A 230,686-nucleotide genomic window follows, 5' to 3' on the forward strand; every position below is an offset into this window, starting at 1 on the left:
GATCCTGCGCCACGCCCGCACGCTGGCCACCCGCGGCCTCGCCAGCTCACTGAACCCGCACCTCTCCGACCCCTCATGAGAACCGCCTGATACGCACCCCCTGATACGCACCCCCTGATACGCACCGACGCGTCATGAGCACCGCCGCCCCGCAGAAGGAGACCCCTGTGAGCACCACCCCCACACCCCCGCCCGGCACCGACATGCTGAGTGAGGAGCACCAATGGCTGGCCGCGCAGGTGCGCGACTTCGCCGACGAGGTCGTCGCCCCGGCCAGCTATGAGTACGACACCAAGCGGGAGCTGCCGATGGGGATCATCGCCCAGATGGGAGAGCTCGGGCTGTTCGGCCTGCCGATCCCGCGCGAGTACGGCGGGCAGGGCAAGGACTACATGTCCCTCTGCGTCGCCGTGGAGCAGCTGGCCCGGGTGGATCAGTCGATCGCCGTGACCCTCGAGGCGGGCCTGGGCCTCGGTGCGATGCCGATCCTCACCTTCGGCACCACCGCCCAGAAGGAGCGCCACCTGCCGGCGCTGGCCCGCGGCCAGGAGCTCGCCGCCTTCGGGCTCACCGAGGCAGAGGCCGGCTCCGACGCCGGCGGCACCCGCACCACCGCGAGGCTCGAGGGCGGTCAGTGGGTGATCGACGGGACCAAGCAGTTCATCACCAACTCCGGCACCCCCATCACCTCACTGGTCACGGTCACCGCCGTCACCGGTCAGCGCCAGCGCGCCGACGGACGCACCACCCCGGAGCTGACCAGCATCATCGTCCCCACCGACACCCCAGGATTCACCGCCCTGCCGAGCTACGACAAGATGGGCTGGCACACCTCTGACACCCACCCGCTGCTGCTCGAGAACGTGCGCGTGCCCGAGGAGAATCTGCTGGGGGAGCGAGGCCGCGGCTTCTCCAACTTCCTGGCCATCCTGGACCAGGGCCGGGTCGCGCTCGCCGCGCTGTGCGTCGGCGCGGCCCAGGGCTGCCTCGAGCAGGCGGTGGAGTACGCCAAGCGGCGCGTGGTCTTCGACAAGCCGCTCGGCGACAACCAGCACATCGCCTTCACGATCGCCCGTATGCAGGCCCGAGTCTCCGGCGCCCGCGCCCTCATGCATGAGGCCGCCCGCCGCCTCGATGCCGGGATGCCCTTCAGCCAGGAAGCCTCGCTCGCCAAGCTCGTGAGCAGCGAAGCCGCGGTCGCCAACGCCCGCGATGCCTGTCAGATCTGGGGAGGCAACGGCTTCCTCAACGAGAACGTCGTCGCCCGCCACTACCGCGACTCCCGCGTGCTCGAAGTCGGTGAGGGCTCCACCGAGGTGCAGCTGGCGATCATCGCCAAGCACCTGGGGTTCGACAAGGCGCTCGTGGGGTGAACGGCGGGGACTGACCTGGGACGAGGGTTCCACTGGTTCGCAGCGAACACCGGAGGCGACTTCCTATAGGGTGCGGATGCTGGGGCCGCAGGGGTCTTCAGCCCCTGGCGGGGAGAAGGAGTACCGAGATGGCCGTGCGACGAAAGGTCCTGCGCGCCGAGGTCGAAGAGCTGATCCTCCAGCGACTGCTCGAGGCGCAGTGGCCCCCGGGGGCTCGGCTCAGCATCGATGGGCTGGCCCGCGACCTGGAGGTCTCCCCGACCCCGGTCCGCGAGGCGATGGTGTCCCTCGAGCGCTCCGGCCTGGTCGAATACGTGGCGCTGCGCGGCTATGTCGTCGCACCGCCGCTGGACGCCGAACACATGACTGAGCTGCTCGATGCGCGCAAGGTCGTCGAATCCGCTGCCCTCGGCCGCGCCTTCCACGATCAGGACGCACTGCTCGTCGACCTCGAGGAAGCGCACCGTCTCCACACCGAGGTGCTCACCCGCATCGACGAGGCGGGTTCCGAGGACTATGCGCTGCTCAACGAGTATTTCCGTGCCGACTGGGCGTTCCATCAGGTCTTCTTCGCCCACGCCGAGAACCGCTACCTGCGCACGATGGTGGAGAACCTCAGCACCTACACCCACCGGATGCGGCAGACCTGGTCCGGCGGGCCGGAGACCTTCGATGGCCATACCGCTCTCCACGAGCACGGGCTGATCCTGGAGAAGGTCCGCCAGCACAACCACGACGGCGCTCTGCAGGCGCTCACCTCGCATCTGGACGGAGTGCTCGCCCGCTCGCTCAACGGCGTCGAGGAGCGATCGAAGAGCGAGTCGAAGTAGGCGGCCCAGCCGCCTAGCTGCACAGCCGCACCCCGCGGCGCGCGGAGGGATTGCGTCCCCAGACGCTCGGGGCGGTGAGCCTCAGCTGCTCAGCGGTCGGTGAACGGGTCGTCGGGCCCCTCGCCGAAGCGGGCCCGGAGGAACTCGGAGTGCACGTCCAGGGAACGGGTCACGCCCGTGACCAGGGTGTTCTCAACCCGGTCGATGCCCTCGCCGAGCACCGTCAGCTGTTCGTCGATGCTGTCCAGGTTCGCGACCGCCTGGTCCCGCGCCCCCTCGGTGGTGGCGGGGGAGAGGAAGCCGACGGTGTTCTCCAGGGCGTCGACCAGCTCAGGGATGTAGCGGTCAGCCATCCCCTCCAGCAGCATCACGTCGCTGTCCGAAGCGCGCCGCGACTGCAGTGAGGCCGAGCCCAGCAGCGCGTCGATCCGCAGCAGCAGCGTTTCCGTGCGGTGAAGGATCGTGCGCACGGCAGGAGTGGGAGCCCGGCGTCGCAGGCGCTGGAGTCGCCGACGCTGGGAGCGTGAGTCCTTCACGATCTTCTCGAGCGTCGCGCGCGTGGCCGCCGGGATCTCCCCGACCGTGGCCCGGTTCAGGCGGACTGCCTGCGGGGCGCGGTTGCGCAGCAGCAGCCCCGTCCCACCTCCGACGACCAGGGCGACGCCCAGCCCGGCGATCAGCGGGGTGAGCAGACCGGCGCCCCCGATCAGGCTGCTGACGCCGAGCAGGAGGAAGCTGCCGACACCCAACCCGCCGCCGAGCACCGAGGGCACGCCGACGGTGAGCCAGCGGCCGCGACGCCGCGGCACCGAGACTGCCTTCGAATAGGGGGAGTGGATCTTGCCTTCGAGCGGACCCTGACCCGTACCTGCTCCGGGCCGTCGGCTGGAGGGGCCGTTCCAGGCGTTGCCCATGCTCCGGGACGCACCGGCGCCGGGCCGCGAGAAGGTGCCGGCCCGTCGGGCCGGATGATCTCTGGGCAGGCGATCGTGAGCATTCATGACGCCTACCAGGCTAGCGCGGGCCGCCGAGAGGGGGCTGGGGGCTATCCCCCGAGCTGTGTGACCGTGCGCTCGCGGGACGGTGACCGTGTGCTCGCGGGCGTCGTTCGCCGACGGGTGCCGGATACGACGGGGTTGCCGAGGAGCACAGGAAGGCCTGGAGAAGATTGACACTTCCGAATTACCATAGGATCCTCATCCTGTGGTGCCTGTTCCACGCCAGGGCTGAGAGCGCCGAGACTGATTGCTTCGCACTCGTCAGAAAAACTTTGTGCAACGAGGCGAACAGGTGACCGATGAATCTTCGTGGAGGAGTGAACTCGATTCCTGATCCGGACGGCCTCTCTGCTGCGAGGCGCCGCCGAGAACACTTCGTCCGTCATGAGCGGCTACGACGTCACTGACTGCAGATCCGTGCCGAAGCCCGCCGAGGCGCAGCGGAACCCTCATTGCCGACGCTCCGAGAAACATACTGATATGCCACGTCGACGTACGTGGCGCCGGCCTGGAGAACACCACGGTGAAGGAAGAGGCCACATTGAAAGAAGAGGGCATGCATTATTCGTCAATTGGCGTGACCGCGCAAAAAATACGCTCGGGCGAACTGAGAGCCGCGACGCTGGTGGAACAGATGCTCGAGCGGATCGCGCAGGTGGACCCTCGCCTGGACAGCTTCGCGACGGTCAACACCGAGAGCGCCACCGCTGCTGCAGAAGAGGCCGACCGAGAGATCACGGCAGGCGGGTGGCGCGGACCGCTGCACGGGATACCGATCGCCGTGAAGGACCTGTACGGAACGGTCGAGGCACCTGCAGCGTTCGGGTCGGCCCACTTGGCCGACCACCACTTCCACCGGGATGCGGAGGTGGTCCGCCGTCTGCGTGAGGCGGGCGCCATCATCGTCGGCACCCTCCGGATGTCGGAAGCAGCCCTCACCGACCATGGCCCGGGCCTGCCCACCCCGGTGAACCCCTGGGAGGAGAGCACGTGGGTGGGGACCTCCTCGAGCGGATCCGCCGCGGCCACCGCAGCGGGCCTGTGCTTCGCCGCCCTCGGCTCCGACACGGGAGGCTCCATCAGGGGGCCCGCGACGGCCGCCGGACTCACGGGTCTGAAGCCCACGCGAGGACTGATCCCCACGGACGGCACGATTCCGCTGTCGAGGACGCTCGACTCCCTGGGCCCCTTCGCCCGGTCGGCACGCGACTGCAGGATCGTCTTCGACGCGATGGCGCAGCACGAAGCGTCCGAGAGTGTCCTCGAGGAAAGCACTGCGATGCTCGGCGCCTTGTCGCCCGTGCCCGGTCGAGGGAGCCTCCGGATCGGCATCGATCGGGGCCTGCTGAACACCGTCAGCGACGAGATTCGGGAGATGGTCGAGAGCACCGCCACGCGCTTCGCCGAGCTCGGAGCAACGGTGGAGGAGGTCACCACGCCTGATGGCGGTCAGCTCGCCTACGAGTGGGTCGGGTTCGTCGGGCGCGAAGCGCTCCAGGACCTGGCGGAGCTGTACCCGGAGGGGAGCGAGCACCTCTACGGACCGGAGATCGCGTTCGTCCTCGAACAGGGGAGGAAGGCCACTGCCCAGGACCAGCAGCGCGCCCTCGCCGCCGCGCAGCAGTTCACCGCCGAGACCGACCGCGCTCTTGCACAGGTCGACGTGCTGCTGATGCCGACGATCGGGGTCCCCTCGCCGACGAACGCCGAGATCGCGACGATGCGTGAGAGCTACGAGGTGTGGAACACGCAGGTGATGCGCCTGACGTGCCCCTACAACTACTCGGGCCACCCCTCCCTGACGTTCCCGACGGGCTTCACGCAGCGAGGCACCCCGATGGGTGCCCAGCTGGTCGGCCCGCACCACCAGGAATCCCTCCTCCTGAGCGCGGTCGAAGCCTTCCAGGAGGAGACCGGGTTCCACCTGCGCCATCCCCCGCAGTACGCATGAGGCCGCGCCGCTGCGCCCCACCCGTCGGCGCCGTGGGCGATGAGGGTCAGCCTCAGCCTGCGGCGTGCGCCTCTGCGATCCTCAGCAGTTCGAGATAGCCCTGGAGCTTCCAGGCGGTGCGACCCACGAACAGGCCGGTCACGTGCTCGATGCGTAGGAGGCCGGCGGCGTTGTCGAGGTTGACCGAGCCGCCGTACAGCAGCCCGGTGACCTTGCCGGAGTACTCGGCGCCGAGGGCTGCGAAGGGGGTGATGAGCTCTTCCACGGTGGCTGGGCGGCCCTTCTCGCCGATCGCCCAGATCGGTTCGTAGGCGATCACCACGCGGGAGAGCTCCTCTTCGCTGAGCCCGTCGAGGGCGCCGCGGGCCTGGTCGAGGATGAACTCGCTCGAGCCGCCGGCGTCCTTCACCTCGGCGCTCTCCCCGATGCACAGCAGCGGGGTCAGCCCGTGGTGAAGTGCGGCGGCGACCTTGAGACGCGTGGTCTCCACGGTCTCGCCGAAGTGCTCACGCCGCTCGGAGTGGCCGATCTCGACGATCTGCGCGCCCGCGTCTTTGGCCTGCGGTACCGAGACCTCGCCGGTCCATGCGCCCGAGTCCTCCCAGTGGGCGTTCTGCACGCCCAGCAGGACAGGGGAGTCCTCGCCGAGGATCTCGGCCACGGTGGTCGTCGCCGTGAAGGACGGGATCACGAAGGGCTGCACCCCGGCCGGTGCGGTCCCAGCCAGGTGGTCACGCAGGCCGGTTGCCCAGGCACTGCCCTCGGCGAGGGTCTTGGTCATCTTCCAGCTGGTGCCGACCCACAGGGTGCTCATGGCTCTCCTTCTCCGGTGCCGACGTGTTCGCGGCGTCGCTCGTGATGTCTCGTGGTCGCGTCGGACGCACTGCCCCGTATGACGTGCCACGGGTCGACCGTTGCGCAGTGGGTGCTCTGACCTCTCAGAACGCCGACTATGCAACGGTCGACGGGTTTCTCGACGGGAGCGAGAGGGTGTCAGGCCTGCTCGAGCGAGCCGTCGTAGGCGCAGATCGCGTCGACCTTCTCGGCGGAGGACGAGTTCGGATCGAACTCGAGGTCCAGCCACACCTTGATCAGCTCCTTCGCGGCGTCCAGGCCGATCACGCGCTGGCCCATGCAGAGGACCTGCGCATTGTTGGAGAGCACGGAGCGCTGCACGGAGTAGAGGTCGTGGGCGGTCACGGCGCGGATGCCGGAGACCTTGTTGGCGGCGATTGCGACGCCGAGCCCGGTGCCGCAGATCAGCAGCGCGCGGTCGGCCTCGCCCGCAGCGACCTTCTCCGCCGCGGCAACCGCGACGTTCGGGTAGAAGGTGCCGTCATCCGCGCTGCCCACGCCGACGTCGAAGACCGACTCGACGCGGTCATCGGCCTCGAGCAGGGCCTTGAACTCTTCCTTGTAGCTGTAGCCGGCGTTGTCGCCGCCGACGATGATCTTCAGTGCCATGAGAATCTCCTTGGTCGTGGTGGGGAGTGCTGGTCGTGCTGGTGCGTGGTGCGTGGTGCGTGGTCGTGCGTGGTGCGGGTGATGAAGTCAGGATCCCAGCTCAGGCCAGGTGCTGCCCGAGCTCCTTCATCAGGATCGAGAAGGAGATCGCGCCGGGGTCGGGCGTGCCGATCGACTTCTCACCGAGCACGCGCGAGCGGCCCAGGGCAGCGGTGATATCTGCGGTGGCGTCGGCCGCCTCGCGAGCCACGCCGGCACCGGCCAGGATGGCCTCGGCGGCGTTGTCGCCGGTGAAGGTCTCGGCCATCGCGGTGCGGAAGGGTGCAGCGGCGTCGACCATGGTCTTGTCGCCCACCTGAGCTCCGCCCAGGCGCTGGATCGCGTCGATACCGGCGTCGATGGCGTCCACGATGTTGCGCGGCTCGCTGCCGGCCTGATCGTCGAAGATGCCTGCGGCGGCGATGAGAGCCGCGCCCCAGAGCGCTCCGGAGGTGCCCCCGGCGGACTCCGACCAGGCGTCCCCGGCCCGGACCAGCAGGGTGCGGGCCCCGGCACCGGCCTCGAGCGCAGTCTTCGCGGCGGCCGCTGCGCCCTTGGTGCCGTAGGCCATGCCCTGGCCGTGGTCGCCGTCGCCGGCGATCGCGTCGATCCGGCCCAGCTCAGCCTCTTCGCGGAGGCAGACTGCCTCGAACAGGTCCAGCACGCCGGCGATCTGCTGCGCGACCGCGCGGGACTCCTCGCTCGAGGCGGGGGTCTCGTCGGCCCCGGCCTGCCAGAACTCGGTGCGGCGGGGACGCTCGAGCTGCGGCATCGCGCCGCGATGGAAGGCGGGGGTGTCCACGGGGGCGAGCCAGTGCTGCTCGAGCTCCTCGTCGAGGAACACCAGGGTGAGGGACACCCCGGCCATGTCGAGGCTGGTGATCAGCTCGCCCACTTCCGGGCGCACCGGTGTGATGCCGGCGGCCTCGAGCAGCTCCGCGACCTTCGCGTAGACGATGAACAGCTCCTCGTACTTCACGGTGCCCAGACCGTTCACGAGCACGGCGGCTCGGCCCTGGTAGCCACCCTCGACGCGCTCGGCCTGCTCCTCCAGAACGCCCTCGACCAGCAGCGTCGCGATCTCGTCGGCCGTGCCGATCGGCTCATCGCGCACGCCGGGCTCGCCGTGGATGCCCAGGCCCACGCCCATCTGGCCCGCGGGCACATGGAACAGTGCCTCGGGCGCGCCGGGCAGGGTGGGGCCGTCGAAGGCGACGCCGAAGGAGCGGGTGGCGTCGTTCGCCTTCCACGCGATCCGCTCGGCCTCGTCGAGATCCGCGCCGGCCTCGATCGCAGCGCCGGCGATCTTGAACACCGGCAGGTCACCGGCGATGCCGCGGCGGTCGCGATGGTTCTCGGAGGTGTTGGAGACGATGTCATCGCTGACCTTGATGATCCGCACATCGATGCCCTCGGCGCGCAGCTTCTCCGCTGCGCCGCCGAAGTGCAGCACATCTCCGGCGTAGTTGCCGAAGCCCAGGATCACGCCGCCGCCGTTCTCGGCGTTGCGTGCCACCGAGTAGACCTGCGAGGTCGAGGGGGAGGCGAAGACGTTTCCGCAGGGGGCGCCGTGGCCCATGCCCGGGCCCACCCAGCCGGCGAAGGCGGGGTAGTGGCCGGAGCCGCCACCGATCACCAGGGCAGGCTGGCCCTTCGGGGTCTCGGTTGCGCGCACCACGCCGCCGTGCACGACTGCGACGTGATCGGGGTGGGCTGCGGCGAGACCTGCGACCGCTTGGGTCGCGAAGGCTGCGGGATCGTTGAAGAGGTACGTCATCGTGGTTTCCTCCGAAGGCTGCCGCGGGGGACCGACGGCGGGTAGTCGTGGGCGGACCAGTGGCGGGCAGGGACCCGCGACACCTTAGATCCTATAGGAATATTGCAGGGCTGGACAGGGCAGCCTCGCAGCGCCTGGCGGGGCCGCGGCGCGAGACGAGGGTTGACGGAGTCCGGGCGAGGTCTTCGGGGTCATGTCCTGCTCGCCACCCCGCCCGCCCAGCATTCCTACGCCCGGGAGAATTCGGATTCGCTCTCGTACTTTCCATCTGACTATCGATCCTATAGGATCACTGACATCACCCCTCGTCAACGAAGGACAACGATGTTCACTGCAGAGAACTGGCCGATCGGCGCCAACATGCTCGGGTTCGGCAACAAGACCTCGGATGGCACTCCTCTCCTGGAGGCCTCGTCGAGTGTCTGGGCCTCCCAGCTGCGTCAGGTCAAGGAGCTGGGTGTCGACATGATCGACCCCACCGACGCCTGGCTCCCGCTCGCGAAGCTGAGCGATGAGCGCGTCGAGGAGTTCCGCAGCGTGCTCGACGGCGAGGGCATGTCCCTCTCCTCGATCTCCATGACCCGTAACTCCGTGGTCGACGTGAACAACGGCGAGCAGAACCTGGCCGATGCGCTGCGCTTCATCGAGCTGGCCCCCAGCTTCGGCGTCTCCATCGTGAACACCGGCTTCATGCAGGCCATCACCGAGAAGCAGGCCAAGGCGATCTGGTTCTGGCTCGAGGACGGCCACGTCGATGACCCGGCGCTGCGCGACCTCGCGATCGAGCGGGTCCGCCAGCTCGGTGACGCCGCACAGGCGCAGGGCATCCAGCTCAGCCTCGAAATGTACGAGGACACCTACGTCGGCACCCCCGACGAGGCGGTCGCCTTCGTCAAGGACGTCGACCACGCCTCCGTCGGCTTGAACCCGGACCTCGGCAACCTGGTGCGCCTCCATCGCGAGGTCGAGCCCTGGGAGGACATGTTCGAGAAGGTCCTGCCTCACTCGAACTTCTGGCACATCAAGAACTACACCCGCGACCTCGACACCGCGACCGGTGCCTACTCGAGCGCCCCGATGCCCCTGAAGTACGGGTACATCAACTACCGCAAGGTGATCCGCCGCGCCCTCGAGCTGGGCTACTCCGGCCCGTTCTGCTGCGAGCACTACGGCTCGGACTCCCTCGGCGTCATCGCCGAGAACGTGCACTACATCCGTCAGGTGCTGACCTCCGCTCTCGCCGACGCCCCCGCTGGCGCGAGCGCCTGAGCTCCGACCGGACCCGCCGTTCCCCCCCCCCCCCGCCTGAAAGAGAGTCACCGATGACTGTCGAGACCAAGACCATCCAGCCCTTCCCCGCCCAGCGCACCGCGGTGGTGACCGGCGCGGGTGCTCCCCGCGGCATCGGCCGACGCGTCGTGCGCAAGCTCGTCGCCGAGGGCTGGAACGTGGCCGCTGCGGATATCGACGGCGCGGCCGTCGAGGAGTTCGCCGCGGAGCTGAACGCTGAGATCCCCGCCGAGTCCGGCCTGACGGTGATCGGGATCGGTGTGGACATCAGCGATCAGGTCTCGGTCGATGCGGCCTTCGCGCGGGTCGATGCCGAGCTGCCTCAGCTGGTGGCGCTGGTCAACCTTGCGGGGATCCCCAGCCCCCATTCGATCCTCGAGATCACCTCGGAGATCTGGGATCGGGTCATGAACGTCAACGGCAAGGGCACCCTGCTGATGATGCAGGCTGCGGCACGGCGCATGATCGACGGCGGTGTGGGCGGGCGGATCGTGAACACGTCCTCGATCACTGCGCTCGACGGCGGCGGCACCTTCTCCAAGACCGGCTACGCCGCTGCGAAGGCTGCCGTGCAGGGCCTGACCCGTGGCGCCGCCCGCGAGCTGGGTGTCCACGGCATCACCGCCAACGTGATCCTGCCGGGGCCGATCGACACCGACATCATGGGCGGCACCCTCACGGAGGACCGCAAGGACTCGATGTCGGCCAACATCCCGCTCCAGCGGGTGGGCCAGCCGGAGGAGGTCGCCGGCCTGATCAACTTCCTGGTCAGCGAGGATTCCTCCTTCGTGAGCGGCACCTCGATCAACGTCGACGGCGGCAAGCACATGCACTGATCATGGCTGATCCCGGGTGGTCATCCACAGCCCGATCCCGGCAGGGATCATCAGGACCAGCTGCGAGGCCATGGCCACCCGGTAGTCGACCAGGGTCGCCGCAGCGCCGCCGGTGCGCAGGTCCAGCACGATCCCGATCAGCAGCACGGAGAGCAGCGAGGCGGAGAACCCGCCGATGTTGACCATCCCGGTCGCGGTGCCGATCGCGCGATGCGGCACCCCGGTGCGGGCCAGGTCGAAGCCGACGGAGCAGGTGGCCGAGCCGATTGCCATCGCCGTGAGCAGCGGCAGCAGCTGCCAGGCCGAGAGCTGGGTGGGGATCAGCAGCGTGAGCGACCAGGTCACGGTGAGGATCGTGCCGGCGATCCAGCCCAGCCGTGCGCGGTGGCGGGGGAAGCGCCCGGTAGCCACGCCGATCAGCGGGCCCAGCGCCACCATGATCACCACGTTGAGGGTCAGCAGAGCGCCGACCTCGGCGGCGCCGATGCCGAGGGCGGTCATATAGGGCACGCCCCACATGAACAGGAACGAGTTCACCGTCATCAGCGTCATCCAGTGAACGAAGAACCCGGACCAGGCAGGGCGAGAGGTGAACACGTCCCGCAGCACCTGCCCGGCGCGGGGTGCAGGAACAGGGGCGGCGCCCGGCTCCGTAGGCGGCGCGTCGCGGACGACGGCGAGCACGAGCAGCACGCTCAGCAGCAGCAGGAAGGCCAGCGACCCCCAGGCGACTCGCCACCCGGCGCCCAGCAGCAGCGCCAGGAAGGGCACCGCGGCGACGGCCTGACCGAACTGCCCGATCATCGTGGTCAGCTGGGTGAACACCGGCACCTGCCAGCTGCGGAACCAGGAGGCGATCAGCCGCACCACGCTGATCAGCGTGGCTGCATCGCCCACGCCGGTCAGCAGGCGGGCCGCGAGCGCTGCGGGGACGTCGGTGGAGAAGGCGAGCAGCACCTGCCCGGCCGCCATCGTCAGCGCCCCCAGCACCAGCATGCGGCGCGGTCCGAGGCGGTCCAGCAGCAGCCCGGCAGGGATCTGTGCGGCGGCATAGGTGCCCAGCTGCACCACCCCGAAGAGGCTCAGCATCGCCCCGTCGACATCGAAGCGCGCCGACGCCTCGACGCTGGCCACCCCGAAGGAGGCGCGTGCGGAGACGGCGCAGAGGTAGGCGAAGACGCCGACGGCCCACACCAGGTGGGCAGGTGCCAGGTGGCGAGGGGAGCGGGCGGAGCTCAGAGGGATGTCTGCACCATTTCAGGGGAGTCGGGGAAGGCAGTCATGGCCGTCGGCCCGAAGCCCTTCATACCTATAGGATCTACGCGCCGCAGCGGAAGGTCAAAACGGCTCGCGAAAGCGTGTCCCCACCCTCTTCTCCGACCATTGCCGCACCCCGCACGCGGCGAGTTGGTCGAGGAGGGGTTCCGCTTCTCGCAAATATCCAATAGGATCGCGGCGAATGAGTTCCACAGCGTCGGTTCTCCGCGGCTTCTTGCGCCGCGTCCGGCGTGAGGGCAATGGCGTCGACCTTCGCAGCGACGCCCTCACTGACGAAGGAGTCCCCCCAGATGACCATTTCCACCGTGACGATCGTCGGCGCCGGCTACATGGGCGGCGGCATCGCCCAGGTTCTCGCCATGGCCGGCTTCACCGTGACCATCGCTGATGTCGACGTCGAGGTCGCCAACAAGTCCCTCGAGCGCCTCCAGAAGGAAGCCCGCGACTTCGAGGAGCAGGGCCTCTACGCCCCCGGCTCCGCCGACCTCGTCGCCAAGAACATCTCCGCCGGCAAGACCATCGAAGAAGCCGTCGCTGACGTCGACTTCATCGAGGAAGCGGTGTTCGAGCGGATCGACGTCAAGCGCGAGGTGCTCGGGAAGATCTCCGAGCACGCCCGCCCCGACGCGATCATCGGCACCAACACCTCGACCATCCCGGTCAAGGAGCTCGAGAGCGCGGTGAAGCACCCCGAGCGGTTCCTCACCGTCCACTTCTCCAACCCTGCCCCCTTCATTCCGGGCGTCGAGCTGGTCGCCGGTCAGGCCACCACCCCGGAGACCGTCGAGGCCGTCAAGGTGCTTCTCGAGAAGTCGGGCAACCAGGGCGCCCAGGTCGCGGACACCCCCGGCATGGTCCTGAACCGCCTGCAGTACGCGCTGCTGAAGGAGGCCACCTCCGTCGTCGAGGAGGGCGTCGCCACCGCGGAGGACGTCGACACCATCGTGCGCACCACCTTCGGCTTCCGCCTGGGCTTCTTCGGCCCCTTCGCGATCGTCGACCAGGCCGGCGCGGACGTCTACGCGAACTCCTTCGTCACCTTCGAGAACGCCTTCGGTGACCGCCTGTCCACCCCCAAGATCCTCGCCGACGCCGTCGCTGCGGACCGCAAGGGTGTCAAGAACGGCAAGGGCCTGCTCGGCGATTACGACGAGGCCACCGCCGCGGAGCTGGTCGCCTACCGCAACAAGGCCTACGCCAAGATGTCCCAGCTCCTCGCGGAGCTCGGCCCGGCCCCCAAGGCCACCCCGAAGAACGACTGACCCTTACCCCACCCTCATACCCCGCGGGCATAGCCCGTCGGCCGGGCATCGTCGCCCGGGAACCGTGCTGAACGCTCGGGACCCGTGCACGAACCCGGGTCCCGAGCGTTGTTGCTCGAGGCTCCCGACGGAGCGCGTCCGCCAGTCCTCAGGAGATACCTCTCGTGGAAGAACTCGTCCTCGCGGATCGGCCAGTCTGGCTGCTCCTGACGATCGCGGTGGTTGCGATCGTCATCCTGCTCGTCCTCATCATCAAGGCCCGCCTGCATGCCTTCTTCTCCCTGCTGATCGTCGCGGTGGCCACCGGCCTCGCTGCGGGGATCGGAGTCGGCGACGTCATCAGCGTCGTCGTCGCCGGATTCAGCACGACCGTCGGCACGGTCGCCCTCCTCGTCGGCTTCGGCGCCGTACTGGGCAGACTCATCGAGATCACCGGCGGCGCCCAGGTGCTCGCCGACAAGATGCTCGACACCTTCGGGGAGAAGCGGGCCCCGCTCGCACTCGCCGTCGCCTCGCTGTTCTACGCGTTCCCGATCTTCCTGGACGCCGGCTTCATCGTCATGCTCCCGGTGATCTACACCGTGGCCCGCCGTCTCGGCGGCTCGTTCATGCTCTACGTGCTGCCCTCGATCGCGTCATTCATGATGATGCACGCCCTGCTGCCCCCGCACCCGGGCCCCACCGCCGCCGCCACCGTCATGGGTGTGGACGTCGGCCTCGTGATCGTCATCGGGCTCCTCATCGGCCTCCCCACCTGGTACTTCGGTGGCTACCTGGTCGCTATCGCCATCGCCAAGCGGTTCCCGAACACTCCCGTGCCGGCGCTGCTCGGCACGCCGCGCGACGTCCCGAAGGCAGAGCGGCCCGCCTTCGCATCGATCCTCGTGGTGCTGCTCATGCCGCTGGTGCTGATCTTCTTCAACACCGGCATGTCCACCCTGGAGAAGTCCGGCACGGTAGGCGCCGACAACGTCTTCTTCCAGTTCTCCCGCCTCATCGGGGCGACCCCGGTCGCCATGGCGCTGTCCGCGCTGGCTGCGATGCTGCTGCTGTACGTGATCCCGCGGCGCCGCCGCGGCGAGAAGGTCGGCGGGCTGCTCGAGGAGCTGGTGGACGACGCGCTCGCCCCCGTCTGCTCAATCATCCTGATCACCGGTGCGGGCGGCGCCTTCGGCCGTATCCTCACCGAGACCGGCATCGGCACCGAGATCGCGAACGGCCTGGATGCGATGGGTCTTCCGCTCATCCTCTCCGCTTACCTCGTGACCATGGCCATGCGCATCGCCCAGGGCTCAGCCACCGTGGCCGCCACCACCGGCGCCGCGATCATGGCTCCGGCTCTCGCGGGCGGCGACTTCAGCGCGGTCGGCGTGGCCGCCATGGTCATCGCGATCGGTGCCGCCTCGATCGGCTGGTCGCACGTGAACGACTCCGGCTTCTGGCTGATCGGCAAGTTCTGCGGCTTCGACACGGTGACCACGTTCAAGACCTGGTCCGTCGTGGGCACGACCATCTCGCTCGTCGCCTTCGCGCTGTCGGCGGTGGTGTTCGTCATCTTCGCCTGATCTGCGTCTGACAGAGTGAGGGCCGGTGCGAGCAGTCGCATCGGCCCTCACCCGTTCCCGTTCCGCTCCTGCACCTCGGAAGAAGGCCCTCGTGACCGTCACCGCGTCCTCCACCCGCCGCCTGCTGATCCTCGACGATGACCCCACCGGTTCGCAGTGCGTAGCCGGCATCGATGTCGCCTTCGACGAGGACCCGGCGATCCCGGTCCACGTGCTCGCCGAGCCCGGGTCCGCCTGCTTCGTGCTGACCAATACCCGCGCCCTGGACGAGACGGCGGCGACGGAGATGAACCGCCGGATCATCGGGGGAGTGCTCGACGGCGGGATCCCGGCGAGCGGGCTCCATGTCGTCTCCCGCTCGGACTCGACCCTGCGCGGGCACGTGATCGCCGAACCCGTCGCGATCGCGGACGAGCTCGCCGCCCATGGGGTGCAGGTCGACGCCTTCGTGCTGTGCCCGGCGATGATCGAGGCCGGCCGCTTCACCGAGGGCGACATCCACTACGCCACGGTCGACGGGCAGGCGGTCGAGGTCGCCCAGACCGACTTCGCCCGCGACGCCACCTTCGGGTTCACCCACTCGAACCTGCGCGAGTTCCTCGCCGAGCGCTCCGGCGGCGCGATCGACGCGGCTGCCGTGCTCAGCATCTCGCTCGAGGACATCCGCACCGGTGGCCCCGCCCGGGTGCGCGAGATCCTCGCCGGCGCCAGAGAACGCGCCTGGGTGGTCGTCAACGCGACTGAGTACTCCGACATGGAGGTCGTCGCGGAGGCGATCGCTGCGCTCGAGGCCGAGGGCCGCACCTACGTCACCCGCTGCGCACCGTCCTTCGTGCGCCCGCTCACCGGCCAGACCGGAGCCCGTGTGGTCGACGCGGACGCGATCGCCATCCCAGCGGGGCGGCTGGACCACGGCCTGGTCGTCGTCGGCTCCCACGTGGGCCTGACCACCACCCAGCTGCGCGCCGTGCAGGAGCGCGGCACCCTCACCGAGGTCGAGATCGACGTCCCCGCCGTGCTCGACGAGCGCCGCGAGCAGCACCTCACCGAGCTCGCCCAGACGGTGCGCGAGGCGCTCACCCGCAGCGACTGCGTGCTCTACACCAGCCGTGACCTGGTGCGCACCGACGACCCGGCCAAGTCCCTCGCGATCGCCCGCAGCGTCTCGGCCGCGGTGGTCGAGATCGTCCAGCGGGTCCGCACCGCGCGGCCCGCCTGGGTCGTCGCCAAGGGCGGCATCACCTCCCATGAGGTCGCCGCGAGCGGCCTCGGGATCCGCCGCGCCCGGGTGGAAGGCCAGTTCTGGGCCGGGCAGGTCTCCCTCTTCGCCGCCGAGGAAGCCCCCGAGGAGGTCCTCGGCATGCCGTATGTCGTCTTCCCCGGCAACGTCGGCGGGGCGCAGGCCCTCGCCGACGTCGTCGACACCCTGACCGCCGCCGTCGCGGCCCGCTGACCCGTCGGCCATCACCCCACCCCGCCCACCGAGTCCGACCTCGCACGGCGTCACCCAGCATCACCCAGCATCACCCTCGTTCCGCCATTCCCTCTCCGAGGAGCACTCCATGACCACCGCGAACGCCGAGTCCACCTCTGCCCCTGCCACCTATAGCTCCGTCGCCTGGATCGGGCTCGGCGCCATCGGCACCCCGATGGCCCGCACTGCCGCCGAGGCCGGGTTCCCCGTCACCGCCTTCGACCTGAACCCCGCCGCCCGGGAGGCCGTGGCCGACGTCGCGACCCCCGCCGCCTCCGCCCGCGAAGCGGCGCAGGGCGCGGACGTCGTGGTGGTCATGGTCGCGACCCCCGCCCAGCTGGACTCCGTGCTCACCGGTGAGGGCGGCATCGCCAGCGTCCTCACCGATGCGACGACGCTGCTGATCATGTCGACCGTCGGCCCCGCCGCGATCGAGCAGACCCTCACGACGCTCGAGGGCATCACCGCCCACGTGGTCGACGCCCCGGTCTCCGGCGGCGCCGCCCGCGCCGCGACCGGCGACCTGCTGGTGATGGTGGGCGGCGCCGACGCCGACGTCGCCGCGGTGCGCCCCTTGCTCGATGCTCTCGCCGCGAACGCCCCGGTGGTGGGTGCGAAGCCGGGCGATGGCCAGCGGTTCAAGATCGTCAACCAGCTGCTGTGCGGCGTGCACATCGCTGCGGCCGGCGAAGCGCTCGCGCTCGCCGATTCGATGGGACTGGACCTGAAGCAGGTCCATGAGGTCCTCGGCACCGGCGCCGCGGCGTCCTTCATGTTCGGGGACCGCGGCCAGCGCATGGTCGACGGCGCCTTCGACGACGTCCGCTCCGCGCTGACGATCTTCGTCAAGGACATGGGCCTGGTCGCCGAGGCCGCCGCGGAGGTCGGCCAGGAGGTGCCGCTCGCAGCTTCGGCCCAGCAGATCTACCAGCGCGGCAGCGAGCTGGGCTGGGATCGCCGCGACGACTCGATCGTGTACGAGGTGCTGCGCGGCCGTACCGACTGACAGCGCTGCGCAGGATCCGACGGCTCTTGCCCTCGAGGCCAGGCTCGACGAAAGTCGGTGTCCCGTCACGGCTGACTCTGATCACATGGAGGTCCCAGACCTGAGGAGCGAGCTATGACGACGCCGAATCATCACCAGGAGCACCGCGAGGGAATCGAGCAGCGCTCGGCAGGGCCGGCGAGCCGAGGCGGGATCCTCACCCTCTGGATCATCCTGGGCGTGGCGTTCTTCGGCGCGGTCGGCCAGCTCCTCGGCATGGCCCTGCCGGGAGACTTCGCGTATGGAGGGGCAATCGGGCTCGGTGTCGGGATCGCGGTCGGCGCAGCGATCGGAACACGCCGAGCAGATGCGAACGACCGGGAGATCGTGCGCCGGGCAGAGGAGAACCACCTGCCTACCGATCTGTGACGGCAAGGATCCACCGCGCGAAAGAGGGTCAGACGATGCAGGATCAGGACGACGAGACCTCCGGGGCGCCCACCCCGGAGACCCCGGAGGAGAGGCGGCTCAGATACATCGGTCTGGGGATCGCTCTGGGACTGAGCTTCGGGGCCGGCGTCGGCCTCGTCATCGGTCAGTTCCTCTTCGAGAACTTCGTGTTCGGGATGCCGATCGGCATCGGCCTGGGCATCGCAGTCGGCGTGACGGCAGGCCTCCTCCTGTCTGCATCAGCTGCGCGACAGCCGGAAGACGATGATCCCGAGCCGCCCGAGCAGCACTGACAGACCACGAGCGACACCCTGGCGATGAGGCGAGCAGCCGTGCTCCGCCCGCCGACCGAGCCCTGAGCACCTGCAGCTCAGCTGCGGGTGCGCAGGCTCGTCATCCCGCCGTCGATCGGCAGCAGGACTCCGGTCGTGGAGCGGTTGCGCGGTGAGGCGAGATAGCAGTGCGCCTCGGCGACCTCCTCGGGCTCGACCATGCGGCCGTGCGGCTGGCGGGCGTTGAGGGCGGCGCGCTCGGCGTCAGGGTCGTCGGCCTTCTCGAGCAGGCGACCGATCCAGGGGGTGTTCGCGGTGCCGGGCACCACGGCGTTCACGCGGATGCCCTCGCCCACCCAGTCTGCTGCCATCGCCAGGGTCATCGACTGCACGGCACCCTTCGAGGCGGAGTACAGGACCCGCTCGGGCAGCCCCAGCATCGAGGCGATGGAAGCGGTGTTGACCACGACAGCAGCCGTGGAGCGGCGCAGGTGAGGGAGCGCGGCGGCTGTCACACGCGCCACCGAGATGACGTTGACGTCGAGCACGCGCGCCCATTCGGCGTCATCATTCGCATCGACCTGGCCCTGGGCGCCGATGCCGGCGTTGTTGATGACGATGTCGATCCCGCCGAGCTCAGCGGCGGCCCGGTCCACGGCCGCCGTGACGGCGGCAGAATCGGTGACGTCCACCTGGATCTGCAGAGCGCCCTCCGGAGCACCGGAGGGATCCAGGTCGAGGGCGGCGGTGCTCGCGCCGCGGGCCTGGAGAGCTCTGATAGTGGCGGCGCCGATTCCCGCACCGCCTCCGGTGACCAGGGCCTTGAGGCCGGCGAATTCAGGATCCAGCACTGCGGTCATGGGGTGTTCTCCTCGTCGAATCTGTGGTCTTGCAGGGTGGTGGGGCGGCGTCCGCGAGGACGTCAGGCAGCGTCCTCGCTCACCGGGGCGGGCCTCGGTGTGCGGAGGACATAGATCCCGTAGGCCGCGACGACGAGGAAGCAGAAGGTCACCACGAGGTAGCTGACCTGCGCGGAGCTGATGTCGATCACCCAGCCGTGGAGCAGCGGCATGAGCGCTCCTCCGACGATCGCCATGATCAGGCCGGCGGCGCCGTACTTCGTGTCCTGTCCCAGCCCTTCCAGCGCGATGCCGTAGATGGTGGGGAACAGCAGCGAGATGCACGCGCTGAGCAGGACGATCGCGACCGCACCGACGACATTTCCGGTGACGACCGCCAGCACGGAGAGCACCGTGCCGAGCACGCACATCAGGACCATCAGCTTGCGGGCATCGAATCGGCCCATCAGGCCGACCATCACGAAGCGCGAGATCAGGAAGACGACCAAGGAGGCCTGCAGCCAGTATCCCGCCTGGGTGTCGTTCACCCCGAGCGTCTCCATCATGTAGTGCAGGGTGAAGGTCCAGATGCAGGTCTGCGCGGCGATGTTGAAGAACTGGGCGACGACTCCGAAGGAATAGCGCCGATTCCTCAGCAGGCGCAGCAGCCGGGAGCCGGGCAGCTGCTTCTGGGTGCTCTTGGCGTCTGCCATCAGGGACGGATTCTTGGGGACGCGGACCACAGCGATGGCGATCGCAATGATCGCCAGGACCACTGCCAGGCTGATGTACGGACCCATCACCGCCTGCAGCTCGCCCGAGCGGACGGCCTCCAGCTCGGCCTGGGGGAGAGCGGCGCGCTCCTCGGCGGTGGAGGGGTTCACGCGGGGGAGGATGAAGATCGCGGCCAGCAGCACTCCGAGGTTCGACCCCACTGGGTTGAACGCCTGGGCGAAGTTCAGCCGACGAGTGGCGGTGGCCTGCGGACCCATGGCCATCACGTAGGGGTTGGCGGACGTCTCGAGGATGGACAGGCCGGCCGCCAGCGTGAACAGAGCGACCAGGAACATCGAGTAGGTCATGATCTGCGATGCCGGGAGGAAGAGGAATCCGCCGAACGATGCCATCAGCAGGCCGATCAGCACCCCGCCCTTGTAGCCGAGGCGGGAGTTGATCCAGGCGGCCGGTATCGCAAGGACGCAGTAGGCCCCGTAGAAGGCGAACTGCACCAGTGAGGACTGGAACGCGCCCATGGAGAACACGGAGCTGAAGACCGAGACCAGGGGGTCGGTCATGTTGTTGAGCACGCCCCATGCTGCGAAGCAGGTGACGATCAGGATGAACGGCAGGCGCATGCCGCGGTGCAGGAAGGTGCGCTCCCGGCCCGCCGATTCGGTCGGCTCAGCGACCAGGGTGGGTGACGACTTCACAAGCTGCTCCTCGTAGTGCTCTTCATCGAGTGGATCACGGGCACATCAGTATTGGCCCGATGATTGGGGTAGCGTGACGCAGACTATCCAGGGCCGTGGGTCGGGGCAAGTCGGGTCCCTGCAGGCGTATGACTCCACGTGCTTCGGCTTTATCTGCGCCGGGGCCCGACGTTCGGGGTGGAGTCAAAGCTTCGTAGGGGTTGCTTCCGCACCTGAAGAGATAGGATGATTGGGTGGATCGACGAGGCTCGGGCTCTCGTCGGCAGCGAACCCATCAGCGCCCGATCTCGAATGGAGTGTCCGTGGAACTGCGACGTCTCGGCCCGGTGGGCCAGGAGAAGCCGGCTGTCGTCTCCGAGGGGGTGACCTATCGGCTCGAGGCCCTCACCGGGGACATCGACGGCGAGTTCCTCGCCAGCGGTGGCATCGCTCGGGTGCGCGAGGCGCTCGCCGCGGGGGAGCTGCCGGTCTGGGAGGGTGCTGCGAACGAGCGGATCGGTGCTCCGATCGCGAGGCCGATGGCGGTGCTGTGCATCGGCCAGAACTACGCCGCGCATGCCGCGGAGTCCGGGGCCGAGCCGCCGGCGGTGCCGATCCTGTTCCACAAGCACCCCAACACCGTCGTCGGCCCCCATGACGAGGTAGAGATCCCGCCGGGCGCGCAGAAGGTCGACTGGGAGGTGGAGCTGGGCGTGGTCATCGGCGCCGAGGCCGCCTACCTGCCCGATGAGCAGTCCGCGCTCGACGTCATCGCCGGCTACGTCACCAGCCACGACCTCTCCGAACGGGACTACCAGCTGGCCGAGTCCGGCGGTCAGTGGTCCAAGGGCAAGAACTCCCGCGGCTTCAACCCGCTGGGCCCGGCCCTGATCCCGGCCGGCGACGTTGACCCGCAGGCGCTGCGGCTGTGGTCCACCGTGAACGGTGAGCCCCGCCAGGACTCCTCCACCGCGGACATGATCTTCTCCGTCGCCCAGATCATCCAGCACCTCTCGCAGTACATGGTGCTCTCGCCCGGGGACCTCATCAACACCGGCACCCCGCAGGGCGTCGCGCTCTCCGGCCGCTTCCCGTACCTGCAGGCCGGAGACGTGGCCGAGGTGGGCATCGACGGCCTCGGCGCGCAGAGCACCCGCTTCATCCCCGCCTCGTCGACCACCCGCGAAGGAACCACCCGATGAGCACCTTCACCGCTCTCGACGTCCAGGACGTCCGCTTCCCCACCAGCCGCAGCCTCGACGGCTCGGACGCGATGAACCCGGACCCGGACTACTCCGCCGCCTACCTCAGCCTGCGCACCGACGCCCCCGACGAGGGCACCGCGCTGGTGTTCACCATCGGCCGCGGCAACGATGTCCAGAGCGCCGCGATCGCCGTGCTGGCCCCGCACCTGGTGGGCCGGAACGTCGAGGAGGTCCTCGCCGACCTCGGCGGGATGTACCGCGAGCTCACCCACGATTCGCAGCTGCGCTGGCTGGGCCCTGAGAAGGGAGTGATGACCATGGCGATCGGCGCCGTGGTCAACGCCCTGTGGGACCTGCGGGCCCGGCGCGAGCAGCGCCCGCTCTGGCTCACCCTCGCCTCGCTCAGCCCCGAGGAGCTGCTGGACCTGGTGGACCTGCGCTATCTTGAGGACGCGCTCACCCGCCAGGAGGCGCTGGCGATCCTGCGCCGCGGCGCCGAGGGCAAGGAGCAGCGGATCGCCGCGCTGCGCGAGCACGGCGTTCCCGCCTACACCACCACCCCCGGCTGGCTCGGCTACAGCGATGAGAAGCTCACCCGACTGCTGCGCGAGGCCCGCGAGGACGGCTTCGAGATGGTGAAGCTCAAGGTCGGGGCCGACGCCGCCGATGACGAGCGCCGGATGCGGATCGCTCGCGAGGTGATGGGCCCTGGCTTCCCGATCGCGATCGATGCGAACCAGCGCTGGGGCACCGCCGAGGCGATCGCCGCGATCCAGGCGCTGGCCCCGCACGACCCGTACTGGGTCGAGGAGCCCACCAGCCCCGATGACATCCTCGCCCACGCCGCGATCCGCGAGGCCGTCCACCCGGTGCGGATCGCCACCGGCGAGCAGGGCGCGAGCCGGGTGCTGTTCAAGCAGCTGCTGCAGGCGAAGGGCCTGGACGTGCTGCAGGCCGACGCCACCCGCGTCGCCGGCGTCAACGAGAACATCGCGATCCTGCTGCTCGCCGCGAAGTTCGGGGTGCCGGTGTGCCCCCATGCCGGGGGCGTCGGGCTGTGCGAGATGGTCCAGCACCTGGCGTTCCTGGACGCGGTCGCGATCGCGGGGGACGATGAGCGCCGACGCATCGAATTCGTGGACCACCTCCACGAGCACTTCGAGGTGCCGGTGCGGATCCAGAACGGCTCGTACATGCCGCCCGAGCAGCCTGGCAATGGCGCGCGCATGCATGCGCAGTCCATCGCCGAGCACGTCTTCCCGGACGGGCCCGTTTGGGCAGGGGAGCAGGCTGCATCGACTTCAGATCCCGCCCCAGCCCTGCGCTGACCCCAGCCCAGCCCAGCCCAGCCCAGCCCCGCCCGCGCCAGCTCCCGCCCCTACCGTCGCGTACTGAGAGGCACCACTTCCATGGAACAGATCGCTCTGCACACCCGCATCGCCGAAGGGCATGAGGCGGACTACGACCGCGAGCACGCTCGCATCCCGGGCGGGCTCGACGCCGCCCTGCGCGCGGCCGGGGTGCACGCCTGGCGGATCTGGCGCGACGGCCGCGACATCTTCCACCTGGTCGAGGTCGAGGACTATCGCACTATGCGTCGGCAGCTCGCCGAGGATCCGGTGAACCTCCGCTGGCAGGAGCACATCAACCAGTACCTCGAGGTGGCCGACGACTACGGCGGCGAGGACTCCGGGATCCGTCCCGTCTGGTCCTTGCCGTCGCAGGCCCCCGGGACGGGGAACGCATGAGCGCCCTCCCGCCGCTGCACCCGTCGGCCGACGGATCGGCACCGAGCGGCCCACCGCTCCAGCTGCCGCGGCTCGGCTTCGGTGCCGCCCAGCTCGGCAACCTCTACCGCGTCACCTCCGAGGAGGAGGCCGACGGCGCGGTCGCCGCTGCCTGGGATGCCGGGATCCGGTACTTCGACACCGCACCCCACTACGGGATCGGCACCAGCGAACGCCGCCTCGGGCAGCGCCTGGCCGGCTACCCGCGCGAGGAGTACCTGGTCTCCACCAAGGTGGGGCGCCTGCTGCTGCCCGGCCCCGGCACCGGCGACGACCTGGACAACGCCTTCGCCGTGCCCGATGACCACGTGCGCCAGTGGGACTTCTCCGAGGCCGGGGTGCGCCGCTCGCACGCCGAGTCCCTCGAGCGGCTGGGCCTGGACCGGGTGGACATCCTGTTCGCCCACGACCCGGAGGAGGGGCCGACGGAGCAGGCCTTCACCGACGGTCTGCCGGCCCTGTCCCGCATGCGGGACGAGGGGCTCGTCCGCGCCGTCGGCGTCGGCTCCAAGGACGTGGCGGTGCTGCTGCGCGCCGTCCGCACCGGGCTGATCGACCTGGTGATGCTGTCGGGCCGGTACACCCTGCTCGAACAGGCCGGCGCCGAGGAGCTGCTCGCCGCATGCCTGCAGCACGATGTGGGGATCGTCGCGGTCTCCGTGTTCAACTCGGGGCTGCTCGCCCAGCACCAGGTCCCCGAGAACGCCACCTACGAGTACGCCCCGGCGCCCGCCGCGCTGCTCGCCCGCGCCCGGGAGCTCGCCACCATCGCCGAGCAGCACGGCGTCACCCTCCCGGACCTGGCCGTGCAGTACCCGCTGCGCCATCCGGCCGTGGCCTCCGTGGTGCTGGGGATGCGCACCGCCGCCCAGGTGCACTCCAACGCCGAGCGGATGAACACCGAGATCCCTGCCGCGGCCTGGGCAGATGTGGAGCGGACCGATCCCGGTGCCGTCACCGGAGGGGCCGACGATGGTGCCCGCTGAGCCGGTCACCGACACCCACCTGCACCTGTGGGACCTCGCCGAGAGCCCCTACGCCTGGCTCGGCGGCGCCGCCCCCGAGCTGCGTCGCACGGTCGAGATCGATCAGGTGCGCCCCGGCCTGCGCGAACTCGGCGTCACCCGGGTGATCCTGGTCCAGGCCGACGACACCCCCGAGGACACCGCCCACCTCCAACGCACCGCCCGCGCGATCGAGGCCCATGCAGCGGAGTCCGGGCAGGGCGGGGAAGGCATCGCCCGCGCGGACGTCGTGGGCTGGCTGCCGCTGCGAGACCCTGCCGCGGTGCGGGAGGCGCTCGCCGATTCGCGCCGCACCGACCACCTCGTCGGTATCCGGCATCTGGTCCACGACGACCCCGACCCGGGGTTCCTGGACCTCCCCGAGGTCGCGCAGTCGCTCGAGCTGCTGGCCGCGGCCGGCCTCCCGCTCGATGTCCCCGACGCCTTCGAGCGCCATATGGCGCAGGTGGTCCGCGTGGCGCAGCGGCATCCCGGACTCACCGTGGTGCTCGACCACCTGGGCAAGCCTCCGCTCGGGGATGCCCCGGTGATGGAGCGCTGGCAGGCGCAGCTCGCAGCGATCGCCGCCTGCCCGAACGTCGTCGCGAAGGTCTCCGGGCTCGCCACCAGCGGGAACGGGGACTTCTCCGCGGCAGCGGACCTCGCGCTGGAGCTGTTCGGGGCCGAGCGGCTGATGGTCGGCTCGGACTGGCCGATCGCGCCGACGCCGCTGGATCTCGGCAGCGGCTTCGCTCGCGTGCTCGCGCATGTGCGCACCTGGTCAGCGGCCGATGTTCGCGCCGTCACGCACGGGACCGCGGAGCGGGTCTACCGACGGCTGGGCGGGGCGGATCCGACCTGATCGCGCCCGCCAGGTGCTCCGCGGTGCGATGCCGCGTGCTCCCGTGCTGCGGGGTCTCCGGGCTCCGTCCGGCTCACTCCGTCGGCGGTTCCCCCTGGTGCAGCAGCCAGGATTCGACCCCGGCCACATGCGCCGCCGCGTAGGTGCGGGCGAGGTCGGGGCGACGGGCTCGCAGCGCGTCCAGGATCCGCCGATGCTCGGCAAGGGTGCGCTCCGCGGAGGAGTCGTCGGTCAGGCCGCGCCACACGCGGGCCCTCGCGGTGGAGCCGGCGAGGCTGTCCAGCAACGAGCTGAGGTAGTCGTTGGGGCAGCGCCGGTTGATCAGCTTGTGGAAGGTGATATCCGCGGCGACCAGCGCCTCGACGCTCGAGCTGGCGTCGAGATCCTCCATCGTCTGCTCGAGCTGCGCGAAGTCCTCATCGGTCAGGTGCGGGCAGGCCTGCTCGACCGCGGCGGGTTCGAGCAGTCGTCGGATCTCCAGGATCTCGACGTAGCTGGAGTCCTGGTGGAGGTCGAGCACGAAGGCGAGGGATTCCAGCAGCTGCTCGGGCTCGAGCGCGGTCACATAGGTGCCGTCTCCCTGGCGCACATCGAGCACCCGGATCACGGACAGGGCCTTGACCGCTTCCCGCAGGGAGTTGCGGGAGACGCCGATCGTCTCGGACAGCTCAGCCTCGGTGGGCAGGCGGTCGCCGGGCTTCAGCGTCCCGTCGACCACCATCTGCTTGATCGCGCTGATCGCGCGGTCGGTGACGGTGGAGGCCATCAGCGCCGGCCCCCGGCAGCGGAGCTCACGCGGTCCGGAGCAGGAGTCGTGGACGGAGCCGGCATCAGGAGCCTCCGAGCTGAGGATGTGCAGTGGAGGCTTGAGCCTAGCTCAGACGTCCGATGAGTCCGCGGGCTCTGGGTTCATCCGCAGCAGGACCTTGCTGGCGCTGCTGCGGTCACTGGCCGTGCGGAAGGCGAGCTCCGCGTCGACCAGGTCGAATTCGTGGGAGATCAGCGGCTCGGGATCGATGTCGCTCGCCAGGAGCGCGATGGCGTCGGCGAACTCGGTGTGGAAGCGCCACGAGCCGTGCAGCTGGATCTCCTTGTTCACCAGGGCATTGCCGAGGATCGCGGTGGTGCCGGGCGGCAGGATGCCGACCTGCACGATCCGCCCACCGGGGCGGACGGCGCGGATGCAGCTGTTCAGCCCAGCGGCTGTCCCCGAGGCTTCGATGGCGACGTCGATCTGCCCCGGATGCTCGTGCGGCTCGGTCTGGTCCGCGCGCACCAGGACGTCCGCGCCCATCTGCTCGGCCAGGCCCAGGGCATGGTCGGTGAGATCGGAGGTGATGATCGTGCCGGCGCCAGCCTGCTTGGCCGCGGCGACGGCCAGGCTGCCGATCGGGCCGGCACCTGTGACCAGCAGCGTCTTGCCAGCGAGGTCCCCCGCGCGGCGCACTGCGTGATAGGCGACGCTGAACGGTTCGGCCAGCGCGGCACGGCGCAGCGTCATCCCGGCCGGCAGTGGAAACGCCCGTTCGGCGGCCACCACGAGCTGCTCGGTGAAGCCGCCCTGGATATGCGGGGTGTGCGCGGCTGAGCCGAGATAGCGGCTGGCACGGCACAGATGAGGCTGGCCCTCCTGGCACGCGGCGCACTCGCCGCAGACCTCCGCCGGGTGCACTGCCACGGACTGTCCGAGCGCCAGCCCCGTCACGCCGTCTCCCAGCGCGGCGATGCGGCCGACGACTTCGTGGCCGAGCACCAGCGGCTCGGTGATCGTGAACTCTCCGGCCGCCCCGTCGTGGAAGTAGTGCAGGTCGGAGCCGCAGATGCCGCCGTAGGCGATATCGATGACGACCTCACCGGTGGCGGCCTCCGGCTGCGGGCGCTGCTCGACGACGAGTTCACCGGACGCCCTCTTGACGCATGCCAGCATTGCTGTCTCTCCTATCGTGCTTTCTTCGAGGGACGCGGGCCAGCGCGGCGGAATTGGTTCCGCACCACGTCGCCCCGCTCGACCGCGTCGGAGGCCTTTGCGATGCGACGCGCATGTCGCAGAAGATCATCGAGCTCGCAGGGATCGGGGCTCGCAGTCTGGTTCGAGAATATCCCCGGTGCCATTCAGCTCGCCAAGCGCGCCAGCCCTGCTGTGAGGTACGGGCCTCCGCTCCTCCGCAACAACCACGAGCTTCGCCCAAAGGTCAGATGATTAAGGGTAGGTCGGCGCCTAGGAGCTGTCAACACGCCCGCCGCGCATGGGTGCGAACGTACGGGGCGGGCGGCCAGAAGGGGCAGACAAATGAGCACTGGCCTGCATAGATCGAGAGGTTAGCGTAATCAGTGCAGGGCGGAACGGTGTTGGCGGGCCATCCCGGGCGGGCGAGGCAGTCCAGAACTCATCAGACCTTTATGTCGCTGCGGGCACGACGTCGACGAGCCCCGGCGCTGCGTCACGACGGCCTGCGAACGGAGTGGGCTCAGGTCTCGAGGTCGGCGACGAAGTCGGCCACTGCATGGATGTGCGCACCCATGAAGAGCCGGGCACCATCGGGATCTCGGCGCTGGAGCGCCCGGAGGATCGCTCGATGCTCGTTGTGGGTGTGCTGCTGGACGTTCTCCTGGAGCACCGCTCGCCAGAGCCTGGTGCGGGCGGTGCGGCCGCTCACCGCGGTGAGGAGCGATTCGAGGAGGGGATTTCCGCTGGCCGACGCGATGAGGCTGTGGAATCGGAGGTCTGCGTCGAGGAACTGCTCGCGTGCGGTCGGCGAGCCCTGCGCGTCGGTCAGGGACTCCACGCTCGCCAGGATCGCCTCGGCTTCGGCGAGCTGCTCTGCCGTCATCCGGGTGGCGGCCAGAAAGGCCGACTCCATCTCGAGCACCTTCCTGACCTGCTGGAGGTCGGCAGAATGATGCGCCGTCTGCAGGTCGATCACCGTGGTGACGGGAACCAGGATCCGCGAGAGGTCGAGGGCGGTCACGTAGGTTCCGGACCCCTGGCGGACTTCGAGGACGCCCATGGCTGAGAGGGCCCGGACGCCCTCCCGGAGAGTCCCGCGCGACACCCCCAGCTTCTCGGAGAGTTCCTTCTCGATGGGGAGGCGGTCGCCAGGGGCCAGGTCTCCGCTCGAGACCAGTTCGATGATCCCGTCGATGACGAGATCGGATCGCTTCAGCATCCCCGCATCGTAGCCCGCCCGCGACCGCTCCGGGCTCTGCTTTCGAGCCCGCGGACGGCGCAGGAGGTGCACGGGGTGATCAGCGGACGGGCGCGCATTGATCAGATGATTGAAGGCGATCGTGTCTCTTTCTGGTGCTCGACATGCCTTATGGGCCCTCTTGCGACGAGCGCTTCTGCTCTATATGGCCGTATTGAGCCAGGTCGTAGCCCCGGGCCGCGATCCACCGTCCGATCTTCGTGGGAGAGGGCTTGACGAGTAATCATCAGATCTTTACTCTGGGGCCGGTGATGTAGCCGATACGGAGTGGAACGGACGATGATGACCGCGACGACCCAGCTGGAGGACGACCTCGACAGGTGCGTCGACGGCGACGCCGGGGAGGCCTGAGATGGTCCAGACCCTGACCGGGCTGCCCGACAGCGATGAGGCGCCACCGCCCGCCCGCACCGCGCAGAAGGACCGAGGCTCGAAGCGCTGGAGGACGGCGAAGCGCAGCTTCCGTCAGCACTGGCAGCTCTACCTGCTGATCCTCGTGCCCCTCACGTACTTCGCGATCTTCAAGTACATCCCCATGGCGAACGCGGTCATCGCGTTCAAGGACTACAACCCCATCGCCGGGGTCTGGGGGAGTGAGTGGGTGGGCTTCGAGCACTTCGAGCGCTTCTTCTCGAATCCCATGTTCGGGACGATCGTGAAGAACACGTTCATCCTCTCCACCTATGTGGTCATCGTGAGCTTTCCGCTGCCGATCATCCTGGCGCTGGCGCTCAATGAGGTGCGAGTGCGGTTCTTCGCCAAGACCGTGCAGATGATCACCTACGCGCCCTACTTCATCTCCACCGTGGTCGTGGTGTCGATGACGATCCTGCTCCTCTCGCCGAGGCTCGGCCCGGTCAGCGGAATCACGTCCTTCTTCGGGATGGGGTCGATCGACTTCCTCAGCGAGCCGGACTTCTTCCGGCACATCTACGTCGCCACCGATGTGTGGCAGTCGGTGGGGTATTCGGCGGTGATCTACACCGCGGCTCTGGCCGGGATCGACATCTCCTTGTATGAGGCGGCACGGATCGATGGAGCGAGCCGCTGGCAGAAGATCCGCCATGTGGATATCCCTGGGATCCTGCCGACGGCGATGATCATCCTGATCCTGGGGGTCGGGAATGTGATGGCGATCGGATTCGAGAAGGTCTATCTCTTCCAGAACTCTCTGAATCTCTCGCAATCCGAGATCATCGCCACCTATACGTACAAGGTGGGCCTGCTGAATGCGGACTTCAGCCAGGCGGCAGCCATCGGCCTTTTCAACGCCGTCATCAACCTCGTGCTGCTGCTGAGCGTGAATTACTTCTCCAAGAGAGTGACGGGCAGCGGACTATGGTGACGTCGATCCCTGCGGAATCCATCGCCAAGGTGGAAGAGCCACGCCGCAAGCGGCGTCCCGTGCACATCAGGGACCCGCTCGTCGACCGGGTCTTCATGGTGGGCGTCTACATCCTGCTCACCACTTTCCTGCTCGCGGTGCTCCTGCCGCTGCTCAACATCCTCGCCAGCTCCTTCAGCGACCCGCTGGCAGTGTCCGCGGGGAGGGTGTCGTTCTGGCCCGTCGGCTTCACCCTCGAGGGGTATTCCCGCACGCTCGGCGATTCGACGATCCTCCGCGGCTTCGCGAACTCGCTCCTGTACACCGTGGGCGGCACCGCCATCAGCCTGACCTTGACGGTGGCGCTCGCCTATCCGCTCTCCCGCCTGGACTTCTGGGGTCGCCGCGGAATCATCCTGGCGGTCATCTTCACGATGCTGTTCGCGGGCGGGCTCATCCCGACCTACCTGGTCGTGCAGAGTCTCGGCCTCCTGGACACGCGGTGGGCCCTGGTCCTGCCGCAGGCCGTCGGCGTCTGGCAGGTGATCATCGCGATGGCGTTCTTCCGCTCGTCGATCCCGGACGAGCTGAACGAGGCCTCCCAGCTCGACGGTGCGAGTGATCTGCGATTCCTCTGGTCCGTCGTGCTCCCGCTGTCGAAGCCGCTGCTGGCGGTGATCGCCCTGATGTACGCGATCTTCCAGTGGAACTCCTACTTCGACGCCCTGCTCTATCTCCGCGATCCGGGCCTCTATCCGCTCCAGCTGGTCCTGCGGAACATTCTCATCCTGAACCAGGGCAGTCCGGGAATGGACGCGGGGGTTCAGATAGAGCGCCAGCGGGTGGCGGATCTGCTCAAATACTCGCTGATCGTGATCTCGACGGTGCCGATCATGCTGATCTATCCCTTCGTCGCCCGCTATTTCTCCAAAGGAATCATGATCGGCGCAGTCAAGGGTTGAGTCCGACGACCGTCGGCATCTCATCGAACTCACCGTGAAGTGCCGAGGTGAGCTATGGCAAGAAAGGTGACAATGGTGTTCACACGATCACGCAGCAGGAGGCTTTCCCCCGCGAGGCCGAGACGATCCCTGGCCGCGCTGGCCGCGGTCACGGCGATGGGCCTCGTGGCGGCGGGATGCTCCTCAGCGAGCACGAGCGACCCCGGGACGATCACGATCTTCGCGTCGCAGGCCGGGATCATGGACCTCAACACGAACTCCTTCACCCTGGAGCTCGAGGAGAAGTTCGACGTCGACATCGAGTTCCAGACGACGTCCTACGAATCCTCCGCGGCCACGGAGGCGCGCCAGGTCTCGCTCGCCAGCGGGGACCTTCCCGATGCGTACATGCTCGTTCCCTGGGCCTCGCAGTTCAGCCGCGCCGAGCTGCAGCGCTACGGAGACCAGGGCGTGATCGTTCCCCTCAACGATCTGATCGACAACAACGCCCCCAACATCAAAGCCGCGCTCGAGGCTGAGCCCGGCTTCGATGAGCTGACGCGGGCACCGGACGGGACGATCTGGGGACTGCCGCAGTGGAACGACTGCTACCACTGCTCCTACCCGTCCAAGTTCTGGATCAACCAGACCTGGCTGGACACCCTCGGCCTGGAGATGCCCACCACGGCCGATGAGTTCTTCGACGTGATGATGGCGTTCAAGACGCAGGATCCCAACGGCAACGGTGAAGCGGACGAGATTCCGCTGACCGGCAGCACCCAGCCGTCGCTGGTCCCGTTCATCATGAACGCCTTCATCTACAACTCGTTCAACACCGGCACCGGTCAGCCCATCTCCCTGGGCCTGGAGGGTGACACCGTCCAGATGCAGACCGCGCAGGACGGGTGGCGGGAGGGGCTGAAGTTCCTCAACAAGATGTGGGAGGCCGGCCTCATCGATCCGGCGTCCTTCTCGCAGGGTCCCGACACGATGCAGTCGACGGGCAACTCCGCCCAGGGTGTGCTGGTCGGTGGCATGAGCGGTATGCACCTCGGGATGCTGCTCACCCTCGGCCAGGAGGACGAGCGCGACAAGCAGTACGAGCCGATGCCGCCGCTGAACGGTGCTGCCGGTGAGGCCGCGACCTATATCCTCCCGAGCTCACCGGGTGCCACCTTCGTGGTCACCAGCGCGGCGGATGAGGCGAAGCAGCAGAAGATCGTCGAGATCATGGACTACATCTTCAGCGATGAGGGTCACGTCCGGGCTGAGTTCGGTGAGGAGGGCATCGGCTGGGCGATGCCGGAGGAGGGCGACGTCGCTCTCGATCCCGAGCTGACCCCGTCACTCTTCGACATCCCACAGGATGAGGAGAACCCGGCAGACTTCAACGGCAACTGGGGCCCGATGGCTCAGGTCTTCGAGACGAATGAATTCCGCAACAGCCAGGTCAACGCGACGGACATCTACACCGTCGAAGGCGGCGAGCGCCGCCTCTTCGAGGCGACAGCGCTGTATGAGGGCAAGGAGACCGACGCGATGTTCCCGTTCTGGAATCTGTGGATCCCGGAGGAGGACTCCCGCGAGCTCTCGACGCTGACGACGAACATCGAGAGCAACGTCGCCACGGCCACGGCGGAGTTCGTCAGCGGAGTCCGCGACCCCAACGATGATGCCGAGTGGCAGGCGTACGTCGACGGGCTCGCCGGACTCGGGTCCGAGCGATACCTCGAGATCTGGCAGGCGGCGTACGACGCCTGACCCGGTGAGACAGATCCGGTGAGACAGTTCCGGTGAGAGAGACCCAGCGGGACACAGTGGTGGCGGTGGCCGGGATGTCGGCGACCGCCACCGCTGTGTCCGCGAGCTGGACCGTGCTCGCTGTGAGCTGTGCCTGCCGGAGCCGTGCCTGCCGGAGCGGTGCGTGCCGGAGTGGTGCCGGCCTGGCGGAGACCCCCATGACGTGTGAACACAAGGAGCATCGATGACGAACCGACCTGATCAGAAGGACCCTGTGGGGGAGCCGTCGCTGGTCTGGCACACCCGGACCCCGGGGCCGGAGTGGGGTGAGGGGCTGATCGTCGGCAGCGGCCGGGTCGGTGCGCTGGCCTTCGGAGAGATCGAGGCGCTGACCGTCTCCCTCGCCCACGAGCGGTTCTTCCTGCCGGCGAATCCTCATCCGCACGCACCCCAGATCGCGCCGGCGCTCGACTCCCTCCGAGATGCCGTACGGGCCGGAGATGGCGAGCAGGCCGGCGAGCTCCTGACGCAGGCGGCACGAGCGGCCGGCTTCGATGACGGGCTCATCTGGACCGATCCGCTGGGGATCTGCGCGACCCTCCAGCTGCATGGCGCGCAGGGCACGCTGGTCCGCCGCGTGATGGACCTTGCGCACGGCGAGGCGCGCATCGAATGGGACGACGTCACCGGCGGTCGCTGCACCCTTGCGCTCCTCGCGCCCCGGGACGGTGAGGAGGTGTGGGTGCGCCTGGACTCCGAGCGGGATCTGCAGCTGGAGCTGGAGCTCGGCCTCTCCGCTCAGAAGGAGGCGGCATCCATCACGGGTGCGCCGAGCTACTTCGACGTCGTTCGCAGCACCGCCGCGGGTGGGGAGCAGGGCCACCTCGTGGTCTCCTCACGTGCCACGGCCGACGCAACTGACGCAGCTGACGCGTCCGACGCGGCCGACGCATCTGGCACAGCCGGCACAGCCGACGCAGCTGTGCATGCCGCCACGACGCTTCGGGGGCGAGAGCCGTGGGCGGAGACACGCGAGGCCGCCACCCTGACCAGCGCTCTTCGCTCCGGCCCCGGCGCGCCCGGCATGCTCCAGATCGCCGTGGAAGTCAGCGCGCCGGGCGGCGTGCACCGTCAGGACGGTGCCGACGAGGCGGCCCGCGCACCGGCGGCGCCGGAGAGCGTGAACTGGGAGGCGCTGCGGGACCGTCAGGCGAGCACCCACGGCGAGCTCGTGCGTCGTTCCCTGCTGAGCCTCGCGGGAGGCTCCGAGCCCACCACCGTGGAGGAGCTCTGGCGAGCTGCCCACGAGGGTGATGCCGCAGCGCGCCGACGCGCCGTCGAGGTCGCCTACGCCTCGGGCCGCGCGAATGCGATCAGCGCGACCGGGGAGCTCCCGCCGACCCTGCAAGGGGTCTGGCAGGGCACCTGGTCCCCAGCGTGGTCTGCAGACTTCACGATGAACGGGAACGTGCAGAACGGCGGGGCCGCAAGCCTCATCCCGACCGGAACGCCCGAGCTGGCCCAGTCCCTGCTGCGGCTGGTCCTGCCCCATCTCGAGGACTATCGCCAGAACGCACGGCGGATCTACGGCGCCGAGGGGATGCTCCTGCCGGCACGGATGTCGAACCACGGCCGGGCGAATCACTTCGGGCGGCCCTTCCCGCACATCTTCTGGACCGGCGGCGGTGGCTGGGTGCTCCGCTTCGCCGCCGACATCGTGGCGACCACGGGGGACCGCTCTGTGGTCGATGATCAGCTGTGGGAGCTGGTCCACGGTGTGCTCGACTTCGCGGAGACGGCGACCGTCACGACCGAGGATGGCCAGCGCCATCTCATCCCGAGCTACTCCCCGGAGAACTCCCCGATCCCCGGAGGATCGCCCCTGGTCGCGGATGCGACGGTCGACGTGGCGATCCTCCGGGACGCGGCGCGCTGCACCTGGCTGCTGGGTGAGGCCCGCGGGGACCACAGCCTCGATGAGCGATGGGCCCGGATCCTCGAGCAGCTCCCGCCCTATCGGATCGCGGAGGACGGCTCCCTGGCGGAGTGGATCGGTGATCTCTGGCCCGAGAACCATGCGCACCGCCACGCCTCGCAGCTCTACCCGCTCTGGTACGAAGCGGATGAAGCGTTCGTCGGGACGTCGGAGGACGCCGCTCAGCTGCGCGCGGCGGCGGCGCGGTCCATCTCCGCCAAGATCGACTGGCGCGCAGAGGATCCGGTGGCACCGCCCGGACGGATGGAGATGGCCTTCGGCCTCGTCCAGCTCGGCATGGCCGCCGCCGCCCTCGGAGACGGCGAGAGTGCACTGCGCTGCGCGGAATGGCTCGCGCTGGACCACTGGACCCCCTCGCTGACTACCACGCACGATGCCGGCAGCATCTTCAACCTGGATCCCAGCGGCGGCCTGCCCGCCCTGGTCGCCGCGATGCTGCTGGGCTCGGGACGGGAAACGCTGAACGTGCTTCCCGCACTGCCCGCCGCGTGGGCGGCAGAGGGCTCCGTGACGGGCTTGCGCGCCCGGGGCGGGATCATCATCGACCGCCTGGAATGGGATGAGGCGGGAGGCAGCATTACGGTGCGCCGCCCCGCGGAGGCCGCGTGGCTTGCGCCCGAGGGGGCCACCCGGGTGCAGATCGGTGCGCCCTTCCAGCTCGCCGACGCCGCCGTTGCCCAGGACGGGCTCACCCTGGGTGATGCTCCGATGACCCTGCGCTTCCACCGCACCGACATGCAGTGAAGGAACGAGGGAAGCCCGCTCCCGTCGCGGCGGGCTTCCCCGAGGGGCAGGCCGGGCCGGCTCCTGTCGCGGAGAGCGACAGCTCCGACCCGGCGGCCCTCTGACCCAGAGCCCGGGGGGCTCAGTTCTGGTCGTCGATCTCCAGCAGGTCCATCGCGCTGGCGCTCTCGATCTCGGCGTGCTCGGGCTGCTCCTTCTGCATCCGCTCGAGGTAGGGCTGGGAGCGCTGCACCTGCTGCTCGAGGCTGTTGACCGTGGCCAGGAAGTTCTCGTTGGCCTTGGTCCGGAAGGTGTCGATCCCGTCCATGGTGGCGAACAGGTTGTCGAACGCCTTCTGCAGCGTCTCGGCGGAGACGCCCGAGGTCGCGGCCTGCTCCTGGATCTTCACGGAGTTGTCCGCGAGCATCTGCGAGGTGCGGGAGATGAGGCTGTCGGTGGTGCGGTTGACGGCGTCGATCTGGTCCAGCACGATCTTCTGGTTCTCGAGCGCCTGGGCGGTGATCACCGCGGTGCGCAGCGCCGTGACAGTGGTGGTGCGGGCCCGCTCCACCCCCTGCTGGAGCTTGGTGTTGTTGTCCTCGATCAGGCCCATCGACAGGTAGGCCTGCACGGTGACGGCGATCTGGGTGGCCACGTCCTGACGGCGCTGGCGCACCGCGAACAGCACGTCCTTCTCGAGCGCGGCGGCCTCGGCGGCCTTGCCCTCGGTGCGGGTCTGCTCGGCCCGGCGCACCGTGCGGTCATCCAGCAGGCGCAGCAGATAGGCGGCCTTCTGCAGCGCGGCGAGGTCCTCCCAGAGCGCCCGACGCTCCACGGACAGCTCGGCGTTGTCCTTCAGCAGCATCTCCTGGCCGCGGGAGAGCGCGCCGAGCACCTGGTCCAGCTGGTCCTGGTTGGACTCGAAGTTGCGGAAGTAGCGCTTGGCGATGTTGCGGCCGGGCAGGAAGGAGAGTGCCTTCTCGGCGAAGGTCTCGTCCTTCGGGGCCAGGTCCTCCATCGTGGTGCGCAGCTCGGAGAGGGACTTCGCGACTGACTCCTGCGCATTGCCCTTCTCCTTCGACTCCCGCAGCGACTGCTGCATGAAGCGGGAGGAGGTCTGGCTGGTCCGCTCGAAGGTCCGACGAGCCACCGCGCCGAGCGCGTTGACCTGCGCGGTGAACTCCTGCGAATGCGGGTTCATCCCTGCGACCTGATCCACCCAGGCGTCGGCCCGCTGCTCGAGCTCCTGCGCCTTCTCCTGGGGCAGATCGGGCAGCACCGAGACCGCGTCGTCGTCGCTGATCTGCTCGATCGGCTCGGCGGGCGTGATCTCTTCTTCGGGGGTGGGCGGCTGCAGCTTGTCCATCGGTGCCTCCTGGGCGATGCGGTGGGTGGAAGTCGGTGCGGGCAGTTCAGACGGCGGGGGTCAGGCGGGCTGTCACGGGCCGGGTGGATCAGCCAGGCGCGGGTCAGACATCGATGATCGGGTTCAGGTGCTGGTCGGCGAAGCGGGTGCGCAGGAACTCGGAGTGGACCTCGAGGGAGCGGGAGACCCCGCCGACGATGTCGCCTTCGATCTGCTCGACCCCCTCGGCCAGCACCCCGAGCTGCTGGTCGATGTTCTCGAGGTTATCGAGCGCCTCCTGCCGGGCGGACCCTGCGAAGGTCTGCAGGAAGCCGAGGGTGTCGCTCGCGGCATCGACCAGCTCGGGAACGTAGCGGGTCGCGATCCCCTCGAGCATGGTGATCTCCGCGGCCGACGGGCGCAGCGACTGGAGCTGCTCGGAGGCGACCAGCGCATCGATCCTTCTGACCAGGGAGTCCACGTCATCCAGCACCGGGGTGGCGCCGGGGACGGTGGCGCGGGGTCGCAGCTGCGCGCTGCGCTCGCGGGTCTCCGCATCCGCCTTCAGGATTCCCTCCAGCACGGTGCGAGTGCTGCCGGTGACCGAGGCATCCAGCACCGGGCGCTCATCCTCGCTGCGGCGCGGCGCGTTCAGCACCAGGGCGCTGCCGCCGAGTGCCACCACGCCGATCCCCGCCGCCGCGGCGAGCACCAGCAAGGGACCGGCCACGGCGGTGCTGAGCCCCAGCACCACGGTCGCGATCGTGGCGAGGCCGCCCAGCAGCAGCGGCGCACCGAAGCGCACCAGCGGTGAGCGGCGCGGCCGGCCGACGGCCTTCGAGCGGGGGGAGTGGACCTTCCCCTCGAGCGGCTTCTCGAGCGGGCCCCAGAGATCGCGGCGCTCGGCGGTGGCCTTCCAGGGCAGGTCCTGGTCCCCGGGGGCGAAAGAGAGCGAGTCGTCGGGGTCGAGGTCGGCGTCAAGTGGGGCGTCGGAGTCGCCGGAAGCAGGCGCGAAAGGATCGGGGAATCGGCTGTTCTCACTGCCGGCCCCGCTGCTGGTTCCGCTGCTCGACCCTGGGGCCGACGGATCGCGTTCTTCGCTCACTGGTTCCCGCTGTCCTCCCCGAGGCGGTGACGAGGGACCCGGCACGGACCGGCGGTGCACTCCTGCGACTGCTCCCGGCTCCATGCGAGCGCCTCATCTTGGGCGTACCGAAAGGTTATCGCGAGCCACTGGACATCGCCCGAGGATTCGCCGGGCGCGAACTCCGCTCCTCCCATCCCGCGGCGTACGGGCCATGGGGAGCGCTCGAGCCCGGGCTCAGCGACCGAAGAGGTCCCCGAGGCCGAGGTCCGAGATCCGGTCGCCGATGCCGGAGACCTGCTCCCCGGCTCCCGAGACGGCCCCGCCGACACCGTCGGCCATGCCGTCGACGCCCTGCATGCCCTCGAACCCCTGGAAGTCCGTGAATCCCTGCAGGTCCTCGATGCCGGAGACTCCCTCGACGCCCTCGAACATGCCGCTGAGGTCGCCCGCGAGGTCGGGGGCCAGGGAGTCGATGTCGATGCCCTGGCCGACGGCGTTCTGCAGCAGCGAGCCGCCGACGGAGGTGACGGCGGCGCCGCCGGCGACCACGGCCAGCAGGCCCCCGACGCCGAGCGCCCCGGTGCCGATGGCTCCGGCACCCACCGCGGCAGCGCCGGCACCGCGGCGCCCGCCTCCGCCGGAGCGGCCCAGCAGGCGCGTGAGCTTGCGGGGATCGAGCGCTCCGAGCCGGGTGGCGGAGCGGGCGAGATCCTGTGCGGCGTCGGTGCGGGGAATTTCGCTCTCGGGCAGCTCCGAGCGCATGGTCGCCGTCAGCTGGGTGCGCTGCTGCGGGGTGAGCTTTTCGAAGGCCTCGCGGTGAACCTGTTCCAGCTGGTCAGGCTCCGCAGTGCGCACCAGATAGTCGTAGCGCGCGATGGCGCGGCGGTCCGTCTCGGAGAGAGGAGCACTCGAGGCGGAGCCATGTGCTGACGGAATGGGGCCCCGGGCAGGAGCGTGGCCCGGCGCGGGGGAGGTGTGTCCGCTCTGGCGCGGAGCCGAGTTCGAGCTGCTGTCTCCCGTGAGGGAGTCGGCGGCGCTGCGCACGAGGGAGCGCCAGTCGGAGCCCTGCCCGGAGCGGGCGGAGCCGGAGCTCTTCGCGTCGAGGGCCTTCTGAGCGGTGCCGAGGAGGCGGCGGAAAGTGCTCACAGTCGGTCCTTCCGATGGGGGCTGTGCCCGGTCGTCCGGGCACCGTACGAGGGTGAGTGCCCCACCTCCGTGCGCGCAGGGCCCGAGCCTGGAGTTCCCTGGGAACAGCTCGGCCCGCCATCACGCCACGCCGACTGCGCCGATCACGCCGACTGTGCCGATCACGCCTGCCCGGCGTGCGATGCCTACGCCCCGCCCCCGCGCGCCACGTCGGCGGCTGTCGGCGCAGGGATCTCCGCATCGAAGGGGATCATCGGGCGGTCGATCCGGGAGTGGCCGAGGCGCAGCAGGTCCTGGTCCACACCGCCGGGCGTGAGCGCGAGCAGCCAGCCTGCGGCCGCCTCGTACTGATCGGGCTCGAGGTAGCCCATCTTCACGGTGACGATGTCGAAGCCGGTCATCGACAGGCCCAGCCGCGCGAACATGTCGCGAGTGGCCCATTGGGAGCGGCGGGCGGTGACCACGACGGTCAGGCCCGTCGCCCGGTCACCGTCCAGCACCCGCAGCGCTGCCGAACGGCCCGTGTTCGGTGCGTCGTCCAGCGCGATCACCTCGGCGCGCAGCGTCACCGGGCCCGGATCACGGGTATCTATCTGCCCTCCTACGACGAACTCTCCGCGCCCGCCGACACCGAGAGCGGTCGCAGCGTCGGCCGATTCCGGATCGACCAGAGAGACCATCAATGCACTGGCCTGCCCGGAGCGGATCTCGGGCCGGGCCAGCAGCTGGGCGAGGGCGTAGGTGGTGTCGTCGGCCCCGCCCGCGCCGGGGTTGTCGCCGGAGTCCGAGATCCAGAAGGGGCGTTGCTCGGAGGCCACAGCCTGCTCGAGGCACTCCTCGAAGGTGCCGGTGGGGGCCACGAACTCGAAGTCATGGCGCTTCTCCCAGACCGCGCTGGCCAGCTCCAGAGCAGCGGCGTCGACGGCCTCGGCCTGGTCTCCGAAGGCGACGATCGCGGCCTTGCAGCGCGGCTGGTCCGCCCAGGCGAAGCCGATCCAGTAGGACACATCGGTCACGCCCTCGCGGGCGGTCAGCTCCGGGATCCGGGCGTACAGCGACTTCGCCGGCTCGATGCGCGTGGAGGTCTTCTCCCCGGGCAGCAGGATCGGCAGGTGCACCAGCGCCTTGTGCGGGCGCGGGCCGCCAGCGGCGACCTTGATCGTTGCGTCCACCAGGTCCCGCAGTCCCCGCTCGCGGGTCTCCCAGGCGTCGATGTGCGGGGCATGGCGGTAGCAGGTCAGCAGGTCGCAGGCCTCGAACAGGATCTCGGAGACGTTGCCGTGCAGGTCCATCGCGGTGCCCACCACGGTGTCCGGCCCGATCACGGCACGGATCGCGGTGATCAGATCGCCCTCCGCATCGTCCAGCCCCACCACGCTCATTGCGCCGTGGATGTCGAAGAAGAAGCCGTCCAGCGGCGCGATTTCCACGGCGGCGGTGAGGCAGGAGACGATCTCGGCCTTCCACACCTCGTAGACCTCGCGGTCCAGCTGCCCGCCCGGCAGGGCGCGGGCATGGAGCACGCCGACGTAGTTCGCTGCCGGGACCTCGAAGGGGTAGCGGTCCAGGATGTCGGCGGTGCCGCGGCGCACCTCGAAATCCGTCGCCCCGGAGCGGTACGGGGTGAAGGTGGAGGACTCGATCGCGACCCCGGCGATGCCGATGCGGGGGAGATGAGGGGTCATGTGGGCCTTTCGAGGGGCTGAGTTCTCAAGGTGCTGCCAGAGTGCGGAGAGGGGCAGGTCGGCGGTTTGCGACAGTTCAGTCGACGGTGTGCGGTCGTTCAGGTCGAACGTTTGCGATCCACGGCTCTGCCCATACGGTGGCCCGCCGACAGGGGTGATCCGTCCTCTTCACCCCGCCAGCAGCCGCACCCCGGTTCCCAGCGCCAGCACCGCGCCGACGAAGCCGAGCACCATCACCAGGCGCTGGATGGTCTGCTCGCGCAGCCGCTTCTGCACCGCCTCGCCGAGGAAGATCGAGGCGATCACGATGGCGACCATCGCGGCCCACATCCACCAGGGCAGGTCGGGGACCTGGCCGTCATCCCAGGCCAGCTTCGAGGTGAAGGACACCGAGGAGATCAGGATCCACAGCGGTTGCAGCGTCGCCACCATCGGCAGCACCGGCCAGCGCGAGAGCACCGCGTAAACGGTGACGGCAGGGCCGCCGACGCCGCCGAGCACGGTCCCGAGCCCGGAGCCGATCCCGGTGATCACCTGGGCGGCGTGGCCATCCACGGTGGTGTTCACCCGGACCAGCGCCACGGAGATCAGCAGGCTGAGCAGCACCAGGGACGCGGTCACGATGTACAGCGGGCCGGGCGGGGAGACTGAGGACAGCCAGGCCGCGCCCGGCATCACCGCGACGGCGGGCAGCCCGATCCAGGCCACGGTGCGCCACTGGATCCGATCCCAGATCCGTGGGAGCAGCAGCAATGGCATCAGGGTGCCCAGGAAGTTCGCGAGCATGATCCCCTGATGCGCCCCGATCAGCACCACCGCGTAGGGCGCGAACAGCATGCCCAGTCCCAGCCCGGCGACCCGCTGGATCACGGCGGCGAGCAGCACCAGGCCGAGCAGGGTGAGGGACACGGTTGTGGTCATCGGTAGGGCTCCTCACGCTTCATGTCCCCGCCCGTTCCCTCAGCTTCGGTGCATTGCAGAGTTCGCAAGGATTTTCCAACAACTTAGGTCAGTTCGGAGGTGATCTTGCGTGTTGGACAGGTGCGCCGCTGTGGTGATAGGTGCGGGCCCCTTCGGGGGCTCGTCCTCGCCGGGGACTACCGGGCCTCGGTGGCCTCGATGGTCCTGAGTGTCTGCTCAAGCCACGCACGTGCGGAGGCGATGTCTGGCAGCACCGAGGTGAACCCCTCGATCTCGGTCTCCTGACGAGCTTCACCGTAGGCGAGTTCCCAGGTCCCCATCGGTCGCAGCGGTAGTGGGGGCCACGCTTGGGCTTGACGCCAATCGAACGTCCGCGTAGCGAACTTGCGTACTGCCGACAGACTGGGGCCGACGTTCCACAGCAGCTGCAGGTCGACTAGATCGTGCGCACGAGCGTAGCTCGGATCGGTGACGGCATGAATCTTCTGCGCGATCTGGTACTCAAGATCGATCAGCTCCACCGGTTGAAGGGGGCCGAACCCGAATAGCGCACTCAGTTCTGTGAGCTCGTCGTCGACCTCTAAGCGTGCGTGTGCGTGAGGTCCGATTTCAGGGTCCGACACCTCGATGTCGAGTCCTGCCCACTGGTCTCCGAGGAAGGACAGGGAGACGCGGTAGGGGTGCATCACGTACTGGGGGCGAGCGAGCCCGGGATCGTGCAGTCTGCCAGGCCGGAGCGTCGCGGTGAATGCCACCCGATCCGGCGCATCCGGATCCCTGCGAAGCGCACCCTTTGAGGCAGGAACGACTCCCCACCCCCGCGCTAAATATGATCGGAACTCGCCTTCGAACTCTTCGCCGCGTGCTCGGGTGGAGACGTCAAGATCGGCAGTCGCGCGGGTCCCACGCTCACCCAGGCGCAGCTTCACCCCCATGCCGCCCTTGATCGCGACCGCTCCGGGGAGCATCTGCGATACGACCAGCGTGCAGAGCATCATGCGTGCGCGGGCGACGGGTACGCCCAGCGAACTCGCGACGTCCTGGAGTCGACTGTCCAGCTGAGAAATGTTCAACGGGGGAGGCAGCGAGCTCATGTGACGGTTCCCTTCGCAAGCATTTCGTCGACGTCCGTTTCGTCGATCAGTTCGCGCTGGTGCGATTCGGCAACCAGCGCTGACCAGCGCTCTGGGGGTATTCGGTCCCGCATGTCCGTCAAGGCGCGCCGCACTGTCGTCGAGAGGATGCCTTCATACTGCGTGAGGTCGCTGTCGGGTACGTCCCTCCGAGTCTCGAGTTCCATCCAGTCCGGCAATGCGCGGCGCACCCTGCGCCGGGTGCCGACCCGGATGCGTCGTGGGTTGAACTGGCCAAGATCCAGCAGGTGAAGGACAGCATCCCGGTGGAGGAACGCGTCATCACCGGCCAGAGCCACGGCAGCAGTGGGTTCGGTCCGGGTGGTCGACGGAACCTCACGGTGTATGTACACGCCCTTGCCATAGGCGCGAAGCGCGCCGCGGGAGGCGAGTTTGCGAACCTCCACGGCTGGCACGCCTGCATCGTCAGCTTCAGCGATCGTGACCACGCCGTGGTGTGCCGCGGCGATCTCCCACAGATCCTGGCGGTATCCCATATCCGCACCTCCATGGCAAAAGAGTACCAGTATTGGTACACTTTTGGCAGGATTGCACTCGGCGTTGTCGAGTTGGGGGCTACCGTCCGTCCCCGAGCAGCGCCGCGATCTCCGGGTGCCCGGCGATGTACCCCTCGAGCAGCTTCTGCCCCAGCACGGGCGAGCTGACCAGCGGGTGCATCGAGAATCCCTGCCAGGCCGCCTCGCGGGAACCGGTCATCGCGGCCTCGAGGATCTTCCGCTCGGCGGCGCGCAGGCTGCTCATCATGCCGAGCCGTCCCAGCTCCACGGGGGCGACGGGCTGCGGATGCACGCCCTCGCCGTCGACCACGCACAGCACCTCGAGCACGGTGTCGGCCGGCAGCTCCGGCACGATCCGCTGCTCAGGCGCGGCATCGCTGCCAGCGGGGGCGTTGCCGACGTCCAGGATCATCCGCTCGCTGCGGCCGGTGGCGAGCGCGGCCATCAGCCGCAGCGCCACCTCCTGGTAGCCGCCGCCGGCGATGTCCTCCTCACGCCGCTCCTCGTCCCGGGATTCGGCCATATAGGTCGCCTCACGCTCGTGGAGGGTCTCGCGCCAGAGGTCCAGGGGTGATGCGCAGCAGGAGGCCGGCTCAGCACTTTCGGCTGCGGCGAGGTAGAAGTCGCCCTGCTGCTTAGCGAGGAACTCCCCGCGGGTGGTCGCGGAGCCGGTGATCCGGTCGATCGCCTCGGCCGTGTGCAGGTAGTAGAAGAGGTACTCGTTGGGCAGGGCGCCGTCGGCCCGCACCCAGTCCTTGCCGATCAGCCGCGCTTCCTCGATCTCCTCGAGGGCGTCGTCGTCGGCGAGCAGGCCGGGTAGGCGGTCCACGCCGTCGACGGTGACCGAGCGCAGCCAGCCCAGGTGGTTCAGGCCCACATAGTCGAAGCTCGCCACGGTGCCACCAGCCCCGCGCTCGCCGGCCCCACCAGCCCCGCGCTCGCCAGCCCCGTCGGCCGCGCGACCGTCGGCCCCGCGCTCGCCAGCCCCGCCGCCGCTGTCTTCACCGCCGCGCTCGCCCGCCACCAGGTCCACATCCAGCAGTCGTCCCACCCGGCGCACCAGCCCGATGGGGGTGTCGCAGATGCCCACCACCTTGTCCCCGAGCACGGTGCGCATCGCCTCGGTGACGATCCCGGCGGGGTTGGTGAAGTTGATGACCCAGGCGCTCGGCGCGATCTCGGCGATCACGCGGGCCACCTCGAGGGCGACGGGAATCGTGCGCAGGGCGTAGGCGAGGCCGCCGGGGCCGATGGTCTCCTGGCCCAGGAGTCCCAGGCCCAGTGCGACGCGCTCGTCGACGGTGCGGGCCTCGGCGCCGCCCACCCGGATCGCGCTGAACACGAAGTCTGCGCCGGTCACGGCCTCGCGCAGGTCGGTGGTGGCGGTGAGGCGGGGGAGTGTGGTCGCGCGCTCGTCGGTGAGGAGCTGCGCGCCCAGGCCCTCGCTCACCGCGGTGATGGTGGCCAGGCGCGAGGGGTCCACGTCGTACAGCGCGACCTCGTCGACGGTGAGGCCGGTGGCGGCGGTGGCGACTGCTTCATAGACGAGCGGGACGCGGAATCCTCCGCCGCCCAGGATGGCGAGCTTCATGTCATCGCACGCTAGCACCGTCGTGGTGCGATCATGGAGGCCGTGACCGGCGCACTCGCCGGATCGATCGCCACCGGCGCCCGTGCTGGGCCGCGCGAGCATCTCTGGAGGACACCATGCGACGTCGACACTTCCTTTCTGCAGGGGCCACTGTGAGCGGTCTCGGCCTGCTGGCCGCCTGCGCCCCCGGCTCGGACGCTCCCGAGGACGGCGGGTCAGCACCCGCCCCGGCGGCCGACGAGGTCGACACCGACATCGCCGCCCTCGGCGACATCACCCTGGTGGTCTGGGACCAGGAGGTGCGCGGTGCGCAGAACGACGCGATCGAGGCGCTGATCGGAAGCTTCCAGGAGCAGTACCCGAACGTCACCGTCGAGCGGCAGTCCCAGTCCTTCGACGACCTCCAGCAGCAGACGGGCCTGGCGCTGTCCGGCAACGACGTGCCGGACGTCCTGCAGGTCAACAACGCCCGCGGCGACATGGGCACCTTCGTGGCGGACGGCCTGCTCACCGACCTGACCGGCTACGCGGAGGCCTACGGCTGGGAAGAACGCTTCGCCCCCAGCGTGCTGGACAAGATGAAGTACTCGGCCGACGGCGTCACCTTCGGCGAGGGCGCCCTCTACGGGCTCGCCCAGACCGGCGAGGTCTGCGGGATCTACTACTCCCAGAAGAAGCTCGACGCGCTGGGCCTGCAGGCCCCGACCAGCTGGGATGAGGTCTTCTCCCTGGTCGAGGCGGCGGCGGCGGCCGATGAGCAGCCGATCATGCTGGGCAACCTCGATCAGTGGCCGTCACTGCACCTCTTCGGCCCGCTGCAGGCGAACTTCGTGCCCGCCGAGACCATCGTGACCCTCGGCATGGGCAACTCCGGCGCGGACTGGACCACCGACGACAACCTCGCCGCCCTCACCCAGCTCGCCGAATGGGGCGCCAGCGGCGCGCTCGGCGACTCCCCGAACGGGCTCGCCTACGACGATGCCTGGCCGCTGTTCACCGAGGGCACCGGCGTGCTGCTGATCGGCGGCTCCTGGCTGGGCCCCGACATGGAGGCCGTGATGGGCGAGGACCTGCGCTTCATGGCCCCGCCCGCCGGGTTCGACGGGAAGGACGCCACCACCGGCGGCACCGGCATTCCCTTCTCGATCCCCGCCGCTGCGAAGAACGCCGCTGCGGCCGCCGCCTTCATCGACTACATCACGAGCGATGACGCGATGGCGATGATCGCCGAGAACGGCGGCATGCCCGTGAACCGCACCGCCGAGCTCGCCCCCGACTCCGGCGTGAACAAGGACATCTACGAGGCGTTCGACGCGGTCTCCACCGAGGGCACCCTCCTGCCCTATCTCGACTACGCCACCCCCTCCTTCGCCGACACCGCCGGCGCCACCCTGCAGGAGCTGATCGGCGGCCAGACCGACGCGGCCGGCGCTGCCGGGGCCCTGCAGGAGGACTACGCCGACTTCTCCGAGGGAGCCTGACCCGGTGACGCCCGGACGAGCTGGAGGCACCCCGCGCCGGCGCCGCCCCCGGCCCTCCGCGGTGGCCCGCTCGCAAGCCACCCCGTATCTGTTCCTCCTGCCGGCGCTGCTGGTCTACGGCGCGTTCGCGCTGTATCCGCTGGTCAGGGCCGCACAGTTCTCGCTGTTCGAGTGGAAGGGCTTCGGCCCCTCCACCTTCGTCGGCCTGCAGAACTATGCGGACCTCGCCGGGGACGCGGACTTCCGCGCCGCGATCGGCAATGCGCTGCTGCTGATCGTCTTCTACTCGGTGATCCCGCTGGTGGTGGGCCTGGTGCTGGCCGCGATCCTGCGCCGGGGCCAGGTGCGGGGGATGGGCTTCTTCCGCACCGTGATCTTCCTGCCACAGGTGATCGCGCTGGTGGTGGTGGCCGTCGCCTGGAGGCAGATCTACTCCCCGCACGGGTTGCTGAACGACATGCTTCGCACCGTCGGCCTGGACGCTCTGACCCGGGGCTGGCTGGGCGATCCCGGCACCGCATTGCCCGCGGTGGGGTTCATCGGCACCTGGGTGGAGATGGGGCTGGTGATGCTGCTGCTGCTCGCCGGCATGGGCCGCATCCCCGCGGAGCTGTTCGAAGCCGCGCGCCTGGACGGCGCAGGGCCGGTGCGGGAGTTCTTCGCGATCACCCTGCCCGCGGTGCGCGGGGAGATCACCGTCGCGCTGGTGCTGACGATCATCGCGGCGCTGAAGACCTTCGATCTGGTCTATATGACCACCTCCGGCGGGCCCGGAAACTCCACCACCGTGCCCAGCTATGAGGTGTACCTGCGCGCCTTCGACCTGCGTGAGGTGGGCTCCGCCTCCGCGGTCGCGATCGTGCTGACGATTCTGATCTTCGCGATCAACGTGGGCGTCACGCGGATCGGGGAGCGTGAGTCATGAGGGTTTTCCGCGCCGAGACGTCGATGAACTACGTGATCCTGCTGGGCTTCGCCGCCTTCGCCCTGATCCCAGTGCTCACGATCCTCGCCACCTCCGTCTCCGCCCCGCTGGGGGAGAGCGGCGGGCTGCACCTGTCCAACTTCGCCAAGGCCTGGACCGTCGGCGGATTCGGTCGCTCGCTCGGGAACTCGGTGGTGGTCGCCGCGATCGTGGTGACCCTGTCCATCGTGCTGTCGGTGCTGGCCGGCTACGCCTTCGGCACCATGAAGTTCCGCGGGTCGACGGCGCTGTTCTACCTGTTCCTGCTGGGGCTGATGATCCCGGCCGAGGCGACGATCATCCCGCTGTTCTTCGACCTGCGCTCTCTAGGGCTCACCGACACCTATATCGCGATCGCGATGCCGCAGGTCGCCCAGTCCGTCGCCTTCGGGACCTTCTGGATGCGGGCCCAGTTCCGGGCGATGCCGGTGAGCCTGCTGGAGGCCGCGGCGCTCGACGGCGCCGGCCCCCTGCGCGCCCTGACCCGGATCATGGCCCCCGCCGCACGGCCCGGGATCCTCACCATGCTGGTGCTGGTGTTCATGTGGACCTGGAACGAGTTCCTGATCGCCCTGATCATGGCGCCCGGTGGCCGGCTGCGCACCGCCCCGCTGGGCCTGGCGAACTTCCAGGGCCAGTACACCGCCGAGACCGCGCTGCTCGCGGCGGGCGCGGTGATCGTCGCCCTGCCCACCGTGATCCTGTTCCTGTTCCTGCAACGCCACTTCATCCGCGGAATGCTCGAAGGAGCTGCTCAGTGACGACCGACGATCCCGCCCTGCCCACCGACCCCGATCAGCCCACCGGCCCCGTGACCGCCGACATCGCACTGCCCGACCTTCCGACCAGCCCGGGCCCCGGCGCCTCCACCCCCGCCCCGCCCGACGCCGCCGAGCGCGACGACTGGGACCCGCTGGCCGCCCAGCGCACCCCCGAGGATCCGCCGCTGGACGTGCTGCTCTCCGGCACCGTGTTCTTCGACATCGTCTTCACCGGCATGGACCGCCTCCCTCAGCCCGGCGAGGAGCTCTGGAGCAAGGGCATGGGCTCGAGCCCCGGCGGGATCGCGAACCTCGCCACCGCCGCCGCCCGGCTCGGCCTGCGCACGGGCCTCGTCGCCGGCTTCGGCGACGACGCCTACGCCGACTGGATGTGGCACACCATGGCGCACGAGGAGGGCATCGACCTCTCCGCCTCCCGCCGCTTCACCGACTTCCACTCCGCGCTGACCGTCTCGATCGCCGCCGAGGGCGACCGCGCCATGGCCACTCACGGCCATGACCTGCCCGAACCGCTGTCCACCCTGATCGCTGGCGCGCCGGACGCCCGCGCCGCCGTGGTGGACCTTGCGGGGGAGACCTCCTGGTGGGCGCAGCTCGCCCAGCGCGGCTCGAAGATCTTCGCCGACATCGGCTTCGACGAGACCGGCCGCTGGGACGTGGCCGACCTCGCCCCGCTCGCCCACTGCCACGCCTTCACTCCCAACGCGCTCGAAGCGATGGCCTACACCCGCACCGACAGCCCCGACCGGGCCGTGCGCGCGCTCGCCGAGAAGGTGCCGCTCGCGGTGGTCACCGACGGCGCCTCGGGCTCCTACGCGATCGACTCCGCCACCGGTGAGGAGGCCTACTGCCCGGCCGTCCCGGTCACCGCGATCGACACCACCGGCGCGGGAGATGTGTACGCCGCATCGCTGGTGCTCGGCACCCTGGCCGGCTGGCCGCTCGAGGAGCGGCTGAAGTTCGGCTCCCTGTGCTCGGCCCTCGCCGTCCAGCAGTTCGGCGGCTCCCTCGCCGCCCCCGGCTGGGGAGACATCCTGGATTGGTGGCGCTCGCTCTCCACCGCGGCCGACGACGGTGACCTGCGCGCCGCCTACACCCGCACCGGCTACCGCTTCCTCGATGCCGTGGTCCCCGACCACCCCGTGCTGGGCCGCCGCCGCGCCCAAGGCACCTTCGCCCTGCGCTCCGACGCTGGGGAGCACTGAGCGCCGCCGCCTCTGGCGTCTGGCTGCTGACGCCCGGCTTCGCTCGTCCCGGGCTCTGCTGACACCGGGCTCCGCTGACCCTTGGCTCCGCTCGCACCGGGCTCTGCTGATGGTCGAGTACGGGCGCTCTAGAGCACGCACTGGCCATATGTCCGCAGCGTGCTCCCTGTCGCCAGTACTCGACGGGGAGCACTGGCACGAAGGCCGGTCCCAGGCATCTGGGGGAGGGGTCTCAGTGCACGGTGCCCACGATCAGCTGGGCAGCATCCTCGATCTCGGGTGCGTCGATGCTCATCGTGCTTTCTGGGGCACCCACCGCGCATAGGTCACCCCCGAGCTGAAGGCCCGGTGCTCGGCCAGCTCGAGCCGCGTGCGGAACCCGTCCGGGAACAGGCGGCGCCCGCGGCCCTGCACGTAGGGGTAGGTCCAGAGCCGGTACTCGTCCACCAGCCCTGCCACGATCAGGGGATGGCACAGCATGATGGAGCCGGTCAACGAGATCTCCGCGCCAGCCTGCTGCTTCAGCTCGCGCACCGCAGCGACGGGATCTCCGGAAAGCAGTGTGGAGTGCTCCCAGGCCGGGTCGGTCATCGTCGAGGTGACGACGTACTTCTCGAGCGTGTTCAGCTCATCGGTGATGCCGGTGGTGTCGTTCTCCTGGACCGGCCAGAAGCCGCGGAAGTCCTCGAAGGTCTGCCGCCCCAGCAGGATCGCATCGCAGGCGGCGCTGTCGCGCTGCAGGAGCTCCTGCTGGTCGGGTGGGGAGTCGGTGGGGTCGAACCAGTCGTCCAGCATCTCGATCGAGCCGTCGACGGTCATGTTCTGCGTGATCACCAGTTCTCGCACCGGTGCCTCCTCGGTGGCCGTGGAGCGTTGCGTCGTGCGCGGCAGGCGACCTCCACGAGCATCACTGCCGTGGGCTCGGAGTGTAGACCTCGGCGCGGGTGGGCACGATGGGGTCGAGCCCGGCCGGATCGCCGCCCGGCGCAGCCCAGCCGACGCGCTTCGGCTCCCGGCACCCGGTAGAGCCCACGGCTGACCTGCATGGGGAGTTCTCCCCAGGCAGTTCTGCCCAGGCAGTTCGCCCCATCGCGCTGCGGGCAGATCAACCCTAGATTTCAGGTGGTTGGTGCGGGACTCTCCGAGGGGGAGAGGCACCGGCACGAGGCTCACGCAGGGCGGAGCTGCAGGATCGACGGTGGGGGCCGACGGTCCGGCGGCGGGGACCCGTCGCTGCCCGCCTCGTGACCGGTGCGCACCGCAGTCGGGGCGTCGGGTGGATCCGGGTTCGGGACCAGCGCCAGGAGTGCAGGGCTGGCGAACCCGCCCCCAGGTCAGAGCTGCACGAGCCCCTGGATGAGCGAGAGCAGCGCGCCGACCATCGCGATCACGATCACCCAGCGCATCGCTCGGGCGCCGTGCACCCAGCGGGCCAGCACATTGCCGCCGAGCAGCCCGATGACGAGCAACCCCATCAGCATCGCCCAGCCCGCGACAGGCAGCGAGGGCAGCGACCATTTCGCGAGCAGCGCCGCCACGCCGAGCACCGCGAAGTGCAGCTGGGCGGTGGCGGCGAAGCGGCGATGCTCCCACTGGGTGGCCAGCGCATAGACCACCAGGCCCGGCCCGCCCACGCCGGCGGTCACGTTCATGACTCCCGACGCGAACCCGCCAGCGGCGCCCACCCAGGGTGAGTTCGGCACCTGCAGCTTCCGCGAGGCGATGGTGAACAGCAGACCCGCGATCACCAGCAGGCTGATCGCGATCGCGAGCACCGCCGGAGGCAGCCACAGCACCAGCAGCGCCCCGGGGATCGTGCCCACGATCCCGGCGGGGATCACGCTCGCGGCACGCTTCCAGTCCAGGTCCGTGTGGACCGCGGTGAGGTTCAGCAGCGCCGCGACGATCCCGCACACATTGGTGACCAAGATGCCCTCGAACGGGCCGAGCGCCATCACGAGGAACGGTGAGGACAGCAGCGCGAACCCCATCCCGGTGGTGCGCACCGCCACCGCACCGGCCAGCACGGCCAGCGCGGCCAGGGCCAGCGGCCACCACTCAGGATCGATCACGCAGGTCAGGGTACGCGTTGGCGGTGGGCGCCCGGACCGGCGGAGCAGTGACCTTGTGCCCTCGAACTCGCGCCTGTGCGGGGATAGCTTCGAGGTACGAGCACTGCTCGATGCGGTGCACTCACAGGAGGTCTGTCATGACCCGTACCTACATCATCACCGGCGCCGCCTCGGGCATCGGAGCGAAGACTGCCGAGCTGCTGCGGGAGCAGGGCCAGACGGTCGTGGGCGTCGATCTGCAGGGCGTCGAGGTCTCCGCGGATCTCTCCACCCCGGCCGGTCGGGCTGAGGGTGCACGCCAGGCGCTCGAGGCGGCAGGCGGCATCGTCGACGCGGTGATCCCGTCGGCCGGCCTCGCACTGCCGAAGCCCGTCACTGCCGCGGTGAACTACTTCGGGATGACGGAGTTCCTCCAGGCGCTGCAGCCGGCGCTGGCCCGGTCCGAGGCGCCGCGGGTCGCGCTGGTCTCCTCGATGTCCTCCCTGCAGCCGCTGGACCCGCAGCTGCTGGAGGCCTTGATGGCGGACGACGAGGCCGCCTCGCTCGCCCGGGCCGAGGAGCTGGCCGCTGATCCCCTCACCGGGAACCTCATCTACGCCTCCTCGAAGCGGGCGATTTCCCGCTGGGTGCGCCGTGAGGCACCCGGGCAGGCCTGGGCCGGAGCCGGCATCCCGCTGAACGCCGTCGCCCCCGGCATCGTGATCACGCCGATGACCCGCGACATGCTGGCGGATCCGCAGTACGCGGCGTTCATGGACATGGTGGTGCCTATGCCGCTGAACGGTCACCAGGACGCCGAGAGCGTGGCCCGCCTGCTGATCTGGCTGACGTCGGTGGAGAACTCCCACTGCTGCGGCCAGACCTTCTACACCGACGGCGGGGCCGATGCGGTGCTGCGGGGCGATGACGTGTGGGGTTGGAACGACGAGGCGATCACCGCCAAGTTCGCCGCGTTCAGCAGCTGAGGCCTCCCGCGCCCGGGACGTGCAAGGGGAGACGGGCCGCCGACGGCAGGAGTGCCGCCGACGGCCCGTCCGTCACCTCGCGGAACCCAGAAGCGCGAACGCCGCGCTCGCCGCGGCCTCGGTGCCCATGCGCAGCGTCGGCTGCATGTCCGGGGCCCACAGCGGGGAGTGGTTCGGGGCGGCGACCCGTCCCTCGGCGTACGCGCCGGTGCCCCAGTAGCAGTACGGGACCCCGAAGGCGGCGGGGATGCCGGAGAAGTCCTCGGAGGCGGTGACCGGGTCCATGTGCTCCACGCGCTCCGGCCCGAACTGGCCCACGAACGCTTCCCGCACCCGCTCGGCGACCTGCGGGTCGTTGTCCGTGACGGGGTAGCGGTTGAACAGCTCGAACTCGGGCTCCTTCGGGGAGCGGGCCGCCTCGCACTCGGCGCGCACCATCCGCTCCACCCCGCCGACCAGGTGATCGAGGATCTCGTCGCTGTAGGCGCGGAAGTTCAGCGCCAGCTCGGCGCGGTCCGGGATGATGTTCGCGCTGGTCCCGGCGTGGAGGGCGCCGACGGTGACCACCCCGAAGTCCCCGGGGGCGATCTCGCGGGCCACCAGGGTCTGGATCCGGGTGACGATCGCGGCGGCGAGCACCACCGGGTCCACGCCCAGGTGCGGCATCGAGCCGTGGGAGCCTGAGCCGTGGACGATCACCCGCATCGACACCGAGGAGCTCAGCACCGGTCCGGGCGCGACGGCGACCTTCCCCGCCGCGGGGGAGGTGAGCACGTGCTGGCCCAGGCACACGTCGGGCCGGGGCACCTTGTCGACCAGGCCGTCCTCGACCATGGAGCGGGCCCCGGCCGCGATCTCCTCGCCCGGCTGGAACAGGGCGATGTAGGTGCCGGACCAGTCCTCGCGGTGATCCGCCAGCAGCTTCGCCGCGCCGAGGCCCGCGGTCACGTGGAAGTCGTGCCCGCAGGCGTGCATGGTGGGTTGGATCTGCCCGTCGGCGTCGGCCTGGGTGTGCGCCGAGGCGTAGGGCAGCCCGGAGGCCTCCTTGATCGGCAACCCGTCCATGTCCGCGCGCATCAGGATCGTGGGGCCCTCGCCGCTCGAGAGCACCCCCACCACGCCGCCGCCGATCTGCTGGACCTCGTACCCGAACTCGGTGAGCTGCGCGGTGACGATCCCGCGGGTGCGCTCCTCGAGCATCGAGAGCTCGGGGTGGCGGTGCAGGTCCTCGAACAGCGGCCCCTGCCAGGCGTGGTACTCCTCCAGCGCGGCGGTCATGCGGTCGGTCAGGGTGGTCACGAGAGATCCTTTCCCGGCTCCGCAGAGCGGCCGGAACGGCCGACGGAACGAGAGCACTTCCGGGGACGCGGGCATGCTTCTGCCCTCGAGCGTAGCCACCCTCGCGAGCACTGCGGAATCATCCGTGTGATTCGCCTGACGCATGCCTTTTTCCTCTTTCGCAGAGCCCCTCGCGGCCCTACCCTTGTCGCGGGCACAAAAGATGCGAAGAAACAGCATCTGATCAGGCGGTACTCCACTTTGACCAACGTGCTCCCACCACACTTCGAAGGAGGGACCCAGGAATGGAGTCGCGCCATGAACTCACCGTCGGCAACGAGCTGAAGGCTGCCACCGAGACCGGACAGATTCCGGCGGTCCCCGCGAGCTCGGATGCGGGCGATCAGCCCACCACCTGGCGCACCAGCCTGGGGGTCGTGGCCGCGCTCGTGGCCGCCTTCGTGGTGGTCACGCTCGTGAGCCTCTGAGGCGTCTCCGAGGAGCGACAGTGCGCCCCTGCATGCAGCGCCCGCGCGGCACAGCGAAAAGGACTCGCAGGTCGGGAGCGGACTCCGGTAGGTTCCGAGGATCGTGCCGTCTTCTGACCGAAGGGTCGTCGCCGTGTTCTCCTCCCTCGTCTCCAGCCAACGGATCCCCGCCGCCCTCGCGCCCCTCGCCGACGGGGAGGTGCTGGTCGCCCTCGACCCTGCGCTGACCGGCCTCCGCTCGGTCTCGCTGCTGCGCGTCAAGGGTGAGGCGACGGTCCTCTCCCTCTCGCCGGCCCGGGCGGAGCAGCTCGAGCTCTCCGCGAGCGACCGCATCGAGCGCGGGGAGCTGAGCGCCCGCCTCGATCGTGCCGGGATGGTGCTCGCCGATCCGGACCACCTGTTCTACCTGCCCCTGGCCGAGCAGGCCGCGCTGCGCGAGGAGCCGTGGGAGAGCGCCACCCGTCCGCTGACGGAGGCCGATGCCGCAGTGTTCGCAGAATTCACGGCCCAGGCGCCCGAGGACGACCTGGACGAGGCCTTCGTCGAGCTCGACCACTGGCTCGTGGTCGGCACGTTCAGCGGTGAACGGCTGGTCGCCGCGGCGAGCATGTACCCGTGGGGCGAGACCCTGCTGGCCGACCTCGGCGTGATCACGCTGCCGGAGTTCCGCGGTCGCGGGCTGGGCCGCACGACCGTCCGCGCGATCAGCGCTGCCGCGCTGGACCGGGGCTACGAGCCGCAGTACCGCTGCCAGCTGGAGAACACCGCCTCCGCGGCGCTCGCCCGCGCTGCGGGCTTCGCGCTCTTCGGTGTGTGGGAAGGGTTGGAGTCTGCGAGCTGACAGGGGTCGTTGGTCCCCTCCGCCGTCGGCCCCACGACCTACTCTTGTCGTAGGCACAGAAAGTGGGTGCGGGCGGCCCGGCCGGCCCCGCGGTGAATCGTCGTGCCCTTCTCCTCGAGCGCGAAGGACCTTCCCTGGACATGCGACCGACTCCTCCCCTCGGGCACCAGCGCGCCGCTGCACGTGAGGCCCGGCGCCCAGCCAGACGCAGCGCTGCGTCGCTGCTGGGCATGCTGCTGGCAGCACTCGTGCTGCTCGTCCCGCTGAGCGCCTGCGGGCCGACGGGCACTGCCGGCGACACCGAGATCGCGGACGATTCCCGCCCGGTCGAGCAGACCTCACCCGCCCCGGTCGGCTCACCCACCCCGGAGCAGACCGCCCCCGCGGAGACCTCGGCGTCCGAGTCCGCCGCCACCACGTCGGAGGCGGCGCAGATCACCGCCGCCCCGACCGTCGAGCCCACCTCCGAGGCGGCCGACGGCACCGCGCTGGCGATGCTGTCCGGCCTCGAGGAGAAGGGCCGTGCCCCGAAGACGGGGTATGACCGTGACTCCTTCGGCTGGCGCGACGACCTCGACCGCAATGGCTGCGACACCCGCAACGACATCCTGCGCCGCGACCTGCACCAGATCACGCTCAAGGAGGGCACCCAGGGTTGCGTGGTGCTGCGCGGCACCCTCGACTCCCCGTACAGCGGCGACACCGTCGACTTCGACCGCACGGACTCCACGATCGACATCGACCACCTGGTGGCGCTCTCCGATGCCTGGCAGACCGGCGCCGCGGGCTGGGGCGAGGACCTGAAGCGCGAGTTCGCCAACGACCCGCTGAACCTGCTCGCGGTCGAGGCGAGCCTGAACCGTCAGAAGGGCGACGGCGACGCCGCGACCTGGCTGCCGCCGAAGCGCGACTACCGCTGCGAGTACGTGGCCCGGCAGATCGCGGTCAAGGACAAGTACGACCTCTGGGTCAAGCCCGCCGAGGCCGACGCGATGGAGCGCGTGCTCAGCGACTGCGAGGGCTTCCTCGCGATCACGGGCGCGCACGATTGGCCCCGCGCCGGCGACGGCGACGTGGTGGGAACCGAGGCCCAGCCGTCGACGCAGCCCGCCCCTGCCCCTGCATCCGCACCCGCACCCGCACCGGCGAAGGACCCCGCTCCCGCGCCCGCGACGGAGGACGGCGGCAGCGTCCACTTCCAGAACTGCGACGCCGCCCGCGCGGCCGGCGCCGCCCCGGTGCGCACGGGCGATCCCGGCTATCGCAAGGGTCTGGACCGTGACGGCGACGGGGTGGGCTGCGAATGACCGTCCCCGCCCCCGTCGATGACCTGTCAGGAAGGAACCCGCCCCCTCCTGCGTTCGAGCCAGGACACCACGTCCACGGGAGGAACCCACACATGATCGGCATCGATCTGAACGGCCGCACAGCATTCGTCAGCGGCTCCACGCAGGGCATCGGACTCGCGATCGCGCGGCGGCTCGCAGAGGCCGGCGCCCGCGTCGCTGTCAACGGCCGCACGGCGGAGCGGGTCGAGGAGGCGCTGACCTCGCTCGTCGCGGCGGGCATCGCGCCCGAGCTCCTGCTCGCCGCCCCGGGGGACGTCACCACGGACGAGGGCCTGCAGACCGCGCTCGACGCGTCAGGGGAGGTGGACATCCTGGTCAACAACCTCGGCATCTTCGGCGCCGCACAGGCGCTCGAGGTCACGGACGCCGAATGGCAGCGTTACTGGGACGTGAACGTCATGTCCGCGGTGCGACTGATCCGCGCCACCCTCCCGCAGATGAAGGAGGCTGGCTGGGGCCGGGTCCTGAACATCGCGAGCGACTCCGCGATCGTCACCCCGGCGGAGATGATCCACTACGGCGTCTCCAAGACGGCGCTGCTGGCCGTGTCCCGCGGCTTCGCGAAGGATGCCGCCGGCACCGGGGTCACGGTGAACTCTGTGATCGCGGGCCCCACGTACACCGAGGGCGTGCAGGACTTCGTGTACCAGCTGGTGGATCCGCAGCTGCCGTGGGCCGAGGCGGAGGCCGAGTTCATGCGCCTGTACCGTCCACAGTCGCTCGTGCAGCGGCTGATCCGCCCCGAGGAGATCGCGAACATGGTCGTCTACCTGTCCTCGCCGCTGGCCTCGGCCACCACCGGCGGGGCGTTGCGCGTGGACGGCGGATACACGGACGCGATCCTGCCGTGAGGCCCGGCGCGGTGCGGACCGACGGCGCCCCTCGGGCCTGCTCGACCGGTGTGCTCAGGCCGTCGAACCGGTCCGCTCGTGCGGTGTGCGCGACCCCGCCTGCACCGCACGGGGGATCCCGAACGTCGAGGTGACGACCGCCGCGACGGTGAAGGGGACCATGCCGAGCGCGAGCATGGCCGTGCCGGTGCCGCCCGCGAAGGCGAGCACCTCGTGGGTGAGGACCAGCTGGGCTCCGGTCTGGAAGGCGGCGTGGAAGCCGACGGACATCCAGATCGAGCCGGTGAGCTGACGGAGCCAGCCGAATCCGATCCCCATCACGAGGAACAGGGAGAGGTCCACCGGGTCCCAGCTCTGGCGCAGGAGCGCTCCGAACAGCGTGAACAGCAGCGCCTGGACGAGGATGACCCACCAGCCCCGGGTAAGAATCCCGAGCGCATGCGTGACGTAGCCGCGGAACACCGCCTCCTCGGGGATGGCCTCGGTGACCAGCACCGCGAGGAGGACCAGGAGCGCGGTCCGGGCGAGCTCAGGCCCCGGCACGGTGACGGTGAGCGGGGCGCCGAGGAGCCCGAGCGCACCGAACGTCGCCGCCGCCGGGACGGCCCACAGCAGCGCACCCCACCCGGCGAGACGCCACCCGGCGCGCGGACTCGTCAACCCTGCATCACGCATTCGCTGACCATCCGCGACGCGGACCAGCAGGAGGACCACGACGACAGTCAGGGCGCTGAGTCCCACTCCGGCAGCGATCCGGAGCGCGAGGGTCGGAGTGTCCGAGAGGTCGCGCGCGGTGGGCAGCAGGGCCGGCAGGATGGCCAGCCCGGCACCGAGCGGGAGCACCGCGAGCGCAATCCTCCACGCCGCGGAGGTGAACCGCCGGGACCGTGAGGTCTCGAACTCGTCGGTCACGTCCACGGGAGCGGTCACCTTCCGATCGTGCCGAGCGTCGAGTGGGGCGGCCCGCCGCAGTGCGACGGGCCAGCATCGAAGAGACGCTGCTGAGCCTACCGATCGCCCAGGTCACCGCGCCTCCTCCGGAAGAAGGAGACGCGACGCCACGAGCGACCTTCCGACCTCACGCCGCTCGCACTGCTTGCGGGCGTGAGGCCGATGCTGTTTCCTGCTGCGACGGCCTGCCACGACACGACGAACATGGAGACACCATGACGGACCACGCCTTGACGTTCGATGCCCTGCTCGCGCTCGAGCACCGAGGCTGGGAGGCCCTCACCCGGCATGAGGGCGGCAGCTTCTACGGCGAGCTGATGACGGCCGACGCGCTGATGATCCTCGTCAACGGCATGGTGCTCGACCGGGACACGATCGCCGCGACCCTGAACGAGTCCCCGGCCTGGAGCAGCTTCTCCCTCGAGGACGCGCGCCTGGTCCCGACGGGGGAGGCGAGCGCCGCGCTGGTCTACCGGGCCACCGCCTCCCGCGATGGAGAAGACGAGCCCTTCGTCGCACTGATGTCGGGCCATTACACGCTTACGAACGGCCGGCCCGCGCTCACCCTCTACCAGCAGACCACCATCACCCACTGACGGGCGCGGCTCTGGTCAGCGTCGCCGCAGCACGAGCACCGCATCGACGTGCTCGCCGGGTGCGCCGTCAGGGCCGACGGCGGGGCGCCGACGGTCCTCGGCGACCTCCACCGCCCAGTCGGCGACGGGCTGCGCGAGCTCCTCCGCCTCCGCGCGCACGTCGATCATGTGCGCGGGGTGATGATCGGCCCAGGAGGGCGGCGCGGCATGGGAGATGGTGACCAGATGCCCGCCGGGGCGCAGCGCGCTCGCCGCACGTCGGAGGATCTGCACGCGGTCCAGCTCGACCTCGGACTGGAAGAACGAGGCGGTGACCAGGTCCGCCGAGTCCGGCTCGGGCTGCCAGGTGCTGAGGTCCGTCGCGGTGAAGACCGCGCCGTCCAGGCCGCGCGCGGCGGCTTCGGCGCGGGCGCGGCCCACGGCGGTGGCTGAGATGTCCAGGCCCCGGGCCTGCCAGCCCTGCTCGGCGAGCCACAGCACGTCCCCGCCCTCTCCGCAGCCGAGGTCGATCGAGGTGCCGGGCTCGAAACCGCCGACCACCTCGGCGAGGGTCTGATTGACCCGCCCGGACCAGATCCGCTCCTGGCCCCCGTAGCGCTGCTCCCAGTGCTCGACGGGGGAGAGGGACGGATCCGGGGCGGTGTGGCCGGCGGGGGCGCGGTGCTGATGCGACGTGCTGTTCTGATGCGCTGTGGGGTGCTCGTGGGGTGCGTTCATAGGGACGAGCCTGGCAGATCGGCCGACGGCGCGGTAGCGGACTTGCGCGCCCGGCCGCACCCGACCGACCCCGCATTGCGCCTCGCGCCGCTCGGGTAGATTGTCGTCACTTCCAGCGGTTCCTCTCCGGTGACCGCCGACGGGGACCACCACCCGGTGGGGAGTGAGACTAGGGGGTCCACGATGACGACCACGGGCATGAGCCGCGCCGAGAAGGTGGACGCCGCCACCCCGGAGTCCCGCAATCGCGTCGTCGACTTCCTGCGCGCCGCCGCGATCACCGTGGTGGTGCTCGGGCACTGGACGATCATCGCGGTCGACGCCGACGGCGGGATCCTGCCCCACGGCGTGCTCGACGGCGCCCCCTGGACCCACCCGCTCACCTGGCTGTTCCAGGTGATGCCGATCTTCTTCCTAGTGGGCGGCTACTCCAACGCCCTCTCCTGGCGCTCCGCACGACGGAAAGACGTGGGTTACGCGCAGTGGCTGCGCACTCGCCTGCGACGCCTCGGGATCCCGCTCATCCCGCTGCTGCTGGCCTGGCTGGTGATCGGCGTGGTCGCTGTCGCCGCCGGCGCACCGCACGCGACGGTGCAGCTCGCCTCGCAGATGGCGCTGATCCCCACGTGGTTCCTCGCCGCGTACCTGATGGTCATCCTGGTCGCGCCCCCGTGCCTGGTGCTGTGGGAGCGATTCGGATGGTGGTCGATCATCGGCGGCATCGCGCTCGCCGGAGCCGTCGACGCCCTCAGCATCGCCGCCGACCAGCCGCTGCTCGGATACCCGAACTATCTGCTGGTGTGGGCGGCGTTCCACCAGGTCGGCTACGCCTGGCTGGACGGACGACTCGCGGGGCCCGGGCGGCGCATGCTCCTCGCGGCGATTGGGCTGGTGGGTCTGCTGATGCTCGTGCTGGTGGGTCCGTATCCGGTTTCGATGGTCACCTCCGCGGCCGACGAGATCTCGAACTCGAGCCCCACCCGCATCACCATGGCGTTCCTCGGCATGCTGCAGGCCGGGCTGGTGCTGTTGCTCGAGAAGCCGCTGACCGCGCTGCTGCGCAAGCCCGGGCTGTGGTTCGTGACCGTGCTGGTGAACCAGCGGATCATGACGTGGTTCCTGTGGCATCTCACCGTGATGGTGGGAGTGGCGCACCTGCTGCTCGCGCTGGATGCCCGAGTGTTGCTGCCCGAGCCGCTGAGCGGGACATGGTGGGCGACCAGGCCGCTGTGGGCGCTGGTGCTGCTGGCGCTCACCGGGGTGGTGGTGCTGGTGATGGGTCGGTTCGAGGAGCCGCGGGCCGACGACAGGCCGGCTCCCGCGCTGTGGAAGCCGATCTTTGCTGCCGTCATGGTGATCGCGGGGCTTGCGGTGATGGCGAACGTTGGCGTGGTGGGGGAGAGCGGCGTGACCTGGTGGTGGCCGTTGCTGCCGGTGATGGGGATGTGGGGATTCGGAGTAGTCCGATCCGTTCGCGCCGCCCCATGAGCTGAAGCCAAGTTCAAGTAGCCAGGTAGGACATGAACCATGCTTGAGGGTCGAACATGCCTCACAAAATGTGCCGAAGGGATGGCTTACTCGTATCAGCAAAGCCTAGTTGCGAGATGCTTGGCAATTTCTCTGCCGAGCGGGATCGGCACGGCGTTCCCGATCTGCTTGACGATCTCCGTGATGGGCCCTACGAACTTATACGAGTCCGGGAAGCCCTGAAGCTTCGCTCCCTCTCGCGGAGTGATCGCGCGGTCTGCGTTGGGGTGCAGGTAGCGCCCCTTCTCCGGCTTGATGAACTCCGTGCGTATGGTGACGGAGGGGCGATCCCAGTGCAGGCGTCCCATAACGTCCGCGTTGCCGGTCTTGTGCTTGCGCCATGCCTCACACTGAAGCTCCAGGGGAAGGTCCAGGCGGCTTCCACCAGTAGGGATCGCCTTAAAGCGTGCCAGGGAGAGGTCCGAGTAGTTTCTGCCGACGTGGAGTTCCTTGGCGAGATATGGCCCCGGCATCGACTTCCCGGCGACCTCAGTGGAGATGCCCTGAGGCAGCTCTCCGGTCTGGTCCGGCAACGCGCCGATCGCCCATTCCACAGTTCGCCAGTCTGAGCGATCAGGATGCGTCGGCGCAGGGAAACCCGGATCGGGCTGGTCGTTCCTGTGGCCGATGACGATGACCCTCTTGCGGACCTGTGCGGCGCCGTACTGTGCGGCATTCACCACTCGATACTCGATCGAATAGTCTTCGAGCTCCGCGCCTGGCTCCGTCATCTGCTCGAACAGAGGGAACTGGGTCGAGGTGAGGAATTGCGGCACGTTCTCGAGGACAAAAAACTTCGGCTTCGCCTTGCGGACAACCTCTGCGTAGGCTCGCCACAATTCGTTGCGTGCGTCGTCCGCGGCCTGCTTCCCCAAAGTGGAGAATCCCTGGCACGGGGGCCCTCCTATCACCAGGTCTGCAGACGGCACTTCTTCGTCCCGCAGCCAGTCCTGGATCGGTCCGCAGTACACATCCGCTTCGCGGTGGTTCAGCCGGTACCCCTCGGCTGCCCGTGGCTCCATTTCCACAGCTTTGAGCACCTGGAAGCGGTTGCTCGCCTGGCGGAACCCTTCACTCAGCCCCCCGACTCCCGCAAACAGGTCGATCATGGTGATGGCGCCGTCCCGCACAGGCAGAGTGCGGGGCGGAGAGAGGAGGGCGGTCATGACATCAGATCCTAGCTTGTCGGAGAACTCGTCGAGAGCTGACACTCCTGGTCAGAATATGGCTGTCACCACGCAAAACGATGGCTCGAGGGACATCCCTGCCCCAGTGCGAGCGCGAATGTCCAGACAGCGGCGCAGGGACACGGTGCCGGAGGTGGCACTCCGGCGGGAACTCCATGCCAGAGGACTGCGATTCCGCGTCGACCACCCGCTCCCGGACATGCCACGGCGCAGAGCGGACGTCGTGTTCACGCGTGTACGCCTTGCCGTGTTCGTGGATGGCTGTTTCTGGCACGACTGCCCGGAGCACGGCACCCGCCCCAAGACCAGAGCGAGTTGGTGGGAGGCGAAGCTTCGGAAGAACGTGGACCGTGACCGTGACACGGACACACGCCTGCTGGAGGCCGGATGGACAGTACTGCGAGTCTGGGAGCATGAATCACCTGTGTCCTCCGCTGCAAAGGTTGAAGCGACCTATCTGCGCTTGATATCCGTTTCCGGATGAGCGATCACCCGCGTTGGGGCGGGCGGGCACTGATGAGATCCCGTGTAAGACGTCGAGTTCGAGGTAGATATCTAACTGAAACGGGCCTAAGAGCGTCACTCTTTGAAGGTCATGAAGATCTGTTGACGCGCACCTCCTCGAGGGCTGCTTCGAGGAGCCCTCGAGTGTCCTGGCCACCTAGTACCAGTTGCCGATCGAGGAGCCGGTTGCTGGTCTCGCACGATGTCTCGCTGACCAGTGAGCATCCGTGGCAGGCAGACAAGTTCAGACTGGATGAACCTTGTCGATCGCTCTCGATGCATACGGGATCGTTCGAGCAGACGTCTGCGTCATCGAGGGCTGCCAACACAAGCGGGACCAGCTCGTCTGGAGTCCCGAGGCGTACGAGGCCTCCGAGTGTCCCCTGCGCGTCGCCGGCGGCGGTATAGATGAAAATGCCTGCGGTCGGATCGTCGCGATCTCCGCGTGCGTAGATGCGCTCCTGCAGGGACGCAGACGAATAGCCAGACGCATAGGCAAGACGCCGGATGAGCAGATGCGCGATCGTGTGCAGTGCGACGAATCGGGGTTCAGGGACGTCCAGTCGTTGTGCCCATTCCAGCGTCTCACGTCGGTTGATGAGGATGTTCGCTCGAGCTCGGACCGTAGGCTGCTGCTCCCATTGCGCGAGGAAGGCTTCATGGAACTGTAGGAAAATTCCTTCGCCGTACATCTCCACTGCGGGAAGCGTCTGCTTGGACTTCCCCTCCAGCGAGAGGTCGACTGGGATGAGGTCGGCATCTGCCGAATACCTGCGGAATCCCTTGAGTGCCTGGACCACGCGCACTCGGCGGACCTGGCCGACAGCGGCGAGTCGCTCGGCGAGATTGGCGGGGACCGAAGGGTGCCCGGCCGTGGACCAGCTGTCGACGACAAAATTGCCCTCACTGTCGTCACGCCCACCCGAAGAGAGCTTCTTTGCGAAAGCGGCCCATTCCCCGTCTTTGAGGTCGGTGACGATATCGTCCGAGTGTCCGTTGTCGCCATTCGCCAATTCGATCACGTACTCGCTGGTCACCTCGAACTCGTCGGCAATCCAGCCTGCAAAGATCTCTGCCTTCGGGCCACCGTTGTCGGCAACGAGTCGGGCGAAGTCGTCATGGGCACGTATGGCGTCGGCAATCCCCAGTGACTGCGGCTTCTCTTCCGGGATGTCGAGCGCAGAGACCCGTTCAGAAATGTAATTGCCGGTCGCGCCTCGTTGGACCGCCACCAGATCGTGCTCGCAGGGCTCTGCCGTGGCCGGATCCTGCCACGGCTGTACACCGTTGCACCTGATGCCGTTGCGGCTGAGTGCCGATTCGCTCACGAGATCGGACATGGGGCGGGATCTCCGACACCCTCCGCATGTCACCCGGAGGGATCCGAGTCCTTCGCCGGCCTTCGCCGATCGGACGAAGCGGAGCTCCTTGATTGCGCGGCACAGGCGGACCTCCTCGGTGACACCTTCATCATGTCCGCGATGTGCCCACTTGAACCACGGAATGTCCTGGAGGTGGCTTCCCTTCTTGCACACCGCGACGTAGCGCATCGGGATGAGCGCGCCGCCGCAGTCGCACTTGTTCGTCCGTTGGCCCCGATCGAAGCCGCTGAGTGGGGACAACCTCGAGCAACGCTCGCAGAATCTCCAGGTGGGGAAGCGCCAGTACAGAAGGCTAGAGGTGTCCTTGCCGGCTCGACCGGAATGAGTGGGTGCCTCACGTAGCACACTCCGTCCAAGGCGCTCGACAAGGCGATCGCAGTGGATCTGAGGGGAGTGCTTTTTGTCCCACCAGGAGACATCGGGCGCTATTAGTGACTCCCCACGGATGTCGACGATCGCGCCGACCCCGAAGGGTGAGACGGTCTCGGACAGTCTCAGGTCATGCTTGATCCGCTGCATTGGACCCCTCCTCGAATGGTTCACGGACTTCCACGGCAACATTGGGTTCGACCGAGCGCATGGAGTCTGCGACCAGCCACCCCTCCCCGTCCTGTCCGAATCGCTTGAACAGTGCCTTGTCGGTGGTTTTGGAGCGGTCGTACAAGAGGTCGTCCCCCGACTCCCTCGCATCGTGAGCCCTTTGGCTCCACCTGTTAAGCAAGTAGCGCAGGCTATCTCGGGTCTCGTCAGACTCGACCTTGTCGGATCGAGTGATGATCTCAAGGAACTGTTCGACGAGGGCGTCGACGGTGGATGCATGCGACGGGTTGTCGAGGTCGAGCCGCTTTGCATCTCGGTTCGCAGAAACTCCCGGACCGAGGTGCCGCACGAGCGTCACCAAGGCGCCCGCCAGCGAACGCTCTCGGGACGCGAGAGACCAAGGAGTCACGCTCGTGGGCTCCACGCTTCGGTAGAGCGCCTCGTGATACGCGCGGAACGTCTCGAAGTGGGACCGATCGCGAGCCCTGTTCGAACGGAACAGAGTCGTGACGACTCCCCTGACTGCGCCTCGTCCGACGCGGCTGGTCGCCTGGATGTACTCGGATGTCGTCTTGGGCTGCCCGACCATCAGCATCAGTGCGAGTCGGGGAATGTCGATACCCACCGACAACATGTTCGACGACAGGACGACATCGACGGCATCGCTCGACTCATCCGCGCTGCGGCGGAGCTCGCGAAGATCTTTCGGCAGCTCTTCAGGACCTCTCCGGCTGGTCAGCTCCAGGACTCGATCTGCGCGAACCCTGCGGAGATCGTGACCCAGCCGATCGGACCGAGGCTCCAGTCGGGCATTCACGTCGTCGACCACCAGCGTGCCCGTACGTCCGAGCTCGCGAAGGCTGTTGTGGTACATAACGGCAGTCCAGTAGGCGTCGAGGCTCACCTCGGTCTCCGGGGCGGATCGGAGGATCTCAGGGATCTCGATCAATGGCGCGGACGCGGACACTGTGGCCGACATCTGCGAGAGCGCCTGGGGCATCAGCCCGAGATAGAGCCGCCCTTCGCCTGAAGCAACGGGGCGGGAGAAGAAGGTTCGATCGTCGTCGAGCCCCGATGGCGGGTAGAGGGCGACCTCTCGCCCGTATAGGCCCCGCACTTGCTCGTCCGACGCCCTGATCGTTGCCGTGGACGCAATGATCTTCGGCGTCGAGCCTTCCACGGAGAGCAGGATCTGGATGACGGCGTCGAAGACGGCAACCGTTGTTCCGAGTGGTCCGGACAGAAGGTGAAGCTCATCTTGGATGATCATCGACGGCTGGCGGAACGCCGTGTTCAGGCCGAGAAGGCGCCCCGCCTCTGGGAGGAACTGCAAGCGGGCGAACTTATCAACCGTGGCCAGCAGGATGGTGGGAGGGGTCTCGTAGAGCATCTCGTCAACGACACAGACGGGAAGCTCGTCCTCGAAATCGCAAGCTGGGTTCACACAGTGGATGATGATGTCGTGTCCCACGAGCTTGACCCCGTAGTCGGTCACGAGCGCGGATCGACGATCTGGGAGCAGCGGTGTGGCGCACCAAGGGCAGCTCTCGACCTGGAACTGGTTCGCCTCTTCCGGTCGGGCTGCTTTGTGCAGCCGCTCCAGGGCAGCTTTCGCGGCGATTCGCGTACCCGGGGTGACCTCGTTGCCCACCCAGAGCCCGATAGAGAAGGGCACCATCCCTTTTGCTCGAGGATCACCGATGCAGTCCGGTCGGCGCAGTAGCTCCATCGCACAGACCAGCGATGCGGCACGCTGGAACTGTTGGGCAGTGAGGAGTCGCAAGGTATATCTGGTGATCACGGCCGTACCTCCGCCGGCCGGTCCGCCCGCCAATCTGCGGCGGAAGGCTTCGATAGCCGCGAGGCCGAGATATGCCTCTGTCTTCCCGCCACCGGTCGGGAACCAGATCAGGTCCACCAAGTCCCGATCGTCGTGATTCTCGTCGACAGTCGATGCGATCGAGACGAGCAGGAATCCGAGCTGAAACGGTCGCCAACGTGGTTCGACGGGCTCGCCACCGGGGTCACTCGAAGCCTGGATCATCTGCAGCCGCATAGCTGCCATTCCGAGCGAGAACGCGGTGCGCAGCGGGGCGCTGTCCGCATCGGCGATCAACTCCAACGACTTTTTCATGCGCGAGAGCGAGCCCCTGGAACGCGCGACTATTCGCTCCGCGACGGCACGATCCGGCCCGAAATCGGCAGTTCGTTCTTCCTCGCCGATGACCCACTGCCCGAATGCGTCGACGAAGGTGTTGAGGGATCGAAGGACTTGGTCTGTGTCGGTGTCGAGCGTCGAGAGATGGTCGAGTCGCAAGGCCGCCGCTTCGGGAGTCGCCTCGTCGAAACCCACGACCTCGACTGCAGGAACGACGAAATGGGGGACCGACTCCAGTCTCACCTCGGTGCATCGTTCCCCGTCGATGGTCCAGTCGGCCGCCATCCCGTGTCCGACTGCGTAGACCTTCCGGTTCCGGAACCGGAGTCGGATCTCGGCGGACTCGTCATCGATGTCGAAGGCTCGCCGAGTGTCGTACTCCTGGATGGACCCGGCTGCGCTCGGAGACACCGTGAGACAGACTTGGTAGAGCATCTTGGCAGCGTCGGCACGGTCGTCTCCTGATGCCTCCTCGAGCAGGCGGACGTGAATCGTCACAAGATGGGCGCTGCCGAACTTGCGCCATCGGGAACCGATTTCGAGCGGGATCCCATTAACGGTGTCATGGTGCATCTTGTGTTCGCTCGAGAGTTCGAGGCCAGAGATGGTGAAGGGAGTCCGGCGCCAGCTGGGCGGGCCATCCCAATCGACCGCCTTGTAGGTTGCTCCAGTGACTTCGCACGTGACCGAGCTGGTGTCGGTGATGAAGGAAATGGCGACGGACGACGGGCGCCAATCCTCGGCGATCGGAACGCCCGCAGCGTCTTCTTCGATCTCACCATCAGACGCGGTCGCACCATCGATGTCGCTCTCGCTGTTTCCCCGCGAAGCCGACCCGTCGCCCGACGATGTGTCAGGCTCACGGGGAAACAACATTCCCACGGCGTACTGCCTGTTCGGCGGATTCGACACCAATTCGTCCTCAGAGTCTTCGGGTCCGACGTAAGACGATTTCAAATGATCCAGTACAAGCCGCTGGGTTCGTGTCAGTGTCATTTGTCCGCTTTCCGCTGTGTCACGATATCTTGAAGGCGCTGCTTGTCGTCCTTGGAGATCGCGATGTGCAAGGAGACCCGAGCGCGCGTGACGGAAACGTAGAGCGCTGCCATGCCCGCAGTGTCGAGCTGCTCCGGCAGACCGCACACAACGACGTGCTCCGACTCGAGGCCCTTGGCGAAGCGAGGGCTGGTCACGATGAAACCATCGACTTCTTCGGGTTCTGAGATCGATTGCGGGTTGATCACCCAGATGTCCTTGCGTGGGACTCCTCCGGCGACCAACCTCGAAGCGATCTTGAGCCCGTGCACCACGGATACTGCTTCGGAAACCGGGTGCCAGCTCACGCGCTCTCCGTGCACGACGCCTGGGTCACCCACGTCGGCTTCGAGGTATTCCTGGACGACGTGGACGATGGCGCGTGTATTGCGGACGTTCAGTGAGAGATCGACGGTGATGGCAGAGTCTGCGATCAACTCTGCGACCTCTTCGTCGTACCGACCGTCGACATGAGCTTGATTGTTGGGGTCAAGGAACATGCGCCAACGGCCCTGAGCATGCCCGCTGGAGATGACCGAGTCGAGTCGATCCATCGCGTTGGCGGTCATCATGTCCTGCGCCTCGTCGACTAAGACGACGTCGTAGCTCGCGGCGCTATCGAGTTCTTCGAAAGGAATCACGTCGATCCCACGATTGACGAGGTGCGGGGTGAAGTACTGGGTCAGAGACGGGGAGTGGAAGGTCACCAGCACACTCCGGCCCAACTCCGCTTCCTGTTTGGCTGCTTCGACCAAGACCAACGACTTGCCGGTGCCTGCACCGCCGTACACGAGCACCCGGTCGTTCCGTGCGAGGGAGGCCAAGACGACCGCCTGCCCGGCAGTCGCTCGATTCTGCTCCTCAATCACTGCACCTCGCTGAGCGTCGATAACGGGCATTCGAGTGAACTGCCCGAAGAGGCGTGTACGTAGGTCGGCAATGCGCGCAATCTTTACACCGGGCCTTGCTCGAGGAGTACCCGCGACGATGGTGTCGAGCGCCGACTCGAGAGAGGTGGCGGTCATGTCGTCGCGAGCGAGCCAATGGGTCGGTTTCCAGTCGACCGAGTTCGGAGGTGCGTCGATGTCGGGGGTGACGACGATCGCCTCTTGTGAGTACCAGCCGAGACCTTGCTCCTTCAGGATGTTCTGCAGTGCGTATCCGGCGGATCGGGCCTGTTCCATCGGCGATGTGTTCAGCTTGTGCCAGTCGTTGCGGCGGTCGATGCTGTACCACCGGCCATCGTGCTTGCGCACGCCGCCCCCCTTTACTTCGATGACGACGACGGTCCCGCGCCACAGGACCACGAAGTCCACCTCGGCCTGTTGCTTGTACGCGTGTGAACGAAGTCCGACGGAGTAGAAGGCGACAGCCTCGCTGTCCCCATCTACGTCCCGGAGGAGTCGGGCCAACCTGCTCTCGGCAGCGCTACGTGAGGTCTTCTCGATATCGGCCAATGATGGTACAAGTATCATGCTTGCTGCTCCGTCCAGAGTTCCTCATAATCTCGGTAGCCGAGGAAGTCATTCATCGCTCCCCAGTTGTCGGCGACATCGACGATCAAGCACTCTTCTTTGCCGCCGTTCTCTTTACCTCTCAAACCTCGGCCCGCCATCTGGATGTATGCTCCGGGGCTGAACGTGGGGCGCGCAATGTACAAGGCGCGCACGCCGGGGGCGTCGAAACCTTGTACCAGAAGATCGCAGTTCGCGAGAACTTGTATGTCACCGTCGTGGAACTGCTTGATGACATTACGCCGTTCCTGACGGCCTGTCTGTCCGCTCACGGATGCGGCCTTCTTGCCTCGATACCGAAGGGACGCTGCGAGCACCTGTGCGGAGAGCACACTCGGAGTGAAGACGAGGATCGGCCAGTCCGGATGCTCTTCCAGAACCCCGAGGATGTGGTCCACGAGGACCTGCATACGTTGTTCGTTCCGGCCGATCTTCTCGTACACGTTCCGATCGATGAGCCGGTTCGACTCAAGAGACTTGCGTTCGGCAGGGTCCAGGTTCACATCGATCCCGGACGGGAGCACCTCATGTTTCACATCGGCCAGGACGCCGAGCTTCACCAAGAATTTGTAAGGCTCTTCGTCGGGGATTCGAAGCTTGTTCGAGCCGAACCGGGTCACCAATTCTTTCGTCCCGCTGTGGTTGTCAGCGCGGCCCTTGAACGGTGTCGCTGAGAGGCCTACGAGGGGGCGCTCCCAATTACGACCGTCGACTCCGAGCCACCGGAGGATGGCGGTGTACTGTGTCGAGCCTCCGGCGCGGTGTGCTTCGTCGATGAAAACCGCAGTCGGCGTTTTCAGCCACTCGTACTCGGGTAGGTCTTTGATCGCTCGGATCTTGGCGTCGGTCGCCACAACAACGGAAAGGTCGGTATCAGGCATGTTCACTCGATTGGTGTCCCAGAGCCTGCCGATCGTCAGCGGCCTTTCATCACCGAGATGTCGCCAGACCGCCTGAAAAGTCTGAACAGCTTGCTCGCACAGTTCCGCCGATTGTGCGATCCATAGGATCGTTCCCGAGAGCACCTCGTCCACGAAGAGTTTGAGAATCGTCTCCGTGGCGACACGCGTCTTGCCAGCACCCGTCGGAAGCTCCACCATCGCTTTCTGACCCGGCCCTTCATTCCCGGGTTGGGTCAGGACGGTGCGAAGGTCCTCGCTGATCTTCTTCTGGTACGTGTGCAGCTTGTTGAGGTTGATGGCGCCTGGGACTACAAAGGCTTCGGGCCGTGATTCATTTCGAGTGCCCGCGAACTCCGCGCCGAATCCCATCTTGCGGACCCATGAAATTGCGGCAGGTAAGCCTGCCCATCGTTCTGGAACATCTGAATAACCCACTAGGCGGAACGCAGACTCGAGCATCCGTAGTGAATCTGCACCGTAGACAGTCAGGAAGAGTTCTGCGATCGAGGTGTTCTCGTCGACAAGCCCTTGGACCTCGAGCGCACTCCATAGCCCCGTCGGCAGTGCTTCTTTGAGGTCGTCGGGGCCGATGTACAGATCGAGGCGTTCCGCATCGTTCGGGGTCGCCCGTCCTTGCTGACGTTGCAGCTCAAGCTGTTGCGCCAGGCCCGCTTGAAGAACTCCGGATATTTGGGCATTGTCCATCCGGAGATCGAACGCTTCATTAACGTACTCGAGGACTCTCCGCTCACTTGCGCCATCCCACACGATGAGGTCCTGGCCGTCGATGTGCCAGTCTCGGGGTTGATCCTCCGTGCCATCCTCGGTGATGACGCGTTTGGCGATGAGAAGGGCGCGAGAGATCGACGAGGAGCCCAACGTCCTACCGAAGGACGGTCGCAGCCCGGTGTAGACGTCGAGGATGCGCTGCGGATGGCGTTGACCTTCGACGACCATCGCGAATGAGAAGCTGTCGGCGAATCGTCGGCATCCGGCAAAGGTTAGGAATTCTTCGGCGAGATCGGCGTCGACTCGCAAGAAGGGACGTTGTCGGTTCTTGAGCACATCCTCTTCGTCGTCGCTGGTCGCGAGGTAGACCATCGAAGGTGGGTGGGGCTCGATGGCGCGACTAACACGAGCCGGAATCGTTGTGGGCAACTCACCCTTAAGACCGATTCTTGAGGCCTCAAGGACGAACTCCGACAAGACGTCATCGGGTACCTGCGGGAAGATGTCGGCCTCGAGCATCTCCTTAAGGACATTCGGAGGCACTGATCCCAGTGTGTCCGGAAGATTGAGAGCGTCTTGTGCCTGGCGGGGTCCCTTATACAGAGGGAGTAGCCCGCCGAAGCGGACAAGGGAAGGTGCAACCACGTCCAACGGTGCGCGAAGGCCCCGAGAGGACTTGACGAGCCCAGCTTGGTGAGCCGCCCACAGAGCCGGCGGCTGCACCGAATGCGTGCGACCCGTATCGAGGTCCTCGAGCACCCAGGCGGTGTCCGGCACGCTCAGCAGTCTTTCGGTCCAGTCGGCGCGGACCGCGGGCGGTGCACCCGCGTCCTGAAGCATGAGCAGGACGGAGAAGGGGCCGCGTCCCCTCCCAGGGCTGACGTCGGCATTGTCGATCGTTCGTTCGCCCGGACCTAGTCCCGCATTGAGTCTCGCGAGAGTTGCTTCGATGTACTGACTGGACCTCGACTCGTCTTCGAGGGCATAGTCAGATATCGGAGTGCTCACCACGCCGAGCTGCTGAGCAACGTCGGGGAGACAGCGCTGCTGATCGAGCAGTCTGGACGCGAACGACTCAGGAAGTTCGGCATCGAGATCCAGGACTTGCTGTGGCCATGCCCATCCGCCGTCGCGGGTCGGAACCTTGATGGACGCCGTCGACTCCAGCATCATCTTTGACGCCGCTGGGACACTGACGTACAGCACTGCGTCCCATAGTCTCTCGAGATCGTCATCGCTCGGTACTGCTGGAAGTCGCGCGATGCGTGCGCGAAGGATCGCCTCCGGATCCAGGTTGCGGAAACCGCGGTCTCTCAACTTCTGCTCGACCTGGGGCTCGGCAAGGAAGGCGGGGTCGACGAATGCTGCCCCGTCGACAGTCAGGTCCTCCTCCTGCTGGAGGAAAACGACGTCACGATCCTTCAGAGATTTCAGTCCGTCGGATGTTGGGATGACCTTCGCATCGGATATTCCGTCGAGGGACGAGTGGAGAATGACCGTGCGGAACGCATTCGCCGCGGACTGCGTATCTGGACCTTCGGCCCACTCTCGCAGCCAGGAGAGCAGTCCCCGCTTAGGCATCTGCTCCAACGCAACTTTCGTGTCACGCGTGCCGAGGTCGAGGTCTGGATCCTGCGCGGCGATAAAGAGCTCGCGGATGCGGGCTATGCGTGTCTGACTGGTGTAGCAGCGCCAGTGAGGGGCGTCGTCACCGGTATGTGGTGATTTGCTCCACCCTGCGTGAATTGCTGGTTTGAATGAGATGCCCAGATCGAGTGGCCTCAGGTCCGATCCGTTGCGCAGACTTTCCGTTGCATCCGGGATGTAGTCAATGGCCCCAGCTTGTGCCAGAACGTGTGCGCCGACCAGCGCATCCGCGAATCCGTGGCTCTCGTGACCTCGGCCGCGCGCGGGAAGGTAATCGAGGTGAGCTGCAGGGTCATCTCCGCGCACGAGAGTGGGCAGAGGTACGAAGAGGTCGGCCAAGGTCCGCAGGATCTCGCTGTTGTAGGTGTTGTCAAGGAGGTTGGTGCGGTCATCGTTGATCGCCCATGGCGCGTTGAAGAGAGCATTGGCCGAAGTGCGGTCCTGGAGGGGGAAGTAGGACCAGAAGTGACCGACGCGGAGATTCGAAAACTGCACCGGCACAGCAACGGTGACTTTCACCTTGTCGCGTGAGACCGCTTCGCCGACCTCGCGGCGTGCCTGTGGGGTGGGCTCGTGCATCGTGTTCGCCGTGATCCACTCGCTCACCTCGCCGCCTGGGGACTCGATGGCGAGTCTTCCTCCGCCGAGGTCGCGAGAGATATGGCTGGTCTCGAAGGGGTCGTCACCGAGGACCCGGAGCCGTATCTCGCGTACCGCCTCGACGAATAGGAGGAACTCGGAAGAGAAGTCTTGGATCTCTCCCTGGAGGCGCTCTAGGCTCATGGCGTTCGGGAGCTTGACGATCGTCGTCGCCCAAGACGCCAGCTCAGTGAGGACGGGATCAGCCGCAAACTCGGTGTCCGCGTCCAGGAGAGTCGCAGTGCGAAGAACGGGGTGGCGCTTCGCGGACGAGACTTTGGCGAGTTCATGCTGCGCGGCTGGGGAATTAAACTCGAACGAGATCGATTGGCTGAAGACCTGGGGTGAGTGGGAGACAGCGAGCACGGACTTGAATCCCAGACCGAAGCGGCCGATCTCGTCGCCACGCTTCTCGCTGAGGTGGGCCATCGTCACCGCTGTCAGACCACTCTTCGAGAACGGTCGGCCCGCATTGGCGCAATAAAGGGTGGACGTCCGGGTGTCCAGGACAATCTCGACCCTGCCCGCTCCCGTGGGGTCGTCATCGTGGGTTCCGGCCAGCGCATCAGCCGCGTTCTGGATGAGCTCGAGCAGCGTCCGGTTGGCGTATCCTCCGGTGCGTATCGACTCCTCATGGTTGGCATGCTCCGAGATCAAGCTCGGGTGTGCCTTGTACGCCTCGATTGTTCGATCGAACTGGTCCTGCACCTCGCGTACAAGTTCTGAGTTCGGGCTCCAGGCCCGACGGTCATACGTCAACGGCGACAACTCCCTGGTCCACAAGATTGAGCCCTTAGGGGCCCTCGTGACTACTTTGTTACAAGATGTTCACTCGGGGGTTCGAGCTTGTTTGGCGAGGTCAGCAAACAGATGCTGGCGACTCTTTGATGTTACACAGAGCCTCTCTGCCCAGGTGTGCGGAAGTCGAAGTTTCCTGCGATGCCGTCGGGCGGCGCACGCACCTCGCACGCAACAGGGAATTGAGCTTCTCCGTCAAGCTGTCCGTCCACTCGGACCCAAACAGCGGCGGCATCAAACCTGACTGAATATTTATATGCGTGGGAGATACGGAATCGTGCCTTTGGGGACCACCGATCGTGCCTGCGGGGTCCAGCCACCGCTTCGATGGGGACCACTGGCCCCCGCCGGCTGCGGGTCACTGTGAATCGGCTGTAAGTGTTCGTGGTGGCCAGCCAGCCCTGGGCCGGCGTCGCCGTGGTCAGCCACGACAACTGGGAGGTGCTTGCCACCGAGTGCACACCGCAGTTGAGCAGCGTGGACATGCAGTACCGGAAGCTCGGTCACATGGCCTCGCAGGCGCTGCTGAGGATGATGAACGGAGAGAAGGAGACGGGTGTGGTGACCCTGCCGTGCTCGCTGGTGGTGCGGGAGTCCACGCTCGGGGCGTGATCCGAGGAGGGCGGGTTGGCTGGAGTCTCCGCGGTGAGGGAGGCGCGTCGTCGTCTACGACGCCGTCGACTCCACGGGCTGGGGCCTGCTCGGGAAGTACGACGGCGGCTCCGCCGAGACGATCAGCCGCAACGGGCTGGCGGTCGAGCGCTCGCCGACGGATCGATCGATGCGGCGGACACCTTCCTCTGGGACACCCTCCCCGCCCAGGAGCGGAACCCCGAGTGACGCGCTGATTCCCGAGGGGAGCGCGAGCGAGCCTTCTGCACGGGTCAGCTGGTGATCCAGTCTCCGTTGGCGTCTGCCTGGTAGCCGTCGACCTCGCCGTCGACGATCCCGATCTCGCCGGATCGCATCACGGTGAAGGTGAAGGACGCAGCGTCGTCGACTCCGGACTTCTCGTCCTCGTCCGTGCGCGGGAACTCGAGGTCGAACTCGGTGGCGTCCTCGTCGCTGGTCGACGAGGCGCACGCCTGGACGATGGTGATCTGCGAAGCATCGTCGGAGGCGTACACACCGGTCTCGGGATTGCTCGGGTCGAGCTTGTCGAGTTCCAGGTCAATATCGGAGTCACCCGGCAGGCCGAGCGCCTGGAGCGTCCTGCCCCGCGGCGTGCCTTCATCGAAGCTGGCACGCACGGCGTCCTCGTCCAGCGTTCCCTCGGCGGTCACGGGGACCACCTGGTTCATCATCTCCACGGACTCCTCCACACCCTTCTCGGCGACCATGTCGTCCCAGCTGGCGTACCCGATCATGTGCAGGCCGTTCTGGAGCTCCCCGTCGAAGCTCTCCTGAGCGGCGGCGACATGCTCGTCCTCGGTCTCGCCTGCGGTCTCCGCAGCCACTTTGCCCCCGTCGGCGAAGCTCACTTCCAGGTCCACAGCGCAGCTGTCGGCCGACTCGAGTTCATGCGGGGTCAGGGTCATGCCGGACACCCAGAGCTCGTCGAAGTCGCTTCCGGCGACCTCCTTGAGCGCCTCGGGGATCTGGACATCAAGCGCACCGCCAGCCGACGCGTACGTGGGCTGGACGAACTCGTAGACCGCCTCCGGGGGCGCGCCGGAGCTGTCGCCACCCGGCACCCCCGCAGCGTCGTCGGAGCCACCACAGGCGGCCAGGATGAGCGGGGCGGAGAGGGCAAGGGCTGCAAAAGCTGTTGCGCGGCGCGCGGTGGTGCTCGTGGTCATGCTGACTCCTGGTGAGTAGTACGGGCTCGTCATGTTCGGTGGTGGCGCGTGGTTGCTCAGGCAGCAGTGCCCGTCAGCTGCCACCGCCATCGGAGGGCGCAGCGCTCGGAGTGGAGCCGGTGCCGGGGAAGTCGACCGTGAGATCCTCCGACTCGAACGTCCGGTCGAGGGAGCCCTCGATCTCGTAGACGCCGGGGTCGATCTGCAGGGAGAAGCCTCCGCTCATGCTGACAGTCGCACTGGAGACGTCCACCGGGACCGCGACGACGAGCGTGCGCTCCCCGCTTTTGTTCGACGAGTTGAGATTGAGCTTGTCCTCATGGATCTCATCGGTGGTCGTCTCACCGTCCACCGTCACAGATGCCGCCGCCGAGTAGTCAGTGGCCCTTACGAGGCCAGGGATCTCGGTGCTGATGGTGATCGCGGAACTCCACTCCATCACGAGCCACGCGCTGCCGGGGTCGGCCCAGCCGGTCGTCTCGGTCCAGGCGGTCAGCCCCAGCGTGGCCGCCTGGAACGACGTGGTGGTGGTGACCTCGCTGTCCGCATCGTCGCTGTACAGCACCGGGAAAGGGTCCACCGAGAGGGGGAATGTGTGGTGGGGCTCCTGCACGCGATCACTGCGGTAGTACGCGGCGGCGACCTCATCGGCCTGCCGCTCCCCGGTGAGCAGATCGACCATCTGATCGTGGCCCTCGCTGGAGACGACGAGGGACGCGGAACCATCCTTCGGCACGGAGATCAGGTTCCGGGTGCTGTATTCGCCATCGATCTCCGCGAGGTGGGTCTGGGAGCCTCCCATGCTGATCGAGATGTCCGTGAGGGGCGAAGCCTCGTCCAGCGCCGCTTCGCCGCCGTTGAAGGGAGTGAAGGAGAGTTCGACGGCGCGGAGCACTTCGCCGTCGGCGGGAGCGAGGTCGAGTGCCTCGCCGTCCTCGCCCATCTCTGCTTCGAGACCGACCGATTCCGCCGACACGGTGGCGATCTCCTGGAGCCTGTCGATGCTGAGCACACCGGTCGGGGTGATCACGGTGCTGTTCTTCGGCTGGAGGGTGCTCGCCACGGTGACGTCCTTGGTGAACTCTTCTACGGTGAAGCCTGCCTCGAGGCGGGGCAGGTCTGCGGTGGCGTCGGGTGCCGTGGCGCCGCCTGCGTCGCTCCCCGCCGAGCCGCCGCCGTCGCTCGCGTCGGAGCCGCCGGTCTCTTCGAAGTCGGCACGCTGACCGGAGCCGCAGGCGCTGAGAGCAAGGGCCCCGAGGGCAGCGAGGCTGAACGTGCGGCGACCGATGTGCTGTGTGGTGGTGTTGTACATGAGATTCCCCTTCATCTGAACGTGCTGTCCCCTATGAGTCGCGACAAAGCGCGATTCGGTTGCACCGGATCTGAACTTCTTCTCAACCGTCCACGCGAAGGCGGTGGTGGGTCTCGAGCACGGTGCCGTCCTCGGTGAGGGAGCGCAGCACCACCTCGGCGCTGCCCGGGCTGGCCGCGGTCATGGAGACCGTGCTCTCGTCGACGATGAATCGGCCGCCCGGCAGCATCCACACCCAGGAGTCGACGCCGTCCACGTCGGCAGTGAACGTCGCTGCCTCGCCGACGGTGAGCTCCTCTGGACCGTCGATCGAGATGGAGGCACCATCGGCGGCGGCAATCGTCGGGTCATGCCAGAGCAGCTCCCCGAATCCGATGCCGGCGATCAATGCTGCGATGGCGAGTCCGACGGTCAGGAGGACCCGGTTGCGGGGTCGGGGCCGTGCGGCAGCGGCCGCGGCCTCTGCAGGTTCTGCCGTGGCAGCGGGTGGTTCTGCGAGCGCCGCTTCGATGCTCGCGAGCCACGCGTCGGTGTCATCGGGACGACGCTGGGGGTTCTCGGCCTTACCGCGGGCGAGGGCTCGATGGAAGGCGGGGGGCAGCGCGGCCCCCTCCGTGATCCACTCCAGCACCGCCGACATCGCCCAGATGTCGGCGCGGGCATCGACGCGTCCATGGCGCTGCTGCTCAGGCGGCCGGAACCCGGAGGTGCCGACGGCGACGGTCATGCCGGAGCTGCGAGCCAGGTCCTTGCAGATGCCGAGGTCGGCGAGCAGAAGGCGTTCGTCCGCGGAGATCAGCTCGCCGCCACCCTGAACGGCGCCGCTCGAGGCGTTGGAGGCGGGGCGCGAGGTGAGCAGGAGGTTCCAGGGGCTCAGATCCCGATGTACGAGCTGTGCTCGATGCACGGCGCCGAGAGCTGCGGCCAAGGATCTCGCGACGACGAGCACGTCCTGCGGGGTGGCCGTCCATCCCTGTTCCCGCAGCGTCCCCACTCGGTCTGCGACAGTGCCGTGGTCGGCGAGCTCGAGCACCAGATAGGGCTGGCTGTGGGGCAGCTCGCCGATGTCGTGGACAGCGGTCACATGTGGACTGCGCGCACGCCGCAGGGCCCGCCCTTCGCCGATGAAGCGTTCCAGCATCTCCGGGTTCATCGTGTGGTTCTCGGCGAGCACCTTCACGGCAACCTCTTCGTCGAGGCTGAGGTCGTGGGCCCGGTGCACCGTGGCGAAAGATCCTGCGCCGAGGCGATCGATCACCTCGTAACGCCCGATCCGCTGCCTCATCCGAGTTCTCCGAGGAGCTGCTGGAGCTTCGTCCTGCCGCGACTGATCTGAGCTTTCACCGTTCCTTCTGGCAGGTCGAGCCGGGTCGCGATCTCGGCGACGGGCAGCTGCTCCAGATCCCGCAGGATCAGCGGCGCCTGATACTTCTCAGGCAGCTGCGCGAGGGCCGTGCGAAGCGTGGCGCGGGACGCGACCATCGAGCTGATCCGCTGCGAGGGCAGTTCGGCCTCATCGAGTGCGGAGGTGTCCCGCTGCTTTCGCAGATGGTCTGCGACGCGACGGCGCACGATGGGATGGATCCAGGTGGACACCTTGCCGACGCTGCGGTACTGCCCGATCGATCCCATGATCGATATCAGCACCTCTTGGGACACGTCGTCGATGGCGTTCTGATCCAGGAGCATCGACCCCACCATGCGCTGAATGGTGCGGGAGCGGTCGAGCATCTCGAGGAGCTCGTCGAGGGCAGTGGCATCGCCGCCGGCGGCACGCGCGGCCACGTGGGCGAGCAGCTCGTCATCACGCGTCCCCGACTTTTCCGATTTCACCGAATTATGTCCCCCTGGCATGCCGTGGAGTCTAGTGGAGGCGCGCCCGGCCGGCGGGAGGGGGCATCACCCGGCTCCACGCCGCCCTCCCCGGAGACACCGAACCCCGAGAAGGTTGCGGCGAGCTCTCGCCCTGCTCCTCTCGGCAGCGGAGCAGGCGCTTGCTGGCCCGTTGGGCTCAGCTGTTCGCACTCCGCGCGCTGAACCACCGCGCCAGCACCAGCGCCACCACGATCCCGTTCAGCGGCGCGACCCCGATCCCGAACTCGTTCGAGATCCAGGCGCTGAGCGACCCGAGCACGTGCGGCACCAGCGCCAGGACGCCAACAGCATGCTGGACGCCGTTCACCCCCGTACTCCACTCCGAAAAGCCACATACTCTTCCCCCATGACCGGTACCACGGAGAACTTCCAGGTCGATCTGCGCGGGATCGTCGAGATCCTGTCGCACAACCTGTACTCGAGTCCGCGCGTGTACGTGCGCGAACTGATCCAGAACGCGCGGGACGCGGTCGTGGCGCGCGGAGAGCACGGAGAGGACCTGCCGCCGATCGAGCTGGTCGTGGACCCGGTCGCGGGGGCGCTCACGGTGCGTGATCACGGCATCGGTCTCACCGAGGCGGATGCGCGCAGCCTGCTCTCTACGATCGGCGCCTCCAGCAAGCGGGAGGAGCTCGCGGCCGCCCGGCGCGAGTTCCTCGGCCAGTTCGGGATCGGCCTGCTGTCCTGCTTCCTCGTCGCAGACCAGATCGAGGTGACCTCCCGCAGTGCCCGCGACCCGGAGGCGCAGACCATGCGCTGGGTCGGCCGGGGCGACGGCACGTTCACGGTGGCGCCCGCGCCGGAGCCGCTCGCCGAGCCGGGCACCGTGGTGCGGGTGCATGCCCGCCCGGACGAGGCGGAATGGGTCGGCGCCGACCGCGTGCATCGTCTCGCTCGCGAGTATGCGAGCCTCCTGGCCGTCCCGATCACCGTCGCCGTCGCCGGTGATCCGCGGCCCGCGGTCCGGGTGAGCGGGGATCCTGCCCCGTGGGACCTGCCCGACCACGCCTCAGGGCTCTGGTGCGAGGACGCCTTCGGCTTCACGCCGCTGGCGAGCATCCCGCTGGACGTGCCGCTGCTCGGCATCCGCGGCACGGCCTTCGTGACTGGGGAGGCGACGCCTGGGCGGGGCCGTGCGGGGGATCGGGTGTTCTCCCACGGCATGTCCGTCGCGGCCGATAACACCCAGCTGGTGCCGGAGTGGGTCACCTTCGCGCGGGTGGCCGTGGAGGCGGGATCGCTGGGTCTCACGGCCTCGCGCGAGTCGCTGCATGACTCCGGTGCCCTCGCCACGGCCCGCGAGGAGATCGGCCGTCAGGTCCATGCGGGCATCGAACGGCTCGCCGCCGGGGATCCCGAGGTGTTCTCGCGGTTCGTCGCCGTGCACGGGCAGAGCCTGCTGGCCCTGGCCGTCGCGCATGCTGAGATGCTGGAGTTCGTGGCCCGTCACTTCACCTGGGAGACCAGCGCCGGCGCGATGCGGCTCGTGGAGATGCCGGCGCGGATCACCTTCACCACGGACGAGCGGGAGTTCACCACCTACGCGCCTCTGGTGCAGGCGCAGGGCGGGCTGCTCGTCAACGGCACCTACACCCACGGCGCCGCCATGCTGCGGGCGTACGACGGGGCGCAGACCCGCCTCACCGCGCGCGAGTTCGAGCTGGCGCGGCTGCTGGAGGATCTCCCGGCCCCGCTCGGGGAGGACGCGGCCCTCGCCGGGCAGATCGGCGATGCGGCGCGTGCCGTGCTTGACCCGTCCGGGGTGACGGCCGAGGTGCGGGCCTTCCGCCCGGTGAGCCAGCTCGTGCTCCATGTCCCGGGCCGCGCTGCGGGCTTCGTGTTCGAGGAGGTCGAGGACGATCCGTGGGCCGACCTGCTCGGCGGCGCGACGCCCGTCGATCCCGTCGATCCCGTCGGCCCCGCGGATCCCCGACCGACCCTCGTATTGAACCTCCGCGCTGAGGCGGTGCGCGCCCTCGGCGGCGGGCTCGCCCCGGCCACCCGGGCGGAGGCGATCCGTGCCCTGCATCTGCTGAGCCTGCTGCAGGCCGGGATCCGGCTGCGCGCCGAGGAGCAGGCAAGCCTGGCCGGGGCGCTCCAGAGCCTGCTGCTGGCCGCAGCACGCACCGAGAACCGCACCACCGAGGACCGCACCACCGAGGGCAGGGGATGACGATGATCCGGTATGACGAGGTCGCCGATCTCACCGGCGAGCAGGCACAGCGCGTGCGGGCGCTCATCGATCGCAGCAGCGAGATCTGGGATATGCCCGATGACCTGGACACGATCCGTGCCTGGGAGGAGCAGATCGCGGCCTGCGAGGCGGAGGGCGTGCCCCACCTCGCGGCGAGCGCACGCTTCGGCCAGTACGCGATCTACAGCCTGGGCGGTATGCCGGCGGCGGCTCTGGACGCGTACGTGCGGCTCATGCAGATCGTCGGCCGCTACGGGGATCACATCAACCCCGAGAACCGGCGCGGATTCCTCGGCGCCGTCGCGGACCTGGTCGTCACGGTGTCGAAGGATCCGTCCCTCGCGCGCCCGCAGCTCGAGAGGATCGTCGACCTCGTCGAGCAGCAAACCGTGAAGCACGGCGACGACCTCGCGCACGTGACGCTCGCGCGTGCCTCGCTCGCCGTCGAGTTCGGCGAGCAGGAGCGCGCGCTCGCTCTGCTGGACCAGTGGCAGGGCATCGGCAGCCCCGACTGGCCCCCGTTCGACGCCAACACCGTCACCCGCGAGATCATGCTCCTCGAGCGCTTCGATCCGGCCCTCGCCGCGGCGACGCTCGCCCGCCGCTTCACGGCGATGGGCGTCCCGCCCGGACCGATCGACATGGACCGGCGCGACAGCATCCAGCTCGTGCTGCTGCGGACGGATCTGGGGTCGCTGTCCGCGCGCGCGGGGCAGAAGGACGTCGCCGCCCGTATCGGGGATGAGCTGGTCGCCCAGTTCGGCATCGACCGCCTCGTCCGGTCCGCGGAGATCCAGGATCTGCTGCTCGTGCTGGAGCACCGCCCGGACGAGGCCCGCATCGCCGCCGACTTCGGCCTCGAGAACAGCAGCCTTGACCTCACCGAGTGGCGGCTCCAGGCCGCCCTCGCCCGCAGCCGCGCCCTCGAGGACCCGACGGGCGAAGAGGCGCAGCTGCTGCGCGCCCTGGCGACGGAGGCCGCCGCGGCGCACGACGCCCGCGGCGGGACCGACGGCCACACCCGGGAGCTGCAGGACATCTGGTTCGCGGACCTGGCACCCGCCACACCCGTGACGAGCGGAGCCGACGCGGACCCCGAGGCGCACCTCGCCGGTGACGAACGAGTCCGTACCCTTCTCGCTCAAGGACTGCTACGCGGAGCTCCACGGACAGGCGAGGTCGGTCCTGGAGGCCGATTCCGAGGAGGAGGCCGAGGCGATCGTCGCGGCCACGATCGCCCGCAGCCGCGAGCTGAGGATGCCGGCGGCGGAGTTCGTCGCCCACCTCATGCACGCCTTCCAGACCTATCAGGCCGGCGACCACGTGGCGCTGGTGCTGCGGTACGAGAGGGCGCAGAGCGCCCAGGCGCTTGCACCGGACGGCGTCGACCCGGCCCTCGAGAAGGCCGCCGCGGGGCTCTTCCTCCCGGTGATCCTCACCGCCCTGGACCTGCCCGCGATCCCGCTGGACCGGATCGAGGAGATCGTCACCGCGGAGATCGCTCTGCGGGCCGTGGCGGGGATGCCGACCACACCGATCGCCGTGGCGCAGCTCGCCCGGGCGGTCCACCTCGGGCAGTCTGCTGAGATCGGTGCGCTGTTCGAGGAGGTCCGCACTCGGCTCGAGGCCGAGGCGGGCGACGTGGACCCCTTCGACGTGCTGCTCGATCTGGCGCGGATCCTCTCGCCGGTGGACGCCAGCGCTGTTCCCGGGCTCGTGGCCGGCGTGCTACGTGCGTCGAACGACCCCGCCCAGCAGCGGGCGGCGCTCGCCTGGAGCGTCTGGGCCGCGCTGCAGGAGGGCGAGGTCGCGGACGACGCCGTCGCCGCGGTCATCGCGCAGCTCGAGGAGGTCGATCGGGACTTCGAGGAGTTCGGGGACCTGCCGCGGTCCGTGCTGCTCGCGGTCGCGGCCCAGATCCCGGAGGCACGGGGGTGGGTGCTCGAGGCCGCTCTCGCGGACACCACTCCGGGGGACCCCACCCACCTCGACACCTTCGCCGGGGCGGCGCGCGCCCTGCTCGAGCACGTACAGGCCGACGAGCGCGGGCCGCGGCTGCGCGAGGACGCGCGCGAGATGGCTGCAGCGCTCGATCGGCGCAACGGGAACGCCGTGCAGTCCGAGCTGCTGCGCGAGAGGTTCTTCCCGGAGGGGTGAATCCCGCAGAAGGGAGACCGGAGGGCGGGCGTAGTCGGCGGCTGGAGACGGAGTGGGAGCGAGTCCGTTCGCGGATTACGCTGAGGGCATCGATGTCGGTCGGGGGAGCTTCATGGATCACACGCTTGGACGCCGTTCTGTGCTCGGCGCAGTGCTCGGAGGGGGCCTGGGGCTGCTCACCGGGTGCTCCCTGGTGCCACAGCTCCCCTCCTTCGGCGGTGGCAGGTCGTTCGAGGACCTGCTCTCGGCGATCGACCCGGGGATCTGGAGCAGGGAGACGGGAAGCCTCGTCGATGTTCCCGTCCCGTTGGAGTCCCCGTTCCGAGTGAACGTCACCCGGCCTCGGGCGATCGGGGAGCTGTTCGACGTGCCGGATGATCTCTCCCCGATCCTGTACGACGAGAACTACGTGCGCGAGGAGGTCGCTCGGATCACCGAGCCGGGCGCCCTCATCGGGCCCCCGTCGGTGCACGGGCCGTACCCGATCGATGCCACCTTGAACTCCAACCACTTCCGTTTCGCGCCCGAGGTGGCGGTGCTCACGGCACATAGCTCCAGGCAGGCTGCGATCTGGCGCGGCGTGGAGGACACCCTGATCGAGGAGATGGAGGAGATCCTCTCGGTCCCCGACGCCGACGGTAACGTGAGATACGTCCTCGACGACGGGCGCCTGGTCCCGACCGAAGCGATGCAGGGCCTCCAACTGCCGCCTGTGGAGATCACGCAGCATCGCGACGAGCTGCGATTCTTCCAGTCCGTCGAGACTCCCGAGTTCGAAGGGGATGCCTCGGTCTTCGACTGCTTCGAGGGTCTTCAGGAGATGGTGGACGTCGTCGATCTCCCCGATGCACATGTCGCCCAAGCCCAGTCGTTGCTCTGGAGCCCCCACGGCCCCGGGGTGGGACACCCGCCCTTCCGCGAGTGGTACTTCGCCACGGAGCTCACCTCCGCCACGGAGCACACCACCAGAGGGGTGGTGCGCGTGGACGCGGAGAAGCTCGACGGGGTCCTGTCGAGGCTCACCGAGTTCATGGACGGGCCGAGCGTGAAGGACGATCTTGTCCCGGTCGAGATGGCGCCGGTCTCGGACACGCTGCTCATGCTCACCCTCGATGCCGAGCCGCGATCTCCCGACCCGGTCTCGTCCTTCTACACCAACCCATCGATGAGGTCCTGGGCCACGTTCCTGAACTGAGCTGTGATCATCGCTGCACCCTGCAACGTCGGCGGATCAGGGCTCAGCGGGCGTCGACGCTGCGCCGCCCCAGCACCCAGGCCGCCACCAGCGCCACCATGATCCCGTTCAGCGGCGCGATCCCGATCCCGAACTGGTTCGAGACCCACGCGATCAGGCATCCGAGCACGTACGGCACCAGTGCCTGCCACCGGACCTTCTCGCTCAGCGTCTCCAGCGCCGGCTGCCCGCCGCGCCAGCGCGCGATCCAGTCGCCGATCAGCACTCCGCCGAGCGGCGGGATGAGCACGCCCAGCAGGCTGAGGTAGCCCACGATGTGCCCCTCGACGCCCACCAGTGCCAGCACGGTGCCGATGGCGACGCCGCCCATGATGAAGGGGCCCTTGCGGGTGGAGTTGGCGATCTCGGCGCCCGCGACGCCGAAGGCGTAGGCCGCGTCGGCGTTGGACTTCCACAGGTTCCCGAACAGGAAGAACAGGCCCCAGCCGATCATCCCCATGCTCAGCAGCAGGGTCGTGAAGTCGCCCTCGCCGAACGCGAGCGCGGAGACGGCGCCGAAGAACACCATCAGGCCGTTGCCGATCACGAAGCCCATCGCGCAGGCGATCACGGCGTCGCGGCCACGCTTGGCGAACCGGGTCCAGTTCGCGGCCTGGGTACCGGCGGAGGCGAAGGTCCCCACCACCGTGGTGACCGCCGCGGCCCAGCTCATGGTGGTGGTCGGGGCGATCGCGAACAGGCCCTCCACCCCGCCCACCTCGGCCAGGGCCAGGCCCGTGATCCAGAAGGCGAGGATGAGGATCAGGGGAGTGGAGATGAGGGAGACCCAGTACATGCCCTCGTAGCCGTACAGCGCCGTGAGCATCATGAGCACGGAGACGCCGATCATCACCAGCGCCGGGCCCCAGGCGTTCTCCCAGCCGAAGGCGATCGCGGTCATCTTCCCGATCGAGCCGACGGCCACGCCGTACCAGCCCACCTGGGTGCCGCCCAGCAGCAGGGAGACCACCTTCGAGCCGACGGTCCCGAAGGTGTACCTCGACATCACCACGGTGGTCAGGCCCGTTCGGGCGCCGAGGAAGCCGATCGCGGCGACGTAGGCGCCGAGCACGGCGGAGCCCACCGCGAGCACGGCGAGGAACTCGGAGAAGGGGAAGCCCACCCCGATGCTCGCGCCCGCCATCAGGGTGGGGGCGAAGACGGTGAACCCGATGAGCACCACGCTGATGGAGACCACGCCGCGCCGTGAGGAGCGGGGGACCGGCGTGACCGGGTAGTCGGGGTCGACGGGCTGTTCGGCGCCCTCGCGCAGATCGGCGGCGGTCACCGGCCCTGGGCCTCAGCGGGCGCGCCGAGCTCGTCGGCCTCGACGCCGATGTCCTCGCTCCAGATCTCCGGACGCTCGGCGATCATCCGCTCCATCAGGGCGATGCACTCGGGATCATCGAGCACGTCCACCGTGACGCCGCGCTCGCGCAGCAGCGACTCCGCCATCTCGAAGGTGCGGTTCTCGCCCACCACGATCCGGGGGATCTCGTACAGCAGCGCGGTGCCGGTGCACATGATGCACGGCGACAGGGTCGTGTAGAGCACGGACTCGCGGTAGATGCTCGCGCGCAGGCGCCCGGCCTTCTCGATCGCGTCGGTCTCGCCGTGCAGGATCGCGGAGTCCTTCTGCACGCGCTGGTTGTGCCCCGCAGAGAGCACCTCGCCGTTGTGGACCAGCACCGCGCCGATCGGCACCCCGCCCTCGTCCCAGCTCTTGCGGGCCTGCTCGATGGCGAGGGCGAGGAAGCGGCGGTCGTCGTCAGCGGTGGGGGTCCAGGTCATGGGGTGCGTGCTCCTGCGGTCGTCGGGATGGTCGCCCGGCATCGTAGAAGGAATCGCGGGAGCCACGCACCCCGGCCCCGGGGGTGAGACCGCTCTGTGACCAGCCGTCCACGGACTGTGAGCCCCGGCTCAACCCGAGCCCGGCCCGGCCGCAGCCCAGGTCAGTCGGAGCCCGGCTCAGCCCGGCCCAGGCTCGTCCGCGACCCTCAGCCCATGTACACGTCGGCGAGCAGCTCGACGGACCGCAGCCGCTGCTCCACCCGCGGGCCCTGGTGGGCGATGATCAGCTCGTCGGCGCCGGTCTGCTCGGCGAACTCGGTGACCTTCTCCTTGACCACATCGGGGGTGCCCACGGCGCTGTAGGTCGCCATCTGGTGCAGGTGGTGGGCCTGGGGCGAGGCGAGCAGCTCGTCGGCCTGCTCGTCGGTGTACTCGGTGCCCGGGCGCACCATCAGCGCCACCCGGCTGCGCATCATCTCGAGGTGCTGGCGCTCGGCGTCGGCCTGGTCGTCGGCGGCGATGACGTTGTAGGCCGCGAAGACGTGGGGCTTCTCGAGCTGCTCGGAGGGCTGGAAGTCGCGGCGATACAGCGCGATCGCCTCGTGCAGGGCGCCGGGGGAGAAGTGTGAGGCGAAGGCGTAGGGCAGGCCGAGGGCGGCGGCCAGGCTCGCGCCGAACAGGGAGGAGCCGAGGATGGTCAGCGGGACGTCGGTGCCCTTGCCCGGGTAGGCATTCACGCCCGGGATCCGGGACTCGCCGCGGAGGTAGGCCTGCAGCTCCACGACGTCCTCGGGGAAGGTGTCGGCCGTGGCGCCGCTGCGGCGCAGTGCACGCATGGTGTTCTGGTCGGTGCCCGGGGCCCGGCCCAGGCCCAGCTCGATCCGCCCCGGGTGGAGGGTCTCGAGGGTGCCGAACTGCTCGGCGATCACCAGCGGGGCGTGGTTGGGCAGCATGATGCCGCCCGCTCCGAGCCGGATGGTCTTGGTGTGCGCCGCGACGTGGGCGATCAGCACCGCGGTGGCGGAGGACGCGATCGAGGCCATGTTGTGGTGCTCGGCGTACCAGACCCGCTCGTACCCGGTCTCCTCCGCCTTCTGGGCCAGGGCGACCGTGCCCTCCAGCGCCTGCGCGACGGTCTGGTCACGGGCAACGGTGGCGAGGTCGAGGAGGGAAAGCGGGACAGTCATCAGGCACCTTTCGTCGGCAGGCGGCGCCGGACGGCGCAGCACCTTCAGCGACAACGCCCTCGGCGTCGTTTCTCTTCCCGACGGCATTGCGGGGCGGCACACCCCTGCCCGCCCCTGAGACGCCACATCACGAGAAGGTCACGGCGACCCTCCGCCCTTCGTCTCAGCTCCACAAGAGCCCAGGATGGCCGCACCCCGTTGCAGGCGCACGGGACATGCCCATCCTTCCCTCGTGTCAGGAGCTGCCATGTCCTACGTCCAGCCCGCAGATCTGGTGGACCGGCTCACCGCCGCCGGCGCCTCGAAGGTCACCTACTCCGCCGGTGTCACGGTGCTGCGTGCTTTCATGGCCGGGGCGATCCTCACCCTCGGCGCCGCCTTCGCCGTCACCGTCTCCACCCAGACCGGGGAGCCGCTGCTGGGAGCCCTGCTGTTCCCCGTCGGCTTCATCCTGCTGTACCTGATGGGCTACGACCTGCTCACCGGGGTGTTCACACTGATGCCGATCGCACTGATCGCGCGGAAGCCCGGAGTGACGGTGCGCTCGATGCTTCGCGTCTGGGGCCTGGTGTTCCTGGGCAACTTCCTCGGCGCGTTCATGGTCGCGGTGCTGATGGCCATCTACTTCACCTACGGCTTCTCCACCGAGCCCAGCCCCGTGGGCCTGGCGATCTCCGAGATCGGCCATGGCCGCACCGTCGGCTACGCCGATCACGGCGCCGCCGGAATGCTCACCCTGTTCATCCGCGCCGTGCTGTGCAACTGGATGGTCTCCACCGGCGTGGTCGGCGCATTCATGACCGACAACCTCCTGGGGAAGATCGCCTGCATGTGGATGCCGGTGATGCTGTTCTTCTACATGGGCTTCGAGCACTCCATCGTGAACATGTTCCTGTTCCCCTCCGGCCTGCTGCTCGGCGCGGAGTTCACGATCATGGACTACCTGATCTGGAACGAGATCCCCACCGTGGTCGGCAACCTCGTGGGCGGCCTGGTGTTCGTGGGCCTCCCGCTCTACTACGCCCACCGCCGCAAGAGCCCCGCCGCCGCTACCGGCACCGCGACTGCCCCCACCACCGCGACCGGCACCGCCGTGGAGGCCACCCACGTCCCAGCCCTCGACCCCACCGGCACCCCGGCCGCCCCGTCGGCCGAGGGTCCGACCGAGGTCCCCGAACTGGTGGGGGCGCCCCGATGAGCCCCCGCATCGTCGTGATCGGCGCCGGGATGGCGGCGCACCGCCTGGTCGACTCGCTCGTCACCCGTGCCGAGGAGCGGATCACCGTGACCGTGCTCGGGGACGAGGCCCGCCGCCCCTACGACCGGGTGGGCCTGACCCGCTTCTTCGACGGGGAGAGTCCCGAGGAGCTCACCCTCGCGCACACGATCTTCGAGGACCCCCGCGTCACCCTCCACGAGGGGGACCCCGTCCACGCGATCGACCGCGAGAACCGCACCGTCACCGCCGCCTCCGGCACCGTCCACCCCTACGACCACCTGGTCCTCGCCACCGGCTCCCACGCGGCGAGGCCCCCGATCCAGGGCGCCGAGCTGCCCGGCTGCTTCGTCTACCGCACCCTGGACGACGTCGAGGCGCTGCGCCGCCACGTCGAAGCACGCGCCGCACAGTCCGACGCCTCACAGGGCGATCCGCCCGTGCGCGGGATCGTCGTCGGCGGTGGGCTGCTGGGCCTCGAGGCGGCCGGCGCCCTGCAGGGGATGGGCGCCGAGGCGACGATCCTGCAGTCCGGCCACCGGCTGATGTCCGCCCAGCTCGACCTGCCCGCCGGAGCCACCCTGCGCCGCCTCATCGAGGCCCGCGGGATCACCGTGCGCACCGAGGCCCGCTCCAACGCCGTGCTGCCGGACGCCGATGGCAGCGCCCGCGCCGTCCTCCTCCCGGACGGCTCCGAGCTCCCGGCGGACCTCGTGATCTTCACCGTCGGCGTCCGCCCCCGCGACGAGCTCGCCCGCGCCGCAGGCCTGGCCTGCGACGAGCGCGGCGGGGTGCGGATCGACGAGAGCTGCGCGACCTCCGACCCGGCCGTGCACGCGATCGGTGAGGTCGCCTCCTTCGAGGGGCAGTGCGTGGGCCTGGTCGCCCCCGGATACGCCATGGCCGAGGTGGTCAGCGACCGGATCCTCGGCGGGCAGGCGACGTTCGCCGGCTACGACCTCTCCACCAAGCTCAAGCTCTCCGGCGTGGACGTCGCCAGCTTCGGCGACGCCTTCGCCACCACCCCCGGCGCCCTGGACGTGGTCTACACCGACCCCGTGAACGGCGTCCACAAGAAGCTCGTCCTCTCCGACGACGCGAAGACCCTGCTGGGCGGGATGCTGGTGGGGGATGCCTCCGCCTACGGCTCCCTGCGCCCGCTGGTCGGCGGGCCGCTCGGCGGGGACCCCGCCGCCTACCTGCTCCCCGCCGGGGCATCGGCCGCCCCGACCGCCGAGCTGCCCGACGAGGCGGTGGTCTGCTCCTGCTCCTCGGTGAGCGCCGGCGCCATCCGCCACGCCGTGCGGGAGCAGGGCTGCGCCGACGCCGCGGCCGTCACCGCCTGCACCAAGGCGGGCGCCACCTGCGGCTCCTGCACCGTGATGGTCACCTCGCTCGTCGGCAGCGAGCTCGCGAAGCTGGGCAGGGCCGTCTCCGCCGGGCTGTGCGAGCACTTCGACCTCTCCCGCCGCCAGCTGTTCGACGCCGTGCACGTCTCGGGCCTGACCACCTTCAGCGCCGTCATCGCACGGTTCGGCCGCGGGCGCGGCTGCGACACCTGCAAGCCCGTGCTCGCCGGCATCCTCGCCCTGCTCGGCGGGGAGCACGTGCTGGACAACGAGAACGCCACCCTGCAGGACACCAACGACCACGTGATGGCCAACATGCAGAAGGACGGCACCTACTCCGTGGTCCCGCGCATGCCCGGCGGGGAGGTCACCCCCGAGGGCCTGATCACGGTGGGGGAGGTGGCCCGCGACTTCGGGCTCTACACCAAGATCACCGGCGGCCAGCGGGTGGACATGTTCGGCGCCCGCCTCGAGGAGCTGCCGCTGATCTGGCGGCGCCTGACCGAGGCCGGCTTCGAATCCGGCCACGCCTACGGCAAGTCGCTGCGCACCGTGAAATCCTGCGTGGGCTCCACCTGGTGCCGCTACGGCGTGCTGGACTCCACCTCCATGGCCATCCAGCTCGAGCTGCGCTATCGCGGGCTGCGCACCCCGCACAAGTTCAAGCTCGGCGTCTCCGGCTGCGCCCGCGAATGCGCCGAGGCCCGCGCCAAGGACGCCGGCATCATCGCCACCGCCCAGGGCTGGAACCTGTACGTGGGCGGGAACGGCGGCGCCACCCCGCGCCACGCCCAGCTGCTGGTCGAGGGCCTGGACGACGACACCCTGATCCGCACCCTGGACCGATACTTCATGTACTACGCCCGCACCGCCGACAAGCTCCAGCGCACCGCCCCCTGGCTCGAAGCGCTCGACGGCGGGATCGACGGGCTGCGCGCCGTGATCCTGGACGACTCCCTGGGGCTCGCCGCAGATCTGGACGCGGCCATGGAACGCCACGTCGAGGGCTACCGTGATGAGTGGGCTGAGACTCTCGCCGACCCCGCCAAGCTCGCCCGCTTCCGCTCCTTCGTGAACGCCCCCACCACCCCCGACCCCGGCCTCGCCTTCGTCCCCGAGCGCGGGCAGGTGCGCCCCGCCCGGCCCGAGGAACGCACGGGTGGGATCCTGATCGCCGGCACGACCCTGGAGGTACGACGATGACCCCGACCCTCACCACCCCGAGCACCGCCAGCACGACTCTCACCACCCCGACCCTCGCCAGCCCGAGCCTCAGCAGCCCGGCCCTCGCCCCGCAGCTCGCGGCGAACTGGCTCCGGCTGTGCACCCTCGCGGAGCTCGAGGTCGAACGGGGCTGCGCGGCCCTCGTGGGCCAGGAGCAGGTCGCCCTGTTCCTGCTGGCCGACGGCGACCTCCGCGCGGTCGACAACCACGACCCCTACTCGGGGGCGAACGTCATCTCCCGCGGCATCGTCGGCTCCCGCGGCGGCCGCCCCACCATCGCCTCCCCGATGTACAAGCAGATCTTCGACCTGCGCTCGGGCACCTGCGTGAACACCCGCAGCAAGCAGGTGCGACGCCTCCGGGTCTGGCCGGTGCGCACCCTCGACGGGGACGTCTACCTGCTGCGCGGCGGCGCACGATGACCGTCGAGTCCGGAGCACGGACTCCGGCGCCGGCCCCGGCGTTCGGGAGGCCGACCCGCACGCTCAAGGCACCGGCACCGGCACCGGCACCGGCACCCGCACTGACTCCCGCCGCGGCACCGGCACCGGCAACCGACCCGTTGGCCGCCCGCGGCCACGTGGCGCTGGTGGGGGGCGGGCCGGGCCCGCTGGACCTGCTCACAGTGCGCGCCCTGCGGCTGCTGCGCGCGGCCGACGTGGTGATCGTCGACCGGCTCGGCCCCGCCGCAGAGGTGCGCGCGGAGCTGCGTCCCAGCGCGCTCGTGATCGACGTCGGCAAGCGCCCCGGCCACCATCCCGTCCCGCAGGAGCAGATCAACGCCCTGCTCATCGCGCACGCCCGCGCCGGGAAGGCGGTCGTGCGGCTGAAGGGCGGGGATCCGTTCGTGCTGGGCCGCGGCGGCGAGGAGGTGCTCGCCTGCCGCGCTGCCGGGATCGAGGTCGAGGTGGTCCCCGGGATCAGCAGCGCCTTCGCCGTGCCCCAGGCCGCCGGGGTGCCGGTCACCCATCGCGGACTCTCCTCCACCGTGCACGTGGTCAGCGGGCACGACCTGAGCGGGCCGCACGGACCCTCGGCCGCGACCCTCGCCGCGCTCGCCGACGACGCGGTGACCACTGTGGTGCTGATGGGGGTCGCGGCGCTTCCCGCCCTGGTCGCCGCCGCCCTCGCCCATGGAGTGCCAGGGCAGCGGCCGATCGCGATCATCGAGAACGGCCACACCCCGCGACAGCGCACCACCCGCACCACCCTCGCCGGCGCTGTCCACACAGCAGCGGCCGTCGGCGTGCGCAGCCCCGCGGTGATCGTGATCGGCGAGGTGGCCCGGGCCGGACTGCTGCAGCCGGAAACGTCGGCAGCGGTTTCCCTCGCCGAGCCGAACAGGTCAGCCGCGCTCGCCCTCGCGGAGCCGAACCGGTCAGCGGCGCCGGACCTCACCGAGATGGCCGCGCTCGGCGGGCAGACGCCGGAGCACGCGGCGTGAGCACCCCGCCCCAGCTCTCCAGCGCGCTCGCGGGCAGACGGCTCGTGCTCGCCCTGGACCGCCGAGCCGAGGAGCTCGCCGCCGCACTGATCCGCCACGGCGCCGAGATCCAGCACGCCCCCGCGATGAGCATGATCCCGCACGTGGACGACCCGCAGCTGCTGGCCCGCACCGCCGAGCTCATCGCCCTCCCGCCGAACCTGCTGATCGCCACCACCGGGGTGGGGGTGCGCGGCTGGTTCGAGGCCGCCGACGCCGCCGGCCTCGCCCCCTCGCTGCGCGCCGCGCTCGCCGGCACCCGGGTCCTCGCCCGCGGCCCCAAGGCCCGCGGCGCCGCCCAGCAGGCGGGGCTCACCGTGGACTGGGTCGCCCAGGAGGGAACCTCCGCCGAGGTGATCGCCCACCTCGCCGGCCAGGACCTCACCGGGACCCGCGCCGCCGTGCAGCACCACGGCTCCGGGGCCGACGGCCTCGACGAGGCGCTCCAGGGCGCCGGCGCCGAGGTGGTGGCCCTGACCGTCTACCGCTGGGGACCACCGCGCGACCCGGCCGCTGTGCACCGCTCCGTGTGTGATGCCGCCGCCGGAGCAGTGGACGCGGTCCTGTTCACCGCCGCACCCGGCACCGAGAACTGGCTGGTCGCCGCCGAACAGGCCGGCGCCCTGCCGGCGATCGCCGCCCGCACCCGCGCCGGTGAGCTGGTCATGGCGGCCGTCGGCCCCCTCACCGCCGCACCCCTGGAAGCGCGCGGGATGCCCGCACTGCTGCCCGCCCGCAGCCGGATGGGCGCGCTGGCGCGCGCCGTCATACAGCACTTCGATCCCACCGCCCCGACGGCGCAGGAGGACTCATGACCGCGCTGATCGCCTGCTCCCACGGCACCCGCTCCGCCGCGGGCCGCGCCGTGATCGCCCGGATCCGGGAGCAGCTCGCCCGCGCCGTCCCGGACGCCGAGGTGCGCGAGGCCTACGTCGACGTGGAGCAGCCTGAGGTCGCGGGCGTCGTCACGCGCGCCGCCGCGGAGGGCCCCGTGGTGGTGGTGCCGCTGCTGCTCTCGACCGGTTTCCACACCTCCGTGGACATCGCCGCGGCCGTCGAGCCCCATCCCCGCGCCGTCGCCGCCCCCGCCCTCGGCCCGCACCCGGCTCTGGTGCGGGCGCTGCGGGACCGACTCGCCGCCGTCAGCGAGGGAGATGCCGGGCATCGCCCCGGCGATCATGTGGTGCTCGCCGCAGCCGGCTCCTCCGACCCGGCCGCCGCCCGTGCCGTGGAGCACATGCGTGATCTGGTCGCCGCCCACCTGCCGTGCCCCGTGAGCATCGGATACGGGGCGGGCTGCGCGCCCTCCCTCCCGGAGGCCGTCGACGCGGCGCGTGCGGCCGGCGCCCGGAGGGTGATCGCGGCGAGCTATGTGCTGGCCCCGGGCCATTTCGCGAACCTCGTCGGCGGCGCCGGGGCCGACCTCGTCAGCGCCCCGCTGGGGGCGCATCCGGAGGTGATCGGCGTGGCCGCCGCGCGGTTCCGGGAGGCGCTGGCCGTCCTCGCTCAGCCCGTGAGCTGATCCAGGGAACTCCCCACCGAACCCCAAAAAGGTCACGGAAAGGTCACAGCACGCCCACAGCCAGCGGTTCTACGTTTCTCGCTCCAGCACAGGACACCGAGAGGACCGCCATGGACAACGTCCCGCACCGCCCCGTCGGCCGCGCTTATCCCGAGGCCCGCGAGCACGACCCTGCCGCGCCGGCGACGGACCCTCCGACCCGCTTCGAGGGCCGCCCCCTGCACCACCCCGAGGAGGACGTCGAGGACCAGGGCCTCGCCTTCGACGTCGGTACGCTCGTCTCCCGCCGCGGAGTGCTCGGAGTGCTCGGCGCCGGCAGCGTCGCCGCGGTCCTCGCCGCCTGCACCGGCGGAAGCGCCGAGACGTCCGACGGCGCCGGCAACGGGGGAGGGGTGAGCGGCGGTGGGGCGAGTGACGGCGGCGGCACCTCCGCCTCAGCCCTCGAGGAGATGCCCGGCGAGACCGCCGGCCCCTACCCGGGGGACGGCTCCAACGGCGCGGACGTGCTCGAGACCAGTGGCGTCGAGCGCAGCGACCTCCGCTCCAGCATCGACTCCGACACCTCCGCCGAGGGCGTGCCGCTCGAGCTCACCATGAACATCATCGACATGGCCGGCGGCGACGTGCCGATGGAGGGCGCGGCGGTGTACCTGTGGCACTGCGACGCCGAGGGCCGCTACTCGATGTACTCCCAGGGGCTGGAGAACGAGACCTACCTGCGCGGTGTGCAGATCACCGACTCCGCGGGCGCCGTCACCTTCACCAGCATTCTCCCCGGCTGCTACGCCGGCCGCTGGCCCCACCTCCACTTCGAGGTGTTCCCGGACGCCGACTCGATCGTCGACGCCGGCAACGCGATCCTCACCTCCCAGATCGCCCTGCCCGAGGCGGAGGCCCGCGAGGCCTACGCGCTCGAGGGGTACTCCGGCTCCAGCCAGAACCTCGAGCAGACCACCCTCGAGAGCGACAACGTGTTCTCCGACGGTCACGACCAGCAGCTCGCCACGTTCACCGGCACCGTGGAGGCGGGCTTCTCCTTCGCGATCGACGTGCCGATCGACACCACCACCACCACCGCGCCCGAGGCAGGCGGGATGGGCGGCGGAGGAACGGGTGGGGGAGGAGCGGGCGACGCCCCCGGCGCCCCTGGCGACGGTGAGCCCGGCGAGGGTGGCCCCGGCCAGGGCGGACAGCCGCCGGCCGATGGTGAGGGACCGGCCGCTCCCGGCGCCCCGTCGGACGGCGGCGGCCAGGGGTGATGACGGCTCACGCCCGCTGGATGATGTCGCGGGAGTGACCGGGTGGAATGAGACTGGCGCTCCGTCGCCCGCCCCACCCGCGCACATGCTGAGAGCGACGTCCTCGCAGGGCTCGAGTGCTCGAGTCCCGCGAGGACGTCGCGTGGTGCTCCGTCAGCCCAGGCGGCCGGCCCTCCGGCCCGGCGCGCTACTCCCGTTGTCGCGAGATCACCGCACGCTGCAGCAGCACGAAGATCAGCAGGATCCCACCGGTGATGATGGTGGTGGCCTCCGGCGGGATGCCGCCGTCGCGAGTGATCAGCACGTTCATCAGGCCCAGCACGAGCGCACCCACCACGGAGCCGAGCACGTAGCCGAAGCCGCCGGTGAGCAGGGTGCCGCCGATCACCGCGGCAGCGATCGCATCCAGCTCCCAGCCGATCCCGGTGATGTTCTGGGCGGAGCCGAGCCGGGCGGTGTACACGACGGCGGCGATGCCCGCGAGGGTGCCGCTGGCCACATAGATGAACAGCTTCGTGCGCACCACCGCGAGCCCCATCAGGGAGGCGGACTGCTCGGAGCCGCCGATCGCGTACACCGTCCGGCCGGTGCGCGTGCGGTGCAGGATGATGAATGCCGCGACCACCACGAGCAGCGCGATGAACACGCCGGGCGAGATCACGAGGTCGTTGACCTTCGGTCCGTCGATGATCTTGATCTTCTCGCCCAGCAGCAGGATCCCGGAGTCCTCCTCGAGCCGCACCGGCACGGTGGAGAGCATCGAGGCCAGGCCTCTGCCCAGGAACATCATCGCGAGGGTCGCGATGAAGGGCTGGACGTTGAAGTACTGGATCAGCACTCCGGAGATGAGCCCGATCACGGAACCGATCAGGATCATGGCGAGGATGACCAGCCAGGCGTTCCAGCCCGCACCGGCGAGCATCACGCCGCACACGGAGGACAGCGCGATGATCGCGCCCACCGAGAGGTCGATGCCGCCGCTGATGATCACGAAAGTCAGGCCCACGGCCAGGATGATCAGGTGGGCGTTGTTGATGAACAGGTTCGAGATCGTGCTGAGCTGGAAGATGCGCCCGTAGGCGAACTCGCCGTAGACGAGCATCAGCACGAAGATCACCAGGGCGGCCACGGTGGGCAGCGAATCAGCGCGGGAGAGCAGCTGCTGGCGGAGCCGCTCCAGGCGCGAGGCGGTGGGCGCGGCGGGCGGGGTCGTGATAGCGGCGCTCATGCTGCGACAGCCTCCTTCGGTGCGTCGGATGTGGTGGGGGCGGCCTGCGAGCGTCGGGCCTGGAACAGTGCCCGGACCCGCTCGGACTGCAGCAGGCAGAGAGCGATGATGACGATGGCCTTGAACGCCGGGGTCGCCGAGGACGAGATCCCCAGGAACACGACGGTCTTGTCGAGGGTCGCGATGAGCAGGGCGCCGATCGCCGCGCCGGTGATGTTGAACTTCCCTCCGGCGAGCGAGGTGCCGCCGATGACGACGGCGAGGATCGCATCCATCTCCAGCTGGTAGCCGGTGTTGGACACATCCACCACCATCACGCTTGCGGTGGAGAAGATGCCCGCGACAGCGGCCAGCGCGCCGGAGGCGATGTAGACGGCGAACAGCAGCCCGCGCCGGTTCACGCCGGCCAGGCGAGCCGCCCGCGGGTCCATCCCGATCGCCTCGATCATCAGGCCCAGGGCGCTGCGGCGCACCAGCAGCCCGACCGCGATCACGATGAGGACCGCGAGGACGAACACCACCGGGATGCCGAAGACGTAACCGTTGGCCAGCCAGCGGAACGTCTCGTTGCTCGCCGCAGTGTTCTGGCCACCGGTGATGACCTTTGCGAGTCCACGACCGGCGAGCATCATCACGAGCGTCGAGATGAACGGCTGCAGGCCGACGACGGAGATCAGGACCGCGTTCACGGCGCCGAGCACCGCGCCGAGCAGCAGAGCCAGTCCCAGGGCGGCGAAGGCCGCTCCCGCGGAGCTGCCCGCAGAGGACAGCAGCTCCATGGACACGGCCCCGGCCACCGCCATCAGGGAACCGACGGACAGGTCGATGCCCGCGGTGGCGATGACCAGGCACATGCCCACCGAGATCATCGCGATCGGTGCGGCGGCGCGCAGGATGTCGATGACGTTGCCGACCAGGCTGCCGGTGGAGTCGTTGTAGCTGATCGCCAGGTAGCCGGGATCCTTGATGCTGTTGACCGCCAGCAGCAGGGCGATCGCGATGATGCCCCAGAAGTACGGACGGCGGATCAGGGCCATCAGCGCCGAAGCGCGATGGGTGCTGTCGTTGCTCATGAGCTGGCTCCTGTTTCTGCGGGCTGAGTGCTGCCGGGTTCCGGAGCGGAGCCTCCGGCGATCGTGGAGATGATGGAGTCGCTGGTGATGGCCTCGCCCGCCGTGAGCTCGGCCAGCTTCCGGCGGTCCTTCATCACCACGATCCGGTCGCTGAGGCGCGCCACCTCCTCGAGCTCCGAGGAGATGAACACGACCGCGACTCCGTCGTCGGCCAGAGCGATCACCTCTTCCATGATCTCGGTCTTGGCACCGATGTCGATCCCGCGGGTCGGCTCGTCCAGGATCAGCACCTCCGGCTGGGTCGCGAGCCAGCGGCCCAGCAGGACCTTCTGCTGATTGCCGCCGGAGAGGTTGCTGATCGGCCGGTCCGGATCGGCGGGGCGCACGTTGAGTGCGGCCATGTACTTCTCGACGAGCGCGTTCTTCTCCTGAGCCGGCAGCGGACGGGCCCATCCTCGCCTCGCCTGCACCGCGAGGATGAGGTTCTCGCGCACGCTGAGGTCACGGATGATCCCCTCGTCGCGCCGGTTCTCGCTCGCGTAGGCGATGTGCGAGGCCAGGGCTTGCGAGGGGGAGGAGATCTGGGAATCCGCGCCCTTGAGGCGCACGGTGCCGGATTCGGGCTTGTCGGCCCCGTAGATGAGGCGGGCCAGCTCGGTGCGGCCGCTGCCGAGGAGGCCGGCGATGCCGAGGACCTCGCCGGCATGCAGCGTGAGGTCCGTGGGCTCGAGGCTCCCCTTCCGGCTGAGGCCTTCCGCGCTGTACACGGGCTCACCGCTGCGGTCCACCTCCCGGCGGGCGCTCGCCCGCTCGAGCGAGTCCAGCGCCCCCAGCTCCTTGCCCACCATCGTGGCGATCAGAGTCGACTGGTCGATGTCGGCCGTCATGAACTCGCCCTGGAAGGTGCCATTGCGCAGCACGGTCATCCGGTCGCTGATCGCGTAGATCTGGTCCAGGAAGTGGGAGACGAACAGGATCGCCACCCCCTCGTCGCGCAGGGCCCGGATCACCGTGAACAGGTTCTCCACCTCATTGGCGTCGAGGCTGGAGGTCGGCTCGTCGAGGATCAGCACCTTCGAGTCGGTCACGGTGGCGCGGCTGATCGCGACCAGCTGCTGCAAGGCGATCGACAGCGAGGACAGCGGCAGGCGCGGGTTCAGCGCGCCCAATCCCACCTTCTGGAGCACCTGGGAGGCCCGCCGGTGCGTGGCTCCCCAGTTGATGCCGAGCGGACCGCGGGTCTCGTGGCCGAGCATCACGTTCTCGCCGATCGAGAGGTTGGTGCACAGGTTCACCTCCTGGTACACGGTCGAGATGCCGGCGGCCTGGGCGTCGGCCGTGCCGCCGAGCCTGCGGGGGCTTCCGGCGACGACGACCTCGCCCTCGTCGATCGTGTACACGCCCGTGAGCGCCTTGATCAGCGTCGATTTCCCGGCGCCGTTCTCCCCCATGAGCGCGTGGACCTCGCCGGGGAAGAGGCGGAAGTCCACGCGGTCCAGCGCTTTGACCCCCGGGAAGGAGATTGAGATGCCGTTCATCTCGACTATCGGTGATGCGGGCATCAGGTGCCACTCCGTTCAGTCTTCAAGCTGTGCTGCAGGGTGCAGGTTCCGCCGGGGTGAGGCCTGGCGGGGCGGCGCCAGGCGAGGCTCGGTCCCGCCGGGGCCCGGGTCGGGAGCTCAGCTCGCCGGCCCGGGCTGCGCATCCTGCGCAGGTCGGGGCTCAGTACTTGCGGTCGGGCAGTGCCTCGGTGGCCGCCTCGGGCGAGTCGAACGTGGTGCTCTCGATCTGGATGTAGGACTCGACCTCCCCGCCGTCCAGCACCGTGTTCACCGCGTCGAGGGCCTGATCGCCGAACAGCGGGTTGTACTCGGCGACGAAGGAGAGCGTTCCCTCCGCGAGTGCCTCCAGCGCGGCCTGGGTGCCGTCGATCGTGGCGATCTTGACGTCCTCGCCCGGGGTGAGGCCGGCCTCCTGGACTGCCTGCGCGGCGCCCAGGCCCATCTCGTCATTCTGGGCGAAGACGAGCTGGACGTCGTTGCCGTTCGACTTCAGCACCGTCTCGAAGACGCTCTTGGCCTCCTCGGTGGACCAGTTCGCGGTCTGGGAGCCGAGATCGGTGAACGTCGACTCCCCCTCCATCGCCTGGTTCCAGCCCTCGTTGCGCTCGTTGACGACGGAGACGCCGGCGGGGCCCTCGAGCACGAAGTACTTCGCGCCGTCGGGGAAGGTGGACTTCGCCCACTCCGCCACAGCGGTGGAGACCGCGACGTTGTCCGGTGCGAGACGGGTCGCATAGAGGTCCGTGTCGTCGGGCTCGATGCCGCGGTCGATGAGGATGACCGGGATCTCCGCCTCCTGGGCGCGGTTGAGCGACTCCTCCCAGCCGGAGCCCTCGGTGGCCGAGAGCAGGATCAGGTCGACGCCCTCGTCGATGAACGAGGTGAACGCATCGATCTGCGACTTCTGGTCGAGGCTGGTGGCCGGGGCGTACTTCAGCGTGAAGCCGGCCTCCTCGGTGAAGGTGTCCTGGATGTTCTGCTCATTGGCCTGGCGCCAGGCGCCCTCAGGGCCCACGGCGACGAAGCCGATGGTCACCGGGTCGCCGGAGGCAGCGCCTCCGCCGGAGCCGGAATCGCCCGACGAGCAGGCGGCGAGGGCGGCGGCGACGAGGCCGGCGGCGCTCGCTCCGAGGATGGTGCGGCGTGTGGGATTCATGGATCTCCTCCTTGAGATGGCGATGTCAGCGGGAACTCAGCCCGGGACAGCGATGTCGAGCGACTGCGAGCGGGGCGGCGGGCCGCCGCGCCGTGTTCCTAGGATGTTACCGGGAACATGAAAGAGCGCAAGGCCTCTCGTTGTCACGAACCGGTCACGGCGCGGAGCCGCCGTCAGGGCCGCTCGCCGCGGATGAGGGGCGGCAGCTCGTCGTCCTCGTCGGGCGCGGCGATCATCTCGATGATCGTCTCCACACTGAGGCCGGGGCCGTTGCTGACCTCGCCGATCTTCATGCGGTCCTTCATCACCACGATCCGATCGCTCAGCCGCAGCAGCTCCTCGAGGTCCGAGGAGATGATCACCACCGCCACCCGGTTCGCGGCCAGGCGCGCCACCAGCGACTGAATCTCCACGCGCGAGCGCATGTCGATGCCCTTCGTCGGCTCATCCAGCACGATGATCCGCGGGCGGGTGGCGAGCCAGCGGGCCAGCATCACCTTCTGCTGGTTCCCTCCGGAGAGCTGCTCGATCGGAGTGCTCGGATCGGACGGGCTGATCCCGAGCTCCTCGATGAAGCTGCCGACGAGCTCGTCGCGCTCGGCGCGAGACATCGGACGAGCCCACCCGCGCCGCGACTGCAGCGCGACCACGATGTTCTCGCGAACACTCAGCCCCGCGATCACGCCTTCGCCGAGACGGTCCTCGCTCGCCATCGCGATGTGATGGCGCAGCGCCGCGGCGGGGGAGCGGAAGGAGACGGCGCGCCCGTCGATCACACAGCTGCCGGAGTCCGCGACCGCACCGCCGGTGAGCAGGCGTGCGAGCTCGGTGCGTCCCGAGCCCCGCAGCCCGGCGATCCCCACGACCTCGCCGCGGTGCAGGTCGAGATCCGTCGGCGCCAGCACTTCCCGCTGGCCCAGCTGCCGGGCGCTGAAGAACGGTGGACCCGCCGGATCGGCCCTGTGCTCCCGGCGGAGCGAACCGATCCGGCGCAGCTCGGTCAGGTCCCGGCCGATCATCAACGAGATCAGCTCGGAGCGCTCCACCTGCCGGGCGGGGAACTCGGCGACCTTCGTGCCCGAGCGCAGGACGGTGAGCCGGTCGCTGATCGCCAGGACCTGCTCGAGGAAATGGGAGGCGAAGACCATCGCCACCCCGCGCTCACGCAATCGGCGCAGCACGAGGAAGAGCTTCTCGACCTCCACCCGGTCCAGGCTCGAGGTGGGCTCATCGAGCAGCAGCACGCGGGGGTCGTCGGCCATGGCGCGGGCGATGGCGACCAGCTGGGCCGTCGCCGGGGAGAGCGAGCGCAGCGCCCGGCGCGTGTCCACCTCACCGAGGCCGAGCTCGTCCAGCAGCCGGTGCGCCTGGAAGTGCAGCTCTTTCCACCGGATGCCGAATCGGCCGCGCGGTTCGTGGCCCAGCATCACGTTCTCCCCGATGCTCAGGTGCGGCGCCACGGGGACGTCCTGCAGCACGGCCCTGATGCCTGCCGATTGCGCGTCGGCGGGCGAGGAGAAGCGCAGGGGCCTGCCATCGAGCCGGATGCTGCCCGAGGTCGGCGAGATGACGCCTGCCAACGTGTTGATCAGCGTGGACTTCCCGGCGCCGTTCTCACCCATCAGCGCATGGATCTCTCCGCGGCGGAGTGTCAGGTCCACCCCGTCCAGGGCCCGTAACGGGCCGTGGTCCACGGTGATCCCAGCCATCTCCACCGTGGGCACTGCTTCCGGGGTGGCACGGCTCGTGCTCATGGCGTGGCTCTCGGCTTCGCGGTGGAGAGGCGGACGATGAGCTCGGGCGGGATCTTCGTGCGCTGCGGGATCTCGCTGCCCTCGATCGCGGCCAGGAGCACGTCCACGACGGTGGCGCCGAGCGTCTCGAAGGGCTGCCGTACCGTGGTCAGCGGAGGGATGGAGTGCCGGGAGAAGGGTGCATCGTCGAAGCCGACGACGCTGAGATCGTCCGGCACGCTCAGGCCGCGATCGTGCAGGCCGTGCACGATCCCGAGCGCCACCTCGTCATTGGCGGCGACGATGGCCGTGTACTCGGGAAGACGCTCGAGGCCGACGGCGAAGTCGTAGCCGAAATCCGCGGACCAGTCGCCCGCGATGATCGGCCGCTCCCGCATGCCCCAGGACCTGGTGCGGGTGCGGAACGCACGCTCCCGGGCGCGGGCATCGAGCCAGTCCATCGGGCCGGAGACGTAGAGGATGTCCCGATGCCCGAGGGCCGCCAGATGGTCCACCACCATGGTCACGCCCAGCTGCTGGTCCACACAGACCCGCAGCAGCTCCGCCTCACGTTCGGGCTTGACCACGAGCACGGGCATGTCGAGGGAGGCCGCCCGCACCGCCGCCACGGACGCCGAGCGGGGAGTGACCAGGCACAGGGCGTCGATGCCGAGTGCGAGGAGCTGCTGGAAGGCGCGGTTCGGATCCGAAGCCTCGTCCTCGTCGAGGGCTATCGAGCTCACCGAGTAGCCGCGCCGGCGAGCCGCCCGGTGGATCGCCCGCAGCGCGCTCGCCGGACCGAACTCCATCTCCGTCTCCACGACCGCGCCGATGCGCAGCGTGCGCTGCAGGGCGAGGGCCCGGGCGGCGATGTTGCGGTGGTATCCGAGCTGCTCGACGGCGAGGAGCACCTTGTCGCGGGTGCTCTCTTTGATGCTCGCATGACCGTTGAGCACGCGCGAGACGGTCATGTGGGAGACGCCGGCGGTCTCGGCGACCTGGCGCATGCTCGGTCGCTCCGAGGCGGACCGTGTGCCCATGTCCCTCCGTCGTGGTCGTGGTGCTCAGCCGAGGTGCCGAGCACTGCACATCATGCCGGATCGATCCGATGGCACGGCGCGATCGTTCGCGCCGAGCGTCCTTGGGTGGTCGCGCAGTCAGGCTGCTCGAGGCGCGCCGTGGATGGTCCCGACGCATGGGCGCCGCGGCCGCCGAGTGAGGAGTCCTTCACGTTCTGCCGTTCTCCAGGCAGGTGAGGAGCTGACTCAGGGTGCGAGACGCCGCACCGGCATGCTAAGCATCGATCATGTTCACCTCACGCCCCCTGCGCACCACTGCGGCCGTCGCCGCACTCATCCTCTCCCTCGCCGCCTGTGGCGCCTCGCAGGATGAGAGCCCGACCGCGAGCAGCGACGGCGGTGGCGCCGAGGCCACCGCACCCGCGCAGGAATCGCAGCCGGAGCCGAGCGACGGGGGCGCCGAGGATACGGGCGCCGAGGGCACGGACACCGAGAGCGACCCCGCCGGGCAGGAGTCCGAGGAGTCCGCGGACACGTCGGAGGACTCTGATTCGCCGGCAGCGGGCCAGGAGGCCGGCACCCTGACGATCACCCTGGACGGCGAGGAGACCACCTTCACGCCGGAGATCGTGCGCTGCAACGGTGAGCCCGGCACCATCCGCAACGCCATCATCACCATGAAGGACGACGAGCTCCCGTTGGTCAAGGTGACCCCCGGCGAGTTCGCCATGGTGAAGCTCGATGACCGCGGTGAGCCGGAGAAGAGCTCCTCGCTGGAGGGCATCAGCGCCGAGGACGGTCAGATCTCCTTCGACAACGCGACGATCGGCGGCGCCACTGTCGACGGCACCGTGCAGTGCCTGCAGGGCGACGACGACTGACCGTCCACCGTGGGGACGACCGTTCCCCGCGGCCCGTGATCCTCATAGACTTCCCGGGTGACCAGCGACGCGAACAGACCTGAGTCTTCCCTCGAGCCTGCCGGGAGGATGCTGATCCCGCTGGAGGATCGGTGTCGGGATCGGGAGGATCGATGCCGGCGGTGGGTGAGCGTCGGCGCTGCCATGGCTGGAGCCTCCCGGCACCGTGCGTTCTGGGACACTGTGGGAGAGCGCTGCCCGGACCGTGGGACAGCCCCGAGGACGCGAGGTCGACAATGCCCATGCAGTACCGCACCCCTGGCCGCCTGAACCGCCCGCTGTCCGTGATCGGGCAGGGCTGCTGGCAGATCGGCGCCGACTGGGGAGAGGTCACTGATGACTCCGCGCGCGCCGTGCTCGCCGCGGCGCTCGAGGCCGGAGTGACCTTCTTCGACACCGCCGACGTCTACGGCGACGGCCGCAGCGAACGCCTGGTCGGCCAGATGCGGGAGGCCGCCGTCGACGGGGGAGCGGAGGTGCCGTTCATCGCCACCAAGGCCTCCCGCCGCGCCGACCCCTTCGCCCCGGAATCCTTCACCGAAGAGAACCTGCGCGCGTGGGTCGAGCGTTCGCGGGCGAACCTCGGCATGGACACCCTGGATCTCGTGCAGTTGCACTGCCCGCCGCCCGCGATCTACCGCGAGGATCGCGTCTTCGACGTGCTCGACGCGCTCGCCGAGGAGAAGAAGATCGCCGCCTGGGGCGTGAGCGTCGAGACCTGCCAGGAGGCGCTGATCAGCCTCGAGCGCGAGCACCTCGCCTCGATCCAGATCATCCTGAACCCCTTCCGCCTCAAGCCCCTGGACGAGGTGGTGCCCACGGCCGACGCGAAGGGCGTGGCGATCATCGCCCGCGTGCCGCTCGCCTCCGGACTGCTCACCGGCAAGTTCTCGCCCAGCAGCCAGTTCGCCGCCGACGACCACCGTAGCTTCAACCGTCACGGCGAGGCCTTCGACCAGGGCGAGACCTTCTCCGGCGTGGACTACGAGACGGGCCTCGCCGCCGTGGCCCGCCTCGAGGAGGCGCTCGACGGGGCGATGCCGCTGGCCGAGGCGAGCCTGCGCTGGATCCTCGCCCAGCAGGGCGTCACCGCCGCGATCCCCGGCGCCAGCAGCGGAGAGCAGGCCCGCCGCAACGCCGCCGCCGGCAGCGTCCCCACTCCGGAGCAGGCCGAGGTGCTCGGCCGCTTCGATGCCGCTGTGCGCGAGACCTACGACGAGCTGCTGCGCGAGGCGATCCACCCCCGCTGGTGAGCCGCAGGCGCGGGGCCGACGGAACCCACCCGTCGGCCCCGCGCCTCCGCGCCTCGCTCGACCCCGCGCCCCGCCGCATCCTCGACCGTCACCGCCGACACGTTCTCAGGAGCACCCCATGACCCGGCCCAACATCGTGTTCATCATGTCCGACGACCACGCGGCGCACTCGATCTCGGCGTACGGCAGCCGGGTCAACACCACCCCGCACGTGGACCGCCTCGCCGTCGAGGGCGCGCGGATGGACGCGGTGTACTGCACCAACGCCATCTGCACCCCCTCGCGCGCCTCGATCCTCACCGGCACCTACAGCCACATCAACCGCGCCCCCTCGATCTACTCCGAGTTCGACTACCGGGTGCGCACCTTCCCCGAGGTGCTGCAGGACTGCGGGTATCAGACGGCGCTGTACGGAAAGTGGCATCTGGGGCACTCCGAGATCTCCCGACCCCGCGGCTTCGACGACTGGCGGATCTATCCCGACCAGGGTGCCTATGTGGACCCGGTGATGAGCGGACCCGACGGCGAGGAGACGATCGACGGCTACGCGACCGACATCGTCACCCAGCAGAGCCTCGGCTTCCTCGAGCGCCGCGACCCGGAGAAGCCCTTCTGCCTGCTGGTCCACCACAAGGCCCCGCACCGGCCCTGGATCCCTCACCCCCGCTACGGCGACCTCTACCAGGTGGGCACCATCCCCGAGCCGGACACGATGGAGGATGACCACGCCACCCGCGCCCAGGTGGTGCGCGAGGTGGCCATGCAGCTCGACGACCTCCGGCCCACCGATTACAAGGACGAGCTGCCGCCCGAGCTCGAGGGGGACACCGAGGACGCGCGGCGCGCCCGATCGTCGTGGAAGTACCAGCGCTACATGCGCGACTACCTGCGCTGCGTGCAGGCGGTCGATGACTCGGTGGGGGAGATCCTCAGCTGGCTCGAGGTGAACGAGCTCGACGAGAACACGCTCGTCATCTACACCTCCGACCAGGGCTTCTTCCTCGGTGACCACGGCTGGTTCGACAAGCGCCTGATGCTCGACGAGTCCCTGACCATGCCGATGCTGGTGCGCTGGCCCGCGCAGGTCCCGGCGGGCTCGCGCGTCACCGACACCATCTCCAACGTGGACTTCGCCGCGACCCTGCTCGAAGTGGCTGGCTGCTCCATCGGGGACCTCCCGGACCAGCAGGGCAGGAGCTTCCTGGCCCAGCTGCGCGGTGAGAGCGTCGAGGACTGGCGCCAGGCCGTCTACTACCGCTACTGGGAGCACGACGACCCCGAGCACCACGCCCCCGCCCACTATGGCGTGCGCACCCCCACCCACAAGTACATCCGCTACTACAACGACGGGCTCGGCACACCGGGCTCCTCGGACCGCATCATGCCGGTCGAGGACGAGCTGTACGACCTGGTCGCCGATCCCCGCGAGATGACCAACGTCGTTCACGACATTGCGTATACGCAAATCCTCGAACAGATGCAGACCCTCACCGCCCAGCTCCAGGCCGAGTACGGCGACGCCCCCTACGAGGGCCCGGACACCCCGCGCCTGGAGTGGCCGACGGTCTGACCCCGCACGGCATCCGGCACCGGCTCGCCGAGCATCGCTGCGCTCGCCGACCGTCCGCCGTGCTCGCTGAGCATCCGCTGCGCTCGCCGGAGTGGTGGCGCGCGCCGAGCGCTCACTCCGCGGCGGCGGGCGCCGGCACCCGGCGGTGACCTCGGGTCGCGATGTGGAGGACGTCCACGAAGTCCTCGACGACCGGCGAGGGTTCGGGCCCGGTGACCACGCCGATGGTCCGGTGCGCCTCGGGATGGTCGATCGGCAGTTCGACGACGTCCGTCGCGTGGGTGACGGCGCTCGGCGGCAGGACGGTCACGCCCACCCCTGCGGCGGCGAGCCCCTGGGCGACCCGGTAGTCGTCGACCTCGAAAGCGGTCTCGGGCAGTCCGCCGACGTCCGCGAGCAGGCGGACGATCGAATCGTGCAGCCCGTAGCCGGCGCCGAGGATCACCAGCTCGTGGGCGCGGAGGTCCTCGGGGGTGAGCGGGCGCTGGAGCCTCGCGATCGGGTGCTGGGTCGACGCCAGGGCGACCAGCGGCTCGTCGAAGAGCACCGACATCTGACCGCCGGGGACGTTCTCCGGCTCCGCCAGCAGGGCGAGATCCGCGGAGCCGTCCCGCACCGCCTCGAGGGTCTCCCGTCGAGAGCCGTGGCTGAGCTGGAACCGGGTGGTGCGCCGGAAGGTGCGGAAGTGCGCGATCGCGCGCGGGAGGTAGCTCTCGCCGAGCGCCGCCTGATAGCTGATCGAGATCAGGGCGTTCTCGGTACCGGCTTGGCGGCGCGCCGCGATCAGGCCGTTCTCGAGCAGGGCGAGGGCCTCGGTGCCCGCCTCGGCGAGATGGCGCCCGGCATCGGTGAGCACGACGGACCGTCCCTGCCGCGCGGTCAGGCGCACCCCGGCGTGCTCCGCCAATCGGGCCACGGCGCGGCTCGCAGAGGGCTGCTGCATCCCCAGCTCCTGCGCGGCCTCGGAGATCGTTCCGGTGCGGGCGAGCTCGACCAGGACGGGGAGGTCCGGCAGGAGGCGACGGGTGTCGGACTGATTCATGCCTGCAGTGTATGTGAGTGTGGCAATACTGCATTAGTCATGCGCGACGGGATTGCATAGCATGCCGATATGCCTTCTTCGCCTGCGCCGAGCGCTGCGGCCAGCGCGTCCGATGCGCCGGTCGCTGCCTCGCACTCCGCCAGTTCCGGCTCCGCCAGTTCCCGCTCCACCCCTTCCGTCCCCACCGCGGCGGAATCATCGCGCGGCTCGGGTCAGCCCGGGGTCTCCACGCGCCGGCTCGCCCTGGTCCTGCTGCTCGCGGGCTTCGCCAGCTTCGCCGAGCTCTACGCCGTCCAAGGCCTGCTCCCCAGCCTCGCCGCCGACTTCGGCATCAGCGCCGCCGACACTGCCTGGATCGTCTCCGCCGGCACGATCGGTGTCGCGATCGGCGTGTTCCCCTGGGCCTGGGCGGCCGGACGCATCGGCCGGCTGCAGGCGCTGCGCATCGCCACGATCGTGGGCGTGCTGCTGATGCTCGTCTCCACTCTCGCGCCGACGCTCGAGCTGATGCTGGTGGGCCGGCTCCTGGCCGGAGTGTTCCTGGGCGGGGTGCCGGTGCTCGCGGTGCCCTATGTCTACGACCTGCTCAGCGGCCGCCGCGCCGCCGTCGCCCTGGCCACCTATATCTCCGGCACCACCATCGGCGGGGCCGGCGGCCGGCTGCTGGCCGGACCGCTCGGCGAATGGCTGGGCTGGGAGAGTGCGCTGATGGCGATCAGCGGGCTCAGCCTGCTGTGCGCGATCCTGTTCGCGGTGCTCGCCCCGGTGCCTGCGACCGGCTCGGCCCTCGTTCCCGCTGCCAGCTCGAGCGCACCGTCGGGCGGGTTCGCGGCGCGCACCGGCATCCGTGCTGCACGCACCAGCCAGTGGTCGCGTATCAAGGCTGCGCTCGCCCAACCGCATCTGCGCCGACTGGACCTGCAGGGGCTCCTGCTCACCGGGGTGATGGTGAGCTTCTACAGCCTCATCGGGTTCCGGCTCGCCGCTGAGCCGTTCCACCTCTCGCCCACCTGGACCGCGTTCGTGTTCCTGGCCTACTTCGCCGGGACGTTCAGCTCCCGCCTGGCCGGCACCTGGTTGCCCCGCTTCGGCTTCGTGCGCACCGACCTGGTGGCGCTCGCCCTGACCGCCGTGGGCCTCGGCCTCACCCTCATCCCGCACCTGGTCGCGGTCGTCGCCGGGGTCGTGATCTTCACCGCCGGGTTCTTCATGGCGCACTCCGCCGCGGTCACGACCGTGGGCGCGACCAGCTCGCCCGCGTCACGCAGCCAGGCCAGCGCGTTGTACACGCTGTGCTTCTACCTCGGCAGCGGCGTGGTCGGCGGATTTGTCGCGCTGGCCTACGACTTCTCCGGCTGGGCGGTGCTGATCGGCGTGATGCTGCTGATCATCGCGTTCGCGGGGATCAGTGCGGCGACGACCACGGTGCCGCGCCCCGCGTTCCTTCGCGCCTCCATGGACGTCCCGGGCGCGGCGGCGGAAGGCCAGCCCGCGACGCGCGAGCCCGATTCCCACCTGCCCGATTCGCGCCGAGCCGACTCACGTCAGCTCGAATCGCGTCAGCCCGCCTCTTCCTGAGGCTGGGCCTCGAGCGCGGCGCGCAGATGCGCGGCCAGCAGCTCACCAGAATGCAGGATGTGCGAGCGCACCGCGGTCCGGGCCGCCTCTGGGTCGCGCGCCTGCAGCGCCTCGATGATCGCGTCGTGCTCGGGGCGGGTGGTCTCGGGTCAGCCGCGCAGCGCGCTGAACTGGAGCAGCAGCACCACGATCCCGATGAGCACGGGGACGCTCACGAACATGAGGCTGACCTTCTCCAGTCCCATCAGATCCCCCTCCTGCGCTGGATCCCCCTTCTGCGACGGCTGCTCAGACGGCCGCTTCCGCGTCCTGATCCGCGGTGATGTCGTGCTCAATCGAGCCCAACAGGTGGCCGCCGCCGATCGGTTCGCTGACCCAGTCCTCGAGCGTCCATCCCTGATCGGGATGGCCGGTGAGGGTGACCATGCCGGTGTTGAACAGCGGCCGGTCGTGGCGGGTCGCGGCGCCGAGCTCGCCCACCACCGAGGCGAACACGCGGATCGCCGCGCCGTGGCTGACCACCGCGACGGTCGCATCCTCGGCGTAGAGCCCGGCGATGTGGCGCAGCGCGCGGGTGTAGCGGGCCAGGAAGTCATGCCCCGTCTCCCCGCCGGGGAGGGAGCCGTCGAGCTCGCCCCCGCTCCACCGCGCCTGGTTCTGCTGGTAGGCCTCGACTGCAGCCTCATCCCGCCGCATCTCGAAGTCTCCGGCGACGATCTCCTCGAGCCCCTCGGTGAGCCGCGGGCTCATCTCCAGCGCTGCGGCGAGCGGTGCAGCGGTTTCATGGGTGCGCAGCAGTCGAGAGACATGCAGGCCCTGGATCGTCTCGTGCTGGAGGGCGCCGGGCACGGCCTGTGCCTGCGCGCGGCCGAGGGCGGTCAGCCCGGGCCCGGGATAGTCCGCATCGAGGATCCCCTCGACGTTGCTGGGGGTCTGGCCATGACGGATCAGGAGAAGTCGCATGGTTTTCACCGTACGCGATCACCTGGCCGGTTCCATAGACGCCAGGTGAACAACTGGTGCGCAGGTCACAGCCATGGGAGCGATCCCACTCGGGTGCCGATGATCGGTCCGTCGGTCCGTCGGTCCGTCGGTCCGTCGGCCCGTCGGCCCGTCGATCGGTCGGTCTGTCGGGCGGCCCGTCGGCACCGAGCGCACCACGTGCGCTCAGCGGCGCCGGCGCCTTTCGTGCCGAGAGACGAGCACGATCGCGACCGTCGGCACCAGCAGCCCCCAGATCCCCAGCGCGACAGCTGCCACCGAGATGATCACCCACGCCGGCCTGGACTGCTCCGGGGGCCCGCCCGGCTCACCGGGCTGGGGGATGGGCTGATCGGTGAGGTCCGCGGGATCGCCCAGCAGCTCGGTGAGCCGCTCCGGGTCATCGGGGCCGCCGTCCGCCGGCAGAGCGCACCAGGTGCTGCTGTACGAGCCGTCCTCCCCGGAAGCCCAGACCAGCAGGCTCGTGCCCGCCTCGATCCTGCCCAGTCCGCAAGAGGCGACCCACTCATGGGTGGTGAACTCGATGGTGCGGGACTCCTCGCCCTTCCACACCGTGTCGACCACCGCGAAGTAGGTGACCTCGCCCTCGACGTCCTCGATCTCGCTCTCGATCGTGATGTCCGCGATCAGATCGGCATTCGCAGCGGCTTCCTCGAAGGTCAGCTCCATGCAGTCGCAGGCATACGCCGAGGGTGCGCCCACCAGGACCAGCATCAGCAGGCCGGCGAGCATCACGAGCAGCCGCGAGCTGCGACGAGTTGCGGTGGTGTGCATCACGCCAGGATAGTGTCGAGCTGTCGCCGGCACCTGCTTTGTGGAAGGAGCGCACCATGCGCCGCAGCATCGTCAACGATCCCGAGGGCCTGGTCCCCGAGGCCCTCGAAGGTCTCGTGCTCAGCCACCCCCTCATGCTCGCCCTCGACGCGGAGCACCGCTTCGTCACCCGCCGCCAGCCCGCCACCGACAAGGTGGGCCTGGTCTCCGGCGGCGGCTCCGGTCATGAGCCCCTGCACGCCGGCTTCGTGGGCACCGGGATGCTCGACGTCGCGGTCGCCGGCGCCGTCTTCGCCAGCCCCACTGCCCTGCAGGTCCTCGAAGCCACCAAGGCGGCCGACGCAGGCCGCGGCGTGGTCCAGATCGTCAAGAACTACACCGGGGACGTGCTGAACTTCCGCATTGCGGGCGAGATCAGCGGCGATGACGCAGTGGAGACCGAGATGGTGCTGGTCGACGACGACCTCGCCACCGACACCGGTGACGAGGACGGCCCCGGCCGCCGCGGCACCGCCGCGACCGTGATCGTCGAGAAGCTGTGCGGCGCCGCCGCCGAAGCCGGGGCAGACCTCGCCGAGGTCGCCGCGATCGGTCGCCGCGCCGCCTCCCGCGCCCGCACCATGAGCCTCGCCCTCTCCGCCGGCACCCACCCCGGGGACGCCGAGCCCCAGTTCACCCTCGGTGACGATGAGGTCGAGCTCGGCGTGGGCATCCACGGCGAACGCGGCCGCGGCCGGGTCGCCTTCCGTGACGCCGACGGGCTCGTCGACCTGCTGCTCCAGCCGCTGCGTGAGGAGCTGGACCTCCACCGCGGCGACGAGGTGCTCGCGATCGTCAACGGCCTCGGCGGCACCTACCCGCTCGAGCTGCAGCTCGCCGCCCGCTCCCTGCACCACCATCTGGCCGACGCGGGAGTGTCGATCGGACGCTCCCTGGTCGGCTCCTATGTCACCAGCCTGGACATGCACGGCATCTCGATCACCCTGATGCCGCTGGACGATGAGCAGAGCCGGCTGTGGGACGCTTCTGTGCGCACCCCGGCCCTGACCTGGTAAGGAACCATCCAATGAACGATCAGACCCCTCCCCGAACTCTTCCGGACAGCTTCGGCCGTGCGTTCGTCCTGACCCTGCGCGAGGCCCTCGTGGGCTCCGCGGACGAGCTCGGCGACCTCGACCGCCGCGCCGGCGACGGCGACTTCGGCACCAACGTCCGCACCGCGATGAAGCACCTCGACCAGAACCTCGAGACCGACGAACCCGGCAGCTACCGCGAATGGTTGACCGCCCTATACATGGCATGGCTCGGCGTGGGCGGCACCAGCGGGCCCCTCTTCGGCATGTTCTTCCGCGACCTCGCCAAGGCGGGAGAGGAGGCGGACGCCGCCGTGCCCACCATCACCCAGTTCGCCCACGCGCTCGCCGCCGGCCAGGCCACCGTGCAGAAGTACGGCGAGGCGAAGGTGGGCGACAAGACGATGATCGACTCGCTCGACCCGGCCGTCACCGCCCTGCGCACCGCCCTCGAGGCCGATGCGGAGACCACCGCCGTCGAGGCCCTGTTCGCGGCGGAGGATGCCGCAGTCACCGCGGCCACCGCCACGGCGCAGACCATCGCGCGTCGAGGCCGTGCCAGCTACGTCGGCGACGCCTCCCAGGGCGTCATCGACCCCGGCGCCGCAGCCATGGCCCTGGTGATCAGCTCCGCCCGCGCCGGGGCCGACGGCTCCGGCGTCGCCAACATCGGCTGGATCGCCTGACCGGCAGCTGACGGGAGCGGGGCTCGCAGCTGCGGTGGCTGGGCGGTGGTGGCCGGGCGGCATCAGGGGCGGAGGGGCCGGAGAGGCGGCGTCAGAGGCGAATGACGTCGGCCATCTTCCCGGTGCGGGAGGACTCGTACGCCGCGAGGATCACGCCGAGCACGCTGACGCCCTCGACCTCGGTGTTGAGCGGGCGCTCGCCGGTGAGCAGGCAGTCCACGAAGTGCGCGATCTCGGCAGCGAAGGTCTCCACTTCCTCGTGCTCGAAGACCTGCTCCTCCTCGCCGCGCACCTGCACCCGCAGGGTCGAGCCGTCGGAGCTGAGCGAACCCTTCTCGCCCACCACCGAGAAGCGGTCCGTGCCCGGCGCCGCCTGGTATGCCCAGGAAGTCACCATCTGGCCCACCGCGCCGTTCTCGAAGCGCACCAGCACCTGCGCCGAGTCCTCACCCTCCATGAACTTCAGGCGATGCGTGGACAGCATCGCGAAAGCACTGGTGGGGACCGCTCCGGCCAGGTGCAGCATCAGGTAGGTGGGGTGGTAGCCGGTGTCGATCAGCTCGCCGCCGCCGGAGGTCGCAGCGTTCGCGCGCCAGCCCATCGAATCGGGATCGAAGTCGTTGAAGAACGAGTCGGTGGTGCGCACCTCGTACACCTCGCCCAGCGTGCCGGCATCGAGGATCTCCTTGGCCTTGGCGACGGCCGGCATGAACAGCTGGTTGTGCGCGCACATCAGCGTCACGCCCGCCTTCTGCACCGCCTCGCTGACCTCCTTCGCCTCCTCGGGGGTGAGGCACAGCGGCTTCTCGCACAGGATGTGCTTGCCCGCCGCGGCGGCCGCGAGGATCGCCGGGGTGTGGAGGTGGTGGGGCAGGCAGATGTCGATCGCGTCGACGTTCTCGTCCTTCACCAGCTCCAGGAAGTCGGTGTAGCCCTTCGCGCCGGTCTCAGCCTCGCGCCGGGCGAGCGCCTCGGGGTCGACGTCGGCGATGGCGGTGACCTTCGCACGGTCGGAGACGGTCGCGTAGGCGTTCAGGTGAGCGGTGGCGATGCCGCCGCCGCCCAGGATTCCGATGCGGACGGGGGAGGGGACGGTCGTGCTCATGGGGAGCTCCTCGAGGAGAGTGGTCGTCAGGGGTGCGCGGTCGTCAGGTCGTGGGGCGCTGTGGTGTGAACTCGTGGGGGTGCTGCTGGTCTGAGTCAGTGCGGGCGGCTCAGGCGGCCGCGGCGTTCGCGGCGACCACGAGGGCAGTGAGGGCCTGGGCCCGGTCGAGGTTCTCGGCCGTGTCCTGGCCGGAGCGGATCGCGCGGGCCCACTGCGCGAACGGGTTCTCGGCATCGCCCGGGACGTCGACGGGGACGGGCCCCTCGCCGGTGTCGACGCTGGTGCTGGCGTCGGCCCCGAGCCCGTGCTGGAACGAGCCCCTCGTGCCCTGCACCTCGATCGAGAAGGGGCTCGTGGGAGTGACGAACCCGGTCTCGATCACTCCGATCGCGCCATCGGTGCTGGTCACGACGACCACGGCGTTGTCCTCCACGCCGCGGCCGGTCATGTCCGTGTAGGTCGCCGAACGGACCTGCACCTCGCTGCCCAGGATCAGTTGGGTCAGATACACGGGATGCGCGGCGAGGTCGCTGAACGCTCCGCCGATCGCACCGGCCGGATCGTAGAAGCGCGCCGGCAGCCAGTCCCCGGTGGACCCGTCGTGGGCCAGCCGCACCCGCGAGTAGGTCAGGCGCCCGAGCCGCCCCTCCTCGAGCACCCGGCGCAGCGCGAGCGCATAGCCGTGGGCCAGGCGGGGCAGGGAGACGGTCAGCCGCAGCTCCGCCTCGCGTGCCGCGGCGATCAGCTGCTCGCCTTCGGCGACGGTGGGGGCCAGCAGCTTCTCGGTGAACACGTGCTTGCCCGCCGCGAGCGCGCGGCCGATGATCTCGCGGTGCGCGCTGGTGGCGGTGGTGACGGTGACCCCGTCGAGATCTTCCCTGGCCAGCAGCGCGTCGAGATCCGAGACGAACTCGACCCCGAGCGCCGTGGCCAGGGACCGGCCCCGCTCGGCGTCCTCGTCCCAGACGGCGACCAGCTCGGTGCCGGGATGCTGCTGCGCGTCCCGGGCGTACTCCTCGGCGTGGACGTGCCAGGCCGAGAGGGCGGCAATCCGCAGAGGCTGGGAAGGCGGGGCCGAGGACGGCAGGGGAGCAGACGGGCGGGAAGCAGACGGAGGCGGGGCGGAAGAACGGGGAGCGGAGGGACGGGGTGCAGACATGGTCCTCACAGATTCGTCGGTGGAGATGCGGCATGCCCGCCGATCGCACCCTCGCTCGGGAGGGTCAGAGCGGGATCCCTGCACTGTTCGTGACGTAGGTTACTCACCTCCCCGCGGCGAGACGGATGGAGCAGCCCGGACGGGGCCGACGCGGCCAGCCGGCTGGGGCCGACGCGGCACCCCTGGCAGGGCCCGACGCAGAATCCGGACAGGGCTGATGCGGCACCTCCGGACGGGGCCGACGCAGCAGCAGCGACACGGACCGCCTCTCCTCCCGGGGCAGCACGCTGATAAGTTCACTCACCGTGCCTGACCTCGCTGCCCTGATCCCCACCATGAGTCCTGCTGCCTGGGCGCTGGTGGCACTCGGCGCCCTGATCGTCGGCTTCTCCAAGACCGCACTGCCCGGTGCCGGCACCCTCGCGGTGGGCCTGTTCGCCTTCGCCATGCCCGCCAAGGAATCCACCGCTGCGCTGCTCCTCCTGCTGATCGTCGGCGATATGACCGCGCTGTGGGTGTACCGGCGCGAACCGGACTGGCGCACCCTGATCAGGCTGCTGCCCAGCGCCATGGTCGGAGTGGTGATCGGTGCGTTCTACTTCGCCCGGGTCGACGGGGACGGGGTGCGCCTGACCATCGGCATCATCCTGCTGGTGCTGATGATCGTCACCGTGAGCCGTCGCGTGCTCGCTCAGCGCCGCGAGGCCGCCGGTACCGCCGCGGGCAAGGAGCTGCCGCCCACCCGCGCCGCCGCGGCCGGGTCACAGCCCGGTACCGCCGCGGCCGTGCAGGGCATCGGCTACGGCCTGCTCGGCGGCTTCACCACCATGGTCGCCAACGCCGCTGGGCCCGTGATGTCCCTGTACTTCTACGCGATGCGGATGCCGGTGCTGACCTTCCTCGGCACCTCTGCCTGGTACTTCGCGATCGTGAACCTCTTCAAGGTGCCGTTCTCCGCGGGGCTGGGCCTGATCAGCCGGGACACCCTCGTGATGGACGCGATGCTGATCCCCGTGGTGCTGATCGGCGCCTACGCCGGCGCGAAGGTGGCCCGTCGGATCCCCCAGAAGGTGTTCGAGAACCTGATCCTGGTGCTCACCGTCGTCGCCGCGCTGGGCCTGCTGCTGGTCTGACGACTCTCTCGGCAGCGCACACCCGGGAGGCTCAGCCCACGTGGAAGCCCTGCGCCTGGACGTCCTCGGGGGTGCCGGCGTAGATGATCTCCCGTACCTCGACCGTCGTCGGCGCGGCGCCCCCCACCCCGAGGTCGGCCGTCCACACCTTGCCACTGGGGTCGAAGTAGTAGCTCGCGGTCGAGATGTCCAGCAGCAGGGCGGCGTTCTCGCCGCAGTACAGCCAGCTCTGTCGCCCGGCATGATGATCGATGCCGTCGCGGGCGACGGGGGTGCAGGTGGTGCCGTCGGCCAGGATCACCATCAGCGGCAGCGGGGCCTCGGGGGACGGCGCCGTGAACCCGTCGATCGCGGGGGAGTGGATGCGCACGGCCGTCTTCTCCAGCGGGTCCCGCACGCACAGCGCCTCATCGCCGGCCACCTGCTTGCAGGCGATCAGCAGATCCTCCTCTGCGCCGCAGCCGAAGTAGTTCTCGCCCAGCACCCAGCGGGAGATCTGCGGGGCCCGGTCGGCGCAGGCATCCCCCTCGAGCTCCTCGATCTGCCAGCTCTGATCAGGCCAGACCCCGGTGATCGTGGTGGCCGTGAGCGGCGCCCCCTCCCCGCTGCCATCGACGTGCGCCCCGGGCTCGCCCTCGGAGGGGACCGGGGCATCGGCATCGACCGAGGGCACCTGGTGACCCGGGAGGTCGCTGCCGGCGCTCGGGGGCTCGGGAGGTTCGGGCTCCGGCGGGGGAGCGGCGCCGCTGCACGCCGCCAGCACCAGGGCGAGCAGGAGCGCGCTGAGCAGGGCGAGTGGTCGGCGGTGAGCAGCCATGGAGAGTGAGTGTCCGTTCCAGCAGGGGGACGACGGCCCATTCCGCCCGCCCCGGAGCTCTGCCGCTCAGCATAGGCCGACGGTCCCCCGGAGGGAACGGCTCATCGCCCCGGATCCGACACGCCCCGCCCCTCCTCTGGCGCCTTCCGGACCGTGCCCGTCCAGTCGCGCAGGGAGGCGATCACCTCGAGCAGCTCGGGCGGGTCGATCACCTCGATCGGGGCGCCGATCCACGCCAGGTACATCGCCACCCAGTGCAGCTCATCGGCGCCCGCGCGGAGGATGCAGGCATCCGGCCCGTCGGCCGTGACCGTTCCGGACCTCGCCGGGACGTGCGGCGCGACCTGCTCGTACGGGGCCAGGATCCGCACCGTCGTCGACCTCGGATACCCGCCCACGGTGATCGACTCCCGCACCACCGCCTCGATATCCGGGGTCGCTCGCGGGGTGATGGCGAAGGTCGAGGTGTGCACCGCGTGCATGCGGTCCAGCCGGAAGGTGCGCCAGTCCTCGCGGTCCAGGTCCCAGGCGAAGAGGTACCACCGCCCTTCCATGGACAGCACCCGGTGCGGTTCGAGCCGGCGCTCGGCGCGCTCGCCGTCGGCCCGCTCGTAGTCCACCCGCACCCGCACCCCGTCCCGCACCGCGGTGGCCAGGGTCATCAGCACCTCGGAGCGGATACCGGCGGCTGGCCGGGTGATCACCCCCATCGCCTCGCTGATCGCGCCCACCTCCGCCCGCACCGGCGCCGGGAGGATCCGGTCCAGGGCGGCGAGGGCCCGGAGTGCTTCCTCGTCCAGGCCGTCCACCCCGGAGGACGCCGCCAGTCGCAGTCCCACCGCCACCGCGACCGCTTCGCTCGAGCTCAGCAGCAGGGGCGGCAGCGCTCGGCCCGCGCCGAGCTGGTAGCCGCCGCCGTGCCCGGCCGAGGTGAGCACCGGATAGCCCAGCTCCCGCAGCCGATCCACATCGCGCCGCACCGTCCGCGTGGTCACGGCCATCTCCGCGGCGAGCTCCGGCCCGGTCCACACCGATCTCGACTGCAGCAGGGCCAGCAGTCGCAGCGCCCTCGTGGTCACATCGCTCATGCACACAGCATGACTGACTTCGCGGACAGGACCTGTCCGCAGGGGTGATCAGCGCCGGGTGAAGGTGCGGTGCACGAAGCGGCCAGCCCGTCGCGCGGGGCCGCCGCTCGCGGCGAGGTACGTGCCCAGCAGTGCGGCTGCTCCGCCGACGCCGAGCAGCGCGGGGCCGCGCAGCTGCGAGGGTCGTCCAGGGGCGGCGGAGATGAAGCTGCCGATGCCCACCAGCAGGGCGCTGAGGGTCATTCCCACGATCAGCCTGTCGGCGGTGCCCTCCAGGCGGGAGATGGCCCGGTCGAGGTCCTCGGCATGGATGCCGATGTCGATGCCGTGGGCCTCGTAGTCGTCCAGCAGCCGTGCCGCGCGGCCCGGCAGCTCGTGCCCGACGCGGAGCGCCTGCATCCCGGCGGAGCTGGCCCGTCGCAGGAGCGCCTCCGGGCTGAGCAGCTCGACGAGCGCCACCGGCATCACGCTCTGGAGCACCGCTCCCAGGTGGAAGTCGGGGTCCAGCACCACGGCGGTGGACTCGGTGAGCACCAGCATCCGCAGCATGGAGGACACCTCGGCGGGCAGCTGCAATCGGTGGTGGCGCAACAGCGCATAGATCTGTTCGACGACCCGTGAGACCGACACCTCGGCCAGCGGATGCCCGGAGATCGACTCGACCAGGGCCCCCACGTCCCGGGTGAGGCGCCGACGGTCGATCCCTCGGCGCGGGGGCGCCAGCCTCAGCAGCGAGGCGACTATGGCCTCCTCATCATGACGAGACATCGCCAGCAGCAGCCACAGCAGATCCTCACGGGCCGCGGGGTTGAGCCGGCCGACCATCCCGAAGTCGATGAGCCATATCGTGGAGTCCGCGGCGACGAAGAGGTTGCCCGGGTGTGGATCGGCGTGGAAGAACCCATCGACGAGCACCATCCGGATCAGGGCGTCGGTGGCGGTATGCGCGAGCGTCCGACGGTCCACGCCGGCGGCATCCAGCCCCACGGAATCGGTGATGTTCCGGCCGGTCACGAGTTCCTCGGTGAGCACCTCGGAGGTCGTCAGCTCCTCGACGACGAGTGGGATCCGTACGGCGGGATTCTCGGCCAGGTTCTGGCGGAACTGCTCGGCGTTCGCGGACTCGGTGCGGTAGTCGAGTTCCCCGAGCATCATCCGGTCGAAGGCGTCGACCAGGGCCTCGATGTCCACATCGCGCGCCAGTTCCCACTCGCGGGCGGCCAGCGAGGCCAGCTGTTTCATCACGTCCAGATCCGCCCTCACCTCGGCGGTGACCCCGGGCTTGCGCACCTTGACGATCACCTCGGTGCCGTCATGCAGGCGGGCCCGGTGGGCCTGGCCGATGGAGGCGGTGGCCAGCGGTGCCTCCGCGAAGCTCGGGTACAGCTCATGCGGGTCGGCGCCCAGCTCGCGACGGATCGAGGCGGCGATGGTCTCGTAGGGAACCGGGGTGGCGGAGTCCTGGAGCTTGGTCAGCTCGGCGATGTGGTCCGCTGGCAGCAGATCGCTGCGGGTCGACAGCATCTGGCCGAGCTTGACGAAGGTGGGGCCGAGCTCTTCCAGAGCGGTGCGCAGGCGCTCCGGCCCCATGGGCAGACGCTCCTCCGCGTGATGGTGGCGCAGCGCCTGCGGAAGGTGATCGCGCAGACCGATCTGGGCAGCGAGGGCAGAGAGGCCGTTGCGCGCCAGCACCTCGACGATCTGTCGGTAGCGTGCTGTGACGGAGGCCATGACCAGCATCCTAGTGGGGTGCTATCGAGGCAGCCGGGTGACTTCGCGGACAGCACTTGTCCGCATGGGGGCGAAGAGTGGGTCTCGAACCACCGGAGGGTCGCAGAGCACCGTGTCCCGGCCCCAAGCAGACGAGAGATGAGAGCACGATGCCTTTCCTCACCGCAGAGACCACCGACGAGCGCGACAGTCTCGCCACCTTCGCCCAGCAGCAGATCGACCAGATCGCCACGGCCCTCCACAGGCTCGACCGGGAACAGCTCGCCCAGATCCCCAGCGCCTCCGAGATGAGCTTGGGCGCCCTGGCACGGCACGTGCTGCTGATCTCCGAGCGTGCGGAAGAGTCCTTCTACGCCGCGCCGGACGCGCCCCCGGCGCCCGCCAGCACCCTGGATCAGCTCATGGCCGAGGGCACCATCTCCTCCGAGGCGCTGCGCGAGAAGGACACCGCCGACTCGCTGATCGAGCAGCTCCAACAGGCCGGTGCGGGGCTCGCCGCCGCGATCCGTGAGGTCGATCTGGAGACCAGGGGTCCCGTCCCCGACCAACCCTGGTTCGAGGGGCGCACGACGTGGAGCCTGCGGTGGTACGCCCTGCACCTGATCGAGGAGAACGCCCGCCACGCCGGCCATGCGGACATCCTGCGGGAGAGCATCGACGGCAAGACCGCCTACGAGCTCAACGCGCTCGCCGCAGGGGAGGGCTGGCCGCCCGCCGGCTGGTGACCCCTCCCGCTCCCTCGCGTCGCCCGCCGGCGCCGCCTCCCTGCTCCATCCCTCCCGTCTTACGGCTCCAGTCCTCACGCCTCGCTGCTCCAACCCTCACAGGAGAACCCTCATGACCAGCCCCGACATCACTCAGACCGACCAGCCCCGCGGTCTCGGCGGCGACCTGCCCACCGTCCTGCTCGACCAGATCGAGTTCCACGTCCGCGAGCACCTGCGGCCCCGCCTCGAGGGGCTCACCGACGAGGAGTACTTCTTCGATCCCGGCGGCTCCGGCCGGGCCTGGACCGTGCACCCTCGTGCGGCCGACGGCGAGCAACCACCCACCTCGCTCCAGGGCGGCTCGGGGCAGATGGCCATCGACTTCGAGTTCCCCGAACCGGACCCAGCGCCCCTGACCACCATCGCCTGGCGCTTGGGGCACCTCATCGTCGGCGTGCTCGCCATGCGCAACCATTCCCACCACGGAGGGCCGCCCGCGGACTACATGACCTGGGACTACGCTGCCACGGCCGCGGAGGCCCTCGCCCAGTTCGACGCCGCGTACAAGCGCTGGATCGACGGCGTGCGCGGCTGGGGCCAGGAGGAGCTCCAGCTCGCGGTCGGCGAGGCGGAGCACCACTGGGCTGACCACTCCCGCGCCACCCTCGTCGCCCACATCAACCGCGAGCTCATCCACCACCTCGCCGAGATCGCCCTGCTGCGGGACCTGTGGGCCCATCGCGGGTGAGGCCCGCGGCGCGGTGATCGTCCTAGGGCGTGGGTGGCGCTCGAGGAGGGTGTGATGTCGGCCCGGCCTGCAGTGTCGCTCCAACCTGCAGAGTGCGGCGTCAGACCGCCTGCGCAGGGAAGACCCAGCCCGCCGGCTCGCTGCGGGAGGCGCGGCCGGGGGTCATGAACGTCTGCAGCGCCAGCACCGCCGCGCCCACCGCGCACGGGTGCGGCTGGACCTGCGAGACCGACACCGACACCTCCGCGCCGAGATTGCGGGCGCGCGCGGTGAACAGGCGATCCATCGTCTCGCCCACCAGCACCGGCGCCGCCTGCATGCCAGGCCCCGAGAGCACCACCGCCCGGATCCCCAGCGCGCTGGTCGCCGACCACACCGCCTGCGCGACCGCCGAGACCGCGGCGACGAACACGTCCCGCGCCCGGGGCTCGCCTCGCGCGGCGGCCAGTGCGATCAGCACGACATCGCTGCTGAGGGAGGAGCCCGTGAGCCGCAGTCCCAGATCGTGCGCGAGATCGCCGGTGCGGGAGGCGCGCTCGATGATGGCGCGGGCCGAGGCGTACTGGTGCAGGCAGCCGCGGCCGCCGCATGCGCAGGGCGGCCCCTCGGGATCGATGCCCACGTGGTCCAGCGTGGCCGAGCTGCTCGGGCCGGGCTGGAGGGGCCGGCCGTGCTGCAGGATCGCCAGGCCCAGCCCCGCGTCCACGTGCACCGTCGCGCACAGACCGCTCTCAGGCTGTTCGCCGCTCCAGAAGCTGCCCAGCGCCGCGCAGGCCGGTGCGTTCGCGCTGATGAAGGGGATCTCCAGGCCCTCGGTGAGCTCACGCAGCAGCTCCGGACCGTGGTCACCGAACCCGTGAGGGATCGCCAGGCCGATTCCGGTGGCCGAGTGCGCCTGGCCCTCCGGCCGGATCATCGTCAGGGCCCGGTGCAGCGCCCTGCCCACCTCCGCCGGCTCGGGGGAGGCGCCCAGCGGCACCGCGATCCGGGCGCGCAGCGCGCCGGTGAGGTCCACGCCGGCCAGCGAGAGCCGGTCCGCGTCGATCGTGCAGCCGATCGCCCAGCGGGCCTGATCGTTCAGTCGCAGCAGGGAGGCGCGCTTGCCGCCCTTGGATTGCGCGAATCCGGCCTCGCGCAGCAGGCCGGCGGCGAGCAGGCGCTTGACCGCGTAGGTGACCGTCGCCGGGGTGACCCCGAGCTCGCGGGAGATCTCCACCCGGCTGGTCTCGGAGCGTCGACGCACGATCTCGAGGATCGCGGCATCGGTGGCCGACGCGCGTCGCTCGCCCGTGGTGCCCATTGCGCCTCCTCTCCGTGCTCGCCGTGATTCCTGGACGGGTGCCCACCGCCGCAGGTGAGGCGGCCGCAGAGCCCTGTCGGGCCAGTCTTGCACCCCGGCCTCGACCTCGCGGCGGGCCGGGCCGTGATCATTTCGTTGCCTGCCGGAACATCGAGGCTCTTGACGGATAGTGACCGAGGTCTCCACAATACCCATACTTCATTAACTGAATGAAGAAAGCTCCGAGGAGCGATCGACCCCACGCGCCGATGCGTGACAAGGAGAGCAACGATGCACCTGAGTCGTCGAGATCTGTACAAGCTGACCGCGATCGGTGCGGCGCCTCTGGCGCTGGCCGCATGCGGCGGCGCCTCCAACCTGGAGAACGGAGGCGGGGGAGGGGACGCCGAGAAGCCGATCCTCACCGTCAACGCCACCGCCGGCCAGCTCACCAAGAACTTCAACCCGCACTCGCCGTCCGTGGTGCACATGGTCCAGGGCCTGCTCTACGAGACCCTGTTCTACTTCAACCCCCTCGAGGCCATCGATCAGGAGCCCGTGCCGCTGCTGGGCGAGACCTTCGAGTGGAACGAGGAGGGCACCGTCCTCACCGTGACGGTGCGCTCGGGAGTGGTCTGGACCGACGACACCCCCTTCACCGCGAACGACGTCGCCTTCACCTTCAACAAGATCCGTGACACCGAGGCGCTCAACGCCGGCGGCTCCGCCCCGTCGGCCGAGGCGCTGGACGATACGACGGTCGAGATCATCTACGCGGAGCCCTCGTTCACCGAGGGCCCCAACGCCCTCTCGCGCACCTGGATGATCCCCGAGCACCTCTTCACCGATGTCGAGGACCTGGCCACCGACGCCAACGAGGAGCCGGTGGGCACCGGTCCGTTCCGCTTCGAGGACTTCACCCCCGAGTCCTATCTGCTGCTGGCCAACGAGAAGTACTGGGAGTCCGGCAAGCCCGCCATCGGCGGTGTGCGTGTGATGACCACCGCCGGCAACCAGTCCGCCACCGACATGTGGCTCACGGGCGAGATCGACTACATGTCCGCAGCGATCCCGAACCTCGAGGAGCACGTCGCGGACAACCCTGACCTCGCCTTCACCAACACCGGCATCTCCCAGATGGCGCTGATGGCCTCCTCCAACTCGGAGCTGGGCAGCGAGGGTCCGCAGACGGATGTCGCCGTGCGCAAGGCGCTCTACTTCGGGATGGACCGCGAGCAGCTGTCCAAGCTCGCGTTCTTCGATCTGGGTGCGGACATCTCGCCGTCCTTCGCCCTGCCCGAGCGCGACGCCGACTTCATCGACCCCTCGATCGAGCTCGCGCCCTGGAACGCCCAGCCCGAGGAGGCGAAGAAGATCCTCGAGGACGCCGGCTACGAGCTCGGCTCCGACGGTGTCTACGCCAAGGGCGATGTGCGCGTCTCGATGACGATCTCGTGCCCCACCGGCTGGTCCGACTACGTCACGGCGCTGGACACCCTCGCCGAGCAGTACAAGCAGATCGGCATCGAGCTGATCCCACAGCAGGTCTCCGTGAACGAGTGGAACGACGCGAAAGCCACCGGCAAGTTCCAGCTGGTGATCGATGCCGTCGGCCAGGGCCCCGCGCCGGATCCGTACTACCCGTACCGCAACCAGTTCTCCACCGACAACATGGTCCCCGTGGGAGAGAACGGAAACCCGTACGAGAACGTCACCCGCTTCTCGGATCCGGACGTCGACGCCGCGCTGGCCGCCGCCGCGGCCACCGATGATCCCGAGGTGAAGAAGGAGCAGTACTTCATCATCCAGCAGCGCCTGTTCGAGGTGATGCCCGCGATCCCGGTGCTGATCGGCTCGAGCCTGACGCAGTACAACACCTCCAAGGTCACCGGATGGCCCACCGAGGACAACCTCTACGCCTACCCGATGTCCTGGGCTGCGCCCGACAGCGCCATGGTCCTGAAGGCCGTCGTCCCCGCGACCTGACCCGTCGGCCCCGCGCTCCGCTCACCGCCCCACGGCGGCGGGCCGGAGAGCGGGGCTCACGCCTGCCGTGACGAAAGGATCCCTCGGCCGTGAATCTGCTCCGCAAGCTCGGGTTCTACCTGGTGGCCCTCTGGGCTGCGGTGACCCTCAACTTCTTCATCCCCCGCCTCCTGCCGGGCAGCCCGGTCGATGCCGTGCTCGCCAAGCTCGCCCTGCGCGGCCCGGTGGACGCAGGCACCAGGCGATCCATCGAGGTGATGCTCGGGGCCGACAGCGAGAAGCCGCTGGCCCAGGAATACATCGACTACCTCGGCGGGCTGGTCACCGGTGACCTCGGCGTCTCGGTCACCTATTTCCCCACCCCGGTCATCGAGGTGGTGGGCCAGTCGCTGCCCTGGACCCTGGTCCTGGTGGGCCTGGCCACCGCCTTCACCTTCGTGCTCGGGATGGTGCTGGGCACCGTGGTGGGTTGGCGACGCGGCACCTGGCTGGACTCCCTCATCCCGGCGACGACGATCCTGCAGGCCGTACCGTACTTCTGGCTGGCTCTGCTGTTCATCTACGTGCTCTCGGTGAACCTGGGGATGTTCCCGATCTCCGGCGGCTACGACTTCACGCTGGTGCGGCCGGCGTTCGACTACCCCTTCCTGTCCAACGCGCTCTATCACGGCTTCCTGCCAGCGCTGACGATCGTGCTGTCCTCCCTGGGCGGCTGGCTGCTGGGGATGCGCAACATGATGGTCTCCACCCTCAGCGAGGACTACATCCTCACCGCCGAGGCCAAGGGCCTGCACCCGCGCCGCGTGATGCTCATGTATGCGGCCCGCAACGCGATGCTGCCCAGCGTCTCGGGCTTCGCGATCTCCCTGGGCTTCGTGGTCTCCGGCTCGATCGTGGTGGAGACGGTGTTCTCCTACCCCGGCGTCGGCTTCACCATGCTGCAGGCCGTGCAGAACAACGACTACTCGCTCATGCAGGGCATGTTCCTGATCATCACCGTCTCCGTCCTCGCCGCGAACCTCGTGGTGGACCTGCTGTACGGCGTGATCGACCCCCGCACCCGGGCCCGAGGCTGAGGAGCATCGATGAGCACCACCGCTGGCACCCCCACCGACATCCCCTCCCCGTCCCCGTCGCGGTTGCGCCTCGCTCTGACGCGGCTGGCCACGCCCTCCCTCCTGATCGGGGCGGGCCTGGTGATCGCGATCGTGACGTTCGGGATCATCGCGCCCTTCTTCGTGGCCGATCCGCTGGCCATCTCCAACGAGGGCATGCAGCCGCCCTCGGCCGAGCACTGGTTCGGCACCACCCAGACCGGCCAGGACGTGCTCGCCCAGCTCGCCTGGGCCACCCGCGGCTCGCTGCTGGTGGGCGTGATCGTGGCGGTGCTGGCCCTGTTCCTCTCGGCCTTCTTCGGGATCCTCGGCGGATACCTCGGCGGCTGGATCGACGAGGGGTTCTCCCTGTTCACCAACGTGGTGCTGATCCTGCCGGGCCTGCCGCTGATGATCGTGATCGGCTCCTACGTCCAGCAGCGCGGCCTGCTGCTGATCGCGTTCATCCTCGCGATCACCTCCTGGGCCGCCGCCGCCCGCGTGCTGCGCTCCCAGACGCTGTCGATCCGCACCCGTGACTACGTGCAGGCCGCGAAGATCGCCGGCGAGAAGCCGCTCCGCATCATCGCCGTGGAGATCCTGCCCAACCTGCTGCCCGTGATGTCCAGCGGCTTCGTCTTCGCGCTGATCACCGCGATCCTCGGCGAGGCGGGGCTGAGCTTCATCGGCCTGGGCGTGGTGGGCACCCAGACCTGGGGCTCGATGCTGTTCTACGCCCAGAACGGGCAGGCGCTCACCCTCGGTGCCTGGTGGTGGTTCGTGCCGCCCGGCGCGATGATCGCGATCCTGGGCGGCGGCCTGTCGCTGATCAACTTCTCGATCGACGGGATCATCAACCCGCGCCTGCGCACCGCTCCCAAGGCCGCGCGCTCCGTGCGCCGCGCCGAGCAGGCGGCCGACGCCGCCGACGACAGCACCGACGACGCCCCGCGCGAAGAGCGCAGCACGCGCAGCAAGGAGACCGTGGCATGAGCACCCCTCTGACCGGATCCGTCCCCCCGGACCACCCCGTGCGCCGCCAGGACCCGAATGTCGAGACCGCCTCCGCCGTCGCGCGCGGCGAGATCGGCGATCCGCTCCTGAATGACAGCCTCGAGACCGCCCGCAGTGCTGACTCGCCCGTGCTCGAGGAGCCCGTGCTCACCGTGGACGGCCTGAACATCGTCTACGAGGTGGGGGAGGGGGTCCACGCCGTCAAGGACGCGAGCTTCACCCTGCGCCGCGGCGAGATCCTGGGCCTGGCCGGGGAGTCCGGCTGCGGCAAGACCACCCTCGCCTACGGCCTGAACCAGCTGCACCGCCCGCCCGCCCGCATCGTCTCCGGCTCGGTCACCTTCCACGACCGCGTCGAGAGCCGTGACGTGGACGTGCTGGGCCTGGAGGGCGAGCAGCTGCGCGCCTTCCGCTGGGCGAAGGTCGCGATGGTGTTCCAGGGGGCGATGAACTCCCTCAACCCCGTGCTCAGCGTGCGCACCCAGCTCGGAGACGTGCTGACCACCCATCGCCCCCAGATGGACCGGGCTGAGCGCCGGCGCCGCAGCGAGGAGCTGCTCGAGCTGGTGGGCGTGGAGCGTCGGCGCATCGACGCCTACCCGCACGAGCTCTCCGGCGGCATGCGCCAGCGCGTCATGATCGCGATGGCGCTCGCCCTGGACCCGCAGCTGATGATCATGGACGAGCCCACCACGGCGCTCGACGTGGTGGTGCAGCGGGAGATCCTCCAGGAGGTGCTGCGGCTGCGCCAGGAGCTCGGCTTCGCAGTCGTGTTCATCACCCACGACCTGCCGATGCTGCTGGAGATCTCGGACCGCATCGCGGTGATGAAGGCCGGGCGGATCGTCGAGCTCGACACCGCCGAGAACCTCTACTTCGAGCCCCAGCACCCCTACACCCGCACGCTGCTGGGCTCCTTCCCGTCCCTCACCGGCGAGGCCGGCGACTTCGTGCGCGCGGGCTTCACCCAGGCCGATACCGGCGCCGCCGCCGCCCCTGCCGCCACCGCGCCCGGCGGCCGCGCCGCCGCGACCCAGGAGAGCACCTCATGACCACCCTGACCGTGCAGGGGCTGCACAAGACGTACACGCTGCGCAACGGCCTGAACTTCACCACGCTCGAGGCGGTCAAGGACGTCGACCTCGACCTGCGGCCCGGCCGCACCGTCGCCCTGGTGGGCCAGTCCGGCTCGGGAAAGTCCACCATCGCGAAGATCCTCGCCCAGCTGGAGAAGCCCACCTCGGGCACGATCACACTGGACGGCGAGCCGATCGGCACCCGCGGCAAGGCGCTCGCCCACTACCGCGACCACGTGCAGATGGTGTTCCAGGACCCCTTCGCGTCCTTGAACCCCTTCCACACCATCGGCCACCACCTCGAACGGCCTCTAGTGCTGCACCGCAAGGCCACCCGCGCCACGCTGCGCGCGAAGGTGTGCGAGCTGCTCGAGCGGGTCAACCTCACCCCTGCTGACAGCTTCATCGACCGCCGCCCCCACGAGCTCTCCGGCGGGCAGCGCCAGCGCGTGGCGATCGCCCGTGCGCTCGCCCCGGAGCCCACCGTGCTGATCGCCGACGAGCCGGTGTCGATGCTGGACGTGTCGATCCGGCTGGGCGTGCTGAACCTGCTGGCCCGCCTGCAGCGCGAGGAGAACCTCGCGATGCTCTACATCACCCACGACCTGGCGACCGCCCGCCACTTCTCCGACGAGATCCTGGTGATGTATCGCGGAGAGGTCGTCGAACGCGGCCCGGCCGACGAGGTCATCCTGCGACCCCAGGCCGAGTTCACCCGCCAGCTGCTGGTGGCCGCGCCCGAGCCCGGCAACAACCCGCGCTTCCTCGCCGAGGCCCGCCGGCGCGGCGTGCCCATGCCGGACCACCTCGCCCCCGCGGAGGAGACCTCATGACCCAGACCCTCACCACCGCCCCCGTGCGCCGCCGCGACCTCCACGACGGCTGGGCCCTGACCCTGCTCGACGGCCCCGCACCGTTCGCGATCCAGGATGTGCCCGCGATCGTGCCGGGCACCCTGATCACCGACCTGCACGCGGCAGGCCTCATCGAGGACCCCTACCTGGACCGCCACGAGCACGACCTCGCCTGGACCGGCGAGTGCGACGTGCTCTACGCGACCAGCTTCGACTGGGCGCCGACCGGCGCGGACCGGGTGGACCTGGTCGCCGCCTCCCTCGACACCGCCGCCACGGTGCTGCTGAACGGCCGCCGCCTCGCCGAGGTGCAGAACCAGCACCGCTCCTGGCGCTTCGACGTCACCGAGGCGCTTCGCGAGGGCACCAACCAGCTCGAGATCCGCTTCGCCTCCCCGCTGCGCACCGCCCGCGAGAACCAGTCGCGGCTGGGCACCCTGCCCGTGACCGGCAACGACCTGCCCTACAACGCGATCCGCAAGATGGCCTGCAACTTCGGCTGGGACTGGGGCCCGGTGCTGGTCACCAGCGGGATCGGCGGGCCGATCGGGCTCGAGGAGTGGTCCGGGGCGCGCCTCGCCGAGGTGCGCCCCCGCGTGACCGTCGACGGCGGTCGCGGCGAGGTGGCCGTGCAGGGCCTGCTCGAGCGCGCCGACCTGCTGGACGACTCCGAGCTCGCTCTCACCGCCCGCCTGCTCGACCCCGCAGGACGGCTCGTGGACGAGGCCGCGGCGAGCTCCGCCGAGGACCGGCTCGACCTCCGCCTGCTCGCGGAGGATCCGCAGCTGTGGTGGCCCCGCGGCTACGGCGACCAGCCCCTGTACACCGTCGAGATCACGCTGCACGACGCGGGCGGCGCCGTACGCGATCGGCGCGAGCACCGCATCGGCTTCCGCACCGCCGGAGTGGTGGAGGAGCCCGACGAGATCGGCACCTCCTTCACGATCGTGGTCAACGACCGCCCGATTCTCGCCAAGGGCGCCAACTGGATCCCTGACGACTGCTTCCCCTCCCGCCTGACGGCCGAGGACTACCGCGTCTCGATCGCCGACGCCCACGACGCGGGCATGAACATCCTGCGGATCTGGGGCGGCGGGCTGTACGAGTCCGAGCATCTCTACGCGCTGTGCGACGAGCTGGGGATCATGGTGTGGCAGGACTTCGCCTTCGCCTGCGCCGCCTACTCCGAGCTCGAGCCGCTGCGCAGCGAGGTCGAGGCCGAGGCGAGGGAGCACATCGTGCGCCTGGCCTGGCATCCCGCGCTGGTGCACTGGAACGGCAGCAACGAGAACGTCGAGGGCTACTACCACTGGGGCTGGCAGGAGCACATCCCCGAGGGCACGAGCTGGGGGCTGGGCTACTACACCGAGCTGCTGCCCGCGCTGCTGGCCGAGCTCGACCCCACCCGCAGCTACACCCCCACCAGCCCCTACTCCCGGCCCCTGTCCGCGGACCCGCGCAACCCCGACCACGGCACCGTGCACAACTGGGTGGCCTGGGCTTCGGAGGAGGACAACGACTACGCCCGCTACCTCGACACCATCCCGCGCTTCTCCGCGGAGTTCGGGTACCAGGCCCCTGCGAACCACGCCACGATCGCCCGTGCGATCAGCGAGCGACCCCTGGACGAGGACTCGCCCACGATGCTCTCCCACCAGAAGGCGGTGGGCGGCCAGGACAAGCTGCGCCGCGGCATGGCCCCGCACCTGCCGCCGGTGGAGGGCTTCGACGACTTCCACTTCGCCACCCAGCTGAACCAGGCCCGCGCGCTGCTGGCCGGGATCGGGCACTACCGCTCCCACTGGCCCGTGTGCGGCGGCACCATCGTGTGGCAGCTCAACGACTGCTGGCCGGTGACCTCCTGGGCCGCTGTGGACGGCGACCGGCGCCGCAAGCTGCTCTGGTACGCGCTGCGGGACCTCTACGCCCCCGTGCTGCTGAGCGTCCAGCCGCGTCCCGAGGGCCCCGTGCTCAGCCTCGGCAACGACACCGACGAGCCGCTCAGCGGCACCCTGCGCCTGCGGAGGCAGCGCCACGACGGGCAGGTCCTCGCTGAGGCCACGCTCGAGGCGCAGGTCCTGCCCCGCTCCGCCGCCACCCTGCCCGTGCCCGCAGAGCTGGACGCCGCGGAGGATCCGGTCCAGGAGGTGCTGGTGGTCGAGCTGCTCGGCACCGGGACCCGCACCGTCCACCCCTTCGCCGAGGACCGCGACTCCGCGCTCGCCGGCGGAGCGCTCACGGCGCGCGCCGAGCGGAGCGAGCACGGGGTGCGGATTCGCGTCACCGCCTCCTCGACCGTGCGGGACCTGTGCGTGCTGGCGGATAAGGTGGACCCTGCCGCGACGTCGGACCGCCAGCTGGTGACCCTGCTGGCTGGCGAGAGCGCCACGATCGAGGTGCGCACCGCCGCCGAGGTGGACCCTGCGGCGTTCCTGACCGATGATGTGCTGATCAGCGCCAACGACCTTGTGGCGAGGGCGCGTGCCCGCACCGCCTGAGCGCGGCGAGGGGGACGGCGACGGAGCGCAGTCCAGAGCACGCGGGAAGGAGACGCCGATGGCGACGATCGGGATCACCATCCCCGAGTCCGTGTGGTCGGCGCGCTCGGAGCGGTACTACACCCAGGTGCTGCACGGGCTCGAGGACGCCGCGGTGGCCGGTGGTCACACCGTGCTCAGCCGCGTCACCGGCAGCTCCGAGGAGGAGCTCGAGGTGCTGACCGGCTGGGCCGAGCGCGGCATGGTCGACGTGGTGATCCTCAAGGACCTGCTCCCCGGTGATCCCCGGCCCGGCCAGGTGCAGCGGCTCGGCCTGCCCTTCACCATGATCGGAGACGTGCGCCAGCGCGAGGTCTCCGCGGTGACCATCGACAACACGGGCACGATGCGTCGGCTCCTCGGGGACCTCCACGCGTGCGGGCACCGCGCGATCGCCCATGTGGGCGGCCCGCCCCACCTGCTGCACAGCCGGTGGCGACGCGAGGCCTACCGGGAGTTCGTGACGGAGCTGGACCTGCCGCTGCTGGCCCTCGAAGGGGACTACGGGCCCGACAGCGGCGCCGCCGCCACCGCCGAGCTGCTCGGCGCCCTGGCGCGCCCCACAGTGATCGTGCACGACAACGACGCGATGGCCATCGGCGGTCTCCGCGCCGCGACCGCGCAGGGGATCCGCGTGCCCGAGGAGCTCTCCGTGGTGTCCTGGGACGATTCGCCCGCCTGCCAGACCCACACCCCGCCGATCGCGGTGCTCGACCACCTGCCCCATCAGCTCGGCGTGGACCTCGGCACCGCCGCCGTGGCGCTGCTGGAGGATCCGCCGCGTCAGCTGCGCCTCGCGCACGAGGTGCCTCGCCTGCTGCACCGCGGCACCCTCGCCCCCGGCCCGGAAGCGCTTCCCACCTAGACTGCGCAGGTGACCACCTCCGAGGCGGCCGATCCCGCGTCCACCCCGAAGAGCCGGCGCATCGCCGGAGCCCGCATCACCCTGACCCTCGCGTCCCTGGGCATGCTCGGGCCCTTCACCATCAACACCGTTTTCCCCGCGTTCACGCAGATCGGGGAGGAGTTCGGTGCCTCCGAGGTGGTGCTGCAGCAGCTGATCAGCGTCTATCTCGCCTCCTTCGCGGTGATGAGCGTGTTCCACGGGCCGCTTTCCGATGCGCTGGGCCGCAAGAAGGTGATGCTCACCGGGCTCGCGATCTACATCCTGGCGATGTTCGGTGCGATCTTCGCCTCCGGGATGGGGATGCTGATCACGCTGCGCGTCCTGCAGGGCATGAGCGCGGGCGCCGCGACGATCGTCTCCCGGGTGGTGATCCGGGACCTGTTCGCCGGGGCCGAGGCGCAGCGGCTGATGGCACGGGTGATGATGATCTTCGCGCTGTCGCCGGTGATCGCCCCGATGCTCGGCGGCTGGCTGTTGCTGCTCGGCGATTGGCGCTGGGCGTTCGCGGGCGTGGGCCTGTACGGGGTGCTGGTGATGGTGCTGACCGCGATGATGCCCGAGTCGCTGCCGCCGGAAGCTCGCACCCCGCTGCGGCTGGGCGCGGTGCTCGGCTCGCTGTGGCAGGTGGGGCGCTCGCTGACGATGGTGCGGATCGCGGCCGCGACCGCCTTCGGCTTCGCCGCCCACTTCGTGTACGTCGCCGCCGCCCCGATCATCGTGGCCCGCCTGCTGGGCCTGGGCGAGCAGGACTTCTGGGTGCTGTTCGGTCCGCTGATCCTCGGGATGATGGCCGGCTCCTACGTGGTGGGCCGCGCGGCCGACGTGATGGACCGCGCCCGCCTGATCACCCTCGGCTACCTCGGCACGCTGATCACCGGCACGCTCAACGTGGTGCTGGTGATCGTCTTCCCCGACCCCTCCGGGCAGCTGGATCTCTCGCTGGTGCCGGTGCTGATCGGGCCGATGCTGATGTCCTTCACCGCCTCGCTGTTCTTCGCCCCCGTCCAGCTGGAGATCCTGGACCTGTTCCCGCACCAGCGCGGCGCCGCCGCCTCGCTGGGCACCTTCTTCACCCTGGTGATGAACGCGCTGCTCTCCGGTGTGATCGCCCCGCTGATCACCCCGAACCTCACCGTGGTCGCGATCGCGGCGCTGATCGGCGTGGTGATCGGTGCGCTGCTGTGGGCCTGGCACCTGGCCGACCGCCGACGCCTGCTGGCCGACGCCCCGGTCTGAGATCCCGTTTCGGTGAACTCCTCGCACGGACCATGCCCCGCGGGAGACCATGGAGCATGTCGTTCGACCTGAACCCCCTCGAGCTGCTGGCCGCCGTGCTGATGGCGGCGACGCTCGCCGTCCCGCTCGCGTTCCCGCTCGCCGCCGGGATCGTCACCGCCCCCGCCCGTGCCTGGAGCCGAACGGGCCTGGCGATGGGTGTGAGCCTGCTGCTGGGCGTGATCCTCGCCGTGGCGAGCACCTTCGTGGGCCTCGGGCCGCTGCAGCTGCTGGCCGGGATCGGGATGCTGCTGGGACTGACCTGCGCGCTCGCCGCTGCGGTGATGATCGTGGTGCTCGATGACGGGACCGTGCTGTCCACCGTGCTGGGGATCCTCGCCTGCGTGCTGATCGGCCTGGGCGAGCCGATCCAGACGGTGCCGGCGATCTTCGGGCTGAGCTCCTCGCTGCTGGTGGTGATCGCCGCGGTGGTGGTCGAGGCGGTGGTGCTGGTCGCGCTGGTGGGCTTCCTGGTGGCCGCCGCCCGACGGGTGCGAGCTCTGCAGATCGGCGTCGCCGCCGGAGGTGCCGTGGCCGCGCTGCTGCTCGGGGTCGCGGTGCTGCTGCATGTGATCGGCCTGGCCACCGACGCCTCGCCCCCGCACCTGCCGCTGCCTGCCACGCTCATCGCAGCGCTGGCCGCCTTCGTGATCGGCTCCGTGGTCGCGGGCGTGCTCGGCACGCTCACAGCGCGCCGGCAGCAGGCCCCCGCCAGGGAGGCCTGAGCCGGGCCGTCGGCGCTCTCCGTGCTGCGGTGCTCAGACCGCCTCGAGGCGCGCCCGATCGTCGGAGTGCCAGCGCACGCCGGCGCTGTCGGTGAATTCCAGACTCGTGACCTGATATTTGTCGCTTTTCATGTAGGGGCGGAGCTCATGGTGGTCACAGTGCTGCGGGTCGACGGCGAACCGCCAGGTGTAGCTCTCCTGGGGTGCGTGCTCGATGTAGAACGTTCCCGGCGGCAGGATCGTCAGGTCTAACGGCGAGGTCTGCTTCCCGTGGAGCCGGACATGCACCTCGACGTCATGGAATGTCGAGCCGGAGGTGTTCGACAGGACCACGCCGTACGCCCGTGAGCGCGGCGCCGGGTCCGTGACCGTCCAGACAGTGAGCTGGCGGGCCTGCTCCCGCTTGTCCCGCTCCTGCTCCTCCTTGCGGCGGTCCCTCTCGAGCAGAAACTGCGAGGCCGCGACGACGATCGCGAGCGTCGTGAGCCAGGTGGGCAAGTCTCCCCAGAATCCCATGATGTGTCCCCTCTTCATCATCACCGAACGGCGGCCGTCCTCGGACGCCCTCTGCGCCCGTGCACCAAACTACGGGGCTGCTCGTACCCGACGGCGGATACGGGCCGGCGTCGGCCCTCCGCCCCCTGACCCTCGCCCCGTTCAGCGCAGCGCTTCCACGCACTCCCGCAGCGCTCGAAACCAGCGCAGCTCGTACGTGCTGCGGGGCATCGCGAGCGCCTGCTCGCACCACTGCAGCACCTGCTCACGCTCCCAGTGCCCCTCCCGGATCAGCCGCGGAACGAGGTGCCGGCCCAGGCTCAGTCCGGGCATCGTCTCGTCCCGCTGCGCGGCCGACGCCCCCGAGCGGCCCTCGACCGTGAACAGCAGCGGCAGCGTGGTCCCGATCAGCACCGGGTGCTGGTCGAGGTATCCGGAGAGGTCATGCTGCGCGATGAGCAGCAGCACTGCGCCGCGCTGGGTGGGCGGCGGCACCAGGCCCTGCTGCGCCCAGTCGAACATCGCCTCGACCCCGCGCAGCCGGTCCCAGGCCTTGGGGTTGCTGAGGAATGCCTGCGACCACACCTCCACGAAGACGTCCAGCTGCTCGGGGAACAGCCGCGGGATGAGATCCCTCGCCACCGGCAGTTCGATCGGATGGACCCGCTTGGCTGCGATCTGCGCTTCGCGGGTGCCCAGCCTCGCCACGGTCGCGGCATCCCAGTGCGCCTGACGCAGCCTGCCCACCCAGCGCCCCTGGGGATCGCGGGCGCTGTCCGGGGACATGTCGATCGCGTCCGCGGCCTCCCGCAGCGCCGGCGTCCAGGCGCGCTTGCGACGCGCGAGGGGCAGCGGCTCGAGCACCTCGAGCGCATCGAGCGGCCGACCGTTCCGCACCGCGACCAGCAGCGCCGCAGCGGGGGAGGATGCACTCCCGGGCGTGCCCGTCACGGCGCCGACTCCCGGATGATCAGGCGGGTCGGCAGGATGAGCGGGCTCGTGGGCTCCCCGTCGATCAGCCGCACCAGCATGGTGGCGATCTCGTGGCCGAAGGCGTGGAATGGCTGGTGGACCGTCGTCAGGGGCGGATCGGATTGCTCGGCGAGCGGGAGATCGTCGAAGCCGACGACCGCCACGTCCGCGGGGACCGAACGTCCGTGGGTCTTCAGCGCGCGCAGGGCCCCCGCCGCCATGCTGTCGGAGGCGGCGAAGACGGCGTCGAGATCGGGGCGGGCGGCGAGGAGCCGCGACATCGCCCCCTGCCCGCCGGTGAAGCTGAAGTCGGACTCCTCGACGAGGTCAGCCCGCAGCCCGGCGACCGCCAGGGCGTCCGTGAACCCGCGCTGGCGTGCGACGGAGGCTTCGAGGCTCGCGGGCCCCGTGATCGCCGCGACGCGCCGGCGCCCCGCTCCCAGGAGGTGCTCGACCGCCTCGCGAGCTCCGCTGCGGTTATCGACATCGACGTAGTGATCCGCACGGCCGTGCAGCGGACGGCCGCCGAAGACGACCGGCACCGCGGAGTTCTCGGCGACCCTGACCAGCGGGTCATCGCCTTGTGGCGCCATCATCATGACCCCGTCGGTATCCGGAGAGCGCAGCAGGCGCTCAAACCGCTCCCGGCTGCTGGCGGAGGAGGCCAGCATCAGCGTCAGGTCCAGCTCGGCGCGTGCCAGCACCGTGGTGATCCCGACGACCACCTGCGAGAAGAACGGGTCGCTGAAGAGCGCCGGCTCCTCGTCCACCACCGCCAGCACCACCGACCCGACCCGCTTCGTGGCGAGCGCGCGGGCGGAGGAGTTCGGGGCGTAGCCGAGCTCCTGCGCCGCCTGCCGCACCGCCTCGCGCTTGGCTGCGCTGACATCCCGCGTGTTGTTCATCGCTCGGGAGGCCACCGTGCGGGAGACCCCGGCGCGCCGGGCCACATCATCCAGGGTGGGGCGGCGCCGGGCAGCGTCCCCGCCGGGTCCATGCGCAGCGGACGCGCCGGCCTGCGAGACGTCATCGGGGGAGCGGGACATGACGAGGAGCCTACTGGGGCCGAGCCTCTCCCCGGCGCTTCGTTGACGCGTTGGAATCCGTCATGCATGATAGACCGGACGCGACCGGTAGAACACTGGAAGCGCATCCAGTCTGTCCGGCGCGGCGAAGGCGCCGCCGGGGAGCCGAGGTGCACTGCCGATCGCCCGTCGGGCACGTCGCCGGCCCATCAGGCAGGCGGCGTGGTCGACGGTGACGGCGACGATCCAGGAGCCGGCTGAGCACAGAGGCTCACCGGTCCACGACGATGGAGGAACACCCGTGAGAATCAGCCAGCGCCGAGCAGTGCTCGGTGCCGCCGCCGTCCTGACGATGTCGCTCGCCGCGTGCGGCGCGACCCAGGAGGCCACCGGCCCGGAAGTACCCGGGTCCGACAACGGCGTCGCCGCAGCCCCGGAGCCCGACGAGGTGCTCGAGTCCGACCAGGCCGACGCCCACGCCGCCCCCTCGCCGGGACAGCCGTTCTACGTCGATGCGGGCTCGACCCCGCTGCAGTGGGCAGAGGAGAACGACTCGGACCCCCGTGCAGAGGCGATCCGCACGGAGATCGCGGGTACGCCGATGGCGCGCTGGTTCGGGAACTGGACGGAGTCCCATGGCGACTCCGCCGAGGAGCTCACCTCAGCCGCGCACCAGCAGGGCCAGCTGCCGATCATGGTCGCGTACAACATCTCCGGGCGTGACGCCTGCGGCGGACATTCCGGGGGTGGCGCAGGATCGCCCGAGGCGTACAGCGCGTGGATCTCGGAACTTGCCGGGGGGATCGGGGAGCGCCCCGCGCTGGTGGTCCTCGAGCCGGACGCGCTGGGCGACTACGAGTGCATGAGCGAATCCCAGGTCGCCGAGCGTGAGGGCATGCTGACCGGTGCCATCGGCGAGTTCGCCGAGCGGGCCCCGAACACCTGGACCTACCTCGATGCCGGTAACCCGGGATGGGTGGAGCCCGAACTCATGGCCGAGCGCCTCGACGCCGCAGGTCTGGAGGGCGCGCACGGCTTCTCCCTGAACATCTCCAACTACCGCAGCACCGAGGACAACACCGCCTACGGGCAGGAGATCAACGCCGTCCTGGAGGAGCAGTACGGCTACACGAAGCCGTTCGTGATCGACACCAGTCGGAACGGACAGGGCCCCGACGACGCCGACTGGTGCAATCCGGCAGGACAGCAGATCGGCGAGCCCAGCCAGTGGGGTGATGCGGCGGAGATGCTCCTGTGGATCAAGACCCCCGGCGAGTCCGATGGGGACTGCGGCGTGGGCGAGGGGTCGGCGGCCGGGGACTTCCTGCCCGACGTCGCCTACGACCTGGTCCACGGTCCCTGATCCTCACATCACAGGGGCCTCCGGACGGTGGGTGCGCCACCGGACGGAGGCCGCACGGGCAGCGTCCCCGCTGGATCCCTCAGTGCAGCGGCGTCAGCTCGAATCCGCTCGGCGCCAGGCGCTCCAGCTCCTCCCGCAGCAGCGCCCCGACCTCGGCCCGACGTGCCTGGCCCATCCGCTCGATCGGGCCGGTCACGCTCACCGCCACCGAGCATCCGTCGCGGCGCGTCAGGGCCACGCCCACGCAGGCGATCCCCGCCTCGTTCTCCTCGATCTCGGCCGACCACCCGCGCTCCGCCGCCACCTCCACCACCTCGCGGAGGTGCGCGAGGTCGACGATGCTCCCCGCCTCGCCTGTCTGGGGTGTGGTGGCCTGCGCGTAGGCCTGGAGGGCGGGGCCGCGCACCCCGTCGGCCGCGAGCATCGCGCGCCCCATCGCCGTGCGCGCGGCCGGGGCGCGGCTGCCCACCCGCGACCACACCCGCAGCGTGCGCTCGGGCTCGACCTTGTCGAGGTACAGCACGCGGGTGCCGTCCATCCGCCCCAGGTGCACCAGCTCCTGGGTGCGCTGGGAGATCGCCGCGAGCGCCGGCGCGAACAGGGTGGGCAGGTTCTCCCCGGACCCGAAGGCGTGCGCGAGCTCGAGCGGTGCGTTGCCGAACCGGTAGCGCTGATCGAGCGCGGACTGCTCGGCGAAGCCGCGATGCATGAGCGCCCGCAGCAGGCGGTGCACGGAGGCCTTGTTCATCCCACCGGCCTCGGCGATGTCCCGCAGCGTCATCCCCTCGGGACCCGCGCCGGCGAGGATCTCCAGCAGTATCAGCGCCTTGTCGACGCTGCCGACGGGGGAGGGCGTGCCATCCTGGCCAGGTGCGGAGAGGGGCATCGGGAGACCTTCTTCCTCGTCGAACGGCGATTGCCGGGCGGTGGCGGACGCCCCTAGACTCATCACGGAAAGCAGAACGCGCGTTCCATCATAGAAAACGCTGAGGGCCTCGTCGATGAGGCGCCCTGGTGCTCGCCCCGGAGGACTCCCCGCATGGCCATCGAACGCATCGACGTGAACGTCACCAGCCCCGGCCGCAACTTCGTGACCGTCAAGGTCACCACCAGCGACGGAATCACCGGCCTCGGCGACGGCACCCTCAACGGGCGCGAGCTGGCGGTGGTCTCCTACCTGCGCGACCACGTCGCCCCCACCCTCATCGGGCGTGACGAGTCGCAGATCGACTCGATCTGGCAGTACCTCTACCGCAGCCCCTACTGGCGGCGTGGGCCGGTCACCATGAGCGCGGTCGCCGCGATCGACATGGCGCTGTGGGACATCGCCGCGAAGAAGGCCGGGGAGCCGCTGTACAAGCTGCTCGGCGGCGCCTCCCGCAGCGGTCTGCTCACCTACGCCCACGCCTCCGGCACCACGATCGAGAAGCTCAACGAGGCGATCCACGGCTACGTCGAGGACGGCTTCCAGGCCGTGCGGATCCAGGCGGGCGTGCCGGGGCTCGATCAGATCTACGGCGTCCACGACGCCGCCCCCGGTGGGAAGTACGAGTACGAACCTGCCGGGCGGGCCACTGCGGGAGCTGGGGGTGCGGCGATGCGGCCGACGGAGGAGACCTGGGACACCGCCGCCTACCTCCGCCACCTGCCCACCGTCTTCGCCGGGGTGCGCGAGGCGTTCGGCCCCGCGCTGCGCCTGCTGCACGACGGCCACCACCGCATGCGACCGATCGAGGCGGCGAAGCTCGCGAAATCCCTCGAGCCCTACGACCCGTTCTGGCTCGAGGACTGCACCCCCGGCGAGGACCAGGCGGTGCTGCGCCTGGTGCGGCAGCACTCGGTGACCCCGCTCGCGATCGGCGAGGTGTTCAACTCCGTCTACGACTACCAGACGCTGATCACCGAGCGCCTGATCGACTACGTCCGCTCCTCCGCCACCCACGCCGGCGGCATCACCGGACTGCGCCAGATCATGAGCTTCGCCGCGATCTACGGCATCCGCTCCGGCTTCCACGGCCCCACCGACGTCTCGCCCGTGGGGATGGCCGCGAACCTGCACCTGGGCCTCGCGATCCACAACTTCGGCATCCAGGAGTACATGCCGCACTCCGAGAGCACGCTGTCGGTGTTCCGCACCAGCTACCGCTTCGAGGATGGCCTGCTCCACCCGGGCGACACCCCGGGCCTCGGCGTCGAGCTCGACGAGGAGGCGGCGGCCGGGCACGAGTACGTGCCCGCCTACCTGCCGGTGAACCGCCTGCAGGATGGAACCGTGCACGACTGGTGAGCGCCGGCGCGTGAGTCCTGCACAGTTGAGTCCTGCGCCGTCTGTCCGTGTCAGTCAATGCTGACGGCCGGTGCTGACGGCTCTCGCGCATGTGCCGAGAACGACCTTCGGAACACTTTGCCTCGCGCATAGTGTTCCGAAGGTCGTTCTCGGTCATTCGGTGTGCCGCGGCGTTGTGGTGCCGCGGCGTCGTGGGGCGCGAATCGAGAACGACATTCCGTACAACTTCGCGGCGCCAAAGTGGTCCGAACGTCGATCTCGGTGGTGGGTCGGCGGCTCAGCAGCTCACGCGCTCAGCAGCTCACGCGCTCAGCGGCTCACCGGATCCGCGGCACCGCCGGAGAGCAGGGCGTCGAGGTCACGCAGACGCGGGGCTCCCTCCCAGTCGCTGGGAGTGGTGCAGGCCAGGGCTCCGCAGGCGTTCGCGCGGGCCAGTCGTGCGGGCACGTCCAGCCCGTCGAGCTGTGCGCTGAGGTATCCGGCGACGAAGGCATCCCCGGCGCCGACGGTGTCGACCACGTCCACCCGGTGCCCGGGCGCCTCATGGATCGTGCCGCCCGCGAGAGCGGCGCCACCGTCGGCCCCGAGCTTCACGACCACCTGGCGGCCGTCGGCCTCCAGCGCGCGCAGCAAGGCATGGGGGTCTGAATCTGAAGACTCCGCGATGCCCGGCGTCAGGATCGAGAGCTCCTCCGGCCCGCCGAACAGGACGTCGACATGCCCGAGGATCTCACCCAGCAGCTCCCCGAGGCGCTCCCGTGATCCCAGCCGCGACCGGTAGTTCACATCGAGACTGACCTGCACGCCTGCCGCGACCGCGCGCTGTACGGCGGCGACGTTCGTGGCGTGTGCGGAGTCCGAGATCAGTGCGGTGATGCCGCTGAGGTGCAGGATCTCGGCCTGCTCGATGAGCCCGGCAGGGAGATCGTCCGGGGTGAGCGCGGAGGCGGCGGAACCGGCCCGGTAGTAGTCCACGCGGGTGGTGGCGGCGCTGGGGCGGGACTTGATCATCAGACCCGTCGGCCGCTCCGGATCGACCGTGCAGTGCGCCTCGACGCCCTCGGCGCGGATCTCGCGCGCCACGCGCGTGCCCAGCGGGTCATCGCCCACTCGGCTCACCCAGGCGCTGGGAACGCCCAGGCGGCGCAGCCCGATCGCAAGGTTCGACTCGGCGCCGCCGAGGGAGATGTCCACCGTGGGCAGGTGCGCGAGCGAGCCGATCGTGGAGGTGCGCATCAGCGCCATGGTCTCGCCGACGGACACCACACGCGGGCCGGCGGCCCCGAGGGCCGCGGTGGTCGAGCCGTGTGCGGCCGTCGGAACGACCGCGGCAGAGTCGCTCATGCCCCGGCCTCGCGAGTGGTGACGCCGACGAACCGGGCGGCGCGGTCGGCGAGCTCCTCGAGACTCCCGCCCGTGAGCGCATCGCCCAGCAGCGGCCCGCCCACGGAGACCGCCTCGGCCCCGGCCTGCAGCCAGGCCGCGGCTGCGTCGAGGTCCACCCCGCCGGAGGGGATCACGCGGATCCCGGGGAAGGGGCCGCGCAGATCCTTGAGATAGCCGGGGCCCACCACAGAGGCGGGGAACACCTTGACCGCCGCAGCCCCCGCCGCCCAGCCGGCGTGCAGCTCGCTCGGGGTGAGACCGCCCGGCACGATCGGAATCCCGGCGTCGTTCGCCGCCTCGAGCAGGTCTGCTCGGGTGATAGGGGTGACGATGTAGTGAGCGCCGCGCTCGGCAGCGGTGCGCAGATCCGCCGGGTCGGTGACGGTGCCGATGCCGATGTCCAGCTGGTCCCCGAAGCGCTCCACCAGGGCAGGCAGCTCGTCCAGGGTGCCGGGGGTGGACAGGGTCAGCTCGATCGAGCGGATCCCGGCGCCGGCGAGGGTCTCCAGCACGGGGGCGTACTGGTCGGCGCGCTCGCCGCGGATCACGACGATCAGCCGGGCGGCGGCGGTGCGCTCGGGCAGGGACGGGCGAGGGGTGGTCATCAGTGGTTCTCCTTCATGGATGCGGCCTGGGCCTCGGTGGCGGCGGCCCGGGGACCGGATGTGACGATCGTGGTGAGCAGCGCGCCGACGAGATCGACGAAGTCGTCGTGCTCGGCGAGCTCCTCGGAGAGGCACCCGCTCTCGAGCAGGACCCGCGCATGCTCGGCCGGGGTGGTGGCTCGGGAGGCGATCTCCTGCAGGCGTGCCTGCGTGGGATCGGTCATCGCGCGGGCCTGCTCCCCGGGGTCGAATCCGCGCGGGGGGACCGCGCATGCGAACCAGGCGGCGACGGTGAGGGCAAGGAGGGCCGGCATCCGCCCGGCCTCGAGATGGAAGCGGGCCGGGGCGGGGACGCGCTGCGGCAGGCGTATCGAGCCGTCGGACCCCACCTGGCGGGTGTGGTGGCCGAGATCGTGGTTGTGCCAGCGGTGCGTGAGCTCGTCGATGTACTCGCCGGTGTCGAATCCCGTGGGCAGGTCGATCGTCGGCAGGTTCTCGTCGTGGATCAGCGCGAGCGTGGCGGAGGCGATCCAGTCCTGCTCGAAGGACGCGGGGATCGTGGGCTGGCCGTCGAGGGCGCCGAGATAGGCGATCAGGGAGTGTGGACCGTTGAGGATGCGGAGCTTGACCTGCTCGTATTTCTCGACCTCGGGGGACATGATCGCTCCACCCTGCTCCCAGGCGGGACGGCCTGCGGGGAAGTCATCCTCGATGACCCACATGGAGAACCGCTCGGCCCGCACCGGGGCCCCATCACGGACCCCCAGCTGCTCGGCGGCCTGGTCACCGGTGCCCGGGGTGGTCGCCGGGACGATGCGATCCACCATGGCGTCGGGGAAGGAGACGTGATCGCGCACATAGGAGAGCACGTCATCCTCCGCCCCGGAGCGCTCGAGGAATTCGGTGACCATGCGTCGTGTCGTCTGTCCCGCGGCGGCGACGTTGTCGCAGGGCAGAACGGTGAACGGTTCACCGCTGCGGGCACGGACCGTGAGCCCGCGGGCCAGCAGACCGATCACGGTGCGCGGTGCGGAGGGGGTCTCGAGATCGGCGCGCAGCAGCGGCGCCTCCGTGTCGAGGTGACCGGTGCGCGGGGAGACGTAGTAGCCGCCTTCGGAGACGGTCAGGGTGAGGATCCGCCGGTGCGCATCGGCGATCTCGCGCACCACCGCCTCAGGGTCCTCGGCCATCACCCCGAAACCTCGGTGGACGTCCACCACATCGGCCCTCGTGCCGGCGTCGGAGAGCTCGAGCACGCTGTACAGGCCGTTCTGGCGGCGCATCGGGTCCACCACCGAGTGCGAGCGATGGGCGAAGCCGATGATCCCCCAGTCCCCGTCCTCGGCAGCGAGCGCGCGGGCGGTGTGCACGGCGGCGTGGGCCCGGTGGAAGGCGCCGAGGCCCAGGTGGATGATCCCGGCGCGGGCCGGATCCAGTGGTGCGGACGCCCCGAGCTGAGGGAGCCCGTGCAGTCGGGAGCGGTCGAGAGCGGGGACGGGCCTGGACGTTGGCAAGGAAGCCTCCTGGTCGATGCCTGGCGATGCGCGGGAGCCGCTTCGAGGGCATCTCACGTGGACGGTCAACGGCGGAAGCAACGCTCAGCCGTTTCGCGATACGAACTCCTGATTTCGTATTTCGTAACAGTCTAGCAATTCTCGGCCCAGGTGGCAGCTCTTTCGCGGCCCGCTTCCCTGTCAGCCACAATGGTCCGGTGACCTCCGCCAACGCAACCATCGACACCGTCCTGACCCTCCTGCGCGGCGAGGAGCAGGATGAGGCCCACCTGGAACAGCTCTCGCTCGAGGCGCAGACGCTGCCGATCGGCGAACTCGTCTATCTCGTCGAGACCCGCCCCGCGACCGAAGCCGCGCTGCTGTTCCGGGTGCTCGGCAAAGTCGCCGCCCTGGCGGTGTTCGAGGCGCTGCCGGCGCATCACCAGGCCGAGCTGATCTCCGCACTGCGCACCCAGCAGGTCGCCGACATCATCGGCGAGCTCGATCCCGACGACCGCGCCTCCCTGTTCGACGAGCTGCCGGCCTCGGTCGCCGAGCGGCTGATGCACGGTCTGGATGCGGACGAGCGGGCGATGACCACCGCGGTCCTCGGCTATCCGCGCCACGCGATCGGCCGCTATATGTCGCCCGAGGTGCTCACCCTCGCCCCCGCCCTCACGGTCGCCGAGGCGCTCGAGCAGGTGCGCGCCCGCGCCGAGGAGGCCGAGACGATCTACCTGCTGCCGGTGGTCGACGACACCCGCACGCTGCTGGGCGTGGTGGGGCTGCGGCGGCTGCTGGTGGCCGACGGGGATGTGATCGTCGGCGATCTCGCCCATGCGCCGGTCAGCGCGACCGCGACCGACGATCGCGAAGATGCGGCGCGCCGCTTCTTCGCCGCGAAACTGCTGGCCATGCCCATCGTGGATGGCGAGGGGCGGCTGGTGGGGATCGTGACCGTCGACGACGCTGTGGCCATCATCGAGGAGGAGAACACCGAGGACTCCGCCCGTACCAGCGGCTCCGAGCCGCTGCCGCGCGCCTATCTCTCGACCCCGATCCTGCGGGTGGTGCGCAGCCGCATCGTCTGGCTGCTGGTGCTCGCGATCTCCGCGATCCTCACCGTGCAGGTGCTCGAGGTCTTCGAGGACCGGCTGGATCAGGTGGTGATCCTGGCGCTGTTCATCCCGCTGCTGACCGGCACCGGCGGGAACACCGGCAACCAGGCCGCGACCACCGTGACCCGCGCGCTCGCGGTGGGTGAGGTGCGCGTGCGCGACCTGCCTCGCGTGGTCTGGCGCGAGCTGCGGGTGGGCTCGGTCCTCGGCGTGGTCCTCGGAGCGCTCGGCTTCCTGGTCGCGGGTCTCGTCTACGGCTGGGCGATCGGACTCGTGATCGGCACGACGCTGCTGTCGATCTGCACCATGGCCGCGATCGTGGGCGGGATGATGCCGCTGATCGCGAAGCGGGTGGGGGCGGATCCGGCGGTGTTCTCCAACCCCTTCATCTCCACCTTCTGCGATGCCACGGGTCTGATCATCTACTTCACGATCGCGACGGCCGTCCTGGGGCTGTGAGCCCCGCGGTCGTTCCGGCCGCTTGACGCGTCTTCATGAGAGACGCATACTTGCTGACATTCCGGTGTCGAAGCGCTTCGACTCGATCTGGATCGCCTCCACCCCCTCGTCTGCAGTGGGCCATCGAGGCGTCATAGTCGAAGCGCTTCGACCCGTGTGTGGAACCCCGATGAGGAGGTGGCGAGATGGCGACGATGAGCGATGTGGCCCGCCATGCGGGCGTCGCGCTGAGCACCGTCTCCTACATGCTCTCCGGCGACAAGCCGGTCGCAGCCGCGACCCGCGAACGGATCGAGCACGCGATGGCTGAGCTGGGCTATCGCCCCAACGCGATCGCCCGCAGTCTCGCCAGCCGTCGCACCCGCATCCTCGCCCTCCACCTGCCGGAGTTCGACGTCTCCGCCGGTGAGACCGTCTTCGAGATCGTCCGCGGGGCCTACGACCGCGCCGCAGAGCGCGGCTACCTGCTCACCGTGTGGCCGATCGCCTCGCAGCGCGCACCGCAGGAGCTCCGCGACCTGGTGGGCCAGGGGCACGCCGACGGGGTGCTGCTGGTCGAGGTGGCACTGGACGATCCGCGGATCGACAGCCTGCAGACCTCCGGTGTCCCGTTCCTGTCCGTCGGCCGCACCCGCGACCCCTCGCAGCTGAGCTACGTCGACATCGACTTCGAGGCGACCATCGCCCAGGCCCTCGACACCCTGGCGGCGAGCGGGCATCGGGATGTGATGCTGATCGGTCGCTCCCGCGCGATGGAAGCCGAGGGCTACGGGCCGGCGGTCCGTTCCCACGAGGACTTCGCCCGGCTGGCCCAGGAGCGCGGATTCGAGCATCGCGAGTACGCCCTCGAGCCCAGTCCGCAGGCGGGCCGGGACCTCGCCCGCGAGGTGTGCGGCAGCTCGCGGCGACCGGATGCGGTGATGGCGATGAACGACCTCGCGGTCGTCGGCTTCGTCAACGAGCTGCAGGTCATGGGGCTGGATCTGCCCGCTGACCTGTCCGTCGTCACCGTCGTGTCGAGCCGGCGCACCGCTTCCATGACTTCTCCCTCCCTGACCGCCTGGCAGGCGCCGGGGGAGGAGATGGGCCGACGGGCGGTGGATGGTCTGCTCGACCAGCTCGCCGACCCGCACGCCCCACCCACGCAGGTGCTCGTGACCTGCACCCAGTACGACGGCGGCTCCGTCGAGGACCGCCGCCGCTCTCCCTGAGCGGCCTCTCGACGGCCCCTCGCCACGCCGTCGTCCGGCCGCCCTGCAGTCCAGTTCGACCCCCAGCAGTTATTCCGACAAGGAAGTAGGAACCCATGAAGCGCAGGAAGTTCACCACCCTCGCCGCCGCCACCGCCCTCGGTGCCGCAGCGGTCCCCACCCTCAGCGCCTGTGGCGGCGGCAGCGGCGGCGGAACCGGCGACGGGACGTCCCTGGTCATCTGGCATTACGAGAACGAGGACTCTGCGATGGGCCAGGCCTGGGCCCGCGCCGAGGAGATCTTCAAGGAGAAGCACCCCGACGTCACCGTCACCGTCGAGAAGCAGACCTTCGAGCAGCTGCAGAAGAACGCCAAGATCGTTCTGACCGGCGACGATGTGCCGGACCTGATGGAGTACAACAAGGGCAACAGCACCGCCGGCCAGCTCGCCTCCCAGGGCCTGATCGACCCGTTCACCGATATCGCCACCGAGAAGGGATGGGACCAGAAGCTCTCGACGAGCCTGCAGACCACCTCCCGCTACGACGAGTTCGGGCTGATGGGCTCCGGTGACTGGTACGGCCTGCCCAACTACGGCGAGTACGTCTACGTCTTCTACAACCAGAAGATGTTCGACGAGGCCGGCGTCGCCGTGCCGAACACCCTCGAGGAGTTCGAGGACGTCCTGCAGACCTTCGTGGACAAGGGCATCGTCCCGCTCGCCGGCGCCGGCGCCGAGTACCCCGCCGGACAGCTCTGGTACCAGCTGGTCCTCGCCCACGCCGATCGCGACTTCGTGGACGCCTACCAGCTCTTCGACGGCGAGGTCGACTGGGCCTCCGACCCGCTCCTGGCCGGCGCTCAGCGCTTCGCCGACTGGGTCGAGAAGGGATACCTCGCGGCAGATTCTGCAGGGCTCACCGCCGAGGACATGGGCACCGCGTTCATCTCCGGCACCTACCCGATCATGTTCTCCGGCTCCTGGTGGTTCGGCCGCCTGGTCGCCGAGATGACCGACGACTGGGGACAGTTCCTCTTCCCCGGCAGCGACCTCACCATCGGCTCCTCCGGGAACCTCTGGGTCGTCCCCGCCAACGCCGCGAACAAGGACCTCGCCTACGAGTTCATGGACATCACCATGACCCAGGAGGTCCAGGACATCCTCGGCCAGACGGGTGGCCTGCCCGTCGCCGGAGACATCTCGGCGATCGAGGACGACAAGACCCGGGAGATGACCGAGAACTTCACCGCGGTCAACGAGGCCGACGGGCTCGCGTTCTACCCGGACTGGCCGGTCCCCGGCTTCTACGACCAGGTCGTCAGCGCCATGCAGTCACTCATCAACGGCTCGAAGACCCCGGCCGAGGCGATGGAGGAGCTCGGTGCCGCCTACGCCACCGGACGCACCGACCTCACCGGTGAGTGACCACCGCCGTAACGCTCCGGGCGGGCCGCAGCAGTGGCCCGCCCGCCTTCTGGGAGGACATCCATGACCACCACCGAAGCCGTGCCGACGCCGATCGCGTCCGCACCGCGAAGGAGACGCTCCCGCTGGGCGGGCGCCGGCTACTGGCTCTACCTGATCCCGGGGCTGGTCTCCTTCGGATTCATCATCCTCATCCCCTTCCTGATGAACATCTGGTACAGCCTGCACAGCTGGAAGGGCGGGCTGGCCCCCAAGCGCTGGATCGGGCTGGACAACTACATCGCGCTGCTCTCGGACGACGCGTTCTGGCTGTCCTTCCGCAACTCGATCTACATGGTCGGCGCGATGGTCATGGTCCCCACGATCATCGGGCTGCTGATGGCAGCGGTCCTGTTCGACTACATCGCCAAGCACTGGAACAGCAAGGTCTCCGCCTTCCTGCGGGCCACCTACTATCTCCCGCAGATCCTGCCGATCTCGGTGGCCGGCATCGTGTGGAACTGGATCCTCAACAGCCAGACGGGCGCGGTGAACACCCTGCTGCGAGGCCTCGGGATCGAGTCCCCGCCCAACTGGCTCGGTGATCCGAACCTCGCCCTGCCCTCGGTGATGCTGGTGCTGATCTGGATCCAGATCGGCTACCCGACGGTCATCTTCATGTCCGCCCTGGCGCGCGTGGACCCCGAGCTGTACGAGGCCGCCGAGCTCGACGGCGCCGGATGGTTCGCGCGCTTCCGGGCGATCACCATCCCGCAGATCTCCCCGGAGACCTTCGTGATCGTGCTGACCTGCACCATCGCGGCGCTGAAGGTGTTCGCCCCCATCTACGTGCTGACCCGCGGCGGTCCTGAGAGCTCCACCCTGGTGCCCTCGTACTACTCGTATCTGAACTTCTTCGACACCTCGCGGGTCGGCTACGGCGCGGCCATCGCCACAGTGCTGACCGTGATCATCATCCTCATCGCCGGTGGCATCCAGGTGCTCCAGAACCGCAGTGCACGCAAGGAAGAGGAGGGCCGCTGAGATGGCCACGAAGACCAGTTCCGCCACCCCCGCCGCCACTCCTGCCGCTGCCCCCACGCCTGCCGCGGCCGCCGCCGGCACCGTCGGCCCGAGCGCAGCTCCTGCCCGTCGCCGACGCGACCGCAACCACCGCGGGATCACCCGCTGGATCGTCCTGGCCGGGGCGATGATCGTCGCCGTGGCGATGGTCGCGCCGTTCATCCTGATGGTGCTGAACGCCTTCAAGTCCCCGGCGGACTACTCCGCCGGCGGTCCTCTGTCCCTCCCGCGAGGGCTCTACCTCGACGGCGTGATCGCCTTCTGGGAACGGGTGAACTTCCCGGTCAAGCTCTGGAACTCGCTCTGGACCTCGACCCTCGTCGCCATCTTCGCGGTGCTGCTCTCGCTGCTGAACGCCTACGCGATCGGCGTGGGAAAGGTGAAGGGCCGGCTCTGGCTGGTGGCCCTGTTCCTGATGGCGAACATGCTCCCGCAGGAGGTGCTCATCTACCCGCTGTTCGACATGGCGCGGATGGTGGGCCTGACCGACAACCCATGGTCGATCGTCATCATCTTCACGATCGTCCAATCCGCGTTCGGCACCTATCTGCTCGCCTCCGTGCTCGGCACCTTCCCTCCCGCCCTGCTGGAGGCGGCGCAGCTCGACGGCGCCACCCGCTGGCAGATCCTGTGGCGGATCGTCTACCCCGTGGTGCGCCCGACCATGTCGGTGCTGATGATCTTCTTCTTCATCTGGACCTGGAACGAGTTCTTCATCCCCCTGGTGATGCTCACCAGCAACGACAACCAGACGATCCCGATCGCGCTGTCCTCCCTCCAGGGCGACCGCATGCTCGACGTCCCCACCCTGAACGCAGGCGCGCTGCTCTCGCTGCTGCCCACGTTCATCTTCTTCCTGATCTTCCAGCGCACCCTCACCCGCGGCGTCACTGCCGGCGCGGTGAAGTGACCCTCCGGACTCCCGGAACTCTGCACAGAAAGGAGCGCTGACCATGCGCTTCACCAACGGATACTGGATGGACCGGGAGGGCTTCACGGTTCAGCGCGGCAGCCAGGTCCACGACCTCCAGATCGATGCCGAGGCGGGACGCCTCCGCGCCTTCGCCCCCGTCCGGCCCGTCCGCGGCCGCGGCGACACCCTGAACAACCCCCAGCTCACCGTCACCTACGAGGCGGTCGCCGAGGGCGTGATCCGGGTGCTCGTGGAGAACCACCGCGGAGTGGCCGCCCCGCAGCCCCGCTTCGAGATCGCGGCGGATCCCGCCTATCGCGGCACCATCGACTCCGCGGCCGACGGGCGGACCACCCTCCGGGCAGGCGACCTCGCCCTCACCATTGGCATCGGCGAGCAGTGGCAGGCAGACTTCAGCTCCGCCGGCCGCGCCCTGACCAGCTCGCTGCGCCGCTCCATCGGCCACGTGATCGCGCCCGACGGGCAGCACCACATGCACGAGCAGCTCAGCCTCCAGCCGGGGGAGAGCGTCTACGGGCTCGGCGAACGCTTCGGCGCCTTCGTGAAGAACGGCCAGAGCGTCGACATCTGGAACGAGGACGGCGGCACCACCTCCGAGCAGGCGTACAAGAACGTCCCGCTCTACCTCACCTCCCGCGGCTACGGCGTGTTCGTGGAGGACACCGGCGGGGTCTCCTTCGAGGTCGCCTCCGAGATGACCACCCGGGTGCAGTTCTCCGTCGAGGGCCAGTCGCTGAGCTACCTGGTGATCGATGGCCCCACCCCCAAGGACGTGCTGCGCCGCTACACCGCGCTGACCGGCCGGCCACCGCTGGTGCCCGAATGGTCCTACGGGCTGTGGCTGTCCACCTCCTTCACCACCGACTACGACGAGGCCACGGTCATGTCGTTCATCGACGGAATGGAGGAGCGCGGCATCCCGCTGTCCGTCTTCCACTTCGACTGCTTCTGGATGCGCGGCTTCACCTGGACCGACTTCGTCTGGGACCCGGCCACGTTCCCGGACCCGGAGGGGCTGATCCGTCGGCTCCATGACCGGGGCCTGAAGGTGTGCGTGTGGATCAACCCCTATATCGCCCAGAAGTCGGCGCTCTTCGAGGAGGGCCTCGAGCACGGCTACCTGGTGCGCCGGACCGACGGGAACCTCTGGCAGACCGACCTCTGGCAGGCCGGGATGGCGCTGGTGGACTTCACGAACCCGGCGGCGGTGGCCTGGTACCGCAGCAAGCTCGAGGGCCTGCTGGACGTCGGCGTGGACTGCTTCAAGACCGACTTCGGCGAGCGGATCCCGGTGCGGGACATCGCCTGGCACGACGGCTCCGACCCGGAGAAGATGCACAACTACTACACGCATCTGTTCAACCGCACCGTGTTCGACCTGCTGGTGGAGCGGCAGGGGGAGGGCGAGGCGATCGTCTTCGCCCGCTCCGCGACCGCCGGCGGCCAGCAGTTCCCAGCCCACTGGGGCGGGGACAACGACTCCTCCCTGCCCTCGATGGGGGAGACCCTGCGCGGCGGGCTGTCCCTCGCGCTGTCCGGCTTCGGCTACTGGAGCCACGACATCGGCGGCTTCGAAGGAGCGCCGGATCCGACGGTGTTCAAGCGCTGGCTCGCCTTCGGCCTGCTCTCCTCCCACTCGCGCCTGCACGGGTCGAGCTCCTACCGGGTGCCGTGGGCCTTCGACGACGAGGCGGTGGACGTGGCCCGCCGCTTCACACTGCTGAAGCAGCAGCTGGTGCCCTACCTGCAGCAGATGGCGCTCCAAGCGAACCAGCAGGGCACCCCGATCCTGCGCCCGATGGTGCTCGAATTCCCGGAGGATCGCACCTGCCACGCGCTCGACACCCAGTACATGCTCGGCGACTCGCTGCTGGTCGCGCCCGTGTTCTCGCCCGACGGGGAGGTCGAGTTCTACCTGCCCGAGGGTCGCTGGACCTCGGTGTTCGAGGGCACGATCGAGACCGGCGGGCGCTGGCTGCGCCAGCAGCACGGGTTCATGACCCTGCCGCTGTACCTGCGCGAGGGCGCAGAGGTCGAGATCGACGTGGCCGCGCTCGACGCAGCGGCAGCCGACGTGGCCGCGATCGACAGCTGAGCCCCGGCACGTCTTCGCCCGCGTCGCCCGGGCCGGTGACGCCGGTCGATTCCGAGCCAGGTCAGCCCAGTTTGTGGCTCGGAATCGACCGCTCGCGGAAGATCAAGGCCGACGACGAGTGCCGAGACGATGCTCGGAGTTGGAAACGACTGCCTGTGGTACGGCTGTAATCTGCGCGGATGAGCCGCGTTACACAGAAGGTTGTCTGTTATGTCATCCGAGCGGAGAAGCTCCTCGTGTTCACCCACGATGAGCTGCCTCTGACAGTCACGGGTGTGCAGGTCCCGGCGGGCTCGGTGAAGCGTGGCGAGACGTTGGAGGCTGCGGTGCGGCGGGAGCTCACCGAGGAAACAGGGCTCCACGCGGCTGGGGTTCGCTTTCTCGGGTCGCAGGAGTATGACCTCCGTCCGATGCGTGATGAGCGCGCTGTGCGTCACTACTTCAGAGTCGAGGTGGACGAGTATCCAGCGGAGGAGAGGTGGTCCGGAGCTGAGCGTGACCCGTCGAGCGGCGGCGGGCCGGTCACTTGGACGTGCTGGTGGCTCCCTCTGCATGATGCTCACGTCCTCGCTGGAGGTTTCGGCGCACTCATCGGCAGAGCGCTGTCCGACTGAGCTCGGCATTGCGCAGCACAACGGTGAGACCGGTTCACGGAGGGCCGTTTATGGTGCGGGCTCTCGTGGCGTCAGCTCGGCTGGTCCAGCTGCCTCCGCACGGTCTTGCGGGCGTGGTCTGGCACGAGGTCCCGGCTGGTGCCGAGCCGAGCAATACCGTCGGCCGGGGTGCCGGAAAGCTGGATCAGTCCGGGGGCCTGGTGAGCACGGCGGCAACGTCACTTCTCCGAGGGTGAGGGCTTTGCGCACGTCCTGCATGAGGTCCCGCGGGGCGCCAGGTGCTGGCTCCGCTCACTCCGAGGCGACCCACTCGGCCAGCTGCCCCGCCGAGACCTCGGCGAGCCACTTCTGCCACAGCGGCCCGAAAGTGATGCGGCGGGCGCCGAGCTCGGTCAGAGCGGACAGCGAGCCGGCACCGTGGCCCGTCACCGGATGGGCGGTCACGTTGACCGGCACCGAGACCGCGCCGACGAGTGCGGTGACCTGCTCCGCGGTGGTCAGCCCGACGGGGTACACGGCGCGGGCACCGGCACCCTCCATCAGCTGGATGCGCTCGACAGCTTCCGCCAGCGGGTCCGGGAAGACGTCCGTGCCGAGCTTGACCGCATCGGTGCGTCCGTTGAGCACGAACGGCACCCCGGCGGCGTCGGCCGCACTGCGGGCTGCGGCGATGTAGTCGGCGTGCTCCTGCCGATCGCGCACCCGCTTCCCCTCCCCGTGGACCACGTCCTCGATGTTCGCTCCTGCGGCGCCGGCCTCGAGCAGACGCTCGATCAGCTCCTTCGGGTCCAGGCCGTAGCCGGATTCGACGTCCGCGCTGACGGGCACCTCGACGTCCCCGGTGATCCGCGCGACCACCGCGAGGTAGTCGGCGAAGTCCATGTTCTCGCCGTCGGCGCTGCCGAGGGAATCCGCCACCGGGTGGCTGCCCACGGTGAGTGCGCGGAACCCCGCCTGCACGGCGACCCGGGCGCTCCAGACGTCCCAGACGGTGGGAAGGACCAGCACCTCCCCGGAGTCATGCAGTGCGGCGAGCGTCGTGGCACGGTCAGCGGTGTGGGACATGGTGGCCTCCTGAAGGGTCGGTCCTGCCACCATAGGCGTCGCCGAAGAGGGCGGGAAGGTACCTGTCGATCGCGTTCTTCCCCGGACGAGAAGTGCTCCTCGATCACGGCGACGAGCAGCGGCAGCTCGGAGCAGCTCCAGCAGCTCACGGGGTCCGACTACGTCTGCGGTGATGATGCGGTCGGCGAGGCGATCCACCATGTGTACGGAGAAAGGTTTCGGGAATACCGCCCGATAGACTTCGAAACCGTGCGCCCGACGACGGGCGTCGACCACGCCCGCGAGCTGCCGGAGAGCGATCCCCATGACGCCCACGCCCCGTGAACGACTCCACCTCGAGACCGGTTGGCGGTTCCGCCGGGTGGCGCCGGACCAGGTCGACCGTGCCCTGGACTACGTGCCGTGGCCCGAGCTCGGCGAGGCGCAGGACGGCAAGGACGCTGATGCCCGCCCCGAGCAGGTGCGCCACGACGCCGCCGAGACCGGCCTGCGGCCATGGATCCAGCCGGGCGCGAACGCCTTCCTCCGCGATCCCGCACAGCATGCGCAGCGACCGGACCAGCAGCCACCCGTCGCCCCTGATGCGGCTGATCCGGCACTGGACGACAGCGACTGGCAGCAGGTCGTCGTGCCTCACGACTGGGCGATCGCCGGGCCCTTCCTCGTCGACGGCCCTCACGGCGGTATGGGGCGCCTGGAGAGCTGGGGTGTGGGCTGGTACCGCCGCGAGCTCGAGATCCCGGTGGAGGACGCGGGCCGCTCGATCCACCTGGACATCGACGGGGCGATGTCCTATACGTCGGTGTGGCTGAACGGCTCCCTCGTGGGCGGCTGGCCCTACGGATACAACAGCTGGCGCCTGGACCTCACCCCTCACCTCGTCCCGGGCGGACGGAACCTGCTCGCGATCCGCCTGGACAACCCGCCCCGCTCGGCCCGCTGGTACCCGGGCGGAGGGCTCTACCGCAATGTCTGGCTGGTCAAGACCTCCCCGGTCGCCGTCGCGCACTGGGGCACGACGATCACCACCCCCGAGGTGAGCGCCGATTCTGCTGTCGTCGAGATCGAGGTGGCCCTCGAGAACGCCGGGCCGGCGCCGGTCAAGGTGCAGGTCACCACCGAGATCTTTGAGATCGCCGACGACGGCGGGCGCGGTGACTCCGGCGGGCACAGGGAATCCGCCGGGAACCGGACCCCCGCCGAGCGCGATACCGCCGCCGAGCACGGCATCCCCGTCGCTCGCACCGAGCTGGTCGCCGTCGCCGTCAGCCCCGGCACTGCGGCGAGAACCACCGCGTCGGCCCGGATCCAGGCGCCCTCGCTCTGGGGCCCGCCGCCCGCCCAGCACCCCCACCGCTATCTCGCGGTCACCACGCTGCGCCGGGGGGAGGAGATCCTGGACCAGGTCGAGACGCCCTTCGGCGTGCGCCGGATCGAGTTCGACGCCGACGAGGGTCTGCTCGTCAACGGGGAGCGGATCCGGATCCAGGGCGTGAACAACCACCACGACCTCGGGGCCCTCGGCGCGGCGTTCAACGAGCGCGCCGCCGAGCGCCAGCTCGAGATCCTGCAGGAGATGGGGACGAACGCGCTGCGCACGGCCCATAACCCGCCCGCGCCCGAACTGCTGGACCTCACCGACCGGATGGGCATCCTGGTGCTCGACGAGGTGTTCGATTCCTGGTACGCACGCAAGACCGATCTGGACTTCCACCTGATCTTCGAGGACTGGCACGAGGCGGATCTGCGGGCGATGATCCGGCGCGACCGTCACCACCCCTCCGTGATCCTGTGGGGGATCGGCAACGAGGTCGGCGAGCAGTACACGGAGCAGGAGGGCGCCCTGGTGGCACGGCGTCTGGTCGAGATCGCCCACGACGAGGACCCCAGCCGGCTCACCACCACCGCCATGAACTACGCGAAGCCGCACATGCCGCTGCCCGCCGAGGTCGACGTCATCGGCATCAACTATCAGGGCGAGGGCATCCGGCAGGAGCCGGTGTTCGAGGGCACCGACCGGATCCGCACCCCACCCCAGTACGGCCGGTTCCGCGAGGCCTTCCCCGACACGCCGATCATGGGCAGCGAGACCTCCTCCGCGCTGTCCACCCGCGGCACCTACCTGTTCCCCGTCGCGGAAGGGCAGAGCAACCCGGCACGGGACGGCGCCGGGGCCGACGACGCGACCTGCATGGTCAGCGCCTACGAGCTCCACGCGGTGGACTTCGGCTCCACGGCGGAGAAGGTCTTCGCCTCCCTTGAGCACTATCCGTTCGTGGCCGGTGAATTCGTGTGGACCGGCTTCGACTACCTGGGCGAGCCGACCCCGTACTACAGCGCCCGCAGCTCCTACACGGGCATCGTGGACCTCGCCGGATTCCCCAAGGACCGGTTCTGGCTCTACCGCGCGCACTGGCGGCCCGAGGTCCCCACCGCCCACCTGCTGCCGCACTGGACCTGGCCCGGGCGCGAGGGCGAGGTGACGCCGGTGCACGTGTTCACCTCGGGGGACGAGGCGGAGCTGTTCGTCAACGGGGCCTCCCAGGGCCGGCGCGCCATGCAGCCCGGTCAGTTCCGGCTGCGCTGGGACGAGGTGGTCTACGCGCCGGGGGAGGTGCGCGTGCAGACCTACCGCGACGGTGCGCCGTGGGCCGTGGACGTCGTGCGCACTGCCGGCGCCCCCGCCCGCCTCGCCCTCGCAGCGGATCGCGACCACATCGCTGCCGACGGTCGTGACCTGGCGTTCCTCACCGCACGGGTGCTCGACGCCGACGGGATCGAGGTCCCCACGGCCGACCATCTGCTGCACTTCACGGTGGAGGGGCCGGGCACCCTGGTGGCCACCGACAACGGCGATCCCACTGACCTGAATGCCTTCCCGTCTCCGCAGCGCAGGGCCTTCAGCGGCAAGGCCCTGGCCATCGTGCGCGGAGAGGCCAGTGAGGGAGGCGCAGAGGGGGAACTCCGGATCACCGTAAGCGCGGCCGGGCTCGAGAGCGCGCAGCTGCGGGTGGCCCTGGCGGCGTTCGAGGGTACCGAGGGCGCAGGAGACATCGCGGGCTGAACCCTCACGCTCCGTGCGAGGGGTGGCATGGGCCGACCATCGGCCCACCGGGACTTTGTACAGAACGATCCCGGTCGATTCCGAGCCAGATCGGTGAAGGTTCTGGCTCGGAATCGACCGGGATCGCGTGGATGATGCCGCGGACGGCGCCGGTAACGGGGGTGGGCCGGCCCCGGGGCCGGCCCAGGGGGATCGCCCGCGATGCCGGCCCACGGTGCGGAGCCGAAGCCCCCGCCGAACAGGACTACTTGCTGAAGCCTGCTGTCAGGCCGCTGATCAGCTGGCGGCGACCCGCGATGTAGAGCACCAGGATCGGCAGTGCGGAGAGCATCACCGCGGCCAGCACGGCCGGGATGTTCACCGTGAACTCGCCCTGGTAGGCCCACAGCGACAGGGGCAGCACGCGCTTGTCGGAGCTCTGGGTGAGCACCAGCGGGAACAGGAACCCGTTCCACACCTGCAGTGCGTCATAGATCCCGACGGTGACCACGGCGGGCTTCGCCAGCGGCAGCACCAGCGAGCGGAACATCTGCCAGTCGTTGGCGCCGTCGATGGTCATCGACTCGTACAGCTCTCCTGGAACGTCCCGCAGGAAGTTGGTCAGGATCAGGATGGTGATCGGGATGGCGAAGGCGATCGACGGCAGGATCAGCGCCCACAGGGTGTCGTACAGCCCCAGCTGCACGATCAGGTAGTAGATCGGGATGATCGTGGCCTGCAGCGGGATCGCGATCCCCATCAGGAACAGCTTCTGGCTGAACTTCGCCAGTCGGGTGCGAGAGCGCACGATGACGTAGCTGGCCAGCAGCGAGGCGGTCACCACGGCGACCACCGTGATCACGGTGACGAACACTGAGTTCGCGAAGTAGCGCATGAAGTCGTTCTCGAGCACGTAGCGGAACGGCTCGAGGGTGAACTCGGAAGGCAGCGACAGCGGGTTCGAGGAGAAGTAGTCCTCGCGCGGCCGGACGCTGGTGACGACGATGTAGTAGATCGGCACCAGGATCACGAGCAGCCAGGCGAAGCCCAGCAGGCCGCCGATGACATTGGGGGAGCTGTGTGTTTTGGTACTCATCTCAGGCGCCCTCCATCTGGCTCTCCATGCGATCCGCGCCGGAGACGCGGTTCAGGATCAATGACAGGGTCAGTCCGACGACCACCAGGATCACGGCGATCACGCTGGCCGGACCCATCTCGTAGGAACGGAATCCGGTGAGGTACATGTCCAACGGGAGGATGCGGGTGGCATTGCCGGGCCCGCCGCCGGTCAGGATGAACACGAGGTCGAAGTAGGTCAGCGAACCGACCAGCATCAGGGTGGAGCTGGTGACGATCGTGTACTTCAGCTGCGGCAGGGTGACGTTGAAGAACTGCCGCACCCGTCCGGCGCCGTCGAGCGTGGCCGCCTCGTACATCGAGATCGGGATCTGCCGCACGCCCGCCTGGTACAGCAGCGAGTGGAAGGGCACGAAGGACCACGAGATCACCATGATCAGGGTGTAGAACGCGAAGGTCGGCGAGCCCAGCCAGTCCTGGCTGAGGAAGTCCAGGCCGAAGGCGCGGGAGATGCCGAAGTTCGGATCCAGCAGCGCCTTGAACGCGATACCGGTGGCCGCCGCGGAGAACAGCAGCGGCAGGAAGTACAGCACCGAGAACACTTCGCGATAGCGCTGGTGCCCGGCCATGAAGACTCCCAGCAGCAGGCTGAGCGGGAACTGCACCGCATAGCTCAGCGCCGTCATCAGCAGCGTCAGCCACATGGCGTTGAGGGTCACGGGGTCCTGGAACACCTGGAACCAGGCGGCGAGGCCCGCGAACTGCGGCGTGCCCAGACCATCCCAGGCGAAGAACGAGAGCACCACGACGCCCGCGAGGGGCACGAGCGCGAACACGCCGAAGAAGCTCAGCGCGGGGAGCAGCAGCCAGTTGCTGGGTCCGGTGCTCAGACGGCGACGATTGCTGGAGCGGCCGACGCTCCCGCCCGGGTGGGCCGACGAGGGCGAGGTGCCCTCGTCGGCCGAGGCGGCGGCATCGGCAGCAGCGGCACCGGTGCGGGGTGCGTGCGACTGCCCGGCGGTCATGCCGACAGGGTCGCGTTCATGCTGGTCACGAACTCTTCAGGCTGGATCTCTCCGAGGAAGATGCGGGAGAGATTGTTCAGCAGCTCCTGCGCGGGGGCCGGGGCCAGGGCCTGATCCCAGGACAGCTGGAAGTGCGGAGCGTTCAGCACCATGTCGTAGGCGAAGGACAGGAAGGCCTCATCATCCAGTCCGCCGAAGGACTCCTCGAGCCCGGCGACGGCCGGGATCGCGCCCATGGCCAGGAAGTTGTCGACCATGTCCTGGTTGAGGTTGAACTCGTTGAGGTACTTGATCGCGAGCTCCTGGATCTCCGGCTCGGCGGCGGCCGAGACCGACCAGTAGTTGGCCGGGTTGCCGACCACGTTGGCCGGATCGCCCGCGCCGCCGTCCTTCGCCGGGAAGTTCAGGAACCCGAGGTTCCCCTCGGCCACGAAGTCCGGGGCATCCTGCTTGAAAGTGCCGTAGACCCAGCTGCCCTGCAGCAGCATCGCGGCCTTGCCGGTGTGGACCAGGGCGGCGTCGGCCCCGGCGTCGGCGGCGACCGAGCCGTAGGCGTCACCGAACGCGCCGGCATCCTTCAGCTCGATGATGGCCTCGAGCGCCGAGGTGATCGCCGGCTCGGACCAGGCGTCTGCCTCGCCCGCGACGATCTTCTCGAAGACGCCCTCGCCACCGATGCGGTCGGTGAGGTACTGGATGTACATCAGCTCCGGCCAGATGCTCTGGCCAGCCAGGGAGAGGGGGGTGATACCGGCGGCGGAGAAGGTCTCCACCGCTGTCATCAGCTCAGCCCAGGTGGTGGGCGGGGTGACGGAGTGCTCTTCGAACAGAGCGGTGTTGTAGTACAGGATCACCGGCTGGGTGTCGTTGTTGGGGACGCCGTACTGGGCCCCGTCGACCTCGCCGACCTTTGCGATCGACTCGATGGTGCGCGAGAGCACGTCGTCGACCTTGCCGGAGAGGTCCACCACGGACTCGTTGTTGACGTAGTCGGCCAGGGTGCCGCCGGCCCAGTTGAAGATCAGGGTGGGGGCGTTGCCGGAACCGATCGCGGTACGGATCTTCTCCTTGTAGGAGTCGTTGGCGAAGAACTCCACGGCGAAGGGGTTGTCGGAGTTCGCCTCGTCCCAGGCATCGAAGGACGCCTGGTAGGTGTCCTGCTTGGCGCCGGTCAGGGCCCAGACGGACAGGCTCGACGGAGAGCCACCGCCACCGCTGGGCTTGGCGCCGCCTCCGCAGGCGCTGAGGACGGCGAGGGACGGGATTGCCAGGCCGAGGCCCGCGAGAGTCGCGCGGCGGGTGGGTTGCATCATTGCTGCCTCCAGGATCACGGACCGACACTGGGCTGAAAAGTTTCGTAAACTAATGTCGGTGACGTTAAGTTAATCCCTCTTACTGTCAGAGGTCAAGCGGGGGATGCTTCATTTGTGTCTCAACCGTGTATGACGTGCGCAGAGTGGCTCTTTGTGCCGGCAGAAACGGGTGCTGCACAGCCCGTGGAGGAGGAGAAAACTTTCGCGGAAAGCGGTACACCCGGTGGCGTCCGGACAGTCAGAAACGGAGGCCGACGGGCTGCGAACGCCGCAGCCAGGCCGCAGTGCTCTGCAGGAAAGTGCTCTCCAAGAACCGGCCCCCTGCCGCGCGCCGCTGGGGCGCAGGGGCAGGGGACTCGTCGGTACGACGTCCACAGAGACCGTTCCCGGCCGATTCCGAGCCAGAGCGGTGAGGCTGCTGGCAAGGAGTCGACCGGGATCGTGGGTCCGGGGCTGGGGCCCGTCACGCGGTGCCCCCGCACGCGGTGGAGTTCAGGCGCGGCCCGTGAGCTCCCGGGCCTGCTCCTGTGCGGCGATCGCCAGCTCCACAGCCTTGAAGGCGTGCGCCTGGGTCATGGCGTTCTCCGTGCGGTGCAGGACGTCCAGGATCAGCTCGCCGAAGAAGGGGTATCCCACCTCGCCGCTGGCGTTCATGCGGTGCTCGCCCTCGCCGTCGACCAGGATCACCTGGCCGCCGCCGTTGTCGGTGGTGACGTCGACGTACTTGCGCAGCTCGATGTAGCCCTCGGTGCCGAGGATGAACGTGCGGCCGTCGCCCCACGTGCGCAGCCCGGCGGGGGTGAACCAGTCCACGCGCACGAAGCCGGTCGCGCCGCTGGAGAGCGCGATGTGCGCGTCGCCGTAATCGTCGAGCTCGGGGTGCTCGGGGTTGCCGAAGTTGCCGATCGAGGACGAGAGGATCTCGGCGTCATCGGAGCCGGTGAAGGCGAGCATCTGCTCGAAGTTGTGACTGCCGATGTCGGTGAGGATGCCGCCATAGCTGGCGCGCTCGAAGAACCAGTCGGGGCGGGTCGAGGGATCGCCCATGCGGTGCGGGCCCATGCCCTGGACCTGGAGGACCTTCCCGATCGCGCCGCGGTCGATGAGCTGACCGGCCAGCACTGCGGCCTCGACGTGGATGCGCTCGGAGTAGTACACGGCGTACTTCTTGCCGGTTCGCTCCACCGCAGCCTTCGCGTCCGCGAGCTGCTCGCGGGTGATCAGCGGGGTCTTGTCGGTGAAGTAGTCCTTGCCGGCCTCCATCACACGGATGCCCAGCGGAGCGCGATCGACGGGTACTGCGGCGGCGGCGACGAGATGGACCTCGGGGTCGGCCAGTACCTGCTCTTCGCTGGTCGCGATCTCGACCTGCGGGAACTTCTCCTTGAACGCGGCGGCGCGCTCGGGCTGGGGGTCGTAGACCCACTTCAGGGTGCCGCCGGCGTCCAGCAGGCCCTGGGTCATCCCGCCGATGTGGCCGTGGTCGAGGTGCATCGCGGCGAAGATGAACTCGCCGGGCTCCACGACGGGCTTCGGCATCGAGTCCGGCGCGTAGTTGGCTCCTTCGGAGACAGCCATGGGGAGGTCCTTTCAACGGGCGATCGTGAGTGATCAGAGGTGAACGGGAACTGCATCGGCATGGTGCGAAGCGAGGCGGCGCTGCTGCCGCCGGTGACGGCCGCGCCATCGCGAGCTGGGGCGCCCTGCTCCTTCGACGCACGCCCAGCATTGTCCTGCACCACGGGGCCGACGGCAGGGGTATGCCGGATGTTGCCAGGTTCGGCGCCCCAGCAGGACGTCGTCAGCGAGGAGCCGATCGCCGCTCCCGGGAGCCTCGGTCCACCGGGCTGTTCGCCTTGCTACCGTGCCGAGCGTGGACCTCTTCACCCTCAGCTGGACGGCGCTGCGCAACGCTGCTGCCGAGCTTCCGGACGCCGCCCTCGATCGTCCCTCCGGCTGCCGCGGCTGGCTGGTGCGAGATCTGCTGTGCCATCTGGTCCTCGGCGCGCAGGATGTGCTGGTCACCCTCGCGACCCCGGCGGAGGCGGCGCCCACGGCGGACGCTCCGAGCTTCTGGACCCCTCGACCGCTCCCGCCCGACGGGCGCAGCCACGACCCGCGGCACGCGCTGACCGTGAGGCTCGCCGCCGCTTACGGGGACCCTGCCCTGCTGCGCGGTCACCTCGAGGACGTCGGCGCTGCCGCCGGTCGCGCCGCCCTGCTCGCCCATCCTGACCTGCCCGTGTCCACGCAGGGCAGGACCCTCACCGTGCGCGACTATCTCAGCGCCCACGTGCTCGAGTGGACCCTGCATCACCTCGATCTGATCGCGCACTCGGGCCCGGCCGGGGGGACTGCGGGCGACGGGGAATCTGTCGCGGGCCCGCCGGCCGAGTCCCTGGCCGCCTCACGCGACATGGTCGAGCGGCGCCTGCGGCTGCGCCTGCCGGAGGCCTGGACCGACGCCGACGCGCTGCGGATCGCGACCGGCCGACGTCCCGCCACGGAGGCCGAGCAGGCAGAACTCGAGGCCCTCGGCCCGCGCGGGCAGATGCTGCCGCTGTCCTTCGGCTGAGCACACACGCCCTTCGTCACGGCCAGTCGGGGCCGTGACCTCGCACATCTCCACTGCGCGGGCGCCCCACGCCGGGTCTATCGTGGGAGACCACTCCATAGGCGGTGCCCGCGCACACCGCATCCGGATCCGGTGCTCCGCCGCGGGCACGGGAAAGGTGCACCGTGATCGACGTCCTCGAGGGGAGCCCGCTCCTCACGCTGTTCCTGGTCGTCGCCACCGGCGCTCTGCTCGGCGCGATCCCCTTCGGTCGGATCCGCCTCGGCGCTGCCGGCGCGCTGTTCACCGGCCTCGCGCTCTCCGCGATCGCCCCGCACCTCGGCGAGGGCATGGAGATCGTCCAGACGCTGGGGCTGGCCCTGTTCGTCTACACCGTCGGGATCTCCGCCGGCGCAGCCTTCTTCGGCTCCCTGAACCGCCAGCTGCCACTGCTCGCCGCCGCCACGCTCAGCACCGTCCTCGCGGCGGCGGCGACTCTCGTGCTCGGCCAGGTGCTGGGCCTCACCCGCGACCTGTCGCTCGGCCTGTTCACCGGCGCGCTGACTGCCGCCCCCGCACTGGATGCCGCCTCGCGACTGACCGGCACCTCCGGCCCCTCGGTGGGCTACGCCTTCGGCTACCCGATCGGCGTGATCGTCGGAATCGTGGTGGTCTCGAGCATTGTCACCCGTGCCTGGCCAGGGCGGAAGGACACCCCCGCACTGGCCGGCACCAGCCTCGCCTCCACCACCGTGAGGGTGCAGCGCTCGATGAACCTGCGGGACGTTCCCCAGTGGCACGAGCAGCAGGTGCGCTTCTCCTACCTGCGCCGCGAAGGCAGGGTGCGGGTGATCGTGCCGGGCGAGGACCTGCTGGCAGGGGACGAGGTGGTCGCCGTCGGCCTGCCCGAGCAGGTCGAGGCAGTCACCGCCGAGCTCGGCGAGACCAGCGACCGGCACATCGCCCACGACCGCTCACTGGTGGAGTTCACCCGGCTCACCGTCTCCAACCCCGACCTCGCCTCCCGCTCGATCGCGGAGCTGAACCTGCCGGTGCGCTTCGGCGCGGTGGTCACCCGGGTACGGCGCGGCGACCTCGAGCTGCTCGCCCGCGACGACCTCGTCCTCGAACCGGCCGACCGTCTCGCCGTGGTGGTCGACCGCAGCCAGCTGGATGCCGTCCACGCCTTCCTGGGCGACTCGGACCGAAAAGCCGGAGAGCTAGACGTGCTCTCGCTGGGGCTGGGACTGATGCTCGGCGTCGCCCTGGGCCTGCTGAGCCTCCCGATGCCCGGCGGCGGCAGCTTCTCGCTGGGCCCGGCTGCAGGACCGCTGATCGTGGGCATGATCCTCGGTGCCCTGCGCCGCACCGGACCCGTGGTGTGGGCGCTGCCAGGCAGCGCGAACCGGACGTTGCGCCAGCTGGGACTGCTGCTCTTCCTCGCCGGACTCGGCCTCACCGCCGGGCCGGCAGTCGCCGCGATGCTCGCCTCCCCGGATGCCTGGCGCGCGGCGGTGCTCTCCGTCGTGGTCGCGGCGCTCGGCTGCCTGGTCCTGGTGATCGCCGGGCGCTGGGTGCTGGACCTCTCCGCACCGCGCGCTGCGGGCGCCGTGGCCGGCTTCCTCGGACAGCCGGCAGTGCTCGAGGCCGCGAACGCCCGCCGGGCCGACGAACGCATCGAGGCCGCCTACGCCACGCTCTTCGCCTTCTCGATCGTGGTGAAGATCCTGCTGGTGCCGGTCATCTGGAACCTGTGAGGCTGCGGGCCCGTCGGCGCCGTCGGCCCTGTGTCGCGCCGTCCGCGTGACCCGCCGGGCCCGTCGGCCCCGCAGGTGCTCTACGCGTGGGTGGAGCCGATGATCGACTCGCCCTCCTGCGTGCGGACAGAGGCGGTCTTCTCGAAGAAGCGCGGGGCGCGTTCGATGAGCGTGCCCGCGCGATACCAGGGATCCTCGGGCGAGATCGGCAGATCGATCGTGCGCCGCTCGATCGCCGCGGCGAAGATCGCGGTCACCAGCTCGATCGCGTTCTTCCCCGCCTGCCCGTCGATCAGCGGGGCCCGCTGCTCACGGAGCGCGGCGAGCACGTCCCCGATCTGCCCGGCGTGGCCGGTGTGGGTCAGCGGGGTGTGGGCAGCGGCCAGGGATTCGAGCTCCTGGACCAGCTGCGCGTTCCCGCCGGTCTCGGGGAAGCCGTTGGGGCGCGCCGTCTCGGCCGCGACCGCCCAGGGCTGGGAGATCCGGGCGTGCTCGCCCTGGATCACGATCTCCTGCTGTTCGCCGTGATGGACCACCGAGCTGGTCAGCTCCGCGAGCCCCCGCTCGTACTGCAGGATCGCGGCGGAGAGGTCCTCGACCTCGGCGTTGTCGTGCCCGGCGTTGGTCATCATTGCTGCGACCGCCTGGGGCCTGCCCAGCAGCCACAGCGTGAGGTCGAGGTGATGGATGGCGTGGTTCAGGGTGGGTCCGCCACCCTCGGAGGCCCAGGTCCCGCGCCACCACAGGTCGTAGTACGCGCGTCCGCGCCACCATGACGAGGCAATCCGGGCATGGGCGATGCGACCGATCTTCCCCGTCTCGAGCACGGCTTTCAGCTGGGCGAGGTCATCCCGGAATCGGTTCTGGGCGACCACCGAGAGGAGCTTGCCGGAGCGCTGCTGCGCCTCGAGCATCCGGTCGCACTCCTCGAGCGAGGGTGCCATCGGCTTCTCCACGATCACGTGCACCCCGGCCTCGAGCGCCTGCACCGTCAACGCGCAGTGCGTGCCCGGGGGAGTGGCGATCGAGACCAGGTCGAGGTCCTCTGCGGCGAGCATCGCGCCCGCCTCCGAGTAGACGCGCGCACCGTCCGGACCGTCCAGGCCATGGGCGGCGCGGACGGCCTCAGCCTTCGCCGGATCGATATCCGCGAGGCCGACGATCCGCACCTCCTCCGGGAACTCGAGATAGGCGGCCAGGTGGGCGCGGGAGATGTTCCCGGTGCCGATGATGCCGATGGAGAGCATGGAGGAGGGTGCCTTTCGGGCGAGCGGCGGGTTCACGAGGCGAGGGGTCTACAGGGCCAACAGCCAGCACGGCAGTGAGCCGGCGGGCCGACGGGTCGAGATCCCGTCGGCCCGACGGGTCAGAGCGCGGAGGGCTCGAGCGCGGTCAGGGCGACCGCCTCCGGGCGCTCACAGGTGCTCGCGATCTCTACCCGGTTCCCTGAATGCGCGGACTCGAGCACCGCATTCATGGTCTCCAGGACGTGCTGGCCGAGCTGGCCGCTGGCCCGCAGCTGCTCATCGCGCAGCGCCATGTCCTGCAGCCCGATCCCTCGGGAGGCGTCCTCATAACCGGCCGAGACCGGCAGCGCCTCCCAGCCTTCGCCGCCGAGGCGTCGGATCGAGACCTCTCCGGCGAAGTGGTTCGGGTCGGGGACCGCAAGGGTGCCCTCGCTGCCGTGGATCTCGATCGGGTGAATCGAGGTCGCGACCGCGTCGAAGCTCATCACCAGCGTGGAGAGCACCCCGGACTCGTGGATGAGCACCGCGGTGACATGGGTGTCGGTGCTCACCGGGATGGTCTCCCCGGCGCGCGGGCCGGAGCCGATGGTGCGGGTGTCACGAGCGCGACTGGCTGCGCCGATCACCGAGGCGACCGGGCCCAGCAGGGTCACCAGTGCATGGATGTAGTACGGACCCATATCCAGCAGCGGGCCGCCGCCGGGCTTGTAGTAGAAGTCCGGCTGCGGATGCCAGCGCTCGTGGCCGGGGCAGACCATCGTGGCAGTCGCGGCGATGGGCAGACCGATCAGGCCCTCATCGATCGCGGCCCTGGCGGTCTGGGTGCCGGTGCCCAGCACCGTATCCGGCGCGGAGCCGACGAGCACTCCTGCCTGCTCGGCGGCGGCGAGCACCGCTCGTCCCTCCTCGGTCGTGACCGCGAAGGGCTTCTCGGAGTAGATGTGCTTGCCTGCAGCGATCGCCTTCAGATCGATCTCGGCATGCGCCGCCGGGATGGTCAGGTTCAGCACCGTGTCCACCTCGGGATCGCTGAGCAGCGCATCGACGCTCAGGGCGCGCACGCCCTCATGCTCAGCGGCGACCGCCTCCGCGCGTGCTGCGTTGAGATCCGCGACTGCCACCAGCTCGACATCCGGCAGGTGACCGAAGGTCGCCAGGTACTGGGCTGCGATGACACCGCAGCCGATCATGCCTACCTTCATCGGGTTGCCTCCGCCTTCATGTGGTTGCCGTAGGGCTGTTCGGAGCCGCGGGCGGCCCAGAGCATGCCTCGTTCGATCGTGGTGCGGACGTTGGGGTCTTCGAGGACCTCGACGCGGTGACCGGGGGTGGAGACGAAGATGCGACCTTCGCCCCACTGGCGGGTCCAGAGCGCGGGAGAGGTGATCTCGCGGTGCCAGGGGTCCCACTCGCGGACCTTCTGGGTGGTGGTGGCGAGCACGTCGCAGTAGTCGTCCGCGAGGACCCAGTACTGCTCGGTGACGAGGTCGAAGTCGGTGATCCCCTGCGTGATGGGGTGCTCTGCAGCGGCGGGGAGCATGTTCACCGTGTAGGGGACGTAGTTGTCGGCCTGCTCGCCCTTGCGCTCGTCCGGGTGCTTGCCGGGGTGGCAGCCGAACTGGCCGCCGATCATGGTGAGGTAATCGGACTCGTTGCGGTAGGAGTCAGCGATGCCGCCGTGCCAACCGGCCATGCCGGTGCCCGCCTCGATCGCGGCGCGCAGTCCTTCGAACTGGGGGCGTTCGATGGTGTTCATGGTGTTGCACTGGACGATCAGGTCGACCGTGGCCATGTACTCGGCGTCGGCGTAGACCGCGGGGGAGTCCTCGATCCGGACGGTGAAGCCGTTCTCTTCGAGGAAGGGGAGGAACAGGTCGGTGGCCTCGACGGGCTGGTGCCCGTCCCAGCCGCCGCGGACGACGAGGCATGTGCGGGGGGTGGTCATCAGGCGGTCTCTTCCGTGGTGGTGGTCGTGGGTTCGGTGGTGGTCCAGCTGCTGCCGCTGCTGGCGCTGGCCTCGACGGCGGCCAGGACGTGCTGGACCTGCAGCGCCTCCTCGAAGGACGGCGAGGGGTCGGTGCCTTCGCCGATCGCGGTGACCAGGTCGACGACCTGGTGGGTGAAGGCATGCTCGTAGCCGAGGCCGTGGCCGGTGGGCCACCAGGCCGCGGCGTAGGGATGCTCGGGTTCGGTGGTGAGGATGCGGGTGAAGCCCTGACGGCCGGCGGTGGCGGTCGCGTCATAGACCTCGAGCTCGTTCATCCGCTCGAAGTCGAAGGCGATCGAGCCGGCGGAGCCGTTGATCTCGACGCGCATCGCATTCTTGCGGCCCTGCGCCATGCGGGTCGCTTCGAAGGAGCCGAGCACCCCGGTCTCGAAGCGTGCGGTGAACAGGGCGACGTCATCCACGGTGACGTTCTGGCGTTCGGCGGAGGCATCCCCCTTGCCGCCGAGCCCCTGCGCGGTGCCGGCGGCGGGACGGGTGGGGACGACTGTCTGGAGGGTGCCGGAGACCTCAGCGATCTGCTGGCCGGTGAGCCACTGGGTGAGGTCGATGATGTGGGCGCCGATGTCGCCGAGCGCGCCGGAGCCGGCCTTGTCCTTGTCCAGTCGCCAGGTCATGGGGGAGTCCGCGTCGGAGAGCCAGTCCTGGAGGTACTGGGCACGGATCTGGCGGATCTCGCCCACGGCGCCTTCGCTGATGAGCTGGCGGGCGTAGGACAGCGCGGGGGTGCGGCGGTAGGAGAAGCCGCAGATCGAGCGGGTTCCCTGTGCTCGGGCCTGCGCTGCGGCGGCGGTCATCTCTGCGGACTGCTCGACCGAGTTCGCGAGCGGCTTCTCGCACAGCACATGCTTGCCTGCTGCGAGCGCGGCCATTGCGATCTCGTAGTGGGTATCGCCCGGGGTGCAGATGTCGATGACATCGATCTCGGGGTCTTCGACCACGTCCTGCCAGCGGGTGGTGGTCTGCGCGAAGCCGTAGCGTTCAGCGGCTGCGACCAGGGCGCTCTCGGTGCGGCCCGCGAGGGTGCGCAGCTGCGGGGTGAGCGGGAGATCGAAGAAGCGATGGGCATTGCGCCAGGCGTGCGAGTGGGCGGCGCCCATGAAGCCGTAGCCGATCATGCCGACGTTCAGGGTGCCGGTGCGGGCTTGCGTCGTGGTCATCGGTGAAGCACTACTCCTGAGTGAAAGTTTCGGACGGGACGGGTGGGGTCTGCGAAACGGTCGGGGCGCGGGCGTCCGCAGTCGATGCTGACGTACAGAAACCTCGCGACCAGCGTACTGAGCCTATGACAGCGCATTCCTCGACGCCAGGGTCGTCTCGTCATGGCGTGCACCCACCCTATCCGAGAGAGGCTGTTGACCCCATGATCCCCCCTGTCGTACGCTCGCGCCACCGAAAGCAACCGAAAAGGTTGCTAAACCCTGACTGAAAATGTCTCCGGGGCGCTGGCGCAGGGAGCAGGTCGACGTCGTCGTCGCCAGTTCCTCCACCGCGACCGTCACCGGCCGTGCGAAGGAGCGTCATGACCATTCCGCTGTGGAATGACCGGAGCCTCAGCACCGAGCAGCGCGTCGACGCGCTGCTCGCGGAGCTGAGCCTCGAGGAGAAGGCGGCCCAGCTCGGCAGCTATTGGAAGCGGCCGACGCTCGGAGATGCCGAGGGCTTCGCCCCCATGCAGTCCACCTTCGAGGAGGGACGGGACCCTTTCGAGGCCGCGGTCACGGACGGGCTCGGCCATCTCACCCGCCCCTACGGGAGCGCCCCGCTGGACGGCGAGGAAGGAGTGGCGAACCTGCGGACGATGCAGCAAGCCGTCGTCGCGGGCTCCCCGCACGGCATCCCGGCACTGGTCCACGAGGAGTGCCTGACCGGCATCATGGCTCACGGCGCGACCACCTACCCCGCCGCGATCGCCTGGGGCGCGAGCTTCGACCCCGCCCTGATCGGCGAGATGGGCGAACGGATCGGCACCGACATGCGCGCGATCGGCGCCCATATGGGGCTCGCCCCGGTGCTGGACATCGTGCGCGACTACCGCTGGGGACGCATCGAGGAGACGATGGGGGAGGACCCCTATCTCACCGGTGTGCTCGCTACCGGGTATGTGCGCGGCCTGCAGTCCACCGGCACGATCGCGACCCTCAAGCACTTCGCCGGCCACGCCGCCTCCCGCGCGGGCCGCAACCACGCCCCGGTCTCCATCGGAATGCGTGAGCTGCACGATATGGACCTGGTCCCCTTCGAGATGGCCGTGCGCCACGGCGAAGTGGGCTCCGTGATGAACTCCTATGCGGACATCGACGGCACCCCGCCCGCCGCCAGCCACTGGCTGCTCACCGAGCTGCTGCGCGACACCTGGGGCTTCGAGGGCACCGTGGTCGCCGACTACTGGGCCGTCAGCTTCCTGCAGTCCATGCACCGCGTGGTCGAGGATGACCGGGGCGCGGCGCTCGCCGCCCTGCGCGCCGGGCTCGACATCGAGCTGCCGGAGACCACCACCTACCCCCACCTCGTCGGCGCCGTGCGCGACGGCGAGCTCGAGCTGGAGGTGCTGGACACCGCGGTGCGCCGGATCCTGCGCCAGAAGGTCGAGCTGGGCCTGCTCGATGAGGACTTCGACGCCGCCACCACCGGCGAGACGATCGAGCTCGACTCCGCCGAGGGCCGCGCCCTGGCCAGGCGGATGGCCGAGGAGTCGATCATCCTGCTGGACAACGCCCACGACCTGCTGCCGCTGACCCGCTCGCTCCCGCAGAGTGCGGAGGCCGACGCACAGGCCCCCGCTGGCCCGCTCTCGATCGCCCTGATCGGGCCGGCCGCCGTGCAGCCCCGCAGCTTCCTGGGCTGCTACAGCTTCACCAACCACGTCCTGTCCCGCCTCGAGGACAACGGCACCTCCGTGCACGTGCCCACCCTCACCGAGGCGCTCGGCGCGGAGTTCCCCGGCGCGTCGCTCACCACCACCGCTGGCACGGACTTCCTGGACCCCGACACCTCCGGGATCGCTGCCGCGGTCGCGGCGGCACAGGCCGCCGAGCTCGCCGTCCTCGCCGTCGGCGATCTCGCCGGGCTGTTCGGCGCCGGCACCTCCGGCGAGGGCTGCGACGTCGAGAGCCTGCAGCTGCCAGGCGCCCAGCACGAGCTGGTCGAGGCCGTGCTCGCCACCGGCACCCCCGTGGTGCTGGTGCTGGTCACCGGCCGCCCGTACTCGCTCGGCGCCTACCAGGGCCGCGCCCACGCCATCGTGCAGGCCTTCATGCCGGGTGAAGAGGGTGCGAGCGCGATCGCCGGCGTGCTCTCCGGCCGGGTGAACCCCTCCGGCCGCCTGCCCATCGGCATCCCGAACGGAGTGGGCGGACAGCCCGGCACCTACCTCTCCCCGGTCCTGGCCTGGGAGAGCGACGGCATCTCCAACCTCGACCCCAAGCCCCTGTTCCCCTTCGGCCACGGCCTGAGCTTCTCCCGCTTCGAGTACTCCGACCTGCAGCTCTCCGTCGAACAGATCGCTGCGGACGGCACCGTCGAGATCTCCGCGACGGTCACCAACACCTCGGATCGCGACGGCAAGGAGGTCGTCCAGCTCTACCTCAGCGACCCTGTGGCCAGCGTGGTGCGACCGCTCAAGCGCCTGGTGGGCTTCACCAAGGTGGGTCTCGCCGCCGGCGAGAGCGCTCGCGTGAGCTTCCAGCTGCACGCCGATCGCACCTCCTTCACCGGCCCCGACCTGCAGCGCATCGTCGAGCCCGGCGAGTTCCGGGTGCGCCTCGGCGCCTCCAGCGAGGACATGACCCTGGAGGGCTCCTTCCGGATCGGCGGCGAGGTGCGGGTCCTCAGCCCCGGCCGGCACGTGCTGGACACCCCGGCGACCGTGTCACCGGTGGCACTGCGGGCGCTGGAGGAGCTGGCGCCGCAGGATCAGATGACCCCGAGCACCTCCGCAGCAGTCGTGGGAGAGGGACTGTGATGACCACGTCCCAGCAGACCGTCATGGCCGAACGCACCGAGACCTTCCGACTCCGGCTGGTGGACGAGCAGGGTGCGGCGCGGGCGGGGGAGGAGGCGCGGGTCGCACAGGTCTCCCACGCCTTCGGCTTCGGCTGCTCCGGTTTCGAGCTGCAGCCTGAGGATCCTGATGAGCACACCAGACTGTGGCTGGACCTGTTCAACCTGGCCACCCTGCCCTTCTACTGGCGCTGGTTCGAGCAGACGCCCGGCGCCCCGGACACCGCACGGCTGCAGCGCCTGGCGAAGGGACTGCGCGAGCACGGGGTGCAGCTGAAGGGCCATCCGCTGCTCTGGCACACCCTCGCCCCCACCTGGCTGCTCGACAAGGACTCCGCCGAGGTCGAGGAGGCGATCCGTCACCGGATCACCCGGGACGCCACGGACTTCGCCGGACTGATCGACCAGTGGGACGCGATCAACGAGACCGTGATCCTCCCGGTGTTCACCGCCGAGGAGAACGCCGTCACCCGGCTCGCCCAGGCCCGCGGCCGGATGCATGTCATCCGCCTCGCCTTCGAGACCGCCCGCGCCGCGGATCCCACCGCCCGGCTGGTCCTGAACGACTTCGAGCTCTCCTCCGCTTTCGAGGACGTCATCGAGGAGTGCCTCGAGGCGGGGCTGGAGATCGACGCGATCGGCGTGCAGACCCATATGCACAAGGGCTACCGCGGTGAGGAGCAGATCGCGGAGGTGATCGGGCGCTTCTCCCGCTTCGGCCTCCCGGTGCAGATGACCGAGAACACCCTGCTCTCGGGCCACATCATGCCCTCGCACATCGAGGACCTCAACGACTATGTCGTCGACTCCTGGCCCTCCACACCCGAGGGTGAGGAGCGGCAGGCCGATGAGCTGGTGCGCCACTACCGCACCGTCCTCGCCCAGCCTGCCGTCGAATCAATGACCTACTGGGGGCTCGGCGACGCCGGCGCCTGGCTCGGCGCCCCCGCCGGGCTGGTGCGGGCCGACGGCACCCCCAAGCCGAGCTATCACGCGCTGAAGACGCTGATCAGCGAGGAGTGGTGGACCGACAGCCACCAGCTGCGCACCGATGCCGACGGCGTCCTCACGGTCCAGGGCTTCGCCGGGGACTACCAGCTGGACCTCGGCGGGGAGAGCGTGAGGTTCACGATTCCTCGAGGGGGAGGGCATCAGCAGCTGGGTCCGACGGAGATGTCTCCGCAGGGCTGACGAACTGCTCCGTGAGCATCTCCGCCACCTTCCGCTCCGAGGCCCACAGCGCGAAGACCAGGAGGGAGGCGGTGACCAGGAGCATGAACTCCCCGATCAGCAGGATGACCCCGAGCGTCAGCACCCCGAGTGACACCAGTGCCAGGGTCGACAGCGGCTTCACCAGCAGGGTGAATGCTGTGAGCCGGAAGACGTCCCGGGTGCGGAAGCTGAAGCGGGAGACGATCGAGAGCGCGCGGGCGAGCACCAGCAGCGCCGCCGCGCCGAGCACCAGGAAGATGATGTTCAGGATGCTGGTCCCGACTGCCTCGGCGTAGGTGAGGTTGAAGGCCGCCAGCCCCAGCACGAGCAGCACCGGGGCGCCCACCCGGAGGCTGTCCAGGGCGTTCTTCCGGTACCCGCGCAGGAACTGCCGCGCGGGGATCAGCTCCTGATCCTCGCGCCAGGCACGGCAGGCATACAGGGCCGCAGCGATGGCCGGCAGCAACGGCAGTGCGGCGATCACGAACACCAGCGACGTCAGCAGTCCCGGCGAGAGCAGCGTCCACACCAGGAAGGTCGGTGCCGCGGACAGCACCAGCATCACGTCGATCACCAGGAACCAGTAGACGCCTTCGGTGAGCTCGGTGAACATCCCTCGTGGGCGACGGGGTGGCGTCATTGCTCCTCCTGGAGACGTGCGGTGTCGTGACCTGCAGTGTGCCGTCTATGGCGACAGAAACCCATCCTCACCGAAACTTTCGGTTCATGTCGAGCCCTAGATGCAGAAATGTTACCTTCGGGCAGTCCATGGTCACGCCCGCGATGTGCATGGAATCGTTGCAGGAGCGCTGGTCACCCTCGCTTCCTGAGGACCGGGACTCGGATTCGACGTTTTCGTGAACTTCTTGACCCAGATCACATCGGCGGCTAAGTTGTGTGTCACAGCGAAAGCTTGACGAAATTCTCGGCAATTCCTCCGGCGCAGTCGCCGGCGAACTGCCGCTCGAGACTTTCTTCCTCTCTGCTCGGTCGGTCCCTCGGCTCACTGTGAACGCACCCGGGCATCGACATATCCGCAGCACCGGTTCGACCTGCTTCGCCCTTGCCGCACCACCCTGGTCCGGCACCGACCCCTCCGAGGAGACGGCAATGAACACGCCCCGCCCCTTCCCTTTCGCGCCGACCCGACGCAGCTTCGTCGGTCTCTCCGCCGCGGCGTTCGCCACGGTGGCGGTGGCCGCCTGCGGCTCCGACACCGGTGAGGAGGTCGACGTCGAGTCCCAGAACGTCGGCGCGATGGACGACTACGCCGCCGACACCCAGTTCAAGGCCACCGAGCCGATCCAGGTCAGCATGCTGTGGACGGACTGGCCCGAGGTTCCGGTCGAAGACTCCTGGCGGCTCTTCGAGCACATCAAGGAGCTCACGAACGTCGAGATCACGCTGACGCACATCCCCTTCAGCGATGCGACCGAGAAGCGCAGCCTGCTCATCAGCGCGGGCGATGCCCCGACGCTGATCCCGTTGGTCTACACCGGTGAGGATGCCCCCTTCGTCTCCTCGGGTGCTGTGGTGCCGTTGAGCGACTACGTGGACAAGATGCCGAACTTCCAGAAGTACGTCGAGGAATGGGACCTCGCCGACATGATCAACAACCTCAAGCAGGAGGACGGCAAGTACTACATGGTGCCGGGCCTGCAGGAGGTCTCGGTCCCCGTCTTCAGCCTGGTCATCCGCAAGGATGTCTTCGAGGAGGTCACCGGCGCGGTGCCGAACACCTGGGACGAACTCCACGAGGGTCTCAAGCTCATCAAGGAGAAGTACCCTGACTCGACCCCGCTGGCCGACGGCTTCGAGGGCGGCGCGCTCTTCAACTTCGCCTCCCACGCCTGGCTCACGAAGGGCGGCTGGGGCTTCGGCGACGGTTCGATCGAGGGGCCCGACGGCAAGCTCACCTACGTCGCGATCACAGACGAATACAAGACCATGATCGAGCTGTTCCGGACACTGGTCGAGGAGGGCCTGCTCGACAAGGAGTCCCTCACCGCCTCCAACGACGGCTCCGGTGCGGCGTCGGTCGCCGAGAAGTTCGCTGCCGAGACCTGCTTCGCCGCCTCCGGCTCCTCCGGCACCGCGATCGAGTTCGGCCAGGCACTGAACGAGACCGTCGGCGAGGGCAACTACTCCGTCACCCTTATCCCGCCGCCCGCCGGGCCCGCCGGTGACAACATCGAGCCGCGCAACTTCTGGCACGGATTCATGCTCAACTCGCAGATCACGAAGTCCGAGAACTTCCTGGCCACCCTGCAGTTCCTGGACTGGCTGTACTACAACCCGGATGCCCGCGAGATGCTGCGCTGGGGCGAGAAGGACGTCAACTACACCAAGGCCGAGGACGGCGCCATCGAGCTGATGGACGGCTTCTCGCTCGACAGCTTCAACATCAACACCGGCGCCGGCACGGACATCAACGTGGACCTCGGGTTCTCGACCTTCCCCGCTGAGTCGACCGAGTCCCGGGAGCTCAAGGAGTCCTACAGCACCCCCGAGTTCGTCGAGTACATCGATAACGTCCTGTCCGCGCGGACCCCGCGCGACCCGTACCCGCCCAAGCCCATGGACGAGACCGAGCTCGAGCAGGCCTCGCTGCTGGCCACTCCGATCAAGGATTCCGTGGACACCGCCACCCTGCAGTTCATCATGGGCGAGCGCGACATGGGCGAGTGGGACGCCTTCGTGGGCGAGCTGGAAGCCGCGGGCCTGTCTCGCTACCTCGAGCTGCTCAACACCGCCCGCGACCGCTTCGTCGAGGCGAACGGGTGAAGGACATCCAGGCGCTGGCAGAGGAGCTGAGCACATGACATTGGCGGATACCCGGGCGGTCGCGGCGCAGGAGCCTGCGCCGCGGCCCTCGGCCCCGAAACGCAGGCGGGGAGGGTGGAAGCGGTCGCTCCGGCGCGACTGGCCGCTGTACACCCTCGCGATCGCCCCGCTGATCTTCCTCGCGATCTTCCGATACCTGCCGATGCTCGGCAACGTGATCGCCTTCCGACGGTTCCGACCTGGTGGGAGCATCTTCGGTGACGAATGGGTCGGAACGCTCTACGTGGACATGTTCATCCACGATCCCGCGTTCTGGAACGTCTTCACGAACACGGCGATCATCGGCGGCATGACCCTGGTCGTCTGCTTCCCGCTGCCGATCATCCTCGCGCTCATGCTCAACGAGGTGCGACGCACGCACTTCAAGCGGATCGTGCAGTCGATCAGCTACCTGCCCCACTTCCTCTCGGTCGTGATCGTGGTCGGCATGGTCTACCAGCTGCTCTCCCTGCAGGGCACGGTCAACCAGATCAGCGAGGCCTTCGGCGGGGACGCCGTCTCCTTCCTCCAGAAGCCCGAATGGTTCCGGTTCATCTACGTCGCCTCCGAGGCCTGGCAGACGGTCGGCTGGGGCACGATCCTCTATCTCGCCGCGCTGACCGCCGTGGACGATGCGCTCTACGAGGCGTCCCGCATCGACGGGGCGAACCGCTGGCAGCAGACCTGGCACGTGACGATCCCGGGGATCCGGCCGACGATGGTCACCCTGCTGATCCTCAACATCGGCAACTTCCTCAACGTGGGCTTCGAGAAGGTCCTGCTGCTGTACAACCCCATGACCTACTCCACCGGTGACGTCATCTCGACGTACCTGTACCGCGTGGGTCTGGTGTCCAACAACCTCAGCTATGCGGCGGCCATCGGCCTGTTCCAGGCGATCATCGGTTTCGTGATGGTCATGTCCGCCAACTACATCTCGAAGCGATTGGTGGGGACGAGCCTGTGGTGATCGAAGCAATGGCCCCGGATGCGCCGCGCAAGAATCCCAAGAACGCGGTCGCCCCCCGGACCTCCCGGATCAAGGACTCCACGTCCTACAAGGTCTTCACCGTCGTGAACATGACCGTGCTGGTCCTCATGTGCGCGCTGATGCTGTACCCGTTCATCATGCTGCTCGCCCAGTCGTTCAGCTCGGCCGGCGCGATCAACGCGGGGAAGGTCAACCTCTTCCCCGTCGGCTTCAACCTCGATACCTACAAGGTGGTCGCCAACAACGACAACTTCTGGCGCGCCTACGGCAACACTGTGGTCTACACGGTGATCGGCACGACCATCGCCATGGTGCTGACCACCTCGTATGCGTACGTGCTCTCGAAGAAGCACCTCAAGGGACGCGGACTGCTCATCGGCATCGCCGTGTTCACCATGTTCTTCAACGGCGGCATCGTCCCCAACTACGTGCTCATCTCCTCGCTGGGGATGAAGAACACGATGTGGGCGGTGATCCTCCCGCCAGCGCTGTCGGTCTTCAACCTGCTGGTGATGAAGGCGTTCTTCGAGAACCTCCCCACGGAGCTGGAGGAGGCCGCGCATATCGATGGCCTCAGCTGGTTCGGGATCTTCTTCCGGATCGTGCTGCCGCTGTCCAAGGCGGTGATCGCCACGATGGTGCTGTTCTACTCGGTGCAGTACTGGAACGACTGGTTCGCCGCCTTCCTGTACCTGGACAAGACGGACCTGTTCCCGGTGACCCTGTTCCTCCGGAACCTGATAGCCGGGGCCTCCACCGCAGCGTCGGAGGGGGCCGCAGCCTCGGGCGGCAGCGTCGATGCCATCAACGCCAACATCCAGTCGGTGACGATGATCCTGATCCTGATCCCGATCCTGTGCGTGTACCCGTTCGTGCAGCGGTACTTCGTCTCGGGCATCATGCTCGGCTCGGTCAAGGGCTGAACCTCAGCGCCCCATCGGCCATCCGTGGTCGGTGGGGCGCCCGCACGAGCAGTCGCAGTTCCCACTCCGCACTTCCTTTCCGCCGTTCCCACGCCGTAGTTCTTCCATGCCACCCCAGATGCGGGCCCCTCCCTGCGGAATCCCTCCTGCAGGACCCGTTGATGACGTCGAAGGAGACACCATGAGACGCCGCCAGATCCTCACCGCCGGAGCAGTCGCCACCACGCTCGCCGCCGCCGCGCCGTCCGCGTCCGCGCTCGCCGCCCCCAAGAGCGCAGGCAAGGGTTCGAAGACGCCTCCCGGGAACGGGCAGGCCAAGCCTCCGGGCCTCGCGAAGAAGGACAACCTCGTCTTCGCCGCCGGGAGCACCCTGCTGATCGGCTGCGCCGTCGCCGGCGGCGGCCACCACACCAGCCAGCCCTATCCCGATCCGTTCACCGCGGACGAGCCGTATCGCGAGGTCCTCGCGGCAGAGTTCGCCTCGCTCTCGGCCGAGAACCAGATGAAGTGGGACCACATGCGTCCCTCGCAGGACACCTTCAACTTCGTCGACTCGGACGCGATCATGGAGTTCGCCGAGGCCAACGGCCAGGTGATGCGTGGTCACACCCTGATGTGGCACAACCAGAACCCCGCCTGGGTGATGGAGGGCGACTTCACCCCCGAGCAGCTGCGCGCGATCCTCAAGGACCACATCGAGACGGTGGTCGGCCGCTACGCCGGGCGCATGCAGCAGTGGGACGTGGTCAACGAGATCTTCGACGACAACGCCGTGCTGCGCACCGAGGGCAACATCTGGGTCCGTGAGCTGGGCCCGGAGATCATCGCCGACTGCTTCCGCTGGGCCCATGCCGCAGACCCGGAGGCGATGCTGTACTTCAACGACTACAATGTCGACGGCATCAACCCCAAGTCCGACGCCTACTACGCGCTCATCCAGGAGCTGCTCGCCGACGGGGTTCCGGTCCACGGCTTCTCCACCCAGGGGCACCTCTCGCTCCGCTACGGGTTCCCCAGCGACCTCGCTGAGAACCTCCAGCGCTTCGCTGACCTGGGCCTGCAGACGGCTATCACCGAGCTCGACGTGCGCATGGACGTCGTCGACGGCGTGGAGCCGACGGAGGCCCAGCTCGCGCAGCAGGCCGAGTACTACCGCCGCGTGACCGAGGCGGCGCTGGCCGTGGAGGGCTTCACCTCGCTGACCCTGTGGGGCGTGCTGGACCGATACTCATGGGTGCCCGGGACCTTCCCCGGAGAGGGCGCGGCGACCGTGCTGTGGGACGACTTCACCCGCAAGCCCGCCTACTACGCGATCCAGGATGCACTGGCGGACGCGAGCGGACGCGCGGGACACCCGGCGCTGCGACGCTGAGACTGCGCCTGGCGCAGGGTCCGCGTCTGGCGGTGAGGCTGCGCCTGCCGCGGAGTGCATGCCTCGCGGCGCGACGAAGAGGCTGCAGCTCGCATTCGCGCACCCTCGGGGCTGCGTGACAAGGAGGGCGTTCGATCTGAGGATCGAGCGCCCTCCTTCGTCGTCTGCTCAGCGATGATTCGGGATGCTCCATGGGGAGAATGTCGTAATTTGCGAGAAACTTTCTATCCGTTTCGACTTCCACCTCTGGGTGAAATCTCGGCATGCGACTTCCCTTGGCGCACGTCTTCGCAGGTGACGAGGTCGCCGGGGAATTCGCGTCATTGATTTGTGAATCATTCTTGACGCGGACCGACCCGCCGGATAGCGTGTTCCAAGCGCGCTGAAGTTTCGAAAACTTCTCGCACACGGGGTCGGGAGTGAGGCGATGCAGCCGAATTCCACCCCCTTCACACGGCTGATCGTGTCGGCGACGCCGTCGAGGGTCGATCCGCGCGCGGCAGATTCTGCCGTCGCAGCCCATCCCGTCCGGTTCGTCCCGGAATCCATGAGGAGGTGTCCAGAGCGTGACGCAACACAGTGCTGCTGCCGGAGCGGCCACCACCGCAGCCCCACCCTCAGCAGAGACCAGCCCTGGCGGCGCTCCGCCCCGTCCGGGCCCCGCTCCGGTGGCGCGCAAGCGTTCGCTGTGGCGGGACGTGCGCAAGGACTGGCGGCTGTACTCCCTGCTGGCCCTGCCGCTGATCTACCTGGTGATCTTCAAGTACCTCCCGATGGCGGGCAACATCATCGCGTTCCGTCGCTTCCGGCCCGGCGGGTCGATGTTCGGCGAGGACTGGGTGGGCCTGCGCTACATCGTGATGTTCATGGAGGACCCGGCGTTCTGGCGCGTCTTCACCAACACGATCGTGCTGGGCGTGCTGTCCCTGGCGATCGTCTTCCCGATGCCGATCATCCTGGCGCTGCTGCTCAACGAGGTCCGCAAGAGCTGGTTCAAGCGCTTCGTGCAAACGGTCTCCTACCTTCCGCACTTCATGTCGATCGTGATCGTGGCCGGCATGGTCATGCAGCTCGTCTCGCTCAACGGCACCGTCAACTCGGTCATCGGTGCCTTCGGCGTGGAACCGATCAACTTCATCCAGCAGGCGGGCTGGTTCCGCACCCTCTACGTCAGCTCCGAGGTGTGGCAGACGGTCGGCTGGGGGACGATCCTCTACCTCGCGGCGCTGACTCAGGTGGACAGCCAGCTCTACGAGGCCGCCACGATCGACGGGGCCAACCGCTGGAAGCAGACCCTCTACGTCACCCTGCCCGGGATCACCCCGACGATGGTCACGCTGCTGATCCTGAACATCGGCACCTTCATGGCCGTCGGCTTCGAGAAGATCCTGCTGCTGTACAACCCCCTGACCTACGAGACGGCGGATGTGATCGCGACCTATCTCTTCCGCGTCGGCCTGGTCTCCAACAACTTCAGCTATGCCACCGCCATCGGCCTGTTCGAATCCGTGATCGGCCTGACCCTGGTGCTGTCCGCCAACTGGATCTCTCGCCGCGTGGTCGGCGCGAGCCTGTGGTGAGAGGAACGCTATGAAAACCTCCCGTGGCTACAAGATCTTCACCGCCGCCAACGTCGTGATCCTGCTGGGCGTCGTCTTCCTGACGCTCTACCCGTTCGTGAACATCATCGCCCAGTCGCTCTCGAGCGAATCCGCGATCGTCTCCGGCCGCGTGAACCTGCTGCCGATCGGGTTCAACATCGACACCTACAAGGTGGTCATGTCCGACCGCCTGTTCTGGGTGAACTACCGCAACACCGTCGTGTACACGATCGTCGCGACGTTGATCTCGCTGGTCCTGACCACGATGTACGCCTATGCGATCTCTCGGGCCCGGCTGCGCGGCCGCGGGCTGTTCATCGGGATCGCGGTGTTCACGATGTTCTTCAACGGCGGGATCATCCCCAACTACATCCTCATCAGCTCCCTGGGGATCATGAACACGATGTGGGCGATCGTGATCCCGAATGCGGTGAGCATCTTCAACCTGCTCGTGATGAAGGCGTTCTTCGAGAACATGCCGCTCGAGCTAGAAGAGGCCGCCGCGATCGACGGCCTCACCACCTACGGGATCCTGCTGCGGGTCGTGATGCCGCTGTCCAAGGCGATCCTCGCGACGATGCTGCTGTTCTACGCGGTCTCCCATTGGAACTCCTGGTTCCAGGCGTTCCTCTACCTCAGTGACAAGGAGCTGTTCCCGGTCACGATGTATCTGCGCAACATGATCGCCGGAACCAGCCAGACCTCGGACGTCGCGGCCGCCTCGGCGGATGCGCAGACGCAGATCTCCTCGAACATCAAGGCCGTGACGATGGTGCTCACCGTCCTGCCGATCCTGTGCGTCTATCCCTTCGTGCAGCGCTACTTCGTGTCGGGCGTGATGCTCGGCTCGGTCAAGCAGTAGCCGCTGCTCCCTGCAGCACTCCGCTGCAGGACTCCTCCGTAGGACTCCGCTGCAGCACTCCACTGCAGTATCCCGCTCGACCTCTTCGATCTCTTCGATGATGAAAGGTGATCTCCCATGTTCACTCGACGGAAGTTCCTGGCCGCCGGAAGCGCGGCTCTCGGCACCACCCTGGCGCTCGGCGCCTGCTCGAGCGGAGGCGGCGATGAGCCGGTCGACGTGAGCGAGGTGAGCACCGGCTCGATGGACGACTACGGCGTGGGGACCACGTTCAAGGCGTCGGAGCCCTTCGAGATCGGCCTCATGTACAGCGACAACCCGGCCTACCCGTACCGCAAGGACTGGCTGTTCTGGGAAGAGGTCACCACCCGCACCAACGTGACCCTCACCCCCACGGTCATCCCGATGTCGGACTACGAGCAGAAGCGCTCGCTCCTGGTCAGCGCCGGAGATGCGCCGTACATCATCCCCAAGACGTACCCGGGTCAGGAGACCGCCTTCGTCGCCGCCGGCGCGATCCTCCCCATCAGCGACTACGTCGACCAGATGCCGAACTACATGGACAAGGTCGAGAAGTGGGGGCTGGAAGCAGAGATCGAACGCCTCAAGCAGCAGGACGGCAAGTACTACGTGCTGCCGGGGCTGCATGAGGAGGTCTGGCCGGACTACACCCTCGCCTACCGCGTGGACATCCTCGAGGAGCTCGGGCTCGAGGAGCCGACCACCTGGGAGGAGCTCACCGAGGTGTACCGGAAGGTGCACGAGGCGCACCCGGACATGTGGCCGCTCTCGGACCGCTTTGAAGGAGCGAACCTCCTCGGGCTCGTGGCCTCGACGTTCGGGGTCTCCGCAGGGTGGGGCTTCGGCGATGGCGTGGTGCGCAAGGAGGTGGGGTCCGAGGAGCTCGTCTTCGGTCCCCAGCAGGAGGCGTACCTCGCGATGCTCGAATGGTTCTCCGCCGGCGTCGAGGAGAAGCTGATCGACACCGAGGGGTTCACCCAGGACGACGACGCCGCGGTGCGGAAGTTCGTCACCGGCAAGTCCTTCTCGATCTCCACGAACTCGCAGACGATCATCGACTGCCGCACGGGCCTGGACGAGGAGTTCGGCGAGGGCAAGACCGTCGTGAAGAAGATGCTCCTGCCCGGTGGGCCGCTCGGTGCGGTGATGGGCGGTTCCCGCCTCGAGAACGGCGTCATGTTCAACGCCCAGATGGCCGATGACGACAAGTTCCTCGCCATGCTTCAGTTCGTCGACTGGCTCTGGTACTCCGATGAGGGCCAGGAGTTCTCCAAGTGGGGCGTCGAGGGAGTCACCTTCAAGCGTGAGGGGGACAAGCGGGTGCCCGCGGAGGGCGTGAACTTCCTGGGGCTGAACCCTGAGGGGACCAAGGACCTCCGCACCGACTTCGGCTTCTCCGGCGGCGTCTTCGCCTATGGCGGGACCACGGACCTGCTCCGCTCGACCATGAACGAGGAGGAGGTCGACTGGCAGCAGCGCACCGCGGAGACCCACGAGGTCATCGATCCGCTGCCCCCGTACCCGATGGACGAGATCCAGCGCGAGGAGGCGACCCTGGTCGCCACCCCGCTGAAGGACTTCGTGGATCAGAACACGCTGAAGTTCGTGACGGGCCAGCGTGACGTGGGGGAGTGGGACGCCTTCGCGACCGAATGCGACGACAACGGCGCCACGAAGTACATGGACATCGTCCATGAGGCGCAGGAGTCCTTCGGCGGCTGATGCCCTGGCTCCGGTGCCGGCTCACCTGAGTCGGCGCCGGGGCCTCCCTGCGAGACGGACGGAGATGCCCATGAGCACCGTGGAATCGGGCCAGGTGAGAACGTCGGGCCGGGTGGGACCGACGGGCCGGGTGGGAACGTCGGGCCGGGTGGAGACGACGACGGCGAGCCGAGATCACCATGAGCGGGGGATCTGGCGCGGCACCTTCGTCATCTACAACCTCTTCGCACTCGGAGCGGGACTCGCGGTGGCTGGTGCGCTGCCCCTCGCCGCTCTCGTGCTCACCCAGGGCACCCTGGTGGGCATCTGCGGCATTCCGGTGTTGACCTGGGTGCTCGGGATGCTGCTGATCGGGACGGTCCATGCCGTCCATGGCCAGGACCTCACCACCGACATCCGACCGCTGCGGCGGCTCGCACGGGGGATCCGCCACTCGCTGCGGCAGGCCGCGGCGCTGTGGATCCCGGTCGGCGTGGTGGCGGCCCTGGTGCTGGCGGCCGGTGCCCTGCAGGGACTCACGGGACCGGATCTGCCCGGTCTGGTCCTGCTCGGTGCCCTCGCCGCGGTCGCGCTGATCGGCAGCGTCATCGCCGCGAGGTTCACTGCGGGCGGCGCTGCGCTGTGGCGGTATGCCCTCGGCGCCGTCGGCGTCTCGGGACGGGGCGTCCTCGGGATCCTGCTGGTCGCCGTGGCCTGCGTGCTGGTGGTGACCGTCATCGGTGAATGGGTGCTGCTCTTCGTGGCCGCCCCCTTGGTGGTCCTGCTCGACAGGTCTGCGGCGCCGCTGCTGACCACCCTCGAACAGCGGGCGGCGACGGACTGATGCCCCGTCCACCAGGCGCATCCGGGGTGGTGACTGCTGCGGTGAGCCCAGAGGTGCTCCCGGAGCAGCTCCTGGAACAGCTCTGTGTCCCCGGAGCTGAGGGGGTGCGCGGACACCTCTGCCTGCCCGATGCTCTCCCGGGAGCTCCGCAGGCCTCGCTGAGCTGGTCCTCGTCGGCGCCGGACGTCGTCAGCGATCATGAGCAGGACGGGAGGGCCCCGGGAGTCGTCCGCCGGCCACCCCCGGGTGCGGGCCCGGTGCAGGTTTCCCTCCTCGCCACCCTCCGCCTGCCGCAAGGATCTGCGCAGCGGGAGTTCCTGGTCACCGTCCTGCCCGCGATCGAGCTGGCGGAGACCTCGCGCTACGCCATGGTGAACTTCGCCCGCTCGAACAGCCACGACGGCCAGCAGCTGTACTTCGCAGTGAGCGAGGGTGATGACCCGACGGCGTGGCGGGCGGTCAACGGCGGGCGCGCCGTGCTGAGATCCACTGCCGGGATGCACGCTGTCCGAGACCCGTCGATCGTGCGTTCGCCGGAAGGTGACCGTTTCTTCCTGGTGGCGACCGATCTCAACGTCGACGCTCCCGAGCACGGGTGGCGGGGGTGGGACTGGGCGCAGAGCGGAGCGAGCCGCCACCTCGAGGTGTGGGAGTCATCAGATCTGCGCACCTGGTCGGCTCAGCGGCATGTGCTGGTCGCACCGCCCGAAGCGGGGATGGCGTTCGCCCCCGAGGCGATCTGGGCGCCCGAGCTCGGGTCCTACGTCGTGACCTGGACGTCGTCGCTCTACCCGCCGGGGACCTCCTTCCGGGAGGACCGGACCGGGGGTCGGTTCCCGCTGACCCGCAACGTGACGATGTACGCGCTGACCCGTGACTTCGTCACTTTCTCGCCTGCCCGGGTGCTGAGCGGTCGCCCCGGCCATGGCACCCTCGACGCCGTGACCGTGCGAGGCGATGACGGGGCGGGCTATCACCGCTTCGTGTGCGATCGGGTCTCCACCGGCGACGCGGTGCGACCGTATTCGTCGGCCGACGGCGGGGACGACATCTACCAGGAGCGGGCCGCGCAGGTGCTCGCCCCACCGGAGGACTGGGAGCTCGTCGCGCCGGCGATCACCCGCCGGGCCGCGGGGACGCGATATGCGGAGGCGCCGATGGTCGTCCGCGCGAATCCTGGGGACCCGCGAGGCGGCGTGTACCTCTGGGCGGATCAGCAGTGGGAGCATTCACCGGCCGGAGAGCCCTGGGAGCAGCAGCTCAGCCCCTACTGGGCGCCGTCCCTGGACTCCGGGGAGTGGACGCCCTTGCCGTGGCAGACCCCGGAATACCATCTGGCGCGCGGGGTGATCCGCCACGGAGGCGTCATCGGCATCACGGTGCTCGAGCACGCCGCACTGCGCGGCGCCCACCTGCTGCGCCTCCACATCGACCGGCCCCCGCGCAGGACGCGCTACCGGTGCGGGGAGGACCTCGACCTGGCCGGGCTGCGGGTGAGCGCCGATTTCGACGATGGCCTGCTGGGGGAGGAGCTGCTGCCCGGTCACGGCGGCTATGTCGTGACCGGCTTCGACCCGCAGCGCCGTGGACCGCAGGACATCCAGGTCCAGGCCGACGACGGCCGGGGCCCGCTCGCCGCCGGCCTCGCGGCCGCCGTGAGCTTCACGGTCGTCGTCGACGGGTCCTGACCCGCGCAGCAGGCCAGGTCAGTGGATCGGCCGCCCGCTCTCGTCGGGGATCCCCGAGGCGCGGAAGAAGTAGGTGCGCAGCTGATCGCGCCACTCCTCGGCGGAGCGCTCCTGCTCGCGCAGCAGCGCCGTGACCCGCTCATGCAGCGCAGTGGGCACCCTGCCCTCGAGCTCCTGCCAGCGCGGACGCAGTTGGAGCACCCGCTCGTAGCCGTCGGCCCGGGAGTCGTAGATGTGCTGGATGACGGTCTTCCCGCTGTGCAGGCGATGCGTGTACGGCACATGGTGGAAGAACAGCAGCAGCTCGTCAGGGCACGTCTGCGGTGACTCGTACAGCGAGGCCCAGGGCTCGGGGAACAGTCCGGCGAAGCCCGTGCCGGTGGCGACAGTGCGGTCCACCCCGAGGCCGTCACGATCGGCGAAGTGGTAGGTGCCCCACGGGGTGTACTCGTAGCCGTCCACGTCGGGGCCGTAGTGATGACCGGGACGCACCATGAATCCCACCCCCAGCGGGGCGGTGTAGCTCTCGTACAGCTGCCAGGACTCGCCCAGCAGATCCTCCAGCACCTCGGCGACCAGCGGATCGGCGCCGAACGTCGCTCCGATCCATTCCTCGAGGATCTGCTGCGGGGAGAGGTCGGGGTCCCAGGCCAGCCGGCCCAGAGCGAAGAGGTTGGCCTGGGCGAGCGGATGCCCGGTCCAGAACGCGTCGGCGCCGACGTTGGAGACCGCGACCACACCGCCCGGACGCTCGGCCGTGCCGGCGACGATCTGCGCGACGGTCGGAGCGCTGGCCTCCGCGGCAGCGGGGTCGGAGTTCCCGAAGGGGAAGCGCAGGTTCTCGCTCCACCAGGGGGCGAGATAGCAGAGGTGCTTCTGCTGCCCGGTGTACTCCTGGGTGATCTGCAGTTCGACCGCGAGCCGGGTGCGGGGCATCGCCCCGATCACGGGGGAGACGGCCTCCCGGACCTGGAAGTCCAGCGGGCCGTGCTTGACCTGCACGATGACGTTGTCGTCGAAGGTGCCGTCCAGCGGGGCGAAGTGATCGTGGGCGGCGCGGGCACGGTCCGTGCTGCGGTCGCGCCAGTCCTGGTGGTGGTCGTAGACGAACGCCCTCCAAAACACCTCACCGCCGTGGGGTGCGAGGGCGCGGGCCAGCAGGTTCGCCCCGTCGGCATGATCGCGGCCATAGGCGAAGGGGCCGGGCTGTCCCTCGGAATCCGCCTTGACCACGAAGCCGCCGAAGTCGGGGATCGCGGCATAGACCGCCTCGGCGGTCGCCGCCCACCAGTCCTGGACCTCGGCGTCCAGCGGATCGGAGGTTGTCAGGCCTCCCAGCAGGATCGGCGAGGCGAAGGAGACGGCGAGGTGGACCGAGATGCCCTGGCCCCGGAAGACCTCCGCGAGCCGCGCGACCTGGTTCAGCCGAGACGTTAGGAGCGTGGCCTCGCGGGCGTGGACGTTCACATTGTTCAGCGAGACCCGGTTGATGCCGATCGAGGCCAGCAGCCTCGCATACTGCTCCACCCGGGTGAGGTCCTCACGCAGCTCGCCGTCCTCGTAGAACAACGAGCCGCCGGCGTACCCGCGCTCCACCTGCCCCATCACGGAATGCACGGTCATGTTGTCCCAGTGGTCGAGCATCCGGATCGCCTGCGCGGGAGCGCGCAGGGTCCAGCCGGCTGTGCTGCCGGTGCCGGTTGTGCTGTCTGTGCTGTCGGTCGCGTCGGCTGCGTCGGTGGTGTGGACCACTGCGGTGGCCTGCCCCAGCACCACCGCGTAGAACCCATGCAGCAGACCGCGATCCCCGCCGGCGATCACGCAGAGGTGCTCGCCCTCGACCCGCAGCGCATAGGCCTCGGGGCCGGCCGCGGCGAGCTCCTCGAGCACCGCCGCCTCTATGCCGGCGTCACGGGCGGCGGGCAGGTCGTACAGGCGCAGGGTGCCGGCCGTGCCCTCTGCCAGGTCGCGCAGCCGTTCCACCTCGGCGCCGACGGTCCCCGCCAGGGGCCCGCCGGCATGCAGCTGCACCTCGCGGGGCAGACGCGCCGCCGCGTGCGCGCCGAGCCACGCGAGATCAGCGGGTTCCTCAATGCCAGCGTGGTCGGCGGGCTCAGCGGGGCCAGCGGACTCAGCGGACTCAACGGCCTCGGCGGACTCAGGGGGGCCAGCGGACTCAGCGGGGCCAGCGTGGTCAGCTCGCTCGGCGGGTGCGGGGCTCACAGATTCTCACGCAGCCAGTCGAGCTGGCGGCGCTGCTGAGCGGGACCGCCGCCCTCGTGGTTGTTGAAGGGGTAGACGACGATCTCGCGCTCCGGATCGGTCCCCGTCGCGCTTCCGTAGAGGTTGTAGGCGGCGAATACGGTGGAGGGCGGGCAGATGACGTCGCGCAGCGCCACCGAGAACATCGCCGGCGCGGTCGCGCGGCGGCCCAGATGCAGGGCATCGACGTAGGCCAGGGTCCGGAAGGTCTGCTCCTCGAGCCCTCGATGGACCGCCAGGTAGCGCACGATCTCCTGATACGGGTCGGCATCGGTGATCTCGGTCGCGCGGCGCATGTGGGTGAGGAAGGGGACGTTGGTCATCAGCGCGTCGACGTCGGGGACCAGCCCGGCGGCACCGAGCGCGAGCCCGCCGCCCTGGCTGTTGCCGGTGACGACCACCCTGCCGTCCGCGCCGGTCAGGACGCGAGCGGCATCGACGGCGCGGGCGGCGTCGGTCAGCAGACGGGTCAGATACGAGGTGTGCGGGGAGTCGATGCCGCGGGTCATGACCCCGGCGGCGGCGGGTCCCGAGCCGGCCGGGTCGGCGGTGTGACCGCCGGCGCCCCAACCCGAGCCCTGTCCGCGCGAGTCCATCAGCAGATGCCCGTAGCCGGCAGCGGCCCAGGCCAGGCGCTCGAGTGGCTCGCCGCGGCCACCCCCGTACCCCAGGTACTCGACGATCACCGGCAGACCCGCATCGACCCCGGCTGGCCGGTTGTACCAGGCTCGCACCGGGGTGCCGTCGTGCCCCGCGAGGGTGACGTCCCAGGTGTCGACGAGGGTGAGTCCGTTCTCGACTCGCTCCTGCGCGAGGATCGGGGCGGAGGCCGCGCGGGCCCGGCCCAGGGTCTGGTCCCAGAAGTCCTCGAGATCCACGGGTTCCTCGAGCGTGGGGCGATACTCCCGCAGGGCCTCAAGGGGCATGTCGAACAGGGCCATGGGGGATGCCTCCAAGGAGTGCGCGGGGTGGTCATCGACGACCGCTTCCCGCGTGGCGAAACCAGCGAAAACTGGCGAAATAATGAACTGAAAGTTAAGGTGGGACCAGGTTAGAGTTCGCGTGCTGACCGGTCAAGGTTCGTTCGCGCGGGTTAAGGTGCGACTCGGTGCTCCAACGGCGGAGCACCCCGGGCACGGGAGAGGTGAAGTCATGGCACAGAGCGAGACGCGAACCGGTCGGGTCACCTTGAAAGAGGTCGCGGAGAAGGCCGGGGTGTCGCTCGCGACCGCCTCGAAGGTGATGAACGGTCGCGCCGACGTGCGTGACCGCACTCGCGAGATCGTGGCCGAGGCCGCCCGGGAGCTGGGCTACCAGCCCAAACGCCGCGAAGGAGACAAGCGCCGCTCGGCGCTGATCCACTTCGACACGCTCACCAGCCCGTATTCGCTCCAGGTGCTGGAAGGGGCGGAGCAGGCGGCGCACCGCGCCGACGTGGACCTGATCGTCGTCAGCGGCGACCAGACCTCCGCCGGCCTCTCGCGAGCCTGGATGGCTGAGGTCGCCTCCCGCGGCGTCGAGGGAGTGGTGCTGGTGACCACCCCGATCGGCGCTCGGCACGCGCGCTGGAGCCGGGATCTCTCGCTCCCTCTGATCGCGATCGACCCCGTCTCCATCGACCCCGACGTCAAGGGCATCGTCACCATCTCGGCCACCAACTGGGAAGGCGGCACCACTGCGGTCCAGCACCTGGTGGACCAGGGCCATCGACGGATCGGCGTGCTCGCCGGCCCGGAGGATTCGATCCCCGCGCGCCAGCGGCTCCAGGGCTACCACTCCGCTCTCGGCGCCGCCGGAGTGCAGTGGGAGCGGGACCTCATCGCGCACGGGAACTTCTCCTACGAGGATGGCCAACGCGGCGCCGAGCGCCTGCTGCAGCTGCCCGAGCCGCCCACCGCGATCTTCGCCGTCGCAGACACCCTCGCCGTCGGAGCCCTGCGCGCCGCGCGCCAGCTCGGGGTGGAGGTACCCGAACAGCTCAGCGTGATCAGCTTCGACGACACGATGATCGCGCAGTGGACGCACCCGCAGCTCACCGCGGTGCGCCAGCCGCTGTTCTCGATGGGCCAGGTCGCGATCGAGCGCCTGCTGGCGCTGTCCTCGGACCCGGGTCTCTTCGCCCATCCGTTCAAGCTCGAGACCATGCTGATCCAGCGGGAGTCCACGGCCCCCCGGGAGCCGAAGACTCCCCGCGAGTAGACGGCCCAGCGGGAGACCACGGCCCAGTGGGAGTCCACGATTCCGCGGGATCCGACGACTGCGTGGGTGCCGAAGACTGCGCGGGAGCCGACGGCTCCGGAGGGGGAGCAGGGTTCCTGACCTCCGGAGCGCGCCGGCCCTGATGCCGGTGCCTGCTCAGGAGCTTTCGAGGAACCGTTCCCTGGCGCCGTTGATCAGGTCCATGTAGTTCTGCAGCCCGGAGGCCTCGAGCTCCGCGGCGAAGGCGTCCCATTCCCCCATGTCACGGTCACCGAGCATGAACTGCAGGGTGGCGGTGTCCACGGCGTCCTTCAACGGCGTCGCCATCAGGGAAGCCTGCTCGAGCTCCGCCTCCTCGAGCGGTGCCGGAGCCCACGGCGGCATCGATTCGAGGTTCTCGAGCACCCCGTCGATGTACTCGGTGAACGCCGCGGAGTTGTAGGACTCCTTCAGCGCCCGCGACTCGGTGGCCTCGGCCATGAAGGTGGAGAAGCCCAGGTCCTTGAGCAGGTCGGTGCCCGCGCCGACGTTCAGGTCGAAGGAGTCCAGGGAGTAGCCGTCCGCCAGCTCGATCGTGCCGTCCTCGGACTTGGTGTACGTCTCGCCCTCGATGCCCCAGCGCTGCATCTCGCGCGCCTCCGGGTTGAAGTACAGCCAGTCCAGGAACTGGAGGATCGCGAGGAAGTTCTCGGACTCCGCGATCTCGGAGTTGAGCATGAAGCCATGCCAGAAGTTGCGCGGCCCCATGATGTTCCCACCCGGCCCGGCGGGCGGCGGGATGAGCTGGAGGTCGTAGTTGCCCTTCCCGACCGTCTCGTCCAGGGCCTGTGCGAATTCGATGGCCGTGCCTGAGGAGCCGGAGGCGGCGAAGCAGGTCTCCTTGGCGAACTTCTCCGCCACCCCGCCGGCACCGCTGCCGTCGTTCGCGGCGGTCAGGGTCTCGGGGTCCAGCAGGCCCTCGGCGACCAGGGTGCGGTAGTACTCGACCATCGCCTTGTACTCCTCGGTGGTCGCCGCGTAGCGCAGCGGCTCGCCGTCCTGCCCGCCGATCGTCCCGTCCCCGAAGCCCCAGCCGGCCCGGGTGCCGAAGGAGTAGCCTCCGTAGTTGATCAGGGACTGGCCCTCGAAGCCGTCGGCCAGCGGCAGCGAGTCGGGGTACTTCTCCTTGATGGCCTGCAGTCCCTCATGGACCTCGTCCCAGGTCGCGGGGATCCCGATCCCGATCTCCTCCCAGACGTCCTTGCGGATGATCAGGGAGAACGAGGGCACCCAGACCTCCTGCAGGCCCGGCAGCATGTAGTACTTCCCGTCGGCCTGCTTGAGGTTCTCGACCATCTCGGCCTGGTCCCACTCCTCCACGTACTTGCGGAAGTTGGGCATGTGCTCCACGAAGTCGCTCATCGGCAGGATCGCGCCGGAGGAGACGAAGGGGGTCTCGTCGCCGCGGTAGATCAGGGGGATGATCGTGGGCGCATCACCCGCGCTGATCAGCAGGCTGCGCTTCTCCACGGAGTCGCTGAAGGGGACATGGGTGAGCTCGAGCTGCACATTGGTCAGCTCCTTGATGCGGTCGAAGACCTGCCAGGTCTCCTTGACGGGCTGCTCGGGCCAGTCCGTCCACAGGATCGAGACGGTGATCGGCTCGGTGGCCTTGAACTGCTGATCGGCTTCGAAGGTCTCCATCGCGCCGACGTTCTGGGAGGCGGCGTCGACCTCAGCCTCTTCGGAGCCTCCGCAGGAGGCGAGGGTGAGCGCGCCGAGGGTCGCGGCGGTCAGGCCCACGAAGGTGCGGCGGCTGGTGAGCGGTGAGCGGGGGGTGATCATCGGGAACTCCTGGGGCGAGATGAGAGAGCGGATTCGTGGAGCATCGTGCGCGGCCGAGCATCCGTTGCCGCAGGTTCAGCTGTGAGCTGGCGGCGGCGCAGCCCGTCGGGAAGGGACTGGTCGCAGCGTCCCTGCCGCGATTCGTCCCTTCCCATGGAATGAAAAGTTTCTCGAAAACTTATACCCCACGGGTTGTTCGTCACCAGAGTAGGGAGCGGCCGACGGGCGGTCAAGGGCATTGCAGAAAACGTGAAACTTTGTGCGCTCTTGAGTGCTTTCCCAGGTCACGGTGGTCATCGCGCCGTCGAGGGGTCGATGCTTCGATCCTGAAAAGTCATCGAAAAGTTGCGCGGACCGGAATGCAATGCTTCTGGTGGTGAGGTCATCAAACGGCGCTCTGGCGTGCCGCCGGCACGTGCGGCGGGATCGCGGAGTTTCGCTCTGCCCGGCAGGGCGGGTGGCACCGGGCCCGTCGGCCGCCCCATCGCGGCTGCGGCAGTGGCTGCGACTCAGGCCGTGACGTGAGGCGCGCGGACGTGATGCGCCCGCGCGATCCACGCCCCGGGGGCGTTGAACACCGGCTGCAGGGCCGCGCGTGCTGCGCCATGCAGGGCCGGGTCGACCTGGCCGTCCGAGCGCGCGATCAGCACCGGGCCGGCCTCGACCGCCAGGGCGTGCCGCTCCACGGTCTCGCGGATCACCGGCTCGAGCTCGTCGGCGATCGGCGCCAGGTATCCCGAGAGCACCACAGTGGTCAGGTCCAGCACGTTCAGGGCGTTCGCGATCGCCAGGCCCAGCGAGCGCCCGATCATGCCGATCACCTCGGTGCGGTCCCGGGTGAGGGCGAGCGCATCGACCAGGTCGTCGATGAGGATGTCGTCGCTGAGGCCCGCCCGTTCCCGCAGCGCGTGATAGGAGACGTAGGCCTCCAAGCAGCCCTGGCGTCCACAGCGACAGGTGGCGCCGCCCGGCTCGATGACTGTGTGCCCGAACTCCCCGGCCCAGCCGTGCACGCCGGTCATCAGTGCGCCGTCGAGCACCACCGCGCCGCCGATGCCGGTCGATCCTCGCAGGTAGATGAAGGATTCGCCGGGGCGATGGTCGATCTCGGTGAGGACCGAGAGTCGGTTGTCGTTCTGGGCGCGCACCGACAGGCCTGCGAGCTGCGGATGGGCGAGCAGCCGAGCCACGAGCGGCACCTCGGTCCAGTCCAGGTTCGGGGCCGAGAGCACCCGGCCATCGTCCGGGGCGATGCGGCCGGGCACGGCGACGACCACCTCGACCACCGGCAGGTTGCCGGCGTCGGCGCGCACTTTGCCCACCAGCTCGGCGGCGAGGTCGATTGATTCCTCGGCGGAGGTCGCGGTGACCTTCCGGTACTCGATGCGATGGCTCAGCACCTCGCCGGCCAGGTCGATGCCGAGGCAGGCGACATGGTCGGCGGCGATCTCGAGCCCGATCGCCAGCAGGGTGCCGCGGGCGGGGGTCAACGGCACCATCGGTCGCCCGGCACCGGCGGAGATCGGCGTCCCTTCTTCGGCCAGGCCAGCGCCCACCAGCTCTTCGACCAGCTTGGAGACGGTCGGCTTGGTGAGCCGAGTGCGCTTGGCGAGCCCGGCACGGGAGAGGGGGGAAGCTGTTGAGGCGGCGGTGGCCAGCGCGCCCAAGATGATGGACAGGTTGTGCTCACGCAGATGAGTGGACTGCACCTGTGGCCCCTTCCGAGGGTTCGCTGGGTTCGCTGAATCGCCGGCTCCGATGCAGGCGATGCGGCACGCTGAACCCGAATATCTGGGGATAGCTTGGCACGGCGGCGTTAGTTACGGTAACTTACTAACAGCGGTGTTGCGATGAGAGCACGCCGAGAGCACGCCAAGAGCAACGACGAAGGAGCCTCACCATGGCAGCCCCCACCCCCACTCGCGACGACAAGTTCTCCTTCGGTCTGTGGACCACCGGCTGGGAGGCGCGCGACCAGTTCGGTTCCGCCACCCGCCCGCCGCTCGAGCTGAGCGCCCACATCCGCAAGCTCTCCGAGCTCGGCGCCTGGGGCTTCACCTTCCACGACAACGACGTGGTCCCCTTCGACGCGACCCCCGCCGAGCGTCAGAAGATCATCGATCAGCTGAAGTCCGTCACCGACGAGACCGGCCTCGTGATCGAGATGGTCACCACCGACACCTTCGCCCACCCCGTCTTCAAGGACGGCGCGTTCACCTCCAACGACCGCGACGTGCGCCGCTTCGGCCTGCGCAAGGTCCTGGCGAACGTGGATCTCGCCGCCGAGCTCGGCGCGACCACCTTCGTGATGTGGGGCGGCCGTGAGGGCTCGGAGTACGACGGCTCCAAGGATCTCTTCGCAGCGCTCGAGCGCTACCGCGAGGGCCTGGACACCGTGGCCGGCTACATCAAGGACAAGGGCTACGACATGCGCATCGGCCTCGAGCCGAAGCCGAACGAGCCCCGCGGCAACATCTTCCTGCCCACCGTCGGCCACGCCCTGGCCTTCATCGAGCAGCTCGAGCACGGCGACATCGTGGGCATCAACCCCGAGACCGGCCACGAGCAGATGGCGACCCTGAACTACACCCATGGGCTCGCTCAGGCGCTGTGGAGCGAGAAGCTCTTCCACATCGACCTCAACGGCCAGCACGGCCCGATGTACGACCAGGACCTCGTGTTCGGTCACGGCGACCTGATCTCCGCCTTCTTCACCGTGGATCTGCTCGAGAACGGCTTCCCGTCCAAGCCCGGCGCCTACGTGGGTGCCCGTCACTTCGACTTCAAGCCCTCGCGCACCGAGCACGAGCAGGGTCAGTACGACTCCGCTGCGGCGAACATGGAGATGTACCTGATGCTCAAGGAGCGCGCACTCGCGTTCCGTCAGGACCCCGAGGTCCAGGAGGCGCTGAAGTACTCCGGCGTCGAGGAGCTCGCCGAGCCGACCCTCGCCAAGGGCGAGTCCCTCGCGGACCTGCTCGCGGATCGCTCCACCTTCGAGGACTTCGACGCGGACAAGGCCGGCGAGCGGAACTTCGGCTTCGTGCGCCTGCAGCAGCTGGCCATGCAGCACCTGATCGGCTTCCGCGCCTGATCCGACTCGCCCGCCTCACTCGAGCTCCCGAGCTCCCGTGAGTTCTGCGTGATCGCGTGATCGTTGCGTGACCGCCGCGGGAATGTGCGCTGAGGACCTATACGGGACACCGATATAGGTCCTCAGCGCACAATCGTCGGGAGCGGCTCGCGCAGCGCCCGGCTCGCGCCTTGCGTTCGGATCGCTCGGCGGCTCGGCTCCCCGGCACCCCCGGCACGCGGCACGCGGCACCCGGCTCCGCTGCGGGGCATATCCTCGCCCCAGCGCCCCTTCACTGCTGCACTTCCTGTTCAGCACCCATGTGTTCAGCACTCATCTGCTCCAGCACGCTCCGCTCCAGCACTCACGACGGAAAGGCCCTCTGATGGCACCCCTGGTCCTCGGCATCGACTCCTCCACCCAGGCCACCAAGGCCCTTCTCGTCGATGCGGAGTCCGGTGAGATCCTCGAGCAGCGCCGCGCCACCCATCCCGACGGCACCGAGGTCGACCCCCGCGCCTGGCTCGCCGCGGTCGATGAGGCTGCCGGCCCGCTGCTGGAGCGCGCCGACGCCGTCTCCGTCGGCGGTCAGCAGCACGGCATGGTGCTCCTGGACGCACAGGGCGAGGTGGTGCGCGATGCGCTGCTGTGGAACGACACCCGCTCCGCGCCCGAGGCCCAGACCCTGATCGAGGAGATGGGCGGGCCGGAGGCCTCTGTCGAGGAGATCGGCAGCCTGATGGTCGCCTCCTTCACCGCCTCCAAGCTGCGCTGGGTGCGGGACCACGAACCGGAGAACGCGAAGCGCGCCGCCAGCGTGCTGCTCCCGCATGACTACGTCTCCCTCCACCTCGCCGAGCAGGGCGCCGCGCCCTTCACCGACCGCGGCGACGCCTCCGGCACCGGCTACTACTCCACCCGCACCGAGGCCTGGGCGCCCGAGCTGGCCGAGCGGGCGCTGGGCACCGCACTCGCGCTGCCCCGCCTGCCCGGCGCCCCCCAGGAGGTCATGGCCCGCACCGCCCGCGGCGCCGTGATCGCCGCCGGCACCGGCGACAACATGGGTGCCGCGCTCGGCCTCTCGCAGGGCCCTGGCGACGTCTCCGTCTCGATCGGCACCTCCGGCGTCTGCGCGATGGTCAGCCCCACCCGGCCCGGCGATGCGAGCGGCACCGTCACCGGCTTCGCGGACGCCACCGGCAACTTCCTGCCGATGACCACCACCATCAACGCCTCCCGCATCCTCGAGGCCGCCCGGGCGCTGCTCGGAGTGGAGCACGAGGAGCTCTCCCGCCTGGCGCTGGCCTCCGTGCCCGGCGCGAACGGGGTGACCCTGCTGCCCTACTTCGACGGTGAGCGCACCCCGAACCGTCCCACCGCCCGCGCCACCCTCACCGGGATGAGCACGGCGACGACCCGGGAGGACGTGGCCCGCGCCTATGTCGAGGGTCTGCTGTGCTCGCTGGCCGACGGGATCGCTGCGCTCGAGGACCGCACCGGCACCGCCGCCGCCCGCATCACCCTGATCGGCGGCGCTGCCCGCAGCCAGGCCGTCCAGCAGCTGGCTCCTGCGATCTTCGGCCGCGAGGTGACGATCGCCCCCGAGGGGGAGTACGTCGCCCTCGGTGCGGCTCGCCAGGCCGCCTGGGCGCTCTCCGGCGCCGGCGAAGCGCCGACCTGGAGGATCAGCGGGTCCCGCACCGTCGGCGCCGAGCCCACGCCTGAGGTGCTGGGCGCGTACCGCGAGCTGAAGGACCGCACCGAGAGCTGGGGCTGACGGACTCGCGGCACCCCTCGTCGCGCACCCTTCCTCGAGCACCATTCCTTGAGCATTGCTCCACGCGCACCCGCGGTGACCGCTGCCTGCGAGGAGACTGCTATCTGCGGTAGGACTGCGGCGGCAGGGTGATCGGTGCCGGGTGCCGAGCCACCCAGGCGACGACGAGGTCTCGTAGCCGCGCGAGCTCGATGTCGTCGGCCGCGCCGCTGCGCATCGCACGGGCCAGCTCTGCCAGCTCGGCAGCCGCGAGCTCGGGCGAGGTCCCGGAGGCGTCTGCGGTGGTGGCCGTTGCTGCGGTGGACTGTGCTGCGGAGGCGGTATGGGCACTCAGCAGCGCGGGCAGCGCGGTGATCATGCGCGCGAACTCGGTATCCCAGTTCGCGCCGCCGGTGCCATGGATCTCGGCGGTCACGCGGCCGACGATGCGCACGGCTTCGCCCTGCACGGTGTCGGCCGGTCCCATGCCGGGAACCAGCAGATCCCAGAGCTCGGAGAACTGCTCGACGGGGGAGTCCGCGCGGGTGTCGATGGGGGAGGTGCCGTCGTGGCGCACGACCTCCGCGGCCGGCACGACCCCGAAGAGCCGGCACAGCTCCTGGACGGCGGCGCCCGTCTCCTCGACGGACTCGGGGGCATAATCTTCGCGGATCCGCTCGAAGTCCTCGCTGAGGGCGCGCACCTCCTCGCCGATCCCCTCGGGGATCTGCGCCCCAGTTGCGAGGAGCAGCTGCACGGACTCGGTGACCTCGGTGATCTCGTGGGTGCTCGTGCGCCGCAGGCGAGCTTCGAGGGCGGTCTCGCCCTCCTGATCCAGGGCGTTGACGTCGATGCCCGCCTCGAGGAGGGTGCGCACGTGCCCGGGATGCATCATGGCCCCGAACAGGGCCGTCTGTCCGCTGGCGTCGCGGGCATGGAGGTCGGCGCCGAGCTGCAGGATCAGCGTCGGGTTGCCGCGCCAGGAGCCCGCGTGATGATGCAGAGGGGTCTCGCCGTACGCGTCGGGCTGGTTGATGTCGGCGCCCTGCTCGACCAGCCACACCACCAGCTCGTCCGGCACTGCGAAGAACGAGAGCGCCGGCGTCCCGGACGAGGATCAGCCCAGCGGACTCGTCGCGATGAGTCCCACCACTACGAGCAGCAGCGCCACGGCGCCCAGGATGGCACCCGCGAGTGCGGGGAGCATCCGCGGGGCCCGGCCGGCGTCGTAGTGGCCGACGCCGACGACGCCGCAGACGACCGCGACGACCGCGATGGGCACGGCGACCAGGTCACCGATCACCGGGATCAGCGCGCACGCGATGGCGAGCAGACCGAAGGCCAGGGCATATCCGCCCGAGCGGTGTGTCCGGTGCCCGCCGGTCGCGGGATGCTCTGCCATGGGGTGAGAGTAGTGCCGGGCACTGCTCGCCGCACGCCCGTTCACCGCCTGGCCGCGCACCGTCGAGGGTTCACCGCCCGCCGCGCACCCGCTGGTGCTGGGTCAGCACGAAAGTGGCGAGTGTCCAGCCCGGTAGCTCGGCCGTGAGCACCCGGTCGCCGGCACGGACCGTGACGGCCCGCGCCGGAGCGTCGTTGTGCAGGACCACCACGAGGGAGCCGTCGGCCCGCCGTGCCGCGACGTTCGGCAGGCCCAGCGGGGCGGTGGAGGCGACGGTCGGGGTGCCCGGAGGGAGGAACCGGCTGTGGTGGGCCATCACGTACAGCTCCGCATTCGGGATCAGCTCACCGGTGGATTCCTCGATCTGGAACAGGCCGGTGCCGTTGGTGAAGGTCGCCGGTCCCGGTCCGCCGTCCTGGTCGAGCACGAGGTTGAAGAGGATCACGCCGCGGTGGTGATGACGCAGCGCAGGCAGGAAGAGCTGGTTGGACATCCACCAGATCCCGTCGGCGAAGTCGCCCTCATAGGGTTTCGCGGGATCCTGGGTGCCGCTCTGCTCGGTGAACCACAGCGGAGCCTCCGGATGCGCCTCGTGCAGCGGGTCCACCGCGTCGGCAGTTCCGGCGTACGCATGGAACGCCGCGCCCACCCGTCCGGGATCGTCGAGTCCGGTGGCGCGGAGCTCGTCGAGCACCGCCATCGGGTAGTCCACCCGGTCCCAGTTGTGGTCGTAGGACAGCACCGCCGCCGACGAGCCGCGCTGGTCGAGCTCTCCGAGCAGCTGGCCGATCACCTCGGCCTGCACCTCCGCCGTCATTCCCATGCAGGGGTACTGCGCTGTCTCGTGGAGCGGCTCGTTCTGCACCGTGACCGCGCTGACGGTGAGGCCAGGGACGGCCTGCTCGTAGGCCTTCAGGGAGCGGGCGAGGTAGTTCGCCCAGGTCTGCCGGGTCGCCCCATCGTCGAGCAGATGGCCACCGATGAGTGAACCGCTGGTCTTCATCCACGCGGGAGCGGACCACGGCGAGATGACCACGCTCAGGGTCCCCGCGATCTCGACGATATCCCGCAGCACCGGCAGGATCGTCTCCTCGTCACGGCTGATGTCGAAATGCGCCAGCGGATCATCCGCCGGGCCCTGCTCGTCGGCGAAGGTGTAGTAGGTCGAGGCTCCAGCGTCAGGGGCGAAGTCGCTGGTCCCGAGCGGAATCCGTAGGGCGGTGAGGCGCAGAGGGCCGGTGGGGGAGAACATCCCCCGGAGCAGTTCCAGGCGGCGGCGGCGCGGCATCCGCAGCAGCAGCCAGGCCGCGGAATGGGTCAGCGCCGGGCCGAAGCCCTCGAGGGGATGGCCGGGATCCTCAGGGTCCACGTCGATCACTGCCGAGCTGGTCTGGGCGGTGGTGGCGACCTGCTCCCAGACGACCTCGCGCTCGCCGTGGGTCGCCACCACCCCGCCCGTGCGGTCCACGCGGTGCTGCTGCGCGAGCATGCCCCTCCGCCCCGGCGCCCGGTCCGGACCGCGAGAGGGGGCGCCGGCGGAGCGGCCCCGCGGATCTGATCGATCGGGCGGCCCGTCGGCCCCCGCGGCGGCAGGTGCGAGGACACCTGCCCCGGCGGCGAGACCGAGGGTGGCCAGGAGGGTGCGACGGGGATGACGAGTGGTCATGGGGTGCCCTTTCCGGAGCGATCGCCACCGCTGCTCTGCGGTGGTCGGTGCTGTGCGATCCGGCGCCGCGGGAGGGAGGAGAACGCTCTCTGGCGGGTGGCCGGGATGGAACGGCGCCGACGCTAGCGTGCTCGGCGGGCAGGCCGCCAGCCCCCGAGTCTGTACAGAACACCAGGTCAAGGGTGTGATCAAAGACCTGCTCGCGCGCGCGAGATTCCGTCGGAAGCCGTTACCCGATCGTGACGACCGGAGTCACAGACAAGCCTGCGGCGTCCCTGTACGCTCCTCGACATGAACGCCTAACGTTCGTTAGGTGTTTGGCTGATCCCGTTCCTGTCGACCTCAAAGGAGAGCGTCATGACCAACGTTTCGCCTCGCCCGTTCCGCCCCTCCCGCCGTGCCGTTTTCGGACTCGGCGCGACCGCCCTCGCCGTCAGCGGGCTCGCCGCCTGCGGCAGCTCCTCCGGAGGAGGATCCGGCTCCGGCGGCTTCGAGGAACAGGCGCTCACGCTGCCCACCCACGTCGAGCCTCCGGTCCCGGAGGGCGGCATCGCCTCCGAGGTGGAAGGCATGCCGATGATCTTCACCTCGCCCCTGAAGGAGTACTTCACCTCCGTCGACGAAGCGCCGGGCACCGGCGACGAGGTCACCACCTTCCAGGTCCTCTGGGGCGCACCGCCGCGCCCTCGCGAGCAGAACGAGTACTGGCAGGCCCTGGAGGAGCGGCTGAACGTCACCTTCACCCCCACGCTCACCGCGGCCGACGGATACAACGACAAGTTCTCCACCACCATCGCCTCGGGCTCGGTGCCGGATCTGTCCTTCGTGCAGGACACCGATGCGATCGGCCAGCGCGCGCTCGCCGATGGAGCCTTCGCGGACCTCTCCGAGGTGCTCTCCGGGGACAACATCCTCAAGTGGCCGAACCTGGCCAACGTCTCCACCAACGCCTGGCAGGTCTCCGCGAAGAACGGCCACATCTACGGCGTCCCGAACGAGAACCCCTTCCTCACCAACTTCCCGCTCGTTCGCGCCGACCTGATGCGTCTGGCCGGTCACGACTCCATGGGGTCCACGGCGGAGGAGTGGCTGCAGGTGATGACCGATATCGCCGGCCTCGGCACCGCGCACGGCAAGCAGATCTGGGGCATGTCCACGATCGGCGGCAACGAGCAGGCCATGTTCGAGTGGATGTTCCGCGCGGGCACCACCTGGCAGCTCGATGACGCCGGCAAGGTCACCAATGTGCTGATGACCGATGCCTTCGAGCAGGTCATGGAGTTCGAGAAGCAGCTGTGGGATGCCGGGGTCATCCACCCCGACGGGATCGGCGGCGAACTGCCGGATCTGTTCACCACCGGGCAGATCGCCCTGACCATCGACTCCTTCAACGGCTTCTTCGGGAACCCGATCATCGGCCAGGTCGTCGACTCCACCCCGGAGGCCGAGCCCGAGTTCTTCGTGCCGCCGGCCTTCGATGGCGGGGACATCGTCATCCAGCGCGACGACGGCTACTGGGGCATCGTCGCGATCTCCGCCGAAGCCGCCGAGGACGAGGCCCGCCTGCACGCCCTGCTGGGCGTGATCAACTACTGGCGTGCCCCCTTCGGCTCCCAGGAGGCCCTGTTCATCGGCTCGGGCACCGAGGGCGTGAACTATGAGTTCGGACCGGACCACGAGGTCGTCGGGCTCGAGGACGAGCAGGCCGACGCGGACCGGGCGGCGCTGCAGTGGCTGGGCGCCTTCAACTCGCCGATCTTCTCGATCGGCGCCACCCTCACCGACTACGTCGACAACTTCCGCACCACGATGGAGCAGCTCGTCTCGGCGACCGTCCCGAACCCGGTGGCCGGGACCATCGCACCCAGCGCCGCGACCCTCAACGCGAAGCTGGATTCTCTGAACGAGGACTATCGCAACGGCTTCATCACCGGTCGGCGCCCGCTCAGCGAGCTGGCGGCCTACCGCGAGGCATGGCTCAGCGGCGGCGGGCAGACCCTCTGCGACGAGTACACCGCAGCGCTCGACGAGGCGTCCTGAGCGATGTCAGTGCTCATCGCCCATCGCGGAGCCGCTCCTGAGGTCGGCGAGCAGGGCCCGGATGGTGCGACGGGTCACCGCGGTCATATCCACGGCGCCGGGGTCGAGCAGGAACTGGTACTGCACGCCATCCATCACAGCCACGATCGCCGCCGAGGTCTCCAGGACATCGGCCTCGGCGATCGTCGGATCCGCGACGGCGGTGAGGATCGCGTCGCGCACCATGACCCGCAGCCCCGCGAGACGATCCCGGAAGTAGGACTGCGCGGGATGCCCCTCGGTGATCGATTCGCCGAGGAGCACCGCGTACAGCTGGGTCAGCCCGCGGTTGGCGGTGTTGGCGGCGGCGGTGTCGCCGAGGTGGTCCAGCGCCGCCTGCCCGCCGGCGTCGAAGGACGTTCCCCCGATGTCCCGCGAGACGTCGTCACGGTAGTCGATCAGCTCTGTGAGCAGGGATTCCTTGTTCCGGAAGTGGTGCAGGAGGCTCGGGGCGGAGATGCCGACATCCTCGGCGATCGCCGCCAGCGTGGCCCCCGCGTAGCCGCGCTGGCCGATGGTGCGGGCGGCGGATTCGAGGATCTCCTTGCGGCGCAGCGCAGAGCGACGAGCTCGGGGGCCGAGGGAGGCATCGGCCGGATCCATGGAGGCGCTGGGCATGTTCGGCACCTTAGCGCCTCCGCTCGATGGCCAGGAACAGGAGACCAGGGATGACGCAGTCGAGGTATTACCGGCGCGAGGGGGCGAGCATCGTCGCTCCTGAGGGAGCGCTCCCCTTCCGGCGCGGCATGGGGCTGGGTGGCTGGCTGCTGCCGGAGGGATATATGTGGGACCTGGAGGGACCGGTCGATTCGCCGCGCCGCATCGAGCAGCTCGTCACCGAGCTGCTCGGGGCCGCCGCCGCCGCGGAGTTTTGGGCGAAGTATCGAGCGCGCTTCCTCACGGCGCAGGACATCACCCAGATCGCGGCTGCCGGTTTCGACCATGTGCGGCTGCCGCTGAATGCCCGCGCGCTGTTCGACGGCCACGATCTGATCGACGAGGGCATCGCGCACGTTGATCGCACGATCGACTGGTGCCGCGCGGCGGGGATCAGCTGCGTGCTGGACCTCCACGGCGCCCCCGGAGGCCAGACCGGCGAGAACATCGACGACTCACCGCGTCGCCTGCCCGAGCTCTTCACCGACCCCGCCGCCTACCAGCAGGGGCTGCGCCTGTGGCGGCTGCTGGCACAGCGCTATGCCGATGAGCCCACCGTCAGCGCCTATGACCTGCTCAACGAACCGCTGCCGGAGAAGCACGCAGCCCTGGTGCCGCGGCTGGCGGAGTTCTACCGCGACGTGATCGCGGTGATCCGCGAGGCGGACCCCCACCATCTGCTCTCCATCGAAGGCTGGAACTGGGCGACCCGCTTCGAGGGGATCGATCAGATCTGGGACGAGAACTCCTGCGTCCACTTCCACAAGTACTGGTCGGAACCGACGACTCAGAGCATCCAGCAGCATCTCGATCTTCGCGAACGGCTGGGCCTTCCGCTGTGGATGGGGGAGAGCGGTGAGAACGACGATCAGTGGTACTCCGACGCGTTCGGCCTGTTCGAGCAGCACGACATCCCCTGGACGTTCTGGACCTGGAAGAAGATCGCCCGCGACACCTCGCCGCAGATCATCACCCCACCCGAGCGCTGGGAGGAGATCATCCGCTTCGCCGCTGGTTGGGGGACGTCCGAGCAGGGCCCCGCGCCCTCGCACGCCCAGGAGATCTTCGACCAGCTGCTCGAGAACCTGCCCGTCGCCCGGTGCACCCCGCGCGAGGCCGTTCTCGACGCGCTCCCGGGGATCTCCAGCCCCTCACCCACCACCCGCGCCCCCGGCGCGGCCCAGGAAGGAATCCTTCGATGAGCATCGGAGCACGGGACGTCGAGTCCCCGGCGATCGCGCAGGCGGTCGCGAGCGTCCCCGAGGAGAGTCCCACGCACCCCGAGCCACCTGCGGGGCCACCGCGCCCTCGGTCCCGGTCCCGGTGGCAGCGGATGAAGCGCGAGTGGCAGATGTATGTGTTCATCGTGCCCGGTGTGCTGTTCTTCCTGCTGTTCGCCTATGTCCCGCTCGCGGGCAATGTGGTCGCCTTCCAGGACTATTCCGCGTTCCGGGGCGTCTTCGAGTCCGAGTGGGTGGGACTGCAGAACTTCGCGAACCTCTTCACCGACGACGAAGTGCTGCGCGCCGTCGTCAACACCCTGGTCATCTCGCTGCTGCAGATCGTCTTCGCGTTCCCCGCACCGATCATCCTGGCGCTGTTCCTGAACTCCCTGCTGGGGGAGGGGATCAAGCGGATCATCCAGACCGTCGTCTACCTGCCGCACTTCATCTCCTGGGTGATCGTGATCGCGATCTGGCAGAAGATCCTCGGCGGTGCGGGCCCGGTCGCCCAGCTCTTCGAGGCGATCGGGATCCACGGCGTCAACATCATGACCAACCCCGAGACGTTCAAGATCCTCGTGGTCAGCCAGGTGATCTGGAAGGACATCGGCTGGGGGACGATCATCTTCTTCGCCGCGATCTCGGCGATCCCGACCGAGCTGTACGAGTCCGCCGCGACCGACGGCGCCGGCTCCTGGCGGCGCATGTGGCACATCACCCTGCCCGGCCTGGTGCCCGTCATCTCCCTGCTGCTCATCCTCACCGTGGGCAACGTGCTGACCGTCGGCTTCGAACAACTGCTGCTGCAACAGCCCGCTGTCGGCGCGAATGCGGCGCAGGTGCTGGACACCTTCGTCTACTTCCGCGGCATCGCCGGCGGTGACTGGGGGCTCTCCGCGGCCGCCGGACTGCTCAAGGGCGTCATCGCCACTGTCCTCGTCATCTTCGCGAATCGCATCGCGAAGAGCCTCGGAACCGGAGGAATCTTCTGATGGCCGTCATCGACCAGATCGCCCAGCCCGCCGCGCCCCGCCGCGCGAAGGGCCCCCGCCGATCCCCAGGGCGTCCGCCCTGGATGGGGACCCCCTCGCCCACGATGCAGGCGCTGAAGGTGGCGGCCATCGCGATGATCGCCGTGGTGATGCTCTACCCGTTCCTGTACGTCATCCTGTTCTCCTTCGCCGACGCCGGCTCCGTGACCTCCGGGCAGCTGATCCCGACGTCGTTCTCCAGTGCGGCCTATGAATCGATCTTCGCCGGCGGCGTGGTGACCAGGTCCCTGCTGGTCACCGCAGGGATCACGATCGTCGGCACCCTGCTGTCGCTGCTGTTCACCTCGACGCTCGCCTATGGGCTCACCCGTACCCGCGATGTCCCCTATGCGAAGAGCGCGATGGTGCTGGTGCTGTGCACGATGTTCTTCGGCGCCGGGATCATCCCGAACTACCTGCTGATCAAGCAGCTGGGCCTGCTGGACAGCTACTGGGCACTGATCCTGCCGGGGCTGATCAGCGCCTTCAACATGATCGTGATGCGCAACTTCTTCATGGAGCTGCCCAGCGAGCTGCTCGAGTCGGCTCGCATCGACGGGGCCAGCGAGTTCCGGATCTTCGGCTCGATCGTGCTGCCGCTGTCCAAGGCGGTGCTCGCGGTGATCGCCCTGTTCTATGCCGTCGGCTACTGGAACTCGTTCTTCAACGCCCTGCTCTACATCAACGACACCACGAAGTGGCCGATCCAGCTGGTGCTGAACCAGTACGTCGTCCAGGGCAATGCGATGAGCGATCTCCAGGCCCCGGACCGTCCCGCCCCGCCTGCCCAGACCGTGCAGATGGCGATCGTGGTGGTCGCGACGATCCCGATCCTCATCGTCTATCCCTTCGCGCAGCGGTTCTTCACCAAGGGTGTGCTCACGGGGGCGATCAAGGGCTGACCCTGCATCACCCGGGGCCCCTGCCCTTCCTCACCCCTGGCCCGTCATCGGCCTGCTCCATCCCGCGGCCCGCTTCTGGCGGTGCCGCTGACGAAAGTGCCTGCACCATGACCGACACCCTGCTCTCGCAGACCTCCACCGCCGTGACCGCCGCTGCTCCCGATGCAGAGCAGCGCGTCGACCCCGAGCTGGCCTCCCGAGCCCGCTCCCTTGCCGCCCGCGGCACCATCCTGCTGCGCAACGACGGCGTGCTGCCGCTGTCACAGGGTTCGCGGGTGGCCGTCTTCGGCCGCATCCAGAAGGACTGGATCGCGGTGGGCTACGGCTCCGGCGGCGATGTGAACCCGCCGTATGTCACCAACCTGCTGGACTCCCTCCGGGAGGGCGGCGAGGTCATCGTCGACGAGGAGCTCGCCGCCCTCTACGAGGCCTTCTCCGCGCAGCATCCCGCAGATCCCGGCCAGGACTGGGGGCAGTGGCCCCGCTCCTTCCCCGAGCCGGAGCTCGCGGCGGGCATCATCGCCGCCTCCGCCGCGCGCAATGACAGCGCCGTGGTGGTGATCGGCCGGGCAGCCGGCGAGGACCGTGACAACGTCCTCGAGCCGGGCGCGTACTACCTCTCGACCGCGGAGAGAGAGCTGCTGGACCAGGTCACCACCAGCTTCGAGCGCACCGTGGTGCTGGTGGATACCGGCAACGTCATCGACCTCTCCTGGGTCGAGGACTTCCCGCTCTCCGCAGTGCTGCTGGCCTGGTCCGGTGGGATGGAGGGCGGGCGCGCCGCGGCCGACGTGCTCACCGGGGCAGTCGAGCCCGGCGGACGCCTGACCGACACCATCGCCCACCGCTACGAGGACTACCCCTCGGCCGGGAACTTCGGTGACCCGGAGGTGAGCGAGTACGTCGAGGACATCTTCGTCGGCTACCGCTACTTCGAGACCTTCGCACAGGAGAAGGTGCTGTTCCCCTTCGGCTTCGGGCTCGGCTACAGCTCCTTCGAGATCGCCGCGTCGGGAGTCGCAGCCACCGACGCCGGACTGTCCGTGCAGGCCACCGTCACCAACACCGGAGCGCGCAGCGGCTCCGAGGTCGTCCAGCTCTACGTCCAGGCCCCGGATGGCGCGCTGTCGAAGCCTGCCCGCTCCCTCGCCGCCTTCGCCCGTACTACCGAGCTCGAGCCCGGCCAGAACCAGAACGTTCCCCTCACCGTCCAGCTCGAGGACCTGGCCAGCTACGACGACACCGGCGCGACCGGACACCGCAGCGCCTGGGTGCTCGAGCCGGGGGAGTACCGCGTCTTCGTCGGCGCCGACGTGCGGCAGGCGTCCCTGGCAGGCTCTATCCACCTCGGGGAGCTGCAGGTGGTGCGGCAGCTGGAGGAGGTCGCCGCGGTCCAGCCCGGCCACGGCTTCGACCGGATGGTGATGGAGCGGGACGCCGAGGGCCGCGCGCAGGTGGGCTGGGAGCCGGTGCCCACCGCGAGCGTCGATCTCGCCCAGCGGATCCTGGACCGCCTCCCGCCCGCGCTCGTGCCTGCTGCGGGTACTGAGGCCGGGTCGGAGGTGAGCTTCGAGGATGTGATCGCCGGGCGAGCGGAGCTGACGGACTTCGTCGCGACGCTGAGCCCCGAGGAGCTCACCAGCCTCGCCTACGGCGACCTCGTGATGGACAGCCCCCTGGGGGCTCCCGGGAACGCCGGAACGCTGGGCGGGGTGACCGAAGCCCTGCGCAGTCGCGGGATTCCGCCCGCGACCACGACCGACGGGCCCTCCGGGCTGCGGCTGGCGACGATCGCCGCGCTGCTCCCGTGCGGCACCGCGCTCGCATCCTCCTGGGATGTCCAGGCGGTGCGCGAGCTGGCGGTGCTGCATGGTCAGGAGATGCTCGACAAGGGGTCCGACATGATCCTCGCCCCCGGGATGAACATCCACCGCGATCCCCTGTGCGGGCGGAACTTCGAGTACTTCGCGGAGGATCCTCTGCTCACCGGAGCGATGGCGAGTGCGATCGTGGCCGGGGTGCAGTCCCAGGGGGTCTCCGCCTGCCCCAAGCACTTCGCCGCCAACAATCAGGAGACCCAGCGCACCGTGAGCGACTCCCGGGTCTCCGAGCGTGCCCTGCGGGAGATCTACCTGCGCGGCTTCGAGATCCTGGTCCGTGTCGCGCCCCCGCAGAACCTCATGACCTCGTACAACCGCATCAACGGGGTGTGGGGTCACTACCACTACGACCTCGTCACCACGGTGCTGCGCGGGGAGTGGGGCTACGACGGCAATGTCGTCACCGACTGGTGGATGCGCAACGAGCCCGATCCGCACTTCCCGGCCCTGCGCGACAGCGCCTACCGAGTGCGGGCGCAGGTCGATGTGCTGATGCCCGGGGCGAAGGTCCACTTCGGGACCACTCGGGACGACGCGATCATGGACTCCTTCGCCCGCGAGGACGGCCTCACCCTGGGGGAGATGCAGCGCACGGCGAGCAACGTGCTGCGCTACCTGCTGCGCAGTGGCATCGTGGAGCGCCGCGAGGAGTGAGCGGCCGAACTCCGCGACAGGGGTGGACACGCTCCGCATCGCGATCGAAGCGCAGGCAGGACGTCAGGCAGCCGACGCGCCGAGCGCCGAGCCCGTCGCCCCGGAGATCACGGGCCTTGCCGCCAACAGCGAGGTGCTGGGCGCCAACGGGATGATCGCCGTCGTCACCCGTCTGCCGGGCAGGGAGAACGAGCTCAGGATCACGGTGACTGAGACCTATCTCGACGGAACTTTCGACGAGCGGATGAAGACCTTCAGGATTGCGAACAATGCAGCATCCAACTACCGGGTGGGGAGCAACTTGGTCTTCGTGGACACCAAGGGCAATACAACGGTGCGCTCCGTCGAGCTCTCCCGCGGCTGAGGAGACAGAACTGGTCGCAGAGGGCTAGGGCGAGCGATTCCTCCGCGCCGTCGCGATGGACAGGTGCCCCGGCCCGGGCTGCTGCTCGGCCGCGAGCCCGGAGTCCTGCAAGCCCGAACTCGTCGACCAGCGCCGCGCCGGCGGAGCAGTCCGGGCCCCGTCGGTGCGTCGACGGGGCCCGGAAGGCAGGGGGCCTGCGGTCCTGCGGTCGCCGCAGAGCTCAGGCCACCGGGTTCAGGACGGAGAGCTCAGGCGCCCGCGCCCACGCCGCTCAGCCGGTAGGCCTCCTTGAGGATCTCCAGCGAGGCCATCGCCTCCTGCGGACCGATCCAGAAGGGCTCGGGGTCCTCGAGGTGCTCGTAGAAGTCCCGGATCAGCAGCTCGTGGGAGACGCCCCAGTAGGAGCGGCCGCCGGAGGTGACCGAGCGCTCGCCGATCGTGTCCACTCGCCCGTCGGCCCAGCGGATGGTGAGCCCGCCATCGGTGCCGCCGCGCAGCGTCACGTAGGCGTTCTCGCAGTCCAGCTCGACCTCGACGGGGCGGTGCTGGGGGGCGGTGAGGGTCGCGTAGAAGGACGTGGTCACGCCGCCCGGGTGATGCAGCAGCAGCTCCGCGGTGTCCTCGACCTCGATCACGTCCCCGTACTTGCGGGTCGCGACGTGCCCGTCGGTGCGCTCCACGCCGCCCAGCAGCCACTGCACCAGGTCCAGGGTGTGGATCGCCTGGTTGATCAGCAGGCCACCACCGGAGTTCGCCCAGGTGCCGCGCCAGGGCTTGGCACGGTAGTAGTCCGCGCTGCGGGTCCACACCACCGAGGCCCAGGCCCCGCGCACCGCGCCGAGCTCACCGGAGGCGAGCAGCTCGCGCAGGCGCTCGCTGGCGAGGTTGTAGCGGTTCTGGAAGCAGATGCCCACCTTCGGAGCATCGGGACCCGCGCTCTTCAGGGCGTCCACCAGGCGCTGTCCTTCTTCGAGGGTGTGCGCGAGGGGCTTCTCCTGCAGCACATGCACCCCGGCGGCCAGCGCGGTGAGGGTGGGGTTGATGTGCTCGTCGTGCGGGGTGGTCACGTGCACCGCGTCGGGCTTCAGGGCATCGATCAGCTCCTGGGTGCTGGTGAAGCCGGGGACCCCGGTGGCCTCGGTGGCGCGGGCGAGCGCCTGCGGGTCAGTGTCGGCGACACCCACCAGCTCGAGTCCCTCGATGTCCCGGATCGCCTCGAAGTGCACGACCGAGACGTCGCCGCACCCGATCAGTCCGATGCGCCTGGCGCTCATGTCTCCTCATTTCTGGCCGCACCGATGCGACCGACGTCGATGTCCGCACTTTACGTGGGGCGTCTGCGGGAGAGCGAGTAGATGCCATCGGATGCATTCGACGCTTCTGGGGAGAGTGCAGACGGGGAGGAGGCGGGCGAGCGGACGGGAAGGATGCAGGCGAGCGGGCGAGGGGAACGCAGAGTGCATCGACATGCAGATCGACTGAAAAGCTACCCGGAATCAGTTTGTCCGACAAAAAGTTTACGCGCTGTGACCTGCATAGTTTATCGATATGTTACCCGCCCGGTAGCCAAGCGGCATGCACTGTGCGAGTATCTATACGGCTCCACGTGCGATGTGAGCCGCGGACCGTCCCGGGAGGGCCGAAGAGCTGCGGCCGCCGTCCCGTCCCCGGAGCAGGCGCCAGGCGCCGCCCGGGTGGACGAAGAACGGCTCGTGCGAGGGGGTCGATTGCCGGTCGGCCCCGCAGGGCTCCGCCCTGATGCCAGCGCGCTCTGAACAGCGTGCGCGGATGACCGGTTGCAGGAGACCAGTTGTCCGCAATGAAAGGAAGCCCAGTGCCGCCCGCGCCCTCAGGTGAGATCGTCCAGCTCGGAATCGTCGGAGTATTGCTCCTCCTGATCCTGTTCTACGGCGCCACGATGTGGATGTCCGTCTCCATCTCCCGCAAGAAGGAGAACGCCGACGACTACATGACCGCCGGTAACAAGATCGGCTTCGGCGTCTCCGCCGCCTCGATGACCGCCACCTGGATCTGGGCGTCCTCGATGTACGCCTCGGTCACCGCCGGCTACACCTATGGCGTCTCCGGCCCCATCCACTACGGGCTCTGGGGGGCGCTGATGATCCTGTTCATCTACCCCTTCGGCAAGCGGATCCGCAAAGTCGCCCCGCGCGCCCACACCCTCGCCGAGGTGATGTACGCCCGCCACGGCCGCTCCTCGCAGCTGATGCTCGCCGGCTCCAACGTGCTCGGCTCGGTCATCTCCCTGACCTCGAACTTCATCGCCGGGGGCGCGATCATCGCGATGCTCTCCCCGCTGAACTTCGGTCACGGCATCCTCATCATCGCCGCCGGGGTCCTGATGTACACCCTGTGGTCCGGCTTCCGCGCCTCCGTCCTCACTGACTTCGCACAGGTGGTGGCGATGCTCGGCGCTGCCGTCATCATCATCCCGGCCGTGTTCCTCCTCGCCGGCGGCCCGTCGATATTCGCCGAAGGTGTGGCAGCCGGCCACGTCACGCCGCAGCAGGAGAGCTTCTTCTCCTCCGACGCCTTCATGAACCAGGGTGCGCCGTATATCGCCGCCGTGCTCGCCTACGCGATCGGCAACCAGACCATCGCCCAGCGCCTCTTCGCCGTGCGCGAGGACCTCATCAAGCCCACCTTCATCACCGCCACGATCGGCTACGGCGCGACCGTGATCGGGATCGGGATGCTGGGCGTGATGGCGCTGTACCTGGGCGTCGAGCCCATGGGCGGCGATGTGAACAACCTGATGCCGCAGATGGTGGGCACCTACCTGCCCGTCGCGCTGGTCGCGCTCGCATTCATCATGATCATCGGCTCGCTGTCCTCGACTGCAGACTCCGACCTGGCCGCGCTCAGCTCGATCGTGATGACAGACATCTACGGCCAGTCCGTCGGCCGCAAGAACGTGAACCCGAAGCTGATGATCCTCATCGGCCGCCTCACGATGATCGTCGCCACGGGCCTGGCCCTGTACTTCGCCACGGCGAAGTTCAACATCCTGGACCTGCTGGTCTTCGTCGGCGCGCTGTGGGGCTGCCTGGTGTTCCCGGTCATCGCCTCCTTCTACTGGAAGAAGGTCACCAACAAGGCGTTCACGCTCTCCGTGATCGCCGCCCTGGTGGTGTTCCTGCCGGTGCGGTTCACGCTGATCCCGATCACCGGTGCCTGGGCACTGGTGGTCGAGCTGCTCGCCATCATCGGCGTGGGCGTGGTGCTCGGCATCATGAGCTTCGGCTTCTTCGGGAAGCGCGTGGCCGTGATCGTCGGCGTCGTCTCCATCCTCGCAGTGCTGCCCTTCGGCTTCGGCTACCTGCGCGACTTCGAGACCCTCTCCGGCTCGCTGGTGGCCTACTCGGTCTCCTTCCTGGTCTGCTACCTGCTGAGCTTCCGGTCGACGCAGAACTTCGACTTCTCCTCGATCCGCAAGGTCACCGGCGATTTCGACGACGAGACCCTCACCGCCGATGAGGACATCGACCTCCCGGGCGCCACCGCTGCTGTGGGGCGTTCGACCGACAGCTGATCAGCCCGTCCACGGCAACTGCGCCACCCCTTCGTGGCGGCTGCGCCATCCATTCGCGGCAACCGGACCGGCCGCCGCTCCGTCCCCCGCGTGACCGTGCTCCGGCCGGTCCGCACCCTCTGAGAGGAGAACAGTCATGACCGCTCTGCTCACCATCTACGTGCTGATGTGGCCCGTGCTCGTGCTCGGCATCCTGATCACGATCGTCCGCGGCTTCGCCAAGGACGCCAAGGAAGCCCGCGACGAAGGCCGCATGATCGTCTGATCCGGGACTGTCTGACCCGGTCCCGGGCCATGCACCACGACGGCGTCCGTCGCCCCCGCACTGTCGGGGACGGCGGGCGCCGTCCTGCACGGACCAGCGCAGATCAACCCTTTGGCCGATCACAGGACTCGGCACGCTTTCTAGTGTTGATGACATGAACCGACTGCTCAGCACCTCATTCGTCTACATGATCCTCGGCGTGGCCTCCGGCCTCTTCTACCGCGAGTACACCAAGGCCACTGACACCCTCGGGGTCGACACCCAGCTCAGCACCCTGCACACCCACTTCCTCGCCCTGGGGATGCTGGTCTTCCTGATCGTGCTGGCGCTGGATGCCGTCCTCTCCCTCTCGGGCCGGCGCTCCTTCAGCGTCTTCTACTGGACCTACAACATCGGCCTGCTGCTCACCGTGGTGATGCAGGGCGTGCGCGGCATCCTCACCCTCGACGGCCAGGACCCCGCGACCACCACCGCCGCGATCCCCGGCATCGCGGGCCTCGGACACATCATCCTCACCGCCGGCCTGGTCGCCCTGTTCGTCGCCCTGCGCGCCGCACTCAAGGACCGCGCCATGGCAGGGGAGCGGGAGTCCGTCACCGCCTGAGAGCGGGAGGGCCCGAGTCCCCTCGCGCGCCACCCCCTCCGGGTAGAGTCCGAGGAGCACGTCAGGCACCGCTCGGCCTGTCGGAACGGCAGGTCCGGGCCATGACATCGCCCTGAACTCGACGACGAGGAGACCTCATGATCACCCCCGCCTCCAACGCTCCCGACCGCAACCTCGCCCTCGAACTGGTCCGCGTGACCGAGGCCGCCGCCATCGCCGGAGCACGCTGGGTCGGTGCGGGGGACAAGAACCTGGCCGACGGCGCAGCGGTCGACGCGATGCGCTCCTTCATGGACACCGTGCAGATGAACGGCACCGTCGTCATCGGCGAGGGAGAGAAGGACGAGGCCCCGATGCTCTTCAACGGCGAGTCCGTGGGCGACGGCACCGGCCCGGACGTCGACGTCGCCGTGGATCCGATCGATGGCACCCGCCTGACCGCGCTGGGCTACAACAACGCCCTCGCGGTCTTCGCGGTCGCGGAGAAGGGGAGCATGTACGACCCCTCGGCCGTGTTCTACATGGAGAAGATGGTGGTGGGCCCCGAAGCCGCCGAGTTCGTGGACCTCCGGCTCCCGGTCGAGCAGAACATCAAGCTGGTCGCCAAGGCGCTCGGCAAGCCGGTCAACCAGGTCACCGTGTGCGTCCTCGAACGCCCGCGTCACGAGCCGCTGGTCGACCAGATCCGGGCCGCCGGCGCGCGCGTCAAATTCATCATGGATGGTGACGTGGCCGGGGCTATCGCTGCGGCCCGCGGCGCCGGGGTCGACATGCTGCTGGGCACCGGCGGCACCCCCGAGGGCATCATCGCCGCCTGCGCGGTCAAGGCCACCGGCGGCATGATCCAGGGCCGGCTGGCCCCGATCGACGACGCCGAGAAGCAGAAGGCGATCGATGCCGGGCATGACCTCGCGCGGGTCCTGACCACCGATGACCTGGTCGCGACGGACAACTGCTACTTCGCGGCCACCGGCATCACCGACGGCGACCTGCTGCGCGGGGTGCAGTACCGCGGCGACCGCATCATCACCGAGTCGATCGTCATGCGCTCCACCTCCGGCACCGTGCGGATCGTGGAAGCGGAGCACCACGCAGAGAAGTGGAGCCGCTGGCTCACCGACTGAGCCAGCAGCTGGCGGCCGGGGGTCGGGGTCGCGGGCCGGGGGCTGGGGGTCGGGGGTGGGCGCCCGCCCCCGCGCTGTCGGGCCCGGCGGGCGTCGACCGCACGGTTGCTACCTGTGAGTCGCCTTGCAGTTGAAGTCAAGCTGACCATAACTATGCTTATCTGGACACATGGCTCCCACCGCACCCGAGATCCACGTCGCCGTCGACCTCACCGTCCTGACCCTCCGGGACGGTGCGCTGAACGTCCTGCTGATCCAGCGTGAGGACGAACCTCACCGCGGCGCCTGGGCGCTTCCCGGCGGGTTCATCCAGCACGGCGAGGATCTCGACGCGGCCGCCCACCGGGTGCTGGCCGACGAGGCCTCGCTCGGCAGCGGCGCCGTCCACCTCGAGCAGGTGAAGACCTTCGGAGCCCCCGGACGCGACCCCCGCGGCCACGTCGTCTCGGTGTCCTTCATGGCCCTCGGCGCGGACCTCCCGGACCCCCGCCGCGGCGACGACGTGGCCGACGCCCGCTGGTGGGCGCTCGCAGACCTCGGCGAGGTCACGCTGGCCTTCGACCACGCCGCCGTGCTCGAATCCTCGATCGAGCGCGCGCGCAGCAAGCTCGAGTACACGACCCTGGCCGTCACCTTCCTGCCCGAGGAGTTCACCGTCTCGCAGCTGCGCGGCGTCTACGAGAGCGTCTGGGGCGCCACCCTGGACGCCGGGAACTTCCACCGCAAGGCCACCCGCACCGAGGGCTTCCTCGTGGAGCTGGACCGGCACGCCGCACCCACCGGAGGCCGCCCGGCGCGCCTCTATTGCGCGGGCCAGGGCAACTACCTCGTGCCGCCGCTGCTGCGCATCGGCGACTGAGCCGCGCCCCACCCTCGCGCACTCCCTCGCCCGCGCCCGCCCCCGCCCCGCGCCCTCGACCTCGCCCTCGCCAGCGCCCCGCGCCCACACCCCGCGCCCTCGACCTGGCCAGCGCCCCCTACCCCGCGCCAGCGATGCAGAGTGGGGGAATAGATTCCGCTATCCACCCACTTTGTAACACTCACGGCCGTGCCACTGCGCCGCCCTGGCTCCGGGGCCCTCTTCGCTCCGAGCCGCTGCCGCCGTGAGTCTCGCGACTGTGAGCCTCTCCGCCCGAGACGGGGGGCTCCATGGCAGGATCAACGGGTGATCGATGACGCCACCCGCACCAGCGACAGCACCCGCACCAGCGACAGCACCCGCACCAGCGACAGCACTCGCGCTCCCGACAGCCCCCGCCCGGACCTCGCCGAGAATGCCCTCGCCGCCGCCTATGCCGCCCAACGCGAACGGGTCCATGCCCTCGCCCGCGAGATCCACGCGGATCCGGAGACCGCCTTCGAGGAGCGCCGCGCCCACGACCGCTGCGCTGATCTGCTCGAAGAGGCCGGGTTCGTCGTCGAGCGGGGGATCGCCGAGCTGCCCACGGCCTTCCGCGCCACTCTCGGCTCGGGCTCTCTGGTGGCCTCGCTGTGCGTGGAGTACGACGCGCTGCCCGGGATCGGGCACGGCTGCGGGCACAACCTCATCGCCGGCGCGTCCCTCGGCGCGGCCCTCGCGCTGGCCGAGGTGGTGGACGAGCTGGACGTGACGCTGCAGGTGATCGGCACTCCCGCGGAGGAGCATGGCGGAGGCAAGCAGCTGCTCATCGAGCGCGGGGTCTTCGATGGCGTGCACCTGTCGCTGATGAGCCACCCCACTCCGCACACGGACACCTATGACGTGCTGGGCTCGACCAGCCAGGCCGTCGGCCGCTGGCGCGCCACCTACACCGGCCGTGGTGCGCACGCCGCCGCGAACCCGACCGACGGAATCAACGCCAACGACGCCGCCGTGATCGCCCAGGTCGCGGCCGGGCTGCTGCGCCAGCGGATCAAGGACGGCCAGCGCCTGGCCCTGGTCCCGCAGCAGTCGGGCGTCACCAACATCGTCCCTGAGACCGCCGTGATCGACCTCGAATGCCGGGCGCTGACGATGCCCGAGTTCGAGGTGCTGCGCGATGCGCTGTTCGCCTGCCTCGAGGCGGGCGCGGTCGGGACCGGTGCCAGTGTCCAGATCGAGCAGACCGAGCCCGTCTACGAGCCGCTGCGTCAGGACGAACTGCTGGGGACCGCCTGGAATGCGGCGATGGAACGCCTCGGCCGGCCGCTGAACGGCTCGCTCGGCATCATGGCCGCCTCGACCGACATGGGCAACGTGACCCAGCGGGTGCCCGGCCTGCACCCCTTCGTCGGCATCACCGGTGCCGGGGGAGCGCTGCATACGCGCGAGTTCGCAGCCCATGCCGCCTCTGCAGAGGGCTTTCGGCTGATGGATGACGCTGCGGTCGCGATGGCCTGGGTGATCCGCGACGTCGCCGCAGACGCAGACTCCCGCGCACTCATCCTGGAGCGCGCGGCGCAGCTGGCCGCGGACTGCGCCACTCGCCCGGAGCAGGGCGGAGCGCCCGCCTGAGGAGGGGGCGGTCCCGCCTCAAGGGTCCGACTGGTCGCCGTGACCAGCAGGTTTGGTACTTCCGTGTCGTATCCGTGGGTCTCTCCGGTGAGGGCACTAGGTCCCGGAACAGTCACCGGCGGGCCGCCTATCGTGGAACCCACGCCTCCCCTCGAGTCGCTCGAGGGTCGAGGTCGGGAGGGCCCCGAGTCGGCAGGGGAGAGCGGACTTGGGGGGCAGGGCGGTGAGCTGAGCTCACCGCCCTGAACTCTGTCCGGGGATCCTGCCCGGACCCGTAGGGAAGACGTCGATGAGCCACCCCACACCCCGCAATGATTGAACTTTCTATCAAACTGGGGGATGATGGATCCATCGACACCTCGATCGGAAGGATCGCCATGACCTCTTCACCCCTCACCCTCCCCGCGACCGGGAGCGGCGCAGTGGATGACCGGCACCTCTCCGCCGATCTCGCGATGGACGCCGTGACCCTCCGTGTCGGCGATCTCGAGCTGATGAGCTCCTACTACGAGAACGCCCTCGCGCTGGCCCCGATCGAGGAGAAGGCCCGCGTGGGCGGCGAGGTCCACCGCGTCCTCGGCCGCGGCGGCGTGCCCTTCGTGCGGCTCGTGGCCACCCCCGGCCTGCCCGCAGTGGACCCCGGCCAGGCCGGCCTGTTCCATACCGCCTTCCTCTTCGAGGGCCAGGCAGCGCTCGCCGCAACCGTGCAGCGCGCCGCCCAGGATCCCCGCTCCCGCTTCGCCGGAACGGGTGACCACCTGGTCTCCGAGGCGTTCTACTTCGCCGACCCTGAGGGCAATGGGATCGAGCTGTACTGGGACCGCCCCCGCGACCAGTGGACCTGGGTCAACGGCGAAGTCGCGATGGACACCCTGTTCATCGACCCGAACAAGTACCTCGGCGAGCACCTCACCGAGGAGGCCCAGGCGGATCCGGGCATCCACCCCGGCATCGTCGGCCACGTGCACCTGCAGGTCGGTGACGTGGAGTCGGCGCGGAAGTTCTACATCGACACCCTCGGCTTCGAGACCACCGTGGGCAACCATCCCGGGGCCCTCTTCGCCGCCGCCGGCGGCTACCACCACCACGTCGCCATGAACACCTGGAACAGCCGTGGCGCCGGGCCCCGCGCGGCCGGGCTGGGACTGGCCGACGTCGCCATCACCCTCCCCGCCCGGGCGGACCTCGACGCGCTGACCGGCCGCCTGAAGAAGGCCGGCATCGACTTCGGCGACGAGGGCCGCTCCGTCTCGGTCCGAGACCCCTGGGGCACCCCGGTGACCCTCAGCCTGCCGGGCACCAGCACCGAGGAGCTGCTGGCTCGCTGAGCAGCACACCCCGCACGCAGCGAAGTGCCCGCACACACCGTGATGGTGCGTGCGGGCACTTCGCTGTCGCGGGTGGGCGTCGTGCTTCCTGGATCTAGTCGCAGGTGCCGTCCGCCGCGCAGCTCGTCCCGGCCTCGATCGTGCCGCCCAACAGGGAGGTGAGCGAGGTCAGCGGCGCGGGGGAGTCAGGCGCCTCAGCGGCAGCGGACGTCTTCTCTGCGGGGGCGAGGCCTTCCGCGTCGGCCGTTGCGGTGCTCGCCCTCAACGGGTCGGCCCTGTCGGTGGCGCTGCCGGAATTGTTCGACATCCCGCTCATGCCTGGGCACGCTCGGCCCGGGTCTCGTCGGCGATCTGCCGCAGCGCCTGGCGGAAGGACTCCACGGGGAGTGCGCCGGGAGCGGTGTACTTATCGTTGAACAGGAAGAACGGCACGCCGCGGGCGCCCATCGAGGCGGCCTCGCGCACCTCTGCCTCGACCTTGTCGTCATGCGTCTGCCCGGCATGTGCGGCCCGGGCGACCTGCTCGTCCAGACCTGCCTCGACGGCGCGGGCGATCACGGCGTCGGCCTCGAAGGGGTTCACAGTGCCGGTGAAGTAGCCGCGCTGGAGCTGCATGAAGAACTCCGTCGCCGCATCGACGCCGCGGGCCTCGCTGATCGCCTGCATCACCCGGTGCACACCGCGGGTGTTGGCCATCGGGCGCCCGGTGACGTACTCGCGACCCATCTCCTGCGCCATCCCCTGGATCTGCTCCTCCATCTCCCGCACCTTCGCCTCGTCCATGCCCTTGGCCTTGACCAGGTGCGCGATGTTGTCCTTCACGCTGTCGGTGGGCGAGGTCGGATCCAGCTCGAAGGAGTGGGCGCGGATGTGGACCTGGTCGGTGAGGCCCTCGGCCTCGATCGCATCGTGCAGGCGAGATTCCCCGATGTAGCACCAGGGGCACACCACGTCGGTCCACACATCGACCGTGATCAGGGGCTCGGCGGAGCTGTTCGGCGCGGTCTGATGCTCAGCGGTCCGGTTCTCAGGGGTCTGGGTCATCGGGTCCTCCGTCGGCGGGATCTGTGGCGGCGGCACGGCCGCCGGGTTCCTTGAAAATTCTACTGCGGGGGAGCGTCGAGCGGCAGGGAGACGTGGCCGCTTCCGCTCCTGGCGCAGACTCCGCTGGCGCAGATTCTCGGGCGCAGACTGAGGAAATCCTCATCAACGTCTCACCTGGACTTCACGGTGGCCGGTCAGCATGGGCATCGCCACGGACGATGACAGACTGGAGCGCCCCCGCCCCGGTCCGTGCTTCCGGGTATTGCTTCCCGACGTTCTCAGGACCGCCATGACCACCGTGATTCACCGAGCCCCACATTTCGGCCCCACCGCCGTTGTGGCCTGGCGAGCTGCCCAGCGATGCCAGGAGGAGCAGAGCGCATGAGCCCCCGTGCCACCCCCGATATCCCCATCCACGGCGCCTCGAGCGAGGGCCCGCCCTCCGCAGAGCCCGCATGGATCGAGGTCGGCTCCCCGAAGCGCCGCACCGCCCCACCGACCTGGTCGGACGAGCTCGCGCGGGACGCCTGGGGCGATTCCGACGGAGACGATGAGGCTGCGGGCGTGGCCGCACCGGCTCGGTTCGAGCTGGTGGAGCCGGATCCGTCGGCCGACGATGCTGCTCAGGAGGCTGATGACTCCGCGGAGGAGCCCGCCGACGGCCTCGGCGCTGCCGCCAGCAGCGAGGCCATCCCCGACGCTGCCGAGGTCTCTCCGCACAGCCCCAGCTCACCGTCCTTGCGCGGGGTGCGGCTGCGACGAGCACCCCGTGCCACGGCCCGCCCCTTCCGGCGCCCTGCCGCCCGCGACTCCGCGGGGGAGGGGTCGCCACAGCCCGAGGGTTCACCGGCTCCGGCGATGGAGGACGCCCTGCTGGCTGACCTCTGGGTGCAGGAACCGGCAGGGGCGCAGACGCCGTCCACCCACGAGATCCCGGTGCTCGACCCTGCGCGCGAGGCGCACGAGGAGCCCGAACCGGAGACGCGTGAAGAGCCGGTGGCAGAAGCCCCCGACGACCAGGACTCCACAGAGCGCTGGCACGTCGCCCATGACGATGCTGCGCCGGTGGAGCCGAGCCCGCTGGCTGCTGCCACGGAGCCGACGCCGCCGGTTGCTGCCACGGAGCCGAGCCCGCTGGCTGCTGCCGGCGAGCCGATCCCGTCGGCCCCCGCCCCCGCCCCCACCCCGAAGCCCGCGGCACCCCCGAAGCCCGCCCCCACCCCGATGCCTGCGGCATTTCCGGTGCCCCTCGGTGACCCCGCCCCCACCCCGGCGCCCGAGCAGGAGTCGCCGAGCCCCGCCGCACTCGCCGTTCCACCACCGGCCGCAGCCGCGCCCGATTCGAAGCCCGCCGCTCGCCAGGAAGCTCGCCACCCTGGCACGCTCCGCGCCGCCCTCGACCTGGTGCTCCCGGATCTGCAGGCCCACCGCCCAGCCCTGATCGTCGGCCTGGTATCCCTGGTGCTGAGCGTCTGGATGCTGGTCGCGCTGCCCTTCCCGCTGAAGTACTCGATCGATGCGGCGCTCGCCGCGGCCGGCGCCGGCTCCACTGCCCCCACCGGCATCGGAGGCGACCCCGGCACCGCCTTGATGATCGCCGCCGGAGGGCTGACTGCCCTGGTGGCGCTGCAGGCAGGATTCCGCGCCCTGTCGGTCGGGGCCCTGCACCGGATCGGCGGGCATGCCGCCACCGCGCTGCGCGGCCGCCTGCTCGGTCATCTCCATCTGCTCAGCCCCGGGCGCAACGGCGACGAATCAGACCGCGCCGGCTCCCCGCTGATCGAGGACGTGGCACGGCTGCGCGATCTGGTCGCCCACACCGGCCCCCGCCTGGTGGCCAGCCTGCTGGCACTGGCCTCGCTGACCGTGATGATGCTGGTCGTCGAGCCGATCGCCGCTGCGATCGTGCTTGTCACCGCCGGGTTGTATGCGCTGGTGGCACGTCTCTCCCTGTCCGTGCAGCGGCGGAAGGAGACGGGGGCCCTGGCAGACGAGGCAGTGCTCGCCGAGACGGCCGACGAGCTGCTCGCTGCCACTCGCACCATCCAGTCCTACGGCCTCGAGCAGCGGACCCAGCACAGCCTCGCCGAGTTCGGCAACCGTGCTGCACGCTCCCATGCCGCGGCCCGTCGCAGCAGCGCTGTGGGTGGGTTCCTCGGCGAACTGGTCGCCGGGCTGGGCATCGGTGCCGCGCTGCTCCTGGGGGGCTGGCGCATGAACGCCGGCACCATGACCCCCGGTGAGCTCACGATGGTGATCGCTGCCGTGCTGATCGCCGTGGTCCTGGCCCGAGAGGTCGTCCACCAGTCGACCGGGCTGCGGGCCATCGCCGCCTCGGGCGCGCGGATCGGGTCCCTGTTCGAGGACCGACCCGTGATCACCGAGCCCCCGCGCGCCCAGGCGCTCGGTGCCGTGCCCGGCGAGGTGGTGTACTCGGCGCTCAGCGCTGCCAGCTCGCGGGGCCCGCTGTTCGAGAAGGTCTCGCTGGTGATCCCGGCCGGTCAGCACGTGGCCTTCGTGGGGCGCGACGGTGCGGAAGCCTCCGCGCTGCTGTCCTATCTGCTGCGCCTGGACCAGCCCGACAGCGGGCGGGTGCTGCTGGACCGCTACGACACCCGCACCCTCGCCCTCGCGGATCTGCGCAGCGCGATGGCCGTCGTGCAGCGTGAGCCGGCGCTGCTCAGCGAGAGCGTGCGGGAGAACATCCGCGTGGGCAGGCCAGGCGCCACCGACGGCGAGGTCGTCGAGGCCGCTCGCCGCAGCGGAGCCGATGAGTTCATCACCCTGCTGCCCGAGGGCTACGACACACCTCTCGCCCGCCGCGGCGCAGCCCTGTCGGAGGGACAGCGCCGCCGGATCGCGATCACCCGGGCGCTGCTGCGTGACGCCCCGGTGGTGATGCTCGACGGCGCTGATGCCGAGCTGGATCCCTCCGAGCGCGAGGAGGTGCGGCGTGCGCTGGAGTCCCTCACCGCGGGACGCACCGCGCTGATCAGCAGCGACCATCCGGAGACCGTGCTCGGCACCGACCGGGTGGTGTGCTTCGAGAGCGGCGTCATCGCCGAGGACAGCACGCCCGCACAGCTCGCCGAGGACCCCGACAGCTGGCTCGCAGCCTGGATCCGGGCGGCCGGCGACACCTCCCGCTGAGCCTGACTGGGTGGGGCGGTGCGCAGGCGACCTCCGTGACGGGATTGCGGTCGAGCACGGGCGATGGGGAGCACGCTCCGGATATATGACCAGAGCGTGTCACCACGCGCCAGTACTCGTCGCCTCACGACCGGCCCGGTGGCCTGTTCCTCTCCTGATTGCCACGACGGCGACACCTCGCCGTCACCTGTGCCTGGCACCGTGGCAGGAAAGGCCCGGCCGCGGGCCCCGCGAGGAAGGGAGCGAGTCAGATGATGATCTCCGTGATCGGGGTGGGATACCTCGGCGCTGTGCACGCCGCCGCCATGGCAGAGATCGGCCACGAGGTGATCGGCCTGGATGTCGATGCGGAGCGCGTCGCCGCCCTGCAGGCGGGCCGGGCACCCTTCCATGAACCCGGCTTCGAGGAGATCCTCCGCCGCGGACTCGCCGCAGGCAGGCTCAGCTTCACCACCGACTACGCCGATCTTGCCGGCGCCGAAGTGCACTTCCTGGGGCTGGGCACCCCGCAGCGCAAGGACGGCTACGGCGCGGACCTGTCCCACCTCGAGGCCGCCGCCGCCTCGCTGCAGGCGGTGCTCCCGGCCCGCGTCGGTGCGCCGACGCTGGTGGTCGGCAAGTCCACCGTTCCCGCCGGCACTGCCCGGCTGCTCGCCGATCGTCTCGAGCAGGTCGAGGGGGTGCAGCTGCTGTGGAACCCCGAGTTCCTGCGCGAGGGCTTCGCGGTGAAGGACACCCTGGAGCCGGACCGTCTCGTCTACGGGGTCCGCGACCCGGAGACCCCGCAGGGGAAGACGGCGGTGCGCCGGCTCGATGCCGTCTACTCCCCGATCCTGGCGCGAGACACTCCCCGCCTGGTGATGGGCTTTGAGACAGCTGAGCTGGTGAAAGCCTCCGCCAACGCGTTCCTTGCCACCAAGATCTCCTTCATCAACGCGATCGCCGAGATCTGCGAGGCCGTGGGCGGGGATGTCACCGACGTCGCCCGCGCGATCGGGATGGATGACCGCATCGGCGCGAAGTTCCTGCGCGCCGGGGTGGGCTTCGGCGGCGGCTGCCTGCCCAAGGACATCCGTGCCTTCATCGCCAGCGCCGAGGAGCACGGCGTGGGGGAGTCCCTCGGGTTCCTGCGCGAGGTCGACGCGATCAACGAGCGCCGACGCGTGCGGACCGTCGAGCTGGCGGACGAGATGCTCGGCGGGCTCCGCGGCCGACGGGTCACCGTGCTCGGCGCTGCGTTCAAGCCCGACAGCGATGACGTGCGCGACTCCCCGGCCCTCGACGTCGCCGATCGGCTGCTGCAGGCAGGCGCGCAGGTCACGGTCACCGATCCGCAGGCACTGGCCAACGCCTCCCAGCGCGTGCCGGGCCTGGCCGTGGAGGCAGATCTGGCCACCGCACTGAGCGGTGCCGAGCTGACGCTGCTGCTCACCGAATGGCGCGAGTACCGCGACCTCGACCCCGTCTGGGCCGCCGGGCTCGTCGCCGCACCACGCATGCTCGATGGCCGCTCAGTGCTCGAGCCGCGGCGCTGGACGGCGGCCGGCTGGGAGCTGCGAGCACTGGGCCGGTCGGCCCCGCTCCCGGACCCCGCCCCGTTCCCGGACCCCGCCCCGTTCCCGGACCCCACCCCGCTGCAGACCCCGACCCGCGCCCTGGCCCCCACCCCGGACCCCACTTCGGCTCCGCTCCCGGACCCCGCCTCGGCCCCCACCCCGGCTCTGCTCTGACCCGCGGCGTCGTCGACTACGGGCGCTGGGGAGCACGCTCTGGCGATATAGCCGGAGCGTGCTCCAGGGCGCCAGTTCTCGACCACTGCGGGTGAACCGCACGCCGTAAGTCCAGGTCACTGCTGCACCGGCGCGATGAGAGCCTCCTCATCGACGACTCATCGACACCTCATCGCCGCTCGGCATTCTTCTGATCGTCACCGAACGAGCAGGAGAGTCCGATGGACACCACGATCGCGCTGTACTCCCACGATTCCGTGGGACTGGGCCATGCCCGCCGCAACCGCGCCCTCGCCTATGCGCTGGCGGCGCACCTGCCGACCCTGACCGGCGGAACCGTCGGCGGCCTGCTGATCGCCGGCCACCCCGACGCCGGGCGCGACCCGCTCCCTGAGGGCTGGGACTGGCTGGTGCTGCCGGGCATGACCCGCACCCGCGGCGGCTACGGCCCGCGCCGCCTCGGCATGGATGCGGACGCCCTGCGGGACCTGCGCAGCGCCACCATCGACGCCGCACTGAGCGCCCTGAACCCGGACCTGTTCATCGCCGACCGCCACCCCTTCGGCATCGACGGCGAGCTGGAGCCCGTGCTCGCGAACCTCCGCGCCCGGGGCACCGCCACCGTGCTGGGCCTGCGCGAGGTGCTCGACTCCCCGCGCGTGGCGAGCGCCGAATGGGACGCCCTCGGCGGCGCCGAGCATGTGGCCTCCCTGCTCGACGCGGTCTGGGTCTACGGCGACCACCACGTCTACGATCCGCGCCTCACCGGTGAGCTGCCGCCCGCGCTCGCCCGGCTGGCCACCCCCACCGGATATCTCGCCCACGGCCGCCCCGCCGGCCGCTCGGCGAGCCCCGGTCGCACCTCGCCGAAGCCGCCCCCGCCTTACGTACTCACCGTCCTCGGCGGCGGCTCCGACGGGGTGGAGGTCGCACGCCTCGCTGCGAGCGCGCGCCTGCCCGAGGGGCATCAGCACCTGCTGATCACCGGGCCGCAGATGCCTGAGCAGGACATCGCCGAGATCCGTGCACTGGCCGCCGCCGCGAGCGAGGCCACCACCGTGATCCGCAGCGCCGCAGATGTCCCCGAGCTGATCGCCGACGCCGTCTCCGTGGTGTGCATGGGCGGTTACAACACGATCGCCGAGGTCATGGCGACGTCCACGCCGGCGCTCGTCGTGCCCCGCCACCGTCGTCGCCAGGAGCAGCCGCGCCGCGCCCGGGCCCTCGCGGCCGTCGGCGCGGTCGAGACCTGTGACCCCGAGACCCTCACCGCGCAGGACATCTCCGCCTGGTGGCACCGCTCGGTCACCACCCGCACCGACCGCAGCCACATCGACCTCGGCGGACTCGACATCGTCGCCCACCTCGCCAAAGAGCTGCTCACCGCCGCCGCGCGCTCCGCTGCCACACACTCCGACGCCTCGCGCTCCGCTGCCACGCACTCCGCCGCGCCGCGCTCCACCGTCGAGCCCCCGCCCGCATCCGTCCCCACCCACCCGGAGGTGTCCCGCCATGTCGGCTGAGAATCCCCATCGCATCGCGTACGTCCTGAAGATGTACCCCCGCTTCTCGGAGACGTTCATCGTCTCGGAGATCCTGGCCCGCGAGGCCGCCGGCGAGGAGATCGTGATCTTCTCCCTGCGCCCCCCGACCGATGCCCGCTTCCACCCCGAGCTCGCCCGGGTCCAGGCCCCCGTCATCCAGGTGGGCCGCTCCTCGAGCCCGCGCCGCCTCTGGGAGGTGTGGGTCGCGGCGATGGCCGATCCGGAGCTCGCCCCCGGACTGTCCGCGCAGCTCGGAGAGCTGGTCCGCGCCGGAGTGGACGACGCCGAGCAGGCGCTCGCCGTCGCGATGTTCGCCCGCGAGTACGGCGTGAGCCACCTCCACGCCCACTTCGCCTCGATGGCGACCACGGTCGCGCGCCTGGCCGGCCTGCTCACGGACCTGCCCTACTCCTTCACCGCCCATGCCAAGGACATCTTCCACCGCGATGTGGAGGACGAGGACCTCGCCCGGAAGCTGCGCGACGCGGACCACGCCGTCACCATCAGCGAGTACAACCGCCGCCACCTGCACTCACGCTTCGGCGCCCAGGACACCGCCCGGCTGGAGCTGGTGCGCAACGGGCTCGAGCTCGAGCGCTTCCCCTACCGCCGCCGCACGGACCTCGCCGAGGTGCCGCGCCTGCTCGGGGTGGGCCGCCTGGTCGAGAAGAAGGGCTTCGACCAGCTGATCGACGTCGTTCACGCCCTGCGCGAAGAGGGCCGTGAGGTGCGCGCCGAGATCGTCGGCGACGGACCGCTGCGCGATCAGCTGGCTGCGAAGATCGACGAGCTGGGCCTCCAGCAGCAGGTCCAGCTGCTGGGACCGCGCACCCAGGAGGAGGTGCGCCACCTGCTGGATGAGGCCGATCTGTTCGTGGCCCCCTTCGTGATCGGGGCCGACGGCAACGCCGACGGGCTGCCCACCGTGCTGCTCGAGGCGATGGCCACCGGCATCCCGTGCGTCGCCGCCTCCGTCACCGCCGTCGGCGAGGTGATCCTCGACGGGGAGACCGGCTGGCTGGTCCCCACCGGCGACACCCCCGCACTGGTCGGCGCCGTCCGTGAGGCGCTGGATCCGGCCACGGACCGGGCCGCCCTCACCGACGCAGCCCGCGAGCTGGTCGCCGCGGAGTACGACTCCCGCTCCCAGGCCCGCCACCTGCGATCCCTGGCCGAGCGCTCCGCGCACCGCAACATTCTCACCCAGCCGATCGAGCTGCCGGAGCTGCAGCGGGTCGAGCAGACGCTCTCGCCCGCCATGGCCCCGTCCGCCGCCCAGCCGGTCACCCCGTCGGCCGCCGGAGCGACTGCCCCGTCGGTCGCTCGTGCGACGGCCTCGACCGCCGCCCAGCCGGTCGCCACAGCCGGAAGGACCCTGTCATGAGGATCGCCTACGCCCTGCTGGACCCCGGCATCGGAGTGTTCGGCACCAAGGGAGCCTCCGTGCACGTCCAGGAGGTCATCCGCGCTTTCCGGGCCGACGGCCACGAGGTGACCGTCTTCTGCACCCGTGTGAACGACGACATCCCCGCCGATCTCGCCGACCTCGAGGTGCGCCGTCATCGTCTTCCCAAGGGCAGCGGCGCCGAGCGGGAGCAGGCCGTGGCCGCGGCCTCCGCGGCGATCGCCGAGGAGATCGCCGCCGGCGGCTTCGACCTGGTCTACGAGCGCTACTCCCTGTTCTCCGACACCGCCGCCCGGCTCTCGACACCTGCTGCCCTCGGCGGCCCGGCGATCCCTTCGATCCTCGAGGTCAACGCGCCGCTGATCGCCGAGCAGCGCCAGCACCGCAGCCTGGCCGACGAGGCCGGGGCGCTCGCTGCGACCCAGCGCCAGCTGCACGGCGCGACCCTCATCTCCTGCGTGAGCGAAGCCGTGGCCCAGTGGACCCTCGGCGAGGGCGCGGATCCGGCCCGCGTGGTCGTCACCCCCAATGGCGTGAACACCCGCCGCATCACCCCGGGCAGCCGTCCCGTCATCGCTGCGGGACCGGAGGCGCCGGTGACCGTCGGCTTCGTGGGGACCCTGAAGCCGTGGCATGGCACCGATGTGCTGCTGCGGGCCTTCGCCCGCACCCGCGGGAACCTGCGCCTGGACATCTGCGGCACCGGCCCGCAGCAGGCGGAGCTCGAGCAGCTCGCCGCCGAGCTCGACATCGCCGACCGGGTCCGCTTCCGCGGCGCCGTCGCCCCTGAACTGGTGCCGGGCATCCTGCACGAGCTCGATATCGCGACCGCCCCCTATCCGGCCGGGGAGCACTACTTCTCCCCGCTGAAGGTCTACGAGTACCTTGCCGCGGGACTGCCCACGGTCGCCTCCGCGATCGGCACCATCCCGGCGCTGCTCAGCCAGGGCGAACTGGGCGTGCTGGTCACGCCCGGGGACGTGGATGAGCTTGCCGCCGCGCTCGATGAGCTGGCCGCCGATCCCGCCCACCGGGACCACCTCGCCCGGAGCTCCCGCGAGACGGCGGTGCGCGAGCACGACTGGCAGATCCGCTGCCGTGAGCTGCTGGCCCAGGTGGAGGCCCTGCATTCGGTGGGGGCCCTGCACCCGGCGGAGGCTCTGCACCCGGCCGAGGCCCTGCGCCCGGCAGAGGCGGGTGCCTGATGGCCATTGGCACCTCGCGCACCGGGATCGACCCCCGCGATCCCGCACCCCGCGATTCCGCATCCCGCGATCTCGCCGCGGAAGATTCTGCGCCGCGCGATCCCGCACCCCGCAGCGAGCGGCACTCCCCGCTGCGGCGCATCCTCGGCACCTCGGCGGTGCCGAAGAAGGAGCGCCTGGATCCGTCGGCCCTGCGCCGCACCCTCCAGGTGGTGCGCCCGCACCTCCCGCGCCACCTCCTGCTGTGCCTGGTGGGGATGGTCGGGCTGCTGCTCGATGTCGCCTTCCGGGTGCTCGAGCCCTGGCCGCTGAAGTACGCGATCGACGCGGTCACCTCGGCGCTCGGCGCCGACCTGCCCTCGGACGCCTCACCCTTCGGGCTGAACATCGAGCAGACGGTGATCGCCGCCGCGATCTGCCTCGCGATCATCATCGGCGGGCGCGCCGGCTCGAACTACCTCGCCACCATCTCCTTCGCGAAGGTCGGCGCGCGCGTGGCGACCGAGCTGCGCACCCGCGTCTTCGACCACATCCAGGCGCTGTCGCTCCGCTACCACTCCCGTGCCTCGATCGGCGACACCTCCCAGCGCCTGGTGGGGGACGTGGGCCGGCTCCAGGACGTCGCCGTCACCGCCGGGCTGCCGCTGATCGGCAACGTCATCACCCTCGCCGTGCTGCTGGTCGTGATGGTGATCCTGGATCCCTTCCTCTCCGGCATCGTGCTCGCCACGGGCCTGATCTACCTGCTGCTCTCCCGCCGCTCCTCCCCGAAGATCGTGCGCGCCTCTCGCAGCACCCGCAAGGGTGAGGGGTCCCTGGTGGGCGCCGCAGCCGAGGCGCTCGGCGCGATCCGCGTGGTGCAGTCCTACGGCCTGGAGAAGACTGTCGCCCACGAGTTCGCCGGTGGCAACGAGAAGGCCATGAAGGCCGGGGTGAAGGCCAAGAAGCTGGCCGCCGGCCTCGAACGCGCCACGGATGTCCTGGTGGGCATCGCGCAGGGCGCTGTGCTGGTCGTGGGCAGCCTGCAGGTGCTGCGCGGGGCGATGAGCCCCGGCGACATGGTCCTCTTCCTGACCTACCTGAAGATCGCGATGAAGCCGCTGCGCGATATGGCCAAGTACACCGGCCGCATCGCCCGCGCCTCCGCCTCCGGAGAGCGCATCGCCGACCTCATGGACGAAGAGATCGAGATCGCCGATCCCGAGCGTCCGGTGCCGATGCGCCACGTGCGCGGCACCGTCGAGTTCTCCTCGATCACCTCGCCCGACGGCTACGGCCGCCCCCTCTTCGAGTCCCTGTCCCTGCGGATCCCCGCCGGTCAGCACCTCGGGATCCTCGGCCCCTCCGGCGGCGGGAAGTCGACGCTGGTCTCCTACCTGCTGCGCCTGAATGAGCCGCAGCAGGGGCGGATCCGTGTGGGCGGCTATGACACCCGCTCGGTGAGCCTCGCGGACCTGCGCCGGCACGTCGCGATCCTCCCGCAGGAGTCGGTGCTGTTCACCGAGTCGGTGCGCGAGAACATCCGCTTCGGCCGGCAAGACGCCACCTCCGCCGAGATCGAGGAGGCCGCCCGGCGCGCCGGCGCGCACGACTTCATCATGGGCCTGCCGGAGGGCTACGAGACCGTGCTCGGCAACCGCGGAGACACCCTCTCCGGCGGTCAGCGCCAACGCATCGCGATTGCCCGCGCCATGATCCGCCGCGCCCCCGTGGTGGTGCTCGACGAAGCCACCACCGGCCTCGACCCGGCCGCGAAGGCCCAGGTCAACGAGTCCCTGCGGGAGCTCGCACGCTCCCGCACCACCATCTCCATCACCCATGACGCGACCACCGTCGCGGGGCTGGACCGGGTGCTCTGGCTCGAGGACGGACGGATCCTCGAGGACGGCACCCCGCGGCAGCTCGCTGCGGACCCGGACTCCCACTACTCCCGCTGGATCGTCGAGCAGCGCAGCGACGACACCGCGGACGAGCCCAGCGCGCCGATCCCGCACCCCAGCAGCCAGGAGGTTCTGCGATGACCACGACTGTGACCCCCACCAGCGCGGCGAGCACCCCGCTCGAGCTCCTGCTGGACCATGCCCACCTGCACGGAGCCGAGACGCTGGTGGACCCAGCCCGCCTGTCGACCCTGCTGGGCCGTGAGGTGAACCTGGACCGGGTGCGGATCAAGCCGGGCGCCTCGGTGATGATCTCCTACCGCGCGACCGGTGCTGAAGCTGGTGCTGGTGCTGGTGCTGGTGCTGGTGTCGCGCCCGGCACTGCTCCGGCGACTGCTGGCCGGGAACTGGCTGAGGTCGGCTGGGCACAGCTGGTCCGCTCCCGTGACAAGCGCGAGAACATCCTGCGCCGCGCGGACCGCACCGGGAGCGCGGTGCGCGAGCATCCCCGCCCTGCGCCCCCGTCAACTCCCCCAGCCCCCGCAGCTCCCGCAGCTCCCGCAACCCCCGCAATGTCTGCAGCCGAGCCCGCCCCGTACCTGCTCAGCGGTGGGATCGACAGCGATCCCCGGCTCGGCGCCGAGATCCATCGAGTGCTGCGCCGCCACCAGGGCGGCCCGGCCCCGCGGGTGCTGAGCTACAACCCCGGCCGGCATGCGGTGCTGCTGCTGCCCGGCACCGGGGAGGTGCTGCGCGTGGCCGCTCGCCCGCTGGACGACCTGCTGCAGGTCGTCACCCACTGGCGCGAGCTGGGCATGCCCACCCTCGACCAGCGCAGCTGGCG

The 230,686-nt window shown here is 69.4% G+C and carries 188 protein-coding genes and 1 pseudogene (2 of these 189 running past the window's edge); 109 read left to right on the top strand and 80 right to left on the bottom strand.

What is annotated here, in order from left to right; translation table 11 throughout:
• The 3 genes from ABD893_RS02550 to ABD893_RS02560 all read left to right on the top strand — a co-directional run.
• Window positions 1-79 carry the end of an HpcH/HpaI aldolase/citrate lyase family protein gene (locus ABD893_RS02550; protein WP_345075957.1) on the top strand. It extends 872 nt beyond the left edge of the window, so only the last 79 of its 951 coding nucleotides appear in the window; its start codon lies off the left edge, out of view; it ends in the stop codon at window positions 77-79.
• A 124-nt stretch (window positions 80-203) separates the two neighbouring features.
• Window positions 204-1,373 (top strand): acyl-CoA dehydrogenase family protein, encoded by a 1,170-nt coding sequence (locus ABD893_RS02555; RefSeq protein WP_345076241.1) that lies wholly within the window; start codon window positions 204-206, stop codon window positions 1,371-1,373.
• A gap of 128 nt (window positions 1,374-1,501) precedes the next feature.
• A complete protein-coding gene (locus ABD893_RS02560) occupies window positions 1,502-2,203 on the top strand; it encodes a GntR family transcriptional regulator (protein ID WP_345075958.1) in 702 nt (233 codons plus the stop codon).
• Between the two features lie 89 nt (window positions 2,204-2,292).
• Here ABD893_RS02560 and ABD893_RS02565 read toward each other — a convergent pair whose 3' ends face one another.
• Entirely contained in the window at window positions 2,293-3,204 is a 912-nt protein-coding gene (locus ABD893_RS02565) for a hypothetical protein (protein WP_345075959.1), read from the bottom strand.
• Window positions 3,205-3,835: 631 nt separating this feature from the next.
• On the opposite strand from ABD893_RS02565, the gene ABD893_RS02570 reads away from it, so the two are divergent.
• The gene (locus ABD893_RS02570) at window positions 3,836-5,152 is read left to right on the top strand and encodes an amidase (RefSeq protein WP_345076242.1); all 1,317 of its coding nucleotides are present in this window, start codon (window positions 3,836-3,838) and stop codon (window positions 5,150-5,152) included.
• A gap of 52 nt (window positions 5,153-5,204) precedes the next feature.
• Here the strand turns inward: ABD893_RS02570 and ABD893_RS02575 are convergent, their stop codons facing one another.
• The 3 genes from ABD893_RS02575 to ABD893_RS02585 form a co-directional block, all read right to left on the bottom strand.
• The gene (locus ABD893_RS02575) at window positions 5,205-5,966 is read right to left on the bottom strand and encodes a triose-phosphate isomerase (protein ID WP_345075960.1); all 762 of its coding nucleotides are present in this window, start codon (window positions 5,964-5,966) and stop codon (window positions 5,205-5,207) included.
• Between the two features lie 179 nt (window positions 5,967-6,145).
• A complete protein-coding gene (locus ABD893_RS02580; RefSeq protein WP_345075961.1) occupies window positions 6,146-6,616 on the bottom strand; it encodes a ribose-5-phosphate isomerase in 471 nt (156 codons plus the stop codon).
• Window positions 6,617-6,716: 100 nt separating this feature from the next.
• The gene (locus ABD893_RS02585; RefSeq protein WP_345075962.1) at window positions 6,717-8,432 is read right to left on the bottom strand and encodes a dihydroxyacetone kinase family protein; all 1,716 of its coding nucleotides are present in this window, start codon (window positions 8,430-8,432) and stop codon (window positions 6,717-6,719) included.
• 324 nt (window positions 8,433-8,756) lie between these two features.
• On the opposite strand from ABD893_RS02585, the gene ABD893_RS02590 reads away from it, so the two are divergent.
• Complete coding sequence (locus ABD893_RS02590) at window positions 8,757-9,701, top strand: sugar phosphate isomerase/epimerase family protein (RefSeq protein WP_345075963.1); 945 nt, start codon at window positions 8,757-8,759, stop codon at window positions 9,699-9,701.
• 53 nt (window positions 9,702-9,754) lie between these two features.
• A complete protein-coding gene (locus ABD893_RS02595; RefSeq protein ID WP_345075965.1) occupies window positions 9,755-10,558 on the top strand; it encodes an SDR family NAD(P)-dependent oxidoreductase in 804 nt (267 codons plus the stop codon).
• Here ABD893_RS02595 and ABD893_RS02600 read toward each other — a convergent pair whose 3' ends face one another.
• Window positions 10,559-11,752, bottom strand: a complete 1,194-nt coding sequence (locus ABD893_RS02600; protein WP_345075966.1) for an MFS transporter — start codon at window positions 11,750-11,752, stop codon at window positions 10,559-10,561.
• Between the two features lie 374 nt (window positions 11,753-12,126).
• On the opposite strand from ABD893_RS02600, the gene ABD893_RS02605 reads away from it, so the two are divergent.
• From ABD893_RS02605 to ABD893_RS02630, 6 genes are all read left to right on the top strand, one after another.
• Window positions 12,127-13,098 (top strand): 3-hydroxyacyl-CoA dehydrogenase family protein, encoded by a 972-nt coding sequence (locus ABD893_RS02605; protein ID WP_345075967.1) that lies wholly within the window; start codon window positions 12,127-12,129, stop codon window positions 13,096-13,098.
• Between the two features lie 164 nt (window positions 13,099-13,262).
• Window positions 13,263-14,663 (top strand): GntP family permease, encoded by a 1,401-nt coding sequence (locus tag ABD893_RS02610; protein ID WP_345075968.1) that lies wholly within the window; start codon window positions 13,263-13,265, stop codon window positions 14,661-14,663.
• A 91-nt stretch (window positions 14,664-14,754) separates the two neighbouring features.
• Complete coding sequence (locus ABD893_RS02615) at window positions 14,755-16,116, top strand: four-carbon acid sugar kinase family protein (protein WP_345075969.1); 1,362 nt, start codon at window positions 14,755-14,757, stop codon at window positions 16,114-16,116.
• Between the two features lie 109 nt (window positions 16,117-16,225).
• The gene (locus ABD893_RS02620) at window positions 16,226-17,143 is read left to right on the top strand and encodes an NAD(P)-dependent oxidoreductase (protein WP_345075970.1); all 918 of its coding nucleotides are present in this window, start codon (window positions 16,226-16,228) and stop codon (window positions 17,141-17,143) included.
• Window positions 17,144-17,257: 114 nt separating this feature from the next.
• Window positions 17,258-17,551, top strand: coding sequence for a hypothetical protein (locus ABD893_RS02625; RefSeq protein ID WP_345075971.1), 294 nt, complete (start codon window positions 17,258-17,260; stop codon window positions 17,549-17,551).
• A gap of 35 nt (window positions 17,552-17,586) precedes the next feature.
• On the top strand, window positions 17,587-17,865 hold the full coding sequence (locus ABD893_RS02630; RefSeq protein ID WP_345075972.1) for a glycine zipper domain-containing protein: 279 nt from the start codon (window positions 17,587-17,589) through the stop codon (window positions 17,863-17,865).
• Window positions 17,866-17,942: 77 nt separating this feature from the next.
• Here the strand turns inward: ABD893_RS02630 and ABD893_RS02635 are convergent, their stop codons facing one another.
• The gene (locus ABD893_RS02635) at window positions 17,943-18,704 is read right to left on the bottom strand and encodes an SDR family NAD(P)-dependent oxidoreductase (protein WP_345075973.1); all 762 of its coding nucleotides are present in this window, start codon (window positions 18,702-18,704) and stop codon (window positions 17,943-17,945) included.
• Window positions 18,705-18,766: 62 nt separating this feature from the next.
• Window positions 18,767-20,113, bottom strand: a complete 1,347-nt coding sequence (fucP, locus tag ABD893_RS02640; RefSeq protein ID WP_345075974.1) for an L-fucose:H+ symporter permease — start codon at window positions 20,111-20,113, stop codon at window positions 18,767-18,769.
• Between the two features lie 302 nt (window positions 20,114-20,415).
• On the opposite strand from fucP, the gene ABD893_RS02645 reads away from it, so the two are divergent.
• The 5 genes from ABD893_RS02645 (at window position 20,416) to ABD893_RS02665 (ending at window position 24,950) form a co-directional block, all read left to right on the top strand.
• The gene (locus ABD893_RS02645; protein WP_345075975.1) at window positions 20,416-21,294 is read left to right on the top strand and encodes a fumarylacetoacetate hydrolase family protein; all 879 of its coding nucleotides are present in this window, start codon (window positions 20,416-20,418) and stop codon (window positions 21,292-21,294) included.
• Entirely contained in the window at window positions 21,291-22,625 is a 1,335-nt protein-coding gene (locus ABD893_RS02650; protein ID WP_345075976.1) for an enolase C-terminal domain-like protein, read from the top strand. Before ABD893_RS02645 ends, ABD893_RS02650 begins: the two co-directional genes overlap by 4 nt.
• Window positions 22,626-22,706: 81 nt before the next feature.
• Window positions 22,707-23,045 carry an L-rhamnose mutarotase gene (locus tag ABD893_RS02655; RefSeq protein WP_345075977.1) on the top strand — a complete coding sequence of 113 codons (339 nt, stop codon included), beginning with the start codon at window positions 22,707-22,709 and terminating at the stop codon, window positions 23,043-23,045.
• A complete protein-coding gene (locus ABD893_RS02660; protein ID WP_345075978.1) occupies window positions 23,042-24,070 on the top strand; it encodes an aldo/keto reductase in 1,029 nt (342 codons plus the stop codon). Before ABD893_RS02655 ends, ABD893_RS02660 begins: the two co-directional genes overlap by 4 nt.
• Window positions 24,057-24,950 carry an amidohydrolase family protein gene (locus tag ABD893_RS02665; RefSeq protein WP_345075979.1) on the top strand — a complete coding sequence of 298 codons (894 nt, stop codon included), beginning with the start codon at window positions 24,057-24,059 and terminating at the stop codon, window positions 24,948-24,950. Before ABD893_RS02660 ends, ABD893_RS02665 begins: the two co-directional genes overlap by 14 nt.
• Window positions 24,951-25,023: 73 nt before the next feature.
• Here the strand turns inward: ABD893_RS02665 and ABD893_RS02670 are convergent, their stop codons facing one another.
• The 3 genes from ABD893_RS02670 to ABD893_RS02680 form a co-directional block, all read right to left on the bottom strand.
• Complete coding sequence (locus ABD893_RS02670; RefSeq protein ID WP_345075980.1) at window positions 25,024-25,716, bottom strand: FadR/GntR family transcriptional regulator; 693 nt, start codon at window positions 25,714-25,716, stop codon at window positions 25,024-25,026.
• A 111-nt stretch (window positions 25,717-25,827) separates the two neighbouring features.
• Entirely contained in the window at window positions 25,828-26,877 is a 1,050-nt protein-coding gene (locus ABD893_RS02675) for an L-idonate 5-dehydrogenase (RefSeq protein ID WP_345075981.1), read from the bottom strand.
• A gap of 541 nt (window positions 26,878-27,418) precedes the next feature.
• Window positions 27,419-28,117 (bottom strand): FadR/GntR family transcriptional regulator, encoded by a 699-nt coding sequence (locus ABD893_RS02680; RefSeq protein ID WP_345075982.1) that lies wholly within the window; start codon window positions 28,115-28,117, stop codon window positions 27,419-27,421.
• A gap of 391 nt (window positions 28,118-28,508) precedes the next feature.
• On the opposite strand from ABD893_RS02680, the gene ABD893_RS02685 reads away from it, so the two are divergent.
• From ABD893_RS02685 to ABD893_RS02700, 4 genes are all read left to right on the top strand, one after another.
• Window positions 28,509-29,501, top strand: a complete 993-nt coding sequence (locus ABD893_RS02685; RefSeq protein ID WP_345075983.1) for an ABC transporter permease — start codon at window positions 28,509-28,511, stop codon at window positions 29,499-29,501.
• The gene (locus ABD893_RS02690) at window positions 29,495-30,442 is read left to right on the top strand and encodes a carbohydrate ABC transporter permease (RefSeq protein WP_345075984.1); all 948 of its coding nucleotides are present in this window, start codon (window positions 29,495-29,497) and stop codon (window positions 30,440-30,442) included. Before ABD893_RS02685 ends, ABD893_RS02690 begins: the two co-directional genes overlap by 7 nt.
• 75 nt (window positions 30,443-30,517) lie before the next feature.
• On the top strand, window positions 30,518-32,182 hold the full coding sequence (locus ABD893_RS02695) for an extracellular solute-binding protein (protein WP_345075985.1): 1,665 nt from the start codon (window positions 30,518-30,520) through the stop codon (window positions 32,180-32,182).
• A 223-nt stretch (window positions 32,183-32,405) separates the two neighbouring features.
• On the top strand, window positions 32,406-34,901 hold the full coding sequence (locus tag ABD893_RS02700; protein ID WP_345075986.1) for a glycosyl hydrolase family 95 catalytic domain-containing protein: 2,496 nt from the start codon (window positions 32,406-32,408) through the stop codon (window positions 34,899-34,901).
• Between the two features lie 121 nt (window positions 34,902-35,022).
• On the opposite strand, the gene ABD893_RS02705 is transcribed toward ABD893_RS02700, so the two are convergent.
• The 8 genes from ABD893_RS02705 to ABD893_RS02740 form a co-directional block, all read right to left on the bottom strand.
• Window positions 35,023-36,246, bottom strand: a complete 1,224-nt coding sequence (locus ABD893_RS02705) for a toxic anion resistance protein (RefSeq protein WP_345075987.1) — start codon at window positions 36,244-36,246, stop codon at window positions 35,023-35,025.
• Window positions 36,247-36,349: 103 nt separating this feature from the next.
• Complete coding sequence (locus tag ABD893_RS02710) at window positions 36,350-37,330, bottom strand: hypothetical protein (RefSeq protein ID WP_345075989.1); 981 nt, start codon at window positions 37,328-37,330, stop codon at window positions 36,350-36,352.
• Window positions 37,331-37,546: 216 nt separating this feature from the next.
• Window positions 37,547-38,458, bottom strand: coding sequence for a cation-transporting ATPase (locus ABD893_RS02715; protein ID WP_345075990.1), 912 nt, complete (start codon window positions 38,456-38,458; stop codon window positions 37,547-37,549).
• Between the two features lie 185 nt (window positions 38,459-38,643).
• Window positions 38,644-40,143 carry a M81 family metallopeptidase gene (locus tag ABD893_RS02720; RefSeq protein ID WP_345075991.1) on the bottom strand — a complete coding sequence of 500 codons (1,500 nt, stop codon included), beginning with the start codon at window positions 40,141-40,143 and terminating at the stop codon, window positions 38,644-38,646.
• A 168-nt stretch (window positions 40,144-40,311) separates the two neighbouring features.
• On the bottom strand, window positions 40,312-41,064 hold the full coding sequence (locus ABD893_RS02725) for a TSUP family transporter (protein WP_345075992.1): 753 nt from the start codon (window positions 41,062-41,064) through the stop codon (window positions 40,312-40,314).
• Window positions 41,065-41,240: 176 nt separating this feature from the next.
• Window positions 41,241-42,158 (bottom strand): nucleotidyl transferase AbiEii/AbiGii toxin family protein, encoded by a 918-nt coding sequence (locus ABD893_RS02730; RefSeq protein WP_345075993.1) that lies wholly within the window; start codon window positions 42,156-42,158, stop codon window positions 41,241-41,243.
• Window positions 42,155-42,694: a type IV toxin-antitoxin system AbiEi family antitoxin domain-containing protein gene (locus tag ABD893_RS02735; protein ID WP_345075994.1), complete on the bottom strand. Its 540-nt coding sequence runs from the start codon at window positions 42,692-42,694 to the stop codon at window positions 42,155-42,157. The genes ABD893_RS02730 and ABD893_RS02735 overlap by 4 nt, the downstream gene beginning before the upstream one ends.
• A 79-nt stretch (window positions 42,695-42,773) precedes the next feature.
• Entirely contained in the window at window positions 42,774-44,306 is a 1,533-nt protein-coding gene (locus tag ABD893_RS02740) for a family 4 glycosyl hydrolase (protein ID WP_345075995.1), read from the bottom strand.
• A gap of 152 nt (window positions 44,307-44,458) precedes the next feature.
• Here ABD893_RS02740 and ABD893_RS02745 point away from each other — a divergent pair, with 152 nt between their 5' ends.
• The 4 genes from ABD893_RS02745 to ABD893_RS02760 all read left to right on the top strand — a co-directional run bounded on the left by ABD893_RS02745 (window position 44,459) and on the right by ABD893_RS02760 (window position 48,738).
• Complete coding sequence (locus tag ABD893_RS02745; protein WP_345075996.1) at window positions 44,459-45,787, top strand: ABC transporter substrate-binding protein; 1,329 nt, start codon at window positions 44,459-44,461, stop codon at window positions 45,785-45,787.
• 4 nt (window positions 45,788-45,791) lie between these two features.
• Complete coding sequence (locus tag ABD893_RS02750; RefSeq protein WP_425548328.1) at window positions 45,792-46,712, top strand: carbohydrate ABC transporter permease; 921 nt, start codon at window positions 45,792-45,794, stop codon at window positions 46,710-46,712.
• Window positions 46,709-47,512, top strand: coding sequence for a carbohydrate ABC transporter permease (locus tag ABD893_RS02755; RefSeq protein WP_345075997.1), 804 nt, complete (start codon window positions 46,709-46,711; stop codon window positions 47,510-47,512). The genes ABD893_RS02750 and ABD893_RS02755 overlap by 4 nt, the downstream gene beginning before the upstream one ends.
• A gap of 62 nt (window positions 47,513-47,574) precedes the next feature.
• Window positions 47,575-48,738 (top strand): carbohydrate kinase family protein, encoded by a 1,164-nt coding sequence (locus ABD893_RS02760; RefSeq protein WP_425548338.1) that lies wholly within the window; start codon window positions 47,575-47,577, stop codon window positions 48,736-48,738.
• A 291-nt stretch (window positions 48,739-49,029) separates the two neighbouring features.
• Here ABD893_RS02760 and ABD893_RS02765 read toward each other — a convergent pair whose 3' ends face one another.
• Both ABD893_RS02765 and ABD893_RS02770 read right to left on the bottom strand, forming a co-directional pair.
• The gene (locus ABD893_RS02765) at window positions 49,030-49,584 is read right to left on the bottom strand and encodes a dihydrofolate reductase family protein (protein ID WP_345075999.1); all 555 of its coding nucleotides are present in this window, start codon (window positions 49,582-49,584) and stop codon (window positions 49,030-49,032) included.
• A gap of 488 nt (window positions 49,585-50,072) precedes the next feature.
• A complete protein-coding gene (locus ABD893_RS02770; RefSeq protein ID WP_345076000.1) occupies window positions 50,073-50,810 on the bottom strand; it encodes a TSUP family transporter in 738 nt (245 codons plus the stop codon).
• Window positions 50,811-50,947: 137 nt separating this feature from the next.
• On the opposite strand from ABD893_RS02770, the gene ABD893_RS02775 reads away from it, so the two are divergent.
• Window positions 50,948-51,775, top strand: a complete 828-nt coding sequence (locus ABD893_RS02775) for an SDR family oxidoreductase (RefSeq protein ID WP_345076001.1) — start codon at window positions 50,948-50,950, stop codon at window positions 51,773-51,775.
• Between the two features lie 72 nt (window positions 51,776-51,847).
• Here the strand turns inward: ABD893_RS02775 and ABD893_RS02780 are convergent, their stop codons facing one another.
• A complete protein-coding gene (locus ABD893_RS02780) occupies window positions 51,848-53,074 on the bottom strand; it encodes an amidohydrolase (protein ID WP_345076002.1) in 1,227 nt (408 codons plus the stop codon).
• A 284-nt stretch (window positions 53,075-53,358) separates the two neighbouring features.
• Here ABD893_RS02780 and ABD893_RS02785 point away from each other — a divergent pair, with 284 nt between their 5' ends.
• The 4 genes from ABD893_RS02785 to ABD893_RS02800 all read left to right on the top strand — a co-directional run bounded on the left by ABD893_RS02785 (window position 53,359) and on the right by ABD893_RS02800 (window position 56,582).
• Window positions 53,359-53,541 carry a hypothetical protein gene (locus ABD893_RS02785; protein WP_345076003.1) on the top strand — a complete coding sequence of 61 codons (183 nt, stop codon included), beginning with the start codon at window positions 53,359-53,361 and terminating at the stop codon, window positions 53,539-53,541.
• A 133-nt stretch (window positions 53,542-53,674) separates the two neighbouring features.
• Window positions 53,675-54,382: a GNAT family N-acetyltransferase gene (locus ABD893_RS02790; protein ID WP_345076004.1), complete on the top strand. Its 708-nt coding sequence runs from the start codon at window positions 53,675-53,677 to the stop codon at window positions 54,380-54,382.
• Between the two features lie 140 nt (window positions 54,383-54,522).
• Window positions 54,523-55,689: a GmrSD restriction endonuclease domain-containing protein gene (locus tag ABD893_RS02795; RefSeq protein ID WP_345076005.1), complete on the top strand. Its 1,167-nt coding sequence runs from the start codon at window positions 54,523-54,525 to the stop codon at window positions 55,687-55,689.
• A 95-nt stretch (window positions 55,690-55,784) separates the two neighbouring features.
• Entirely contained in the window at window positions 55,785-56,582 is a 798-nt protein-coding gene (locus ABD893_RS02800; RefSeq protein ID WP_345076244.1) for an SDR family NAD(P)-dependent oxidoreductase, read from the top strand.
• A gap of 54 nt (window positions 56,583-56,636) precedes the next feature.
• On the opposite strand, the gene ABD893_RS02805 is transcribed toward ABD893_RS02800, so the two are convergent.
• Complete coding sequence (locus tag ABD893_RS02805) at window positions 56,637-57,512, bottom strand: CPBP family intramembrane glutamic endopeptidase (RefSeq protein ID WP_345076006.1); 876 nt, start codon at window positions 57,510-57,512, stop codon at window positions 56,637-56,639.
• Between the two features lie 236 nt (window positions 57,513-57,748).
• On the opposite strand from ABD893_RS02805, the gene ABD893_RS02810 reads away from it, so the two are divergent.
• Complete coding sequence (locus ABD893_RS02810) at window positions 57,749-58,129, top strand: nuclear transport factor 2 family protein (RefSeq protein WP_345076007.1); 381 nt, start codon at window positions 57,749-57,751, stop codon at window positions 58,127-58,129.
• A gap of 15 nt (window positions 58,130-58,144) precedes the next feature.
• Here ABD893_RS02810 and ABD893_RS02815 read toward each other — a convergent pair whose 3' ends face one another.
• Window positions 58,145-58,846, bottom strand: a complete 702-nt coding sequence (locus tag ABD893_RS02815) for a class I SAM-dependent methyltransferase (RefSeq protein WP_345076008.1) — start codon at window positions 58,844-58,846, stop codon at window positions 58,145-58,147.
• A gap of 183 nt (window positions 58,847-59,029) precedes the next feature.
• Here ABD893_RS02815 and ABD893_RS02820 point away from each other — a divergent pair, with 183 nt between their 5' ends.
• Window positions 59,030-60,334, top strand: coding sequence for an acyltransferase family protein (locus ABD893_RS02820; protein WP_345076009.1), 1,305 nt, complete (start codon window positions 59,030-59,032; stop codon window positions 60,332-60,334).
• 95 nt (window positions 60,335-60,429) lie between these two features.
• On the opposite strand, the gene ABD893_RS02825 is transcribed toward ABD893_RS02820, so the two are convergent.
• A complete protein-coding gene (locus ABD893_RS02825; RefSeq protein ID WP_345076010.1) occupies window positions 60,430-61,539 on the bottom strand; it encodes a DNA cytosine methyltransferase in 1,110 nt (369 codons plus the stop codon).
• Between the two features lie 58 nt (window positions 61,540-61,597).
• Between ABD893_RS02825 and ABD893_RS02830 the strand changes: the two genes are divergently transcribed.
• Window positions 61,598-62,044, top strand: a complete 447-nt coding sequence (locus ABD893_RS02830; RefSeq protein WP_345076011.1) for a very short patch repair endonuclease — start codon at window positions 61,598-61,600, stop codon at window positions 62,042-62,044.
• A 109-nt stretch (window positions 62,045-62,153) separates the two neighbouring features.
• On the opposite strand, the gene drmB is transcribed toward ABD893_RS02830, so the two are convergent.
• From drmB to ABD893_RS02850, 4 genes are all read right to left on the bottom strand, one after another.
• A complete protein-coding gene (gene drmB, locus ABD893_RS02835; protein WP_345076012.1) occupies window positions 62,154-64,007 on the bottom strand; it encodes a DrmB family protein in 1,854 nt (617 codons plus the stop codon).
• Window positions 63,946-67,056 carry a helicase-related protein gene (locus ABD893_RS02840; RefSeq protein ID WP_345076013.1) on the bottom strand — a complete coding sequence of 1,037 codons (3,111 nt, stop codon included), beginning with the start codon at window positions 67,054-67,056 and terminating at the stop codon, window positions 63,946-63,948. Before ABD893_RS02840 ends, drmB begins: the two co-directional genes overlap by 62 nt.
• Before the next feature lie 80 nt (window positions 67,057-67,136).
• Window positions 67,137-68,654 carry an NERD domain-containing protein gene (locus ABD893_RS02845; RefSeq protein ID WP_345076014.1) on the bottom strand — a complete coding sequence of 506 codons (1,518 nt, stop codon included), beginning with the start codon at window positions 68,652-68,654 and terminating at the stop codon, window positions 67,137-67,139.
• Window positions 68,651-73,369, bottom strand: a complete 4,719-nt coding sequence (locus ABD893_RS02850) for a sacsin N-terminal ATP-binding-like domain-containing protein (protein ID WP_345076015.1) — start codon at window positions 73,367-73,369, stop codon at window positions 68,651-68,653. The genes ABD893_RS02845 and ABD893_RS02850 overlap by 4 nt, the downstream gene beginning before the upstream one ends.
• Before the next feature lie 426 nt (window positions 73,370-73,795).
• Between ABD893_RS02850 and ABD893_RS02855 the strand changes: the two genes are divergently transcribed.
• Window positions 73,796-74,020, top strand: coding sequence for a substrate-binding domain-containing protein (locus ABD893_RS02855; RefSeq protein ID WP_345076016.1), 225 nt, complete (start codon window positions 73,796-73,798; stop codon window positions 74,018-74,020).
• 272 nt (window positions 74,021-74,292) lie between these two features.
• Here the strand turns inward: ABD893_RS02855 and ABD893_RS02865 are convergent, their stop codons facing one another.
• The 5 genes from ABD893_RS02865 to ABD893_RS02885 all read right to left on the bottom strand — a co-directional run bounded on the left by ABD893_RS02865 (window position 74,293) and on the right by ABD893_RS02885 (window position 78,701).
• Entirely contained in the window at window positions 74,293-75,207 is a 915-nt protein-coding gene (locus ABD893_RS02865; RefSeq protein WP_345076017.1) for a hypothetical protein, read from the bottom strand.
• A 73-nt stretch (window positions 75,208-75,280) separates the two neighbouring features.
• Window positions 75,281-76,534, bottom strand: coding sequence for a hypothetical protein (locus ABD893_RS02870; RefSeq protein WP_345076018.1), 1,254 nt, complete (start codon window positions 76,532-76,534; stop codon window positions 75,281-75,283).
• Between the two features lie 67 nt (window positions 76,535-76,601).
• Window positions 76,602-77,804 (bottom strand): serine/threonine-protein kinase, encoded by a 1,203-nt coding sequence (locus tag ABD893_RS02875; RefSeq protein WP_345076019.1) that lies wholly within the window; start codon window positions 77,802-77,804, stop codon window positions 76,602-76,604.
• A complete protein-coding gene (locus tag ABD893_RS02880) occupies window positions 77,801-78,373 on the bottom strand; it encodes an RNA polymerase sigma factor (RefSeq protein ID WP_345076020.1) in 573 nt (190 codons plus the stop codon). The genes ABD893_RS02875 and ABD893_RS02880 overlap by 4 nt, the downstream gene beginning before the upstream one ends.
• Window positions 78,374-78,530: 157 nt before the next feature.
• Window positions 78,531-78,701 carry a hypothetical protein gene (locus tag ABD893_RS02885; RefSeq protein WP_345076021.1) on the bottom strand — a complete coding sequence of 57 codons (171 nt, stop codon included), beginning with the start codon at window positions 78,699-78,701 and terminating at the stop codon, window positions 78,531-78,533.
• A 39-nt stretch (window positions 78,702-78,740) separates the two neighbouring features.
• On the opposite strand from ABD893_RS02885, the gene ABD893_RS02890 reads away from it, so the two are divergent.
• The 4 genes from ABD893_RS02890 (at window position 78,741) to ABD893_RS02905 (ending at window position 83,940) form a co-directional block, all read left to right on the top strand.
• A complete protein-coding gene (locus ABD893_RS02890; protein WP_345076022.1) occupies window positions 78,741-80,567 on the top strand; it encodes an HSP90 family protein in 1,827 nt (608 codons plus the stop codon).
• Window positions 80,564-82,174, top strand: coding sequence for a hypothetical protein (locus ABD893_RS02895; protein ID WP_345076023.1), 1,611 nt, complete (start codon window positions 80,564-80,566; stop codon window positions 82,172-82,174). The genes ABD893_RS02890 and ABD893_RS02895 overlap by 4 nt, the downstream gene beginning before the upstream one ends.
• Window positions 82,110-82,745: a hypothetical protein gene (locus ABD893_RS02900; protein ID WP_345076024.1), complete on the top strand. Its 636-nt coding sequence runs from the start codon at window positions 82,110-82,112 to the stop codon at window positions 82,743-82,745. Before ABD893_RS02895 ends, ABD893_RS02900 begins: the two co-directional genes overlap by 65 nt.
• A 112-nt stretch (window positions 82,746-82,857) precedes the next feature.
• Window positions 82,858-83,940, top strand: a complete 1,083-nt coding sequence (locus tag ABD893_RS02905) for a hypothetical protein (RefSeq protein ID WP_345076025.1) — start codon at window positions 82,858-82,860, stop codon at window positions 83,938-83,940.
• A 43-nt stretch (window positions 83,941-83,983) separates the two neighbouring features.
• Here the strand turns inward: ABD893_RS02905 and codB are convergent, their stop codons facing one another.
• The 3 genes from codB to ABD893_RS02920 form a co-directional block, all read right to left on the bottom strand.
• Window positions 83,984-85,267, bottom strand: a complete 1,284-nt coding sequence (codB, locus tag ABD893_RS02910; RefSeq protein WP_345076026.1) for a cytosine permease — start codon at window positions 85,265-85,267, stop codon at window positions 83,984-83,986.
• Complete coding sequence (locus ABD893_RS02915) at window positions 85,264-85,770, bottom strand: nucleoside deaminase (protein ID WP_345076027.1); 507 nt, start codon at window positions 85,768-85,770, stop codon at window positions 85,264-85,266. The genes codB and ABD893_RS02915 overlap by 4 nt, the downstream gene beginning before the upstream one ends.
• A gap of 206 nt (window positions 85,771-85,976) precedes the next feature.
• The gene (locus tag ABD893_RS02920) at window positions 85,977-86,957 is read right to left on the bottom strand and encodes an LLM class flavin-dependent oxidoreductase (protein WP_345076028.1); all 981 of its coding nucleotides are present in this window, start codon (window positions 86,955-86,957) and stop codon (window positions 85,977-85,979) included.
• A 247-nt stretch (window positions 86,958-87,204) separates the two neighbouring features.
• Here ABD893_RS02920 and ABD893_RS02925 point away from each other — a divergent pair, with 247 nt between their 5' ends.
• The 7 genes from ABD893_RS02925 (at window position 87,205) to ABD893_RS02955 (ending at window position 95,010) form a co-directional block, all read left to right on the top strand.
• Entirely contained in the window at window positions 87,205-88,155 is a 951-nt protein-coding gene (locus ABD893_RS02925) for a formate/nitrite transporter family protein (protein ID WP_345076029.1), read from the top strand.
• Entirely contained in the window at window positions 88,152-90,725 is a 2,574-nt protein-coding gene (nirB, locus tag ABD893_RS02930; RefSeq protein WP_345076030.1) for a nitrite reductase large subunit NirB, read from the top strand. The genes ABD893_RS02925 and nirB overlap by 4 nt, the downstream gene beginning before the upstream one ends.
• Window positions 90,722-91,168, top strand: a complete 447-nt coding sequence (nirD, locus tag ABD893_RS02935) for a nitrite reductase small subunit NirD (protein WP_345076031.1) — start codon at window positions 90,722-90,724, stop codon at window positions 91,166-91,168. The genes nirB and nirD overlap by 4 nt, the downstream gene beginning before the upstream one ends.
• Window positions 91,165-92,190, top strand: coding sequence for a uroporphyrinogen-III C-methyltransferase (gene cobA / locus ABD893_RS02940; RefSeq protein WP_345076032.1), 1,026 nt, complete (start codon window positions 91,165-91,167; stop codon window positions 92,188-92,190). Before nirD ends, cobA begins: the two co-directional genes overlap by 4 nt.
• Window positions 92,187-93,044 carry a uroporphyrinogen-III synthase gene (locus tag ABD893_RS02945; RefSeq protein ID WP_345076033.1) on the top strand — a complete coding sequence of 286 codons (858 nt, stop codon included), beginning with the start codon at window positions 92,187-92,189 and terminating at the stop codon, window positions 93,042-93,044. The genes cobA and ABD893_RS02945 overlap by 4 nt, the downstream gene beginning before the upstream one ends.
• Window positions 93,041-93,751 carry a sirohydrochlorin chelatase gene (locus ABD893_RS02950; protein ID WP_345076034.1) on the top strand — a complete coding sequence of 237 codons (711 nt, stop codon included), beginning with the start codon at window positions 93,041-93,043 and terminating at the stop codon, window positions 93,749-93,751. The genes ABD893_RS02945 and ABD893_RS02950 overlap by 4 nt, the downstream gene beginning before the upstream one ends.
• Before the next feature lie 110 nt (window positions 93,752-93,861).
• Window positions 93,862-95,010 (top strand): intradiol ring-cleavage dioxygenase, encoded by a 1,149-nt coding sequence (locus ABD893_RS02955; RefSeq protein ID WP_345076035.1) that lies wholly within the window; start codon window positions 93,862-93,864, stop codon window positions 95,008-95,010.
• A 187-nt stretch (window positions 95,011-95,197) separates the two neighbouring features.
• Here the strand turns inward: ABD893_RS02955 and ABD893_RS02960 are convergent, their stop codons facing one another.
• The 6 genes from ABD893_RS02960 to ABD893_RS02985 all read right to left on the bottom strand — a co-directional run bounded on the left by ABD893_RS02960 (window position 95,198) and on the right by ABD893_RS02985 (window position 102,802).
• Window positions 95,198-96,238: an ABC transporter permease gene (locus ABD893_RS02960; protein WP_345076036.1), complete on the bottom strand. Its 1,041-nt coding sequence runs from the start codon at window positions 96,236-96,238 to the stop codon at window positions 95,198-95,200.
• Window positions 96,235-97,311, bottom strand: a complete 1,077-nt coding sequence (locus tag ABD893_RS02965) for an ABC transporter permease (protein ID WP_345076037.1) — start codon at window positions 97,309-97,311, stop codon at window positions 96,235-96,237. The genes ABD893_RS02960 and ABD893_RS02965 overlap by 4 nt, the downstream gene beginning before the upstream one ends.
• Window positions 97,308-98,849 carry a sugar ABC transporter ATP-binding protein gene (locus tag ABD893_RS02970; RefSeq protein WP_345076038.1) on the bottom strand — a complete coding sequence of 514 codons (1,542 nt, stop codon included), beginning with the start codon at window positions 98,847-98,849 and terminating at the stop codon, window positions 97,308-97,310. The genes ABD893_RS02965 and ABD893_RS02970 overlap by 4 nt, the downstream gene beginning before the upstream one ends.
• Before the next feature lie 184 nt (window positions 98,850-99,033).
• Window positions 99,034-100,029, bottom strand: a complete 996-nt coding sequence (locus tag ABD893_RS02975; RefSeq protein WP_345076039.1) for an ABC transporter substrate-binding protein — start codon at window positions 100,027-100,029, stop codon at window positions 99,034-99,036.
• 173 nt (window positions 100,030-100,202) lie between these two features.
• Window positions 100,203-101,783, bottom strand: a complete 1,581-nt coding sequence (locus ABD893_RS02980; RefSeq protein ID WP_345076040.1) for a sugar ABC transporter ATP-binding protein — start codon at window positions 101,781-101,783, stop codon at window positions 100,203-100,205.
• The gene (locus ABD893_RS02985) at window positions 101,780-102,802 is read right to left on the bottom strand and encodes a LacI family DNA-binding transcriptional regulator (protein WP_345076041.1); all 1,023 of its coding nucleotides are present in this window, start codon (window positions 102,800-102,802) and stop codon (window positions 101,780-101,782) included. The genes ABD893_RS02980 and ABD893_RS02985 overlap by 4 nt, the downstream gene beginning before the upstream one ends.
• 266 nt (window positions 102,803-103,068) lie before the next feature.
• Between ABD893_RS02985 and ABD893_RS02990 the strand changes: the two genes are divergently transcribed.
• The 3 genes from ABD893_RS02990 (at window position 103,069) to ABD893_RS03000 (ending at window position 106,524) form a co-directional block, all read left to right on the top strand.
• Window positions 103,069-103,662, top strand: coding sequence for a hypothetical protein (locus tag ABD893_RS02990; protein ID WP_345076042.1), 594 nt, complete (start codon window positions 103,069-103,071; stop codon window positions 103,660-103,662).
• 281 nt (window positions 103,663-103,943) lie between these two features.
• Window positions 103,944-104,954: an aldo/keto reductase gene (locus tag ABD893_RS02995; protein WP_345076043.1), complete on the top strand. Its 1,011-nt coding sequence runs from the start codon at window positions 103,944-103,946 to the stop codon at window positions 104,952-104,954.
• Between the two features lie 118 nt (window positions 104,955-105,072).
• Window positions 105,073-106,524, top strand: a complete 1,452-nt coding sequence (locus tag ABD893_RS03000) for a sulfatase family protein (protein WP_345076044.1) — start codon at window positions 105,073-105,075, stop codon at window positions 106,522-106,524.
• Between the two features lie 112 nt (window positions 106,525-106,636).
• Here ABD893_RS03000 and ABD893_RS03005 read toward each other — a convergent pair whose 3' ends face one another.
• Window positions 106,637-107,566 carry a LysR family transcriptional regulator gene (locus tag ABD893_RS03005; RefSeq protein WP_345076046.1) on the bottom strand — a complete coding sequence of 310 codons (930 nt, stop codon included), beginning with the start codon at window positions 107,564-107,566 and terminating at the stop codon, window positions 106,637-106,639.
• 69 nt (window positions 107,567-107,635) lie between these two features.
• Here ABD893_RS03005 and ABD893_RS03010 point away from each other — a divergent pair, with 69 nt between their 5' ends.
• Window positions 107,636-109,144 carry an MFS transporter gene (locus ABD893_RS03010; RefSeq protein ID WP_345076047.1) on the top strand — a complete coding sequence of 503 codons (1,509 nt, stop codon included), beginning with the start codon at window positions 107,636-107,638 and terminating at the stop codon, window positions 109,142-109,144.
• On the opposite strand, the pseudogene ABD893_RS17075 reads toward ABD893_RS03010, so the two are convergent.
• The 3 genes and pseudogenes from ABD893_RS17075 to ABD893_RS03020 all read right to left on the bottom strand — a co-directional run.
• Window positions 109,126-109,272: pseudogene (locus tag ABD893_RS17075) on the bottom strand (hypothetical protein); the annotation flags it as partial. The gene ABD893_RS03010 and the pseudogene ABD893_RS17075 overlap by 19 nt on opposite strands.
• A 160-nt stretch (window positions 109,273-109,432) precedes the next feature.
• Window positions 109,433-110,107 (bottom strand): histidine phosphatase family protein, encoded by a 675-nt coding sequence (locus tag ABD893_RS03015; RefSeq protein WP_345076048.1) that lies wholly within the window; start codon window positions 110,105-110,107, stop codon window positions 109,433-109,435.
• 204 nt (window positions 110,108-110,311) lie between these two features.
• Window positions 110,312-110,920: a hypothetical protein gene (locus ABD893_RS03020; RefSeq protein ID WP_345076049.1), complete on the bottom strand. Its 609-nt coding sequence runs from the start codon at window positions 110,918-110,920 to the stop codon at window positions 110,312-110,314.
• 56 nt (window positions 110,921-110,976) lie between these two features.
• Here ABD893_RS03020 and ABD893_RS03025 point away from each other — a divergent pair, with 56 nt between their 5' ends.
• Entirely contained in the window at window positions 110,977-111,975 is a 999-nt protein-coding gene (locus ABD893_RS03025; protein ID WP_345076050.1) for a dihydroxyacetone kinase subunit DhaK, read from the top strand.
• 11 nt (window positions 111,976-111,986) lie between these two features.
• The gene (gene dhaL / locus ABD893_RS03030; RefSeq protein ID WP_345076051.1) at window positions 111,987-112,679 is read left to right on the top strand and encodes a dihydroxyacetone kinase subunit DhaL; all 693 of its coding nucleotides are present in this window, start codon (window positions 111,987-111,989) and stop codon (window positions 112,677-112,679) included.
• A 91-nt stretch (window positions 112,680-112,770) separates the two neighbouring features.
• On the opposite strand, the gene ABD893_RS03035 is transcribed toward dhaL, so the two are convergent.
• Both ABD893_RS03035 and ABD893_RS03040 read right to left on the bottom strand, forming a co-directional pair.
• The gene (locus ABD893_RS03035; RefSeq protein WP_345076052.1) at window positions 112,771-113,784 is read right to left on the bottom strand and encodes a Gfo/Idh/MocA family protein; all 1,014 of its coding nucleotides are present in this window, start codon (window positions 113,782-113,784) and stop codon (window positions 112,771-112,773) included.
• 109 nt (window positions 113,785-113,893) lie between these two features.
• Entirely contained in the window at window positions 113,894-114,943 is a 1,050-nt protein-coding gene (locus tag ABD893_RS03040; RefSeq protein ID WP_345076053.1) for a Gfo/Idh/MocA family oxidoreductase, read from the bottom strand.
• A gap of 305 nt (window positions 114,944-115,248) precedes the next feature.
• Here ABD893_RS03040 and ABD893_RS03045 point away from each other — a divergent pair, with 305 nt between their 5' ends.
• The gene (locus ABD893_RS03045; RefSeq protein WP_345076054.1) at window positions 115,249-116,076 is read left to right on the top strand and encodes a sulfite exporter TauE/SafE family protein; all 828 of its coding nucleotides are present in this window, start codon (window positions 115,249-115,251) and stop codon (window positions 116,074-116,076) included.
• Between the two features lie 31 nt (window positions 116,077-116,107).
• On the opposite strand, the gene ABD893_RS03050 is transcribed toward ABD893_RS03045, so the two are convergent.
• The 3 genes from ABD893_RS03050 to ABD893_RS03060 all read right to left on the bottom strand — a co-directional run bounded on the left by ABD893_RS03050 (window position 116,108) and on the right by ABD893_RS03060 (window position 119,712).
• Complete coding sequence (locus tag ABD893_RS03050; RefSeq protein WP_345076055.1) at window positions 116,108-116,893, bottom strand: hypothetical protein; 786 nt, start codon at window positions 116,891-116,893, stop codon at window positions 116,108-116,110.
• Between the two features lie 101 nt (window positions 116,894-116,994).
• On the bottom strand, window positions 116,995-117,981 hold the full coding sequence (locus ABD893_RS03055) for a helix-turn-helix transcriptional regulator (protein WP_345076056.1): 987 nt from the start codon (window positions 117,979-117,981) through the stop codon (window positions 116,995-116,997).
• A 48-nt stretch (window positions 117,982-118,029) separates the two neighbouring features.
• Complete coding sequence (locus ABD893_RS03060) at window positions 118,030-119,712, bottom strand: ABC1 kinase family protein (protein ID WP_345076057.1); 1,683 nt, start codon at window positions 119,710-119,712, stop codon at window positions 118,030-118,032.
• 149 nt (window positions 119,713-119,861) lie between these two features.
• On the opposite strand from ABD893_RS03060, the gene ABD893_RS03065 reads away from it, so the two are divergent.
• Window positions 119,862-120,437, top strand: coding sequence for a mycothiol transferase (locus ABD893_RS03065; protein WP_345076058.1), 576 nt, complete (start codon window positions 119,862-119,864; stop codon window positions 120,435-120,437).
• A 112-nt stretch (window positions 120,438-120,549) separates the two neighbouring features.
• Complete coding sequence (locus ABD893_RS03070) at window positions 120,550-121,167, top strand: DinB family protein (protein ID WP_345076059.1); 618 nt, start codon at window positions 120,550-120,552, stop codon at window positions 121,165-121,167.
• Window positions 121,168-121,267: 100 nt separating this feature from the next.
• On the opposite strand, the gene ABD893_RS03075 is transcribed toward ABD893_RS03070, so the two are convergent.
• Window positions 121,268-122,467 (bottom strand): ROK family transcriptional regulator, encoded by a 1,200-nt coding sequence (locus ABD893_RS03075; RefSeq protein WP_345076060.1) that lies wholly within the window; start codon window positions 122,465-122,467, stop codon window positions 121,268-121,270.
• Between the two features lie 270 nt (window positions 122,468-122,737).
• Here ABD893_RS03075 and ABD893_RS03080 point away from each other — a divergent pair, with 270 nt between their 5' ends.
• From ABD893_RS03080 to ABD893_RS03120, 9 genes are all read left to right on the top strand, one after another.
• Complete coding sequence (locus ABD893_RS03080) at window positions 122,738-124,432, top strand: ABC transporter substrate-binding protein (RefSeq protein ID WP_345076061.1); 1,695 nt, start codon at window positions 122,738-122,740, stop codon at window positions 124,430-124,432.
• 89 nt (window positions 124,433-124,521) lie between these two features.
• The gene (locus tag ABD893_RS03085; protein WP_345076062.1) at window positions 124,522-125,508 is read left to right on the top strand and encodes an ABC transporter permease; all 987 of its coding nucleotides are present in this window, start codon (window positions 124,522-124,524) and stop codon (window positions 125,506-125,508) included.
• Window positions 125,509-125,517: 9 nt separating this feature from the next.
• Window positions 125,518-126,519 (top strand): ABC transporter permease, encoded by a 1,002-nt coding sequence (locus ABD893_RS03090; RefSeq protein WP_345076063.1) that lies wholly within the window; start codon window positions 125,518-125,520, stop codon window positions 126,517-126,519.
• The gene (locus ABD893_RS03095; RefSeq protein WP_345076064.1) at window positions 126,516-127,592 is read left to right on the top strand and encodes an ABC transporter ATP-binding protein; all 1,077 of its coding nucleotides are present in this window, start codon (window positions 126,516-126,518) and stop codon (window positions 127,590-127,592) included. Before ABD893_RS03090 ends, ABD893_RS03095 begins: the two co-directional genes overlap by 4 nt.
• Window positions 127,589-128,449 (top strand): ABC transporter ATP-binding protein, encoded by an 861-nt coding sequence (locus ABD893_RS03100; RefSeq protein WP_345076065.1) that lies wholly within the window; start codon window positions 127,589-127,591, stop codon window positions 128,447-128,449. Before ABD893_RS03095 ends, ABD893_RS03100 begins: the two co-directional genes overlap by 4 nt.
• Entirely contained in the window at window positions 128,446-130,968 is a 2,523-nt protein-coding gene (locus tag ABD893_RS03105; protein WP_345076066.1) for a glycoside hydrolase family 2 protein, read from the top strand. Before ABD893_RS03100 ends, ABD893_RS03105 begins: the two co-directional genes overlap by 4 nt.
• Before the next feature lie 58 nt (window positions 130,969-131,026).
• Window positions 131,027-131,872 (top strand): LacI family DNA-binding transcriptional regulator, encoded by an 846-nt coding sequence (locus ABD893_RS03110; RefSeq protein ID WP_345076067.1) that lies wholly within the window; start codon window positions 131,027-131,029, stop codon window positions 131,870-131,872.
• 9 nt (window positions 131,873-131,881) lie between these two features.
• A complete protein-coding gene (locus tag ABD893_RS03115; RefSeq protein WP_345076068.1) occupies window positions 131,882-133,150 on the top strand; it encodes an MFS transporter in 1,269 nt (422 codons plus the stop codon).
• 56 nt (window positions 133,151-133,206) lie between these two features.
• Complete coding sequence (locus ABD893_RS03120) at window positions 133,207-133,914, top strand: hypothetical protein (RefSeq protein WP_345076069.1); 708 nt, start codon at window positions 133,207-133,209, stop codon at window positions 133,912-133,914.
• Window positions 133,915-133,947: 33 nt separating this feature from the next.
• Here the strand turns inward: ABD893_RS03120 and ABD893_RS03125 are convergent, their stop codons facing one another.
• The 3 genes from ABD893_RS03125 to ABD893_RS03135 all read right to left on the bottom strand — a co-directional run bounded on the left by ABD893_RS03125 (window position 133,948) and on the right by ABD893_RS03135 (window position 136,427).
• On the bottom strand, window positions 133,948-134,430 hold the full coding sequence (locus tag ABD893_RS03125; RefSeq protein ID WP_345076070.1) for a hypothetical protein: 483 nt from the start codon (window positions 134,428-134,430) through the stop codon (window positions 133,948-133,950).
• A 141-nt stretch (window positions 134,431-134,571) separates the two neighbouring features.
• The gene (locus ABD893_RS03130) at window positions 134,572-135,360 is read right to left on the bottom strand and encodes a hypothetical protein (protein ID WP_345076071.1); all 789 of its coding nucleotides are present in this window, start codon (window positions 135,358-135,360) and stop codon (window positions 134,572-134,574) included.
• A complete protein-coding gene (locus ABD893_RS03135) occupies window positions 135,357-136,427 on the bottom strand; it encodes a LacI family DNA-binding transcriptional regulator (RefSeq protein ID WP_345076072.1) in 1,071 nt (356 codons plus the stop codon). The genes ABD893_RS03130 and ABD893_RS03135 overlap by 4 nt, the downstream gene beginning before the upstream one ends.
• A 280-nt stretch (window positions 136,428-136,707) precedes the next feature.
• Here ABD893_RS03135 and ABD893_RS03140 point away from each other — a divergent pair, with 280 nt between their 5' ends.
• The gene (locus tag ABD893_RS03140; protein ID WP_345076073.1) at window positions 136,708-137,769 is read left to right on the top strand and encodes a glycoside hydrolase family 6 protein; all 1,062 of its coding nucleotides are present in this window, start codon (window positions 136,708-136,710) and stop codon (window positions 137,767-137,769) included.
• Window positions 137,770-137,848: 79 nt separating this feature from the next.
• Here the strand turns inward: ABD893_RS03140 and ABD893_RS03145 are convergent, their stop codons facing one another.
• Window positions 137,849-138,655 (bottom strand): IclR family transcriptional regulator, encoded by an 807-nt coding sequence (locus ABD893_RS03145; RefSeq protein ID WP_345076074.1) that lies wholly within the window; start codon window positions 138,653-138,655, stop codon window positions 137,849-137,851.
• Between the two features lie 153 nt (window positions 138,656-138,808).
• On the opposite strand from ABD893_RS03145, the gene manD reads away from it, so the two are divergent.
• A complete protein-coding gene (gene manD / locus ABD893_RS03150) occupies window positions 138,809-140,056 on the top strand; it encodes a D-mannonate dehydratase ManD (protein WP_345076075.1) in 1,248 nt (415 codons plus the stop codon).
• Between the two features lie 309 nt (window positions 140,057-140,365).
• On the opposite strand, the gene ABD893_RS03155 is transcribed toward manD, so the two are convergent.
• The 3 genes from ABD893_RS03155 to ABD893_RS03165 are packed head-to-tail and all read right to left on the bottom strand — an operon-like array spanning window position 140,366 to window position 143,561.
• Window positions 140,366-141,400, bottom strand: a complete 1,035-nt coding sequence (locus ABD893_RS03155; protein ID WP_345076076.1) for a sugar kinase — start codon at window positions 141,398-141,400, stop codon at window positions 140,366-140,368.
• Complete coding sequence (locus ABD893_RS03160; RefSeq protein ID WP_345076077.1) at window positions 141,397-142,047, bottom strand: bifunctional 4-hydroxy-2-oxoglutarate aldolase/2-dehydro-3-deoxy-phosphogluconate aldolase; 651 nt, start codon at window positions 142,045-142,047, stop codon at window positions 141,397-141,399. The genes ABD893_RS03155 and ABD893_RS03160 overlap by 4 nt, the downstream gene beginning before the upstream one ends.
• Window positions 142,047-143,561 carry a mannitol dehydrogenase family protein gene (locus ABD893_RS03165; RefSeq protein WP_345076078.1) on the bottom strand — a complete coding sequence of 505 codons (1,515 nt, stop codon included), beginning with the start codon at window positions 143,559-143,561 and terminating at the stop codon, window positions 142,047-142,049. Before ABD893_RS03165 ends, ABD893_RS03160 begins: the two co-directional genes overlap by 1 nt.
• Before the next feature lie 197 nt (window positions 143,562-143,758).
• On the opposite strand from ABD893_RS03165, the gene mgtE reads away from it, so the two are divergent.
• The 7 genes from mgtE (at window position 143,759) to ABD893_RS03200 (ending at window position 152,439) form a co-directional block, all read left to right on the top strand.
• Window positions 143,759-145,117, top strand: a complete 1,359-nt coding sequence (mgtE, locus tag ABD893_RS03170; RefSeq protein ID WP_345076079.1) for a magnesium transporter — start codon at window positions 143,759-143,761, stop codon at window positions 145,115-145,117.
• 185 nt (window positions 145,118-145,302) lie between these two features.
• Window positions 145,303-146,328, top strand: coding sequence for a LacI family DNA-binding transcriptional regulator (locus ABD893_RS03175; RefSeq protein WP_345076080.1), 1,026 nt, complete (start codon window positions 145,303-145,305; stop codon window positions 146,326-146,328).
• Between the two features lie 95 nt (window positions 146,329-146,423).
• Window positions 146,424-147,734, top strand: coding sequence for an ABC transporter substrate-binding protein (locus tag ABD893_RS03180; protein WP_345076081.1), 1,311 nt, complete (start codon window positions 146,424-146,426; stop codon window positions 147,732-147,734).
• 63 nt (window positions 147,735-147,797) lie between these two features.
• The gene (locus ABD893_RS03185; RefSeq protein ID WP_345076082.1) at window positions 147,798-148,757 is read left to right on the top strand and encodes a carbohydrate ABC transporter permease; all 960 of its coding nucleotides are present in this window, start codon (window positions 147,798-147,800) and stop codon (window positions 148,755-148,757) included.
• A gap of 1 nt (window position 148,758) precedes the next feature.
• Window positions 148,759-149,706, top strand: coding sequence for a carbohydrate ABC transporter permease (locus tag ABD893_RS03190; protein WP_345076083.1), 948 nt, complete (start codon window positions 148,759-148,761; stop codon window positions 149,704-149,706).
• A 43-nt stretch (window positions 149,707-149,749) separates the two neighbouring features.
• A complete protein-coding gene (gene yicI, locus ABD893_RS03195) occupies window positions 149,750-151,825 on the top strand; it encodes an alpha-xylosidase (protein ID WP_345076084.1) in 2,076 nt (691 codons plus the stop codon).
• 179 nt (window positions 151,826-152,004) lie between these two features.
• A complete protein-coding gene (locus tag ABD893_RS03200) occupies window positions 152,005-152,439 on the top strand; it encodes an NUDIX domain-containing protein (protein ID WP_345076085.1) in 435 nt (144 codons plus the stop codon).
• A 291-nt stretch (window positions 152,440-152,730) separates the two neighbouring features.
• On the opposite strand, the gene ABD893_RS03205 is transcribed toward ABD893_RS03200, so the two are convergent.
• Complete coding sequence (locus ABD893_RS03205) at window positions 152,731-153,504, bottom strand: isocitrate lyase/PEP mutase family protein (RefSeq protein WP_345076086.1); 774 nt, start codon at window positions 153,502-153,504, stop codon at window positions 152,731-152,733.
• Window positions 153,505-153,808: 304 nt separating this feature from the next.
• On the opposite strand from ABD893_RS03205, the gene galB reads away from it, so the two are divergent.
• Complete coding sequence (gene galB / locus ABD893_RS03210) at window positions 153,809-156,568, top strand: beta-galactosidase GalB (protein ID WP_345076087.1); 2,760 nt, start codon at window positions 153,809-153,811, stop codon at window positions 156,566-156,568.
• Window positions 156,569-156,812: 244 nt separating this feature from the next.
• Here galB and ABD893_RS03215 read toward each other — a convergent pair whose 3' ends face one another.
• The 4 genes from ABD893_RS03215 to ABD893_RS03230 all read right to left on the bottom strand — a co-directional run bounded on the left by ABD893_RS03215 (window position 156,813) and on the right by ABD893_RS03230 (window position 161,540).
• Window positions 156,813-157,643 (bottom strand): carbohydrate ABC transporter permease, encoded by an 831-nt coding sequence (locus ABD893_RS03215; protein ID WP_345076088.1) that lies wholly within the window; start codon window positions 157,641-157,643, stop codon window positions 156,813-156,815.
• Window position 157,644: 1 nt separating this feature from the next.
• Window positions 157,645-158,649 carry a carbohydrate ABC transporter permease gene (locus tag ABD893_RS03220; RefSeq protein WP_345076089.1) on the bottom strand — a complete coding sequence of 335 codons (1,005 nt, stop codon included), beginning with the start codon at window positions 158,647-158,649 and terminating at the stop codon, window positions 157,645-157,647.
• Window positions 158,646-159,962 (bottom strand): extracellular solute-binding protein, encoded by a 1,317-nt coding sequence (locus tag ABD893_RS03225; protein ID WP_345076090.1) that lies wholly within the window; start codon window positions 159,960-159,962, stop codon window positions 158,646-158,648. Before ABD893_RS03225 ends, ABD893_RS03220 begins: the two co-directional genes overlap by 4 nt.
• 492 nt (window positions 159,963-160,454) lie before the next feature.
• Window positions 160,455-161,540, bottom strand: coding sequence for a Gfo/Idh/MocA family protein (locus ABD893_RS03230; RefSeq protein WP_345076091.1), 1,086 nt, complete (start codon window positions 161,538-161,540; stop codon window positions 160,455-160,457).
• Between the two features lie 295 nt (window positions 161,541-161,835).
• Between ABD893_RS03230 and ABD893_RS03235 the strand changes: the two genes are divergently transcribed.
• A complete protein-coding gene (locus ABD893_RS03235) occupies window positions 161,836-162,537 on the top strand; it encodes a maleylpyruvate isomerase N-terminal domain-containing protein (protein ID WP_345076092.1) in 702 nt (233 codons plus the stop codon).
• 164 nt (window positions 162,538-162,701) lie between these two features.
• Window positions 162,702-164,273 (top strand): aspartate:alanine exchanger family transporter, encoded by a 1,572-nt coding sequence (locus ABD893_RS03240; RefSeq protein WP_345076093.1) that lies wholly within the window; start codon window positions 162,702-162,704, stop codon window positions 164,271-164,273.
• A gap of 80 nt (window positions 164,274-164,353) precedes the next feature.
• Here the strand turns inward: ABD893_RS03240 and ABD893_RS03245 are convergent, their stop codons facing one another.
• The 4 genes from ABD893_RS03245 to ABD893_RS03260 form a co-directional block, all read right to left on the bottom strand.
• Entirely contained in the window at window positions 164,354-165,520 is a 1,167-nt protein-coding gene (locus ABD893_RS03245) for a Gfo/Idh/MocA family protein (RefSeq protein ID WP_345076094.1), read from the bottom strand.
• 119 nt (window positions 165,521-165,639) lie between these two features.
• The gene (locus ABD893_RS03250) at window positions 165,640-166,722 is read right to left on the bottom strand and encodes a Gfo/Idh/MocA family protein (RefSeq protein WP_345076095.1); all 1,083 of its coding nucleotides are present in this window, start codon (window positions 166,720-166,722) and stop codon (window positions 165,640-165,642) included.
• Window positions 166,719-167,465 (bottom strand): ThuA domain-containing protein, encoded by a 747-nt coding sequence (locus ABD893_RS03255; protein WP_345076096.1) that lies wholly within the window; start codon window positions 167,463-167,465, stop codon window positions 166,719-166,721. Before ABD893_RS03255 ends, ABD893_RS03250 begins: the two co-directional genes overlap by 4 nt.
• On the bottom strand, window positions 167,465-168,685 hold the full coding sequence (locus ABD893_RS03260; RefSeq protein WP_345076097.1) for a Gfo/Idh/MocA family protein: 1,221 nt from the start codon (window positions 168,683-168,685) through the stop codon (window positions 167,465-167,467). Before ABD893_RS03260 ends, ABD893_RS03255 begins: the two co-directional genes overlap by 1 nt.
• Before the next feature lie 362 nt (window positions 168,686-169,047).
• On the opposite strand from ABD893_RS03260, the gene ABD893_RS03265 reads away from it, so the two are divergent.
• Together ABD893_RS03265 and ABD893_RS03270 are read left to right on the top strand one after the other, a co-directional pair.
• Complete coding sequence (locus ABD893_RS03265) at window positions 169,048-171,489, top strand: glycoside hydrolase family 3 N-terminal domain-containing protein (RefSeq protein ID WP_345076098.1); 2,442 nt, start codon at window positions 169,048-169,050, stop codon at window positions 171,487-171,489.
• Entirely contained in the window at window positions 171,489-172,718 is a 1,230-nt protein-coding gene (locus tag ABD893_RS03270; RefSeq protein WP_345076099.1) for an endo-1,4-beta-xylanase, read from the top strand. Before ABD893_RS03265 ends, ABD893_RS03270 begins: the two co-directional genes overlap by 1 nt.
• On the opposite strand, the gene ABD893_RS03275 is transcribed toward ABD893_RS03270, so the two are convergent.
• A complete protein-coding gene (locus ABD893_RS03275; RefSeq protein WP_345076100.1) occupies window positions 172,654-173,379 on the bottom strand; it encodes a DUF624 domain-containing protein in 726 nt (241 codons plus the stop codon). The two genes, ABD893_RS03270 and ABD893_RS03275, sit on opposite strands and share 65 nt — an antisense overlap.
• Before the next feature lie 470 nt (window positions 173,380-173,849).
• Here ABD893_RS03275 and ABD893_RS03280 point away from each other — a divergent pair, with 470 nt between their 5' ends.
• From ABD893_RS03280 to ABD893_RS03320, 9 genes are all read left to right on the top strand, one after another.
• On the top strand, window positions 173,850-175,523 hold the full coding sequence (locus tag ABD893_RS03280) for an ABC transporter substrate-binding protein (protein WP_345076102.1): 1,674 nt from the start codon (window positions 173,850-173,852) through the stop codon (window positions 175,521-175,523).
• A 34-nt stretch (window positions 175,524-175,557) separates the two neighbouring features.
• Entirely contained in the window at window positions 175,558-176,532 is a 975-nt protein-coding gene (locus ABD893_RS03285; protein ID WP_345076103.1) for an ABC transporter permease, read from the top strand.
• A gap of 8 nt (window positions 176,533-176,540) precedes the next feature.
• Entirely contained in the window at window positions 176,541-177,476 is a 936-nt protein-coding gene (locus ABD893_RS03290) for a carbohydrate ABC transporter permease (protein ID WP_345076245.1), read from the top strand.
• A 181-nt stretch (window positions 177,477-177,657) separates the two neighbouring features.
• Complete coding sequence (locus tag ABD893_RS03295) at window positions 177,658-178,848, top strand: endo-1,4-beta-xylanase (protein WP_345076104.1); 1,191 nt, start codon at window positions 177,658-177,660, stop codon at window positions 178,846-178,848.
• A 668-nt stretch (window positions 178,849-179,516) separates the two neighbouring features.
• On the top strand, window positions 179,517-180,428 hold the full coding sequence (locus ABD893_RS03300) for an ABC transporter permease (protein ID WP_345076246.1): 912 nt from the start codon (window positions 179,517-179,519) through the stop codon (window positions 180,426-180,428).
• 10 nt (window positions 180,429-180,438) lie between these two features.
• Window positions 180,439-181,311, top strand: a complete 873-nt coding sequence (locus ABD893_RS03305; protein ID WP_345076105.1) for a carbohydrate ABC transporter permease — start codon at window positions 180,439-180,441, stop codon at window positions 181,309-181,311.
• 117 nt (window positions 181,312-181,428) lie between these two features.
• The gene (locus tag ABD893_RS03310; protein ID WP_345076106.1) at window positions 181,429-183,054 is read left to right on the top strand and encodes an ABC transporter substrate-binding protein; all 1,626 of its coding nucleotides are present in this window, start codon (window positions 181,429-181,431) and stop codon (window positions 183,052-183,054) included.
• Window positions 183,055-183,124: 70 nt separating this feature from the next.
• Window positions 183,125-183,877 carry a hypothetical protein gene (locus tag ABD893_RS03315; RefSeq protein ID WP_345076107.1) on the top strand — a complete coding sequence of 251 codons (753 nt, stop codon included), beginning with the start codon at window positions 183,125-183,127 and terminating at the stop codon, window positions 183,875-183,877.
• Window positions 183,877-185,565, top strand: coding sequence for an immunoglobulin-like domain-containing protein (locus ABD893_RS03320; protein WP_345076108.1), 1,689 nt, complete (start codon window positions 183,877-183,879; stop codon window positions 185,563-185,565). Before ABD893_RS03315 ends, ABD893_RS03320 begins: the two co-directional genes overlap by 1 nt.
• Before the next feature lie 18 nt (window positions 185,566-185,583).
• On the opposite strand, the gene ABD893_RS03325 is transcribed toward ABD893_RS03320, so the two are convergent.
• Window positions 185,584-187,788, bottom strand: a complete 2,205-nt coding sequence (locus tag ABD893_RS03325; protein WP_345076109.1) for an alpha-glucuronidase — start codon at window positions 187,786-187,788, stop codon at window positions 185,584-185,586.
• Window positions 187,785-188,768 (bottom strand): acetylxylan esterase, encoded by a 984-nt coding sequence (locus tag ABD893_RS03330; RefSeq protein WP_345076110.1) that lies wholly within the window; start codon window positions 188,766-188,768, stop codon window positions 187,785-187,787. Before ABD893_RS03330 ends, ABD893_RS03325 begins: the two co-directional genes overlap by 4 nt.
• Before the next feature lie 211 nt (window positions 188,769-188,979).
• On the opposite strand from ABD893_RS03330, the gene ABD893_RS03335 reads away from it, so the two are divergent.
• Complete coding sequence (locus ABD893_RS03335; RefSeq protein ID WP_345076112.1) at window positions 188,980-190,026, top strand: LacI family DNA-binding transcriptional regulator; 1,047 nt, start codon at window positions 188,980-188,982, stop codon at window positions 190,024-190,026.
• Between the two features lie 156 nt (window positions 190,027-190,182).
• Here the strand turns inward: ABD893_RS03335 and ABD893_RS03340 are convergent, their stop codons facing one another.
• Both ABD893_RS03340 and ABD893_RS03345 read right to left on the bottom strand, forming a co-directional pair.
• Window positions 190,183-191,850, bottom strand: coding sequence for an ABC transporter substrate-binding protein (locus ABD893_RS03340; RefSeq protein ID WP_345076113.1), 1,668 nt, complete (start codon window positions 191,848-191,850; stop codon window positions 190,183-190,185).
• 509 nt (window positions 191,851-192,359) lie between these two features.
• Window positions 192,360-193,559 (bottom strand): ROK family protein, encoded by a 1,200-nt coding sequence (locus tag ABD893_RS03345; RefSeq protein WP_345076115.1) that lies wholly within the window; start codon window positions 193,557-193,559, stop codon window positions 192,360-192,362.
• 191 nt (window positions 193,560-193,750) lie between these two features.
• Between ABD893_RS03345 and xylA the strand changes: the two genes are divergently transcribed.
• Together xylA and xylB are read left to right on the top strand one after the other, a co-directional pair.
• Entirely contained in the window at window positions 193,751-194,944 is a 1,194-nt protein-coding gene (gene xylA / locus ABD893_RS03350) for a xylose isomerase (protein ID WP_345076116.1), read from the top strand.
• 364 nt (window positions 194,945-195,308) lie between these two features.
• Entirely contained in the window at window positions 195,309-196,700 is a 1,392-nt protein-coding gene (gene xylB / locus ABD893_RS03355) for a xylulokinase (protein ID WP_345076118.1), read from the top strand.
• A 100-nt stretch (window positions 196,701-196,800) separates the two neighbouring features.
• On the opposite strand, the gene ABD893_RS03360 is transcribed toward xylB, so the two are convergent.
• From ABD893_RS03360 to ABD893_RS03370, 3 genes are all read right to left on the bottom strand, one after another.
• Entirely contained in the window at window positions 196,801-197,760 is a 960-nt protein-coding gene (locus ABD893_RS03360) for an ankyrin repeat domain-containing protein (protein ID WP_345076119.1), read from the bottom strand.
• Window positions 197,761-197,796: 36 nt separating this feature from the next.
• On the bottom strand, window positions 197,797-198,081 hold the full coding sequence (locus ABD893_RS03365) for a hypothetical protein (protein ID WP_345076120.1): 285 nt from the start codon (window positions 198,079-198,081) through the stop codon (window positions 197,797-197,799).
• A gap of 70 nt (window positions 198,082-198,151) precedes the next feature.
• A complete protein-coding gene (locus tag ABD893_RS03370; RefSeq protein ID WP_345076121.1) occupies window positions 198,152-199,747 on the bottom strand; it encodes a glycoside hydrolase family 30 protein in 1,596 nt (531 codons plus the stop codon).
• Window positions 199,748-200,104: 357 nt separating this feature from the next.
• On the opposite strand from ABD893_RS03370, the gene ABD893_RS03375 reads away from it, so the two are divergent.
• Window positions 200,105-201,787 carry an extracellular solute-binding protein gene (locus tag ABD893_RS03375; protein WP_345076123.1) on the top strand — a complete coding sequence of 561 codons (1,683 nt, stop codon included), beginning with the start codon at window positions 200,105-200,107 and terminating at the stop codon, window positions 201,785-201,787.
• Window positions 201,788-201,793: 6 nt separating this feature from the next.
• On the opposite strand, the gene ABD893_RS03380 is transcribed toward ABD893_RS03375, so the two are convergent.
• Complete coding sequence (locus tag ABD893_RS03380) at window positions 201,794-202,444, bottom strand: TetR/AcrR family transcriptional regulator (protein WP_345076125.1); 651 nt, start codon at window positions 202,442-202,444, stop codon at window positions 201,794-201,796.
• Window positions 202,445-202,494: 50 nt separating this feature from the next.
• Between ABD893_RS03380 and ABD893_RS03385 the strand changes: the two genes are divergently transcribed.
• The 5 genes from ABD893_RS03385 to ABD893_RS03405 all read left to right on the top strand — a co-directional run bounded on the left by ABD893_RS03385 (window position 202,495) and on the right by ABD893_RS03405 (window position 208,537).
• Window positions 202,495-203,685, top strand: coding sequence for a glycoside hydrolase family 5 protein (locus tag ABD893_RS03385; RefSeq protein WP_345076126.1), 1,191 nt, complete (start codon window positions 202,495-202,497; stop codon window positions 203,683-203,685).
• The gene (locus ABD893_RS03390) at window positions 203,682-204,698 is read left to right on the top strand and encodes an ABC transporter permease (RefSeq protein WP_345076127.1); all 1,017 of its coding nucleotides are present in this window, start codon (window positions 203,682-203,684) and stop codon (window positions 204,696-204,698) included. Before ABD893_RS03385 ends, ABD893_RS03390 begins: the two co-directional genes overlap by 4 nt.
• Window positions 204,698-205,639 (top strand): carbohydrate ABC transporter permease, encoded by a 942-nt coding sequence (locus tag ABD893_RS03395; RefSeq protein WP_345076128.1) that lies wholly within the window; start codon window positions 204,698-204,700, stop codon window positions 205,637-205,639. Before ABD893_RS03390 ends, ABD893_RS03395 begins: the two co-directional genes overlap by 1 nt.
• 107 nt (window positions 205,640-205,746) lie before the next feature.
• A complete protein-coding gene (locus ABD893_RS03400; RefSeq protein ID WP_345076129.1) occupies window positions 205,747-208,173 on the top strand; it encodes a glycoside hydrolase family 3 protein in 2,427 nt (808 codons plus the stop codon).
• A gap of 22 nt (window positions 208,174-208,195) precedes the next feature.
• Entirely contained in the window at window positions 208,196-208,537 is a 342-nt protein-coding gene (locus ABD893_RS03405; RefSeq protein ID WP_345076130.1) for a hypothetical protein, read from the top strand.
• A 248-nt stretch (window positions 208,538-208,785) separates the two neighbouring features.
• Here the strand turns inward: ABD893_RS03405 and ABD893_RS03410 are convergent, their stop codons facing one another.
• Complete coding sequence (locus ABD893_RS03410) at window positions 208,786-209,811, bottom strand: Gfo/Idh/MocA family protein (protein WP_345076131.1); 1,026 nt, start codon at window positions 209,809-209,811, stop codon at window positions 208,786-208,788.
• A 560-nt stretch (window positions 209,812-210,371) separates the two neighbouring features.
• On the opposite strand from ABD893_RS03410, the gene ABD893_RS03415 reads away from it, so the two are divergent.
• The 7 genes from ABD893_RS03415 (at window position 210,372) to ABD893_RS03445 (ending at window position 217,884) form a co-directional block, all read left to right on the top strand.
• On the top strand, window positions 210,372-212,090 hold the full coding sequence (locus tag ABD893_RS03415; protein WP_425548329.1) for a sodium:solute symporter family protein: 1,719 nt from the start codon (window positions 210,372-210,374) through the stop codon (window positions 212,088-212,090).
• 136 nt (window positions 212,091-212,226) lie between these two features.
• Window positions 212,227-212,355, top strand: coding sequence for a putative transporter small subunit (locus ABD893_RS03420; protein WP_345076133.1), 129 nt, complete (start codon window positions 212,227-212,229; stop codon window positions 212,353-212,355).
• 154 nt (window positions 212,356-212,509) lie between these two features.
• Window positions 212,510-212,959 carry a DUF2871 domain-containing protein gene (locus ABD893_RS03425; protein ID WP_345076134.1) on the top strand — a complete coding sequence of 150 codons (450 nt, stop codon included), beginning with the start codon at window positions 212,510-212,512 and terminating at the stop codon, window positions 212,957-212,959.
• A 137-nt stretch (window positions 212,960-213,096) separates the two neighbouring features.
• Window positions 213,097-214,083, top strand: coding sequence for a class II fructose-bisphosphatase (gene glpX / locus ABD893_RS03430; RefSeq protein ID WP_345076135.1), 987 nt, complete (start codon window positions 213,097-213,099; stop codon window positions 214,081-214,083).
• 169 nt (window positions 214,084-214,252) lie between these two features.
• Window positions 214,253-214,942, top strand: a complete 690-nt coding sequence (locus tag ABD893_RS03435; protein WP_345076136.1) for an NUDIX hydrolase — start codon at window positions 214,253-214,255, stop codon at window positions 214,940-214,942.
• Between the two features lie 306 nt (window positions 214,943-215,248).
• Complete coding sequence (locus ABD893_RS03440; RefSeq protein WP_345076137.1) at window positions 215,249-216,556, top strand: M20 family metallopeptidase; 1,308 nt, start codon at window positions 215,249-215,251, stop codon at window positions 216,554-216,556.
• Window positions 216,557-216,933: 377 nt separating this feature from the next.
• Entirely contained in the window at window positions 216,934-217,884 is a 951-nt protein-coding gene (locus ABD893_RS03445; RefSeq protein ID WP_345076138.1) for a VOC family protein, read from the top strand.
• 94 nt (window positions 217,885-217,978) lie between these two features.
• Here the strand turns inward: ABD893_RS03445 and ABD893_RS03450 are convergent, their stop codons facing one another.
• Together ABD893_RS03450 and ABD893_RS03455 are read right to left on the bottom strand one after the other, a co-directional pair.
• Window positions 217,979-218,191, bottom strand: coding sequence for a hypothetical protein (locus tag ABD893_RS03450; protein ID WP_345076139.1), 213 nt, complete (start codon window positions 218,189-218,191; stop codon window positions 217,979-217,981).
• Window positions 218,192-218,196: 5 nt separating this feature from the next.
• A complete protein-coding gene (locus ABD893_RS03455; protein ID WP_345076140.1) occupies window positions 218,197-218,928 on the bottom strand; it encodes a DsbA family oxidoreductase in 732 nt (243 codons plus the stop codon).
• Between the two features lie 381 nt (window positions 218,929-219,309).
• On the opposite strand from ABD893_RS03455, the gene ABD893_RS03460 reads away from it, so the two are divergent.
• The 7 genes from ABD893_RS03460 to ABD893_RS03490 form a co-directional block, all read left to right on the top strand.
• Complete coding sequence (locus ABD893_RS03460; protein WP_345076142.1) at window positions 219,310-222,078, top strand: ABC transporter transmembrane domain-containing protein; 2,769 nt, start codon at window positions 219,310-219,312, stop codon at window positions 222,076-222,078.
• A 251-nt stretch (window positions 222,079-222,329) separates the two neighbouring features.
• The gene (locus ABD893_RS03465; protein ID WP_345076144.1) at window positions 222,330-223,808 is read left to right on the top strand and encodes a UDP-glucose dehydrogenase family protein; all 1,479 of its coding nucleotides are present in this window, start codon (window positions 222,330-222,332) and stop codon (window positions 223,806-223,808) included.
• Window positions 223,809-224,029: 221 nt separating this feature from the next.
• Entirely contained in the window at window positions 224,030-225,331 is a 1,302-nt protein-coding gene (locus tag ABD893_RS03470; protein ID WP_345076145.1) for a glycosyltransferase family protein, read from the top strand.
• Window positions 225,321-226,736, top strand: a complete 1,416-nt coding sequence (locus ABD893_RS03475) for a glycosyltransferase (RefSeq protein WP_345076146.1) — start codon at window positions 225,321-225,323, stop codon at window positions 226,734-226,736. The genes ABD893_RS03470 and ABD893_RS03475 overlap by 11 nt, the downstream gene beginning before the upstream one ends.
• The gene (locus ABD893_RS03480) at window positions 226,733-227,962 is read left to right on the top strand and encodes a glycosyltransferase family 4 protein (protein ID WP_345076147.1); all 1,230 of its coding nucleotides are present in this window, start codon (window positions 226,733-226,735) and stop codon (window positions 227,960-227,962) included. The genes ABD893_RS03475 and ABD893_RS03480 overlap by 4 nt, the downstream gene beginning before the upstream one ends.
• On the top strand, window positions 227,962-229,983 hold the full coding sequence (locus ABD893_RS03485) for an ABC transporter ATP-binding protein (RefSeq protein WP_345076148.1): 2,022 nt from the start codon (window positions 227,962-227,964) through the stop codon (window positions 229,981-229,983). Before ABD893_RS03480 ends, ABD893_RS03485 begins: the two co-directional genes overlap by 1 nt.
• Window positions 229,980-230,686, top strand: the 5' portion of a protein-coding gene (locus tag ABD893_RS03490) for a phosphotransferase (RefSeq protein WP_345076149.1). The gene runs 2,086 nt beyond the window's last position; only the first 707 of its 2,793 coding nucleotides appear in the window; its start codon is at window positions 229,980-229,982; its stop codon lies beyond the right edge, outside the window. Before ABD893_RS03485 ends, ABD893_RS03490 begins: the two co-directional genes overlap by 4 nt.

Origin of the sequence: Brachybacterium paraconglomeratum, assembly GCF_039541415.1 — a bacterium.
Lineage (GTDB): Bacteria > Actinomycetota > Actinomycetes > Actinomycetales > Dermabacteraceae > Brachybacterium > Brachybacterium paraconglomeratum_A.

Bases quoted from the DNA above. Each gene is read 5' to 3' on its own strand.
- ABD893_RS02965 (WP_345076037.1), bottom strand. From the start codon at position 97,311: ATGAGCAACGACAGCACCCATCGCGCTTCGGCGCTGATGGCCCTGATC.
- ABD893_RS02725 (WP_345075992.1), bottom strand. From the start codon at position 41,064: ATGACCACAACCGTGTCCCTCACCCTGCTCGGCCTGGTGCTGCTCGCC.
- ABD893_RS02980 (WP_345076040.1), bottom strand. From the start codon at position 101,783: ATGAGCACGAGCCGTGCCACCCCGGAAGCAGTGCCCACGGTGGAGATG.
- ABD893_RS03190 (WP_345076083.1), top strand. From the start codon at position 148,759: ATGGCCACGAAGACCAGTTCCGCCACCCCCGCCGCCACTCCTGCCGCT.
- ABD893_RS03230 (WP_345076091.1), bottom strand. From the start codon at position 161,540: ATGGCTGTCTCCGAAGGAGCCAACTACGCGCCGGACTCGATGCCGAAG.
- xylA (WP_345076116.1), top strand. From the start codon at position 193,751: ATGGCAGCCCCCACCCCCACTCGCGACGACAAGTTCTCCTTCGGTCTG.
- ABD893_RS03215 (WP_345076088.1), bottom strand. From the start codon at position 157,643: ATGAGTACCAAAACACACAGCTCCCCCAATGTCATCGGCGGCCTGCTG.
- ABD893_RS03310 (WP_345076106.1), top strand. From the start codon at position 181,429: ATGTTCACTCGACGGAAGTTCCTGGCCGCCGGAAGCGCGGCTCTCGGC.
- ABD893_RS03120 (WP_345076069.1), top strand. From the start codon at position 133,207: ATGTCGTTCGACCTGAACCCCCTCGAGCTGCTGGCCGCCGTGCTGATG.
- ABD893_RS03125 (WP_345076070.1), bottom strand. From the start codon at position 134,430: ATGGGATTCTGGGGAGACTTGCCCACCTGGCTCACGACGCTCGCGATC.
- ABD893_RS03395 (WP_345076128.1), top strand. From the start codon at position 204,698: ATGGCCGTCATCGACCAGATCGCCCAGCCCGCCGCGCCCCGCCGCGCG.
- ABD893_RS03475 (WP_345076146.1), top strand. From the start codon at position 225,321: ATGTCGGCTGAGAATCCCCATCGCATCGCGTACGTCCTGAAGATGTAC.
- ABD893_RS02655 (WP_345075977.1), top strand. From the start codon at position 22,707: ATGGAACAGATCGCTCTGCACACCCGCATCGCCGAAGGGCATGAGGCG.
- ABD893_RS02970 (WP_345076038.1), bottom strand. From the start codon at position 98,849: ATGAACGGCATCTCAATCTCCTTCCCGGGGGTCAAAGCGCTGGACCGC.
- ABD893_RS02670 (WP_345075980.1), bottom strand. From the start codon at position 25,716: ATGGCCTCCACCGTCACCGACCGCGCGATCAGCGCGATCAAGCAGATG.
- ABD893_RS03000 (WP_345076044.1), top strand. From the start codon at position 105,073: ATGACCCGGCCCAACATCGTGTTCATCATGTCCGACGACCACGCGGCG.
- ABD893_RS02685 (WP_345075983.1), top strand. From the start codon at position 28,509: ATGGTCCAGACCCTGACCGGGCTGCCCGACAGCGATGAGGCGCCACCG.
- ABD893_RS02775 (WP_345076001.1), top strand. From the start codon at position 50,948: ATGACCCGTACCTACATCATCACCGGCGCCGCCTCGGGCATCGGAGCG.
- ABD893_RS03055 (WP_345076056.1), bottom strand. From the start codon at position 117,981: ATGAGCGATGTGACCACGAGGGCGCTGCGACTGCTGGCCCTGCTGCAG.
- ABD893_RS03225 (WP_345076090.1), bottom strand. From the start codon at position 159,962: ATGATGCAACCCACCCGCCGCGCGACTCTCGCGGGCCTCGGCCTGGCA.
- ABD893_RS03335 (WP_345076112.1), top strand. From the start codon at position 188,980: ATGGCACAGAGCGAGACGCGAACCGGTCGGGTCACCTTGAAAGAGGTC.
- ABD893_RS02905 (WP_345076025.1), top strand. From the start codon at position 82,858: ATGGATCACACGCTTGGACGCCGTTCTGTGCTCGGCGCAGTGCTCGGA.
- manD (WP_345076075.1), top strand. From the start codon at position 138,809: ATGGCCATCGAACGCATCGACGTGAACGTCACCAGCCCCGGCCGCAAC.
- ABD893_RS03135 (WP_345076072.1), bottom strand. From the start codon at position 136,427: ATGTCCCGCTCCCCCGATGACGTCTCGCAGGCCGGCGCGTCCGCTGCG.
- galB (WP_345076087.1), top strand. From the start codon at position 153,809: ATGACGCCCACGCCCCGTGAACGACTCCACCTCGAGACCGGTTGGCGG.
- ABD893_RS03375 (WP_345076123.1), top strand. From the start codon at position 200,105: ATGACCAACGTTTCGCCTCGCCCGTTCCGCCCCTCCCGCCGTGCCGTT.
- ABD893_RS02815 (WP_345076008.1), bottom strand. From the start codon at position 58,846: ATGAACGCACCCCACGAGCACCCCACAGCGCATCAGAACAGCACGTCG.
- ABD893_RS03320 (WP_345076108.1), top strand. From the start codon at position 183,877: ATGCCCCGTCCACCAGGCGCATCCGGGGTGGTGACTGCTGCGGTGAGC.
- ABD893_RS02950 (WP_345076034.1), top strand. From the start codon at position 93,041: ATGACCGCGCTGATCGCCTGCTCCCACGGCACCCGCTCCGCCGCGGGC.
- ABD893_RS02560 (WP_345075958.1), top strand. From the start codon at position 1,502: ATGGCCGTGCGACGAAAGGTCCTGCGCGCCGAGGTCGAAGAGCTGATC.
- ABD893_RS03270 (WP_345076099.1), top strand. From the start codon at position 171,489: ATGACCACGTCCCAGCAGACCGTCATGGCCGAACGCACCGAGACCTTC.
- ABD893_RS03065 (WP_345076058.1), top strand. From the start codon at position 119,862: ATGCCTTTCCTCACCGCAGAGACCACCGACGAGCGCGACAGTCTCGCC.
- ABD893_RS03205 (WP_345076086.1), bottom strand. From the start codon at position 153,504: ATGTCCCACACCGCTGACCGTGCCACGACGCTCGCCGCACTGCATGAC.
- ABD893_RS03035 (WP_345076052.1), bottom strand. From the start codon at position 113,784: ATGAGCACGACCGTCCCCTCCCCCGTCCGCATCGGAATCCTGGGCGGC.
- ABD893_RS02705 (WP_345075987.1), bottom strand. From the start codon at position 36,246: ATGGACAAGCTGCAGCCGCCCACCCCCGAAGAAGAGATCACGCCCGCC.
- cobA (WP_345076032.1), top strand. From the start codon at position 91,165: ATGACCGTCGAGTCCGGAGCACGGACTCCGGCGCCGGCCCCGGCGTTC.
- ABD893_RS03280 (WP_345076102.1), top strand. From the start codon at position 173,850: ATGAACACGCCCCGCCCCTTCCCTTTCGCGCCGACCCGACGCAGCTTC.
- ABD893_RS03445 (WP_345076138.1), top strand. From the start codon at position 216,934: ATGACCTCTTCACCCCTCACCCTCCCCGCGACCGGGAGCGGCGCAGTG.
- nirB (WP_345076030.1), top strand. From the start codon at position 88,152: ATGAGCCCCCGCATCGTCGTGATCGGCGCCGGGATGGCGGCGCACCGC.
- ABD893_RS03260 (WP_345076097.1), bottom strand. From the start codon at position 168,685: ATGACCACGACGCAAGCCCGCACCGGCACCCTGAACGTCGGCATGATC.
- ABD893_RS03330 (WP_345076110.1), bottom strand. From the start codon at position 188,768: ATGGCCCTGTTCGACATGCCCCTTGAGGCCCTGCGGGAGTATCGCCCC.
- ABD893_RS03185 (WP_345076082.1), top strand. From the start codon at position 147,798: ATGACCACCACCGAAGCCGTGCCGACGCCGATCGCGTCCGCACCGCGA.
- ABD893_RS03315 (WP_345076107.1), top strand. From the start codon at position 183,125: ATGAGCACCGTGGAATCGGGCCAGGTGAGAACGTCGGGCCGGGTGGGA.
- ABD893_RS03200 (WP_345076085.1), top strand. From the start codon at position 152,005: ATGAGCCGCGTTACACAGAAGGTTGTCTGTTATGTCATCCGAGCGGAG.
- ABD893_RS02880 (WP_345076020.1), bottom strand. From the start codon at position 78,373: ATGCCAGGGGGACATAATTCGGTGAAATCGGAAAAGTCGGGGACGCGT.
- ABD893_RS02810 (WP_345076007.1), top strand. From the start codon at position 57,749: ATGACGGACCACGCCTTGACGTTCGATGCCCTGCTCGCGCTCGAGCAC.
- drmB (WP_345076012.1), bottom strand. From the start codon at position 64,007: ATGTTGCCGTGGAAGTCCGTGAACCATTCGAGGAGGGGTCCAATGCAG.
- ABD893_RS03275 (WP_345076100.1), bottom strand. From the start codon at position 173,379: ATGACGCCACCCCGTCGCCCACGAGGGATGTTCACCGAGCTCACCGAA.
- ABD893_RS02960 (WP_345076036.1), bottom strand. From the start codon at position 96,238: ATGAGCGCCGCTATCACGACCCCGCCCGCCGCGCCCACCGCCTCGCGC.
- glpX (WP_345076135.1), top strand. From the start codon at position 213,097: ATGATCACCCCCGCCTCCAACGCTCCCGACCGCAACCTCGCCCTCGAA.
- ABD893_RS02830 (WP_345076011.1), top strand. From the start codon at position 61,598: ATGGCTGTCACCACGCAAAACGATGGCTCGAGGGACATCCCTGCCCCA.
- ABD893_RS03425 (WP_345076134.1), top strand. From the start codon at position 212,510: ATGAACCGACTGCTCAGCACCTCATTCGTCTACATGATCCTCGGCGTG.
- ABD893_RS03025 (WP_345076050.1), top strand. From the start codon at position 110,977: ATGCGCCGCAGCATCGTCAACGATCCCGAGGGCCTGGTCCCCGAGGCC.
- ABD893_RS02740 (WP_345075995.1), bottom strand. From the start codon at position 44,306: ATGAAGCTCGCCATCCTGGGCGGCGGAGGATTCCGCGTCCCGCTCGTC.
- ABD893_RS03265 (WP_345076098.1), top strand. From the start codon at position 169,048: ATGACCATTCCGCTGTGGAATGACCGGAGCCTCAGCACCGAGCAGCGC.
- ABD893_RS03105 (WP_345076066.1), top strand. From the start codon at position 128,446: ATGACCCAGACCCTCACCACCGCCCCCGTGCGCCGCCGCGACCTCCAC.
- ABD893_RS02795 (WP_345076005.1), top strand. From the start codon at position 54,523: ATGCGACCGACTCCTCCCCTCGGGCACCAGCGCGCCGCTGCACGTGAG.
- ABD893_RS03420 (WP_345076133.1), top strand. From the start codon at position 212,227: ATGACCGCTCTGCTCACCATCTACGTGCTGATGTGGCCCGTGCTCGTG.
- ABD893_RS03400 (WP_345076129.1), top strand. From the start codon at position 205,747: ATGACCGACACCCTGCTCTCGCAGACCTCCACCGCCGTGACCGCCGCT.
- ABD893_RS02590 (WP_345075963.1), top strand. From the start codon at position 8,757: ATGTTCACTGCAGAGAACTGGCCGATCGGCGCCAACATGCTCGGGTTC.
- ABD893_RS03340 (WP_345076113.1), bottom strand. From the start codon at position 191,850: ATGATCACCCCCCGCTCACCGCTCACCAGCCGCCGCACCTTCGTGGGC.
- ABD893_RS02570 (WP_345076242.1), top strand. From the start codon at position 3,836: ATGCTCGAGCGGATCGCGCAGGTGGACCCTCGCCTGGACAGCTTCGCG.
- ABD893_RS03290 (WP_345076245.1), top strand. From the start codon at position 176,541: ATGGCCCCGGATGCGCCGCGCAAGAATCCCAAGAACGCGGTCGCCCCC.
- ABD893_RS02630 (WP_345075972.1), top strand. From the start codon at position 17,587: ATGCAGGATCAGGACGACGAGACCTCCGGGGCGCCCACCCCGGAGACC.
- nirD (WP_345076031.1), top strand. From the start codon at position 90,722: ATGACCCCGACCCTCACCACCCCGAGCACCGCCAGCACGACTCTCACC.
- ABD893_RS03485 (WP_345076148.1), top strand. From the start codon at position 227,962: ATGGCCATTGGCACCTCGCGCACCGGGATCGACCCCCGCGATCCCGCA.
- yicI (WP_345076084.1), top strand. From the start codon at position 149,750: ATGCGCTTCACCAACGGATACTGGATGGACCGGGAGGGCTTCACGGTT.
- ABD893_RS03450 (WP_345076139.1), bottom strand. From the start codon at position 218,191: ATGTCGAACAATTCCGGCAGCGCCACCGACAGGGCCGACCCGTTGAGG.
- ABD893_RS03060 (WP_345076057.1), bottom strand. From the start codon at position 119,712: ATGGCCTCCGTCACAGCACGCTACCGACAGATCGTCGAGGTGCTGGCG.
- ABD893_RS02785 (WP_345076003.1), top strand. From the start codon at position 53,359: ATGGAGTCGCGCCATGAACTCACCGTCGGCAACGAGCTGAAGGCTGCC.
- ABD893_RS02865 (WP_345076017.1), bottom strand. From the start codon at position 75,207: ATGACCACGAGCACCACCGCGCGCCGCGCAACAGCTTTTGCAGCCCTT.
- ABD893_RS03250 (WP_345076095.1), bottom strand. From the start codon at position 166,722: ATGAAGGTAGGCATGATCGGCTGCGGTGTCATCGCAGCCCAGTACCTG.
- ABD893_RS02895 (WP_345076023.1), top strand. From the start codon at position 80,564: ATGACGATGATCCGGTATGACGAGGTCGCCGATCTCACCGGCGAGCAG.
- ABD893_RS03075 (WP_345076060.1), bottom strand. From the start codon at position 122,467: ATGGGCACCACGGGCGAGCGACGCGCGTCGGCCACCGATGCCGCGATC.
- ABD893_RS03090 (WP_345076063.1), top strand. From the start codon at position 125,518: ATGAGCACCACCGCTGGCACCCCCACCGACATCCCCTCCCCGTCCCCG.
- ABD893_RS02665 (WP_345075979.1), top strand. From the start codon at position 24,057: ATGGTGCCCGCTGAGCCGGTCACCGACACCCACCTGCACCTGTGGGAC.
- ABD893_RS02975 (WP_345076039.1), bottom strand. From the start codon at position 100,029: ATGAATCCCACACGCCGCACCATCCTCGGAGCGAGCGCCGCCGGCCTC.
- ABD893_RS03145 (WP_345076074.1), bottom strand. From the start codon at position 138,655: ATGCCCCTCTCCGCACCTGGCCAGGATGGCACGCCCTCCCCCGTCGGC.
- ABD893_RS02680 (WP_345075982.1), bottom strand. From the start codon at position 28,117: ATGCTGAAGCGATCCGATCTCGTCATCGACGGGATCATCGAACTGGTC.
- ABD893_RS02870 (WP_345076018.1), bottom strand. From the start codon at position 76,534: ATGAAGGGGAATCTCATGTACAACACCACCACACAGCACATCGGTCGC.
- ABD893_RS02635 (WP_345075973.1), bottom strand. From the start codon at position 18,704: ATGACCGCAGTGCTGGATCCTGAATTCGCCGGCCTCAAGGCCCTGGTC.
- ABD893_RS02575 (WP_345075960.1), bottom strand. From the start codon at position 5,966: ATGAGCACCCTGTGGGTCGGCACCAGCTGGAAGATGACCAAGACCCTC.
- ABD893_RS03040 (WP_345076053.1), bottom strand. From the start codon at position 114,943: ATGTCTGCACCCCGTCCCTCCGCTCCCCGTTCTTCCGCCCCGCCTCCG.
- ABD893_RS03050 (WP_345076055.1), bottom strand. From the start codon at position 116,893: ATGGCTGCTCACCGCCGACCACTCGCCCTGCTCAGCGCGCTCCTGCTC.
- ABD893_RS02580 (WP_345075961.1), bottom strand. From the start codon at position 6,616: ATGGCACTGAAGATCATCGTCGGCGGCGACAACGCCGGCTACAGCTAC.
- ABD893_RS02845 (WP_345076014.1), bottom strand. From the start codon at position 68,654: ATGATACTTGTACCATCATTGGCCGATATCGAGAAGACCTCACGTAGC.
- ABD893_RS02890 (WP_345076022.1), top strand. From the start codon at position 78,741: ATGACCGGTACCACGGAGAACTTCCAGGTCGATCTGCGCGGGATCGTC.
- ABD893_RS02900 (WP_345076024.1), top strand. From the start codon at position 82,110: ATGCCGACCACACCGATCGCCGTGGCGCAGCTCGCCCGGGCGGTCCAC.
- ABD893_RS03010 (WP_345076047.1), top strand. From the start codon at position 107,636: ATGCCTTCTTCGCCTGCGCCGAGCGCTGCGGCCAGCGCGTCCGATGCG.
- ABD893_RS02875 (WP_345076019.1), bottom strand. From the start codon at position 77,804: ATGAGGCAGCGGATCGGGCGTTACGAGGTGATCGATCGCCTCGGCGCA.
- ABD893_RS02565 (WP_345075959.1), bottom strand. From the start codon at position 3,204: ATGAATGCTCACGATCGCCTGCCCAGAGATCATCCGGCCCGACGGGCC.
- ABD893_RS02825 (WP_345076010.1), bottom strand. From the start codon at position 61,539: ATGACCGCCCTCCTCTCTCCGCCCCGCACTCTGCCTGTGCGGGACGGC.
- ABD893_RS02660 (WP_345075978.1), top strand. From the start codon at position 23,042: ATGAGCGCCCTCCCGCCGCTGCACCCGTCGGCCGACGGATCGGCACCG.
- ABD893_RS03255 (WP_345076096.1), bottom strand. From the start codon at position 167,465: ATGACCACCCCCCGCACATGCCTCGTCGTCCGCGGCGGCTGGGACGGG.
- ABD893_RS03285 (WP_345076103.1), top strand. From the start codon at position 175,558: ATGACATTGGCGGATACCCGGGCGGTCGCGGCGCAGGAGCCTGCGCCG.
- ABD893_RS03390 (WP_345076127.1), top strand. From the start codon at position 203,682: ATGAGCATCGGAGCACGGGACGTCGAGTCCCCGGCGATCGCGCAGGCG.
- ABD893_RS03110 (WP_345076067.1), top strand. From the start codon at position 131,027: ATGGCGACGATCGGGATCACCATCCCCGAGTCCGTGTGGTCGGCGCGC.
- ABD893_RS03180 (WP_345076081.1), top strand. From the start codon at position 146,424: ATGAAGCGCAGGAAGTTCACCACCCTCGCCGCCGCCACCGCCCTCGGT.
- ABD893_RS02620 (WP_345075970.1), top strand. From the start codon at position 16,226: ATGACCACCGCGAACGCCGAGTCCACCTCTGCCCCTGCCACCTATAGC.
- ABD893_RS02820 (WP_345076009.1), top strand. From the start codon at position 59,030: ATGACGACCACGGGCATGAGCCGCGCCGAGAAGGTGGACGCCGCCACC.
- ABD893_RS02555 (WP_345076241.1), top strand. From the start codon at position 204: ATGCTGAGTGAGGAGCACCAATGGCTGGCCGCGCAGGTGCGCGACTTC.
- ABD893_RS03365 (WP_345076120.1), bottom strand. From the start codon at position 198,081: ATGGCAGAGCATCCCGCGACCGGCGGGCACCGGACACACCGCTCGGGC.
- ABD893_RS02755 (WP_345075997.1), top strand. From the start codon at position 46,709: ATGAGGGTTTTCCGCGCCGAGACGTCGATGAACTACGTGATCCTGCTG.
- ABD893_RS02955 (WP_345076035.1), top strand. From the start codon at position 93,862: ATGGACAACGTCCCGCACCGCCCCGTCGGCCGCGCTTATCCCGAGGCC.
- ABD893_RS02920 (WP_345076028.1), bottom strand. From the start codon at position 86,957: ATGACTGTCCCGCTTTCCCTCCTCGACCTCGCCACCGTTGCCCGTGAC.
- ABD893_RS03095 (WP_345076064.1), top strand. From the start codon at position 126,516: ATGAGCACCCCTCTGACCGGATCCGTCCCCCCGGACCACCCCGTGCGC.
- ABD893_RS02735 (WP_345075994.1), bottom strand. From the start codon at position 42,694: ATGGGATACCGCCAGGATCTGTGGGAGATCGCCGCGGCACACCACGGC.
- ABD893_RS02995 (WP_345076043.1), top strand. From the start codon at position 103,944: ATGCAGTACCGCACCCCTGGCCGCCTGAACCGCCCGCTGTCCGTGATC.
- ABD893_RS03435 (WP_345076136.1), top strand. From the start codon at position 214,253: ATGGCTCCCACCGCACCCGAGATCCACGTCGCCGTCGACCTCACCGTC.
- ABD893_RS02625 (WP_345075971.1), top strand. From the start codon at position 17,258: ATGACGACGCCGAATCATCACCAGGAGCACCGCGAGGGAATCGAGCAG.
- ABD893_RS03100 (WP_345076065.1), top strand. From the start codon at position 127,589: ATGACCACCCTGACCGTGCAGGGGCTGCACAAGACGTACACGCTGCGC.
- ABD893_RS02675 (WP_345075981.1), bottom strand. From the start codon at position 26,877: ATGCTGGCATGCGTCAAGAGGGCGTCCGGTGAACTCGTCGTCGAGCAG.
- ABD893_RS03305 (WP_345076105.1), top strand. From the start codon at position 180,439: ATGAAAACCTCCCGTGGCTACAAGATCTTCACCGCCGCCAACGTCGTG.
- ABD893_RS02585 (WP_345075962.1), bottom strand. From the start codon at position 8,432: ATGACGTACCTCTTCAACGATCCCGCAGCCTTCGCGACCCAAGCGGTC.
- ABD893_RS03370 (WP_345076121.1), bottom strand. From the start codon at position 199,747: ATGACCACTCGTCATCCCCGTCGCACCCTCCTGGCCACCCTCGGTCTC.
- ABD893_RS03005 (WP_345076046.1), bottom strand. From the start codon at position 107,566: ATGAATCAGTCCGACACCCGTCGCCTCCTGCCGGACCTCCCCGTCCTG.
- ABD893_RS02700 (WP_345075986.1), top strand. From the start codon at position 32,406: ATGACGAACCGACCTGATCAGAAGGACCCTGTGGGGGAGCCGTCGCTG.
- ABD893_RS03160 (WP_345076077.1), bottom strand. From the start codon at position 142,047: ATGACCACCCCTCGCCCGTCCCTGCCCGAGCGCACCGCCGCCGCCCGG.
- ABD893_RS03175 (WP_345076080.1), top strand. From the start codon at position 145,303: ATGGCGACGATGAGCGATGTGGCCCGCCATGCGGGCGTCGCGCTGAGC.
- ABD893_RS03380 (WP_345076125.1), bottom strand. From the start codon at position 202,444: ATGCCCAGCGCCTCCATGGATCCGGCCGATGCCTCCCTCGGCCCCCGA.
- ABD893_RS02650 (WP_345075976.1), top strand. From the start codon at position 21,291: ATGAGCACCTTCACCGCTCTCGACGTCCAGGACGTCCGCTTCCCCACC.
- ABD893_RS03455 (WP_345076140.1), bottom strand. From the start codon at position 218,928: ATGACCCAGACCCCTGAGAACCGGACCGCTGAGCATCAGACCGCGCCG.
- ABD893_RS03080 (WP_345076061.1), top strand. From the start codon at position 122,738: ATGCACCTGAGTCGTCGAGATCTGTACAAGCTGACCGCGATCGGTGCG.
- ABD893_RS03465 (WP_345076144.1), top strand. From the start codon at position 222,330: ATGATGATCTCCGTGATCGGGGTGGGATACCTCGGCGCTGTGCACGCC.
- ABD893_RS03070 (WP_345076059.1), top strand. From the start codon at position 120,550: ATGACCAGCCCCGACATCACTCAGACCGACCAGCCCCGCGGTCTCGGC.
- ABD893_RS03410 (WP_345076131.1), bottom strand. From the start codon at position 209,811: ATGAGCGCCAGGCGCATCGGACTGATCGGGTGCGGCGACGTCTCGGTC.
- ABD893_RS03220 (WP_345076089.1), bottom strand. From the start codon at position 158,649: ATGACCGCCGGGCAGTCGCACGCACCCCGCACCGGTGCCGCTGCTGCC.
- ABD893_RS02605 (WP_345075967.1), top strand. From the start codon at position 12,127: ATGACCATTTCCACCGTGACGATCGTCGGCGCCGGCTACATGGGCGGC.
- ABD893_RS03020 (WP_345076049.1), bottom strand. From the start codon at position 110,920: ATGCACACCACCGCAACTCGTCGCAGCTCGCGGCTGCTCGTGATGCTC.
- ABD893_RS02990 (WP_345076042.1), top strand. From the start codon at position 103,069: ATGTTCACCTCACGCCCCCTGCGCACCACTGCGGCCGTCGCCGCACTC.
- ABD893_RS02690 (WP_345075984.1), top strand. From the start codon at position 29,495: ATGGTGACGTCGATCCCTGCGGAATCCATCGCCAAGGTGGAAGAGCCA.
- ABD893_RS03015 (WP_345076048.1), bottom strand. From the start codon at position 110,107: ATGCGACTTCTCCTGATCCGTCATGGCCAGACCCCCAGCAACGTCGAG.
- ABD893_RS03295 (WP_345076104.1), top strand. From the start codon at position 177,658: ATGAGACGCCGCCAGATCCTCACCGCCGGAGCAGTCGCCACCACGCTC.
- xylB (WP_345076118.1), top strand. From the start codon at position 195,309: ATGGCACCCCTGGTCCTCGGCATCGACTCCTCCACCCAGGCCACCAAG.
- ABD893_RS02915 (WP_345076027.1), bottom strand. From the start codon at position 85,770: ATGACCTGGACCCCCACCGCTGACGACGACCGCCGCTTCCTCGCCCTC.
- ABD893_RS02720 (WP_345075991.1), bottom strand. From the start codon at position 40,143: ATGACCCCTCATCTCCCCCGCATCGGCATCGCCGGGGTCGCGATCGAG.
- ABD893_RS03470 (WP_345076145.1), top strand. From the start codon at position 224,030: ATGGACACCACGATCGCGCTGTACTCCCACGATTCCGTGGGACTGGGC.
- ABD893_RS02985 (WP_345076041.1), bottom strand. From the start codon at position 102,802: ATGGGCACACGGTCCGCCTCGGAGCGACCGAGCATGCGCCAGGTCGCC.
- ABD893_RS03155 (WP_345076076.1), bottom strand. From the start codon at position 141,400: ATGAGCGACTCTGCCGCGGTCGTTCCGACGGCCGCACACGGCTCGACC.
- ABD893_RS03460 (WP_345076142.1), top strand. From the start codon at position 219,310: ATGAGCCCCCGTGCCACCCCCGATATCCCCATCCACGGCGCCTCGAGC.
- ABD893_RS03245 (WP_345076094.1), bottom strand. From the start codon at position 165,520: ATGCTCTCCATCGGCATCATCGGCACCGGGAACATCTCCCGCGCCCAC.
- ABD893_RS02730 (WP_345075993.1), bottom strand. From the start codon at position 42,158: ATGAGCTCGCTGCCTCCCCCGTTGAACATTTCTCAGCTGGACAGTCGA.
- ABD893_RS03480 (WP_345076147.1), top strand. From the start codon at position 226,733: ATGAGGATCGCCTACGCCCTGCTGGACCCCGGCATCGGAGTGTTCGGC.
- ABD893_RS02925 (WP_345076029.1), top strand. From the start codon at position 87,205: ATGTCCTACGTCCAGCCCGCAGATCTGGTGGACCGGCTCACCGCCGCC.
- ABD893_RS03385 (WP_345076126.1), top strand. From the start codon at position 202,495: ATGACGCAGTCGAGGTATTACCGGCGCGAGGGGGCGAGCATCGTCGCT.
- ABD893_RS02595 (WP_345075965.1), top strand. From the start codon at position 9,755: ATGACTGTCGAGACCAAGACCATCCAGCCCTTCCCCGCCCAGCGCACC.
- dhaL (WP_345076051.1), top strand. From the start codon at position 111,987: ATGAACGATCAGACCCCTCCCCGAACTCTTCCGGACAGCTTCGGCCGT.